This window comes from Streptomyces sp. NPDC030799, from assembly GCF_055572255.1.
Window position 1 is genome coordinate 571,492 of sequence record NZ_JBVIDS010000003.1, and the last position, 197,962, is coordinate 769,453.

At 72.6% G+C, this 197,962-nt stretch carries 165 protein-coding genes, 5 pseudogenes and 1 riboswitch; of the genes and pseudogenes, 99 read left to right on the forward strand and 71 right to left on the reverse strand.

The window, feature by feature from the left end:
* Positions 1-299 precede the first annotated feature (299 nt).
* From ACZ41I_RS10100 to ACZ41I_RS10110, 3 genes are read left to right on the forward strand one after another with little or no spacing between them, the layout of a single operon-like run.
* Positions 300-1,655: a uracil-xanthine permease family protein gene (locus ACZ41I_RS10100; protein WP_468513761.1), complete on the forward strand. Its 1,356-nt coding sequence runs from the start codon at positions 300-302 to the stop codon at positions 1,653-1,655.
* Positions 1,656-1,697: 42 nt separating this feature from the next.
* Positions 1,698-3,218, forward strand: coding sequence for an amidohydrolase family protein (locus tag ACZ41I_RS10105; RefSeq protein WP_468513762.1), 1,521 nt, complete (start codon positions 1,698-1,700; stop codon positions 3,216-3,218).
* Positions 3,215-3,925 carry a sulfite exporter TauE/SafE family protein gene (locus ACZ41I_RS10110; protein WP_468513763.1) on the forward strand — a complete coding sequence of 237 codons (711 nt, stop codon included), beginning with the start codon at positions 3,215-3,217 and terminating at the stop codon, positions 3,923-3,925. The genes ACZ41I_RS10105 and ACZ41I_RS10110 overlap by 4 nt, the downstream gene beginning before the upstream one ends.
* 106 nt (positions 3,926-4,031) lie before the next feature.
* Here the strand turns inward: ACZ41I_RS10110 and ACZ41I_RS10115 are convergent, their stop codons facing one another.
* On the reverse strand, positions 4,032-5,123 hold the full coding sequence (locus ACZ41I_RS10115; RefSeq protein WP_468513764.1) for a substrate-binding domain-containing protein: 1,092 nt from the start codon (positions 5,121-5,123) through the stop codon (positions 4,032-4,034).
* 115 nt (positions 5,124-5,238) lie between these two features.
* On the opposite strand from ACZ41I_RS10115, the gene ACZ41I_RS10120 reads away from it, so the two are divergent.
* The 4 genes and pseudogenes from ACZ41I_RS10120 to ACZ41I_RS10135 all read left to right on the forward strand — a co-directional run.
* Entirely contained in the window at positions 5,239-5,367 is a 129-nt protein-coding gene (locus tag ACZ41I_RS10120) for a hypothetical protein (RefSeq protein WP_468513765.1), read from the forward strand.
* 261 nt (positions 5,368-5,628) lie between these two features.
* Positions 5,629-5,865, forward strand: a complete 237-nt coding sequence (locus tag ACZ41I_RS10125; RefSeq protein WP_468513766.1) for a hypothetical protein — start codon at positions 5,629-5,631, stop codon at positions 5,863-5,865.
* A 303-nt stretch (positions 5,866-6,168) separates the two neighbouring features.
* Entirely contained in the window at positions 6,169-7,647 is a 1,479-nt protein-coding gene (locus ACZ41I_RS10130; RefSeq protein ID WP_468513767.1) for a glutamate-cysteine ligase family protein, read from the forward strand.
* Positions 7,648-7,812: 165 nt separating this feature from the next.
* Positions 7,813-8,553: pseudogene (locus ACZ41I_RS10135) on the forward strand (thioesterase family protein); the annotation flags it as partial.
* 12 nt (positions 8,554-8,565) lie between these two features.
* Here the strand turns inward: ACZ41I_RS10135 and ACZ41I_RS10140 are convergent.
* Positions 8,566-9,090 (reverse strand): hypothetical protein, encoded by a 525-nt coding sequence (locus tag ACZ41I_RS10140; protein ID WP_399769564.1) that lies wholly within the window; start codon positions 9,088-9,090, stop codon positions 8,566-8,568.
* Between the two features lie 66 nt (positions 9,091-9,156).
* Positions 9,157-9,969 carry an EamA family transporter gene (locus ACZ41I_RS10145; RefSeq protein ID WP_468513768.1) on the reverse strand — a complete coding sequence of 271 codons (813 nt, stop codon included), beginning with the start codon at positions 9,967-9,969 and terminating at the stop codon, positions 9,157-9,159.
* Positions 9,970-10,239: 270 nt separating this feature from the next.
* Here ACZ41I_RS10145 and ACZ41I_RS10150 point away from each other — a divergent pair, with 270 nt between their 5' ends.
* Positions 10,240-10,848 carry a flavin reductase family protein gene (locus ACZ41I_RS10150; RefSeq protein WP_468513769.1) on the forward strand — a complete coding sequence of 203 codons (609 nt, stop codon included), beginning with the start codon at positions 10,240-10,242 and terminating at the stop codon, positions 10,846-10,848.
* Positions 10,849-10,861: 13 nt separating this feature from the next.
* Here ACZ41I_RS10150 and ACZ41I_RS10155 read toward each other — a convergent pair whose 3' ends face one another.
* Both ACZ41I_RS10155 and ACZ41I_RS10160 read right to left on the reverse strand, forming a co-directional pair.
* Positions 10,862-11,623, reverse strand: coding sequence for a cache domain-containing protein (locus tag ACZ41I_RS10155; protein ID WP_399769570.1), 762 nt, complete (start codon positions 11,621-11,623; stop codon positions 10,862-10,864).
* A 37-nt stretch (positions 11,624-11,660) separates the two neighbouring features.
* On the reverse strand, positions 11,661-12,419 hold the full coding sequence (locus tag ACZ41I_RS10160; protein ID WP_468513770.1) for a FadR/GntR family transcriptional regulator: 759 nt from the start codon (positions 12,417-12,419) through the stop codon (positions 11,661-11,663).
* A gap of 101 nt (positions 12,420-12,520) precedes the next feature.
* Here ACZ41I_RS10160 and ACZ41I_RS10165 point away from each other — a divergent pair, with 101 nt between their 5' ends.
* From ACZ41I_RS10165 to ACZ41I_RS10200, 8 genes are all read left to right on the forward strand, one after another.
* Entirely contained in the window at positions 12,521-13,552 is a 1,032-nt protein-coding gene (locus tag ACZ41I_RS10165) for an ABC transporter ATP-binding protein (protein ID WP_399769573.1), read from the forward strand.
* Between the two features lie 37 nt (positions 13,553-13,589).
* Positions 13,590-14,786: an ABC transporter substrate-binding protein gene (locus ACZ41I_RS10170; RefSeq protein WP_468321930.1), complete on the forward strand. Its 1,197-nt coding sequence runs from the start codon at positions 13,590-13,592 to the stop codon at positions 14,784-14,786.
* Positions 14,787-14,789: 3 nt separating this feature from the next.
* Positions 14,790-15,653, forward strand: a complete 864-nt coding sequence (locus tag ACZ41I_RS10175) for an ABC transporter permease (RefSeq protein WP_399769577.1) — start codon at positions 14,790-14,792, stop codon at positions 15,651-15,653.
* Positions 15,654-15,674: 21 nt separating this feature from the next.
* Positions 15,675-16,490, forward strand: a complete 816-nt coding sequence (locus ACZ41I_RS10180; RefSeq protein WP_468513771.1) for an ABC transporter permease — start codon at positions 15,675-15,677, stop codon at positions 16,488-16,490.
* A gap of 31 nt (positions 16,491-16,521) precedes the next feature.
* A complete protein-coding gene (locus ACZ41I_RS10185; protein ID WP_468513772.1) occupies positions 16,522-17,202 on the forward strand; it encodes a maleylpyruvate isomerase N-terminal domain-containing protein in 681 nt (226 codons plus the stop codon).
* 89 nt (positions 17,203-17,291) lie between these two features.
* Complete coding sequence (locus tag ACZ41I_RS10190) at positions 17,292-17,573, forward strand: hypothetical protein (protein WP_399769583.1); 282 nt, start codon at positions 17,292-17,294, stop codon at positions 17,571-17,573.
* A gap of 161 nt (positions 17,574-17,734) precedes the next feature.
* The gene (locus ACZ41I_RS10195; RefSeq protein ID WP_468513773.1) at positions 17,735-19,483 is read left to right on the forward strand and encodes a carbohydrate binding domain-containing protein; all 1,749 of its coding nucleotides are present in this window, start codon (positions 17,735-17,737) and stop codon (positions 19,481-19,483) included.
* Positions 19,484-19,564: 81 nt separating this feature from the next.
* Positions 19,565-20,446 carry a DMT family transporter gene (locus tag ACZ41I_RS10200; protein WP_468513774.1) on the forward strand — a complete coding sequence of 294 codons (882 nt, stop codon included), beginning with the start codon at positions 19,565-19,567 and terminating at the stop codon, positions 20,444-20,446.
* Positions 20,447-20,531: 85 nt separating this feature from the next.
* Here the strand turns inward: ACZ41I_RS10200 and ACZ41I_RS10205 are convergent, their stop codons facing one another.
* Positions 20,532-21,146 (reverse strand): TetR/AcrR family transcriptional regulator, encoded by a 615-nt coding sequence (locus tag ACZ41I_RS10205; RefSeq protein WP_363219915.1) that lies wholly within the window; start codon positions 21,144-21,146, stop codon positions 20,532-20,534.
* 89 nt (positions 21,147-21,235) lie between these two features.
* On the opposite strand from ACZ41I_RS10205, the gene ACZ41I_RS10210 reads away from it, so the two are divergent.
* The 3 genes from ACZ41I_RS10210 to ACZ41I_RS10220 all read left to right on the forward strand — a co-directional run bounded on the left by ACZ41I_RS10210 (position 21,236) and on the right by ACZ41I_RS10220 (position 24,101).
* Entirely contained in the window at positions 21,236-22,057 is an 822-nt protein-coding gene (locus tag ACZ41I_RS10210; protein WP_468513775.1) for an SDR family oxidoreductase, read from the forward strand.
* Positions 22,058-22,263: 206 nt separating this feature from the next.
* Complete coding sequence (locus ACZ41I_RS10215; protein WP_468513776.1) at positions 22,264-23,475, forward strand: polysaccharide deacetylase family protein; 1,212 nt, start codon at positions 22,264-22,266, stop codon at positions 23,473-23,475.
* A 74-nt stretch (positions 23,476-23,549) separates the two neighbouring features.
* A complete protein-coding gene (locus tag ACZ41I_RS10220; RefSeq protein WP_399769593.1) occupies positions 23,550-24,101 on the forward strand; it encodes a universal stress protein in 552 nt (183 codons plus the stop codon).
* Between the two features lie 31 nt (positions 24,102-24,132).
* On the opposite strand, the gene ACZ41I_RS10225 is transcribed toward ACZ41I_RS10220, so the two are convergent.
* Positions 24,133-24,522, reverse strand: a complete 390-nt coding sequence (locus ACZ41I_RS10225) for a RidA family protein (RefSeq protein ID WP_468321943.1) — start codon at positions 24,520-24,522, stop codon at positions 24,133-24,135.
* A gap of 98 nt (positions 24,523-24,620) precedes the next feature.
* Here ACZ41I_RS10225 and ACZ41I_RS10230 point away from each other — a divergent pair, with 98 nt between their 5' ends.
* From ACZ41I_RS10230 to ACZ41I_RS10240, 3 genes are all read left to right on the forward strand, one after another.
* Positions 24,621-25,529 (forward strand): LysR family transcriptional regulator, encoded by a 909-nt coding sequence (locus tag ACZ41I_RS10230; protein WP_468513777.1) that lies wholly within the window; start codon positions 24,621-24,623, stop codon positions 25,527-25,529.
* Between the two features lie 43 nt (positions 25,530-25,572).
* Positions 25,573-27,579 (forward strand): glycoside hydrolase, encoded by a 2,007-nt coding sequence (locus ACZ41I_RS10235; protein ID WP_468513778.1) that lies wholly within the window; start codon positions 25,573-25,575, stop codon positions 27,577-27,579.
* A gap of 307 nt (positions 27,580-27,886) precedes the next feature.
* Positions 27,887-29,182, forward strand: a complete 1,296-nt coding sequence (locus ACZ41I_RS10240) for an alpha/beta hydrolase family protein (RefSeq protein ID WP_468513779.1) — start codon at positions 27,887-27,889, stop codon at positions 29,180-29,182.
* Positions 29,183-29,225: 43 nt separating this feature from the next.
* Here ACZ41I_RS10240 and ACZ41I_RS10245 read toward each other — a convergent pair whose 3' ends face one another.
* Positions 29,226-29,525 carry a hypothetical protein gene (locus tag ACZ41I_RS10245; protein WP_399769603.1) on the reverse strand — a complete coding sequence of 100 codons (300 nt, stop codon included), beginning with the start codon at positions 29,523-29,525 and terminating at the stop codon, positions 29,226-29,228.
* A gap of 497 nt (positions 29,526-30,022) precedes the next feature.
* Here ACZ41I_RS10245 and ACZ41I_RS10250 point away from each other — a divergent pair, with 497 nt between their 5' ends.
* Positions 30,023-31,015 carry a trypsin-like serine peptidase gene (locus tag ACZ41I_RS10250; protein WP_468513780.1) on the forward strand — a complete coding sequence of 331 codons (993 nt, stop codon included), beginning with the start codon at positions 30,023-30,025 and terminating at the stop codon, positions 31,013-31,015.
* A gap of 150 nt (positions 31,016-31,165) precedes the next feature.
* Positions 31,166-32,812, forward strand: a complete 1,647-nt coding sequence (locus ACZ41I_RS10255) for an APC family permease (RefSeq protein WP_399769607.1) — start codon at positions 31,166-31,168, stop codon at positions 32,810-32,812.
* 9 nt (positions 32,813-32,821) lie between these two features.
* Here ACZ41I_RS10255 and ACZ41I_RS10260 read toward each other — a convergent pair whose 3' ends face one another.
* Together ACZ41I_RS10260 and ACZ41I_RS10265 are read right to left on the reverse strand one after the other, a co-directional pair.
* Entirely contained in the window at positions 32,822-33,373 is a 552-nt protein-coding gene (locus ACZ41I_RS10260; RefSeq protein ID WP_468513781.1) for a DUF1707 SHOCT-like domain-containing protein, read from the reverse strand.
* 107 nt (positions 33,374-33,480) lie between these two features.
* On the reverse strand, positions 33,481-34,674 hold the full coding sequence (locus ACZ41I_RS10265) for a cytochrome P450 (protein ID WP_468513782.1): 1,194 nt from the start codon (positions 34,672-34,674) through the stop codon (positions 33,481-33,483).
* A 207-nt stretch (positions 34,675-34,881) separates the two neighbouring features.
* On the opposite strand from ACZ41I_RS10265, the gene ACZ41I_RS10270 reads away from it, so the two are divergent.
* The 4 genes from ACZ41I_RS10270 (at position 34,882) to ACZ41I_RS10285 (ending at position 41,354) form a co-directional block, all read left to right on the forward strand.
* Positions 34,882-35,601: a response regulator transcription factor gene (locus ACZ41I_RS10270; protein WP_468513783.1), complete on the forward strand. Its 720-nt coding sequence runs from the start codon at positions 34,882-34,884 to the stop codon at positions 35,599-35,601.
* A complete protein-coding gene (locus ACZ41I_RS10275; RefSeq protein WP_399769613.1) occupies positions 35,598-37,010 on the forward strand; it encodes a HAMP domain-containing sensor histidine kinase in 1,413 nt (470 codons plus the stop codon). Before ACZ41I_RS10270 ends, ACZ41I_RS10275 begins: the two co-directional genes overlap by 4 nt.
* Before the next feature lie 205 nt (positions 37,011-37,215).
* Positions 37,216-40,098, forward strand: a complete 2,883-nt coding sequence (locus ACZ41I_RS10280) for a lectin (protein ID WP_468513784.1) — start codon at positions 37,216-37,218, stop codon at positions 40,096-40,098.
* A gap of 125 nt (positions 40,099-40,223) precedes the next feature.
* Complete coding sequence (locus ACZ41I_RS10285; RefSeq protein ID WP_468513875.1) at positions 40,224-41,354, forward strand: PP2C family protein-serine/threonine phosphatase; 1,131 nt, start codon at positions 40,224-40,226, stop codon at positions 41,352-41,354.
* Positions 41,355-41,366: 12 nt separating this feature from the next.
* Here the strand turns inward: ACZ41I_RS10285 and ACZ41I_RS10290 are convergent, their stop codons facing one another.
* Both ACZ41I_RS10290 and ACZ41I_RS10295 read right to left on the reverse strand, forming a co-directional pair.
* Positions 41,367-42,182, reverse strand: a complete 816-nt coding sequence (locus ACZ41I_RS10290; protein ID WP_363218808.1) for a maleylpyruvate isomerase family mycothiol-dependent enzyme — start codon at positions 42,180-42,182, stop codon at positions 41,367-41,369.
* A gap of 87 nt (positions 42,183-42,269) precedes the next feature.
* A complete protein-coding gene (locus ACZ41I_RS10295) occupies positions 42,270-44,726 on the reverse strand; it encodes a SpoIIE family protein phosphatase (RefSeq protein ID WP_468513785.1) in 2,457 nt (818 codons plus the stop codon).
* A gap of 166 nt (positions 44,727-44,892) precedes the next feature.
* Between ACZ41I_RS10295 and ACZ41I_RS10300 the strand changes: the two genes are divergently transcribed.
* Positions 44,893-46,956 carry a SpoIIE family protein phosphatase gene (locus ACZ41I_RS10300; protein WP_399769620.1) on the forward strand — a complete coding sequence of 688 codons (2,064 nt, stop codon included), beginning with the start codon at positions 44,893-44,895 and terminating at the stop codon, positions 46,954-46,956.
* A 91-nt stretch (positions 46,957-47,047) separates the two neighbouring features.
* Here ACZ41I_RS10300 and ACZ41I_RS10305 read toward each other — a convergent pair whose 3' ends face one another.
* Positions 47,048-47,659: a TetR/AcrR family transcriptional regulator gene (locus ACZ41I_RS10305; protein ID WP_468513786.1), complete on the reverse strand. Its 612-nt coding sequence runs from the start codon at positions 47,657-47,659 to the stop codon at positions 47,048-47,050.
* Positions 47,660-47,755: 96 nt separating this feature from the next.
* Between ACZ41I_RS10305 and ACZ41I_RS10310 the strand changes: the two genes are divergently transcribed.
* Positions 47,756-48,547, forward strand: a complete 792-nt coding sequence (locus tag ACZ41I_RS10310; RefSeq protein ID WP_468513787.1) for an SDR family NAD(P)-dependent oxidoreductase — start codon at positions 47,756-47,758, stop codon at positions 48,545-48,547.
* 411 nt (positions 48,548-48,958) lie between these two features.
* Complete coding sequence (locus tag ACZ41I_RS10315; protein ID WP_468513788.1) at positions 48,959-49,726, forward strand: GNAT family N-acetyltransferase; 768 nt, start codon at positions 48,959-48,961, stop codon at positions 49,724-49,726.
* A gap of 45 nt (positions 49,727-49,771) precedes the next feature.
* Here ACZ41I_RS10315 and ACZ41I_RS10320 read toward each other — a convergent pair whose 3' ends face one another.
* Positions 49,772-50,620: an alpha/beta fold hydrolase gene (locus tag ACZ41I_RS10320; protein ID WP_468513789.1), complete on the reverse strand. Its 849-nt coding sequence runs from the start codon at positions 50,618-50,620 to the stop codon at positions 49,772-49,774.
* 124 nt (positions 50,621-50,744) lie between these two features.
* On the opposite strand from ACZ41I_RS10320, the gene ACZ41I_RS10325 reads away from it, so the two are divergent.
* Complete coding sequence (locus ACZ41I_RS10325; protein WP_468513790.1) at positions 50,745-51,344, forward strand: TetR/AcrR family transcriptional regulator; 600 nt, start codon at positions 50,745-50,747, stop codon at positions 51,342-51,344.
* A gap of 14 nt (positions 51,345-51,358) precedes the next feature.
* Here the strand turns inward: ACZ41I_RS10325 and ACZ41I_RS10330 are convergent, their stop codons facing one another.
* Complete coding sequence (locus tag ACZ41I_RS10330) at positions 51,359-51,985, reverse strand: DinB family protein (protein WP_468321981.1); 627 nt, start codon at positions 51,983-51,985, stop codon at positions 51,359-51,361.
* Between the two features lie 263 nt (positions 51,986-52,248).
* Positions 52,249-52,959: a GPR1/FUN34/YaaH family transporter gene (locus ACZ41I_RS10335; protein WP_468321985.1), complete on the reverse strand. Its 711-nt coding sequence runs from the start codon at positions 52,957-52,959 to the stop codon at positions 52,249-52,251.
* Positions 52,960-53,211: 252 nt separating this feature from the next.
* Here ACZ41I_RS10335 and ACZ41I_RS10340 point away from each other — a divergent pair, with 252 nt between their 5' ends.
* The 6 genes from ACZ41I_RS10340 (at position 53,212) to ACZ41I_RS10365 (ending at position 61,421) form a co-directional block, all read left to right on the forward strand.
* Complete coding sequence (locus ACZ41I_RS10340; protein WP_399769636.1) at positions 53,212-53,985, forward strand: polysaccharide deacetylase family protein; 774 nt, start codon at positions 53,212-53,214, stop codon at positions 53,983-53,985.
* Positions 53,986-54,132: 147 nt separating this feature from the next.
* Positions 54,133-55,341, forward strand: coding sequence for an EfeM/EfeO family lipoprotein (locus tag ACZ41I_RS10345; RefSeq protein WP_468513791.1), 1,209 nt, complete (start codon positions 54,133-54,135; stop codon positions 55,339-55,341).
* On the forward strand, positions 55,338-56,585 hold the full coding sequence (gene efeB / locus ACZ41I_RS10350) for an iron uptake transporter deferrochelatase/peroxidase subunit (protein ID WP_468513792.1): 1,248 nt from the start codon (positions 55,338-55,340) through the stop codon (positions 56,583-56,585). The genes ACZ41I_RS10345 and efeB (ACZ41I_RS10350) overlap by 4 nt, the downstream gene beginning before the upstream one ends.
* Positions 56,586-56,761: 176 nt before the next feature.
* On the forward strand, positions 56,762-58,585 hold the full coding sequence (locus ACZ41I_RS10355) for a phospholipase C (RefSeq protein WP_468513793.1): 1,824 nt from the start codon (positions 56,762-56,764) through the stop codon (positions 58,583-58,585).
* Positions 58,586-58,707: 122 nt separating this feature from the next.
* Positions 58,708-59,718, forward strand: a complete 1,011-nt coding sequence (locus ACZ41I_RS10360; protein ID WP_468513794.1) for a hypothetical protein — start codon at positions 58,708-58,710, stop codon at positions 59,716-59,718.
* Between the two features lie 143 nt (positions 59,719-59,861).
* Complete coding sequence (locus ACZ41I_RS10365; protein WP_468513795.1) at positions 59,862-61,421, forward strand: N,N-dimethylformamidase beta subunit family domain-containing protein; 1,560 nt, start codon at positions 59,862-59,864, stop codon at positions 61,419-61,421.
* 2 nt (positions 61,422-61,423) lie between these two features.
* Here ACZ41I_RS10365 and ACZ41I_RS10370 read toward each other — a convergent pair whose 3' ends face one another.
* The 3 genes from ACZ41I_RS10370 to bla all read right to left on the reverse strand — a co-directional run bounded on the left by ACZ41I_RS10370 (position 61,424) and on the right by bla (position 63,697).
* The gene (locus ACZ41I_RS10370) at positions 61,424-62,314 is read right to left on the reverse strand and encodes an SDR family oxidoreductase (RefSeq protein ID WP_363220706.1); all 891 of its coding nucleotides are present in this window, start codon (positions 62,312-62,314) and stop codon (positions 61,424-61,426) included.
* A gap of 95 nt (positions 62,315-62,409) precedes the next feature.
* Positions 62,410-62,592: a hypothetical protein gene (locus ACZ41I_RS10375; RefSeq protein WP_363220707.1), complete on the reverse strand. Its 183-nt coding sequence runs from the start codon at positions 62,590-62,592 to the stop codon at positions 62,410-62,412.
* 154 nt (positions 62,593-62,746) lie between these two features.
* On the reverse strand, positions 62,747-63,697 hold the full coding sequence (gene bla / locus ACZ41I_RS10380) for a class A beta-lactamase (RefSeq protein ID WP_468513796.1): 951 nt from the start codon (positions 63,695-63,697) through the stop codon (positions 62,747-62,749).
* A 130-nt stretch (positions 63,698-63,827) separates the two neighbouring features.
* Here bla and ACZ41I_RS10385 point away from each other — a divergent pair, with 130 nt between their 5' ends.
* Together ACZ41I_RS10385 and ACZ41I_RS10390 are read left to right on the forward strand one after the other, a co-directional pair.
* Positions 63,828-64,811 carry a LysR family transcriptional regulator gene (locus tag ACZ41I_RS10385; protein ID WP_468513797.1) on the forward strand — a complete coding sequence of 328 codons (984 nt, stop codon included), beginning with the start codon at positions 63,828-63,830 and terminating at the stop codon, positions 64,809-64,811.
* Positions 64,812-64,822: 11 nt separating this feature from the next.
* Complete coding sequence (locus ACZ41I_RS10390) at positions 64,823-65,743, forward strand: serine hydrolase (protein ID WP_468513798.1); 921 nt, start codon at positions 64,823-64,825, stop codon at positions 65,741-65,743.
* A 166-nt stretch (positions 65,744-65,909) separates the two neighbouring features.
* Here the strand turns inward: ACZ41I_RS10390 and ACZ41I_RS10395 are convergent, their stop codons facing one another.
* The gene (locus tag ACZ41I_RS10395; RefSeq protein ID WP_363220507.1) at positions 65,910-66,566 is read right to left on the reverse strand and encodes a response regulator transcription factor; all 657 of its coding nucleotides are present in this window, start codon (positions 66,564-66,566) and stop codon (positions 65,910-65,912) included.
* A complete protein-coding gene (locus tag ACZ41I_RS10400; RefSeq protein ID WP_468513799.1) occupies positions 66,563-67,843 on the reverse strand; it encodes a sensor histidine kinase in 1,281 nt (426 codons plus the stop codon). The genes ACZ41I_RS10395 and ACZ41I_RS10400 overlap by 4 nt, the downstream gene beginning before the upstream one ends.
* A gap of 132 nt (positions 67,844-67,975) precedes the next feature.
* On the opposite strand from ACZ41I_RS10400, the gene ACZ41I_RS10405 reads away from it, so the two are divergent.
* A complete protein-coding gene (locus ACZ41I_RS10405) occupies positions 67,976-68,905 on the forward strand; it encodes an ABC transporter ATP-binding protein (protein WP_468513800.1) in 930 nt (309 codons plus the stop codon).
* A gap of 5 nt (positions 68,906-68,910) precedes the next feature.
* Positions 68,911-69,768 carry an ABC transporter permease gene (locus ACZ41I_RS10410; RefSeq protein ID WP_363220510.1) on the forward strand — a complete coding sequence of 286 codons (858 nt, stop codon included), beginning with the start codon at positions 68,911-68,913 and terminating at the stop codon, positions 69,766-69,768.
* A 62-nt stretch (positions 69,769-69,830) separates the two neighbouring features.
* Here the strand turns inward: ACZ41I_RS10410 and ACZ41I_RS10415 are convergent, their stop codons facing one another.
* The 4 genes and pseudogenes from ACZ41I_RS10415 to ACZ41I_RS10430 all read right to left on the reverse strand — a co-directional run bounded on the left by ACZ41I_RS10415 (position 69,831) and on the right by ACZ41I_RS10430 (position 74,960).
* Positions 69,831-70,250, reverse strand: coding sequence for a DUF4232 domain-containing protein (locus ACZ41I_RS10415; protein WP_468513801.1), 420 nt, complete (start codon positions 70,248-70,250; stop codon positions 69,831-69,833).
* Positions 70,251-70,772: 522 nt separating this feature from the next.
* Complete coding sequence (gene katG / locus ACZ41I_RS10420) at positions 70,773-72,998, reverse strand: catalase/peroxidase HPI (RefSeq protein ID WP_468322010.1); 2,226 nt, start codon at positions 72,996-72,998, stop codon at positions 70,773-70,775.
* Positions 72,999-73,031: 33 nt separating this feature from the next.
* Positions 73,032-73,469 carry a Fur family transcriptional regulator gene (locus ACZ41I_RS10425; protein ID WP_363220427.1) on the reverse strand — a complete coding sequence of 146 codons (438 nt, stop codon included), beginning with the start codon at positions 73,467-73,469 and terminating at the stop codon, positions 73,032-73,034.
* Positions 73,470-73,798: 329 nt separating this feature from the next.
* A pseudogene (locus ACZ41I_RS10430) lies at positions 73,799-74,960 on the reverse strand (abortive phage infection protein).
* A 248-nt stretch (positions 74,961-75,208) separates the two neighbouring features.
* Here ACZ41I_RS10430 and ACZ41I_RS10435 point away from each other — a divergent pair.
* The 7 genes from ACZ41I_RS10435 (at position 75,209) to ACZ41I_RS10465 (ending at position 82,973) form a co-directional block, all read left to right on the forward strand.
* Complete coding sequence (locus ACZ41I_RS10435) at positions 75,209-76,189, forward strand: hypothetical protein (protein ID WP_468513802.1); 981 nt, start codon at positions 75,209-75,211, stop codon at positions 76,187-76,189.
* Between the two features lie 703 nt (positions 76,190-76,892).
* Complete coding sequence (locus ACZ41I_RS10440) at positions 76,893-78,071, forward strand: acyltransferase family protein (protein WP_399769670.1); 1,179 nt, start codon at positions 76,893-76,895, stop codon at positions 78,069-78,071.
* Positions 78,072-78,562: 491 nt separating this feature from the next.
* A complete protein-coding gene (locus tag ACZ41I_RS10445) occupies positions 78,563-79,435 on the forward strand; it encodes an STAS domain-containing protein (RefSeq protein WP_399769871.1) in 873 nt (290 codons plus the stop codon).
* Positions 79,432-79,812 carry an STAS domain-containing protein gene (locus tag ACZ41I_RS10450; protein WP_468513803.1) on the forward strand — a complete coding sequence of 127 codons (381 nt, stop codon included), beginning with the start codon at positions 79,432-79,434 and terminating at the stop codon, positions 79,810-79,812. Before ACZ41I_RS10445 ends, ACZ41I_RS10450 begins: the two co-directional genes overlap by 4 nt.
* A complete protein-coding gene (locus tag ACZ41I_RS10455; RefSeq protein WP_468513876.1) occupies positions 79,812-80,258 on the forward strand; it encodes an ATP-binding protein in 447 nt (148 codons plus the stop codon). The genes ACZ41I_RS10450 and ACZ41I_RS10455 overlap by 1 nt, the downstream gene beginning before the upstream one ends.
* 5 nt (positions 80,259-80,263) lie before the next feature.
* Positions 80,264-81,316: a SpoIIE family protein phosphatase gene (locus ACZ41I_RS10460; protein ID WP_399769874.1), complete on the forward strand. Its 1,053-nt coding sequence runs from the start codon at positions 80,264-80,266 to the stop codon at positions 81,314-81,316.
* A complete protein-coding gene (locus tag ACZ41I_RS10465) occupies positions 81,300-82,973 on the forward strand; it encodes a PP2C family protein-serine/threonine phosphatase (RefSeq protein ID WP_468513804.1) in 1,674 nt (557 codons plus the stop codon). Before ACZ41I_RS10460 ends, ACZ41I_RS10465 begins: the two co-directional genes overlap by 17 nt.
* A 68-nt stretch (positions 82,974-83,041) precedes the next feature.
* On the opposite strand, the gene ACZ41I_RS10470 is transcribed toward ACZ41I_RS10465, so the two are convergent.
* The 6 genes from ACZ41I_RS10470 to ACZ41I_RS10495 form a co-directional block, all read right to left on the reverse strand.
* Entirely contained in the window at positions 83,042-85,321 is a 2,280-nt protein-coding gene (locus tag ACZ41I_RS10470; protein ID WP_468513805.1) for a catalase, read from the reverse strand.
* A gap of 408 nt (positions 85,322-85,729) precedes the next feature.
* Positions 85,730-87,193 (reverse strand): aminotransferase class I/II-fold pyridoxal phosphate-dependent enzyme, encoded by a 1,464-nt coding sequence (locus ACZ41I_RS10475; protein WP_363219447.1) that lies wholly within the window; start codon positions 87,191-87,193, stop codon positions 85,730-85,732.
* Between the two features lie 108 nt (positions 87,194-87,301).
* Positions 87,302-88,657, reverse strand: coding sequence for an FAD-binding protein (locus tag ACZ41I_RS10480; RefSeq protein ID WP_468513806.1), 1,356 nt, complete (start codon positions 88,655-88,657; stop codon positions 87,302-87,304).
* A 43-nt stretch (positions 88,658-88,700) separates the two neighbouring features.
* Positions 88,701-89,516, reverse strand: a complete 816-nt coding sequence (locus ACZ41I_RS10485; RefSeq protein ID WP_468513807.1) for an inositol monophosphatase family protein — start codon at positions 89,514-89,516, stop codon at positions 88,701-88,703.
* A 30-nt stretch (positions 89,517-89,546) separates the two neighbouring features.
* Positions 89,547-91,340 carry an RICIN domain-containing protein gene (locus ACZ41I_RS10490; protein WP_468513808.1) on the reverse strand — a complete coding sequence of 598 codons (1,794 nt, stop codon included), beginning with the start codon at positions 91,338-91,340 and terminating at the stop codon, positions 89,547-89,549.
* 134 nt (positions 91,341-91,474) lie between these two features.
* The gene (locus ACZ41I_RS10495) at positions 91,475-92,656 is read right to left on the reverse strand and encodes an FAD-dependent oxidoreductase (RefSeq protein WP_468513809.1); all 1,182 of its coding nucleotides are present in this window, start codon (positions 92,654-92,656) and stop codon (positions 91,475-91,477) included.
* Positions 92,657-92,933: 277 nt separating this feature from the next.
* On the opposite strand from ACZ41I_RS10495, the gene ACZ41I_RS10500 reads away from it, so the two are divergent.
* The 6 genes from ACZ41I_RS10500 to ACZ41I_RS10525 all read left to right on the forward strand — a co-directional run bounded on the left by ACZ41I_RS10500 (position 92,934) and on the right by ACZ41I_RS10525 (position 98,940).
* A complete protein-coding gene (locus ACZ41I_RS10500; protein WP_468513810.1) occupies positions 92,934-93,941 on the forward strand; it encodes a Ppx/GppA family phosphatase in 1,008 nt (335 codons plus the stop codon).
* 79 nt (positions 93,942-94,020) lie between these two features.
* Positions 94,021-94,986 carry an ABC transporter substrate-binding protein gene (locus ACZ41I_RS10505; RefSeq protein ID WP_468513811.1) on the forward strand — a complete coding sequence of 322 codons (966 nt, stop codon included), beginning with the start codon at positions 94,021-94,023 and terminating at the stop codon, positions 94,984-94,986.
* Positions 94,983-95,786, forward strand: a complete 804-nt coding sequence (locus ACZ41I_RS10510) for an ABC transporter permease (RefSeq protein ID WP_468513812.1) — start codon at positions 94,983-94,985, stop codon at positions 95,784-95,786. Before ACZ41I_RS10505 ends, ACZ41I_RS10510 begins: the two co-directional genes overlap by 4 nt.
* The gene (locus ACZ41I_RS10515) at positions 95,783-96,580 is read left to right on the forward strand and encodes an ABC transporter permease (RefSeq protein WP_468513813.1); all 798 of its coding nucleotides are present in this window, start codon (positions 95,783-95,785) and stop codon (positions 96,578-96,580) included. Before ACZ41I_RS10510 ends, ACZ41I_RS10515 begins: the two co-directional genes overlap by 4 nt.
* Positions 96,577-98,184 (forward strand): benzoylformate decarboxylase, encoded by a 1,608-nt coding sequence (gene mdlC / locus ACZ41I_RS10520; protein WP_468513814.1) that lies wholly within the window; start codon positions 96,577-96,579, stop codon positions 98,182-98,184. Before ACZ41I_RS10515 ends, mdlC begins: the two co-directional genes overlap by 4 nt.
* 3 nt (positions 98,185-98,187) lie before the next feature.
* A complete protein-coding gene (locus ACZ41I_RS10525; protein ID WP_468513815.1) occupies positions 98,188-98,940 on the forward strand; it encodes an ABC transporter ATP-binding protein in 753 nt (250 codons plus the stop codon).
* 60 nt (positions 98,941-99,000) lie between these two features.
* Here ACZ41I_RS10525 and ACZ41I_RS10530 read toward each other — a convergent pair whose 3' ends face one another.
* The gene (locus tag ACZ41I_RS10530) at positions 99,001-101,637 is read right to left on the reverse strand and encodes a glycosyl hydrolase (protein WP_363219508.1); all 2,637 of its coding nucleotides are present in this window, start codon (positions 101,635-101,637) and stop codon (positions 99,001-99,003) included.
* Between the two features lie 104 nt (positions 101,638-101,741).
* Positions 101,742-102,866 carry a GNAT family N-acetyltransferase gene (locus ACZ41I_RS10535; protein WP_468513877.1) on the reverse strand — a complete coding sequence of 375 codons (1,125 nt, stop codon included), beginning with the start codon at positions 102,864-102,866 and terminating at the stop codon, positions 101,742-101,744.
* Positions 102,867-103,786: 920 nt separating this feature from the next.
* Here ACZ41I_RS10535 and ACZ41I_RS10540 point away from each other — a divergent pair.
* The 5 genes and pseudogenes from ACZ41I_RS10540 to ACZ41I_RS10560 form a co-directional block, all read left to right on the forward strand.
* Positions 103,787-105,943: pseudogene (locus tag ACZ41I_RS10540) on the forward strand (glycoside hydrolase family 31 protein); the annotation flags it as partial.
* A gap of 144 nt (positions 105,944-106,087) precedes the next feature.
* Entirely contained in the window at positions 106,088-107,296 is a 1,209-nt protein-coding gene (locus ACZ41I_RS10545) for a chitinase (protein ID WP_468513816.1), read from the forward strand.
* Between the two features lie 112 nt (positions 107,297-107,408).
* Entirely contained in the window at positions 107,409-108,185 is a 777-nt protein-coding gene (locus tag ACZ41I_RS10550) for a polysaccharide lyase family 7 protein (RefSeq protein ID WP_399769706.1), read from the forward strand.
* Between the two features lie 93 nt (positions 108,186-108,278).
* Positions 108,279-108,740, forward strand: a complete 462-nt coding sequence (locus ACZ41I_RS10555) for a hypothetical protein (protein WP_363219511.1) — start codon at positions 108,279-108,281, stop codon at positions 108,738-108,740.
* Between the two features lie 81 nt (positions 108,741-108,821).
* The gene (locus ACZ41I_RS10560; RefSeq protein ID WP_468513817.1) at positions 108,822-110,996 is read left to right on the forward strand and encodes a hypothetical protein; all 2,175 of its coding nucleotides are present in this window, start codon (positions 108,822-108,824) and stop codon (positions 110,994-110,996) included.
* A 159-nt stretch (positions 110,997-111,155) separates the two neighbouring features.
* Here ACZ41I_RS10560 and ACZ41I_RS10565 read toward each other — a convergent pair whose 3' ends face one another.
* Together ACZ41I_RS10565 and ACZ41I_RS10570 are read right to left on the reverse strand one after the other, a co-directional pair.
* Positions 111,156-114,530: a pyruvate carboxylase gene (locus ACZ41I_RS10565; protein WP_399769711.1), complete on the reverse strand. Its 3,375-nt coding sequence runs from the start codon at positions 114,528-114,530 to the stop codon at positions 111,156-111,158.
* A gap of 164 nt (positions 114,531-114,694) precedes the next feature.
* The gene (locus ACZ41I_RS10570; protein ID WP_468513818.1) at positions 114,695-115,636 is read right to left on the reverse strand and encodes a hypothetical protein; all 942 of its coding nucleotides are present in this window, start codon (positions 115,634-115,636) and stop codon (positions 114,695-114,697) included.
* Between the two features lie 494 nt (positions 115,637-116,130).
* Between ACZ41I_RS10570 and ACZ41I_RS10575 the strand changes: the two genes are divergently transcribed.
* Positions 116,131-117,120 carry an aldo/keto reductase gene (locus ACZ41I_RS10575; protein ID WP_363219609.1) on the forward strand — a complete coding sequence of 330 codons (990 nt, stop codon included), beginning with the start codon at positions 116,131-116,133 and terminating at the stop codon, positions 117,118-117,120.
* 93 nt (positions 117,121-117,213) lie between these two features.
* Here ACZ41I_RS10575 and ACZ41I_RS10580 read toward each other — a convergent pair whose 3' ends face one another.
* A complete protein-coding gene (locus ACZ41I_RS10580) occupies positions 117,214-117,444 on the reverse strand; it encodes a hypothetical protein (RefSeq protein ID WP_399769716.1) in 231 nt (76 codons plus the stop codon).
* Positions 117,445-117,960: 516 nt separating this feature from the next.
* Here ACZ41I_RS10580 and ACZ41I_RS10585 point away from each other — a divergent pair.
* Complete coding sequence (locus ACZ41I_RS10585) at positions 117,961-119,208, forward strand: MFS transporter (protein WP_468513819.1); 1,248 nt, start codon at positions 117,961-117,963, stop codon at positions 119,206-119,208.
* A 25-nt stretch (positions 119,209-119,233) separates the two neighbouring features.
* On the opposite strand, the gene ACZ41I_RS10590 is transcribed toward ACZ41I_RS10585, so the two are convergent.
* From ACZ41I_RS10590 to ACZ41I_RS10600, 3 genes are read right to left on the reverse strand one after another with little or no spacing between them, the layout of a single operon-like run.
* Entirely contained in the window at positions 119,234-119,974 is a 741-nt protein-coding gene (locus ACZ41I_RS10590) for a metallophosphoesterase family protein (RefSeq protein WP_468513820.1), read from the reverse strand.
* Entirely contained in the window at positions 119,971-120,249 is a 279-nt protein-coding gene (locus tag ACZ41I_RS10595; RefSeq protein ID WP_363219606.1) for a BON domain-containing protein, read from the reverse strand. The genes ACZ41I_RS10590 and ACZ41I_RS10595 overlap by 4 nt, the downstream gene beginning before the upstream one ends.
* Positions 120,246-120,932 (reverse strand): nucleotidyltransferase family protein, encoded by a 687-nt coding sequence (locus ACZ41I_RS10600; protein WP_468513821.1) that lies wholly within the window; start codon positions 120,930-120,932, stop codon positions 120,246-120,248. The genes ACZ41I_RS10595 and ACZ41I_RS10600 overlap by 4 nt, the downstream gene beginning before the upstream one ends.
* Before the next feature lie 276 nt (positions 120,933-121,208).
* On the opposite strand from ACZ41I_RS10600, the gene ACZ41I_RS10605 reads away from it, so the two are divergent.
* Positions 121,209-122,354: a PP2C family protein-serine/threonine phosphatase gene (locus ACZ41I_RS10605; protein WP_399769724.1), complete on the forward strand. Its 1,146-nt coding sequence runs from the start codon at positions 121,209-121,211 to the stop codon at positions 122,352-122,354.
* Between the two features lie 60 nt (positions 122,355-122,414).
* On the opposite strand, the gene ACZ41I_RS10610 is transcribed toward ACZ41I_RS10605, so the two are convergent.
* From ACZ41I_RS10610 to ACZ41I_RS10620, 3 genes are all read right to left on the reverse strand, one after another.
* Entirely contained in the window at positions 122,415-122,915 is a 501-nt protein-coding gene (locus tag ACZ41I_RS10610; protein WP_363219603.1) for a hypothetical protein, read from the reverse strand.
* A 334-nt stretch (positions 122,916-123,249) separates the two neighbouring features.
* Positions 123,250-124,065 carry an SAM-dependent methyltransferase gene (locus ACZ41I_RS10615; protein ID WP_363219602.1) on the reverse strand — a complete coding sequence of 272 codons (816 nt, stop codon included), beginning with the start codon at positions 124,063-124,065 and terminating at the stop codon, positions 123,250-123,252.
* A gap of 58 nt (positions 124,066-124,123) precedes the next feature.
* Positions 124,124-124,999 carry a helix-turn-helix domain-containing protein gene (locus tag ACZ41I_RS10620; protein WP_468326221.1) on the reverse strand — a complete coding sequence of 292 codons (876 nt, stop codon included), beginning with the start codon at positions 124,997-124,999 and terminating at the stop codon, positions 124,124-124,126.
* A 388-nt stretch (positions 125,000-125,387) separates the two neighbouring features.
* Here ACZ41I_RS10620 and ACZ41I_RS10625 point away from each other — a divergent pair, with 388 nt between their 5' ends.
* The 3 genes from ACZ41I_RS10625 to ACZ41I_RS10635 all read left to right on the forward strand — a co-directional run bounded on the left by ACZ41I_RS10625 (position 125,388) and on the right by ACZ41I_RS10635 (position 128,217).
* A complete protein-coding gene (locus ACZ41I_RS10625; protein WP_468513822.1) occupies positions 125,388-126,284 on the forward strand; it encodes an ATP-binding protein in 897 nt (298 codons plus the stop codon).
* A 418-nt stretch (positions 126,285-126,702) separates the two neighbouring features.
* The gene (locus ACZ41I_RS10630; RefSeq protein ID WP_363220543.1) at positions 126,703-127,353 is read left to right on the forward strand and encodes a GNAT family N-acetyltransferase; all 651 of its coding nucleotides are present in this window, start codon (positions 126,703-126,705) and stop codon (positions 127,351-127,353) included.
* 66 nt (positions 127,354-127,419) lie between these two features.
* On the forward strand, positions 127,420-128,217 hold the full coding sequence (locus ACZ41I_RS10635; RefSeq protein WP_363220542.1) for an SAM-dependent methyltransferase: 798 nt from the start codon (positions 127,420-127,422) through the stop codon (positions 128,215-128,217).
* A gap of 503 nt (positions 128,218-128,720) precedes the next feature.
* Here the strand turns inward: ACZ41I_RS10635 and ACZ41I_RS10640 are convergent.
* The gene (locus ACZ41I_RS10640) at positions 128,721-129,179 is read right to left on the reverse strand and encodes a flavodoxin family protein (RefSeq protein ID WP_363220541.1); all 459 of its coding nucleotides are present in this window, start codon (positions 129,177-129,179) and stop codon (positions 128,721-128,723) included.
* Positions 129,180-129,428: 249 nt separating this feature from the next.
* Here ACZ41I_RS10640 and ACZ41I_RS10645 point away from each other — a divergent pair, with 249 nt between their 5' ends.
* Complete coding sequence (locus tag ACZ41I_RS10645; protein WP_468513823.1) at positions 129,429-130,127, forward strand: lipoprotein; 699 nt, start codon at positions 129,429-129,431, stop codon at positions 130,125-130,127.
* A 97-nt stretch (positions 130,128-130,224) separates the two neighbouring features.
* Here the strand turns inward: ACZ41I_RS10645 and ACZ41I_RS10650 are convergent, their stop codons facing one another.
* A complete protein-coding gene (locus ACZ41I_RS10650; protein ID WP_468513878.1) occupies positions 130,225-132,285 on the reverse strand; it encodes a DUF1996 domain-containing protein in 2,061 nt (686 codons plus the stop codon).
* A gap of 360 nt (positions 132,286-132,645) precedes the next feature.
* Between ACZ41I_RS10650 and ACZ41I_RS10655 the strand changes: the two genes are divergently transcribed.
* On the forward strand, positions 132,646-134,406 hold the full coding sequence (locus tag ACZ41I_RS10655) for a C40 family peptidase (RefSeq protein ID WP_468513824.1): 1,761 nt from the start codon (positions 132,646-132,648) through the stop codon (positions 134,404-134,406).
* A 225-nt stretch (positions 134,407-134,631) separates the two neighbouring features.
* Positions 134,632-135,996 carry an FAD-dependent oxidoreductase gene (locus tag ACZ41I_RS10660; protein ID WP_468326320.1) on the forward strand — a complete coding sequence of 455 codons (1,365 nt, stop codon included), beginning with the start codon at positions 134,632-134,634 and terminating at the stop codon, positions 135,994-135,996.
* A gap of 123 nt (positions 135,997-136,119) precedes the next feature.
* Here the strand turns inward: ACZ41I_RS10660 and ACZ41I_RS10665 are convergent, their stop codons facing one another.
* Complete coding sequence (locus tag ACZ41I_RS10665; RefSeq protein WP_363219698.1) at positions 136,120-137,121, reverse strand: hypothetical protein; 1,002 nt, start codon at positions 137,119-137,121, stop codon at positions 136,120-136,122.
* Entirely contained in the window at positions 137,118-137,513 is a 396-nt protein-coding gene (locus ACZ41I_RS10670; protein ID WP_363219699.1) for a PadR family transcriptional regulator, read from the reverse strand. Before ACZ41I_RS10670 ends, ACZ41I_RS10665 begins: the two co-directional genes overlap by 4 nt.
* 329 nt (positions 137,514-137,842) lie before the next feature.
* Here ACZ41I_RS10670 and ACZ41I_RS10675 point away from each other — a divergent pair, with 329 nt between their 5' ends.
* From ACZ41I_RS10675 to ACZ41I_RS10685, 3 genes are all read left to right on the forward strand, one after another.
* Complete coding sequence (locus ACZ41I_RS10675; RefSeq protein WP_468513825.1) at positions 137,843-139,105, forward strand: hypothetical protein; 1,263 nt, start codon at positions 137,843-137,845, stop codon at positions 139,103-139,105.
* Between the two features lie 137 nt (positions 139,106-139,242).
* Positions 139,243-139,530, forward strand: coding sequence for a DUF1232 domain-containing protein (locus ACZ41I_RS10680; protein WP_468513826.1), 288 nt, complete (start codon positions 139,243-139,245; stop codon positions 139,528-139,530).
* Positions 139,531-139,601: 71 nt separating this feature from the next.
* The gene (locus ACZ41I_RS10685; RefSeq protein WP_468513827.1) at positions 139,602-139,808 is read left to right on the forward strand and encodes a hypothetical protein; all 207 of its coding nucleotides are present in this window, start codon (positions 139,602-139,604) and stop codon (positions 139,806-139,808) included.
* A 140-nt stretch (positions 139,809-139,948) separates the two neighbouring features.
* On the opposite strand, the gene ACZ41I_RS10690 is transcribed toward ACZ41I_RS10685, so the two are convergent.
* A complete protein-coding gene (locus ACZ41I_RS10690) occupies positions 139,949-141,349 on the reverse strand; it encodes a hypothetical protein (RefSeq protein ID WP_468513828.1) in 1,401 nt (466 codons plus the stop codon).
* Between the two features lie 239 nt (positions 141,350-141,588).
* Here ACZ41I_RS10690 and ACZ41I_RS10695 point away from each other — a divergent pair, with 239 nt between their 5' ends.
* Positions 141,589-144,099 (forward strand): SpoIIE family protein phosphatase, encoded by a 2,511-nt coding sequence (locus ACZ41I_RS10695; protein WP_468513829.1) that lies wholly within the window; start codon positions 141,589-141,591, stop codon positions 144,097-144,099.
* A gap of 59 nt (positions 144,100-144,158) precedes the next feature.
* Positions 144,159-146,909, forward strand: coding sequence for a SpoIIE family protein phosphatase (locus ACZ41I_RS10700; RefSeq protein WP_399769747.1), 2,751 nt, complete (start codon positions 144,159-144,161; stop codon positions 146,907-146,909).
* A gap of 172 nt (positions 146,910-147,081) precedes the next feature.
* On the opposite strand, the gene ACZ41I_RS10705 is transcribed toward ACZ41I_RS10700, so the two are convergent.
* On the reverse strand, positions 147,082-147,315 hold the full coding sequence (locus tag ACZ41I_RS10705) for a hypothetical protein (RefSeq protein ID WP_363219570.1): 234 nt from the start codon (positions 147,313-147,315) through the stop codon (positions 147,082-147,084).
* Between the two features lie 84 nt (positions 147,316-147,399).
* A complete protein-coding gene (locus ACZ41I_RS10710) occupies positions 147,400-149,247 on the reverse strand; it encodes a glycoside hydrolase family 15 protein (protein ID WP_399769750.1) in 1,848 nt (615 codons plus the stop codon).
* 197 nt (positions 149,248-149,444) lie between these two features.
* On the opposite strand from ACZ41I_RS10710, the gene ACZ41I_RS10715 reads away from it, so the two are divergent.
* Positions 149,445-149,651 (forward strand): hypothetical protein, encoded by a 207-nt coding sequence (locus ACZ41I_RS10715; protein WP_351246755.1) that lies wholly within the window; start codon positions 149,445-149,447, stop codon positions 149,649-149,651.
* Positions 149,652-149,807: 156 nt separating this feature from the next.
* Here ACZ41I_RS10715 and ACZ41I_RS10720 read toward each other — a convergent pair whose 3' ends face one another.
* The gene (locus tag ACZ41I_RS10720) at positions 149,808-150,938 is read right to left on the reverse strand and encodes a molybdopterin-dependent oxidoreductase (RefSeq protein ID WP_468513830.1); all 1,131 of its coding nucleotides are present in this window, start codon (positions 150,936-150,938) and stop codon (positions 149,808-149,810) included.
* A 133-nt stretch (positions 150,939-151,071) separates the two neighbouring features.
* On the opposite strand from ACZ41I_RS10720, the gene sthA reads away from it, so the two are divergent.
* Positions 151,072-152,472 (forward strand): Si-specific NAD(P)(+) transhydrogenase, encoded by a 1,401-nt coding sequence (sthA, locus tag ACZ41I_RS10725; protein WP_468513831.1) that lies wholly within the window; start codon positions 151,072-151,074, stop codon positions 152,470-152,472.
* A 66-nt stretch (positions 152,473-152,538) separates the two neighbouring features.
* On the opposite strand, the gene ACZ41I_RS10730 is transcribed toward sthA, so the two are convergent.
* From ACZ41I_RS10730 to efeU, 3 genes are all read right to left on the reverse strand, one after another.
* Positions 152,539-153,015, reverse strand: a complete 477-nt coding sequence (locus ACZ41I_RS10730) for a DUF5709 domain-containing protein (RefSeq protein ID WP_468513832.1) — start codon at positions 153,013-153,015, stop codon at positions 152,539-152,541.
* An 89-nt stretch (positions 153,016-153,104) separates the two neighbouring features.
* Entirely contained in the window at positions 153,105-154,376 is a 1,272-nt protein-coding gene (gene efeB, locus ACZ41I_RS10735) for an iron uptake transporter deferrochelatase/peroxidase subunit (protein ID WP_468513833.1), read from the reverse strand.
* A gap of 47 nt (positions 154,377-154,423) precedes the next feature.
* A complete protein-coding gene (efeU, locus tag ACZ41I_RS10740) occupies positions 154,424-156,454 on the reverse strand; it encodes an iron uptake transporter permease EfeU (RefSeq protein WP_468513834.1) in 2,031 nt (676 codons plus the stop codon).
* A gap of 209 nt (positions 156,455-156,663) precedes the next feature.
* On the opposite strand from efeU, the gene ACZ41I_RS10745 reads away from it, so the two are divergent.
* The 4 genes and pseudogenes from ACZ41I_RS10745 to ACZ41I_RS10760 all read left to right on the forward strand — a co-directional run.
* A complete protein-coding gene (locus tag ACZ41I_RS10745; protein ID WP_468513835.1) occupies positions 156,664-157,329 on the forward strand; it encodes a DedA family protein in 666 nt (221 codons plus the stop codon).
* Entirely contained in the window at positions 157,326-157,883 is a 558-nt protein-coding gene (locus ACZ41I_RS10750; protein ID WP_468513836.1) for a phosphatase PAP2 family protein, read from the forward strand. Before ACZ41I_RS10745 ends, ACZ41I_RS10750 begins: the two co-directional genes overlap by 4 nt.
* Positions 157,880-158,635, forward strand: a complete 756-nt coding sequence (locus tag ACZ41I_RS10755; protein ID WP_468513837.1) for a phosphatase PAP2 family protein — start codon at positions 157,880-157,882, stop codon at positions 158,633-158,635. The genes ACZ41I_RS10750 and ACZ41I_RS10755 overlap by 4 nt, the downstream gene beginning before the upstream one ends.
* A pseudogene (locus ACZ41I_RS10760) lies at positions 158,607-158,678 on the forward strand (DNA-binding response regulator); the annotation flags it as partial. The gene ACZ41I_RS10755 and the pseudogene ACZ41I_RS10760, both read left to right, overlap by 29 nt.
* Before the next feature lie 33 nt (positions 158,679-158,711).
* Here ACZ41I_RS10760 and ACZ41I_RS10765 read toward each other — a convergent pair.
* The 4 genes and pseudogenes from ACZ41I_RS10765 to ACZ41I_RS10780 all read right to left on the reverse strand — a co-directional run.
* Positions 158,712-158,898, reverse strand: a pseudogene (locus ACZ41I_RS10765) (hypothetical protein); the annotation flags it as partial.
* 138 nt (positions 158,899-159,036) lie between these two features.
* Positions 159,037-159,891, reverse strand: a complete 855-nt coding sequence (gene prcB, locus ACZ41I_RS10770) for a proteasome subunit beta (RefSeq protein WP_399769773.1) — start codon at positions 159,889-159,891, stop codon at positions 159,037-159,039.
* A 75-nt stretch (positions 159,892-159,966) separates the two neighbouring features.
* Positions 159,967-160,914 (reverse strand): lysylphosphatidylglycerol synthase transmembrane domain-containing protein, encoded by a 948-nt coding sequence (locus ACZ41I_RS10775; RefSeq protein WP_468513838.1) that lies wholly within the window; start codon positions 160,912-160,914, stop codon positions 159,967-159,969.
* A complete protein-coding gene (locus ACZ41I_RS10780) occupies positions 160,911-162,395 on the reverse strand; it encodes a hypothetical protein (RefSeq protein WP_468513879.1) in 1,485 nt (494 codons plus the stop codon). Before ACZ41I_RS10780 ends, ACZ41I_RS10775 begins: the two co-directional genes overlap by 4 nt.
* Before the next feature lie 137 nt (positions 162,396-162,532).
* On the opposite strand from ACZ41I_RS10780, the gene ACZ41I_RS10785 reads away from it, so the two are divergent.
* The gene (locus tag ACZ41I_RS10785; RefSeq protein ID WP_363219686.1) at positions 162,533-162,916 is read left to right on the forward strand and encodes a BlaI/MecI/CopY family transcriptional regulator; all 384 of its coding nucleotides are present in this window, start codon (positions 162,533-162,535) and stop codon (positions 162,914-162,916) included.
* Complete coding sequence (locus ACZ41I_RS10790; protein ID WP_468513839.1) at positions 162,913-163,092, forward strand: hypothetical protein; 180 nt, start codon at positions 162,913-162,915, stop codon at positions 163,090-163,092. The genes ACZ41I_RS10785 and ACZ41I_RS10790 overlap by 4 nt, the downstream gene beginning before the upstream one ends.
* Positions 163,093-163,206: 114 nt before the next feature.
* Here ACZ41I_RS10790 and ACZ41I_RS10795 read toward each other — a convergent pair whose 3' ends face one another.
* Together ACZ41I_RS10795 and ACZ41I_RS10800 are read right to left on the reverse strand one after the other, a co-directional pair.
* Complete coding sequence (locus ACZ41I_RS10795) at positions 163,207-165,579, reverse strand: glycoside hydrolase family 65 protein (protein WP_399769782.1); 2,373 nt, start codon at positions 165,577-165,579, stop codon at positions 163,207-163,209.
* A complete protein-coding gene (locus ACZ41I_RS10800; protein WP_468513840.1) occupies positions 165,576-166,316 on the reverse strand; it encodes an HAD family hydrolase in 741 nt (246 codons plus the stop codon). The genes ACZ41I_RS10795 and ACZ41I_RS10800 overlap by 4 nt, the downstream gene beginning before the upstream one ends.
* Before the next feature lie 85 nt (positions 166,317-166,401).
* Here ACZ41I_RS10800 and ACZ41I_RS10805 point away from each other — a divergent pair, with 85 nt between their 5' ends.
* From ACZ41I_RS10805 to ACZ41I_RS10830, 6 genes are all read left to right on the forward strand, one after another.
* Complete coding sequence (locus ACZ41I_RS10805) at positions 166,402-167,034, forward strand: nucleoside/nucleotide kinase family protein (protein WP_363219690.1); 633 nt, start codon at positions 166,402-166,404, stop codon at positions 167,032-167,034.
* Positions 167,035-167,237: 203 nt separating this feature from the next.
* A complete protein-coding gene (locus ACZ41I_RS10810) occupies positions 167,238-167,540 on the forward strand; it encodes a hypothetical protein (protein WP_468513841.1) in 303 nt (100 codons plus the stop codon).
* 92 nt (positions 167,541-167,632) lie between these two features.
* Positions 167,633-169,678 (forward strand): phospholipid carrier-dependent glycosyltransferase, encoded by a 2,046-nt coding sequence (locus ACZ41I_RS10815; RefSeq protein ID WP_468513842.1) that lies wholly within the window; start codon positions 167,633-167,635, stop codon positions 169,676-169,678.
* A gap of 78 nt (positions 169,679-169,756) precedes the next feature.
* On the forward strand, positions 169,757-170,674 hold the full coding sequence (locus ACZ41I_RS10820; RefSeq protein ID WP_363219692.1) for a MurR/RpiR family transcriptional regulator: 918 nt from the start codon (positions 169,757-169,759) through the stop codon (positions 170,672-170,674).
* Positions 170,675-171,078: 404 nt separating this feature from the next.
* Positions 171,079-171,459, forward strand: coding sequence for a hypothetical protein (locus ACZ41I_RS10825; protein WP_363220584.1), 381 nt, complete (start codon positions 171,079-171,081; stop codon positions 171,457-171,459).
* Positions 171,460-171,638: 179 nt separating this feature from the next.
* Complete coding sequence (locus tag ACZ41I_RS10830) at positions 171,639-174,065, forward strand: SpoIIE family protein phosphatase (RefSeq protein ID WP_468513843.1); 2,427 nt, start codon at positions 171,639-171,641, stop codon at positions 174,063-174,065.
* A gap of 405 nt (positions 174,066-174,470) precedes the next feature.
* On the opposite strand, the gene ACZ41I_RS10835 is transcribed toward ACZ41I_RS10830, so the two are convergent.
* A complete protein-coding gene (locus tag ACZ41I_RS10835) occupies positions 174,471-174,971 on the reverse strand; it encodes a flavin reductase family protein (RefSeq protein ID WP_468513844.1) in 501 nt (166 codons plus the stop codon).
* 554 nt (positions 174,972-175,525) lie between these two features.
* Entirely contained in the window at positions 175,526-176,194 is a 669-nt protein-coding gene (locus tag ACZ41I_RS10840; RefSeq protein WP_468513845.1) for a peptidoglycan-binding domain-containing protein, read from the reverse strand.
* Between the two features lie 194 nt (positions 176,195-176,388).
* Between ACZ41I_RS10840 and ACZ41I_RS10845 the strand changes: the two genes are divergently transcribed.
* On the forward strand, positions 176,389-178,806 hold the full coding sequence (locus tag ACZ41I_RS10845; RefSeq protein WP_468513846.1) for a polysaccharide lyase 8 family protein: 2,418 nt from the start codon (positions 176,389-176,391) through the stop codon (positions 178,804-178,806).
* Here the strand turns inward: ACZ41I_RS10845 and ACZ41I_RS10850 are convergent.
* Complete coding sequence (locus ACZ41I_RS10850) at positions 178,793-179,635, reverse strand: ATP-grasp domain-containing protein (RefSeq protein ID WP_468513847.1); 843 nt, start codon at positions 179,633-179,635, stop codon at positions 178,793-178,795. The genes ACZ41I_RS10845 and ACZ41I_RS10850 overlap by 14 nt on opposite strands.
* 266 nt (positions 179,636-179,901) lie before the next feature.
* Here ACZ41I_RS10850 and ACZ41I_RS10855 point away from each other — a divergent pair, with 266 nt between their 5' ends.
* The 3 genes from ACZ41I_RS10855 (at position 179,902) to ACZ41I_RS10865 (ending at position 184,218) form a co-directional block, all read left to right on the forward strand.
* Entirely contained in the window at positions 179,902-180,648 is a 747-nt protein-coding gene (locus ACZ41I_RS10855; RefSeq protein ID WP_468513848.1) for a TetR family transcriptional regulator, read from the forward strand.
* Positions 180,649-180,806: 158 nt separating this feature from the next.
* On the forward strand, positions 180,807-181,226 hold the full coding sequence (locus ACZ41I_RS10860; protein WP_468513849.1) for a Zn-ribbon domain-containing OB-fold protein: 420 nt from the start codon (positions 180,807-180,809) through the stop codon (positions 181,224-181,226).
* 205 nt (positions 181,227-181,431) lie between these two features.
* Complete coding sequence (locus tag ACZ41I_RS10865; protein ID WP_468513850.1) at positions 181,432-184,218, forward strand: alpha/beta hydrolase; 2,787 nt, start codon at positions 181,432-181,434, stop codon at positions 184,216-184,218.
* A gap of 21 nt (positions 184,219-184,239) precedes the next feature.
* On the opposite strand, the gene ACZ41I_RS10870 is transcribed toward ACZ41I_RS10865, so the two are convergent.
* Both ACZ41I_RS10870 and ACZ41I_RS10875 read right to left on the reverse strand, forming a co-directional pair.
* Entirely contained in the window at positions 184,240-184,626 is a 387-nt protein-coding gene (locus tag ACZ41I_RS10870) for a PPOX class F420-dependent oxidoreductase (protein WP_399769810.1), read from the reverse strand.
* 87 nt (positions 184,627-184,713) lie between these two features.
* Entirely contained in the window at positions 184,714-185,907 is a 1,194-nt protein-coding gene (locus ACZ41I_RS10875) for a MalY/PatB family protein (RefSeq protein WP_468513851.1), read from the reverse strand.
* A gap of 146 nt (positions 185,908-186,053) precedes the next feature.
* Here ACZ41I_RS10875 and ACZ41I_RS10880 point away from each other — a divergent pair, with 146 nt between their 5' ends.
* Complete coding sequence (locus ACZ41I_RS10880; protein ID WP_399769816.1) at positions 186,054-186,884, forward strand: SAM-dependent methyltransferase; 831 nt, start codon at positions 186,054-186,056, stop codon at positions 186,882-186,884.
* A gap of 140 nt (positions 186,885-187,024) precedes the next feature.
* Positions 187,025-188,407, forward strand: coding sequence for a S1 family peptidase (locus ACZ41I_RS10885; RefSeq protein WP_468513852.1), 1,383 nt, complete (start codon positions 187,025-187,027; stop codon positions 188,405-188,407).
* 86 nt (positions 188,408-188,493) lie between these two features.
* Here the strand turns inward: ACZ41I_RS10885 and ACZ41I_RS10890 are convergent, their stop codons facing one another.
* The 3 genes from ACZ41I_RS10890 to ACZ41I_RS10900 form a co-directional block, all read right to left on the reverse strand.
* A complete protein-coding gene (locus ACZ41I_RS10890) occupies positions 188,494-188,679 on the reverse strand; it encodes a hypothetical protein (protein ID WP_363219821.1) in 186 nt (61 codons plus the stop codon).
* A gap of 95 nt (positions 188,680-188,774) precedes the next feature.
* On the reverse strand, positions 188,775-189,470 hold the full coding sequence (locus ACZ41I_RS10895; protein WP_363219822.1) for a L,D-transpeptidase family protein: 696 nt from the start codon (positions 189,468-189,470) through the stop codon (positions 188,775-188,777).
* A 114-nt stretch (positions 189,471-189,584) separates the two neighbouring features.
* Positions 189,585-190,235: a maleylpyruvate isomerase family mycothiol-dependent enzyme gene (locus ACZ41I_RS10900; RefSeq protein WP_468513853.1), complete on the reverse strand. Its 651-nt coding sequence runs from the start codon at positions 190,233-190,235 to the stop codon at positions 189,585-189,587.
* Positions 190,236-190,319: 84 nt separating this feature from the next.
* Here ACZ41I_RS10900 and ACZ41I_RS10905 point away from each other — a divergent pair, with 84 nt between their 5' ends.
* Positions 190,320-191,222, forward strand: a complete 903-nt coding sequence (locus tag ACZ41I_RS10905; protein WP_363219824.1) for a LysR family transcriptional regulator — start codon at positions 190,320-190,322, stop codon at positions 191,220-191,222.
* A 244-nt stretch (positions 191,223-191,466) separates the two neighbouring features.
* On the opposite strand, the gene ACZ41I_RS10910 is transcribed toward ACZ41I_RS10905, so the two are convergent.
* Positions 191,467-192,096: an MBL fold metallo-hydrolase gene (locus tag ACZ41I_RS10910; RefSeq protein WP_363219825.1), complete on the reverse strand. Its 630-nt coding sequence runs from the start codon at positions 192,094-192,096 to the stop codon at positions 191,467-191,469.
* Complete coding sequence (locus ACZ41I_RS10915) at positions 192,096-193,184, reverse strand: S-(hydroxymethyl)mycothiol dehydrogenase (RefSeq protein WP_468513854.1); 1,089 nt, start codon at positions 193,182-193,184, stop codon at positions 192,096-192,098. Before ACZ41I_RS10915 ends, ACZ41I_RS10910 begins: the two co-directional genes overlap by 1 nt.
* A 263-nt stretch (positions 193,185-193,447) precedes the next feature.
* On the opposite strand from ACZ41I_RS10915, the gene ACZ41I_RS10920 reads away from it, so the two are divergent.
* From ACZ41I_RS10920 to ACZ41I_RS10930, 3 genes are all read left to right on the forward strand, one after another.
* A complete protein-coding gene (locus ACZ41I_RS10920; protein ID WP_468513855.1) occupies positions 193,448-194,233 on the forward strand; it encodes an acyltransferase domain-containing protein in 786 nt (261 codons plus the stop codon).
* A gap of 156 nt (positions 194,234-194,389) precedes the next feature.
* Positions 194,390-194,755: a nuclear transport factor 2 family protein gene (locus tag ACZ41I_RS10925; protein WP_399769833.1), complete on the forward strand. Its 366-nt coding sequence runs from the start codon at positions 194,390-194,392 to the stop codon at positions 194,753-194,755.
* 190 nt (positions 194,756-194,945) lie between these two features.
* Positions 194,946-195,026, forward strand: a riboswitch (ZMP/ZTP riboswitch).
* A 25-nt stretch (positions 195,027-195,051) separates the two neighbouring features.
* On the forward strand, positions 195,052-195,900 hold the full coding sequence (locus tag ACZ41I_RS10930; protein ID WP_468326313.1) for a bifunctional 5,10-methylenetetrahydrofolate dehydrogenase/5,10-methenyltetrahydrofolate cyclohydrolase: 849 nt from the start codon (positions 195,052-195,054) through the stop codon (positions 195,898-195,900).
* Between the two features lie 27 nt (positions 195,901-195,927).
* On the opposite strand, the gene ACZ41I_RS10935 is transcribed toward ACZ41I_RS10930, so the two are convergent.
* Together ACZ41I_RS10935 and ACZ41I_RS10940 are read right to left on the reverse strand one after the other, a co-directional pair.
* Entirely contained in the window at positions 195,928-196,950 is a 1,023-nt protein-coding gene (locus ACZ41I_RS10935; RefSeq protein ID WP_399769838.1) for a CU044_5270 family protein, read from the reverse strand.
* On the reverse strand, positions 196,943-197,626 hold the full coding sequence (locus ACZ41I_RS10940; RefSeq protein WP_363219831.1) for an RNA polymerase sigma factor: 684 nt from the start codon (positions 197,624-197,626) through the stop codon (positions 196,943-196,945). The genes ACZ41I_RS10935 and ACZ41I_RS10940 overlap by 8 nt, the downstream gene beginning before the upstream one ends.
* Here ACZ41I_RS10940 and ACZ41I_RS10945 point away from each other — a divergent pair.
* A partial coding sequence (locus tag ACZ41I_RS10945; protein ID WP_468513880.1) for a cbb3-type cytochrome c oxidase subunit I occupies positions 197,625-197,962 on the forward strand: 338 nt, incomplete at its 3' end. The two genes, ACZ41I_RS10940 and ACZ41I_RS10945, sit on opposite strands and share 2 nt — an antisense overlap.

Consider the following 197,962-nt stretch of genomic DNA (forward strand, 5'->3'; position numbering starts at 1 on the left):
CGGGAACCACCCGCGCGCACCCGGTAGTTGACAGGGAGAAGCGACGGTCGCCGAGAGGAGCGCCGCGCGACACGGGACGGCGTCCAGGCCGTGCCCCTCGAACCGGCAAGCCCCCTCCTGTGTGCGGGCGAACCGCGCGTCCCTGCACCGTGGGTCCTGAGGCCGACCGCGCGACCCCTTGACCGACCCCCCACCGACGACTCCATACTGGCGGCCAAATCGATTGGCCAAATCGATTTGGCCGCCGTCCCGGCCGGATCGTCGCGGCCTGAGCCGAGCGAGCCGAACGGAGCCCGCGCGTGTCCAGTCCCGTACATCCCGTCGACGAGTCCCGCCCCCTCGGACGGATCGTGCTCTTCGGTGTGCAGCACGTCCTCGTCATGGCGGCCACACCGATCTCCGCGATCTTCCTGATGAGTGCCACCCTCCGGCTCAGTCCGGGCATCACCGTCAACCTGCTCTCCGCGGCCCTGCTGCTGTCCGGGATCGGCTCGCTCGTGCAGTCCCTCGGACCCTGGAAGTTCGGGCCACGGCTGCCGTTCGTGATGCTGCCGGGCGGAGCGCCTCTGATCCTGTTCCTGTCGATCGCGCAGCAGCACGGGCTGCGCACGGCGACCGGCGCGGTGCTCCTCACCGCCGCCTTCACCTTCCTGGTGCTGCCGCTGTTCACGCGCCTGCTGAGATTCTTCCCGCCGCTGGTCATCGGCACGATGATCGTGATCGTCGGGGTCAACCTGGTGAAGGTCGGCGCGCTGCTGGTCACCGGGCAGCCCGGCACTCCGGGCTTCGCCGATCCGGCCCGCCTCGGGCCGGCCTTCGCCACCATCGCCCTGATCGTCGCCTTCACCCGGCTGCTGCGCGGGGTCCTGCGTCAACTCGCCGTACTGCTCGGCCTCGTGGCCGGCACGGCCCTCGCCTGCGCCCTCGGGCAGGTCCACCCGGGCGCCGCCCTGTCGGGCCAACTGGTGGGTGTGCCACGTCCGTTGCCGTTCGGTACACCAGTCTTCGACCTGCTCGCCGCGCTGCCGCTGCTGCTGTACAGCCTCGCGTCCATGGCGGAGGCGACCGGGCAGACCGTCATCAACGCGGAGGCGGTCGGCAAAGACATCGACGTAGGGACCGACGTGCCGCGCACCGTCCGCGGGGACGCCCTGACCTCACTGCTCGGCGCCTGTTTCGGGCTGCCGCTGATGGTGACCAGCGGGGAGAACATCGGCATCGTCCGGGTCACCGGCGTGCGCAGCCGGTATGTCACGGCCGCCGCGGGCGTCGTTCTCGTCGTCCTCGGCTTTGTGACGCCCGTCGCGCGGGCGATCAGCGTGATGCCGTCGGCCGTGGTCGGGGGCGCCGCGATGGTCGTCTTCGCGGTGATCACCGTACTGGGTGTGCAGATGCTCGGCCGCGCCCGGCTGGAGGACCACACGGCCACGATGACCTGCGCCGTCGCGCTCGCGCTGGGCCTGCTGCCGATCCTGGTGCCCGGTGTGTACACCGGGTTCCCGTCCGGCGTGCGGATCCTGCTGGAGAACGGGGTCGCGGTGGGCGCCCTCGTCGCCGCCGTCCTCAACGTCGTCTTCCACCATCTGGGGCGGCACCCCACGGACACCACCGCCGCCGTGCCGGCCGAGGCGCCGGGTCCGACCGCCCGTGTCTGACGTTCCGCGCAGCTCCCTCCCCCTCTCGAACAACGGAGAAGCATGACCGACCTGACCCCCGACCGGCTCCGCCAGGACGCGCTGCTGCTGGTCCCCGACATGACGCTCACCCCCGACGGCCCGCTGGAACTGCACGCCGTGGTCGTGCGGGACGGCGTGTTCCGCGATGTCGGCCCCGTCGAGCGGATCATCCGGGGGCACCCGTCGCTGACCCCCCTCCGGCTGCCCGGGCACGTGCTGATGCCGGGCTTCGTCGACGCCCACCACCATCTGACGCAGAGCTTCGGCGGTGCCCTCGCCTTCGGGGAGCCGTCGGAGATCTTCCGCCGGGTGTGGGTGCCGCTGGAGCGCGCCCTGGACGAGGAGTCGGCGTACGTGGCCGCGAAACTGGCGGCACTGGAGTCCCTGCGGGGCGGTTTCACGACGGTCGCCGAGTCGGGAACCCGGGCCACCGTGGACGTGGACGTCGTGGCCTCGGCCGCACGTGACGCGGGCATCCGCTGCGTGCTGGGGCTGATCTGCAACGACGCCTCGGACGGCACCGGTGACGACACGGATCCGCGGGCCGTGCTCGCCGCCGCCGAGCAGCACCTCGCGCGCTACGCCGCCGACGACCTGGTCCATCCCTCGCTGGCCGTCTCCGTGCCGGAGGCCGCGACCGCACCCACGCTCGCGGCGACGGCGCGGCTCGCCGCCGACGCGGGCACGGTCGTACAGATCCACGTGAACGAACACCTCGTCGCGGTCGAGCGCTCCCTGGTCCGGTACGGGCTGCGGCCCCTGGAGTATCTGCACCAGGTGGGCGCGCTGGGCCCGCAGTTGCTCGCCGCGCACGCCACGCTGCTCACCCCGGCCGAGGTCACACTGCTCGCGGACAGCGGCACGGCGGTGAGCTACAACCCGGTCGCCAGCGCGTGGAAGGGCAACGCCGTCGCCCCCGCCACCACCTTCGCCGAGCGCGGCATCCGGTTCGGTCTGGGCACCGACGGGACACGCGGGGACGGTTTCCGGCTGACGGACGCGGCGGAGTTCGCTCAGCGGCTCACCTACGGCCTGGCCAGCGGCGACTCCTCCTGCGGCGCCGGCTGGACGTGGTGGGAGCGGGCCACGGCGGGCGGCGCGGACGCGGTCGGACTGGGCCGGCACACGGGACGCATCGCGCCCGGTGCCGCGGCGGACTTCCTCCTGGTCGACGTCGGGGGGCCGGAGCTGCAGCCGTCCTGGGACCTGCCGTGGGAGCTGGTCCGGCACGGCAACCGGGACCAGCTCACCGCCGTGTTCGTCGCCGGCCGGCTGCGCCTGTGGCACGGCTGGCCGCCGGACTGGGACGGACCGGCACTGGTCCGACGGGCCGCCGAACTGGGCCCGCGCGTGGTACGGCGCGCCGGGGTGACACGGGCCCATCCGACATCGGTGACCGCGCGGCAGCGAGCGGCGGCACCGGACGCCGCCGCGTCGCCGCCCAGCCCGTTCACGGCCGGGGGCACGCCCACCGTCCCACCGCCCCCTGGGCATCCGCACGGCTCCGTCCTCCCGACGCCCCGCTCCGGCGCGCGGCGATGAACGCCGGCACTCTGGCGGTACTGGCGCTGACCGTCGCGGCGGCGGCGTTCGTGCAGGGCACGAGCGGCCTCGGGTTCGCGCTGATCGTCGCGCCGGTCGCGGGCCTCGTCGATCCGGCGCTGCTGCCGGTGTTCGTGCTGACCGCGATGATCCCGCTCAACCTGTACGTCGCCTGGCGCGAGCGGCACAGTCTCGATCTGCGCGGCGCCCGGTGGATCACGGCGGCCCGGCTGACGGCGACACCGGCGGGGCTGGCGCTGCTGTGGGCGATCCCGCAGGGCGCGCTCGGAGCCGTCGTCGGCGCGGCGACGGTGCTGGCGGCCGTGGTGAGCCTCGTCGTGCCGTCGTTCGTACCCGGGCGCGGAGCCTATGTGGGCGCCGGGGTCATCACCGGGCTGACCGAGACCGCCACCGGGGTGGGCGGCCCGCCCCTCGCCCTCGTCTACCAGCACCGGCCGCCGGGCGAGCTGCGGGCGACCGTCGCCGCCTGCTTCCTGGTGGGCGAAGTCGCCTCGCTGCTCCTGCTGTTCGTCACCGGGCGGGGACGTGCGGCGGACATGGGCTGGGCACTCCTGCTGCTGCCGGCGCTCGCCGCGGGGGCCTGGCTGAGCCGGCTCGTGCACCGGCGTGTCGACGCGCAGCGGATGCGTGCCTTCGTCCTTGTCTTCGCCCTGGTGTCGGGGGTGGTGCTGATGGCGAGGACGTGACACTCCGCTGCCGGACGCGCCCTGCCGTGCCCCGGTGCCGGACGCGCGCCGTCGTGCCCCGGTGCCGGACGGGCCCCGTTCGATCCTGCTGCCGGACGGCCCCTGTCTACGCCGTCCCCGGGGGCGTCCCGCCGGTCTCGGTCGGCGGGCGGCGCAACGACGAGGCGCGCAGCACGAGCCGGGGTGCGGCGGAGGGCGGCTCGCCCCCGGTCCCCGTCGGCCCGGCCATGCCGGTGGCCGGTCGCGCGCCCAGCCGGGCGAGCAGCAGTTCCACCGCGTCCGCGGCGGCCCGCTCCAGGCCCAAGTCGACGGCGGTGAGCGGCGGTTCGCAGGTGCGGGCGCGCAGACCGTCGTACCGGGTGACGACCATGACGTCATCGGGGATACGGCGTCCCGCCTCCCGCAGGGCCCGTACGGCGCCGACGGCGAAGGCGTCGACCAGCACGCACAGCGCATCGATGCCGGGGTGCTCGGCGATCAGCGCGGCGCACCGGTCGTATCCCGCCTGCTCGCCGCCGTCCTCCGGGGCGGTCGCGACGATCGGCGGCCGGCCGTGTGCGGCGGCGATCCGTTCGTAGGCCGCGCGGGCGTCGACCGAGGAGTGACGGGTGCCCGCGCCGACGATGAGCGCCGGGTTGCGGGCGCCCTGGTCACGCAGATGGTCGAGGAGCAGTTCGACCACCCTGCCGCCGTGCAGGTCCACGTAGGGGGCGTCGTCGTCGGGCGCGGTGGGCCGGCCCAGGGCGACGTACGGCAGTCCACGCTCGCGCAGTTGGGCCACGGCCGCGTCGTCCGCCTCGGGCTCGACCACGATCGCGCCGTCGATGTCCACGGAGTACAGCGCGGATCCGGACTGCACGGGCGGGATCAGCACGAGGGCGTAGTCGTGGACGAGGGCCCGCTCGGCCGCTGCGGCGGCCACCTCCATGTAGAAGCCGAGCCGTGAGGGGCCGCCGGCCACCGCGAACGGCATCGAGGACGCCAGCGCGATGGCCTTGGCCTGCCCCCGGCGCAGCCGCTGGGCGCGCAGGTTGGGCCGGTACCCCAGCTCGGCGGCGATCTTCTTGATGCGTTCGCGGGTCCGCGGGTCGACCTTGCCGATGCCGTTGAGGGCGTGGGACACGGTGGTCCGCGACACCGACGCGGCGGCGGCGACGTCGGCGATCGTGGGCCGGCGAGCGCCGTGGGACGTGGTCATGGCCCCATCTTCGCAATCTCCGCCGCCCGGAGCCACCACGATCCCGTCCCGGCAGCCGGTCGTCTCGGCAACCGGCTCCGCGGGTAGGGGCGTTCATGCACTCGGCGGCATCGGGATGGAGTCCACGTCGGACACCCGCGCTGTCGCCGAGGAAGCGGTCGAAGCCGGCGCCTGTGCGGGGGTGCAGGTGAAGGTGTTGCCGGCCGGCCGGACCGTCATGGACGTCGCGCTCGGTGAGGAGTAGCCGGGCGTTTCCCTGACGGCGGGCTCGGCGATGCCGTGGTTCGGCGTCCGAGCTGCCGGCCACGCTCGCCTTCGCCCGAGCCTGGGAGCCGGGTCTGCTGGGTCCGCTGGGTCGGCTGGGTCCGCTGGGCCCCGGACGGCCTGGTACGGAACCATCTGCCGGGGTTCTCCGGGACGGCCGGGCCTCGCTCACCGTGCGGCCGGCGGCGAGGGCGGGGCGGCGGCGGTTCCGGGGCAGCGGGCGGCCTGTCTCGGCCATGCCGTGTCTCTGCTGGTCGCGAAGATCGCCGTGCGCCCCGGCAGCACCACCGCCTTCGCCGTCTTCCCGCGCACGGAGGTGACCGCGCTGCTCGGACTGACCTCGGCCCTCGGTGGCCCGCCCGCGCCCCGGTGGTGCAGGCGCCCTGCGCGGGGACCGCCACGGCTGCTGCCCGCGTCGCCCGGTTCGCACGACCACCCGGAGCCGTCCGGGCACCTGCGTGGCCGGGCCCTTCGGTGAGGCGGCCGTCGGCGCCGCGATCACGCGGCGGACTCCCCGACGGCCGACGGCTGCTGCGCGAGAAGACGTGCGCCGCCCTCGTACGCGAACAGCGTCCGGCGGGTGCCGTCGGGGAGGCGACGGGCGTGCCCGTGCGGTGGGGGCTGGGGCACTTGTGCCCGTCGGGGCCACAACGCCGGCACTCCGGTCGGTCGGGGGCGCGGGAATCCGCGCCGGGCAGACGCGGGCCACGCTTGGTGAGGCTCGCGTGATGGTGCGACTCTGGGGGGAGAGGTCTGCGACGAGGGGAATCCTGGAGGGCCGATGGGACGTGACGTCCCGGCGCTCGTCTTCACCCGCGAGGACCGCCGCCGGTACCGGATCAAGATGCACGAGTGCCTCGACGCGCTGGCGCAGATGCTGCGCGAGTCACGGTTCGAGTCCGAGCGGCCGCAGGTCGGCCTGGAGATCGAGCTGAACCTGGTGGGCGAGGACGCCGAGCCGGCGATGCGCAACACCGATGCGCTGAAGGCGATCTCGGACCCCGCCTGGTCCACCGAGCTGGGCCGGTTCAACCTGGAGATCAACGTCCCGCCCCGGCGGCTGATCGCGGGTGGTCCCGACGCGTGGGAGTCGGAGATCCGCGCCGCGCTGAACCACGCCGACGAGCGGGCCCGATCGATCGGCACCCGGCTGATCATGATCGGTATCCTGCCCACCCTGCGCCAGGAGGACATCGGCGAGGAAACCCTGTCGGAGAACCCGCGTTACCAGCTGCTCAACGACCAGATCTTCGCGGCCAGGGGCGAGGACCTGCGCATCGAGGTGGACGGCGTGGACCGGCTGCGCACCTACGCGGACACCATCACCCCGGAGGCCGCGTGCACGAGCACGCAGTTCCATCTCCAGGTGTCTCCGGAGGAGTTCGCCGGTTACTGGAACGCGGCGCAGGCCATCTGCGGGGTCCAGGTCGCGCTGGCGGCGAACTCGCCGTTCCTGTTCGGCAAGGAGCTGTGGGACGAGACCCGCATCCCGCTGTTCGAGCAGGCCACGGACACCCGGCCGGAGGAGATCAAGGTGCAGGGCGTACGGCCCCGGGTGTGGTTCGGCGAGCGGTGGATCAACAGCGTCTTCGACCTCTTCGAGGAGAACCTGCGCTACTTCCCCGCGCTCCTCCCGCTGTGCGACGAGCAGGACCCGGTGGAGACGCTGGACCGCGGAGACACCCCCGAACTGGGCGAACTGACCCTGCACAACGGCACGATCTACCGCTGGAACCGCCCGGTGTACGCCGTCTCGCACGACGTACCGCACATCCGGGTGGAGAACCGGGTGCTGCCCGCCGGACCGACCGTCGCCGACACCCTCGCCAACGGTGCCTTCTACTACGGCCTCACCCGCGCCCTGGTGGAGGAGGACCGGCCGGTGTGGTCGCGGATGTCGTTCGCGGCCGCCGAGGACAATCTGCACACCGCCGCCCGGCACGGCATCGACGCCCTGCTGTACTGGCCCGGGATGGGCGAGGTGCCGGTGCCGGAACTGGTCCTGCGGCGGCTGCTGCCGCTGGCGCACCGGGGCCTGGAGCACTCCGGCATGGACGAGGCATGGCGGGAGCCGCTGCTCGGCATCATCGAGCAGCGCTGTGTCACGGCACGCAACGGCGCCGTGTGGCAGAAGGAGATGTTCCACCACCTCGACGCCACCGCGCACGCGGGCCGGCACGAGGCGCTGCGCCGGATGACCCAGCTGTACATCGACTACATGCACCTCAACGCGCCCGTCCACACCTGGCCGGTGGACTGAGCGGGCTCAGCGGGTGAGCACGGTGTTCAACGCCCGGGCCGGCTCGGCCCGTTCGGCGGTGTGATCCCGGGTGAACACCCGGTCCAGCCGGTCGAGTCGTCCGTCGTCGACGAGGTGCCCGCGCAGACATCAACCCGGTGACGGACCGCCGACGCGCACACCGCCACGCCGCACGCGAGCGGCGCGTGGGACCCCGCCGAACAGCACTTCAGCCCGCTGGCCGGACTCGTGGTCCACGCGATCGACCAGTACCGTGCCGAGCGCCCGCCGAGCGGACTGCTCCTGTCACGGATCAGCTTCGACATCCTGGGGCGGCTCGCCCTGGACGAGTGCGAGATACAGGTGGAGTCGATCCGGCCGGGCCGCACCATCGAACTGCTCGAAGCGGTCGTGCGCATCGCGGACCGGCCGGTCGTGCGGGCCCGCGCCTGGCTGCTCACCGAGGTGGACACCAGCACGGTGGCCGGCGGCGCCGACGCCCGCATGCCCCTGCCGTACGGCCTCGCCGGCCAGTCGCTGGCCTCCGTGTGGCCCGGGGGTCACTGCGCGTCCGTCGACATCCGTCCGGTCCATGCCCCGGAGCCGGGCCGCGCCACGGCCTGGATCACCACGGACCTCGACCTCGTCGCCGGCGAGCCGAGCAGCCCGGTCGCGTCCTACGTCGCGCTGGTCGACACGGCCAACGGCATCGCCGTACGCCGGCCGCCGACCGAGTGGATGTTCCCCAACGTCGACCTGACGATCCATCTGCACCGCCGGCCGGAGGACCGTTGGGCCGGTCTGGACACCACGGTCGTCTTCGGCCCCACCGGCCTGGGGCTCACCAGCAGCGTCCTGCACGACATCCACGGCCCGGTGGGACGGGCCGAGCAAACCCTCACGGTCCGACCGCTGCCCGGCCGGTGACCCCGGCAGGCCTCAGGGCTCGATGTTCCACCGCTCGGGGAGGTCGGCATCGCAGAAGACACAGACGAAGTGGCCGTCCCGCACGATGTTGTGCTGCCCGCAGACGCCGCAGCGGCGGAAGATCACCTCATGGGTGAAGGAACCGGGGTGGCCGAGCCCGGCCCGCTCCAGCGCCTGGGCCACGGCCGGCCACGAGTCGGTGTCCGGACAGTAGCCGGTCGACTGGTTGCTCACCTCGTGTGCCGTCCAGCGGCCGGCGTCCTCGCGAAAGCTGATCTCTCCCGCGCTCAGCACCGGCTCACCGCCCGCGCAGGCGACGTGCTCGGACCGGCGCGGGGCCAGTAGCAGGACGCCGTCCCCACTGATGACGAAGGTGAAGGGTTCGGCAAGTTCCGCACGGGTGCGGGTCGCGGCCCAGTCCACGAACTCACCCGCCGTGCGGATGCCGGTGCCGGTGTCCCCCGGCCGGGCCGCGGCCCTCAGGTCCTCGGGACCGACATACCGATAGCTCCGGCAGCTCTCTCCCGACAGGCTCATGCCGGTCACGGTAGGGCATGGACGGACCGAGGTGACCGGCGTCGCGGCGGAAGCCGTGGGCGAGCCTCACGGTGCCGTCGCGTCCTGACTCTCACGGGCGGCGGCCTCGGTCCGAGCGGCAGTCGCGGCCCCTTCGTGAGCGGCGCGCGCCCTTCCTGCCCGCCCCTCCGCACGCGTCGCCCCCACCGAAGCGAGCCCCACCGCCGCCACCCCCGCCCACTGGGCCACGGCCAGGTGCTGGCCGAGGAGGACCAGGCCGATCAGGGCTCCGACCGCCGGTTCCAGGCTGGTGAGGACGCCGAAGACGCGCGGTGTGAGGCGGCGCAGGGCTTCCAGCTGGAAGGTGTAGGGCACCACGCTGGACAGGACGGCGACCGCCGCGGCCACGGCGAGCGTGCCCGGGTCCAGCAGGCGGGTGCCCGCCTGCGTGATGCCGTAGGGAAGGCTGAGCAGCGCACCCCAGGTGACGGCGAGCGTCAGGCCGTTGCCGCCGGGGTCGTGTCCGGCCAGCCGTTTGCCGGCCAGGATGTACCCGCCCCAGCAGCAACCGGCCAGGGTGGCGCAGGCGATGCCGGTGGCGTCCAGGGCGCTACCGGAGTGGCTGAGCAGGAGGACGCCGGTGGCGGCGAGGCCTGCCCACAGCAGGTCGGGGGCGCGGCGGGAGCCGCACAGGGCGATGGTGAAGGGGCCGAGGAACTCCAGGGTGGTGGCGGCGCCCAGCGGCAGCCGGGCGACCGCCTCGTAGTACGCGAGATGGTGCACGGCGAGCAGCGTGCCCGCCACGGCCGCGATGCCGAGGCCGGTCCGGTCGCCGCGGATCCGGGGCCGCCCCAGGGCGGTGAGGACCAGCGCGGCGAGGACCAGCCGCAGGGTCACCACGCCGGCCGGTCCCACCGCGGGGTAGAGACGGGTCGTCAGCGCGGCTCCGCCCTGCAGGCCGAGGATTCCGCCGAGGACGAGCCCGGGGGCGGGTACGGCGCCGAGTCCCCGGCCGAGAGCGAGTGCGGCGCGTGGGCGAGGGGTGGGCTGGGGGCTGATGGGTATCGAGCTCCTTGTGCGGCTGCCCTCGCACCCTAGGGCGGTGCCCCGTTGCTGATCAACAGTGGGGGTGGTGGCACGGCTGTCGGCGGTACCGCTTAGCGTGCTGTCATGCGCGTCGACTACTCACCCGAGTCCATGGGCGCCGGAGCGTTCTACCGTCTGCTCACGGCCGTCGTCGTTCCGCGGCCGATCGCCTGGGTGTCGACCCTCGCTCCGGACGGCGAGACGGCGAACCTGGCCCCGCACTCCTTCTTCACCGTCGCCTGCACCGATCCGCCGGTCGTCCAGTTCACGTCGGTGGGCCGGAAGGACTCGCTGCGCAATGCGGAGGAGACCGGGGAGTTCGTCGTGAACTTCGCCCCGGAGCCGCTCTTCGCCGAGATCAACGCGACCGCGACCGACTTCCCCCGCGACCGGGGTGAGTTCGACGCCGTGGGCATCGAGCGGGAGCCGTCGCTGCGGGTGCGGCCGCCGCGGGTGGCCGCGTCTCCGGTCGCCCTCGAATGCACACTGCACTCGACCCTGCGCCTGGGCGATTCCACGGTGGTGTTCGGTCAGGTCGTGCACGCCGCCGTCCACGAGGACGTACTGGTGGAGGACCGGCCCGACATCGGCCGGCTCCGGCCGCTGTCCCGGCTGGGCGGCAACGAGTGGGGCACGGTCGGCGAGATCCACGAGCTGGCCCGCATACCGTACCGGGACCGGAAGCGCGACTGAGCCCACTGGCTCGTCAGACGAGCACCAGCACAAGGGGCACCCCCCGGCACGGCACCAGGCGTAGGTCCTCGTACGTGCCGGGGCGTGCCGTGCCGAGCAGTTCGGCGAAGTCGGGGCCCTTGGTGAGGGAGCCGGCCAGGTGGGCGGCGTCGGCGGAGGCGGCGACCCGGCCGCGGGCGTTGACCAGGTGGGCGGGGCGCGGAAGGCGCCGCAGGAGGGGGAGTACGGCCGCCTCGAAGTGGCGGAGGTAGACGTCTGCGGCGGCCACCCCGGCGAACCGGCCCTGCACCAGCACCGGTTCGGACAGGGTCAGGCTGTACTCGTCGGAGCAGAGATAGTCGACGTAGGGTCCGGCCACCGCCCGGCGCCCGGTGTCGCGGGGCAGCGCGAACCAGTCCCAGTGCGTGTAGTCGGAGTACGCCGACTGACCGGGATCGAGGTCGAGCAGGAGCGGTCGGACGTCACCGTCCGTGCCCGACTGCCACCACTCCAGCCAGGCGGGCACGTCGGCCAGCAGGCCGGGGGCCGCGACGAAACCGACGCCGGAGACCAGTTCCTCGCGGGTCAGGTGCAGATGCAGGCCGGGGCGCAGGGCGGCGAGGTCGGCGCTGGCGGGCCGCCGGCCCTGCGCGGCCACCCGGTGGAGCAGGGCCTCGGTGTCGGCGCGGGTGGCGGCGACGGTCTCGAAGACGGCTTCCAGCGCAGCGCCGACCTGCGCGGCCACCCAGGTCTCCGTCTCCGTGTCGAGGGTGGCGAGCCCGGGCCTGACGCCCATGGTGTCCTCCAGCGGACGGGAACCGGACGCGGCGCGGTCAGAGGGTGAGACGTACGGCGACGAGCCGCGCCGTCGACTCCCTGACGCACCGCTCGGCCAGCGTGCCGGCCGTTTCTTGGACCCCATCCTGCACGGCCGAGATGACGCAGCGGTGACGGTCCGCAACTTCTTCACGATATGCGTCGTCGGCGAGAACCAGGCAGAGCAGTGCGCCGATCTCGCTCTGCAGAGCGACCTGTTCGCGGGTGAGCCGCGCGGACTGGGCGGCTGCCGCGAGTTCGACGTGGAAGCGGCCGTACAGCCGGCTGCGTGCCGCCGCATCCTCGGCCCGTGTCAGCTCCTCCACGGTGCGGCGGAGTTGACGGAGGTCCTCGGGCTCGGTGCGCTGCGCGGCGAGGCGGGCGGCGGCACCGGACAGGGCGGCCCAGTGGTCGCCCAGGTCGCGCAGCTCCTCGGTGCTCCAGCCACGCAGCCGGGCCCTCAGCCGGTCGTCGGCGGGGACTTCGGGGAGGGAGACGAAGCTGCCGCCGCCGCGGCCCCGGCGGGTGGTGACCAGGCCCTGTTGCCGCAGGGCCATGAGCGCCTCGCGCAGCGTGACCGTGGAGACACCGAGCTGTCCGGCGAGCTCGCTCTCGCCGGGGAGTTGCTCGCCGTCGGCGAGGAGGCCCAGTTCGATGGCGTCGGCGAGGCGGCGTACGACCGCGTCCACGCGGGCCCGGTTGTCCACCGGGCTGAAGACGGCCCTGCGGGCGCGGCTGTCCGTCTCCTGCTGCTTCACGGTCACCACCTCGTGCATTGACTCAAGCTTTACCTTAAGGGGACCTTGAGCTTAGAACTATGACTTCATATGTTTGCGGTCAAGCGGTTCAACGTACAGCGCGCCAGAAAGGTTCCCCCATGGAGGGAATTGCGATCCGGCTGCAGGACCTGCGGAAGTCGTTCGGTGGGACGACCGCCGTGGCCGGGGTCGACCTGGAGATCCGGGACGGCGAGTTCTTCTCGATGCTGGGCCCCTCCGGCTCCGGGAAGACCACCGTCCTCCGGCTCGTCGCAGGGTTCGAGACACCGGACCGGGGCCGGATCGAACTCGCCGGCCAGGAGGTCACCGGCCTCGCCCCGTTCGAGCGGGACGTGCACACGGTCTTCCAGGACTACGCCCTCTTCCCGCACATGACGGTCGAGCAGAACGTCGCCTACGGCCTGAAGGTCCGCGGAGTACCCAAGGCCGAACGTCTCGTCCGCGCCCGCAAGGCCCTCGCCGAGGTCCGCCTGGAGGGCTACGGCCAGCGGCGCCCGGCCCAGCTCTCCGGCGGACAGCGCCAGCGCGTCGCCCTTGCCCGCGCGCTCGTCGGCCGGCCCCGGGTGCTGCTCCTGGACGAGCCTCTCGGCGCCCTGGACCTGAAGCTGCGCGAGCAGATGCAGGTCGAGCTGAAGGCGATCCAGCGGGAGGTCGGGATCACCTTCGTCTTCGTCACCCACGACCAGGAGGAGGCCCTGACGATGAGCGACCGCATCGCCGTCTTCGAACAGGGCCGTATCGCCCAGATCGGCACGCCCGCGGAGATATACGAGCGCCCGGCGACCCCTTTCGTCGCCTCCTTCGTCGGCACCTCGAACCTCCTCGACGGGGAGGCGGCCCACCGGATCGTCGGTACGCCGGGCACGTACAACATCCGGCCTGAGAAGATCCGGGTCCTGAAGGAGTCCGCAGAGGCGGACGAGCCGCAGCACGCAACCGCCACCGGAACCGTCGCCGAGGTCGTCTACCTCGGCGACGCCACGCGCTTCCTGGTCGACCTCGACGGCGGCGGCCGGCTCACCGCGCTCCAGCAGAACCTGGAGACCTCCTCCGAGGACGCCGCCGCCTACCGCGGCACCCGGGTCCGCCTGACCTGGCACCGCCGGCACGCCGTCCGGCTGCCCTCCTGACCTCTCCCCCGCCTTCAACGTCCCCCTGGAGAACACCGTGCGTCCCACCCGAACCCTGCGCGTCGCGGCCTGCGCCGCCGCGCTGCTGCTCGCCGCCGCCTGTGACTCCTCCGGCTCGGGCAGTTCGTCCGCGACCGGCCTCAACCCACCCGACCTCAAGGCCCCGACGAAGCTCGGCAAGACGGAGGGCCAGGTCAACCTGATCGCCTGGGCCGGCTATGTCGAGGACGGCTCCGACGACCCGAAGGCGAACTGGGTCGGCGGCTTCGAGAAACAGACGGGCTGTCAGGTCCACTCGAAGGTCGCCGCCAGCTCGGACGAGATGGTCAAGCTGATGAAGACCGGCGAGTACGACGCCGTCTCCGCCTCCGGTGACGCCTCTCTGCGCCTGATCGCCTCCGGCGACGCGGCACCGGTGAACACCGCCCTGGTCCCGAACTACAAGGACGTCTTCGCCGGGCTGAAGAACGGCGGCTGGAACTCGGTCAAGGGCCGGATGTACGGCATCCCGCACGGCCGGGGCGCCAACCTGCTGATGTACAACACCGAGAAGGTCAGGCCCGCGCCCACCTCCTGGGCCGCCGTCTTCGACGGCGCCTCGACCTACAAGGGTCATGTCACCGCCTACGACTCGCCGATCTACATCGCCGACGCGGCCCTCTACCTCAAGGCCACCAAGCCGGAGCTGAAGATCAAGGACCCGTACGCGCTCGACCAGAAGCAGTTCGACGCGGCCGTGGCCCTGCTCAAGCAGCAGAACAAGAACGTCGGGGAGTACTGGAGCGACTACCTCAAGGAGGTCTCCGCCTTCAAGAGCGGCGACTCGGTGGTCGGCACCACCTGGCAGGTCATCGCCAACCTCGCCGCCTCCGAGGGCGCGAAGGTCAAGGCGCTGGTGCCGAAGGAGGGTTCCACCGGCTGGTCCGACACCTGGATGGTGTACAGCAGGGCCAAGCACCCCAACTGCGCCTACAAGTGGCTGGACTGGATCGTGTCGCCCAAGGTCAACGCCCAGGTCGCCGAGTACTTCGGCGAGGCCCCGGCCAACTCCAGGGCGTGCGCAGAGACCAGCGACAAGGACTTCTGCACGGTCTACCACGCGGCCGACGAGAACTACTGGAAGAAGATCGCCTTCTGGAACACGCCCATCGAGCAGTGCCTCGACGGCCGCAAGGACGTGAAGTGCGTGCCGTACGCGAAGTGGGTGCAGGCCTGGACCGAGATCAAGGGCTGAGGCATGGCCCTGCTGACCCGGACCGCGGGGGCGCTGCACCGCAGACCCCGGCTGCGGCTGACCCTCCTGCTCACCGCCCCGCTGCTGTGGCTCGCCGTCCTCTATCTCGGCTCCCTCGCGGTCCTGTTCGTCTCCGCGTTCTGGACCACGAACTCCTTCACCTCGCAGGTGGTGAAGGTCTGGTCGACGGACAACTTCCACGAGCTGTTCACCACGCCCGTCTTCCGCCAGGTGATCCTGCGCAGTGCCGGAGTCGCACTCGCGGTGACCGTGCTGTGCGCGGTGATCGCCTTCCCGGTGGCCTTCTACACCGCGCGCGTGGCCGGGCCCAGGTGGCGCCCGCTCCTGGTGGTGGCCATCCTCACCCCGCTGTGGGCGAGTTACCTGGTCAAGGTGTACGCCTGGCGGCTCATCCTGTCCCGGGGCGGCCTCGCCGACTGGATGCTCGCGCCGTTCGGGCTGAGCGGCCCCGGCTTCGGCCTGCCGGCCACCGTCCTCACTCTGACCTACCTGTGGCTGCCCTACATGATCCTGCCGATCCACACGGCCCTCGAACAACTTCCGGCCGACCTGCTCGACGCCTCGGCCGACCTCGGGGCGCGGGCCGGGCGGACCTTCCGCTCGGTGGTGCTGCCGATGGTGCTGCCGTCGGTCGCGGCCGGCTCGGTGTTCACCTTCTCGCTCAGCCTCGGCGACTACATCACCGTGCAGATCGTCGGCGGCAAGACGCAGCTGATCGGCAACCTCGTGTACTCCAACATCGAGCTCAACCTGCCCATGGCCGCGGCGCTCGGCACCGTCCCCGTCGTCGTGATCGTCCTGTACCTGCTGGCGATCCGCCGTACGGGCGCCCTCGACAGCCTGTAGGACCTGGAGGAGAGAAGCGCCATGCATCTCAGCCGCCCCGCGCGCATCGCCCTGCGCACCGGCGCCGGGCTCGGTTTCGCGGTGGTCTACGTCCCGCTGCTGCTCGTCCTCGTCAACTCCCTCAATCCCGACCGCAGCGCGAGCTGGCCGCCGTCGGGGCTGACGTGGCGCTGGTGGTCGGCGGCCGGGCACAGCTCCGGTGCCCGGCAGGCGCTGTGGGTCTCGGTGAAGGCGGGTCTCGGGGCCACCGCGATCGCGGTGGTGCTCGGTACGCTCATCGCGTTCGCCGTGGCCCGGCACCGCTTCTTCGGCCGCGACACGGTGTCGTTCATCGTGGTCCTGCCGATCGCGCTGCCCGGCATCGTCACCGGCATCGCCCTCAACTCGGCCTTCAGTACGGTTCTGGCGCCGCTCGGCGTGGGTCTCGGGCTGTTCACGGTGATCGTCGGCCATGCCACGTTCTGCATCGTGGTGGTCTTCAACAACGTGGTCGCGCGGCTGCGCCGTACGGCCGCCTCGTACGAGGAGGCGGCCATGGACCTCGGCGCGACGACCTTCCGGGCCTTCGCCGACGTCACCTTCCCGCTCGTCCGCTCCGCACTGCTGGCGGGCGCTCTGCTCGCCTTCGCCCTCTCCTTCGACGAGATCGTGGTCACCACGTTCACCGCGGGACCCGGCATCGAGACCCTGCCGATCTGGATCTTCGACAACATGACGCGACCCCAGCAGGCGCCGGTGGTGAACGTCGTGGCCGCAGTGCTCGTGCTGCTGTCGGTGCTCCCGATCTACGTCGCCCAGCGGCTGTCCGCGGACACGGCGACGTCGAGCCGGGTGTGAGAGCCTGTACGGCGCACGGACAGGGGGGTGCATGAGTACGGAGAACGGCGTCGACCCGGCACGAGCGGTGCGCGCGGCGTACGAGGCGGCCTCGGCGGTCGTCGCGGACCTGGGTGACGAGGAGTCCTGGCTGCCGACCGGCTGTACCGGCTGGGCGGTCCGTGATCTCGTCTTCCACTGTCTGGCGGACGCCCAGCGCGCGCTCGTGGCCCTGCACACGCCGGCGCACGAGCCGGTGGACCGGGACGCCGTGTCCTACTGGCGGGACTGGCGGCCGGACACCGTCGGGGCCGCGAACGGCCGGCGGTGGGTACGGGTGAACGGCAGCATGTTCCTCGACTTCCGTCAGCTGCAGGGCCTGTATCTGGAGACGCTGGCGGCGGCCGTGCAGGCGGCGGAGGCGGCCGACCCCGCCCGGCACGTCGGCACGCAGGGGCACGTCCTGACCGCCGGGGACCTGCTGACCACCCTCGCGGTGGAGGCGACCGTCCACCACCTGGACCTGACGGTCCGTCTCCCGCACGCGCCCGGTCCGGCCCCGGAGGGTCTGGCGGCGGTACGCGTCACGCTGGACGGTCTGCTCGGGCGACCGGGCCTGCCGGAGTGGACCGACGAGCACTACGCGCGCGTGGGCACCGGACGGGCCGCGCTCACCGAGGCCGAACGGGACGCCCTGGGTGCGGCGGCGGACCGGTTCCCCCTGTTCGGCTGAGACCCGGCCGCACACCCGACACGGGGACGCGCACGGCGTCACCTGCGCGGCGCGGGGCCTGCCGGCCGGGTTGATGGAAACCTGCGCCCATGAACAACCCGCCCAGCATCGACACGTACGTCGACCGGGTCACCGCCGGACCCGGCGGAGCGATGACCGACGAGGTCGGCGTGATCACCGGCGATCTGACGGTCGCGACCATCCTGCTGTCCGACGGCCGCAGTGTGCGCGTCGCCATCCAGCACTCCGGCAGCGACACCTGGTACACGCTCGCCGGCAGCCCGGCCCCGGTGCCCGCCGGACAACTCGCGGCATACCACCGGGATCTCCTGGGCCGCATCCGCCGCGGAGGTGGCACGCGCGCCACCTGAGCGGGCCAACTCCCCCTGTGCACGGGCCGGTTGGCTTGGCCATGAACATGCAAAAGGCGGCTCCCACACCTTGACCGGCGTTTGGTCCAGACCAATCATGGCCTAGCTCCAATGGCCCATGGCCGGGCCGCACAGTGCCGTTCGCCAACCGGGAGTACCCGATGACACGTCCGAGACCCGTACGCGCCCTGCTCGCAGGCCTGGTCACCCTGGCCGCCTCGGCGGGGCTCACCCTGGCAGCGCAGGGCACCGCACATGCGGCGACCCCGCTGCCCCCCCATGTCTTCGCGCCCTACTTCGAGGCCTACAACGGCGACAGCCCCGCCGCGCTCGCCCAGGCCTCCGGCGCCAAGTACCTGACCATGGCCTTCCTCCAGACCGACAAGAAGGGCTCCTGCACCCCCTACTGGAACGGCGACACGTCCACGCCGGTCGACTCCTCCGTCTTCGGCGCCGACTTCGCCACCATCCGCTCGCGCGGCGGTGACGTGATCCCCTCCCTCGGCGGCTACGCGGCCGACAACGGCGGCACCGAGATCGCCGACAGCTGCACGAACACCGACTCCATCGCCGCCGCCTACGAGAAGATCATCACCACCTACGACGTCTCCCGGCTCGACATGGACGTCGAGGACAACTCCCTCACGAACACCGCCGGCATCGACCGCCGCAACCAGGCCGTCAAGAAGGTCCAGGACTGGGCCGCTGCGAACGGCCGCTCGGTGCAGTTCTCGTACACGCTGCCGACCACGACGACCGGACTCGCCGACAGCGGCCTCGCCGTACTGCGCAGCGCGAAGAAGGCGGGTGCCAGGATCGACGTGGTCAACATCATGACCTTCGACTACTACGACGGCGCCACGCACCACATGGCCACCGACACCGAGACGGCCGCGAGCGGACTGCACGACCAGCTGGCCGAGCTGTACCCGAACCTGTCGGACACCCAGCTGTGGAACATGGCCGGCGTCACCGAGATGCCCGGCGTGGACGACTACGGCCCGGCCGAGACCTTCACCACCGCCGACGCCCCCACGGTCTACGACTGGGCGGTCGCCAAGGGCATCAACACCCTCTCCTTCTGGGCCCTCCAGCGGGACAACGGCGGCTGCCCCGGATCCGGCGCCTCCGACACCTGCTCCGGTATCTCCCAGGACACCTGGTACTTCACCCACACCTTCGCGCCCTTCAGCAGCGGTACGACGACCCCGCCGGCGAACGACTTCTCCGTGGCCCTCTCCCCCGCCACCGCCTCGGTCGACCCCGGCGGAACCGCGACCGCGACGGTGCGGACCGCGGTGACCTCCGGCAGCGCGCAGACGGTCGGTCTGACGGTGAGCGGCGCGCCGAGCGGGGCGACCGCGTCCCTGAGCCCGTCCTCGGTCACCGCGGGCGGAGCCGCCACCCTCACCGTGAAGACCGGTGCCACCACGCCACCCGGCACCTACGCCCTGACCGTCACCGGCGCCGCGGGCCCGACCCGGCACAGCTCCACCCTGACCCTGACCGTCAGGGGGTCCGGCGGCACGGCCGTCCTCGCCAACGGTGACTTCGAGTCCGGCTCACTCACGCCGTGGACCTGCGACAGCGGGGCCACCGTGGTCTCCTCCCCCGCGCACGGCGGGGCGCACGCCCTGAGGACCGCGCCCTCCGCCTCGCAGACCGGCCGATGCGCGCAGACCCTGACCCTGAAGCCCGGCACCTCCTACACCCTGAGCGGCTGGGTGCAGGGTCCGTACGCCTACCTCGGCGTCAGCGGCGGGGCAACGGCCAGTACCTGGACCTCGTCCTCGTCGTGGTCGAAGCTGACGGTGCCGTTCACGACGGGCTCCTCGGGCACGGTCACGGTGTATGCGCACGGCTGGTACGGCCAGGGCGCGGTCTACGCCGACGACCTGACCCTGAGCTGACCCGGCGCCCGGCCGCCGCCTTCCGTAGGCTGAAAGGACCCGAAGCTCCTCCGGGAGGCCTCCCGCAGGCAGGAGACGGTCGTGATCGAACTGGCCGCGGCGTTCGCCGTCGCGGGAGCCGCGAGCAACGCCGTGGGCACCGCCTTCCAGCGCAAGGCCGCGTCCGCCAGCAGCCGTGGCGGGCTGCGGCTGCTCGCGGAGCTGGTGCGCCGGCCCTTCTGGGTGATCGGCATGTGCGGGGTGGTCTGCGCCGCCCTGTTCCAGAGCCTGGCCCTGGTCAACGGCCCCCTCGCGCTGGTCCAGCCGCTCTTCATCCTGGAGCTGCCCTTCGCGCTGCTCGTCGCCGCCCCGCTGATGCACAGGCGGCTGCCCCGATCCGGCTGGAGGGGGGTGGGCGGCTGCGTCGTGGGCCTCGCCGTCCTGCTCGTCGCCGCCGCCCCGCACGGCGCCACCGCTTACGCGCCGCTCACCCGCTGGATTCCCGCCCTGTGCCTGTGCCTGGGCGGGATGGCCGCGGCCGTTCTGCTCGCCGGCCGGGGTCACTCGCCGGCCCGCCGCGCCGCGCTCTTCGCGGCGGCCTCCGCCGCGGGCAACGCGCTGACCGCCGCCCTGCTGAAGTCGGCCGCCGGCACCTTCGCCGACCACGGCTTCGCGGCGTTCCTGCGGTCCTGGCAGACGTACGGCTTCGCACTCACCGGTGCCGCCGCCGTGATCCTGCTGGAGAACGCCCTCCAGGCCGGGCCGCTGGCCGCGGCGCAGCCCGCGCTGACCATCGGTGACGCGGTGATCAGCCTGACGCTCGGCATGACACTGTTCGGGGAGCGGATCCGCATGGGCTGGTGGCTCGTACCGGAGGCGTGCGGCGCCGTGCTCATCGTCGTGGGCGTGGTGGTGCTCAGCCGGGCCGTCCAGCACATCACCGTGGCGCCGGTCGCGGCCGGACAGCGGCGCACGGCTGCGTGAAAGGGGGAACGCCCGCACGGACCGCGCCCGTGCCGTCACGGGCGCCGGAAACCACCGCTCGCAGGCCCCGCGGCCTTCGCGCCTGCTACCGCCCCGCGATTCCGTCGATCCAGGCCTGGAGCCGTTCACCCTGCGCAGCCATCAGACCGGGGTCGCGCAACGTGTTGGTGAGGACGCACATGCCCTGGTAGGCGGCGACGAGTTCGACGGCGAGCGCGGCGGCGTCGGCGCGGCCGAGCTGGGCGAACTGGGACTCCGCCCAGGCGAGCAGGGCTCGCATGACCTTCGCGGCGGACTGGCCCAGGCCGTCGTCACGCTTGTCGAGCTCGGTGGCGAGGGTGCCGAAGGGACAGCCGAAGCGGGCCGCGGTCTCACGCTGGTCGACCCAGCCGGCGACGAGCGCCTTCAGCCGGGCGGCCGGATCCGGCAGGGTGTCCAAGCGGGTCGTGAGCGCGTCGAGTTGCTCGCAGTGGGCGTCCACGGCGGCTTCGACCAGCTGGTCCTTGGTCTTGAAGTAGTAGTAGACGTTGCCGAGCGGCACCTCGGCCGTGCGGGCGATGTCGCCGAGGGTCGTCTTCTCCACACCCTGCTCATGGAAGACCTGGACGGCCGCCTTCACCAGGCGCTCGCGCTTGTCGCCGCGGCCGGAACGGCTGGGTCGCGCCGCCCGGGCCGTGGCCGCGGATTCTGAGTCAGTCACCTGACTGAGGATAGACAACGGTGGCCGCTCCGGGCTAATGTCCCGTCTTAGTTAGTCAACTAACTCACTCGACCGAGGAGAGAAACGCCATGATCGTTGTCACGGGAGCCACGGGGAACGTGGGGCGGGCCCTGGTCGCCGCGTTGGTCGAGGCCGGGGAGACGGTGACGGCCGTCGCCCGGCGCATCGGGGCGGATGACGTACCGCCGGGTGTCCGGGCCATCGCCGCCGACCTCGGTGACCCGCAGAGCCTCGCGCCCGCACTGGAGGGCGCCAAGGCCCTGTTCCTGCTGGTGGCCGGCGAGGAACCGGCCGGCATCCTGCGCCGGGCCGCCGCCGCCGGCTTGGCGAAGGTGGTGCTGTTGTCCTCGCAGGGCGCGGGCACGCGGCCACAGGCGTACACGCACGCGGCGCGTTTCGAGGCGGCCGTGGCCCGATCGGGGCTGCCGTTCACCGTGCTGCGCTCCGGCGGGCTGGCCTCGAACGCACTGGCCTGGGCGGAGCCGGTGCGCCGGTACCGCACCGCGGCGGCACCCTTCGCCGATGTGGCGCTGCCGTTCGTCGACCCGGCCGACGTCGCCGCGGTGGCGGCGGCCGTACTGCGCGGGGACGGGCACGACGGCGCCACCTACACGCTGACCGGTCCCGAGCCGACCACCCCACGGCAGCGGGCCGCCGCCATCGCCACCGCACTCGAAGAACCGGTGACGTTCGTGGAGCAGAGCCGCGAGGAAGCCCGCACGGAGATGATCCGGTTCATTCCGCCCGCCGTCGTCGAGGGCACGCTCGCCGTCCTCGGCGCTCCGACCCCGGAGGAACAGGCGGTCGGCGGTGACGTGGAGCGCTTGCTCGGCCGGCCCGCGGCACCCTTCTCCGCGTGGGCGGCACGCAACGCGGCCGCGTTCCGCTGAGCCTCGCGGGTCCGCCGGCACGGACCGTCCGATGTCCGGCGCCGCAGGGCCGACCGGGTGACGGGAGCGGCACTTGGCCACCCCGTTGCACGCCACACCGCACCAATTAGCCGTTTTATAAACTTATCGGCTCTATGGTGCGAACTGTCGGGAGTCGGCCGAGGTGGCGCACAAGGCGTCGCGGCCGGGCGCGGGTTGGGATGGCGATGAGTGGAATCAGCCGCCGGAGTGCGGCTCGCCTCGGTCTCGGCGCCGGCATCGGTCTGGCTGCCGCCTCGCTGGCCAGATGCGCAGGCCGCTCGGACGAGGACGGTACGGCACCCCTGGAGGGGCCGCCCCGGCTGATCGGGGACGGCTCCACGGCGTACACCGGACGGCAGCCCCACCAGCCGGCGCCGCCCGAGCCCCTCGAACCCGGCCAGACCCCGCCGCAGTTCGTGGTGTTCTCCTGGGACGGCGCCGGCGAGCTGGGCACCGGACTGTTCCCGCGTTTCCTGGAGCTCGCCCGCGCCCACGGCGCACACATGACGTTCTTCCTGTCCGGCCTCTATCTCCTGCCGGAGGAGAAGAAGCATCTCTACGATCCGCCGAACAACCCGGTCGGCGCCTCCAACATCGGCTACCTCACCGGTGAACACCTCAAGGCGACGCTGAAGTACATCCGCCAGGCCTGGCTCGACGGACACGAGATCGGTACACACTTCAACGGGCACTTCTGCGCCGGTTCCGGGTCGGTGGCCAACTGGACGCCGGAGCAGTGGCGTTCGGAGGTGGAACAGGCACGGACCTTCGTCAAGTGCTGGCGGTCGCACACCGGTTGGCACGACGACCCGCCGCTCCCCTTCGACTACGACAAGGAACTCGTGGGCGGCCGCACCCCCTGTCTGCTCGGGCAGCGGAACCTGCTGCCGGTCGTGCGGGAACTGGGCTGGCGCTACGACGCCTCCTCACCCGGCGGGCTGCAGTGCTGGCCGAGGAAGCGGGGCGACGTGTGGGACCTGCCGCTGCAGAGCATCCCGTTTCCCGGGCACAGGTTCGAGGTGCTGTCCATGGACTACAACATGATGGCGAACCAGTCGAAGAACTCGACGCGCGCGCCCTCCTACAACTACCCCTACTGGCGCGCGCAGGCGGCACAGGCCTATATGGCCGGGTTCCAGCGGGCGTACGAGACGAACCGGGCGCCGCTGTTCATCGGCAACCACTTCGAGCAGTGGAACGGCGGCATCTACATGGACGCGGCCGAGGAGGCCCTGCGGCAGATCGCCGGCTGGGACGACGTGCGCCTGGTCTCCTTCCGGCAGTTCGTGGACTGGCTCGACGCGCAGGACCCCAGGATCCTCTCGAAACTGCGCACCCTGGAGGTGGGTCGGAAACCGGACGGCGGCTGGTCCGCCTTCCTGCGCCCCGGGAAATGACCGCACCCCGAAAGGAAGGCCGGTTTCCGTCAATGGGACTTTGCCGGGGGCAGCGGCCTTCCTAGCGTGGGGTCATGGCAGCACACGGAACGACAGGGAGCGGCCCGGCCGGGAATGTCGTCGTCGGAGTGAGCGACTCGCTCGCCGGCCTGGCCGCGTTGCGCCGCGGCATTCTGGAAGCCCGCAGAACCGGCCGCACGCTGGTGGCCGTCCATGCCTGGGAGCCGCCGGAGGGCGATGCGGTCTACCGGCGCTGGCCCGAGCCGACGTGGGGCCGGCTGTGGTCCGACAAGGCGCGGCAGCTGCTGGACCGGGCCTTCGAGCTGGCGAACGGCGGTCCTCCGGGCGACCTGCGGATCGTACGGCGGGTGGTCAGGGGCCGCGCAGGACCGGTGCTGTGCTCGATCGCGTCGTCCCCGGACGACCTGCTGGTCATAGGCAGGGCCAGGCCCCGGGGCCCACTGGCCCGGCTGCACCGCCGACCGGTGCACCGGCACGTCCCGGCCCGGGCCGCGTGCGAGGTCCTGGTCGTGGCCGGCCCGCGGCTGCTGCCCCGCGAGGCACGGATCCTGCGGCGCGGCGAACCGGCGGAGCGGCGGGGCCGGGCGGCGGGCCTGGCGCCGTGACCCCGGCCGCGCTGCGCCGGGGTCTCCGAGGTCAGCTCGCGCTGCGGCGGGCGTACACCTCGATCTCGATCTTCATACGTGGGTCGGCGAGGCCGCACACCAGCATGGTGGCGGCCGGCCGGACCTCGCCGAAGCAGCGGCGCAGCACCGGCCAGCAGGGCTCGAAGTCCGCGCGGTCGGGTAGCAGATAGCGCACCCGCACCACGTCGGCGAAGCCGCACTCGGCCTCCGCGAGCGCGGCCTCGATGTTGCGCAGGCACTGCTCCGCCTGTGCCACGACGTCGTCCGGGATCGTCATGGTGGTGTAGTCGAACCCCGTGGTCCCGGACACATGGACCCAGTCCCCGTCGACCACGGCACGGGCGTAGCCGATCTGCTCCTCGAAGGCCGAGCCGCTGAGGATCGCACGTCGCTCTGTCATGCGCGGAAAGCTAGGTGACCAGCGCCGATACGTCCAATACGGGCTTTGCCTCGGACTGATATCTCCAGGCATATGGACCGGACTGATATCCCTGGGACATGGACCGCCCCGAACTCCCGCTGCCGCAGCTGCACGCCTTCGTCGTACTCGCCGAGGAACTCCACTTCGGCCGCGCCGCCGCCCGCCTGGGCATCGCCCAGCCCCCGCTGAGCCAGCAGATCCGCCGACTGGAGCAGAAGGTCGGGTACGCGCTCTTCGAGCGGGAACCGGGACGGGTGACGCTCACCCCGGCCGGCCACGCGCTGCTGCCGGCCGCCCGGCAGGCCCTGGCCGGGCTCGCCGACGGGCTGACCGCGGCACGGGCCGCCGGCAGCGGCCGGTCCGGGCGGTTGCGGATCGGCTTCGCCGCCTCACTGGCCCTGACCGTCCTGCCGGGCCTGCTGCGCGACTTCCGGCAGCGGTTCCCCGACGCGGATCTGGACATCCACGAGATGACCACGGCGCCGCAGCTCGACGCACTGCGCGAGAGAACGATCGACATCGGCCTGCTGCGGGAGCCTCCGGCCGACGAGTCCGAACTGGGCTTCCGGACCGTGTTCAGTGAGCCGTTCGTGGCCGTGCTGCCGGCCGCACACCCACGGGCCGGCCAACGGGTGGTGCCCCTTGCGGAGTTGACCGGCGAGCCGTTCGTCCTGCTGCCGCGCGCTGTCGGCCCGCAGTTGTACGACCGGATCACCGGCCTGTGCGAGGAGGCGGGGTTCACACCCCGGATCTCCCAGCACGCGGTGGAGTGGCAGACCGTGTGCGCCCTGGTGGAGACCGGGCTCGGGGTGTCCCTGGCCCCGGCGAGCATCCGCCGCATCCGGCTCAAGGGGGTGGCCTTCCGCCGGATCGATCCCGGCACCGCGCGTACACGGGTCGCCGTCGCATGGCGCAGGAACGACCGCAATCCACTGGTGGCCCGCCTGCTGACGACGATCGGTCAGCAGGCGCGGCACCGCTCATGAGCTCTCACATCTCTCTTATGTTCGCTCGCCAGAGTCCACGGCTGTGAAGGCGAGGAAGCTCAAGAAGACGAAGACACAGACGAAGACACAGACGAAGATCATCGCGGTGAGCGGTGCGCTCCTGATGGTCGGTGCGATCGGTACGGCCGCCGCGTTCGGCACCGCCACGCAGGAGTCCCGGCGCATCGAAGCGCACGGCGACCAGCTCTCCGTACCGGTCGACGGTGGCCGCGCCACGGTGGACCTCAGGTCCCTGGCCGTGCGGGCCCGGGCGGACGACGGCCGCACCTGGCAGCTGTCGGCACCGGCGTCCGGTGATCTCGGCGCGCCCGGGAAGGTCACCGTCCGCGGCGGTCGGGCCAGTTGGCGCTACGGCGACAGGGGGCTGACCGTCACCGCCTCCGCGCGTGACGGACGCCTGGCCGTCACCGTGCACTCGGCACGGCGGGCCAGCCTGACCTGGCCGGTCTCCGGCACGGACCGAACCACGCAGGAGGTGCAGGTCCCGCGCGGTGAGGGTTTGTCCGTGCCGGTCGCCGACCGGTGGTGGAACTCTCCCTCGGCGGGCCTGGCGGGCACCGAGGCCGACATGGCCGGCGGCCTGACCATGCCGTTCTGGGGCACCAGCCAGTCCGGACGGCACGGCGCGAGCTACATCGTCGAGTCCGACATCGGCACGACCCTCAGGTTCGTGTCCGTCGGCGGCAGGCTCCGCACCGAGGCCGAGCACGCGTTCTCGGCGCAACAGGCCACGGGGACGTACACGGTGACGTTCGCACTCACCGACGGGTCACCGGTGGCGGCGGCGCGCGACTACCGCGCCTGGCTCCAGGGCCACGGTGGCATCACGACGCTCCGGCAGAAGATCGCGCGCAATCCCGAAGTCGCCAAGCTGGTGGGCGCCTTCCACGCCTACACGTGGGGCCAGGCACGTACCGCCGAGGGCGTCCGCCGGCTGCGGGAGCTGGGGATCGACCGGATGTGGCTGGGGTACGACGCCGACGGCGCCCCCATGGACCGGGAGGCCACGCGCCTTGCCCGGCAGGCCGGCTATCTCGTCGGGCCCTACGACTCCTGGGCCAATGCGCAGGACCCGGCGTCGGCCGACACCCCCGTGTCCGACTGGCCCGCCCCGGTGTGGCAGGCCGCCTGTGTGCGCCAGGCGGACGGCACCGTCGTCACCGGATTCGGCGGCCGCGGCTGCTATGTGAGCTCCGAAGCGCTCCGCCGCGCGGAGCCCGGCCGGCACTACCTGTCCGACCGCACCGGGAAGATGACCGCGGGTGGCGCCACCAGCTACTTCCTGGACGTCGACGCCGCAGGTGAACTGTTCGCCGATCACTCTCCGGCGCATCCGATGACCAAGGCCCAGGACCGCAGGAACCGGCTCGCGCGCATGGCATGGCTGTCCGGCGACCGCCGCCTGGTGCTCGGTTCGGAGAGCGCGGGTTCCTGGGCGAACGGAGTGCTGTCCTTCAGCCATGGCTCGGGCACACCGGTCGACGACCGGTTGTGGAAGCTGGAGAGGGACCGCCCGGCCTGGGGCGGTTACGCCCCGGCCGACGCACCGGGGGTCTTCTTCAAGCCCGTCCATCTGCCGGCCGACCTCGCGAAGGCGATGTACGACCCGAGGTACCGGGTGCCGCTCTACCAGACGGTCCTGCACGACTCGGTGATCAGTACCGAGCGCTGGGAGCTGTCGTGGTCGAAACTGCCGGACCAGAGCCGCACCCGTGCGCTTCTCGCGATGCTGTACAACGTGCCCCTCAACCTGGTCCTCGACCAGTCCGAACTGGACCGGCACGGCGAGCGGATCGCCCAGGTGCAACGGTACTTCGAGCCCCTGCACAAGGCGGCGGCCGCACAGCCGATGACCGGCTTCCGCCGGCTCACGGACGACGGTCTCGTACAGCGCACCACGTTCGGCAGCGGGGTGCTGACCGTGACGGCCAACTTCTCCACCACGCCCCATGACGGGCTGCCCGCCGGCTGCGTCGACGCGGTGCTCAAGGGAGGCGAGAAGAAGCGGTTGTGCCCCGAGGGCCTGTGACACACGGCCGGCGGCGCGACGGGGCCACCCACTTCGGCAGGGCCACCCATTTCGGCAGGGGCCACCAAGTCCCGGAGGGGCCGCGACTCCCGGCACGGGCAACCAAGTCCCAGCAGGAGCCGCCGACTCCCGGCAGGGGCAACCGAGCCCCAGAAGAAGCCGCCGGCTCCCGGCAGCAGCCACCGGCTCCGGGCACGGGCAACCGGCTCCTGGGACGGGCGATCGGATCCCCTACGGATACCCTGAGGGACAAGATCGGGGGCTTCCCCGGATGTGGGGAGAGCCGACGAGTCGTCAGGCTTGGTCCATGACGACTCCTCTTCCACGGCCGCCCGACCGCCGCGGCGGCACCCGGCGCCGAGCACGAGCGCTCGCCGCGTGCGCCGCCGCCGCGCTGTGCACGCTGACCGCCGCTCTCCCCGCCGCCGCGGCCACCCGCGCGGCCCCCACCGTCCCGACCACCTCGTCGTCCTCCCGTCCGCTCGCCCTTCCCGCCCCGACCGGTCCCTACCGGGTCGGGGAGGTGGACCTGCATGTGGTGGACCACTCCCGGGCGGACCCGTGGCGGTCCGGGAAGAGCCGGCGGGAGTTGATGGTCAGTGTGTACTACCCCGCGACCGACACGGCAGGCCGGCCGGCGGCCCCGTACATGCTGCCCGCGGCGGCCACCCACTTCGACGAGGTCACGGCGAACGGCTACCTCGGGTTGCACATCCCGGCCGGGCGGGCGGACTGGGCGCGCACCGTCACCCACGTGACCCGCAACGCTCCTGCGGCCGCCGGCCGCGCCGGACGGCTCCCGGTGGTGCTCTATTCCCCGGGACTGGGTGAACCGCGCACCTGGGGCACGACGTCGGCGGCCGATCTGGCCAGCCGCGGCTATGCGGTCGTCGCCATCGACAACACCTACGAGTCGCCCGAGGTCCAGTTCCCGGACGGCTCCCTGGCCACCCTGTCACCGCCCTCGGACGGTGTGGACACCTTTCTGCGCAAGGCGCTGGCCGTCCGGGTCGCCGACACCGGCTTCGTCCTGGACCAGCTCAACGAGCTCAACAGCGGCCGGAACCCCGACGCGGACGGACAGCCGCTGCCGGACGGCCTGGCAGGGGCGCTGGATCTGACCGAGGTCGGTATGTTCGGCCACTCGATGGGCGGTACGGCTGCCGCGCTGGCGATGGACGCGGACCACCGGATCACCGCGGGTATCGACATGGACGGCAATCTGACCAACTACGACGGCTCGCTGATGCCCGTCGCCCGGCACGGCCTCGACCGGCCCTTCCTGCTGATGGGCAAGGACGGCGACACCGACACCGGACCCGGCTGGCAGGCGTTCCGCGCCCACACCCCGGGGTGGAACCGTCAGCTGACCCTGCTCGGCTCGGAGCACGCCACGTTCACCGACGCGGAGGCGCTCGTGCCACAGCTGCATCTGTCGCCCTGCGAGCGGACCGACGACATCGGCACGATCGACCCGGCCACCGCGATACGGACCAACGAGGCCTATGTGTCCGCCTACTTCGACCACTGGCTGCGCGGCCGCAGCGGACGGCTGCTGGAGCGACCGTCACCGAAGTACCCGGACATGGTCTTCGTGAAGTGATCGCGGCGCCGTGCCATGGAGGCGGGAGAGAGCGGTACGGGAACTAACAGGAGGAGGACGCGAAGCGCGCCAGCTGGTCCTTGATCCACGGGTCGTACACTGCCAGACGATGCCGAGCGCCAGGGACGGACCACGCCACCTGGCCGGCGACCCAGGGATCGATCCGCTGCCCGGGCCCGCTTCGGCAGGGCGTGCGCCGGTCGGCGTGCACCGCCGCGGTGCCGGCGGCGTGTCCCGCCGGTCCCGGGGTGGCCGCCGCGGAGCCGCCGGTGGCGAGGAGAGCACCTGCGACCACCGTGGTGACGGCACCGGCCGCGCCTGCTTTCCGTATCAGCCTCTTCATTGGCCTTCTCCTTCCGGTAGGGCCCCTGACCGTGCGTGTGCGGTCCATGGCTGACGGTCCCGTCCCGCCCGTAGTGGGGGACCGGGGAACCGCGTCCCATGGCCGGTGGGGGCGTCTACCCAGAAGGACACGCCCCACTCGTGCACGGCCACGCGGTACACGGCCCGGAGGACGGCCGCGGTGCCCGCGGCGCAACCCCGCCGGAACGTGATCACCATTCCCCGTCTGCCGGTCGTCGAGCTCGCGCCGCGGACGATGATCCCGGGCATCGCCGACAAGCTCGCCCTCGACCCGGCGCGCCCGCATCGACCCGGCGCGCCCGCCACCCCCGACCGCCGCGGCACTTACGCCCACACGGTCCGCGACCTGCCCGGGACGGCCGTATGGCCCGCGGTGCCGGTATGCCGCCGTTCGCGAATGGCGGCAGCGAGCACTGTGCTGCCCGCTGCCGCGGGCTTATGGTGGGCCGTCAATTGCGTCCGCTCCGAGGGGAACTGATGAGACCCGGGACCAGGATCGTGCGATACGCCGCCGTCTGTGCGGCAGCCCTGCTGCTCTGTACCGGCCTCACCACCACGGCATCGGCCGACGGCGCCACCGCCGCCCGGAACCCGCTCGCCGACCGGCTCGACGCCTACTGGACCCGGGCGCGCATGGCGGCAGCGCTGCCGGCCGACACCGTCAAGGGGAGCAGGCCGGGTGCGCCGGCCGCCGGGGCGTCCCCCGCGGTGGACGGGCCCCGGCCGGGCGAGTACATCCCGCCGAGCCGGAGCTTCGACGGCATCCCCCAGGCCGGCACCTTCTTCTGGACGGACGCCGGCGGCACCGGGCGCACCTGCAGCGGATCCGTCGTCCACAGCCCCGGCCACGACCTGGTGCTGAGCGCCGGCCACTGTCTGAAGGGCTATGCCGGCACCTCGCCCGCGCGTCACCTGGCCTTCGTCCCGCAGTACCACGACGCCCGCAAACCCTTCGGGATCTTCCCGGTGCGCACCGACGGCGTCTACGTTCCCCAGCAGTACTACGACCTGGGCGAACACGCCGGAGCCGGGTACGACTTCGCCTTCGCTGCCACCGAGCCCAACCAGGACGGCACACGCCTCGAGGACGCGGTCGGCGCAGTGCGGCTGCTCACCGGGACGGGCTACTACCACGCCCCGGTCCGGATGATCGGCTACCCCGCGGGGGCGGAGCAGCCGCTGGAGTGCTGGAGCTGGACCACCAGGTGGGACAGCGACGACCCGGCCGACCCCGGCACGTTCCCGCGCATCGCCTGCGACGCCTTCGTGGGCGGCACCAGCGGCGGTCCGATGCTCGTACCGTGGCCCGGCGGTTGGGCGGTCATCGGTGTGATCGGCGGCTATCACACCGGCGGCAACACCCCGCAGATCTCCTACAGCGCCTACTTCGGCGCCGCCACGGCGGACCTGTACGCGGCAGCGGTCACCGGAGCGCCACCGGCGGGCCCCCGCCTCACCGCCGGCTCATAGGGCGATCCCACACGCCGGGCAGTCGTGTCTGCGCGTGCGGGGAAGTCGTCCCGCGCCTGTCCGGGAAGTCGTGCCTGCACGTCCACTGCCAAGGCAACGTCACCGTGGCACGATAGGGGTGAACATCACCCTATCGAGGGGGTGTGGACCATGGCCGTGTCAGAGGCCTCACCCGGTCCGAAAACCCACAAGCCCGGGCTCCGGCGTGAGATCGGCTTCGTCGGACTCATCTGGGCCTCGGAGGGTTCGATCATCGGGTCCGGGTGGCTCTTCGGCGCACAAGGCGCGCTGGCGGCCGCGGGTCCGGCGGCGATCATCTCCTGGGCCATCGGCGGCCTGGCGATCCTCATCCTGGCGCTGGTGCACGCGGAACTCGGCGGTATGTATCCCGTCTCGGGCGGCACCGCCCGCTTCCCGCACTACGCCTTCGGCGGCGCGGCCGGCGCGTCGTTCGGCTGGTTCTCCTGGCTGCAGGCGGCCACCGTGGCGCCCATCGAGGTGCTGGCGATGATCACGTACGGCCAGCACTACTCCTGGGCGAGCGGCTGGGAGAAGGTCCAGGGCGGCGAGCACGTCCTGACTCCGCCGGGCATCGCCGTCGCGGTCGGGCTGATGGCGGTCATCACTGCCATCAACTTCCTCAGCATCCGGCTGCTGGCCCGCACCAACAGCGCGGCGACCTGGTGGAAGGTCGGCGTTCCGCTGCTGACGATCTTCGTGTTCGCCATCGCCCAGTTCCGCACCGGCAACTTCACCGCCGCGAACGGATTCGACCCGTACGGCGCCAAGGGCATCCTGTCCGCCGTCTCCACCAGCGGCATCATCTTCGCTCTGCTGGGCTTCGAGCAGGCCGACCAGCTGGCCGGTGAGAGCGCCAACCCCAAGCGGGACATCCCGCGAGCGGTCATCGGCTCGATCATCCTGGGCATTCTGATCTACATCCTTCTGCAGGTGACCTTCCTCGCCGCACTGCCCGCCGCGCAGATCGGCAGCCACTGGGCCGACTCGGCCTTCACCGCGCTGAGCGGGCCCTTCGCCCAAGTGGCCACGCTGATCAGCCTGGGCTGGCTGGCCACGGTCCTCTATCTCGACGCCGTGGTCTCCCCCGCCGGCACCGGTCTGATCTACATCACCGGCTCCTCCCGGGTTTCCTACGGCCTCAGCCGCAACGGCTATGTGCCCTCCGTCTTCGAGACCACCAACCGGCGCGGTGTTCCCTGGGTCGGCCTCATCACCGCGTTCGTGATCGGCTGCATCTGCTTCCTGCCGTTCCCCAGCTGGCGTTCCCTGGTCGGCCTGATCACCAGCGCCAGCGTGCTGATGTACGCGGGCGCGCCGCTGTCCTTCGGGGTGTTCCGCAACCGGTTGCCCGAGGCACACCGTCCCTACCGGCTGCCCGGCGGCGCCTGGATGTCGCCGCTCGCGTTCATCGTCGCCAACCTGCTGATCCTGTGGTCGGGTTGGACCACCGACTGGAAGCTCGGCGTCGCCATCCTGCTCGGTTACGTCATCCTGGTCGCCAACCGGGTGTTCAAGATGAACCCCATCACTCCCCAGCTCGACCTGCGGGCCGCGCAATGGCTGCCGGTCTACCTCGTGGGCATGGGGCTCATCGTCTACCTCAGCGACTTCGGGCCGCTCAGGCACCCCTGGTTCCCGCTGTGGTGGGACATCGGGGTCGTGGCCGCGTTCAGCGTCGTCATCTACTACTGGGCCATGGCGGTCGCCCTGCCCACCGAACGCATCCAGCGACTGATCGACCAGGTCGTCGTCCCGGAGGAGGAGGACATCCTCTGAGCCGCGGCCTCAATGTCGCGCGTGGCGGATCTTCAACCGCCCGTACTCCATGGTTCCGTAGATCCGGATCCTCGTCCCGCCGGGGCGGGGATGCCGCCGGGCCCTGTAGCGAGGGACCTTCCACACGGTACGCAGCTCTTCCATCTCGACGATCGCGTCGCGCGGCACGATGATCTCGGCCCTGCCGGTGCCGAGGTGCAACTCGATGTCGACCACCGGATGCTCGATGACCGCGTGGGACAGGTCCAGGTGCACCCTGCCGAATGCGGACTCGACCTTGAGGACCCGAGGCACCCGCCATGCGCCGCGCCGCCGGATCCGTCCGCGTGCGGCGGCGATCGTGGACGTGGTGTCCGCGTGCTTTTCGGGGAGCGGGGCCAACACCGGCACGAGGTCATGGTGCGTCCTGGCGGTGAGGACCTGGTGAAGGCGTTCGTCCATCTCCTCGTACGAGATGCGCCCTTCGGCGTACGCCTCCTGCAGGCGCTGCACGGCCATGTCGCGGTCCTCGTCGCTGATCAACTGCGGCGGGCCTGCCGGCTCCCGGTCGGCGCTGCTCATGATCCTCGCCCCTCCCCCTTCTCGCCCATGGCCCTGACGTGCCGTCACAGCAACCTCACAAGGGTGACAGGCGGCCGTACGCGACGTCACCCGTCACCGTCCCGCGGTCAGACGTCCCAGGTGACCGGGAGGCTCTTCACCCCGTAGATGTCCGCGGTCTCCGGGCGCAGGCCGACCTCTTCGGCCGGTACGGCCAGGCGCAGCGTCGGGAAGCGGTTGAACAGCGCGGGGAACGCGACCCGCATCTCGACGCGGGCCAGCTGCTGGCCGAGGCACTGGTGGATGCCGTGACTGAAGGCCAGGTGCCCGCCCACGTCCTGCCTGCGGAGGTCGAGCACGTGCGGGTCGGCGAAGCGCTCGGGGTCGCGGTTGGCGGTGTTGTACGACAGGACGACCGTCGTCCCGGCCTTGATGGTCTGCCCGCCCAGCTCGACGTCCTCCAGCGCCGTCCTCATGAACGTCTTGGCCACGCTCAGATACCGCAGCAACTCCTCCACGGCCCCGTCGATGAGCGCGGGGTCGGCGCGCAGCGCGGCCAGTTGCTCCGGGTGCTGCAGCAGTGCGAACGTGCCGAGGGACAGCATGTTCGCGGTGGTGTCGAACCCGGCCGCCAGCAGAACGAGGCTGATCCCCTTCAGTTCCTCATCGGTCAGATCGCTGCCGGTGAGTTCGCTGAGCACGTCGTCGGTGGGATTCGCGCGCTTGGCGGCCACCAGCTCCGCGAGGTACTCCTGGGTGGCGGTGTAGGCCGCCATCAGCTCCTCATCGCTTGTCTCCCCGCCCATGAACGTGTCGATCTGCTCCTGGAAGGAGCCCCGGTCCTCATACGGCACCCCCAGCAGCTCGCAGATGATGACGGTGGGGATGGGCTTGGCGAACGCGGTCACCAGGTCCGCCGGCGGACCGGCCTTCTCCATGGCGTCCAGGCAGTCGGCGGTGATCTGCTCGACGCGCTCGGTGAGCAGTCGCATCCGTCGCACCGTGAACTTGCCCGCCAGCGGCCGGCGGTAGCGCCGGTGCTGCGGGTCGTCCATGAGGAGGAACTCGCCGGGCGGCACCGAGGGAACCTCGAAGTCGCCCACGTTCAGGAGTTCCTTGCGCGAGCTGAACCGCGAGTCGGCGAGGACCGACCTCACCAGGTCGTACCCGGTGATCAGCCAGCCGGGCCTTCCGCCGACGTGGGTGAAGCGGCTGATGGGGCCGTACCGACGGGCGTCGATCAGCTCGGCCGGCGGGTCGAAGGGGCAGCCCGGCCGACGCTCCGTGGGCAGCGCCGTGACGGTGTGGACGGATTCGCTCATGACCATTCCCCGTTTCACGATATTACGCGTTTGATGCAGCCCGAAAGCTACGTTGCATTCATAATCTCGTCAATCATGCTAGCGACGTAAGTGCAGGTGAACGGCGGGAAATTGGTGCAATGACGCTGAGCTCAAACGCAATGCCGCGTTGCAATGAAGGAACGGTCTAAGAGGCTGTTAAGAACGCCGTTTGGCAGGCTGGTCCCCATGAACGACGCAGCTCAGGACGTGTCCCCCGCCGGTGCCGCGCGCGTGCTGGTCGTGGATGACGATCCCGAGGTACGCGCCGCCCTGGAGGACGGGCTGGCCCTGGAGGGGTTCACCGTCCGTGGTGCGGCGGACGGACACGCGGGTCTGGCGGCGGTGGCGGACTGGGAACCGGACGCGCTGGTGCTCGACGTGATGATGCCGGTGGTGGACGGGCTCGCCGTGTGCCGGCAGTTGCGGGCGCTGGGCGACCGTACGCCGATCCTGGTGCTGACCGCACTGGACGCGGTCAGCGACCGGGTGGACGGCCTGGAGGCGGGAGCGGACGACTACCTGGTCAAGCCGTTCTCGCTGGACGAGCTGGCGGCCCGGCTGCGCGCCCTGCTGCGCCGCGCCGGCCCCGCCGAGCCGACCCCGTGCGCGCAGCTGCACTTCGCCGATCTGGTCGTGGACCCGCGGACCCGCACGGGGCAGCGGGGCGGGCGGCGGCTGGAGTTCACCCGCACCGAGTGGAGCCTGCTGGATCTGCTGCTGCGCCACCCCGGGCAGGTACTGGAGCGGGGCACGATCATGCGCTGGGTGTGGGGCCGGGACCTCGGGCCCGACTCCAATTCGCTGGCCGTCTACATCGGGTATCTGCGCCGGAAACTGGAGGCCGAGGGCGCCTCGCGGCTCGTGCACACCGTGCACGGCGTCGGCTACCGGCTGGACGAACGGTGACGCGGCCGCGCCGGCCCCGTCGGCACCGTCGCCCTCCGCTGCGCCGCCGGCTCGCCCTGACCGCGTCGGCCGCCGTGGCGGGTGTGGCGCTGGCGGTGTGCGCCGGCGCGTACGCCGTCACCGTCTACACCCTGCACCGGCAGTTCGACCTGCAACTGACGCAGGCGGCCACGCTGGCCGTCCAGCAGCACCGGCAGGAGGGCCCCGGGGTGCAGTCCGGCGAGTGCCGGTACCTGGCCGCCCCCGCCTGTGCCCAACTGGTGCCCGAGGCCTCCGCGCAGGACCCGCACCGGCCCTATCTGCTGCCGGTCACGGACGCGGTGCGCGAGGTCGCCGGCCGCCGTCGGGCGCCGTACTACAGCACGGCGTCGGTGGACGGCCGGCCGGTGCGGGTGCTGACCACGCCGGCCCGTCGAGGGCTGGCCATGCAGGTGGCGCTGCGCTCCGACGGGGTACGGCACGCCGAGCGGCAGGCCGCCGGACTGCTCGCCGTGATCGGCGGGGCGGGTGTGCCGGTCGCGGCCCTGCTGGGCTACTGGGTGTCCCGTTCGGGTCTGGCTCCGGTGACCCGGCTGACGTCGACCGCGGAGCGGATCACGGCCACGCGGGACGCGGGACTCCGTATCGAGCTGCCGCCCGGGCAACGAGACAGCGAGGACGAGATCACCCGGCTCGCCGTCACCTTCAACACCATGCTCGACGCCCTGGAGGAATCGCTCGCCGCGCAACGGCGTCTGGTCGCCGACGCCTCGCACGAACTGCGCACACCGCTGACGGCGTTGCGCGCCAACGCCGAGATCCTGCTGCGCGCCGAGCGGCTGACCCCGGACCGGCGGGAGCGTGCGACGAGCGCCCTCACCCGCCAGTTGCGGGAGGTGACCACGCTGGTCAACGACCTGATCGACCTTGCCCGCGACGAAGAGCCGCAGCAGGCCCTGGAGTTGGTGCACCCGACCGCCCTGCTGGAGCACGCGGTGGCGGCCGCCCGCGACCACTGGCCTCACGTTCCCTTCGTCCTCGACACCGGCACCGCGGCGGCGTCCGCCCTGACGGCCGCAGTGCCGAGCCGGCTGACCCGGCTGTTCTCCAACCTGCTGGACAACGCCGCGAAGTTCTCCCCGCCCGGCGGCCGGGTCGAGGTGGCGGCGCAGCGGTCGGCGGATCCCGACCGGCTGGAGATCGCCGTCCGTGACCACGGTCCCGGCATCGACTCGGCCGACCTCCCTCATGTGTTCGACCGCTTCTACCGGGCCCGCGCCGCTCGTGCCCTTCCCGGCTCGGGCCTCGGGCTGGCCATGGCCCGTCAGATCGCCCACACCCACCGCGCCGAACTCACCGCCCACCAGGCCCCGGGAGGCGGCGCCCTGTTCCGGCTGAGCCTGCCCGTGGACTCGCGCTCGCCCCACTGAACCGTCAGCCCGGCGGGACTTCCGGGCCGCCGGGCCAGCGCCGTCCCCGATCTGCAACCGGCCGGACACCCTTGGCCAGGACCAAGCCGTCCCCGTGATGTGACGTCACGTCAGACCAACGGCTGGTTCTGCACCGCATGGCCTTGACAGCAGGAGCCACAGGGACCACTTTGCGGGACAACGTTGTCGAAGGGACATGGTCACGATGGTGCCGTTCCGCCTCCTGCCCGTGCTCACCGCCGGCGCCTTGATCGCCGGTGCCGCCTACGCCCCCGCACAAGCCCACCCCTCCTCCCTCGCGCCGGTCTCCGACCCGGCCTCCCTCGTGAACCCCTTCATCGGGACCACACACGCCGCAGACGACTTCCCGGGGGCCGACACCCCGTTCGGGATGGTCCAGTGGAGCCCCGACACCAGCCCGCACCGCCCGGACGGCGGCGGCTACGAGTACGCCGACTCCGCCATCACCGGATTCGGCCTGACCCATATCGCGGGACCGGGCTGCCGGGCCGCCGGTGACATCCCGGTGCTGCCGACCGTCGGCACGGTGGACACGGGCGCCACGGTCGGCTTCTCGCACGCCGCCGAGTCCGCCACACCCGGTTCGTACACGGTCTCCCTGGACAACGGCGTCACGACGGAACTGACCGCCACCACCCGCAGCGGAATGGCCCGGTTCACCTTCCCGGCCACCACGCGGGCGAACCTCCTGTTCAAACTGACGGGCAGCGAGAACGGCGACACCGCCGCGCAGTTCGACGTGGTCAACGACAGAGAGGTGCGGGGGAAGGTCACCAGCGGCAACTTCTGCGGTGAGGGCAATTCCTACACCGTCTACTACGACATGGTCTTCGACCAGCCGTTCCGCCACAGCGGCACCACGCTGGCCGCCGCCACGCCCACCACCCCCACGACCATTGCCTCCCCCAGCGCACCCGAGGCGCCCAACAAGCCGGTGCTGCACGGCCCCGTGGGCCGTACGCCGCACACCTTCGCGCCCGGGGCGAGCGGCTCCGACGGCTATGTCACGTTCGACACCACCACCCACCGGGTGGTTCAGGCCAAGGTCGGCATCTCGTACGTGTCGGCCGCAGGCGCGGCGGGCAACCGCCGGGCGGAGAACCCGGGCTGGGACCTGGCCAAGGTCCGCGGCGCGGCGCACAGCGCCTGGAAGTCCCTCCTCGGCCGGGTGCGGATCGCCGGCGGGACACCCGCTCAGCAGACCGTCTTCTACACGGCGCTGTACCACGCGCTGCTGCATCCGAACGTGATCAGTGACACCAACCGCCGCTATCCCGGCTTCGACGGCAGGATCCACACCGTCGACCCGGGCCATGGCGCCGCCTACGCCAACTACTCGGGCTGGGACGTCTACCGCTCGCAGGCCCAGCTGGAGGCGCTCGTCGCGCCCCGGATCGCCTCCGACACCGCCCAGTCGATGGTCGATGACTACCGTCAGACCGGCCTGTTCCCCAAGTGGTCGGAGAACAACGGCGAGACCCACGTCATGGTGGGCGATCCGGCGGACGAGATCATCGCCGACTACTACGCCTTCGGGGCCCGCGGCTTCGACACGGCCACCGCCCTCAAGGGCATGATCGCGGAGGCAACCGTCCCCAACGACAACCGGCCCGGCCTCACCTATCTGGAGCAGTTGGGCTGGCTGCCCAGCAACGGCAAGTACGGCTGCTGCAACTTCTACGGCGCGGCCGCCACCACCCTCGAGTACAACTCTGCGGACTTCGCCGTCTCGGCCCTCGCCGGCGCCCTCGGCCACACCGCCGATCAGCAGCGGTTCGCGGACCGGGCGCAGGACTGGCAGAACCTGTTCCACCACGGCAGCGGTTTCATCCAGCCGCGCGACGCCTCGGGCACATGGACGGCGGGCTTCTCGCCGGCCTCGGGCCGGAACTTCGTCGAGGGCGACTCCTGGCAGTACACACCGATGGTGCCGTTCAACCTGCACGGACTGGCGACCGCCCTGGGCGGTGACGCGGCCATGGCCAGGTACCTGGACACGGACCTGTCCTCGCTGACCGGCGCCGGCGGATACACCGATCTGGGCAATGAGCCGAGCCTGAACATTCCCTGGGAGTACGACTACATCGGCCGCCCCTACCAGACGCAGAAGGTCGTCCGGCAGATCCAGGACCAGATCTGGACCGCCGGCCCGGCCGGACTCGCGGGCAACGACGACCTCGGCGAGATGAGCTCGTGGTACGTGTGGTCCGCCCTCGGCATGTATCCCGAGACCCCCGGCACCGCCGATCTGGCGCTGGGCAGCCCGCTCTTCCCCCAGGCGCTGATCACCCTCCCGTCCGGACACACCCTCACGATCAACGGCAACGGTGCGGCGGACGACGCCCCGTACGTCCAGTCGGCCACGTGGAACGGCACGCCCTGGAACGCGGCACACGCGCCCGACGGCGCCCTGACCGGCGGCGGCACCCTCACCTACGTACTCGGCACCTCGCCCAACACGTCCTGGGCGTCGGACGCCTCGGCCGCCCCGCGCTCCTACCCGGGCGCACCCGCCTACAGCGACGTCGGGACGTCCGGTGACACCGCCGCGGCCTCGGCGAACTTCGACGGCGCGGGCTACAGCTACTCCGCGCACGCTCTGGCCACCGCGGGAATCAGCCCCGGCTCGAAGGTCACGGTCGACGGGGTCGGCTTCACCTGGCCCGACGTGGCGCCCGGCGCAAGGGACAACTACGAGGCGAACGGTCAGACGGTACGGACGCCGGGCTCGGGCAGCATCTCCTTCCTGGGTGCCGCCAACAACGGTCCGGCCTCCGGCACGGCGACCGTCACCTACACGGACGGCACGACCCAGTCGGTCACCGTCGGTCTGTCCGACTGGACGCTGAACGGGGGCGCCGCCTCACCGCTCGCCGACAACACCGTCGCGGTGACCCTGCCGTACCGCAACCACGCGGGCACCGCCTCCGACAGCACACGGACATATGTGTTCGCCACGGCGCCCGTGGCGCTGAGTCCGGGCAAGACGGTCAGCAGTGTGCGCCTGCCGTCCGATGTCGCCGCCGGGGGTCTGCACATCTTTGCGATCGGCTTCGGCAGCGGCTGAGCCTGTGCGGGGGCCGGTGCCGGAACATGCCGTTGAGTGGAGCAATCCCGGGGTACGGGGGCACCGCGCACCAGGCTGGTCGGGTGACGCACCGACGGACCGGCCGGGAGCCGGAGGACGGCTCGATGCCCCGGCCCCGGCTGCCGGCGCCTCCGGCGTGGCTGCGCTGGCTTCCGCTCCTGTACGTCGCGGCCGTCCTGCTGCTGGAGCCCGCCACGCCCGTGGACTGGCCGGTGAGTTTCGTGCTGATCGCCGTGCCCCTGGTGACCGCGTTCGCGCACGGCCCCGTGCTCGTCGGCGCCGCCACGGTGTTCGCCGTGGGCCTCGAAGCGGTACTGGCCGGCACCCCGTGCTGTGCGGGCCGGTCCGTCGGCTATCTGTGGGACCGTCACTATGTCGCGTCCTACATCTGTACGACCCTGGTGGGCGGCCTCGGCGTGATCGTGGCCGCCCACCGGATCCGGCGCGAACGCACCCTGGCCGACGTGCGGTACGTGGCAGAGATCGCGCAGCGCGTCCTGCTGCGGCCCGTGCCGCACCGGATCGGCCACCTCCGGCTGGAGAGCCTCTACCTCTCCGCGGCCGCGGAGGCCCGCATCGGCGGCGACCTGTACGAGGCCGTCCCCACCCGGTTCGGGGTCCGCCTCGTCATCGGCGACGTCCGTGGCAAGGGACTGCTCGCGGTCGAGACCGCCGCCGCTCTGCTCGGGGCGTTCCGCGAGGCGGCGTACGACGAACCGGAGCTGCCCGCTCTGGCCGGCCGCGTGGACACGAGCATGAGCCGCCGGGCGACGCAGCTCGGCGGAACGGAGACGAGCGAACGGTTCGTCACCGCTGTCTTCGCCGAGATCCCCGCCGACGGCCGGCTCGTCCGCATCGTCAACTGCGGCCACCCACCGCCCGTCTCCCTCAGGGCCGGCGAGGTGTGCGAGCTGGAGAGCGGGCGCCCGGCGCCGCCCCTGAACCTCGGCATGCTGGTCGAGGACCCGTTCCGCCTGGAGGTGTATCCCTTCCGGCCCGGCGACCAGCTGCTGCTGTACACGGACGGCGTCACGGAGACACGGGACGCGGCCGGCACCTTCTATCCACTGCTGCAGCGCCTGCGTTCCTGGGGCCCCCTCCCGCCGAGGGAACTGCTCGCACGGCTCCACGACGACCTGCTGGACTACAGCCACAACGGCCTGCAGGACGACACCGCGGCTCTCGCGGTCTGCCTGCATCCCGAGGAGCCGCCGGCCGGGTCACCGGCCGGGTGAGCCCCGCCGGTGTCAGAAGGCCGTGTGGGCGAACCAGTTGTCCAGGACCGCGGTCCGTCCCGAGAGCTGGAAGGCGGCGTCCTGAAACGACCGCCGTCCGTAGAGCAGGAGCAGCAGATCCGCCGCCTGCCCGTGCACCGCCGCCGTGGCCGTCCCGGCCTGTCCCGCCGCGTGGTCTGCACGCGGCAGCAGGCGGAAGCCGTCCGGGTCCAGCCGCACCCGCCACTCCTCGCCCGCTGCCTCGCCGAGGTCCGTGCACCGGAACGCGAGGGTCTCGCCCTCGCCGCGCAGCTTCGTCACGCCGGGGGCGAAGAGACCCGCGTAGGGCAGGTTGACGAGGAACTCGTCCACGCCGTCCGCCGCGAGCACGGGGTCGAGGCCGGAGTCCAGGCCGACGGCACGCTCGGCGTCCACCCGGTGCACCAGGGTCTCGAAGAGCATCCGCCGGGCCCAGAACCGCGCGTGCCGGTCCTCGCCCCAGACCCACATCGGCGCCTCGGGATCGGTGTCCCGCAGGACGGCCGCCACCGCGGGCACCCCCGCGGCCACCCAGCCGGGATACTCCCGCGGGTTCTCCGGCAGCCCCAGCTCCACGTCGCGGCTGCGGGGAGGCTCCTGGACCAGCCGGGTCAGCAGGGTGCAGAACCAGCGCTGCAGCGCTCCGACGTGCTGGGTGAGGTCGGCCAGGGTCCAGTCGGGGCAGGAGGGCACGGCGGTTGCCGGGTCGGCGCCCCCGGCCACCTCGGCGAAGCGGAGGGTCTCGCGGGCGATGGCCTCACGGTAGGTGTCGTACGGCAGAGGATGCTCCGCCCGGCTGGTGGTTGTCATCGGCTGCCGCCGTCCTGTTCTGTCCTGAGCACGAAGTCGGTCAGCGACAGTCTGGATGCTGGAGTGCACTCCAAGGCAAATCCGGGGTCAGGGGATCTCCTGTTCGGCCCAGATGGCCTTTCCGTCGCCGGTGTACCGGGCGCCCCAGCGCTGGGTGAGCTGGGCCACCAGGAAGAGCCCGCGACCGCCTTCGTCCGTGATCCGGGCGTGCCTGAGACGGGGGGCCGTGCTGCTGGCGTCGGTGACCTCGCAGGTGAGGCGGGTGTCGCGGAGGAGCCGTAGCCGGATGGGCGGGGTGGCGTGGCGGATGGCGTTGGTGACGAGTTCGCTCACCACGAGTTCCGTCGTGATGGCCAGTTCCTCAAGGCCCCAGTCCGCGACCTGGCGGGTGGCCTGGGCGCGCAGGACGCCGACGGCGGCCGGGTCGGCGGGTACGTCCCAGGAGGCGACCCGGTCGGCGCCGAGGGCGTGGGTGCGGGTCAGGAGCAGGGCGATGTCGTCGGGCTGCGGCACCGGCACGAGCTGCCGCACGGCGGAGGTGCACAGCGCGTCGAGGTCCTCCCCGGTGTGCGCGAGCAGCGCCCCGAGCCGCGCCATGCCCCGCTCCACGTCTCGGTCGGGGCCCTCGATCAGACCGTTGGTGTACAGGCCGAAGAGGCTGTTCTCGGCCAGTTCGATCTCGGTGGCCTCGAAGGCCATGCCGCCCAGTCCGAGCGGGGGTCCGGCGGGGATCTCGGCGAAGCGGGCGGGTCCGCCCGGTGTCACGACGACGGGCGGCGGGTGTCCGGCCCGGGCCATCGCGCACCGCATGCTGACCGGGTCGTACACGGCGTAGACGCAGGTCGCGCCGATGAAGGTGCTGCGGGCGGCCGCACCGACGGCGGTCTCCTCGTCGCTGAGCCGCAGCACGAGGTCGTCGAGATGGGCGAGCAGTTCGTCAGGAGGCATCTCCATGGCGGCGAGGGTCTGCACCGCCGTGCGCAGCCGGCCCATGCTCGCCGCCGCGGTGATGCCGTGGCCCACCACGTCGCCGATGACGAGGCCCACCCGGGCGCCGGACAGCGGGATCACGTCGAACCAGTCGCCGCCGACACCGCCCGAGGGGTCGGCGGGCAGATAGGAGGAGGCCACCTCCAGGGCGGTGCCGCCCGTCACGGCGGGGGGCAGCAGGCTGCGCTGCAGGGTGAGCGCCGCCGCGTGCTCCCTGGTGTAGCGGCGGGCGTTGTCGACGCACACAGCCGCGCGGGCCACCAGCTCCCGGGCCAGCAGGACGTCGTCGGGCCCGAAGGAGACGGGGTTGAGCGACCGGGCGAACGTGGTGAGGCCGAGGGCGGTGTTCCGGGCCCGCATCGGCACGGCGATGAGCGAGTGCAGGCCCAACTCGCGTATGCGGTCCGCACGTTCGGGCTCCCGGGTGACCCACAGCTCGTCGGACGGTTCGAGGACGGGGATGAGCAGCGGCTCGCCCTCGGTGAGCAGGCTCCCGTCGTGGGGCGGCGGGAGGAAGTGGACCAGGTCGCCGACCCGTGCGACGGCCTCGGGGCAGCCCTCGCGCACCGACCGCAGTGCGGCGCGGCGCATCACCGGCCGGGCGGGCGCGGGTCCCGCGTCGGTCAGCCATGCTCCGTGGCCCTCGGTGCTGAGCACGGGTTCCAGCAGGTCGACGATGACGAAGTCCGCGAAGCGCGGGACGGCGAAGTCGGCGAGTTCCTGGGCGGTCCGCAGTACGTCGAGTGTCGTGCCGATGCTGGTGCCGGCTTCGTTGACCATGGTCAGCAGCTGGCGGGTGTTCCACCGCTCGGTGACGTCCTGGACCATGTAGCAGACTCCGGTGATGGTGTCGTCGGCGTCCACCAGGGGGAAGAACGAGGTCGAGTAGGCGTGCCGGCGGTGCGGGTCGGCCCAGCTCCAGCCCTGGTACTCGTAGTCGGTCACGGGCAGGCCCGTGGCGAGCACCTTGCGCATGAGGCTCTCCAGGGACTCCGCCTGGATCCCGGGCAGCAGCTCGCTCAGCCGCCGCCCGAGCCGCTCGTCCCGGGGGACGCCGCCGAACCGTTCCAGGGTGTCGTTGAGCCAGACGTACCGCAGCTCGGTGTCCATGACGGCCATGCCGATCGGTGCGCGGGTCAGGAACCCGTCCAGCACCGACTGGCCCATGGTCCACCGCTGCCGCTGTTCGCGGGCCGACACCAGGAAGCACTCGGTGTCGCCGAGGGGGAAGGACGCCGAGACCCGCAACTGAAGGTCGAGGAGGCGGCCGTCACGGTGCCGTACGGCGATCTGCCCGCTCCAGCCGTTTCCGGTGCTGCACCGTTCCACGATGCCGGCGAGCCGTGCGGGGTCCTCGGGCATGCCCAGCAGCCGCGCGGCGCTGACGCCCAGGACGTCCGGGGCCGCGTAGCCGAGGAGGGCTTCGGCGCTGCGGGTCCAGCCGAGCACCACGCCGTGTACGGAGATCACCGCGGCCGCGTCGGTCGACGCGTCGAAGAGATCACCCGGTTCCCCGGGTGAGGCCGCGGCGAAGTCCCCTCGCGGAGATTCCATCGATGACACCCATACACCACTATGAGCCAGTTCGGCCGGTGATGTGCAGGGGCCGGACGGTCCATGGCCCGCCGTCCGGTGGGGCCGGACCGGGGCGGTGGGACCATGGGAGTACCGGTCGTCAGCGCCTGCGCGCGCCCGCCCGGCCGGTGGAGGTGAAGCAGGCATGGCAGTGGACTCCTTCGAAACCGGCCATGACGAACAGCGCACCGGGCTGCCCCGGCCGACCGGGCTGCTGGACGTACTGAGCGTGGCGGCGGTGGCCCTGGACACCCGCGGCCGGATCGTCTTCTGGACCCCGCAGGCCGAGGACCTGTTCGGTTACTCCGCGGAGGAGGCCCTCGGCAAACACGCGGCGCGCCTGCTCATCCATCCGGAACATCTGCAGGCCGTGGTGAGTCTGTTCACCGAGGTGCTGGAGACCGGCCGGGGCTGGGCCGGCACCTTTCCCGTGCGGCACAAGGACGGCGGCAGCCGGCTGACGGAGTTCCGGACCATGCGGCTGCTGGACGACCTCGGGGACGTCTACGCGCTGGGCATCGCGGCCGACCACACCCTGCTCCAGCGCGTCGAGACGGATCTGGCGCTGTGCGAGCAGCTGATCAACCAGTCCCCGATCGGTCTGGCCCTCCTGGATCCCGAGCTGAAGTACCTCCTGGTCAATCCGGCGCTGGAGCGGATCGACGGCATTCCCGCCGAGGACCACATCGGCCGCCGTCTGCGCGAGACCCTGCCCTTCCCGGACGTCGACACTGTCGAGTCCGCGCTGCGCCAGGTCCTCACCACCGGTACGCCCTTGCTGGACCAGTACCACGTCGGCCGTCCGTCGGCCGATCCCGGCCACGAGCACGCCTGGTCGCTGTCCTTCTACCGGCTGGAGGATCCCGGCGGGCGGGTGCTGGGCGCGGCCGCCTCGGTCGTCGACGTCACCGAGCGGCACCGCGCGGCGGCCGAGGCCGACCGGGCGCGGCGGCGCCTGGCGCTCATCGCGGACGCCTCCGCGCGGGTCGGCACCGCGCTGGACGTCGAGCAGACGGCCCGTGAACTGGCCGAGATCGCCGCGCCCGCGCTGGCCGACGTGGTCGCCGTGGACGTCCTCGACTCCGCCCTGTCCTGCCGTATGCGCAGACGGGACAACGGCCCGGAGATCTTCCGGGCGCTGGCGCTGAAGGCGGCCCATCCCACGGTGGCGCTGCACGCCGCCGACTCTCCGGGCGACCTCGCCGCATACGAGGGCGACCGGCTGGTCACCCTGTGCGTCCACACCGGACGGCCGGTGCTGGTACGCCACGTCGGGCCGCAGGATCTGCCGCGCATCGCCCGGGATCCCGAGGCCGGCGCCCTGCTGGCGCGGGCCGGCGTCCACTCGTATCTCGCCGTGCCGCTGATCGCCCACGGCGAGGTGCTCGGAGCCCTCGATCTCAAGCGGACCCGCAATCCGGCGCCGTTCGACGAGGACGACGTCGTCCTGGCCGTCGAACTCGCCGGCCGGGCCGCCGTCGCGATCGACAACGCCCGCTGGTTCCAGAGCGTCCGCAACACCGCCCTCACCCTGCAGCGCAGTCTGCTGCCGGAGCACTCGGCGCACCACACGGGCCTGGAACTGGCCTCCCGCTACCAGCCCGCGCAGGCCACCAGCGAGGTCGGCGGCGACTGGTACGACGTCATCCCGCTGACCGGCGACAAGACCGCCCTGGTGGTGGGCGACGTCATGGGCAACGGGATCGACGCGGCGGCCACCATGGGCCGGCTGCGCACCGCGACCTGCGCCTATGCCGATCTCGACCTCGACCCGGGCGCCGTCCTCCAGCACCTGGACAAGATCACCTGCGATCTGGAGCACTACATCGTCACGTGCCTGTACGCGGCGTACGACCCCCGCACCGGGCGGTGCAGCGTCGCGAACGCCGGACACATGCCGCCCGCCCTCGCGCGTCCCGGCGCCGCGCCGAGACTCCTCGACCTGCCGGCCGCGGCGCCGCTCGGGGTCGGCGGCGTACGGTTCGAGACGACCACCGTCGCGCTGCGGCCCGGCGATGTGCTGGTGCTGTACACCGACGGCCTCGTGGAGACCCGTCAGCACCCCATCGACGACCGGCTGAACGCGCTGCTGGACCTCCTCGGCGAGCCCGACAGGCCGTTGGAGGAGACCTGCGACGTCCTGCTGCACGGCCTGCGCCACCCCGATGACCACGACGACGTGGCCCTGCTCATCGCCCGGGCCCTGTAGACCCGGGCGGCGACTGCGCCGGCCGGGACGGCGCGTGTGCCGCCCCAATCGCCTTCAGCACCGGGTGAACGGCCGCCCGGGGACCGGCGTCCTACTGTGCCGCCGGCTGTCCTGAACCGGCCCGGAGTGATCGGTCGGCGGTCCCGCGGACCAGCAGCAGGAGGGCGTCGACCAGGTCGTCGGCGGGGCTGCCCGTGGCCAGACGCCGCAGTTGCAGGCCCATCACGAGGGCGACCGTCGTGGCGGCGAGGCGTTCCGCGTCCGGGACGCCGAGCGCGGTGAGGATCCGTGCGGCGAGCAGGTCGTAGGCCCGGAACGCCTCGGCCGCCGCCTCCCTCAGGCGCTCGTCGCGTCCGGCGTGCAGATACAGCTCGAAGGGGGCGAGATGGGCGCTGTCCAGGGCCGAGCCGCAGGCCACCTGGCCGGCCAGGGACGCCGCGTCCTCGATGTCCAGGCCCTCCGTCTGGCACTGCTCGGCCAGCTCGGTGAAGTGCCGCGCCTCCTCGCGCACGAAGTGCAGCAGGCTCTCCCGCAGCAGCTCGTGCTGGGTCTCGAAGTGGTAGGTGACGGAACCGAGCGACACCCCGGCTTCCTTGGCGATCCGCCGGTTCGTGACCGCCGCGACTCCGTCCTCGCCGATGATCTGCAGGACGGCGGTGATGATGCGCTGGCGCGTCGGCGCGGTGGGGGCGGCATGCGGCATGCCGTGCATTCTTCCACCCCGTGTGACATGCCCCGGTGGACAGGGCCACCCGGGCTCCCTATTGTTCGTTCGAACGAACAGGACTGGAGGGTAGTCGTGGACATTGCCGGGTCAACCGTTCTGCTCACCGGCGTCACCGGCGGCATCGGGGGCGCGCTCGCCGCCGAGTTGTCCGCTCGGGGCGCCCGCCTCGTGCTCACCGGCCGGCGTCCCGAGGCGCTCGAACCCCTCGCCGAACGCTACGGCGCCCGGACCATTCCGGCCGATCTGGCCGACCCGGACGACGTGCGGCGGCTGGCGGAGGAGGCCGCCGGTACGGACATCCTGATCGCCAACGCGGCCCTGCCCTCCAGCGGCGACGTCCTCGACTACACCCCGGAGCAGATCGACCGGGCCCTCGCGGTGAACCTGCGCGCCCCCGCGGTGCTCGCCCGGCTGCTCGCGCCCGGCATGGTGGCCGCCGGACGCGGGCACATCTGCTTCGTCGGGTCGCTGTCCGGCATGGCGGCCACCAAGTACTCGTCCCTGTACAACGCGACGAAGTTCGGGCTGCGCGGCTTCTCACTGGCCTTCCGCCAGGATCTGCACGGCACGGGCGTCGGCGTCTCGATCGTCCAGCCGGGTTTCGTGCGCGAGCTGGGCATGTTCGCGAAGACCGGCTCGGCCACGCCCGGCGGCGTCCGCACCGTCTCCCCGGAGCGGGTCTGCAAAGGGGTGACGCGGGCGATCGAACGCGATGTCGCCGAGATCAACGTGGCGCCCGTCGAGCTGCGGTTCCTCACCAAGGTCGCGTCGCAGTTCCCGGGGTTCGCGGAGCGGGTGCAGCGGCTGGCGGGGGCGGAACCGACGCTGAACGCGATCGTGGCCGCGCAGCGATCGAGCCGCTGAGGATCAGCGCCGGCTCGCGGGGCGGCCGGGCAGCGGAGGCCGGCTGCCGTCGGCGCTCATGCTCATGCGGGCGCGGATCTTCATGTCGTCTCCGTACGTTGCCCGTTGGCCCGGGAGGCAGTTGTCATGTCCGCCCGTGCCGTGGCAAGATCCTTCCTGTTCGACAGCACATCCGACGACTTTTCACGAAGGACTGAAGTCCATGGTTCCGGCGTCCATCAGCGGCCGCCGCCGATACTGAGCCGTCTGCCCCGCGGCAGCGTTCTCCCGGTATCTCCCGCATTCCCTCACGGCGGTCCGACGACGCGGTGTCCAGCACACCGCCCGCCTCCTCGCAGAGGCCGTTCCCCCATGCCCGGCCGCGCCCGGCTCACAACAGCCCGTGGCCGCCTTCACCGTGAGGTCTTCACCATGCGCACCGATGTCCAGCGCTTTGCCGTCGCCCATCTCCTGCGCCGCCCGGCGGCGCGTGAAGTCGGCGGTTTCGTCGTGGGGTTCGATCCCTCGACGACCAGTCCGTACATCAACTACGCCACGCCCTGCCCCGGCGCCGAGCCCACCGACCGGGACGTCGCCGATCTGATCGCCGCGTTCCGCGAGCGCGGGCTGCGGCCCCGCCTGGAGTTCGCCCCGGACGCCGCACCCGCCGTCGAACCCGCGCTGCGCCGGGCCGGTTTCGGTACGGAGGCGGTGCACGAGTACCTGGTCTGCACTCCGGCCACGCTGGCCGTGCCCCGCTTCGGACACGGCCCGGCGGGCCCGGTCCATGTGGAGGCCCCGGCCACGGAGGCCGACTACACCGAGCTCGACATCGCGCTCGCCGAAGCCTTCGGCGGTGAGTGGGAGCCCTCCCCGGAAGGCGCGGCGCGGTTGCGGCGCACCGCGGAGGGCGGCGGAGCCGTCCGGTTCGTCCGTACGCCCGACGGCGGCTGCGCCGGCGGCGCCCTGTGCTCGGCGCCCGCAGAGGGCACCGCAGAACTGGCCGGCGTGGGCACCCTTCCCGCATACCGGGGCCGCGGCATCGCCGCCGCGGTCACCTCGGCCCTGGCCGAGACGATGTTCGGCCACGGAGCGCGGTCGGTGTGGCTGGAGTACTCCGGCGAGGGCTCCCGCCGCGTCTACGAGAGGGTCGGCTTCCGGCCCGGCGGCACCCGACTGTACGTCTCACTCGAAGGATGACGTCCTGGCCGGCGGGGACGGGGCCCGCCGCCGCCGGCGACCGTGTCACCCCTCCCCGGGCAGAGGGTGGTCCTTGACGAAACGGCGGATCTCCTCCGTGAGGACGGCCGGATTGTCCAACTGGACCAGGGTGCGGGCGTCGGGGATCTCCACATAGCGGGCGTTCGGCAGCAGCCCGGCCAGTCGGCGGCCCGTGGCGGGCGGCATCATGCGGTCCTCGGCGCCCCAGGCGACCAGCGCCGGGCGGGTGAACCCCGGGAGGTTCCGGGCCGCTTCCAGGTAGCAGTCCTTCCGCGTCGTACGGCAGAACTTGCCGAAGTCCCGGCGGATGTGACGGCTTTTCAGGAGCGGGCCGTACCAGCGGGCGATGAGGTCCTTCGGCAGCCGCCTCTTCGCCATGCCGCCCAGTGAGGTCTGCATGCGGGCCAGGGCGGGGAAACGGAAGGACTGCAGGAGGAGGAAGAGACCCCCGGGCACCTTGCCGGCCGCGTACAGGATCCGGCCCTGGATGCCGGGCGGGTAGTTGTCCAGGGCCTCGCAGGAGGTCAGTACGAGCCGGGCGATGCGCTCGTCGCGTACGCCGACGAGGAGTTGGGCCGTTCCGGTGTCGTTCTGGACGAGGGTGACGTCCCGCAGGTCCAGGCGGTCCATGAACTCGGCGAGCAGGCGGGCGATGCCGTGCGCGGACAGGTCCGCGTCCGGCCGCATCGGGCGCCGGTGGCTGCCGAGGGGCAGCACGGGGACCAGGACGCGGAAGTCGGGGCGCAGGGCGGGGACGACGTCGGCCCAGACCGAGTCGTCGAAGCCGAGGCCGTGGACGAGGAGCACGGCGGGGCCGTCGCCTCCGGTGTCCTGGTAGTCGATGGTGCCCGCGCTCAGCTCGATCTCCGGCATGCCCGTGCCTCCGCCCCGTCCGGCCGCTGCCACGACCGTCCCCGACTCTTGATAGATCGTTCTAGTGACAGAATAGACGCCGACCGTCCTTTGGCAACAGCGGCTGCCCCGGAGGTGCCACCCCATGAGCGACAGCAAGGCGATCAGCACCCACGAGACCCGGCAGCGGATCCTGAACGCCGGCACCGAGCTGTTCCGGCGCTCGGGCTACACCGGCACGGGGATGAAGCAGATCGCCGAGACCGCCGGTGCGCCCTTCGGCTCGATCTACCACTTCTTCCCCGGCGGCAAGGCCCAGCTGGGCGAGGAGGTGATCCGCACCTCGGGCGCCGTCTACCTGGGGCTCATCACCGCGCTGATGACGCCGTACGAGGACCGGGTCGCGGCCACCGCCGGCGCCTTCGCCGCCGCGGCCGGTACGCTCGCCGAGCTGGACTTCGCCGACCCGTGCCCCATCGCGACGGTCGCGATGGAGGTCGCGAGCACCAACGAGACGCTACGGCAGGCCACTTCGGAGGTGTTCGACAGCTGGATCGAGCACCTGGCCGCGTACTACGCCCAGGGCGGGATCCCCGGGCCCGCCGCCCGGGAGACGGCAAGCTCGGTCATCGCCCTGCTGGAGGGCGCCTTCATGCTGGGCCGGGCCGCGCGCAGCACCGAACCGGTACGGGCCGCGGGCACGGCGGCCGCGGCGATCGTACGGGCGGCACTGGGCGGGGAGTGAGCCGGCCGTGGCCGTCAGGACGGACGGCCCGCTCGGTACAGATCGCGGAGCAGGGCGATCTCGGCTCCGTGGTGCAGCACTTCCTGGTTGACCCACCAGACGATGTCGAGGAAGGGTTCCTCCGGGTCGCTGCCGTAGGGGTAGGCGCAGTACCCGACCGTGTCCAGCGCCGCGTCGTCGGCGCCCAGCAGTGCCCGCCGCCAGTCGGCGGCACCGGTCTCGAAGGCCGCGATCGCGTCGGCGGCGTCCCCGCTGACGGGATGGTTCTCCCGGGTCGCCGAGCGGCTGCCGGCGGTGTGGTCGGCGCGCAGGGACAGCATCTCGGAGAGGTGGCTCAGCCGCCATGCGAGGGTGGTGACGGGCGGTGGCCAGGGGTGCGGGTACGGCGCGGCATCGCGACCCCATGGGCCGGCGCCGGCCAGGAAGGCCGCCCGCGGTCCGGGCCCGTCCGTGCGTCGTCTGACCGTCCAGCAGCCCGGGACGGGTTGCCAGAAGTACTCGTCGTCGGTCAGCGGCTCGACCCTGGTCTCCGCGCCGTCGCCGCTGTCCATGACGGGCCCGGCCAGGCGGTGCAGCAGCCGCTCGCAGGCGAAGTCGAACTGGTCCAGCAGCGGAAGGAGCCGTGCCGGCGGTGTCGTCATCGAATGCTCCTGACAGAAGAGACCGCACCCCTGCCGAGCCGGCCGGCCCGCCGCGGTTCTCACAGCCCGCCACCCTGCCACAGCCACCCCGGCCCCGCGCCTCCTTTTTCCACCGCCCGCCGCCGGCCGCATCCCGTTCAACACCCGGCTGCCTGGAGCCGGTTGGGCCGATCACCACTTCGCCGTCGGACCAGGCCCGGTGGACGAACGCCCCCCACCAGCCAACCGTCAAGTCGGCCATGAGGTGGGCGCGGGACTCCCGCTCACAGCTGCCGCCGTACGCCGGCCTCCCGTTCCGCCTGGTCCAGCTGGTGGCCGAGGTCGCCCTGCAGGGACGTACGGGCGCGGCCCCGCCGGCCCAGCGGGAGGACGGTGCGCTGCGCCGTGTCCTCCAACAGGAGGGCGAAGCCGCCGTACAGGGCGAAGGCCGCGAGGGCCACGCCGGTCCAGCCGGCGGCGGTGCGCAGCACGGCCGCTCCGCCGGCCTGGTGGATGCCGGTCAGAACGAAACGGCAGGCTCCGATCAGCAGCAGCACGGAGAACAGCGGCTTGCCGGGGACCGCGGCGGCACTGAGCAGGAGCATGAGCGGGGCGATGCTCAGCAGGAACACGGCCAGCCCGGGGCTGAGCCGGCCCGGCGGCTCCGACAGGGTGACCAGCGCACTGCCCGCCCAGGCGCAGCCCAGCACGGACAGGCCACAGGCGGCGCCGCTGTCGCGGGCGAGGAACGCGAAGATCCCGGAGAGCATCTGCAGGGGCACCACGAACACCAGAATCAGCAGCATCAGCGGCCGGCTCTGGGCCAGCGGCACCCACGACAACTGCGCGGCGGTGAGCAGAATGCTTCCGGTGCCGAAGGCGAAGAAGCCGAGGGGGAGGCTGCTGGCCACCGGCCTGAGCATGATCCTCGTCAGTGCCTCGGGCCGTGGCGGCCCGCCGGCCGTGTCGTCCGACCGCGCTGCTGGTGACGGCATCCGGATCACCTCGTCCCTCGGACCTGGGCCGTAGTACTGCGGTGGTCGTAGACACGGGGTACCCCTTTGCGCCCGCAGTCCTCCCCTTGAGCCCGCTCGGGCCACGGAACGGAGTGTTCTGTTGCGGAAACGCCCCGGAATTGTCCGTGATCTGTAACAGCCGGATCCCGTGCTCAACCCCGGCCGTCCTGACAGGTGCACAGAGACCAGGTGCACAACCACACAGGGATTCGGGACGGAACGGGGCGGGGCATGGCGCGGCATGGCGGACGGGGATGGCACGGCCGGGTGATCGCGGCGGCGCTCGGGGTCACGGCGGTGGCGGCGGCCGCATCGGTGTGGACCGCGCAGGCCGGACAGCCGGGCGGCGGCGCGCCGCGGCCGGGTGTCTCGTCCGGGCACACCGCGCCCAAGGCGGCGGCCGTGTCCGCCGACATCGCCCATGCCTCGGACGGGGGCGCGCACGCGGTCAACATCACCATCGACGACGGTCCGGACCCGAGATGGACCCCGCAGGTGCTGCAACTGCTGCGCGCCAACGGTGTGAAGGCGACGTTCTGCATGGTCGGCCCGCAGGCCCAGGCGCATCCGGAGCTGGTCCGGCAGGTGGTGGCGGCGGGGCACCGGCTGTGCGACCACACGGTGTCCCACGACACGACGATGGACAAGAAGTCCGAGGCCTACCAGTCGCAGCAGGTCCTGGAGGCCGAGCGGCAGATCACCAAGGCGTCCGGCGGCGTCCGGCCGATGTACTACCGGGCTCCGGGGGGTGCCTTCACCCCGTACAGCCGGCAGCTGGCGGCCTCGCACGGCATGCGGCCGCTGGGGTGGAACGTGGACTCCAAGGACTTCGAGCGGCCGGGTGCCCAGGCCATCGTCGCCACCGTCCAGCGCGAGCTGTCCAACGGGCCGACGATCCTCTTCCACGACGCGGGCGGCGACCGCTCGCAGACCGTGGCCGCGCTGCGCACCCTGCTGCCGTGGCTGAAGCAGCAGGGCTACTCCTTCGGTTTCCCGGTCCGCTGAACGGGCCGCGGTGCATCGCTCCTGCAGGAGCCGTGCAGCGGTGAACCCCGGGGAAATTTTCGGCCATCGACGTCTGGGGACAGCTGTTCGGATCCGGACGGTGTCTACCATGAGGCCGCTGCGTACGTCGTCCCGGAAAGGCTCGCCATGCCGTTGCCTCGCCTCGGCACGCGGTCCGTCCGGCTCCGGACGGCCCCCGCCGTGTTCGTCGTCCTCGCCGTGGCCCTCGCGGGCGCGCTGTCGGCGGTCTCGCCAGGCGGGTCGCGGCACGGCCGGGCCGGCGGTGCCGCGTCGGGGCACATCGTCATCGACGTGTCGGAGAGCCGCTGCGGCCGGGGCTGGACCCGGCCCGAGCCCGGGGTGCGGACCTTCGACCTGCACAACTCCTCCGACGGCGCTGCCGAGGTGTACCTGGAGGACCCGGGCAGCCAGGTCGTGTACGGCGAGGTGGAGGGCATCGGCCCCGGTACCACACGGCAGTTGACCGTCCGGCTGGGCAAGGGGACGTACGCCTTCAAGTGCGTGCCCGACGACGCCGACGCCGTCACCGGGCCCAGCGTGCGCATCACCGCCGGGCAGCGCGGTCCGGGCGCCGCACCGGTCACGCAGCACGACCTGATCCCGCCCGCCCTCGCCTACCAGAAGTGGGTCGGCGGCGGCCTCGACGACACCGTACGGCTCACCACGAGGCTCAGGGACGCGATCGAGCGGGGCGATCTCGCCGCCGCCCGGTCGGCGTGGCTGCCTGCGCATCTGCAGTACGAGCGGCTGGGGGCGGCGTACGACGCCTTCGGGGACGCGGACACAGAGATCAACGGCACCGACGCGGGCCTGCCCGGCGGGGTGCACGACAAGGACTTCGCCGGGTTCCACCGCGTCGAGTACGGGCTGTGGCACGGTGAGTCGGCCGCCGGGCTGCGCGCCCCGGCGGCGGCGCTGGTGAAGGCGCTGACCGGGCTGCGGGACAGCTGGTCGCAGACCCGTATGGACCCCGCCCAGCTGGGTCTGCGCGCGCACGAGATCCTGGAGAACACCGTGCAGTTCGAGCTGACCGGCCGCACCGACTACGGCAGCGGCAGCAACCTCGCCACCGCCCGCGCCAACCTCGACGGCACACGCGAGGTGCTGTCCCGGCTGCGCCCGCTGCTCACCAGCCGGTACGCCGGTCTGCCGGGGCTCGACCAGGACCTGGAGCGAGCCCGGCACGCTCTGGACGGCTCCCGGCACGGCGACCGCTGGACCCCGCTCGGCGGTCTGAGCCGCGCCCGGCGGGAACAGATCGACGCGGTCCTCGGTGACCTGGTGGAGCGGCTGGCGTCGGTGGCCACCCTGTGCGACCCGCGGAGGACCGTATGAACGGCCGTCCGAGCGACCGGGTGAGGGATGCCGGACGATCCGACGGCCTCGGCCGGCGCCGCTTCCTGCGCGGCGCCGCCGTCGCCGGGGCCGGCCTCGCCACCAGCGCAGCCGCCCCGGTCAGCACGGCCGGCACCGGCCCCGCGACCGCTCCCTTCCACGGCGTCCACCAGGCGTCGATCCTCGCGGCCCCGCGCCGGACCTGCGTGTTCGCCTCCCTCGACGTGACCGCCGGGAGCCGGGCGGAACTCACCGACCTGCTGCGCACGCTCACCGACCGGGCCCGTTTCCTCACCTCGGGCGGGACGCCCTCCCCGGCTGGCATCACCGCTCCGCCCGCCGACTCGGGCGTCCTCAGCGACCCGCTGCCCTCCGGTCAACTGGCCGTCACTGTCGGCGTCGGCGCCTCGCTCTTCGACGACCGGTTCGGGCTGGCCGCTCGCAGGCCCCGGCGGCTGACCGCCATGCCCGCCTTCCCCGACGACGACCTGCAGACCGACTGGTGCCACGGCGACCTCAGCCTCCAACTGCACGCCGACGAGCCGGACATCACCCTGCACGCGCTGCGCGACATCGCCCGGCACACCCGGGGCGGGATGCAGGTCCGCTGGCGGCTGGACGGCTTCTCCAGCCCGCCCCGGCCGTCGGGCACCCCACGCAACCTGATGGGCTTCAAGGACGGCACCGCCAACCCGGATGCGTCGAGCGCCCGCGAGATGGACCAGCTGGTGTGGGTGGGCAAGGGCGTGGGCGAGCCGGACTGGGCGGTCGGCGGCAGCTACCAGGTCGTACGGCTGATCCGGATGCTGGTGGAGTTCTGGGACCGGGTCTCGCTCAGCGAGCAGGAGCGGATGTTCGGCCGCTCCCGCTCCTCCGGTGCGCCGCTGGACGGCGACCACGAGCACGACACGCCGAAGTACGCCGACGACCCCAAGGGTGACGTCATCCCGCTGGACGCGCACATACGCCTGGCCAATCCGCGCACGCCCGGCACCGCCGGCCAACGCCCGCTGCGCCGCGCCTACAACTACGACCGGGGCATGGACGCCAACGGCAACCTCGACATGGGCCTGCTCTTCTCCTGCTACCAGCAGGACCTGAAGCGGCAGTTCGAGACCGTGCAGCACCGGCTGGCGGGCGAGCCGCTGACGGACTACATCAGCCCCTTCGGCGGCGGCTACTTCTTCGCGCTGCCCGGGGTACGGGACGCCTCGGACTGGTACGGGCGTGCGCTGTTGGGCTGAACCTGTCCGGACAACTCGGCGGCCGACCGGGTCAACACACAGTCAAGTTTTGCCCCAACATCCCTGACTCGGTGTTCACCCACAGGTCATCATGGCTCAGCCGACGCGCCCCGCAACGGGCGCAGCATCCGTGCCCGTACGACGCAGAAACGTTAAGTCCGGAGGGGAAGTCCACCATGGCCAGCAGAGGAACACGAGCCGCGCTGCGCACTCTGGGCGCGCTCGCGGGAGCCGCCGCGCTCACCGCGCTCGGCAGCAATGCGCCCGGCTGGGCGGCCGTGTCCGCAAGCCAGGTCTCGACCGCAACACCGATCAAGCACGTCGTCGTGCTCTTCGACGAGAACATCTCCTTCGACCACTACTTCGCCACGTATCCGAAGGCCGCCAACACCGACGGCACGAAGTTCCACCCGGCGAAGAACACCCCGAAGAACATCGACACCCTCGCGCACGCCGGACTGCTCAAGCACAACCCGAACCAGTACGCGCCCAAGCGGCTGTCCCCGTCCCAGGCGATGACCTGCGACCAGAACCATTCCTACGGCCCCGAGCAGTACGCCTACAACGGCGGCAGGGCCGACCAGTTCGTGCAGAACACCGAGGTCGACAAGTGCAGCGGTGGCCTGTTCGGCGAACCCGGCCTGGCGATGGACTACTACGACGGCAACACCGTCACCGCACTGTGGAACTACGCCCAGCACTACTCCCTGAGCGACCGCTCCTACAGCTCGAACTACGGCCCGTCCACGCCCGGCGCCCTGAACCTCGTCTCCGGCAACACGCACGGTGTCATCTCCGTCGACCCGGTCACCGGCAAGCAGACGGCGAAGCCGGACCCGTACGCGGTCCAGTCGCCCGACGCCAAGGGGGTCGGCACGATGATCAACGACCCCGACCCGGCCTGGGACGACTGCTCCGGCAAGGACCACACCAGCAGCAACGCGCTGGCGTCGATGCAGGGCAAGAACATCGGTGACCTCCTCAACGCCAGGAAGGTGACCTGGGGCTGGTTCCAGGGCGGCTTCCGTCCCTCGACCGCGTGGAACGGCACATCCGGCTCGTACGCCAAGTGCGACACCACGCACACCAACCTGGGCGGCGCGTCCGTGGTCGACTACAGCCCGCACCACAACCCGTTCGCGTACTACAAGTCGACGGCGAACCCGCACCACCTGCCGCCGAAGAGCGTCTCGGAGATCGGCCACAACGGCCAGGCCAACCACAACTACGACCTGACCGACTTCTCCGCCGCGCTGAAGGCGGGCAAGCTGCCGGCCGTCAGCTTCGTCAAGGCCGGTGCGTACCAGGACGGCCACGCCGGCTACTCCGACCCGGTCGACGAACAGCACTTCCTGGTACAGCAGATCAACGCGATCCAGAGCTCGCCGCAGTGGAAGTCCACCGCGGTCGTGGTCGCCTACGACGACTCCGACGGCTGGTACGACCACGCCTACGTCGCTCCGAGGAACGGTTCGACGGACACCTCGCTCGGCTCCAACGGCAAGGCCACCGACAGCCCGGCCTGCCAGAAGGGCCCGAAGGCGGCCGGCGGTTACGCGGACCGCTGCGGCCCCGGCACCCGCCAGCCGCTGCTCGTCATCTCGCCGTACAGCAAGGTGAACAAGGTCGACCACGCCCTGACGAACCAGGCGTCCATCACCCGGTTCATCGAGGACAACTGGAGCACCGGCCGGATCGGGGACCACTCCTTCGACGCCACGGCCGGCTCGCTGGCGGGCATGTTCGACTTCCGGCACCCGAACAACAAGCAGGTGCTGCTGAACTCCGACGGCTCCGTGCGGCACGTCGGCCCGGTCCGGCACATCGCCCCGGTCCTCACCAGCATCACCCCGGGTCCGGCGATGCAGAACACGGCCGCATCGACCGACGCCTCCGGCTTCCCGGTCCTGCCGGTCGGCCTCGGCGTGGGCGCGCTGCTGGCCGCGGGTGCGACCGGCACGTACCTGACGCTGCGCCGCAGGCAGCACGGCACCGTCTGAGCCCGTACCACCACAGGTGACCGCGCCCCCGGACGGCCTCGGGGGCGCGGTCGCGCGCGGTCGGCGGTGCGTTCGGTGCTCGCGGTCGCCGAACGCGGATCGCGCGCCGGACACTGGGCCGTATGACCCATGCGTGTGCGCCCGGCGCTCCCCCGCCCGGCCGGCGTGCCGTGCTCGGTGCCCTGGCCGGTGTCGCGCTCGGCGTGGCGGGTTGCTCCAGCAGCAGCGCTCCGGCCGAGCGCCCGCCCCAGGGGTCCGCGTCCCCGACCAGGCCGCCGTCCTCCTCCCCGGCGTCGCCCTCTCCCGGTCTGCCCCGCACCACGCCCTGGCGGCCCGGGTCCGCCGAGGTCCAGCCTGCGGCGAAGCTGCGTGCCGTGCAGCTGGTGGAGGCGATCGGGGCGTGGGGCGACGGGCACGGCGGAGTCCCGGCGGCACGCGCGCGGGTCGCGGCGCTCGGGCTGCCGGGGGACCTCGTGGGGCAGGCCGGGCCGCTGCTGCCGACGGCCGACCAGGCGGCGCTGCAGGTCGTGGACGCGCAGTACGGCGGGATCCTGTCCCGGTCGGCCAGCGTGCTGGTGGTGTGCCGGCAGTGGACCCGGCGTGGTGGCACGGTGGGCGCCGGCGGGACGACCGTCGACGTACGCCTGTCCCGGTCGGGGCACGGCTGGACGGCCGACGCCCTGCATCCGGCGCACCCCGGACCGGCCGCACGGTCGCTCGCACCGGAGGTGAGGGGTGTGCTGTCCGACGACCGGATCGTGCTGCCGCCCGCGGCCGCGGCGGACCTGCGCAGCGGTCAGGTGCACACCAGTGTGGCCCGGGCGATGCGCGCGCTGGCGCGGGGGTACCGGCTGGAGGTGAGCGTCGTGCGCTCCGGGCATCCGCTGAACGTGTTCGGCACCGGCCGGCCCAGCGACCATCCGCGCGGCCGTGCCTTCGACGTATGGCGGATCGACGGTCACGCGGTCGTCGACCCGGCGACGCCTCGCGGTCTGATCGAGCGGTTCATGCGGGACGCGGCGGCCGCAGGGTCGTACAACGTGGGCGGTCCCCTGCTGCCGGGCGGCGCAGCCGGTCGGTTCTTCAGCGATCCGACGCACCACGACCACGTGCACATCGGGTTCCGTACCTGACCCCGTCACCCGGACGGCCGCGGCCGCGGTGCCTCGCCGCCCCGGAAGCGGCCCCGCCACCGCCGCCCTTCCGGCCCGTCGTGGGGTTGCGGGGCGCGGGCAGGCGCCGGAACGCTGGAACGGGCACGCCTTCGGGAGGTCATGTGGCTCCGGGACACGAAACGGCCCCGTCCGACGGCCTCGGCCGCCGGCGTTTTCTCGCCCTGGGCGCCGGTCTGGGCCTCGGCACGGCCGCCGCGTGCACGGCTGCGCCGCCGCGTCCGCACGACACGACCGGCCGGGGCGGGCGGCGGCTGCGGCCCGAGGCGGAGCAGGACGCGCCGGGCACCGCCGACTGGCGGCTGGGGCCGACCGGGCCGCCGGATGCCGTGGCCGGCTACACGGACCGGGTGAGCGTCGCACCGGGCGAGACGTGCGGGCTGCACGTGTCGACGACCGCCGCGTCCTTCCGTGTCTCCGCGTTCCGGGTCGGCTGGTACGGCGGCCGGCAGGCCCGCCGGGTCTGGGCGTCGGAGCGCATACCCGGCCGCGCCCGGCCGGCCCCGCGCGTGCTGCCCGCGACGCGTACCGTGCGCGCCGACTGGCCGAGGACGCTGCCCGTGCACACCTCCGGCTGGCCGGAGGGCGCCTACCTGCTGCGGCTGGAGGCGGACACCGGCCACCAGCGGTACGTGCCGCTGATCGTCCGCTCCGCCGAGGGCGCGGGCCGCACGGTCCTGGTGCACGCCCCGGCGACCTGGCAGGCGTACAACCGCTGGGGCGGCAGCAGCCTCTATGCCGGCACCTCCGGGGCGTACGCCACCCGCTCCCTCGCGGTGAGTTTCGACCGCCCCTACGACGGCGGCGGGGCCGAGAAGTTCCTGGTGTACGAGTGGGCGCTGGTGGTGCTGGCCGAACGCCTGGGCATCCCGCTCGCCTACAGCACGGGCGTCGACGTCCACCGGGACCCGGGGGTGCTGCAGGGTGCGCACGCCGTGGTCTGCCTGGGGCACGACGAGTACTGGACGCCACAGCAGCGGGCCCATGTGACCGCTGCCCGCGACGCCGGCACGAACATCGCCTTCCTCGGCGCGAACACCTGCTTCCGCCGGGTCCGGCTGGAGGCCGGACAGGCCGCGGACGACCGTACGGTGGTCTGCTACAAGACCGACTACCGCGCCGACCCCTGCTACGGCTCGCAGCCGGCCCTGGTGACGACCGACTACCGGCTCCCGCCCGCCGCGGATCCCGAGTCCTCGCTGACCGGCGTGCTCTACGAGGGGTATCCCGTCGACGCGCCCTATGTCGTCCAGGCCGCCGATCACTGGCTGTACGACGGCACCGGAGTACGCTCCGGCGACTCCTTCGCCCATCTCGTCGGCGTCGAGTACGACCGGGTCACCCCCGGCACCCCCACCCCGGGGCCCCTGGAGGTCACCGCGCACTCCCCGCTGGTCTGCGGCGGCCGGCCCAGCCACAGCGACTCGGCGTACTACACGGCGGCCGGCGGCGCGGGCGTGTTCGCGACCGGCACCATGCGCTGGGTGGAGGGCCTGGTGGCCGGGACGGGCGTGTTCGGGCGGGACCACGGCATGGACGCCCGTACCCGCGCCTTCGTCACCCGCACCACGGAGAACCTCCTGCGGACGTTCGCGAAAGGTCCCGCGGCACGGCACGCGCCTGCGCCCCGGCCCAACGCGGCGGCGCTGTACGGCGAGGCGTGAGCTCAGGGCAGCGGTGTACCGCCGGTCGCGTTGAGGATCTCGGCGGTGATGTAGCTCGCCTGGGGTGACGCCAAGTAGACGTAGGCGGGGGCCAGTTCGGCGGGCTGCGCCGGGCGGCCGAGCGGGGACTGCTTGCCGAACTCCTTGGTGTCCGGCATGGTCGACGGGATCAGCGGCGTCCACACCGGACCCGGTGCGACCGCGTTGACCCGGATGCCGCGCTCGGCGACCATCTGTGCGAGCCCCTGCGTGAAGGTGACGATCGCGCCCTTGGTCATCGCGTAGTCCAGCAGGTGCGGGCTGGGTTTGTACGCCTGGACGGACGTCGAGTTGATGACACAGCCGCCGGCCGGGATGTGCGGCAGTGCGAACTTCGTGAGCCAGAACATGCCGTACAGGTTGGTCCGCATGACCCGGTCGAACTGCTCGGTGCTGATCGCCTCGATGCCGTCCGGCTGGGACATCTGGTAGGCGGCGTTGTTCACGAGCACGTCGATGCGGCCGAACTCGTCGACCGCCCGCTCGATCAGCGCTCGGCAGTTGTCCTCCTCGCGGATGTCGCAGGAGACGGCGACCGCCTTGCGTCCGGCCTCCTCCACCAGCCGGGACGTCTCGCGGGCCTCGTCCTCCTCCTCGGCGAGATGGGTGAACAGCACGTCGGCGCCCTCACGGGCGAAGGCGAGGGCCACCGCCCGGCCGATGCCGGAATCCCCTCCCGTGATCACGGTCTTACGGCCGTCCAGCCGGCCCACGCCCCGGTAGGACTCCTCGCCGTGGTCGGGCGGCGGGTCCATCGGGCCGGTCCAGCCCGGATGGGGCTGGTCCTGTGAGGGGAAGTCCGGGCGGGCGTGCTGGGTGACCGGGTCCGGCCGGTCACCGTGCTGGTCCGTCACGGTGCCTCCTATGTCTCGGGCGGACAGGACAGCCGACCGGGTTCCCGGATCGCACCGGCCGAAAAGCCCGGTGAGCCGTTGGCGGCCCGCTGCCGTCAGCCGGACGCCGTGTGCTGCCCTCCCGCGCGCATGTGGTCCCTGCGGGCGAGGTTGTAGATCCGCAGGAGATGCTTGGCCACGGCGCAGGCCGCGCGGTCGGCATGGCACTGACGGCACGTGCGCATGTGCTGCTCGTAGGTGAAGCGCGCGTTCTCCAACGCGTCGTTGACAGAAGACATGGACTTCTCCGGGCCGGGCGCGTCCTGGGACAGCGCCAAAGTTGACTGACTGGTACACCCGGAATAAGGGGATCATATTACTGGCGGTACTGGGAAACCGTGCTGCCGGTCACCTCATATCCAGACAGTTGAACAGCGGAATGACGCGGGGCCGCTACTCGCCCGGTGCCAGGACGCCGGCCACGATCCGCGCCGCCTCCGCGACGAGCGTGTCGTCGGCCGGTGCGTCCCGGGTGTTCTTGGCCGACAGCACGGTCAGCAGGAGCGGCGTCCCCCGGGTCGTCCAGGCCACGCCGATGTCGTTGGCGGTCCCGTAGTCGCCGGTGCCGGTCTTGTCCGCCAGAACCCAGTCGCGCGGCAGTCCGGCGCGGAACCGCGCGGCGCTGGTCGTGTTGCCCTTCAGCCAGTCGACGAGCCGCTCCCGGTCGGTGCGGGCGAGTGCCCGGCCCAGGGTGAGCCTTGCGAAGCTGCGGCCGAGGGCCTGCGGGGTCGTGGTGTCGCGCGGGTCCCCGGGGATCGCACTGCCCAGGTCCGTCTCCCACCGGTCGAGCCGGCTCACCCCGTCGCCGAGCGAGCGGAAGAAGCGGGTGAGCCCGGCAGGTCCGCCGATCTCGCGCAGCAGCAGGTTGCCGGCCGCGTTGTCGCTGTACTGGATCGCCGCCGCGCACAGGTCCGCCACCGTCATTCCGGTGTCGACATGCTCCTGGGTGCGCGGCGAGTTGGGCAGGATGTCGTGCGGCGGATAGTGGATCACCTTCTCCAGTGGCGCGCAGCCGCCGTGGTCGCGCAGCACCGCCGCCGCGGCGAACGCCTTGAACGTCGAACACATCGCGAACCGCTCCCCCGCCCGGTGTGCCACGGTCCGGCCGGTGCGGATGTTGCGTGCGTACACGCCGAGCCGGGCACCGTGCCGCTGCTCCAGCTCGGTCAACTCGGCTTCCGTGCCGTGTCGTTCGCTGTCGGCGGTCGCCGAGGCGGCGGGCGCGGAGAACGCGCCGGCCGCGACGGCCACGGTGGTGAGCGCGAGGCCCGCCCGGAACAGACCGCGGCGGGCCATGGGGTGGGGGCCGGGGCCTTGGGAGCTGGGGCAGTGCGAGCCGGTCATGGGCACAGTCCTCCTGGGTCGTCCGTGATCGGAGTCGTGGATCTTCGACGGGACCAGCGAAACAGGCGGACTCCTCTCATGTCCAAGAGGGAACTTTGAACAGAACATGCCTTATTGATATGAGTGCAGGATGGATCTCCTTGCGCACCTGGAGGCGTACGTCGCGACGGCCGACGAGGCGGGCTTCTCCCGGGCGGCCGACCGGCTCGGTATCGCCCAGCCGCTGCTCAGTCGCCGTATCAAGACGCTGGAGGAGCACTTCGGCGGCCTGCTGTTCGACCGTTCGCGGCGGCAGATCACGACCACGGAACTGGGAGTGCTGCTGCTGCCGTACGCACGGGACGTGCTGGAGCGGGCCCAGCGGCTGCGGCAGGTCGCCGGTGCGGCCGCGCGGACGCGGATGCGCGCCGTCGGCGTGCCCGCGCACTGCGCACCGGCGGCGCTGGCACGCGCGATCCGCGCCGGGGCCGAGCGCGGAATCACCCTCGGCATGCGTGAACTGCCGCCGCGGGAAAGGGTTTCCGGGCTGGCCGACGGCTCCCTCGGCTACGCGCTCGTGCGGGTTCCTCCGGAGCGGGGCGTGTTCCGGGTGCCGCTGGGCCTTGCGTCGGCGCCCGAGGCAGCGGACAGCGAGCGGTTCCCGGCGTACGACAGTCCCCTGCGCTCGGTCCACCTGGAGGAGTTGCGGCCCCGCCGTCGCCGTACCGCCGAACCTCATGCGCCGCTTCCGGTGCTGACGCTGCCGGAGGATCATGTGCCCGCTTGCGAGGACCGTCTGGACCGTGCCGCCGCCCGGGCCGGGCTGCCCCCGGGCCGGTTCCGGCCGGCCGGGTCCGCGGCCACCGCGCTCGCCGAGACCCTGGCCGGGCGGGCGCTGCTGCTGTGCGCCGAACCGTTCGCCCGGCAGCACGGGGCACATTGGGCCCCGCTGGCCGACCGGTCACTGCACCGCGGGTACGACGTGAGCGCCGCCCCGGACCGGGCCGGCGCGGCAGGCGTGCCGGACTGGCTGACGCCGCTGCTGGCATCCGCCGTGGGAGCCGTCGCCTCCGGGCCCGGCGCCCCGGGCCCCGGTGCCGAGCACGCCCCCGCGCGGCTGGCGGCACGCGGATGAGCGCGGCACCGGTGCACCACCCTGTGTACGTCGGCGACCACGGCGTGCTCCTGGACGTCGCCGAGGCGATCGCCGCGGACTGGGCCGCCCTCGGTGTGCGCGGCTCGTTCCTCGCCCGGAACCTCGACACGGGCGAGCAACTCGGCTTCGACGTCGAGGAGATGGTGCCGCTCGCATCGGTGGTGAAGGTGCCGCTCGCCCTCGTCGTACTGGACCGGATCGCGGACGGGAACCTCGACCCGGCACACTCGGTGACGGTCGACCCGGCACACAGCAGCGTGGGTCCCACCGGGCTCGCGGCGTTCCGGTACCCGGCGACCGTGGCGGTCGGCGACCTGCTCCTGCAGATGCTGTCGGTGAGCGACAATGCGGCGGCGGACACCCTGCTCGATCTTGTGCCGGTCGCGGACGTGGACGCGCGGCTGCGTGACTGGGGGTGCGCGGACATCCGGATGCGGCACCGGATGAATCACATGTACGAGTGTGCCGCCGGCGCGGCGGGGAACGATTTCTCCCTCGCGCTGGAGCTGGCCGTGCGGGACGAGCGGGCCGATCGGCACACCATCCAGACCCTGGATCCTGCGTACGCGAACGCGGGATCGGCCGCAGCGTTGGTGGGGCTGTTGCAGCGGGTGTGGTGCGATGGGATATCCGTTCCCGGGGCGACGGCGGAGTTGCGGCGGCTGATGGGCCTGCAGGTCTTCACGCACCGGCTGGCGAGCGAGTTGCGGACGGACACGTTGCGGTGGAGCGGGAAGACGGGCACGTTTCTGCATCTGCGGCACGAGATCGGTGTGGTCGAGGCGGAGCCGGGAGACCGGGTGGCGGTGGCCGCGCTGACGCGCGCGGACCGCTGCGCGGGGCTTGCGGCGGATGTCGACCTTGCGATCGGGGGTGCGGGGCGGGAGGCGTTCGAGGTGCTGCGTCGGTGAAGGGCACGTGCGCGTCAGCGCCGTGCAGGTGTGAGTGGCCGGGCGGTTGCCGGTGCGATGTGGTGGCGCGCGCCCACGCGGCGGGCCGCACATCGGTCGTGGCCTCGCTGATGCGGAGGGCGCGGACCCGGCCGGCGGCGGTATGCCCGTCGGGGCCGTGGGCGGCTCATCGGGAGGGTGCCACCAGGCCCGTCTCGTAGGCGGTGATCACCAACTGGACGCGGTCGCGGGCGTCGAGTTTGCTGAGCAGCCGGGTCACATAGGTCTTGACGGTGGCGACGCTGATGAACAGGTCTGCGGCGATCTCGGTGTTGGACATGCCCTGCCCGATGCGAGTGAGGACTTCACGGTCGCGCGGGGTGATGCCGGCCAGGTCGCGGTGGGGCCGGGCGGGGCCGGGGCGCCGGGCGAACTCCTCGATGAGGCGGCGGGTGACGCTCGGGGCGATCAGGGCGTCGCCGGCGGCGACGACACGGACGGCGGCGAGTATGTCGGGCACGGCCATGTCCTTGACGAGGAAGCCGGAGGCGCCGGCGCGCAGGGCGCCGTAGACGTATTCGTCGTCGTCGAAGGTGGTCAGCACGACGACCCTCGCGGTTCCGGGGCCCGAGGTGATGATCCGGGTGGCCTCGATGCCGTCCATGCCGGGCATGCGGATGTCCATGACGACGACGTCGGGCCGCAGTTCCCCGGTCAGCCGGACCGCTTCGGCGCCGGTGCCCGCCTCCCCGACGACTTCGAGGTCGGCTGCGTTGGCCATGGACATCTCCAGGGCGGCGCGTACCAGCGGCTGGTCGTCGGCGAGGAGGACGCGGACGCTCATCGGGCCTCCTGGGGCAGGGGCAGCCGGGCCGTCACCCGGAATCCGCCTTCGGGGCGAGGGCCCGCGGACAGTTCGCCGTGCAGCAGACCGACCCGCTCGCGCATTCCCACCAGTCCGTACCCGGTGGCCCCGTCGGCGCCACGGCCGCGGCCGTCGTCGAGGACGTCGATGACCAACGCGTCGTCCCGGTGGTCGACGGTCACCTGGCAGGAGTCGGTGCGCGCGTGCCGTACCACGTTGGTGACCGCTTCCTGGACGATACGGAAGGCCGACAGGTCGATCTCCTGGGGGAGCGGCCGCGGCTGCCCGTGCCGCCGCACGGCGACGCGGACACCGGCGGCGGTCGTCACCTCGGCCAACCGGTCGAGGCCGGCCAGACCGGGCACGGGGTCAAGCGGCGCGGGTTCCGCGGACGCGGCGTCCACGCCCGGTCGCGGCTGGGCCTGGCGGAGCGCGCCGACCATCCGGCGCAGACCCGACAGGGTCTCCCGGCCGCTGGTCTCGATGACCTTCAGCGCTTCACGGGCACGGGCCGGCTGGGTGTCGAGGACCTCACCCGCGGCACCCGCCTGGAGGGCGATGATGCCGATGCTGTGCGCGACCACGTCGTGCAACTCCCTTGATATCCGCAGCCGTTCGGCCATGACCGCCGATGCCGTGGCCTGGGCGCTCAGCCGCTCCGCGTACTCGCGGCTGCGCCGCAGCGCATCGCCGGTCAGCCAGGCGATGACGGCCGTGAGCACCACGGCCGTCAGAGCGACAGCCGGCCCCGTCGAGTCGAGGGAGCCGGCGAGCAGCAGCTGCGCGACGGCGCAGCCGGCCATCACGCCCAGGGACACGGCGGTCGCCGTCACCGCGGTGCGGCGCGGCCGCGTCACGGCGACGAAGAACAAGGCGACGTCGGCCGACAGGAACTGAAGGAACGGCAGCCGGGCCACGTGAAGTCCCGCAGTCCCGGCCGCGGAACCCGCGAGCAGCAGGGCGACACCCGCCAGCGGACGGCGGTGCAGCAGAACACCACCGGTCAGCACCAGAACGAAGCCGGCGGCCAGGAACCACGTGCCCCCCGGCGTCCCGTCCGGGTCCGCGACCAGGAACAGCCGACACCTTGCCTGGCGGTCCATGCCCTCGGGCGGAAAGCACTGCATGACCGGACGCGGGTTTCCGTCGGACATGCGGGTCGTGTACGCCGTGGCCGCGCAGACACACCATGTCAGGGTCGCCCACACGCCCGGCGGCACACGCTTGAGCAGCAGTAAGGCGCGTGTGGTGGACATGCGCCGATCGTAACCGAGTGATCTTCACCGGGGATCGGGCCGCGGTTGTACAACCACGGGTGACACGCGTCCGCGCAGGTGTCACCGTCCGCGCGATTCCCGGCCGAGGCCGGACGCGGCAGCGTTGCCAGGGTGATCGACGTCCATGAACTCACCAAGCACTACGGCCGGACCGTGGCCGTGGACAATCTGACCTTCACCGTCCGTCCCGGTCGTGTCACCGGATTCCTGGGCCCCAACGGCTCGGGCAAGAGCACCACACTGCGGGTGATCACGGGGCTGAACGCTCCCACCAGCGGAACCGCCACGGTCGGCGGGCGGCCCTTCCGGGAACGGGCGCGCGGGCTGCGCCACGTCGGAGCGCTGCTCGACGCCGGCGACGTCAACGGCGGGCGCAGCGCACAGGCGCACCTGGCGATCCTCGCCCGCAGCAACGGCATACCGCGGCAGCGGGTGACGGAAGTCCTGGACGAGGTGGGCCTGGCCGGAGCGGCCCGGCGACGGATCGGCGGGTTCTCCCTCGGTATGAAGCAGCGGCTCGGCATCGCCGCGGCACTGCTGGGCGATCCGCCGGTGCTGCTGTTCGACGAACCGTTCAACGGCCTGGACCCGCAGGGCGTGCTGTGGGTGCGCGGGCTGTTCCGGCGGCTGGCCGCCGAGGGCCGTACCGTCTTCGTCTCCAGCCATCTGATGAGCGAGATAGAGAACACCGCCGACCATCTCGTCGTGATCGACCATGGTGAGCTGGTCGCCTCCGAGAGCCTTGTGGCGTTCGCCGCCCGCGGCACCCGCAGGTCGGTCGCCGTCCGCACCTCCGACTCCGCCGCCCTGACCGCCGTACTGACCGCGGAAGGCGCCTCGGTACGGCCGGAGGGCGGGCAGGCGCTCACGGTGACCGGCATGGACGCCGCCCGTATCGGCGAGCTCGCCTCCCACCACCGCATCACCCTCCACGAACTGGCCACCCGCGGGAGTTCCCTGGAGGAGGCCTTCATGGAACTCACCGTCGGCCGCGTCGCATACCTCGCAGCACAAGCAGGAGAACTCGGAGAAGTCCGATGAGCCGCATGTCCCCATCCGCAGCCGCACCGTCCGCACGGCCCGCCCCGCCGGGCGACGAGCCCCGTGCCCGCTTCCTCGACCTCCTCGTGGCCGAATGGCTCAAAATGTGGTCACTGCGCTCGATGCGCTGGGCCTTCGCGCTCTCCGCCCTCGCCGTCATCGGCAACAGCGCGAACGCCGCCGTCGCGGACTACCGCAACTGGCCCCTCTACGACGCCGGCATCCGGGCCCTGTTCGTACCGATCTGGGCCCTGCGCGACGCCATGAACCAGAACTGCGCCATGATCCTCATCCTCACCGCCGGCAGCATCGGCGCCATCAGCGTCGCCGGTGAATACGGCACGGGGCTGATCCGCACGACCTTCTCGGCCGTGCCCGCCCGCCGCCAGGTGATGGCCGCGAAGGTCACCGTGGTGACGGCGGTGTTGCTGGTGTTCGGCGCGCTGGTCTCGACGACCTCGTTCGCCGTCAGCCAAGGCATCCTGTCCGGCCGCCACATCGACGTGCCGATCGGCTGTCCGGGGGTGCTGCGGGCCGTCACCGCCTCCGCCCTGCTCGCGCCGGTGTCCGCGCTCATCGGCATGGGTTTCGGCGCGGTGATCCGGCACGGCGCGACCACCCTGGTGACCACCGCCGGGGTCCTGCTCCTGCTGCCCGACGTCTTCGGCGACAGCCGGCGCATCGGCGCCGACATCTCCCACGCGCTGCCCCGCACCGCCTGGGAGAACCTCGTCACCGTAAGCCATCCCTTCGGCCAGGGCCCTTACCCCCAGACGATCGCCGGTTCATGGATCACCTACGCCGTCTGGCCGCTCGTCGCGGTCTGTCTGACGCTGGTCCTCGCCCATCACCGCGACGTGTGACGACCGACAGGGCCTGCCCCGGCCGCCGTCCGCGCCGGGGCCGCCCGCTGACGGAGTGCCGGTCAGGCCGGCTTCGCCGCCGTGACCGCGGTCGCGAGGACGACATTGTCGCACTCGGCGAACTCACCGTCGGTGAGGGCGACTTGGTGTGCGCCGGAGCCGGGCAGGCCGACCACGAGCGTCGGGTAGACGACGGGCGTCGCGCCGGACTTGCAGTAGCCGTCGGCCTCGCCCTGGACCTGGTGGAAGGTCAGCTTCACCCATGCCTTCCCGCCCGGTGCCAGGCGTACGGCCGACGCGGTGCCCGTGGGGGTCACCTTCAGCGGGCTGTTGTGCTCGGGGGAACCGTTGCCCGCACCGGCCACCGTCGGGTGGCCCCGCAGGACGCACGCATGTCCGGAGACGTTGGTGAACTCGACTACGGCCGCGCCCGTACCGGTGCCGACCGGACGGTCGGCCGCCTGATAGGCCGTCGCATTCACGGCCGACACCGTGCACGGCGGCGCCGTGGCGGCCGTGGTGTGGGACACGGGAGAGACCGGGGCACCGGAAGGGGCCGACGTGCCGCCGCCGGAGGAGCCCGAGGCCGACGTGGCCGTGGTGCTGGGCTCGCGGCCGTCGGGGCGGAGTGGGAGGGGGTGGCGGAGGCCGGGGTCGGGGAGGACGTCCTGGCCGTTCCGTCGCCGCTTCCCGGCCCGCATGCCGTGAGCGACAGTGCGGCAGCGATCACGGCCGTCGCCGACGCGGCGAGGCGGATGGTGTTGCGGTGATGCATGAGGTCCCCCGATTCCGGTGCACGTGTCCGACCGGCTCACTGCCGGTACGCACCGGGGGAGACAGAGGCGCGGGACCCAGGGTTTCCGCTGTGGATCGGCTGTGACCGTTGTAGATCACCTGTGACGATTCCGTGAGGGTCGGGGGGCGGAAGGCCCTGCCGCCCGGCGAACGACAAGGGCGTCCGGCCCGACCTGTGCAGGTCGGGCCGGACGCCCTCGGAGCGATGCTCAGACCAGGTCGAACCGGTCCAGGTTCATGACCTTGTCCCACGCGGCGACGAAGTCCTTGACGAACTTCTCCTTCGCGTCGTCGCTCGCGTAGACCTCGGCGAGCGCGCGCAGCTCGGAGTTGGAGCCGAAGACCAGGTCGGCGCGGCTGCCGGCCCACTTCAGCTCGCCCGTGACGGCGTCGCGGCCCTCGAACGTGGTCTGGTCCTCGGAGGTGGACTTCCAGGTCGTGCCCATGTCGAGCAGGTTGACGAAGAAGTCGTTGGTGAGGACGCCGGGCGTCTTGGTGAGAACGCCGAGCTGGGACTGCTGGTGGTTGGCGCCCAGGACGCGCAGGCCGCCGACGAGCACCGTCAGCTCGGGAGCGCTCAGGGTCAGCAGGTTCGCCTTGTCGATCAGCAGGTACTCGGCCGGCAGGCGGTTGCCCTTGCCGAGGTAGTTGCGGAAGCCGTCCGCGGTCGGCTCCAGCGCCTCGAAGGACTCGGCGTCGGTGTGCTCCTCGCTCGCGTCCACCCGGCCCGGCGTGAAGGGCACCCGGACCTCGAAGCCGCCCTCCTTGGCGGCCTTCTCGACCGCGGCGACACCGCCGAGGACGATCAGGTCGGCCAGGGAGACCTTCTTGGCGCCGGAGGAGGCGTTGAAGTCCTGCTGGATGCCCTCGAGGGTGCGCAGCACCTGGGCCAGCTCGTCGGGCTCGTTGACCTCCCAGCCCCGCTGCGGGGCGAGGCGGATACGGGCGCCGTTGGCACCGCCGCGCTTGTCGCTGCCGCGGAAGGTGGAGGCGGACGCCCAGGCGGTGGTGACCAGCTGGGACACGGACAGGCCCGAGTCGAGCAGCTTGGTCTTCAGGGTCGCGACGTCGGCGTCGTCGATCAGCTCGCCCTCGCGGGCCGGCAGCGGGTCCTGCCAGATCAGCGTCTCCGCCGGGACCTCCGGGCCGAGGTACAGCGCCTTCGGACCCATGTCACGGTGCGTGAGCTTGTACCAGGCACGGGCGAAGGCGTCCGCGAACTCCTGCGGGTTCTCGTGGAACCGGCGCGAGATCGGCTCGTAGATCGGGTCGAAGCGCAGCGACAGGTCGGTGGTGAGCATCGTAGGGAGGCGCTTCTTCGACGGGTCCTGCGGGTCGGGGACGATCGCCTCGGCGTCCTTGGCCACCCACTGCTTGGCGCCGGCCGGGGACTCGGTCAGCTCCCACTCGTAGCCGAAGAGGATGTCGAAGAAGCCGTTGTCCCACTGGGTCGGCGTGGCGGTCCAGGTCACTTCCAGACCGGAGGTGATGGCGTCCGCGCCCTTGCCGGTGCCGTAGGTGCTCTTCCAGCCGAGGCCCTGCTCCTCGAAGCCGGCGGCCTCGGGGTCGGCGCCCACCGCGTCGGCGGGTCCGGCGCCGTGGGTCTTGCCGAAGGTGTGGCCGCCGGCGATCAGCGCGACGGTCTCCTCGTCGTTCATCGCCATGCGGCGGAAGGTCTCACGGATGTCGCGGGCCGCGGCCAGCGGGTCCGGGTTGCCGTTGGGGCCCTCGGGGTTGACGTAGATCAGACCCATCTGGACGGCGCCGAGCGGGTTCTCCAGCTCGCGGTCGCCGGTGTAACGCTTGTCGTCCAGCCAGGTGGTCTCGGGACCCCAGTAGACGTCCTCCTCCGCCTCCCAGACGTCCGCGCGGCCGCCGCCGAAGCCGAAGGTCTCGAAGCCCATGGACTCCAGGGCCACGTTGCCGGCGAGGATCATCAGGTCGGCCCAGGAGATCTTCTGGCCGTACTTCTTCTTCACCGGCCACAGCAGGCGGCGGGCCTTGTCCAGGTTGGCGTTGTCCGGCCAGCTGTTCAGCGGCGCGAAGCGCTGCTGGCCGGCGCCGGCGCCGCCGCGGCCGTCGCTGATGCGGTATGTGCCCGCGCTGTGCCAGGCCATGCGGATGATCAGCGGGCCGTAGTGGCCGAAGTCGGCCGGCCACCAGTCCTGCGAGGTGGTGAGCACCTCGGCGATGTCCCGCTTCACAGCCGGAAGGTCGAGGCTCTTGAACGCCTCGGCGTAGTCGAACTCCTCACCGAGCGGATTCGCCGCCGGCGGATTCTTGGCCAGGATCTTCAGGTTGAGCCGCTCCGGCCACCACTGGCGGTTGCCGCCGCCCTGGGTCGGATGCAGGGCCCGGTCATGGGCGACGGGGCAGCCGCCGCTCGCCCCCTCCGCCTTCGCGTCTGTGACGATCGCGTCGTGGTTCTCAGTCATGGCAATCCTTCCGAACTGTGCGGAACTCGGTGCTCAGGAACTGCGGCCGGTGGAACAGTCGGGGCAGGTGCCCCAGTAGACGACCTCGGCCTCGTCGATGGCGAAGCCGCGGGGGTCGGAGGCGGTCAGACAGGGCGCGTCGCCGACCGCGCAGTCGACGTCGGCGACGGCACCGCAGGACCGGCACACGATGTGGTGGTGGTTGTCCCCCACGCGTCCCTCGTACCGGGCGGGGTGACCGGCCGGCTCGATACGGCGGACCAGACCCGCCGCGGTGAGTGCGTGAAGGGCCTCGTAGACGGCTTGCAGGGAGATGTGGCCCACGCGGTCGCGTACCCCGGAGGCGATCGCCTCGACGCCGAGGTGGTCGCCCGCCCGGACGGTCTCCAGCAGCGCGACGCGGGCTGCCGTCACGCGCAGGCCGGCACCGCGGAGCTCCTCGGCGGTGGTCGGGGGCGGGGAGGCGGTCATGAGGGCGAACCTACCCTCATAAACACGAGGGGTTCAAGAAAACGAACGATGCAATTTTGGTCGTGTCACGACGCCTGCCGGCCATCTCCGCGTCCTCTCCCGCGCCCGCCCGGACGTTTGCCTTCGCGTTTGCCCTCGCAGTGAGGGAGCGGGCGGTACTGCGATCGGAGCGGGCGGTACGGCGATCGGCAGCGGAGCGGGCCGGCGGGTGCGTCCGGGACATGCCCGCATCATGTGGCCCCGTGTCGGCGACGACCGCGCGGCAAGCCGGTCGATCCTCCGAACGGGTGAGCCGCGGTGGTGGTCACCGACGGGCGGCCGGAGGCGGATCAGCGGACGTCCGCGTGTCCGGCTCGGGCGTACCGGTAGCGGCGGGCCAGGGCGTGGAAGGCCTCCTTCGGCTCCCAGTGCCAGCCCGAGGCGGGGTCGTCCGGGCGGTCCTTGAGGGTCTTGGTGATGGCGTAGCTCGCCAGGTCGAGATCGTGGCGAAGGTCGCCCGGGCGGTGCGGGGCGTCAGGAGTCACGAACTCGAAGGCCATCGCCGCGTACAGGTTCATCGAGGAGAAGGCGTCGAGCAGCTGCATCAGGTAGGCCGCCTGGGTGCGCTCGCTGCGGACCAGGTCGCCCTTGATCTCCGGGGGCTTCTTGGCGTTGTCGACGACGTCCCAGCCCATGCCGTCGGTCCGGGGCGCCCCGACGTAGGCGCAGGTGCCGAACTCGGTGATGGCCAGCGGTTTGCCCCAGCGCAGATAGCGGCTCAACTGCCTTGTGTAGTCGGCCCGGTGAGGAAAGTACGAGTAGTAGTCGATGCCCACGATGTCGAAGAGGCGCCAGTCGACCTTGTCCTCCTGCGCGGCGGCGTAGCTCAGCCGGCCGTGGAAGACGGAGCGCCCGACCGCGGCCGCCTTCGCCGTGAACCGGTCCAGGCGGCGCTGCATCGCGACCGGGTCCACCTTGCCGTCGAGCAGGTTCCGGATGCGTTCGAAGACGGTGTCGCCGGGCACGATCCCGGGCACGAACAGCCAGAACTCGCAGCCCACACTGAGGTCCACGGCCGCACCGTGCCGTCGCAGCCGCTCCGCGAACCGGCCGGTCTCGGCCAGGTGTTCCAGGATGTCCCGTTCCGGGGCGTCTGCGAGAGTCGGCTGGAGCCAGACACCCAGCCCCCGCTCGGCCGCCTCGGCGGCGGTGGCCGTGAGCCGTTCCACCCCGTCACCCGTCACCCGTCACATCGACGGTGTCGGCGTGCAACTCGTCGCGGATGACCCGGATGTCCTTGCGCATCCGGGCCGCGCTGAAGGCCGTACCCGGCGTCTCCCCCGCACCCACGGTGTACACGACCCCGTGGTGGCGCAGTCCCTGGCGCAGCCCCCGGCGCGGTCCGCCCTGCGCGGCGCGGGCCTCGCCCGACGGCAGCACGGTCGCGGCCAGGCCGGCGGACGCCATGCCGGCCAGGAACTGTGCACGCTTGATCCCCTCGCTCCTCTGCATACGGTCACCCTGCCGGGCCCGGCCGCCCCCGCACCGTCCGCCGACGGTCTACGGCGAGGGACCGAAGGGTGATCTTCCCGGCGCCGAAGGGGAGGGGGCCGGCATCAAAAGTCGCGCCGTTCCCCGCCCCCCGCCTCGCATTCCTCATCGCCCCGCCGCGCGCGGATGAAGCACCCTATTCATCACAAAACCCCCATGAGTGAGAAACTCGGACTCTCACCCCGAGGTGGCCGTCGAGAGGGACGCTGGTGGACCTGGACGCCGTCGCCGACGAGCTGTACGGGCTGCGGCCGGAGGACTTCGTCGCCGCCCGCGATCGCCGCGCCCTGGATGCCCGCAAGGCCGGTGACCCGGCCCTCGCCAAGCAGATCGGTGCGTTGCGGAGGCCGAGCCTGGGAGCCTGGGTCAGCAATCTGCTCGTACGTCGGCAGCGGGAGGAGGTCGAGTCCTTGCTGACCCTCGGCGAGGAACTCCGCCGGGCCCACCGTGAACTGGACGGTCCGCAGCTGCGCAAGCTCGCCCGTCGGCAGAGTGAGGTGATCGGCGCGCTCGGGCGGCAGGCCCGGCGGCTGGCGGCGCAGGCCGGACGTCCGGTGGGCGAGAGCGTCCAGCGCGAGGTCGAGGAGACCCTGCACGCCGTGCTCGCCGATCCGGAGGCCGCCGGGGAATGGGCCGCGGGACGGCTGGTGAAGCCTCTCAGCTCCGCGTTCGGGTTCCCGGAAACCGACGCGGGGGTCCTCGAACGCCGTCCCGCCGCCCCGCCGGCGACCGGAGCGAAGCGGCGCGCCGAGAAGGAAGTGGAGGGCGCTCGCGGGACGGCGGGGAGGAAGCGCGGCAAGGCGGAGGAGCGCGAGGACGAGCCGGCACACCGGCGCCGTCTCGACGAGGCCCGCAGAGCCGCCCGCGACGCCGAGCGGAGCCTGCGCGGCTGCGAGGCGGAGGCCCGGGCCGCCGAACGGGAGGCGGAGCAGGCCGGCGACCGGGTCGCCGTGGCGGAGCAGCGGGTGCGTGAGCTGCGCGCGGAGCTGCGCGACGCCGAGGAGGAGCAGCGGCAGGCGCGTACGGACGAGCAGGCGGCACGGGACCGGGCCCGGCAGACCGACCGCGCCGTACGGCAGGCCCGGCGGCACGCCGAGACCACCGCGGCCGAGGCGGAGCGACTGGCCGGCCCGGGGCGGACCACACGTCCCCTGGCCGGGCACACCGGCCGGCCACCAGGTGGCAGATGACGGACGGCCCCCTGGACAGGAGGCGAGGAGCGATGGCGAGACCGATCCGGACCGGTGTCCTGACCTTCGGGCCGGTCACCGCCCTTGTCGACGGTCAGCAGCCCGCCGACGAGGAAGGTGCCTCGCACCCCGGCGTGCGGCAGGACCAGTGCCCCGACAGCCGGAGCGTCGGGCAGAGCCGGTCCCGGGGCCGCAAGGGCGGCGGGAAACAGGCCTCCGGCAGGAAGAAGGCCGATGAGCCGGGCGTCTCTGTCGAAGGCCGAGCTGTACGAACGCGCGAGCGCCGCCGGCGTACCCGGCAGATCGAGGATGACTCGGGATCGGCTCGTCAACGCGCTTGCCGACGCAGCGGCTTGACTGACCATCACTCGGCTCAGCGGTAAATCATGACCCTGCCCCGGCCGCTGCTGCAAGTCGCCGCGGAGCGAGCTCAGTTGACGATCCGAGGTCACTGCCGGTGGGCCGCCGGTCCGGTGGCCTCTAGGGATGTGGTCACCCGGTTCGTCCAGTGGGCTGACGGCCGATCAAATCGGTGTGAAGTGCGCACTCGTACGGGTGCACCCGGCCCGACCGTCCGTGGCATCCGGGAGGGTCCGTCGTTCGGCAACGAGTGTGATGTTTGCCATGTGACGTGATGGACCAGAGGTGAACGGGCAAGATACCCCTTCATGCCCCACGCCAATCCTCTCCGGCAGGTGATTCGATGACCACGGCGACGACCCGGGCGTTCCGGACGACGCCGCCCGCCCGTACCGGCGAGACGACCGCCAGGGATTCCCCGGCCGCCGCCATGCCCTCACTGCCGTCCCTGACGGGGCTGCGGTGGATGGCGGCGCTCCTCGTGTTCGGACTGCACGTGAACAACTTCGGCTACTTCGGAGGCACCAGCGGCCGCCTCGTGACCTGGGGCTTCGGTGCCGGTGCCACCGGGGTGTCCTTCTTCTTCGTACTGTCCGGCTTCGTACTGACCTGGTCGGCGCGGCCCCGCGACCGCGCGCTCGCCTTCTGGCGGCGGCGTATCGCGCGCATCTACCCGGTGCACCTGGTCACCCTGGCGGTCGCCCTCGTCATGGCGTACTCGCTGGCACACGAGCCGAGGCCGCAGCCGAAACAGGCCGTGTCCAACCTCTTGCTGCTCCACTCCTGGTGGCGCCCCTGGTGGCAGACGCTGAACCCGGTCAGCTGGTCCCTTGCCTGCGAGGCGTTCTTCTACGCCTCCTTCCCCCTGCTCTTCCTGCTGCTCCGTCGGCTCGGCGCGCGCGGTTCGGCCGCGCTGGGCACCCTGTCGCTGGCGGCGATCATGGTGCTGGCCTGGGCGGACGCGCACCACTGGTGGACGTACGCGCTGTACTCCTTCCCGGCGGCCCGGCTGCCGGAGTTCGTCCTCGGCGCGGTCAGCGCGCGGCTGGTGCTGCTCGGCCGGTGGCGCGGGCCCGGTCTGGAGGCCTCGCTCGCCCTGGCGATCATCGGTTACTTCCTCGTCCCGCAGGTCACGCCCGGTTATTCCGCCACCGTGTGCACCATCGTCGGGTTCACGCTGCTCATTCCGGCCGCGGCGGTCGCGGACATCCAGGGGCTGCCCTCACTGTGGCGGCGCCGGCGGCTGGTACGGCTCGGTGAACTGTCGTTCGCCTTCTACATGGTCCATCTGCTCGTGCTGCGCGCCGGCACCCACCTGCTCGGGACGAAGCCGCACTTCGGGCTGCTCGCGGGACTGGCCGTCACCACGGTCGCGTTCGCCATTGCGCTCGGACTGTCCTGGGTCCTGTACGAGGCGGTGGAGTGCCCGGCGAGACGTCTGCTGCTGCGCCGACGCCGCCCCACGCCCCAGCCGGACCAGGTGGAGGCACGCGGCGAGGCACCGGCCGCGGCACGGGACTGAGCAGGTCCCCTGGGCTGTCGGAGACGCCTGGGAGGGCGGGTCCGCCCTCCGCACCCCTACGTCCGGCCGCTTCCCTCATCTGCCGCCGCACCGCCGCGTCAGCCGTCACGCACTGCCGGAGGGCGTGCCGGCCCCCGGCGGGCACCTCGCTCTCCTCTGCTTCCCCGCCGGCCGGACGGGATCCGGGCTTCCCCGACGCGGCCTTCCACCGCGCCCTGCGGCAGCGACCGGCGGGCTCCGCGCTGTTCCGCCGCCCCGGTCAGCCCGTCCCGGGTCCTTCCTGAGGTCCCGGCCGGGTCGCACGCACGGGTGACGTCGGCAACAGCCAGGAGAGTCCGGCGGGATTCGGGGTAGTCGGCCCATCGGCACCGGCCCGGTGGCATCCGCCGCCGGGCCGGCACCGCTTGACGCCCTTGACGGCAAGTGACCGTCAGGGCCAGGAGAGTTGCATCGGCGTGGAAAAGGAGACGAGGAGAGTGCCCGAGCAGGACATGGCCGAATCGGCGCCACAGGTGGTGAGTTCCTTCCTGGAGCGGCGCCGGGAGCAGATCGCCCAGCGCTGGGCCGACGCGCCCTTGTTCCGCTCGGTCTTCACCGTCTCCCGCGACGAGGCGGTGGAGGCGTGCAAGGCCGTCGTGGACTCCCTGTCCGAAGTGGCGGTGAGCGGACGACTGGAGGACATCACGGCACCGGGCTTCCATCCGGTGCGCGACCAGTTGGGACGCATGACCCAGACCAGGACCCTCAGCGGCTCGACCCCGTCCCAGATCGCCGACGAGGTGGCCGGACTGCGTGTGCCTGCCGTGGAGCTGCTGCGCGAGGAGTTCCCCGATGCCGCCGCCCCGCAGGCCCAGGAGAGCGTACTGGCGCTGACCCTGCTGCTGGGCACGCTGCGCCTGGTGGTGATGGAGACGGCGCTGGACGCGAACACGGAGCTGATCGAGCGGCAGCGGCAGCAGCTGCTCGAAGTCGCCACCCCGGTCATCAAACTGTGGGAGGGCACGGTGGCGGTCCCGCTGATCGGGACGCTGGACAGCGCCCGCAGCCAGGTCGTCATGGAGTCGCTGCTGGAGGCCATCGTCGAGCAGCGGGCCCGGTTCGCCATCCTGGACATCACCGGTGTGCCCACGGTCGACTCGCTCGTCGCCCAGCATCTGATGAAGACGGTGGCCGCCGCGCGGCTGATGGGCGCCGAGTGCATCGTCTCCGGCATCCGTCCGGCCATCGCGCAGACGATCGTGCAGCTGGGCATCGACCTCGGCTCGGTGCTCACCCGCGCCTCGCTGGCCGACGCCCTCGCCTACGCACTGGGTCGGCAGGGCATCGAGGTCTCCCGTGCGGACGCGGGTGCGAGCGCGCGGTGAACCAGCCCACTCCCGGTCAGCCGGCCCAGGTCCCGGTGCTGGCGCTGGGCGACGTCCTGCTCGTCTCGCTCCAGGGCGAGCTGCACGACGGTATGGCCGAACAGCTGCAGCAGGACATCACCAGCCGCATCGCCACCAGCCGGGTGACCGGTGTGGTGCTCGACATCTCCGGGGTGGACGTCGTCGACTCGTTCCTCGGCCGGGTGCTGGCCGAGATCGCCTCCACGGCCCGGCTGCTGGCGGCCCGTACGGTCCTGGCCGGCATGCGGCCCGCCGTGGCGATCACGCTCGTGGAGCTGGGGCTCGCCCTGCCCGGTCTGGTCACCGCGCTCGACGTCGACCGCGCCCTGGAACTGCTGGCCCGGAGGGGGACGTGATGAAGGCGCCCGGCCAGACGTCCGCGACCAGCCTGCCCATCGGCTCGGACGCGGATCTGGCCTGGGTGCGGCAGCAGGTGCGGCGGTGCGCGGCCCAGCTCGGCTTCGGGCTCGTCCAGCAGACCAAGCTGGTCACGGCGGCGAGCGAACTGGCCCGCAACACGCTGGTGCACGGCGGCGGCGGCCGGGCGGAGATCACTCCGCTGGACAACGGCCGCAGCCGGGGCCTGAGGATGTGCTTCACCGACAGCGGCCCGGGCATCCGCGACCTGGAGCTGGCCATGACCGACGGCTACACCACCGGAGGCGGTCTCGGCCTCGGCCTGAGCGGCGCCAAGCGGCTGGTGCACGAGTTCTCCGTGGACACCGAGCCGGGCCGGGGCACCACCGTCACGGCCGTCGCCTGGGTGACGCAGGTTCCCGCGTCGCGTCCGGGGGCGGGATGAGCCGGGTGTGGGAGGTACCGGTGGGCGACTCCACGCGGGTACGCGATGCCCGGACGGCCGCCCGGGAGGCGTGCGTGCAGGCGGGCCTCGGCCCGCGGCGGACCGCGGCCGCCGAACTCGTCAGCACCGAGCTGGCCACCAATCTGCTCAGGCACGCGGGCGGCGGCCGCATGGTGGTCAATCTCGTCGGGCCGCCGGCCGGCGGCCCGGGTGTGTCGGTGCAGCTCTTCTCGCTCGACCACGGGCCGGGTATCGCCGATGTCCCCGCGGCGCTGCGGGACGGCTACACCACCGCCGGGGTCTCCCTCGGCGCCGGTCTGGGCAGCTGTCTGCGCAGCGCCGACGCCTTCCATCTGTACAGCGCGCCGGGCCGCGGCACGGTGGCGACGGCCCGGTTCGACGCGGAGCCCCCCAGGCGCGGGACGCCCGCGGCGCAGGCACCGGCGGGTGGGATCTGCGTCTCGCTGGCCGAGGCCGGGCAGTGCGGTGACGCCTGGAGCTGGGTGCGTTCCGGCGCCCTGCTGACCCTGCTCCTCGCGGACGGTCTCGGGCACGGCCCCAAAGCCGCGCACGCGTCCACCACCGCGGTGGCGGAGCTGCACCGGGCCGCACACCTGCCGCCCGTCGAGATCCTGCGCCGGCTGCACATGGCGCTGCGGCCGACCCGCGGCGCGGCGGTCGCCGTGGCCCAGCTGGACACGGAACGCGCGGAACTCGGCTTCGCCGGCATCGGCAACGCCGGCGCCCGGCTGCGTACCGGGGAGGGCTGGGCGTCCCTCCTCTCCCGTCCGGGGATCGTCGGGGCGTACTTCCCGGCGCACATCCCCGTGCGCAGGATGCCGTGGCATCCGGACAGTGTGCTCGTGGTGCACAGTGACGGGCTGCCCAGCCGGTGGACGCCGCCGGACGATCCCCGGCTGCTCGGCCAGGATCCGGCGGTGCTGGCCGCGGCCGTCCTGCGCGACGCGAGCAGCCCCGCCCGCCCCGTACGCGACGACACCACCGTGGCCGTACTGGCCCCCGACCGCCGGACCAGCACCCATGACAGCCGTCTCTGACACCTGGACACTGGCCTCCGCCACCGACGCGGCCCGCGCCCGTGCCCTGCTGGCGCGGCTCACCGCGGACGCCGAGGTGCCCGCGCTGGACCGCACGCGTTTCCTGGCCGCGCTCGGCACCCGGCTGCGGCCCTGCCGGGACGGGGCCCGCGTGCAGCTGACCGTGACCGCCCACGCCGACGGCACCCTGCACGTGCTGCTGCGCGGGTCCGAGCCGTGGCAGGGCGCCCTCGTCTGCCCCGTCCCCGTCAGCGGACCGCTGCCCCGGCCGGCCGGCTTCGACGACGCGCGGCTCGCCGAGGCCCTCCTGGACGCCGACGAGGACGCGTCCGCCGTTCTCGCGCACCTGGCGGAGACGGAGCAGCTGATCCGCTTCCATCGGGAGGAGCTGCACCAGACCAACCAGGGTGTGCTCGCCCTGCACGCCGAGCTGGAGGCGGCGGCGCTGGCCCAGCGGGAGCTGCTCGACGCCGAGCGGGCCGCCCGCGCGGAGGCGGAGAACGCCCGGCGGCAGCTGACCTTCCTCGCCGATGCCAGCGCCGCTCTGAACGCCTCGCTGGACCACGAGGACATCCTGCGCCGGCTGCCGGAGCTGCTGGTCCCGGAGTACGCCCGGCATGTCGACGTCTGGCTCGTGGACGACGAGCGGACGCCCCCGGCCGAGCGGGCGGCGGCTTCGGTGACGGCGGCCCGCACCGGCCGGCCCCAGCACGCGGGCCCGCGGCCGGGCGGCCTGCCGGGCGTGGACGACCTGCCGGCCTCGGCGCTGTCCCCGGACCGTCCGCTGCTGTGTCTGCCGCTCGGCGTGCGCGCGGTTCAAGGTGTGCTGACCCTGGCCGCGCACGGTGACCGTTTCGACCCGGACACCACGGTGATGCTGGTCGAGCTGGCCCGGCGGGCGGGCATCGCGCTGGACAACGCCCGCCAGTACCAGCAGCACCGCAATGTCGCCGAGGAACTGCAGCGCGCCCAGCTCACCGACCTGCCGGCCACGCCGGGCCTCGCGCTGGCCGCGCGTTATCTGCCGGCCACGCACGGGATGAACATCGGCGGCGACTGGTACGACGCCTTCCCGCAGCCCGACGGAAGTGTGCTGGCGGTGATAGGGGATGTCACGGGGCACGGACTGCGGGCGGCGGTCATCATGGGCCAGTTGCGCACCGCCCTGCGCGCGTACGCCGTCGAGGGCAACGGGCCCGCGCGTATCCTCACGCTGCTGCACCGGATGCTCCGCCACCAGCAGCCGGAGCTGTACGCCACCTGTGCCATCGCCCGGTTCACGCCCGGGGATCCCCGGGTGGTGTGCGCGGCTGCCGGGCATCCGCCGGCCGTCGTGCGCGGCCCGGAGGGCGAGGTGCGGGTGCTGGAGGCCAGGCCGGGGATCATGCTGGGCGTCCCGGTGCCCTTCGAGTACGAGGAGCACACCGTGGAGCTGCCCGCGGGCTCGACGCTCGCGCTGTACACGGACGGGCTGGTCGAGCGGCGGTCCGCCGGGATCGACGCGGGCATAGAGCGGCTGGCGCGGGCCATGGGCGCGCTGGCCGCGGTGGAGCTGGAGGACCTGGAGACCGCGGCCGACACGCTGCTGAAGCCGATGCTGTACGACTCCGAACACGACGACGACATCTGTCTGCTGCTCTGTCGCACCCGGACCTGAACCGGCGGCGCCGGCGGCCGGGTCCCCGGCCCCGGAGGGCAAGGCCCCGACCGCTTGGCGGCGGCCGGTCAGGCGGAGGACGGGAAGCGGTCCCACACCCGGTGCGAGCCGAGCAGTCGGGTGAGCTGCTGCAGGACGGTCGTGGCGCCGTCGCCGGCGATCACACCGGGCGCGTCGACGGGGATGCCGGCCGCCTCCAGCACGCTCTGCGCGCCCTTGGTGGCGCCGATGGCCTTGCCGTGCCGGTACGCCTCCGCCAGCAGCAGCCCCACCCGCGGATCGGGGGTGCCGTCCTGGGCGGTCGGCAGGCCCGCCTTGGCGTCCCGGGCGCCGTAGGCGTCGGCGCCGACGCCGGGGGTGCCGGCCACCAGCAGCGCGTCGAACTCCACGGACCGTGCCGTGGCGTAGGTGCGCTGGACGCCCACCGCGTCCGTGCCGGAGCCGAGGGTGCCGCCGGTCGGTGCGACGACCAGCGGGACCATGCCGCCGTCCAGCACCTCCTGGCGTACGGCCCGTACGCCGTCCAGGTCGCCGTCGGGGCCGGTGACGATGCCGATGATCCGGCCGTCGGTGGGCCAGGTGTGTCCGACCTGGGACAGGGCGGGGCTGGGCGCGACGTCGGCCAGGGGCACGGTGGGCTGCGGGGCGGGCAGGCCGAGACCGCCGGCGACGCCCGCGCACAGCTCCGGGTCGATGTTCGCCAGTACCTGCAACGCCCGCTCCCGGATGGCCTGTTCGTAGCACTTGGCGAGTTCGAAGGTGTAGGCGCCGATGATGTGCTCGCGTTCCACCGGGCTCATGCTGAGCCAGAACCGGCGCGGCTGGCTGAAGTGGTCGTCGAACGACGCCGGCGCCTCGCGGACCTTCGTCGCCTCCGGGACCCGTACCGGAGCCTCGACGTACGCGCCCGCGTCCGCGCCGGCCGTGAAGGGGCAGCCGCCGTCGAGGGAGTTGGGCCGGTAGGGGGCCGCGCCCCGGTGCACGGCGGTCTGGTGCATGCCGTCGCGCAGCATGTCGTTGACGGGTGCGTGCGGCCGGTTGACCGGGATCTGCGCGAAGTTGGGGCCGCCGAGGCGGGTGATCTGGGTGTCGAGGTAGGAGAACAGGCGACCGGACAGCAGCGGGTCGTCGGTGATGTCGATGCCGGGCACGAGATGGCCGGGGTGGAAGGCGACCTGCTCGGTCTCGGCGAAGAAGTTGGAGGGGTTGCGGTCGAGGGTGAGCAGTCCGATGGGCTGCACGGGGGCGAGTTCCTCCGGGACGATGTTCGTCGGGTCCAGAAGGTCGATGCCCTCGAAGGTCTGGTCGGGGGTGTCGGGGAAGGTCTGGATGCCGAACTCCCACTGCGGGTGGGCGCCCGCCTCGATCGCGTCGGCGAGGTCCCGGCGGTGGAAGTCCGGGTCGACACCGTTGATGATCTGTGCCTCCTCCCACACCAGCGAGTGCACGCCCAGCTTCGGCTTCCAGTGGAACTTCACCAGCGTCGTCCCGCCGGCGGCGTCGACCAGGCGGAAGGTGTGGATCCCGAAGCCCTCCATCGTGCGGTACGAGCGCGGGATGCCCCGGTCGGACATGTTCCACAGGGTGTGGTGGGTGGCCTCGGTGTGCAGCGTGACGAAGTCCCAGAAGGTGTCGTGGGCGCTCTGTGCCTGCGGGATCTCCCGGTCGGGGTGGGGTTTGGCGGCGTGCACGACATCCGGGAACTTGATCGCGTCCTGGATGAAGAAGACGGGGATGTTGTTGCCGACCAGGTCGAAGACGCCCTCGCTGGTGTAGAACTTCGTCGCGAAACCGCGGGTGTCCCGGACGGTGTCGGCGGAGCCCCGGGAGCCGAGCACGGTGGAGAAGCGGACGAACACCGGGGTCTCGACGCCCTCGGCGAGAAAGGCCGCCTTCGTCACGTTCGCGGCCGTGCCATAGCTGCGGAAGACGCCGTGCGCTGCGGCGCCGCGGGCGTGGACCACGCGCTCGGGGATGCGTTCGTGGTCGAAGTGCATGATCTTTTCCCGCAGGTGGTGGTCCTGCAGGAGCACGGGGCCACGGGGTCCCGCCTTGAGCGAGTGGTCCGTGTCGTACAGCCGGGTGCCCTGGGCGGTGGTCAGATGGCTGCCGCTCTGCGCCATCCGGGCCTGGTCGGCGCCGGTGGGCAGGCCGGTGGGTGAGACGGTGGCGGGGCCGGTCTGGTCGGGCTTGGGCGGGAACGGCTCATGGGGTTCGGCCGGCTCGGCGACCGACGGCGTGCGGGGGCCGGGTTTGCCGGGTATGCCCTCCTCCGGGCCCGCACCGTCACCCTGCAGGGCGTCCGCCACCTTGTCCGCCGCTCGCTTCAGGGGGTTCGTCTCGCTCATCTCCACCATTCCTTCGCTGGTCACGGGGGCGGGCCCGGCACCGGCGAGGCGGGTGTCCGACACGCGCTGGCCACACCCGGGCATACGGCCGGCAACACCACAACATCAGGGGAAACGGGGTCGGCACGGCCTCGTACCGAGGTCCCCGGGCCGGTGCGCCCGAAACCGGCAATCACGGAGGATTTCCGGTCGGGGTGAAGTCGGGCCGTCTCCCATCGAGTAGCCGGGACGGCTGGCCCGCCGGACGCGTCCATCCGGACCCGGGGACTGTCGAGCAGGGCCAAGGGCCCCCTGCCGAGGGTGTCTTCGTCAGGAGGGCCGGTTTCTTGACCCGAGCAGGCAAGCACCCGGCCGCCCGCACCGCCACCTTAGGCGCTGCCCCCGGCCCCCGCAGTTCGGGAGGCCCGGTCACGGGTGGGCCGTGACCCGGATGGTCTTCAGTGACGGGTCCGCCGCGTCCGCGATGAGGAAGCCGTGCTCCACGCCGCTGCGCAGGTACTCCAGCACCTCCTGCGTGATCACCTCACCGGGCGCCACCACGGGCACGCCGGGCGGATAGGGGCTGATCATCTCGGCGGCGATCCGGCCCACGGCGCGTTCGGCGGGAACCTGTTCGGCGGGCCCGAAGAACGCCTCGCGCGGCAGGACGGCCTGTTCGAGTTCGAGTGCGCGCGGCTCGGGCAGGCGCACGGCGGGCCGCCGCTCCATCGCACCGGCGTTCTCCACCAGGGAGCGCATGGAGTCCAGCAGGATCTTCTCGGTCTCGTCGTCGTCGGCGTGGGTGATGGAGGCGCTGATCCGGCAGGTGTCCGAGCCGCCCACGTCGACATGCCGGTCGGCCCTCAGCCATTCGGCCGCCTGCATACCGCTGATGCCGAGGTCCCGGACATCGATGACGATCTTCATCGGGTCGAACTCGGCCGCGAGGCCCTCCTCGACGACCTCGCCGCCCATCACCCGCAGCCCCGGCAGTTCGCGCAGGGCCGCCCGGATCCGCTCGGCCCGGTGGACGGCCCGCTCCAGCAGCTCGTGGCCCTGCTCGGCCATCTGCCGCCGCCAGCCGTCCAGGGCGCCGTACACCAGACAGGAGGCGCTGGTGGTGCCGAGCAGGTCCTCGCGCTGCTTGAGCACCTCGGGTGCCACCCGGTCGTGCTGGAGGTGGAACACCGAGCTCTGCTCGATGGCGCCGCCCATCTTGTGGACGCTGGTGACGACCAGGTCGGCGTCGGCGTCCATGCCCCAGGACGGGAGGGCCGGGTGGAAGGGCAGATGGGCACCCCAGGCCTCGTCCACGATCAGCGGTACGTCGTAGGCGTGGCAGGCGTCGGCGACGCCGCGGATGTCGGCGCAGGTGCCCCAGTCGGTGGGTGTGATCAGCAGCATGCCCTTGGCGTCGGGGTGCTCGCGCAGCCGGTCGCGGACGTCGTCGGGCTCCGGAGGATGGGCCATGTGCCGCTCGGCGTCGAACTTCGGGTGGACCCAGATCGGCTCCACACCGTTGATGATCACCGCGGCGATGACCGACTTGTGCGCGTTGCGGGACAGCAGCAGCTTCTCCCCCGGGCCCGCGACCGAGCACATGGCGGTCTTCACGGACAGGGAGCTGCCGCAGGTGGAGAAGAAGGCGTGCTCGGCGCCGACCGCGTCGGCCATCAGCTCCTGCGCCTGTTCCAGCACGCCCTGGGACTGCCGGCGGTCGTCCAGGCCGTTGAGGGTCAGTACGTCCGAGCGGAAGACGTCGATGCCGAGGACGTCGGCGACCCGGGGGTCGGTGCCGCGGCCCTGTTTGTGTCCCGGCGGCCCGAACACCACGTCTCCTCGCCGCCGGAACTCCTGCAGAGCTTCCAGTACGGGCGCGCGCGAGTGGTCCATGGCGGTCCTCCTGAGCCGGTCGGTCGTACCGACCGTGTTGCACTGGTCGCCTGCTCGAAACCCCGGATCCCGCGCCACTTGGTTCACGCTTTGATTCAAGCCATGACGTCAGAACCGCATGCCGTGTCCGCGCGCCAGGACGAGATGAGGATCGTGGCGGTGCTTGGCCTCGGCGAAGACCGGCCAGCGGTCGCCGTAGTGGTCCCGCCAGTCGGAGTCCGCCAGGGGCAGGGCGTTGACGGGGTAGGCGAGGGCGCCCCGGGACCGGGCCCGTTCGTACGCGGTACGGTTGGCGGCCACCATCGCCGCGACCGTCTCCGGGCTGTCGGGCGGAGCCGTGCGCAACAGGGCGAAAACGTACAGGACTTCACCGGACGGGCGGCGGAAGGAGGGGGCGCGCAACCGGCTGGAGAGCACCGGGTACAGCAGGACGAGACCGGTGTCCCGCAGGTCACCGAAGGCGGGGTCGGCCAGTACGGCGCGGACGACGGCCTCGGCGCTGTCGTGCGGCAGCAGCAGATTGAGCCAGGGGTGCGGGTGCAGCCACTCCCCCGTCGCCCGCAGGACCTCCTCGTCCGTGTCCACGCGATGCGCGAACTCCCCGTATCCGAGATCCTCCGCCTCCAGGGCGCCGGGATCGTGCGAGAGCCCGGCGAGCAGGGTGCTGTCGTCGGGCGGGTACGGGCCGTCGTGCGGGGCCACGGCCTCGATCATGTACTGCCAGTGGCGCTCCCCGATCGGCCGTGCCTGGCCCTCCAGGTAGGTGAAACGCTGCTCCTCGGCGAGCCGGCGCTGGTCGGCGAGGCAGCGGGCGAGGTCGGCGTAGTACAGGCAGTAGCGGCGCACCCGGTCGGGCGCGGGGACCAGACGCAGGGTGGCGGCCACGATGACGGCGCACTGGCCGAGACCGGCGAGCACGGCGTGAAACAGGTCGGGGTCCCGGTCGGGTGAGCAGACCCGGTGCTCCCCCGCTCCGGTCACCACCTCCAGCTCCAGGACCTGGTCCGCGACCAGGCCGTGCCGGTGCGTCGCGCCGCCGAGTCCGCCCGCCGACAGGACACCGCCGACGCCCGCGCCGAGGTAGTCGGTGAGGACCGCCGGGGCACGGCCGTACGGCAGGGTGGCGGCCAGCACCTCCCGCCACAACGCGCCTGCCTGTACGGTCACTTGCCCGTCCGTCACGGGACCGACCCGGTTCATCGCCCGCAGGTCGAGCACGATCCCGCCGTCCGCCTGTCCCTGGCCGTACAGGGAGTGGCCACCGCCGCGCACACTCACCGGGATGCCCCGGGGTCCGGCGCACTCCAGCAGGTCCTGGATCTCGGCGGCGGACTGCGGGCGCAGGACACCGAGCGGCGTGGTCCGCACGATGTGCCCGAAGTCCTGCGCGCATGCGCGCAGCGTCTGCGGGCGGGTGTCCAGGGCCCGGCCGAGGCGGGTGCCGAGGTCGTGGGCCGACGTCATGCCGGCATCACATCAGACGGCGCGGCGTACGTCGAGACCACCGTCAACTCACGCCGGAGCCTTGTTTTTCGACGAGCTCCAGCAGTGCGGTGTGGGTCTCCGGGTCGGCCGCGGCGATCAGTCCTGACGCGCCGGTGAGCACGGGTTCGCCGTACAGTCCGGTCACGATGCAGCCGGCGGCCTGGCACAGGGCGATGCCCGCCGCGAAGTGCACGCTGTCGCGCAGGTCGCCGTCGGTGACGTAGGCGGCCCTGCGGCCCGCGGCGACCCAGGCCACGGCGAGGGTGCTGGAGATCACCCGAGGCCGGAAGCGTCCGGCGAAGCCCGGGTCGGCGAGGAGCCGGGCCGCCTGGAACCCGGGCGCGTTGGGGAACGGCGGGTCGAGGTTCATGTCCACCAGCGCGGACCCGGCCGACGGCGTCAGCCGCTCGTCCGCGCCGTCCCTGCGGAGGCGGGCGGCCTCGCCGTCGGTCCAGAACACCTCGCCGCTGAACGGGTCGGCGGTCGCGGCGGCCGTGACCCGGTTCCCCTCCCGCAGGGCGACGTTCACGCCGACGAGCATGTTTTGCACCGCGTAGTTCAGGGTGCCGCACAGCGGGTCGACGAGCCAGCGGCGGCGGGCGTCGGCGGCACCCGAACGGCCGCTCTCCTCGCCGGTCACGGCGTCGTCGGGCCGGGCGGCGCGCAGCACGTCCAGGATGGCCCGCTCGGCGGCGAGGTCCGCCTCGGTCGCGAAGTCGCCGGCGGACTTGTCGTGGCGTGCGAGCCGGCCGCCGTAGAGGTCACGGACCACGGCTGCGCCCGCCTGGGCCGCGGTGAGGGCCAGGCGGGCGTCGGATTCCCCGTTGGTGATCGACATGGGCGCAGAGTACTCGGAGCACCGGTGGCGTCAGTACGCCCGGGTCGGCGAGAAGGACAGCCTCTGTTCTGCTGCGGAGCGCCCCGCGCCGACGGAACTTCCGCTGCGGTCCGTCCAGTTGCGCACCGGTGTGGTCTCGGCGAGCCGCCCGGAACGGCCCGAGAGGCCGAGTACGAGTCCGCTGTAGCGGTTGACCAGGCGGCAGGTGCCGCCGGAGGCGCTCGGGATCACGAACCACTGCTGTCCGACGGAGGGGCCGCCGGCCGGTGCCGCGGTGACGGTGGGCCGGGCACCCCAGGCGCGGCCGGCGGAGGAGGAGGAGTCGACGCCGAGCAGCCGGCCGCTCGCGGCGTTGGTGAGGGTGAAGGCCCCGTCGCCGGTCGGGGTGAAGACCCAGGTGTCGCGGCCGGAGCCGGTGGGCCGGGCCAGTGAGATGGTGGCCGTGCCGTCGCCCTTCTGGGCCAGGAGGCGTCCCGTGCCGCTCGCGATGCGGTAGCCGCGGCCGGTGTCCAGGGGCGCGGCGGCGGGTTTGCCGGTGTCGACGGTGATGTCGACGTACTCCCCGGAGGCGTCGTGCGAGCAGCCGAAGGCGCAGTAGGAGCGGAAGGACCTGCCGACGACGGTGGAGCTGGTGCGGTTGGCGCTGTCGAGGAACCAGCGGTACCAGGAGGCGTTGGTGTAGCCGCCGGTGTCCCCGATGAGGTGCCACTTCTGGGTCGTCAGGTCGTCGGTGGCGTAGAGGTACTGCGGCGAGTGCCCGCTCTGGTCGACGGCCTGGGGTTCGCCGATGTACAGCCCGAGATAGGCGTCGTAGGCGATGTTCATGACGAACAGCGGCGAGGTCGGGGGCATCTTCCCGGCCCCGATCTGCTCGGCGGCGGTCCCGGTGTTGGCCGGGTCGTACTCGGCGGAGGCGGGCGTGTAGCCGGTGGGGTGGGCGGCGTCGACGGGGACGATGTTGCTCTCCTGGCCGCCGGTGCCGGGCTGGGACCAGGCGCCGGCGTACCACTTGCGCCAGGAGCCGGGGGCCATCTTGGCGGAGATCGGGGCGCGGGCCACGTGCTCGTAGAACGCCTTCCAGCCGCCGCTCTTGTCGATGATCCGGGAGCCGTAATGGACGTAGAAGTAGCCGGAGGCGGTGTCGACGAAGAGGCGCTGGTCGCCGTCGCCGTAGGAGTACGTCTGGTTCGGGAAGGCCGTGGTGTCTGCGCGCCTGGTGCTGTACGGGGACGTGAGCACGTGGTCCTTGACGCTCCAGGTGCGGCCCTTGTCGGTGGAGACGGCGTAGTCGATGGCGTCGTAGTGCAGCCCGTCGCCGAAGGGCTGCGGGGTGAACTCGTTGTGCACCAGGCCGTACCAGTCGCCGGTGTCGGGGTCGACCCACACCCCGGACAGGTCGCAGTAGTTCTTCTGGGCGTAGCCGGAGCCGCTCGGTGCGTACGTCGCCTCGCGGCCGGTGGGGCTGTTGTTGCAGCGCCAGGTGGTGTCGTCGTTGCGGTCGGCGGGGTTGGCGGGGTTCACCGCCTTGCTCAGCGTCTTGTCGAACCTGGCGGTGTCGAAGTCCTTGCCGGTGTAGAAGTCCCAGGTGCGCGGGTCCTTGGCGCCGTACAGCGCGGCGGACTGCTGGTAGTGGAAGGTGCCGTCCCGGTCGAGGTAGGGACCGGCGGGGGTGTCCGTGGGGTGGGCGAAGGGTACCGGGGTCCCCACGGTCACGGTGTAGGTGGCGTCGGCGGCGGCCTGGGCGGATGCCGGGGACGCGGTGCCGCCCATGACCAGGGCGGCAGTCGCCGACAACACCGCCAGGGCGCCGCCTGCTCTGCTCAAGAGTCGCAACTGTGCTCCTTGTTGCCGAAGGGCCGGTTGCACGGAACGATCCGGCCCGGCGGTTTCCCCCGGCAATGGACTCCAGTGCTCCGCCTCTTGCACTTTCGCGCGCGTACGTCCGCGGCAGGCGTGGGTCAGGGCTGCCCGGGCGGGGCGGCGGGCAGCAGGATGTCCCAGGCCAGCTGGTGGATCAGCGCCTCGTCCGGCTCCGCGGGACGGGCCACGACGGGAGACGGGCGGGAGGGGGCGTGGCTGCCGCGGGAGATGCCGCCGCTGACGGTGATGTTCTGCTCCACGCGCGGGCGGCGGTGCCGTTCGTAGGCGGCGAACGCGGCCTGCGGACCTGGCAGATCGCGCAGCGCCTTGGCGAGGACGACGGCGTCCTCCAGGGCCATCGAGGCGCCCTGGCCGGTGGCCGGGGAGGCCGCGTGGGCGGCGTCGCCGATGAGCAGGGTGCGTCCCTTCTGCCACACGGCACCGAGCGGCATCTCAGTGGCGTTGGTGACCATCACGGGGCCCTCGGAGGCGGCGACGATGTCCGCGGCGGGGGTGGCGTCCTTGCGCAGCAGCGGCAGCAGGTCCTCGCGCCACGGGGCGCGGTGCGCGGCTCCGCCGCCGGGCAGGGGTTCGGTGCTCACGCGGGCGAACCAGTACGTCCGCCCGGTCGGGGACACCGCGTGTCCGAAGGTGGTCTCGCTGCCCCGGACGAAGGTGATGACGCCGGTGCCGTCCGCGCCGGGTGCGGCGCCGCTGCAGCCGTAGAAGACCCGCTGGCCGGCGTACGTGGGTCGCACCTCGGGGGTGATGATCCGGCGCACGGTGGAGTTCAGCCCGTCGGCGCCGATGACCAGGTCCGCGTGGGCGGTGCTGCCGTCGGCGAACCGGGCGGTGACGCCGCACGGGCCGTCCGTGATGCCGACCAGACGGGCGCCGTGGCGCAGGCGGATGCCGCGCCGGGCCGCCGTTTCCTGCAGGGCGGCGTTCAGCTCGCCGCGGAGCAGGCAGCGGTACCGCAGGTCGGGATCGGTCATCTCGCCGAGCGGGGCGTGCGTCAGCTCGGTGCCCCGGCTGTCGAGCAGCCGCAGGGAAGTCAGCGGAAAACCGACGGCGGTGACGGCGTCCGTGGCGTCGAGCTGGGCCAGGGCGCGCATGCCGTTGCTCGCCAGGGTCAGAAACGCCCCGATGTCCTCGGCCGTGCCGGGGTGTGCCTCGTACACGGTGACGTCGTGTCCGGCCTTGTGCAGCCCGAGCGCGGCCGCGGTCCCCGCGATACCGCCGCCGATCACCAGTACCCTCGTCGCATCCGTCCCGCTCAAGTGCCGCTCCTCGGGCCGACAGTGGTGGGGACCATCTAAGGGCAGGGGCGGGTCGGCCGCGGGGCCGGGGGCCGGGATCCGGACAGTGGTCCGTACGGGCGAGGGGGTGTTGGACACGACGGTCGCGGGATGGACGCCGGTCCGTGCGCGGCCCGCTCCCGGTCCGCTTCGGGCTCTCCCGCGAGCCGTCCTGGAGAAGCACGTGAGCGTGCCGCTGTGCACGGGCGCGCCCCCCTGTGCGACGGGTTTTCGCCGGAGAATTGGGTACTCCCCGCCCATGCGGGTGAGCGTGGTGGATGCGGGGTCGAACACGGTCCGGTTGGTGATCGCGGATGTGGAAGGCGGTGTTCCGCTGCCGGTGCACACCGTCAAGTGGAAGCTGCGCCTGTCCGAACACGTCGCCCCTGACGGCAGCATCGCCGACGAGGCGGTGGAGCGGCTGGTGAAGGCGGTGGGTGCGGCGGGTGCCACGGCCCGCAGGTGGCATGCGGCGGGGCCGCTGGCCTTTGCGACCGCGGTGGTGCGCAGCGCCCCGAACCGGCAGGAGGTGCTGCGGCGGGTCGCGGCCGGCACCGGGATCCGCATGTGCACGCTGCCCGGTGAGACGGAGGCCGAGCTGACCTTCCTGGCGGCCCGGCGCTGGCTGGGCTGGCGCGCCGGTCCGCTGGCGGTGCTCGACGTCGGCGGCGGCTCTCTGGAGGTGGCGTTCGGCCGGGGCCGGTTGCCCGACTTCGCGGTCTCCCTCCCGCTCGGCGCGAACCGGCTGACCCAGGAGTACCTGGGTGACCAGGACCCGCCGGGGCAGGCCGAGCTGAAGGTGCTGCGCCGCCGGATCCGCCATGAGCTGCGGGACGTGGCCTCGCGGATCCGCTGGGAACGCCCGCGCACGGTCGCGGTCAGCTCGCGTACGTTCCAGCAGCTGGCGCGGCTGTGCGGGGCGGCGCCCGGGCGGTGCGGCCCGTTCGTGCAGCGGGAGATGCGCTGCCGGGATCTGCGCGAGGCGGTCCGCACCCTGGCCGCCCTGCCCGCCGCCGAGCGTGCCCAGCTGCCCGGGATCTCCGCGCCGCGTGCCGCGCAGAGCCTGGCCGGAGCGGTCGTCGGGCACACGGCGCTGAAGCTCATGGGACTGAGCGGGGCCGTCGTGTGCCCCTGGGCGATCCGCGAGGGCGTGCTGCTGCGCTACATCGAGGACGGCTCGGACTGGTGGACGGACGTCACCGGCACCACCGACACCGCAGCACCGCCCTCCGCGGCACCCCTGCGCATCGCGAGTCCACCGGCGTAGCGTTCGGGTTTCTCCAAAGACCCCCAAACCGACCCGCGTTCTGTAGCGATCATGACACATGCGGGGTAGTCATGCCCGTATGCCTTTACGTCGATCACGACCGGGAACGAAACGCCTCGCCGCGCTCCTCGCCGCCGCGCTGGTCCTCGTGGGCTGCGACAGCGGCGGCACGTCGCCCTCCGGCGACGGACGGCAGCAGCTGACCGTCGCGGCACTGCCGCTCACGGACTCGGCCGCCCTCTATCTCGCCCGGGACCGCGGGCTGTTCGCCAAGGAGGGCCTGGACGTGCGCATCCAGCCCGTCCAGCAGAGCATCCAGGCACTGCCCGCGCTGCTCAAGGGCCAGGTGGACGTGATCGCGAGCGCGAACTACGTCACCTATTTCCAGGCGTACGAGAAGGGCACCCTGGACCTGCGCATCCTCGCCGAAGGCGTCCGGATCGCCCCGCACATGATGGACGTCCTCGTGCCCAGGGACTCGGGGCTGAAGACACCCGAGGACCTCGCGGGCAGGAAGGTCGCCGTGGCCGTCCTCAACAACATCCAGTCCCTGACCCTGAACGCGATCCTCGACGCCCGGGGCGCCGGGCGGCCCGGCTACCGGCAGATCCTGTTCCCGCAGATGGGCCCCGCCCTGGAGAAGGGCCAGGTGGACGCCGCACACGCCGTGGAGCCCTTCGACACCGCCATTCAGGGCGAGTTGGGCGCGCGGGTGCTGCTGGACGCCGGGTCGGGCCCCGCGCGGGGACTGCCCGCCAGCGGGTACGTCACGACGGCCGACTTCGTGAAGAAGAACCCGAAGGCAGCGGCCGGCTTCCGGCATGCCGTCGAAGCGGCCTCCAGGCTCGCCGCCGAGGACCCGGAGGCGGTGCGCACGGAACTGCCGAAGTACACCAAGGTGAGCGCGGACCAGGCGAAGTCGATCCACCTGCCCTCCTATCCGCCGGCCGCCGACCCGGCCGCGCTGCGCCGGCTCATCCGGCTCATGCGCGTCCAGGGGCTGCTGAAGAAGGACGTCGATCCGGCACCTCTGCTGGCGAAATGACACGGCGTCAGGAACTCCTGCTGGGCGTGCTCGGCGCGGCGGCGGCCTTCGGGGTGTGCGAGGCGGTCGCCCGCGTGGGGATCGTACGGCGCAGCTATCTGCCGCCCGCCTCCGACGTCCTCGCCCGCGCCGCCCGGCTGGCGGGTGACCCTGCCTTTCTCGACGGGCTGGGGGTGACCCTGCGGGCGTGGGCGCTGGGGCTCGGGCTCGCCTGCGCGATCGCCGTACCGCTGGGGCTGCTGCTGGGCGCGGTGCCGGTCGTGGAGGCCGCCGCCCGCGCCGTGATCGAGTTCCTGCGGCCCCTGCCGTCCGTCGCGCTGATCCCGCTGGTGTCGCTGCTGCTCGGGTCGGGCACCGGGACGGAGGTGACGCTGATCGCCTACGCCTCGCTGTGGCCGGTGCTGTTCAACACCGTCTACGGCCTGGGCGAGACCGACCCGCTGGCGAAGGACACCCTGCGCGCCTTCGGGTTCGGGCGGCTCGCGGTGCTGCGGCGGGTGGAGTTGCCGGCCACTGCCCCCTTCATCGCCGCCGGGGTGCGGATCTCGGCCGCGGTGGCCCTGATCCTCGCCGTCGCGACGGAGATCCTCTCCGGTTTCGGTCAGGGTCTCGGCATCTTCATCGCCCAGGCGGAGACGGCGACGGACGGCACCCGGGACGTACTGGCGGGGGTGGTGTGGGCGGGCGGCCTGGGGCTGGTGATCAACGGCGTACTGGTCGGGGCGGAGCGGCGGTTGTTCGCGTGGGCGCAGGAACCCCCGGAGATGTCAGGGCGGTTGCGGCAGGGAGCGCGGCGATGAGCCGCATCGCGCTGCCCCTGGTGCTGCGCTGGGGCGTGCTGTTCCTCGCCGTCGCCTGCTGGGAGGCGGCCGCCCGTGCGCGGGCCAGCGTCTACTTCCCGCCCCCCATGCGCATCGCCCGGCACGCCCGCGACCTGTGGTTCTCCGGGCCCGCCGGCCATCTGTTCCTCACTCCGGCCGCCGTCGGCACCATCCTGCCGAGCCTCGGCCGGATGGCGGCCGGGTTCGCGCTCGCCGCCGTCGCCGGGATCGTGCTGGGGATCGCGGTGGGCCGCTCACGCCGGGCGTACGCCCTGTGCAACCCGGTGCTCCAGTTCGCCCGGGCCGTACCGCCGCCCGCGCTGGTGCCGTTGTTCGTCGTGGTCTTCGACTTCGGTACGCCCATGCAGGTGGCGTCGATCGTGTTCAGCGCCGTGTGGCCGGTGCTGGTCAACTCGGCCGAGGGCGCGCGGGCCACCGACCCGCTGCGGCTCCAGGTGGCGGCCGTGCTGCGGCTGACGGCACCCGAACGGCTGTGGTTCCTGGTGCTGCCCTCGGCGCTGCCCCGGATCTTCGCGGGGCTGCGGCTCAGCCTGTCGCTCAGCCTGATCCTGATGGTGTTCTCGGAGCTGCTGCCGGGCAGCGACAACGGGATCGGCTTCACCCTCACCGACGCCCAGACCCGCTCGGACCTGCTCACGGTGTGGGCCGCGCTGGTGCTGCTGGGGGCGCTCGGGTATCTGCTCAACACCGCACTGCTGGCGATCGAGAAGCGGCTCGTCGGCCCGAGGGCATCAGCGGGGAGGACGGCATGACGGCGGGCACGGTCCGCGAGGCGGTCGTGGGGTTTCTGCGCGACACCGGCATGACCACGGTCTTCGGCAATCCGGGCTCCACGGAACTGCGGATGTTCCGCGACTGGCCGGACGACTTCACCTATGTGCTGGGCCTGCAGGAGTCCGTCGCCGTCGGCATGGCGGCCGGATACGCGCTGGGCACCCGGCGCGCCGCGTTCGTCAGCCTGCACTCGGCCGGCGGGGTGGGACACGCGCTCGGGGCCGTCTTCAACGCCTTCCGCGACCGGGTGCCGCTGGTGATCGTGGCGGGTCAGCAGGCGCGCTCCCTCATCCAGCTGCGGCCGTTCCTCGGCGCGGAGGAACCGGCCCTGTTCCCGCGCCCGTACGTGAAGTCCGCCCGCCAGCCGGAACGGGCCGAGGACGTGCCGGCCGTGCTCGCCGAGGCGTACCGGACCGCGATGACACCGCCGCGCGGCCCGGTGTTCGTGTCCGTGCCCGAGGACGACTGGGACCGGGCCGCCGAGCCCGTGCCGCCCCGCACGCTGCACACGGCGTTCACCGCCGGCCCGGACGCCCTCGACGCGCTCGCCGCCCGGCTGGACGCCTGCGCCCGCCCGGCGCTGGTGGTGGGTCCGGGCGTGGACGACGAGGACGCTCTGGACCTGGTCCGGGCGCTGGCCGAGCGGATCCGGGCCGGGGTGTGGATCAGCCCGCTCTCCGGCCGCTCCGGCTTCCCCGAGTCGCACCCGCTGTTCCAGGGGTTCCTGCCGCCGACAGCCCGTCAACTGGCCGGACGTCTCGCGCCGTACGACGTGGTGGTCGCGCTCGGCGCACCGGTCTTCACCTATCACGTGGCGGACGACGGGCCCCCGCTCGCCCCCGGCACCGAGCTGTTCCACCTGGACTGCGACGCCGGCCAGGCCGCCTGGCTGCCCACCGGCACCAGCATCGTCACCACCCTGCGGCCCGCCCTGACCAGGCTCACCGAGCTGCTGAAGGAGCCCGACCGGGATCCGCCGCCGCTCCGGCCGGCCCCCGCACCGGCCCTCGCGCAGGAGCACATCACCCCGGAACTCCTCTTCGACCTGCTCCGCGCCCGGCTCCCGCGCGAGCGGGTCCTCGTCGAGGAGGCACCGAGCCACCGCGACGCTCTCCACGCGCGCGTGCCCGTCGAGACCGCCGGCGGCTTCCTCACCACGGGCAGCGGCGCGCTCGGCTGGGGCCTGCCCCTCGCGGTCGGCCGGGCGCTCGCCGACCGGCGCCGGGTGGTGTGCGTGGTCGGCGACGGCTCGGCGCTGTACTCGGTGCAGGCCCTGTGGACCGCGGCCCGGTACGCGGCACCGGTCACCTACGTCCTGCTGGACAACGGCGGTTACGCGGCCGTCCGGGCACTGGGCCGCCGGATCGGCGTCGCGCCCGTCCCCGGCACGGACATCACGGGCATCGACTACGTGGCCCTCGCGGAGTCCTTCGGCTGCCCGGCGGCCCGCGCCACACACCCCGAGGAGCTGCCGGCCGCCCTGGACCACGCCCTGGGCCGGGCCGACGGCACAGGCCCCTTCCTGCTGCACCTGCCGGTCACCGGCGAGGTGGGCACCCTCTACGAGCCCTGGGCCGGGTGAGAGATGCTGCGCCTCGACTCCGTCAGCCGGCACTTCGGCGACCAGCACGTCCTGGACGGCATCAGCCTCACCGTGCCCGACGGCCAGCTCCTCAGCGTGGTCGGGCCCTCCGGCTGCGGCAAGTCCACGCTGCTGCGCACCATCGCCGGGCTGCTGCCCGCGCAGCAGGGCACGATCACCATCGACGGGACACCGGTGACGGGCGTACCGGAGCGGCTCGCGGTCGTCTTCCAGGAGTACGGCCGCTCGCTGCTGCCCTGGCTCACCGTCCGCGACAACGTGGCCCTGCCGCTGCGCCGCCGGGGCCTGGGGCGGGCGGCCCGCCGGGCCGAGGCCGAGACGATCCTCGAACGCGTCGGTCTGCCCGGGGTCGCCCGGCGCCATCCCCGCGAGCTGTCCGGCGGCATGCAGCAACGCGTCGCCATCGCCCGTGCCCTGGTCTGCCGGCCCTCCCTGCTGCTGATGGACGAGCCGTTCGGTTCGCTGGACGCGGGCACCCGCGAGGACCTGGAGGACCTGCTGCTGGAACTCCATCGCACGAACGACACGACCATCGTGTTCGTCACCCACGACATCGACGAGAGCGTGTACGTCGGCGACCGCGTCGTCGTCCTCTCCCCCGGCCCCGGCTCCCACGTGATCCGCGACCTGCCGGTCGGCCTGCCCCGCGAACGGGACCAGCTCAGCACGCGCGGCCTGCCCGCGTTCGTGCAGCTGCGCACGGAAGTGGGGCGGGCGGTTCGTGCCGGCGGCTGAGCGTCCCGGCAGGTGGGAAGGGTGGCCCCGGAAAGCCCGGAGCCACCCGTCACTCGGCCGTCAGTGCAGGTCTCGCACCCGCACGGTGTAGATCCCCCGGCCGTGCGTGGCGGCGTACAGGGTGCGACCGTCCGGGCTGGTCCTGAGCTGGAGTACAGCGACGGCCGGCAGGCAGCCGATCCGCTCCCAGGCGGTGCGGCCCGGAGCACGGTGGACGACCCCGAGGTCGGTGGCGACGGCGAGGCCGCCGTCCGCCGTCACCAGCACCGAGTCGGTCGGCACGTCGGGCAGGTTGGCCGAGATGTCCTTCCAGGTGGTGCCGCCGTCGGTGGACTCGAAGACATGGCCGACGCCCGCGCCGGGACCCTCAGTCCAGTGCCGGGAGAAGCCGTTGACGGCGAGGAAGACGTGGTCGGCGTTGTTCGGGTCGACGGCGAAACCGCTGAGGTAGCGGTTGGGGACGGTGCCGTCCACCGGCAGGCTGACGTCGTGCCAGCCGGTGCCGTCCGCGTTGCCGACTGCGATGCCGCGGGCGAAGCCCTGGTTGTTGCAGGGCCCGCACCAGGCGGCGTAGATCTTGCCGCCGGACGCGGCGACGGCGGTCGCGGTGCGGCCCGCGCCGAGGTCGTGGACGCCGGTCCACTCCGTGCCGCTGCGGATGCCGTAGCCGTGGGTCTGGACCCAGATGTGCCGGCCGCCGGCCACCCAGGTGTTGCCGTCCTTCAGGTCCGCCGTGAGCGGGGCGATGAAGCGGGCCTCGCTGGTGGCGTTGTCGGGCGGAGCGACGGAGTACGAGGTCGCCTTGCTCGGGTCGGTGGTCCAACTGCCGTCGTTCACAGCGCAGTTCTGGGTGACCTGGACGGCGAGGTAGACGTACTCCTGGGCGATGTTGCAGCCGTTGGCGGGGTCGGTGAGGGTGTCCCCGCCGTCGCCGCCGAAGTCGGAGCCCATGACCCTGTCGTTGCTGCGCAGAATGGACTGACCGTTGTCCTGCAGGCCGCCGGTGACGGACAGACCGCCGTGGTCGAGGTCCCTGCCGATGCCGACGGAGTAGTACTGCAGGGTGTCGATGGTGCCGTCGTTGAGCGAGGTCCAGTCCGTGGCGTGACCGGAGGCGTCCTGGGCGCCGTTCACCGGGCGCTTGTAGATGCCGCCGTCGTTGCCGACGTACACGAAGCTCTTGCCGTGGGAGCTGCCGATCGCGACGCCGTGCTGGTCGGAGTGGGTGGTCTGGTGACAGTCGCCGGTCTGCTTGGCGGGGTCGATGCTCCAGCAGGGGAAGGTGAAGTTCCAGTACGGTCCGACCGTGGACCAGTTCGTGCCGCCGTCCTTGGTCTCGTAGACCTCCTCCAGGCCCGCGTACACGTGCTGCGGGTCGGCCGGGTCCACGGTGAGGAACTGGTTGTACCAGGCCTGGACGCCGGGCATGTAACCGGCCGAGGTCAGCGCCGAGTTGTCGGCGGCCAGGCCCTTGTAGTCGGCGATCCTCGTCCACGGGCCGGCCGGCGAACCGGACCGGGAGACGTAGATGCCTTCCAGGCCGCTGTCCGGGTTGGTACCGAGCTGCTCCGGGGACTGGTCGATGGCGTAGTAGCGGGAGCCGTCGGCGGAGCGGGCGAAGGTGACGTTGCCGATGTTGCCGGCGTCGGCGGGGAGGTCACCGAGGCCGCCGGTGATCCGGGTCCAGGTGCCGCCGGACTTGGTGTAGAAGCCGTTGTAGTCGTCGCCGCCGCGCCAGCCGACGGCCACGACCACCTTGGTGGGGTCCTTGGGGTCGATGGCGATGTCGTTGGCGATGTTCTTGTACGGCGCGTCCGGGTCGTCGGCCTTCGAACCGCCCGGCAGGAAGTCGGGGTTGGGCGCGAACTCCAGCTTCCAGGGGCCGCTCAGCTTCTTCGTGGAGTGGCTCCACACACCCTTGCCGGTGGCCGCCCACACCGTGCCGCCACCGAAGCGCAGCTCGTGGATGGTGGTGCTCTCCAGCTCGTCGCCGCCGACCCGGCTGCGCGCGGAGAAGGTGCCGTGGTGCGGGTGGGTGAGGACGTAGACGCCGCTGCCGAGGTAGGCGTCGGAGTTGGTGGTGGCCTCGCCGGTGCCGAGCCAGAGCCGGCCCGCGCCGTCGAGGGCGAGGGCGCCGGTGGACTGCGCGGGCAGCCGGTCGCTGACGGGCTGCCAGTGGCCGCCGCCGGTGCGCGAGCGCCACACACCGCCCCCGGCGCTGCCCGCGTAGACGTAACCGTCGTCGTCGGCGGCGATCGCCGCCATCCGGCCGGTGACGTTCCCGCTTCCGCCACTGGAGTTGGAGTCGATGTCGCGGTAGCGCGGGTCGTCGGAGTCGTACGGCAGGTCGGTGATGTTGCGCCAATGGCCGCCGGTGCTCCTGAGGCTGGTGAGGTCGTGCCAGGCGGCGCCGTACGCGCCCGGTGCGACGACACCCGGTGAGGTGCGTGCCTCGGCGTACTGGTCGGCGCCCTCGGCGATCTCGTCCGCCTCGTTGCCGTCGTCGTCCGCCGCCAAATGCGGCGACGCGGCGCCCACCGACTGCTCGCGCTCCTTGGCGAGTTGGCCGAGCGTGCGGACTCCGAAGGGGCTGATCCCCCGTCCGGAGGCGGCGGACGGGGGTATCGCGACGAGCGCGGCGGAAGCGGTGAGAGCACAGACGGTCAGCCACCGTCTTCTGTGGGTTGGCAGGGACACCAAGGACCTCCCGGTGCAGCGACACTGCTGACGCAGGAGACCCGACCACGCGGACACGACAACGTCCGGCGCTTGAGGAATTTTTGACGAGAACCTGCCAGTAGTTACCGCCCCGGAAGCCGGTCCTTCCCGTCGGCCGGGGAAGCCGCCGCGCTCTGGGTGCGCAGCCTGCCCGCCGTCTTCAGCAGCCGGTCGGCCGGATCACGCAGCCCGGGATGGGCCAGCACCGTGTTCCGCAGTCCGCGTACCGGCCTGCGCCACAGCCGCTGGGCCAGCGCCACCGGATGCGGGCGGGCCGCGAAGCCCTCGGCGACCCGCAGTTCACGGGTCTTCAGCCAGTCCTTGTACTCCTTGTCGCCGCGCCCGAGGTCCACGAGGGTGACGCCGTGCCGGGCGGCCGCCTCGGCGGTCCTCAGGTGCATCATCAACCCCGGTGAGTAGTAGTGCAGTTCGGGGTCGTAGGCGGTGAACCAGGCTGCCAGGACCGTGCTCGACCGGGGGCCGAAGTGGGCCGCGACCGGCCGCTCGCCCGCATACAGCACGGACAGCACCCCGGTGAAGTGCTCCTCGCGGACCCGGAAGAGGTGGTCGACCAGAGCGACGATCCACGGCCGGGAGAAGCGGTCCATGCGGCCGGTCCTGCGGTACTGCGCGGACTTCCAGCGCATGAGCGTGCGCAGCGCCTCGGGGTCGCGCTCGTCGAAGACGAACCGCACCTCGCCGATGTCCCGGCCGAGCCGCCGCTCCTTCTTCAGCGTCGTCTTGGCCAGGCCCGGATAGGTGCCGCGCAGCCACTCCGGATACTCGCCGTCGCCGGGCTTCACATCGATCACCGGTGAGGCGAACGTTCCGGTGACATGCGGCGCGAACGGCCGCTGCTCCTGGACCAGATGGTCGAACTCGAAGATGCTGAGCCGGCAGTCCCGCAGCAGTTCCTGCGCGTCCCAGGTGACCCCGGGCCGGTGCACGAGCGCCTGGCAGTCGGACAGTCCGAGTCCGATGGCCCGTCCGGTGCCGAGCGGCCCCCGCTCGTACGGGAAGAACCCGGCCGGTTCCCCGCCCTCGCGCAGGACCGCGACCCGCGCGCCGCTGCGGTACCGGCCGACGCCGATCGTGAACTCCGGTGCGAGGAAAGGGTTGGCGTACTCGGGTGACTCGTCCATGGCGCGGTGCCAGGCCCCGCGCAGCTCGGGCGTCAGCTCGCCGGGTCTGTGGATGGTGATGTCCACCTCAGTTCGACCGCCCTTCCGCAGGTCGCCCTTGCGCAGGATCGGCGAGCGGTGTGCCCGAGGCGGCACCGGTCGGTGAGGCGTGTGATGCATGGCTCATGGATCGCATGGGCGACCGCTCTCCCCCCATGACGCGCCGGGCGCGTCCTGCCTTTGGTACCGATGTGCGCCGAATCCCCTCCGTGCGCGACTGCTCAAACGTCGCGAAACAGTACGCACACTGTCAAGGGTGCCTCAGGCGACGGACGGTCCGCCACGGGTACGCGGACATCGTGAACAGCCCTTGGTAAAGGGCTTCGCGGTATTGACATGAACCTGCATCAGCCCCGAGGCTTCCTGCTTGAAGTTGCTCGATTCGCGCTCATTTCGAGCGTTTACGAGCATCAGCGCAAGAACAGCAAGACGTCAGTCCGCAGTGCTGCGAGGGGAGCTGTTCCGCCGTGCAAAGACCGCGAAGACTGCGCCACCGAGTGCCGTGGCCGGCCTGGGTACCGCTGGGGCTGGCGGCCGCCCTGGCGGGGACCGTACTCACCGCCCCGGCGCCCGCCCAGGCCGCCGCCACCGTGGCCGGGGCCGTGCTCGACCCCGGCCACGGCAGCGTCAGCTGGCAGAGCCCGGTGTACGCCAAGGGCACCGGCGGCGGCACCGAGAGCTGTCCGGATGCCGCGACCGACCCGGACAGCAAGATCTGCGACCGTTACGACCTGACGGTCTCGGTGCCGGACGGCTACTGGGACGACAACCCCGAGGGCGGCGTCCCGCTGTCGGTCAAGTGGGAGAAACCCTCGGACGACTTCGACCTGTACGTGTACGACGACCACGGCAAGCAGGTGGCGTCCAGCGCGGGCACCGCCGACCCGGAGGCCACGGTGATCCCGCGGGCGTCGGGGACTTACCACGTGGTGGTCGTGCCGTACGACGTGCACGACAACTCCTTCACGGGCTCCGCGTACCTGCCCGCCACCACCGACGCCGGTGACCTCACGTCCTTCTCGGGCGGTGACGGCAGCTACACCATCGGGGCGGGACGGCTGACGGCCCGCGCCGACTTCCTGACAGGAGGTCAACTGCGACTGCAGGCCGACCCGTCCGGCTCGCTGAGCGATCCCGCAGGCACCGCCATCGTGCGCCGGCAGCCCGCCCCGGAGCGCCGCACCTCGTCCTTCGACGCGGGCGACTACTACGGCATCCGCTCCCCGCGCGCCGTCCTGCGCGTGTACAAGAGCCCGCTGCGCTTCGGGCTGTACAAGCCCGACAACCGCACCCGCATCTGGCAGGAGGACAAACCGCTGCGCTGGTCCACCGGCGGCATGCGGCAGAGCCTCGTGCGCGGCGCGGACGAGCAGTTCTTCGGCGGCGGTGAGCAGAACGGCAGCTTCTCGCACCGCGGGCAGACCATGTACGTGTCCAACAGCTTCGACTGGAACGAGGGCGGCTACAACAACTCCCAGCCGTTCTACCTCTCCAGCGCGGGCTACGGCGCCTTCCGCAACACCTTCGCCCCGGGCGTGTACACCTTCGGGCAGCCCGTGACCACCGGCCAGCAGGAACGGCGCCTGGACGCCTACTACTTCCTCGGTGACGCGAAGCAGGTGATCGGCAAGTACACCGCGTTGACCGGCAAGCCGTTCATGCCTCCGGTGTACGGTCTCGAACCCGGCGACTCCGACTGCTACCTGCACAACGCCAACCGGGGCGAGCGGCACACCCTGGACGCGTTGAAGATCGCCGACGGGTACACGCAGAACCGGATGCCGCTCGGCTGGATGCTGGTCAACGACGGCTACGGCTGCGGATACGAGAACCTGCAGCAGACCGCCAAGGGCCTGCAGGACCACCACGCCCAGCTCGGCCTGTGGACCCAGGACGGCATCGACAAGCTCGCCGACCAGGTGAAGGCGGGTCAGCGGGTGGCCAAGCTGGACGTGGCCTGGGTCGGCAACGGCTACAAGTTCGCCCTGGACGCGTGCGACGCCGCCAAGAAGGGGATCGAGGACAACAGCGACGCGCGCGGTTTTGTGTGGCTGCCGGTCTCCTGGGCGGGCGCCCAGCGCTGCGGGGTGCTGTGGAGCGGCGACCAGAAGCTGTCCTGGGACTACATCCGCTGGCAGATCCCGACCTACGCCGGTGCGACCCTGTCCGGTATCTCCTACAACACCGGTGACGTGGGCAGCATCTACCGCCACGACGCCAAGATGTACGCCCGTGACCTGCAGTGGAAGGCGTTCCTGCCGGCCATCATGACCATGGACGGCTGGGCGAGCGACCTCACCACCGGCAAGCCCGCCGACCAGCAGCCGTGGCGGGACGGCGAGCCGTACACCTCCATCAACCGCACGTACCTGCAGCTCAAGGAGCGGCTGCTGCCGTACATGTACACGCTGTCCGCCGAGGCCGCGAAGACGGGTGTGGGCGCGGTGCGTCCACTGTGGCTGGAGTACCCGGACGACCCGAACACCCTCGGCGACCAGGCGAAGTACGAGTTCCTGTCCGGCCGCGACTTCCTGGTCGCCCCGGTCTACCAGGACTCCGACACCCGGGACGGCATCTACCTGCCGAAGGGCACCTGGACGGACTACTGGACCGGCCGCACCTACCAGGGCCCGACCACGGTCAACGGCTATCACGCCCCGCTCGACACGCTCCCGTTGTTCGTCCGCGAGGGCGCGATCGTACCCATGTGGCCGAAGGGGACGACGAGTTGGCAGACCCGGGACCGGCACGAGCTGGACTGGGACCTGTATCCGGCGGCCCGTGGCACGAGCCGCTACACCCTGTACGAGGACGACGGGGTGACCCGCGACTTCGCCAAGGGCGCGGCCGCCACCCAGCGGGTGTCCGTGCAGGCCGACGGCAAGGGGACGACCGTCACGGTGGGAGCGAGCCGGGGCGACTACGCCGGCAAGGTGGACGCCCGCGGCTACCGGTTCACCGTGCACGGCGGCTCGGCGCCCGCACGGGTGCTGCTCGACGGCCGCCAACTGCCTGCCACTGCCTGGTCGTTCGATCCCGCCACGCACGTCACGGCCATCACCACGCCGAGCCTGTCGCTGGACCGGGGCTTCACGGTGCGGCTGGTCGACGGGAGGTAAAGGAATCGTATGGTCTAGTCCAAAGTCCACGCTGGTCTAGTCCAACTTATTGACGTGACCGCAACAGCCAACGGAGGGTGGGGCTCCCCACTCCGGGGACTTCCCCACCCCACCCTCCGGAGGCACACAGTGAGACCTCTTCGGGCATGTCTGGGCGCGGCGGCGGCCGTCACGCTCGCCGCCGCGGGCACCACCGCACTCGTCACGGGCAACGCCTCGGGCGCGACCACCGCACTGAACAACCGCTGGTACGCCGCCGCCCCCTATCTGATGCCGCTGGACAACGACCCGCCGGACCCGGCCGCCATCATGGACGCGACCGGTCTGAAGGCCTTCCAGCTGGCCTTCGTCCTCGCCCCCAACGGCGGTGGCTGCACGCCGACCTGGGGCGGCACCGCACCCGTCTCCTCGGACACGGCCGTGCAGTCGGTGATCAGCACGATCCGCGCCAAGGGCGGTGACGTATCGGCCTCCATCGGCGGCTACGGCGGCACGAAGCTCGGCCAGGCCTGCTCCGACGCGGCATCCACCGCGGCGGCCTACCAGCAGGTCATCACCAAGTACGGACTGCACGCCATCGACTTCGACCTGGAGGAACCGGAGTACGAGAACAGCGCGGCCATCAAGAACGAGATCGGCGCGGCCAAGATCCTCCAGCAGAACAACCCGGGCCTGTACGTCTCGGTGACGACGGCCGGCACCGCGGACGGCACCGGCTGGTTCGGCAAGCAGATGCTGCTGGAGGCCAAGTCCCAGGGGTTCACCCCGAACAACTTCTCCATCATGCCGTTCGACGGCGGCTTCAACGGGGCGGCGAGCCAGACCAGCGCCCTGACCAACTTCAACTCGATCCTGCAGTCGACCTTCGGCTGGGACCAGGCGACCGCGTATGCCCACGAGGGCTTCTCGGGCATGAACGGCCGCAGCGACACGGGCGAATACTTCACCCAGGCGGACTTCCAGACGGTCCTGGACTACGCGACGAACCACAGCATGGACCGGTTCACGTTCTGGTCCCTGAACCGCGACCGGCAGTGCAGCCCGCCCGACAACGGCGGCCGTACGTCCGGAACATGCTCCAGCGTCGCACAGAACTCCTGGGACTTCGCCAAGTACTCGGTGAAGTTCGCCGGCGTCACCCCGCCCACCACCCCACCGACACCGACCCCCACGCCGACGCCGACCTCCTGCAAGCCCGCCTGGAGTTCGGCCGCGGTGTACACGCAGGGGAACGAGGTCTCCTACAACAAGCACAACTGGAAGGCCAAGTGGTGGACCCGGAACGAGGTGCCCGGCGCCGCGGAATGGGGACCGTGGCAGGACGAGGGTGCCTGCTGAATCTCTTGACGTGTTTGGTTCAGACCTCTAGCTTCTCGGGTCATCGATGACCAAGGATGCGTTCAGTGTTCATGTGACTGAACGCATCCGGGTCCGACGAAGGGACCCCCACATGACCCGATCCAGGCTCCTCGCGGTGCCGGCCTCCGCGGGCCTCGCCCTTGCCCTCGCCCTGGCCGGCAGCCCCGGCGCGATCGCCGCCGACCCGCATGCCGCCCCCGGCGGCAGCTTCGACCTGTCGGTCTGGGAGCTGCAGGAGCCCGTCGGCTCCCCCGGCCACCCGACCACCATCCCGTCCTCCCGCCTCCAAGGCGCGCACGGCTACCAGGACGCGTACTTCTACACCGACACCCGCGACGGGGCGATGACCTTCTGGGCGCCCGAGAAGGGGGTGACGACGCCGAACTCGAACTACGCCCGCTCCGAGCTGCGCGAGATGAACCGCGACGGCAGCGCCGCCGACTGGGCGCTGTCCGGCTCGCACCGGATGAGCGCGACCCTGCGGGTGGTGTCCGTGACGAAGAACGTGTGCGTCGGGCAGATCCACCTCGGCACCGGCGGCTCCTCCACCAAGCCGCTGCTGGAGCTGTACTACCACGCCAACGGCGACATCGTCCTCGGCACCGAGAACTCGCCGTCCGGCGGGCAGACCACGCACAGTGTCGGGCATGTGGCGGTCGGCAGGACCTGGAGCTACACCATCGCCGTCTCCGGCGGCGACACCATCGACCTGACGGTCAACGGCGCCACCACCCACTACGGCATCCCGTCGTCGTTCCAGCGGTACAAGCAGTACTTCAAGGCCGGCTCCTACAACCAGTCCTCATCCGACAGCACCACCGACGGCGCCCGCGTCGCGTTCTACGGCCTCACGCTCAAGCACGGGTGACACGCTGCGCGACCTGCGCGATTGGTGCAAATGGCCGCACGGTCGTAGCGTCGAGTGGACGCGGTCGGACACAGAACTGCAGTGGGAGCGGCCATGCGCGGATCACTGGTGGGAACGGCGGTCACCCTCGCGGCAGGAGCCCTGCTGACCGCGGCGATGACAACGGCCTCGGCCAGCCCGCCGGCTCAGGCCGCGACGAACTCGAAGTCCCAGACGGCACGGCCCGTGCTCGTCGACTGCTTCTTCCACCGGAATGTCCGCCCGGCGGAATTCATCCTCGCCTGCGGCGACGGCAACAGCCGGCTGTCCGGACTCCACTGGTCCGATTGGGGTCCGGACGGGGCGAAGGCCGTGGGCGTGAACTGGGTCAACGACTGCACGCCGTACTGCGCGGCCGGCACCTTCCACAGCTACCCGGTCGTCATCCGGCTCGCCGGCGAGAAGCAGTGGAAGAAGCACCCGTCCTTCGAGCGCTACACGCAGATCAGCCTCACCTACCCCGGCGCCCGGCCGGAGGGCTTCAAGCAGGTCATGACCTACCCGCTCTGGGACTGACCGCTCCGGGACGCACACGTCCCCTCAGGCCGGGGCCAAATTGCGGTGCGGCGGTTCGTGGGCCTCTGCGATCATGCCGCAATGCGCGACACCCTCGAACAGCTGGTCGTACGACACGCTCACCGCATCCCCGCCCCCGCCGGACCCGCCGGTCACGGCGAGGGGGCGGCGCGGCAGTTCGACGCTGCGCTGATGTCGGTGGGCTTCAAGCTCTCCGCGGCTGCCCTCGTGCACCTGTCGTCCCTGTCCGAGGACGTGGTCGTCGGCACCGCCGTCCGCACCCTGGCGACGGTCCGCGAGCTGGTCGGCGACCATGTCGAGCACAACGTCTACTTCGTGGACTTCCCCGCGAACGTCCCCGACACCGTCCAGTTCTGGAATCGCTGCGTCGAGGAGGCCCTCGCCGACGACTCCACCCGCACGGGCACGCTGAAACAGCTGTTCAGCGGGGTGGTCGACCTGCTGACCCTGCCGTCGTACGGCCGCTACCGGCACACCTACGCCGAGCTGCTCGCCCGGCACGACGAGCTGATCCCTGCGGCGGGCGACCGCCTGACCCTGCTGGACCTCGGCGCTCCGCTGGACGACGAGGTCACCGCGCTGTACCTGGCCCTGGCCGGAAGCAGCACCCCGCTGGGCGAGGACGGCCTGCGTGACCTGGAGGTGCTCGCCGGGGCGTGCGTGACCGGGCCGCAGCCGGAGGCGATCCCCGTGCGCGAGAACCGCGCCGTCGTCAACCGGGCCCGGCTGCGGGTGGGCGCGGACCTGCTGCTGGACACCGTCACCGACGTGCTCCGCCTGGCCTGCGCGCTGTCCGACGGTGACGTGACCCTCCAGGAGCCCACCCGGTTCCGGGGACTGTCACGGCCGGTGCGCCGGGCGCTGCTCGCGCAGCTGGACGCCGTCGTCGCCGCCTCCCCCGCCGGGCTGGCGGACGTCGTGGCCCACCGGGAGGCGTTCAAGCGCCTCGGGGAGCGGCTGCACCCCCACGAGTACCCGCAGTGGCCGCACGCCGCCGAGGTGTTCGCCGTCGCCCGCGGTGAGCAGCGTGCGCGCTCCTTCGAGGGCCGTGTCGAGGAGCTGCTCGGTGCCGGGGACGTCACCGGGGCGGTACGGCTGCTGCAGTCGGCTCCGGGCAGGCTGTTCCGTTCCCTGGACCGGCTGCTGCGCACGGCCCGCACCCAGGAGGAGCGCGACACGGTCGTCGCCGCGGCCGAGGAGGTCGCCGGTGAGGTGTCCGGCCGGGTGCTGCTGTCGGTGCGCGAGCATCTGCACAACCGTGCCGGGGCGGGCGAGGGCCGCCGGGTGTTCGTGGGCCGGCAGGGCCGCGCCTGGGTCACCGACGACACCCGCCCGCCCCTGCTGCCGCCGGAGCGCAAGCGGCTGACCACCGCGCTCGACGACGAGATCGGCCGCCGGCTCCCGGCCGTGGACCGGCTGCTGGTCGACCCGGACATGCTCGATGTGGCGCTCCCGCTCAGCGGCAGGGCGACCGCATCCGGCCTCGGCGTGCTGCCCCGCGGCTCCCTCTGCCCCGTCGACGGGGAGCTGCTGCGCTTCTTCGTGCACTGGAAGCAGACCAGCGCGCGCACCGACTACGACCTGTCGGCGCTGCTGCTGGACGCCGACCACGAGACGGTCACCTGGCTGTCCTGGACGGCCTTGTCCGACGTCGAGGGCGAGCACTCCGGCGACATCACCGAAGCACCCGACGGCGCCTCGGAGTTCATCAACCTGCGCCTGGGCGCCGTGCGCGGCACGTTCATCGTCCCGCAGGTCCACATCTTCTCCGGGGAGGGCTTCGAGGAGGTGGAGGAGTCCTTCTTCGGGTTCATGCTGCGTGAGACCGAGCAGGCCGGCCGTCCCTTCGAGCCGCGCACGGTGCGGATGAAGTCGGAGCTGCGCGGACCCGGCCGCATCGCGCTGCCACTGGTGTTCCTGCGCGGCGCCGACGGCCGGTGGCGCGCCAAGTGGCTGCACCTGTACCTCAAGGGCCGGCCGGCGGCCAACCGGGTCGAGGGCAACCAGGTGTCGGTGGCGACGCTGGTGCGCGGCATCGTCGAGCGCGAGTACCTCACGGTCGGCCACCTCGCCGACCTGCTGGCCGAGCGCGGCACGACCGTGACCGAGTGGGACGGTACGCAGGCGGCGCCGGACGGCCCGGTCACCTACTTCGGCCTGCAGCGGCCGGAGGGACTGCACCCGGACTCCCGGATCGTCACCCCGGAAAATCTGCGCGACCTGATCCCGGAGTGACTGCTAACGTTGGCGACGGCGAGGCCATGAAGGGGCTTCCTTCTACCTCTCTTGTGATGAGATTCGACGCAGTCCCTTCGCTCTCCTCGCCCTCGGCGTCGGCCCCGTGGCACCTTCCGGTGCCACGGGGCCGTTTCGCGTGTGCCGGGCGGTCGCGGGTCAGGCCAGCTCGACCAGCAGGTCGCCGCCTTCCACCTGCTGGATCCGGTTGATCGCCAGCCGGGACACCCGGCCCGCCTTCGGCGCGGTGATGGTGGCCTCCATCTTCATCGCCTCGATGGTGGCGACGGTGGCACCGGCCGCGACCTCGTCGCCCTCGGTCACCGCCAGCGTCACCACACCGGCGAACGGCGCCGCGACATGGCCGGGGTTGGCACGGTCGGCCTTCTCCGTCACCGGCACGTCCGAGGCGGCGGCGCGGTCGCGGACCTGGATCGGGCGCAGCTGGCCGTTGAGCGAGGACATGACGGTACGCATACCGCGCTCGTCGGCCTCGCCGACCGCCTGCAGCTCGATCAGCAGCCGGACACCGGGTTCCAGGTCGACGGCGTACTCCTTGGCGGGGCGCAGTCCGTAGAAGAACGCCTTGCTGTCCAGGACGCTGGTGTCGCCGAAGGCCTGCCGGTGCGTCTCGAACTCCCGCGTGGGGCCGGGGAACAGCAGCCGGTTGAGGGTGGCGCGGCGGTCCTTGGCCAGGCCCTCGCGGTCCTCGGCGGACAGCTCCGGGGCGGGCTTGGGCGCGGCCCGGCCCTTCAGGGCCTTGGTGCGGAACGGCTCGGGCCAGCCGGCGGGCGGGGTGCCCAGCTCACCGCGCAGGAACCCGATGACCGAGTCCGGGATGTCGAACCTGTCGGGCGTCTCCTCGAAGGCCTTCGGGGAGACCCCGGCGCCGACCAGGTGCAGGGCGAGGTCGCCGACGACCTTGGAGGAGGGGGTGACCTTGACCAGGCGGCCGAGGATGCGGTCGGCGGCGGCGTACATCGCCTCGATGTCCTCGAAGCGGTCGCCGAGGCCGAGGGCGACGGCCTGGGTGCGCAGGTTGGACAGCTGACCGCCGGGGATCTCGTGGTGGTAGACGCGGCCGGTCGGCGAGGCGAGGCCCGCCTCGAACGGGGCGTAGATCTTCCGGACGCTCTCCCAGTACGGCTCCAGGTCGCCGACGGCCCCCAGGTCGAGGCCGGTGGGCCGGTCGGAGTGGTCGGTGGCGGCGACGAGTGCCGACAGCGACGGCTGCGAGGTCGTACCGGCCATCGAGGCCACCGCGCCGTCCACGGCGTCGGCGCCCGCCTGGATCGCGGCCAGGTAGGTGGCCAGCTGGCCGCCCGCCGTGTCGTGCGTGTGCAGATGCACGGGCAGGTCGAACTCGCGGCGCAGGGCCGAGACGAGCTTGGCCGCGGCCGGGGCGCGCAGCAGGCCGGCCATGTCCTTGACCGCCAGGACATGGGCGCCGGCGTCGACGATCTGCTCGGCCAGGCGCAGGTAGTAGTCGAGGGTGTAGAGCCGCTCGGCGGGGTCGCCCAGATCGCCGGTGTAGCAGAGGGCGACCTCGGCGATCGCGCTCCCGGTCTCCCGTACGGCGTCGATGGCGGGGCGCATCTGGCCGACGTCGTTGAGGGCGTCGAAGATGCGGAAGATGTCGATGCCGGTGGCTGCGGCCTCCTGCACGAAGGCGTCGGTGACCTCGGTGGGGTACGGGGTGTAGCCGACGGTGTTGCGGCCGCGCAGCAGCATCTGCAGGCAGATGTTGGGCACGGCCTCGCGCAGGGCCGCCAGCCGCTCCCACGGGTCCTCGGCGAGGAAGCGCAGCGCCACGTCGTAGGTGGCGCCGCCCCAGCACTCCAGGGACAGCAGCTGCGGCAGGGTGCGGGCGACGACCGGGGCGACGGCGAGGAGGTCCTTGGTGCGCACGCGGGTGGCGAGCAGGGACTGGTGGGCGTCACGGAAGGTGGTGTCGGTGACGCCGATGGCCGGCGACTCGCGCAGGTGGCGGGCGAAGCCCTCGGGGCCGAGGTCGACCAGCAGCTGGCGGGAGCCGGCAGGAGGCTCGCCGGCCGGCAGCGGGGGCAGCTTGGTGACCGGGTCGAGCAGGTCGGGCCGCTCGCCGTGCGGCTTGTTGACGGTCACGTCGGCGAGGTAGGTGAGCAGCTTGGTGCCGCGGTCCGCGGAGGAACGGGCGGTGAGCAGGTGCGGGCGCTGCTCGATGAAGGAGGTGGTGACCCGCCCGGCCTGGAAGTCGGGGTCGTCCAGGACGGCCTGCAGGAACGGGATGTTGGTGGCCACGCCGCGGATGCGGAACTCGGCCACGGCACGCCGGGCGCGGCCCACGGCCGCCCTGAAGTCCCGGCCCCGGCAGGTGAGCTTGACCAGCATCGAGTCGAAGTGCGCGCTGATCTCCGTACCGGCGTGGGTGGTGCCGCCGTCCAGGCGGATGCCGGAGCCGCCCGGGGAGCGGTAGGCGCTGATCCGGCCGGTGTCCGGGCGGAAGCCGTTGGCGGGGTCCTCGGTGGTGATACGGCACTGGAGGGCGGCGCCGCGCAGGGTGATGGTGTCCTGGGCCAGGCCGAGGTCGGCGAGGGTCTCGCCGGAGGCGATCCGCATCTGGGCCTGGACCAGGTCCACGTCCGTGACCTCTTCGGTCACGGTGTGCTCGACCTGGATGCGCGGGTTCATCTCGATGAAGACGTGGTTGCCGTCGCGGTCGAGGAGGAACTCGACGGTGCCCGCATTGCGGTAGCCGATCTCGCGGGCGAAGCGGACGGCGTCGCCGCAGATACGGTCCCGCAGCTCGGGGTCGAGGTTGGGCGCGGGGGCCAGCTCGATGACCTTCTGGTGACGGCGCTGGAGCGAGCAGTCGCGTTCGTAGAGGTGGATGACGTTGCCCTCGCCGTCGGCGAGGATCTGCACCTCGATGTGGCGGGGGTCCACGACGGCCTTCTCCAGGAAGACGGTCGGGTCGCCGAAGGCGGAGGCGGCCTCGCGGGAAGCGGCCTCGATGGACTCGCGCAACTGGGCGGGGTCCTCCACACGGCGCATGCCGCGACCGCCGCCGCCCGCAACGGCCTTGACGAAGACCGGGAAGCCGATCTCCTCGGCGGCGCGCACCAGTTCGTCGACGTCGGTGGAGGGCTGGGACGAGCCCAGCACGGGCACTCCGGCCGCCCGGGCGGCGGCGACCGCGCGGGCCTTGTTGCCGGTCAGTTCCAGCGTCTGCGCACTCGGGCCGACGAAGGTGATGCCCGCCTCCTCGCAGGCGCGGGCCAGTTCGGGGTTCTCGGACAGGAAGCCGTAGCCCGGGTAGACGGCGTCGGCGCCGGCCCGGCGGGCGGCGGCCACGATCTCCTCGACGGAGAGATAGGCCCGCACCGGGTGCCCCGGCTCGCCGATCTCGTACGCCTCGTCGGCCTTCAGCCGGTGCAGCGAGTTGCGGTCCTCGTGCGGGAACACGGCGACGGTGCGCGCGCCGAGTTCGTAGCCCGCCCGGAACGCGCGGATCGCGATCTCTCCACGGTTGGCGACCAGCACCTTGCGGAACATCCTGGATTCCCTTCAGCTGCCTGCCGGCGACGAACACCATGGTGTCAGCCACGCCCTGCGTACCTCGCGGCACACCCTAGGGGGTGCCCGCGCGTGTCGACGTGCGAAAACCGTCACATCGACGGGGTGGGCGGCGCCACACTCGGTCGTTCTGGCATCGGCATTCAGCATTCCAGGGAGGTCATCACCGCGTCGTGCGCGCGGTCGGCGGACGCCGGAGCGGGTGCGGTGCGGGACAGGGCGGACACGGGGATCCCCGGAGGGCCGGCGTTCGCGGGGTGACCGTCTCGGGTCTCCGCGGGTACGGGGGTGCGGTGCGAGGTCTCCGCGGGCGCGGGAGCGCAGTGCCGGGTCTGCGCGGGCATGCGGTGGCGCGTGGGCAGCAGGGACCGTAGGTATGCACGCAGGCCTGCGCGGCGGCCGTGCAGCAGGCCGAGGACGATCGCCGAGCCCACAGCGATCAGATGCTCGCGCCCGGCCAGGTTGGGCACGGCGAGGGACTCCCACACCATCGAGCCGCCGGTCAGGGTGAACACCACGGGCGCGCGCCTGATCACCGAGAGATAGGTGAACAGACCGACGACAGCCGCGGAGGGCCCGGTGTCGAGCACCTGCCCGTACGCGTGCGGCAGGCCGAAACCCCACCAGCCGGGGCCCAGCGCGATCATCACGCGGGCGACGAGCGTGCCGGCCAGGGTGGTGACATAGGCGATCGCCAGGGTCCGGGCCCGGCCCACGACCAGTTCGGCGAGGGCGAAGGAGAGGAACAGCGAGGTGATGCCCGCCCACACGGGCAGGTCGAGCGCGGGGACGTACAGCGACACGGGCGTGCGCAGCAGCGCCAGCCACAGCGGGAGGTCACCGGTGACGCCCCCGAGCCGCTGGACCCACAGCCGGCCGAGCGGGTGCTGTGCGATGTCGTGGAAGAAAACGACGCCGGACGCGGCGACGAAACCCAGCAGGAGCGCGGAGAGTCCACGCCGCGTGAGGCGGTGCACCGGGTCGACGACGATGGCGCGCCACTCGGCCCGCAACGTCCGCCCGGTGAACCGGCCGAGCCGTGCGAGCAGTAAGCGGCACAGGTCGTTGCGCCCTTCAGTGGTCATGAGGCACGGCAGCCCATCGCCTTCGGCTCCCCCGTCATGTCCCTCGCCCCCTTCACCCCGCTTCCGGCGGTCGGACCGTGCGGGGCGTTTTACCGACGTTCGACCTGATCGGTGACAGTTCAGCGATCCGGCAGACGGGCGTCAAGATCCGTCAGGGGGACGCGCGGGTGTGGGAAGACCCACAGGTCCGCGCGGCCGTGAATCCGGCGCCGCGAGGCAACCTCCCTCCCCACGGACCCGTCCTCCGGAACAAGGCTTCTGCGACCTGTTCGAGCTGCCGGTACGGCTGGATGCGCAGCCCGGCGCCGGGTCCGCCTTGACTTCGAGAGCGCTCCAACTCGTAGCGTCGCCGGCGTCCGGCACGCGGGTGCCCGTACCCGGCCTCCCCCACGGGATGCCGGGTGCCGCGATCCGTCGCTAGATGGAAGCGGGACGAAGCAGGACCCCGTGCCGTACGGAACGACGATCGAGTGCAGGAAAGGCTGGGACATCGCATGCAGAAGCGCAGTCTGCGGGACCTCCAGGTATCGGCCATCGGCCTCGGATGCATGGGGATGTCCGCCTTCTACGGCTCCGCGGACCGGGAGGAGGGCATCGCCACCATCCGGCGGGCCCTGGAACTGGGCGTCACCTTCCTCGACACGGCCCAGGTGTACGGCCCGCTGACCAACGAGTCGCTGGTCGGCGAGGCGATACGGGGACATCGCGACGACTACGTGATCGCGACCAAGTTCAACTACCGCATGGACGACGCCGTACCCGGCGACATGAGCACGATCGGCCGGCAGGACGGCTCGGCCGAGCACGTGCGCAGCTCGGTCCATGGCTCGCTGGAGCGGCTGGGCACCGACCACATCGACCTGTACTACCAGCACCGGGTCGACCCGGACGTGCCCATCGAGGAGACGGTCGGCGCGCTGGGCGAGCTGGTCGCCGAGGGCAAGGTGCGCTGCATCGGGCTGAGCGAGGCGAGCGCGGAGACCATCCGGCGGGCGCACGCCGTGCACCCGATCACCGCGGTGCAGAGCGAGTACTCGCTGTGGACGCGGGACGTGGAGGCCGAGGTGCTGCCCGCGTGCCGGGAGCTGGGCATCGGCTTCGTGCCGTACTCCCCGCTCGGCCGCGGCTTCCTCGCGGGCCGCTTCACCTCGCCGGACGAGCTGGACGAGAACGACTTCCGCCGCGCCAACCCGCGCTTCACGGACGCCAACCTCAAGGCGAATCTGCGGCTCGCGGCGAAGGTGAAGGAGATCGCCGCCGAGAAGGACGTGACCCCGGCCCAGCTGGCCATCGCCTGGGTCCTGGCCCAGGGCGAGGACCTGGTCCCGATCCCGGGCACCAAGCGCCGCACCTACCTGGAGCAGAACGCCGCCGCGGTCGCCGTCGAGCTGACCGGGGAGGACCTGGCCCGTATCGACGCGGAGCTGCCTGCGGTGGCGGGCGAGCGGTACGACGAGGCGGGGATGCGCACTGTCAATCGCTAGGGGCGCCCGTCACGACGTGCCTCATCGCGGGGTGCCTCCGGCAGGGACGCGACGGTCCTGGGCCGGAGGCCGGTTCGCATCGTTCGGGAACCGCTAGAGCAGCTGTCCCATGACGCGGGGAAGAAGTCCTTGCGAGTAGTCGGCGTCCGAGTCCTCGTCGAGGTTGATCTTCGTGGGGCTGCTGTTCCGGGAGTTGGCCGCAGAGCCGGACGAGCCCTTCTGGCCGGTCTGGGTGGACCCGTGGTCCCCGTCTGCCAGGGCGGGGACGGCGGCGGTCAGGACGAGAGTCGCGGCGGCAAGCGCGGCGCGGGTGATGATCTTCATGCCCCGCCCAACGACGTGCCTGGCATCGGGGTGCGCCGAGCTGCGCCGATGGTGGAACGGGGCCCGCTTCCGCGCCGACCACTGATCGAACGCACCGGAGCGTGACCGGGGTTCGGGTGCCGCCGTGCGGCCGTGGTGCGCGTCACGTGTGCGGGTCCGCTTCGGCAGGACGCGGGGACTGTCTCCAGCCGGTGCGCAGTGCCGCACACGGGGGTCTGTGAGGAACCACACGCGAGGCCCAATGGGCCTAGGCATGCGGGACTTTGGGGCTCGCAGCGACGCTCCGGCGAGTGCCGTGGCGACCACTGTCCCCTCCCGTCTGCCACCATGGTCGGCGCCCTGACCGGGGATGGCCCGGCCGCGCAGTGCAGCCGGCCCGACGGGTTCCGCCGGTCCCTGTCTCCCTCCCTGGTTGTCGAGTACCCCGCCGTGCCCTCTGCTCCTGCCCTGTCCACGTCCGTGCCCGGTTCCGCTCCCGCCTCGCGTTCGCCGTGGCGTTCCTTGCGGCATCGGGGCATGCGCTGGTGGTCGGCCGCGAACTTCGTGTCCAACGCCGGCACCTGGATGCAGCTCACCGTGCAGAACCTGCTCGTGCTGCAGATCACCGGTTCCGCCGCGGCGACCGGCCTGTCGATCTCCGTGCAGGCGGCGCCTGCGCTGTTCGTGAGCCTGCTGGGCGGCGCGGCCGTGGACCGCTGGCCCCGGAAGCTGACCGTCGCCGTGAGCCAGGCGCTGCTCGGCGCGGTCGCCTTCACCACGGCGCTGCTGGTGGCGCTGGACCGGATCGACATGCCGGCGCTGCTCGCGCTCGCCGCCGTGACCGGCATCATCGCCACCGTCGACGGGCCGGCCTGTGCGCTGCTCGGCAACGATCTCGTGCCGCGGGAGGACGTGCCGTCGGCGATCGGAGTGGGCGCCCTCGTGCACAGCGCGGGCCGGCTGGCCGGCACCGCGCTCGCCGGTGTGACCGTCGGGTTCCTCGGCACGGCCTCCGCGTACGCCGCCAACGGACTGTCGTTCCTGTTCGTGGCGTCGGTCGTGCCCTTCCTGCGGCCGGTGCACGGGGCGGTGACCGAGCCGGCTGCACAGGCTCGGGCCGTTCCGGAGCGGGCGGAGATGAGCGTGCGGGAGGGGCTGATGTTCTTCGTGCGCCGGCCCCGGCTGATGGCTCTCGCCGGGATCACCGGGATCAGCTCGGTCTTCGGCCGCAACTACGGCCTCACGCTCGCCGTCCTCGTCACCGGACCGCTCGCGGGCGGCGCCGGGTCCTTCGGCACCGTCTCCACGGTGCTGGCGGTCGGCGGCATCATCGGTGCGGTCCTCGGCGCCCGGCTGCGCAAGCCCTCCGTGCGGACCGTGGGAGTGCTGGCGGCCGCCGGCGCCCTCCTCCAGGTCGTCGCCGGCCTGTCGCCGTCGCTGGCCGTGCTGATGGTGCTGGTGCTGCCCATGGCCGTGGTGGAGTCCGTCTCCGACACCGCCGGTACGGCGGTCCTGCAGACCGACCCTCCCGCCCATCTGCGCGGCCGGGTGCTCGGGGTGTGGAGCAGCATCGGCACGGTGTGGGGCCTCGGCGGGCCGCCCCTGCTGGGCCTGCTCATGGAGTGGGCCGGTGCGCGCGGCGCCCTGGTCGCCGGTGGTCTGCTGATCGCCGGGTCGATCGGCGCGGGCCTGCTGGTCCGGCGGCGCGGCGTCGTGGTGCCGGTGACCGTGACCGCGAAGGACGGCGACGTGACCGGCCGCGCGGCCCTGGGCACGGCCGCCTGACGCCCGCCCCCCGGGGCCGCGGGGCTCACTCCTGCGTGTGCTGCTCCCGGCCCGGCAGGTGGTACACGTGGAAGGCCTGTCCGATGACCGGCTGGGCCACGTTCCGCACGCGGACGCCGCCGCTGGTCATGCCGTGTTCGGTGCCGGCGTGCGCGTGGCCGTGCACCGCCAGGTCGGCGCCGCCGGTGTCGATCGCCTCCGCGAGCAGATAGCTGCCGAGGAACGGGTAGATCTCCGGCGGCTCGCCGGCCAGGGTGTCCGGCACGGGCGAGAAGTGGGTCAGGGCGATCCGCACGTCGCAGTCGGCCAGCTCCTTCAGGGCGTCGTGCAGACCGTCGGCGCACCGGCGGCTGTAGCGGACGAACTCCTTCATGAGCGGTTCGCCGAACTCCCCGGCACAGCGTCCGACGAAACCGCCGCCGAAGCCCTTCGTCCCGGCGACCCCGATCCGGGTCCCACCAGCGCCGCCGACCACGGTGGCCTGCCCCTCCAGCACATGGGCGCCGGCGTCCCGGAGGATGGTGGTGACCTCCTCGGGACGCTCGTCGTGGTGGTCGTGGTTGCCCAGGACGGCGACGACCGGCACCCCGAGGTCCTTGATCTCCCGTGCGACGACCGCGGCCTCCTCGGGGGTGCCGTGCCGGGTGAGGTCACCGGCGAGCAGCAGGACGTCGGCGCACCCGGGCAGGGTCTCGAAGGAGGGGCGCAGCGTGCCCTGGCTCTCGGGGCCCATGTGGATGTCCCCGACGGCCGCGACGCGGATCATGTCAGGTCCTCTCCATGGTCGGGCGAGGAGGTCCCTGCGACGAGGATGTCGCAGTGGACGGGGTGCCCCGCCAGTTCCTCGCGGGCCATGTGGCAGATCTCGTCCCGGCACTGGGCGGACGGCACGGTGCCGGTGAGCAGGACGGCGTCGCCGCGCATCTCCAGTCGTACGCCGAGTTCCCCGAGCGGTCCGGCGGCCAGGTGCTCGGCGAGGTGGGCGACGCGGTAGTCCAGGTTGCCGGCCGCCGGCGGGGGCGGCGGGCTCGTGTCGGTCATGGCTGCCCCTCCTGGGGGTCGATCACGTGCAGCCGTTCGAGGAGGAAGAGGAAGGCGGCCGGCATGGGCTCTTCGCCGCAGGTGTCCCGGACCTCCTGCCAGTCGACCTTCTCGCGCACGGCCCGGGCGACCGGCAGCACGGCCCCGAAGTCGCAGTAGTGCTCGGAGAAGGCGCTGAGCAGGCTGCGGATCAGGTCGGTCGGGGACAGGACGGGCATCAGCACCGAGTCGACCGGCAGGACATGGGCGCGCTCCAGCAGGTCCTTGGTGACGGGCTGGTGCGCGAGGGCGAAGATGATGTCGACGTTCTGTCCGCGGCAGGTGGTCTTCAGCAGCCAGTCCTCGGGCGGGGTGCGCACGTCGAGGCCCGCCTCGCGCAGGGTGGCGGCGACCGTCTCGGCGTCGTCGGGCAGGACGCAGAAGTCGGCGTCGTGCTGGAGGTAGCGGCTGCCGCCGTGGGCGTAGACGGCCACGCTCCCGGCGAGCGCGAAACGGTGGCCGGCGCGTTTGAAGAGGGCGCCGATCTCCTTGGCGGCTTCCAGGATCGCCTGGCTGCGGTCGTGCGGCAGGTCCGGCTGCCCCGGCGCGGAGGCGGTGGAGCGGTCCGTTCCGTCCTGGGCGAGTCGCAGTTCGGTGACCTCCGGTCGCCGGAGGGGCGCGGTGTCCTCCCCGTTGTGTGTCATGACCTCTCCTTCACGGCACCGGGCGCCCCCGGGGTGGCCGGTTCCGCCCCGGGGGCGTACGGGTACCCGGCGCGACCGCACCGACACGGCGCACCGCACGGCGGTTCGCGGCGGTTCGCTCCGCCAGGACGGCGGCAGGCAGCAGGTCGCCTGGAGTGGGAACAGACCTGTGACGGCGCGGTCTCGGCGTGCGCGGGCGAGGCCGGGCGGAAGCGCAGGGGGCGGATCCTTCCCGCGTGACGTGCGTGCCGTCCGGCCCGGGAGCACGCTGTAGGAATGAAACCCCGGCTCGGGGCGGCCTGGCGGCAGCCATGGCAGTCGGCACATCCGCTGCTGTTGCTCCCGGTCGCGCTCATCGTGGTGATCACGGTGGTGGACACACAGGCCCCCTACAGCGTCCACCTGGGCCCGGCCCTGGTGATCGCACCGGCACTGACGCCTTCCATCGCCGGTCCGCGCACCACCGCGGCGATCGGGGCGCTCGCACTGGCCGCCCAGATCCTCATCGGGGTCACCCATGGCGGCATCGGCACCACGAACCACGTCGTGCAGATCATCACCCTCGCCGTGCTCTCGGTGCTGCTGGTGCTGTACAGCGCGCTGCGCGAGCGTCGGCAGGCACAGCTGGCCCAGGTCCGCACGGTCGCCGAGGCGGCGCAGCATGTGCTGATGTGGCCGCTGCCGGAGCAGATCGGGCCGCTGCGGATCGCCTCGCTGTATCTGGCCGCCGAGGACGAGGCACAGATCGGCGGCGACCTGTACGCGGCAACCCGGTGCGACGGCGCGGTACGCGTCCTGATCGGCGACGTCCGCGGCAAGGGCCTGGCGGCCATCGGCGAGGCCGCGCTGCTGCTCGGGGCGTTCCGGGAGAGCGCGCACCGGCACATCCCGCTGGCGGAGCTGGCGGCCGTCCTGGAGCAGAGCATCACCCGGCACACCGCGGACCTGGAGCCGCCGGAGGAGGCGGGCGAGCGGTTCGCCACCGCGCTGCTGGTGGAGATCCCGGACCGGGATCCGGTCACCCGCATGACCAGCTGCGGCCATCCGCCACCGCTGCTGCTGAGCCCCGGCCACGCCGTCACCGTCCCGAGTCTGCACCCGTCACCGCCGCTCGGGGTGCAGAGCAGCACCGAGCACACGCTGGACGTGTTCTCGTTCGAGCCGGGTGACACCCTGCTCCTCTACACCGACGGCGTGGTGGAGGCCAGGGACGCGCACGGCCGGTTCTATCCCCTCACCGAGCGGGCTGGGCGCTGGACCGACGACAGCCCCGAGGCGCTGATGCACCATGTGCGGCGCGATCTGCTCACCCATGCCGGGGGCCGGCTGGACGACGACGCCGCGCTCATCGCGCTGCACCGCACGGCCGTGGACCGGCGCCGCCAGCACGGCCGGGTCAGTGGCTCCGCCGCGCACCGATGACTGTCACGGCAGGCGTGAGTCCCGCCCCGAGTGGGGCGGGGCGGGACCGCACGCCCCCGGTCAGCGGACCGACCTCAGGTCGGTGATCTTCAGGGTCTTCAGGTCGGACTGCACGTCGATGGCGCTGACTTCGGCGTGCGGCCCGTCGCTCCAGGTGAGCGTGACCCGGCTGGTGGCATGGCCGGCGCCGGAACCGGTGTAGGTCACCTTCCACTTCACCGGTACGTTCTGCGCGAAGAGGATGCCGTCGGCGTGCTCCTTCTTCTCGAAGGCCGCCACGTGCTTCTGCGCGGCGGCGGAGAGGTAGAAGGCCCGCAGCGCCTTGGCGGCGTCGCCCGCGGCCTTGTCGTCGGTGGACCAGACGGCGTCGATGTAGGCGCCGTAGAAGTCGGCCACGTGCTGGGTGACGTTGCGCGGGTCGCCCTGCGCGGAGGACACGGCGGCGGTGCGGGTGGTGTGGCTGGTGCCGGTGCCCGCGAGGGCGGGCGCCACGGCGGCCAGGGTGAGGCCGCCGGCGAGGGCCACCGCGGTGAGGAGGGTCTTACGACTCTGAACGGACATGTGTCTCATTCCCCCGGTTTCGTACGTCCGGGCTGATCCCGGCCGTCGACGGACCTTAAGACCGCATTTCCCTCGCGCCGGTTCCGCTTCTCCCGGCTTTTTTCCCACTCCTGTCACGGAACATGAGGCAACCGGAAGGTTGTGCCGAATTCCGGTCGGGTTTCCGCGCCCTTTCGGTCATTCCGCCTCAGTGGGCCGGGAGTTGGGTGCTCTCGCGACGAATCGGGGCCTGCCGGCCGGGGAGCCGCCCGTCCCGCCGTGCGCAAGGAGGCGGGGCCGGGGTCCGGGAGGTGGGTCGGACCCCGGCCCCTGGTCTGTCACGACGAGCGGCCGGTCACGGCTTGCGGGCGACCGCGCCGTACATGGCGATGTCCTCGTCGCGGATGTCCTTCTCGCCGGTGCCGTCGGGGTGCCACTTGTGCACCTGGACGATGCCCGGTTCGGCCAGTTCCAGCCCCTCGAAGAACTCGTGGGCCTCGTCGAGGGTGCGCAGCCGCATGGGCATGTTGCGGGCCGCGTACTCGCGGGCGACCCTGCCCACCTCCTCGGGGGCGAACTCGGCAGTGCCGATGGACATCGCCAGCCAGCTGCCGGACGGCAGCGGCTCCAGCAGCCGGCGTACGACACCGACCGCGTCGTCCTCGTCGAGCATGAAGTGGACGATGGCGATGACCGTGAGCGCGACCGGCTTGCCCAGGTCCAGCGTCTCGCGCAGCTCGGGGGCGTCCAGGATGGCCGCCGGGTCGCGGAAGTCGGCCTCGATGTACGAGGTACGGCCCTCGGGCGCGCTGGCCAGCAGGCCCTGGGAGAGGGTGAGGACGATCGGGTCGTTGTCGACGTAGACGACCCGGGACTCGGGAGCCACGGCCTGGGCGATCTCGTGCAGGTTGGGCGAGGTCGGGATCCCGGTGCCGATGTCCAGGAACTGGCGCATGCCCGCCTCCTCGGCCAGCCAGCGCACGGCACGGTTCATCCAGTCGCGGTTGGCCCGCATGTGGACCGGGAGCGCGGGCCACTCCCGGGCCATGGCGTCACCCGCCTCCTTGTCGGCGGGGTAGTAGTCCTTGCCGCCGAGGATGTAGTCGTAGATGCGGGCGGAGTGGGCGTTCTCGGTGTCGATCCGGTCGGCCGGCCATCCGTTGTCGGGCAACGCCGTGTCTCCCATTCGGGTCGGGGGGTGGGGGCTTGCGTACGCGCAGGTGGGTGTGTCACAGCTCCTTGCGGATCGCGCCGAGCAGGGCCTCCGTCTTCCTGGCGGGCGCGGCCTGGGCGCCGAGCCGGTCCAGCGACTCCCGGTACACCACCACGTCGTCGGCCTTGTCGAGGTAGACGGCCCCGACCAGGCCGTTGAGGTAGACGATGTCGGGCAGTTCGCGGGCCCGGAAGCGGAAGAGGTGGTAGGCGCCCGCCCGAAGCGCCGGATGCGGTCCGTTGGCGAACGGCATGAGCTGCAGGGTGACATGCGGCAGTCGGTTGACCTCGACGAGGTGGTCGATCTGCGCGCGCATCACCTGCGGTCCGCCGACGGGCCAGCGCAGCACGGTCTCGTCCATCAGCACCCACACCCGCGGCGGCGCCTGGCGGGCCAGCAGTTCCTGGCGGCGCATGCGCAGGGCGACCCGGCGTTCGGTGGCTTCCACGGAGGCGTGCGGATGGTCCGCGGCGAGCAGGGCGCGGGCGTAGTCCTCGGTCTGCAGCAGGCCGTGCACGAACTGGTTCTCGTAGGCGCGGATCTGCAACGCGGCCTGCTCCAGGCTGAGATAGGCGGCGAACCAGTCGGGCATCACATCGCGGTAGGTGTGCCACCAGCCGCGCTTGTTGGCCTCGCGCACGGACTGCAGGAAGGTGTCGATCTCGTCCTGGTCGGTGACGCCGTAGACCTGGAGCAGTTTCTCGACGTCCGCGAGCCGCAGCCGGGCCACCTTGGCGGCCTCCATGCGGCGGATCGTGGAGTGGCTGACCCCGATGGCGGTGCCCGCCGCCGCGTAGCCGAGGCCGGCCCGGGTGCGCAGCTCCTCCAGTTGCCGGCCCAGGATCATGCGCAGGACGGAGGGGGCGCCACCCCAGTCGGTCTCCTCGGTCACGCCTCACACCCCCTCACCAGGTCACGGGGACACCGTCGCACACGATCGCTTCCCCGACCCATTCGATCACGTTCTGGCCGAAGCAGCATGCACTTGGCTACTTGCAAATTTCAACTTGCCGGTTGCGGAGCGTTGTTGGCAGGTGCCACAGTGGACTCACTGCTCCGGCTGACCAAGGAGCGGGCGGCGCGGCCGGGTTGGGGGAGACCGGGCCGCACTACGGCCTCGTGGGAGGCGGTGTGTCGTCTGCTGCGCGAGCGGCCGGCCACAGATCCGACACCCCCACGCGAAGCCGGATGAAAGGCGCACGGCGATGGCTCCGCCCTCCCTCCCCCTACCGCTCCACCGACCACCCGGGGACCGGAGAACGCCCCTGGCGTCGAGCCCGTTGCGCCTGCCCGCGGTCCTCCCCCGGCGCCGGCCCACGGACGACCCGGCCCGGATCCCGCCCCCGGACTCCACGAGGTACGCGCGCCGGGATCTTGCCGACGCGGAGCAGACCCACCGGGCCCGGAGCATCACCGACCCGGCGCACCGGCTCCCGGACCCGCCCGACGGACCGCACCGCACTCCCGGCACCGCCGACCGGCCACAGCAGCCACGGGACGGCGCCGACGCGACGGACCGGGCGCCGGACACCGCCGACCGGCGGCCACGTCGCGGTCCGGACCGTACGGACGGGCCGGACCGGCGGGCGGACGCGGCCCTCGCCGCCCCGCGCGGGGCCCCGGACACCGGGAACCACCCGCTCCCCGCGGCGGACGCCGTGGAACCTCCGCATCGACCGCCGGTCCAGGCCGGTGTCCGCAGACCGCCCGGAGGCGAGCGCCTCGGTCGACTCCCTGGGCCCCTCGGCCCCGACCGGCTCGTCTCCAGGGCCCCGACCTCCCGCTGCGCCGCCGCCTTCGACCTCCCGGCCCGGCCGGCGGCCGTGGGCGCGGCCCGCCGTGTCGTGCAGGATCTGCTGACCGCCTGGGACGTACCGGAGGACCGCCGGGACGACGCGGTCCTGGTGATCTCGGAGCTGGTCACGAACGCCCTGATGCACACGGCCGGTCGGCGGATCGCCTGCCGGCTGCACGACACGGCGGACCGGATACGGATCGAGGTCGAGGACCAGGAAGGCGGCGCCGCGCCACCAGTGGCGCGCCGCCCCGGACCGGACGACCAGCACGGGCGCGGGCTGTTGCTCGTCGACGCGCTGAGCCTCGCCTGGGGCGTGACGCCGCTGTCCGGTCGGCCCGCCCGAGTCGTCTGGGCGGAGCTGCCGTCCGACCACGGCTGAAACCGCGCCCCCCGATCCGCCCCCCTGCCCGCCACGGACCGTCCCCCACTCGTCCGAAGGATTCCCATGCGCCACACCGCACCCGTCCCCACTCCGTCCGCCGACCCCTCCTGGACCCGCACCCGCCCCAAGCCCGGCTCCCAGGAACACGCCGGCTGAACCCGGGACCCGCTCACCGGAGCGCCGCAACACCCCGGCGGAGCGGGGCGGTGGCCACGGGGCGCCGCGCCCGCTCGCCCCACCGCCCCACACCGCCGCCCTTGGACCGAAACCACCCCCGCCCGCACCCCATCCGCCCGCGAAGCCCGGTAAATTCACCGCCGGTGCGGGGCGCCCGCATCCGTCGGGGCTCGGGGCTCGTGCGGGTTCCGGGTCCGTCACGCGGAGCGTTCCGCCGGGGGTGTGCATGGTCTGGTCGATGATCCGCCGGAGGCGGGCCTCATCCGGGCTGCCCGCGCCCGGGCGGTGCGAGCCCGGATGCGGCCGGCACGCCCTGGCCACCGAACGGCTGTTGCTGTTCACGCCCCGGACCCGGCTCGACGTGGCGGCGGCGCTCGCCGCCGGCGCCGATGCCGAGGCACAGCGCTGGCTCGGCACCCAGGCGGATCAGGTCCTCCCGGATCCCGGCACCCGCAGGGCCCTGCTCGCCTGGCGGCCGGCCGGTGACGACGGCCGCCGGGTGCCCGGGAAGCTGGCGCAGCCGTACGTACCCGGCCCGGACGATCCGCTGCTCCTGGTCTGTGTGCGCAGATCCGACCTCGCTTATGCCGGCGCCCTCGAACTGGAGCACCGTACGGGCGAGATGGGCGGCTGGCTGGCGCCGGCCTGCCGCGGCCAGGGCCTGGGCGCGGAGCTGTTCCGCGCCGGCGCGGCGCTCGCCCACACGCATGCCGGACTGACCACGGTCCGGGCGGGCGCGGAGCCCGGGAACACCGCGAGCCGACGGGCCCTGGCCCGCGCCGGCTTCGTGGCGGACGAGGGACCGCCCCGGCACACCCTTCCTGACGGCCGTGTGGTCGATGCCGTCTGGCACCGCCACGACAGTACGGCGGCCTCCCGCTGCCGCTGACCACCCGCTCGCCCGCCCGTCCGGCGTCGCGAGCCATCAACCCCCCACTTTTCCTGGAGAGCCGACGTGACAGACACCGGATTCAGCCCGGAGCGCATCGACACCGGCAAGCCGCACTCGGCGCGGATGTACGACTGGTACCTGGACGGCAAGGACCACTACCCCGTGGACGCCGAAGCCGCACAGCGGGTGCTGGAGCTGTTCCCGGGTGTCAAGGACACGGCCTGGGCCAACCGTGAGTTCATGCACCGGGCCGTCCGCTTCGTCGCCCGCCAGGGCGTCGACCAGTTCCTGGACGTGGGCACCGGGATCCCCACCGAGCCGAATCTGCACCAGATCGTCCAGGCCGTCACCCCGAGCGCCCGTGTCGTCTACGCGGACAACGACCCGATCGTGCTGCGGCACGCCGAAGCCCTGCTCCACGGCACAGCCGAGGGCCGTACCGCCTATGTGCACGCCGACGTCCGGGAACCGGAGCGGATCGTGGAGTACGCCCGCGAGCACCTGGACCTCACCCGGCCCGTCGCCCTGTCACTGATCGCGCTGCTGCCGTTCGTCACCGACGAGCAGGACCCGCACGGCGTCGTCCGTACGCTGCTGGACCCCCTGCCGTCCGGCAGCCACCTGCTGCTGTCCCACGGCAGCGGTGAGTTCGACCCGGAGGTCCGGGAGCGGGTCGTGGCGGTCTACCGCGCCGGCGGCACCCCGGTCCAGGCACGCTCGCTCACCGAGGTGACCCGCTTCTTCGACGGCCTGGAGCTGTACGAGCCGGGGGTCGTGTCGGCCCCGCACTGGCACCCGGAGCCGGGGATGCGGGTCCGCGAGGAGCAGCCGGTGTACGTCGGGGTGGCCCGCAAACCCTGATGCGGCGGGTCCCGGGGTACGGGTTCTCGACCTCGGTCACCGGGTGTACGGCACCGATGCCATGCCCTGCACCGGCCGGTCGCTGTCGGCCGGTGCAGGGCACCTGGACGCGCCGGACTCGGCCTGCCTGGTGATGCTGGACGGTGACGGCTCGCGGCGGCCGGGCCGGTGTGCGTGGTCACGGGCGTGGAGCGGCGCAACACCGCCTCCGCCGGGCTGATGCGCCGCAACGGTTTCACCGAGGAGGCCACCGTCGGCCTCTTCGTACGACCGCTCGCCGACAGCCCCGGCAGCGGTGCGGGCCGGTCCCGTGACACCGCGGCACCGCGCCGCCACCTCACCCGTGCGGCGGCCGAACGGGTCCACCGAGGGGAACGGGGCGGGCGGCACCGGAATCACCGCCAGGAGGTGGGGCCATCATCGGTCCGGGCAGCGGAGGCCCGGGCTCCCACCGGCGCGCTCGGTCGGCCCCCGGTGCCCGCGCCGACGGGCCCGCCCGGCCCTCACGCCTGCGGCATCAGCCCTGCCGCGACCGTCGCCCCCAGCTCCCAGCACGCCTCCGTGTCGGCCTTGCCGGGCTCGCCGGTGACGGTCACCGCGTCGGCCGCACGGCGCCAGCCGAGGCCGGTGGTGACGGCCTCGATGGCGCGGACGGCACCGGTGACGTCATTGCCGCCGTGGACGTAGTAGCCGAACGGCCGGCCCCGGGTCTCGTCCAGGCAGGGGTAGTAGATCTGGTCGAAGAAATGCTTCAGCGCGCCGGACATGTAGCCCAGGTTCGCCGGGGTGCCGAGCAGATAGCCGTCGGCTTCCAGGACGTCGGCGGCGGTCGCGGACAGGGCCGCCCGCCGGACGACCCGGACGCCCTCGATCTCCGGTGTGGTGGCGCCGGAGACGACGGCCTCGAAAAGCGCCTGGCAGTTGGGCGACGGGGTGTGATGGACGATCAGCAAGGTAGGCACACCCCGCACCCTGCCGTGCGCCCGTGTCCTCTCGCAAACGGCGGGCGCGGCGGGCGGCGCGGCGGGGTGGAGCCGGTGCACGGGAGGGACGGGAGGGGCTGCCGTGACCGGTACGGATGCACGCATGTCCGGTCCTCTCCCGAGCCGCTGCCTCACCGACCGACCGGCCCGGCCGGCCCGAAGAAGGGCGTTCGGCGTTGCCGGTGCCCTCGGTTACAGTGACGCCCCTGAACAGGAGGGGAGAAGGACGTGCAGGTCGGGGTGGGGTCCATGTGGGGCAGAGTGGTCATGGCGGTGGCGCTGGCGGCGGTGCTCGGCGGGTGCGCGGAGTCGGCGGACGGTCCCGGGAAGAGCGCTTCCGGCGCATCGCCGAGCGCCCGGAGCGAGGGGGCCAGGGGGACGGCGACGGCGAGCGGCGGTTCGATCGGTGCGGCCGGTTCGAGTTGCGAACTGCCCGTCCGTTTCGACATCGCCAAGGGCTGGAAGGCCAAGCCGGTCGACGCCGAGAAGGAGCTGTCGAAGACCTCGAAGGGCTCCGACGGCGACCTGAACGGGGCACTCGCCGACGCCTTGCTGCGCCAGGGCCCGGTCACCACGGCCTGCGAGATCGACGCCAAGCCGGCCGGCCACATCGGCTTCCTGCGCGTGTGGACCGGCAAGCCGGGGGATGCCGACGCGGGCGCAGTGCTGCGCCGGTTCGTCGCCGCGGAGGACAACGTCAGCAAGGAGAAGTACCACTCCGTCAAGACCGGCGGCGGGCTGAGCGGCGTGGAGGTGGAGTACCTCTACACCAGCAAGCTCCTGGAAGAGACGAAGAAGGAGACCGCCCTCGCGGTCAGCACGCCCGACGGCCCGGTCGTCCTGCACCTCGGCGGCATGGACAGCGAGGAGCACGACGCGATGCGGCCCGCGTACGAACTCGCCAAGCAGACACTCATGCTGAGCTGAGAACACCCGCCGGGCAGCACTCATCCCACGGTCGTCGACCGGCCCGTGGAGCCGGGCCGGTCGTGGACGTCGCGGGCAGCGGTGCTGACGGCGGCGGTCAGTAGCGCAGGCGCCTGGCCCGGAGCAGCATGATCAGGCCCGACAGGGCGAGCAAGCTGCCGAGGACCGCGGGCCACACATGCGCCCCGGTCTCCGCGAGTGCACCCTGCTTGCCCTGCGGTTGCGGCTGCGCGGAGGCGGGCGGGACGTGTCCGGCGGCGGTGGCCTGCGCGGGCGCGGACTGGGTGGGCGGGGACTGGACGGGCGTGGACGTCGGCGTGGGCGGTGCCGGCTCGGTGGAGCTGCCCTGCTTGGAGGGCGTGTGCTGTGTGGTGCCGCCGTTCTGCTGGGAGGGCCGGTCCTGGTGCGCGGGCTGGTCCCCCTTGGTGGGCTGAGCCGGCTTGGCGGACCGACCTTGCTCGGCGGGGTCTTCCTGCTTCGCGGGCTGTTCCTGCCGGGTGGGGCGGTGCGGAGTGGTCGTCGCGTCGGTCCTCGGCCTCTCGGTGGGCCGGGCCGCCGAGGATGCCGGCGCGGAGGTGGCGGTGCCACCGGGCTGCTCCGTCGCACCCTCGCCCGGGGCGACCGTCGCACCGCCGCCCGGGGCAGCCGTCACACCGCCGCCCGGGGCAGCCGTGGCACCGGAGCCGGAACTCGCCGTGGGCGCCGGCGTCGTACCGGAGCCGTCGCCGCCGCGGCCGCAGGTGCGGCCGGAGTTGATGCAGTCGACCATGTCGCGCATCAGGTCCTCGTCGAAGACGTTGATGAAGTCGCCGTGATCCGTGACGGGCTTGTGCAGTTGCTCGGGGAAGGAGTCGACCGCGAAGAGCGGCACCGTACGGCCGCCGTCCTGCAGGCTCGGCGCCTTGACGTCGTAGACGATGCGCTGCACCAGCTGCGGAATGGGGCGGAAACCGGCCGGACAGGAGCCGTCGGTGGCGGTGAAGGCCACATGGGTGCGGTGGTTGGCGCTGTCGATGTTGCGGCCGTCCCAGCAGCTCTGGAACCGGAAGGTGCGCACCACGTCGCTGCCCGGCGGGCACAGCGGGTACTTGTCCTTCAGCTGCCGGTCCTCGTAACCGGTGCAGCTCCAGGACGCGTTGGCGTTGCCGGGCCCGTTGACGAAGGCCTTGGCGTCGCCGGTGATGATGCGCAGGAACCGTGGCATGGCGGTGACCTTGGCGTGCGGGTTGCCCACGAACGTCAGCGTGACCTGCTTGGGCGTGACGATCCGGCCCGCGTTGCCCTCGGTGCCGCCGCCCGGGGATCCGGCGTCGCGTTCCTGCGTGCCGTTCTGCAGGCGCAGCACCGGCCAGTAGTACGTGGACCTGTCGCCCTGGTCGGCACAGCTCGTGTCGGCCTTCGCCAGGTCGTCGTCGCCGGCGAAGGCGTTGTTGCCCTGGTTGCCGACGTAGTCGTGGAAGTGGTGGGCACCGTTGGAGACGCCGGGGGCGACGATGACGTTGTCGGAGTTGAACAGGCCGTTCGCGTTGACCCCGCAGTCGGAGGAGAAGGTGCCGCGCGAGGCGTCGGCCTGCTGGGGCGGGGCCGGCAGGCCGGGCTGTACGGAGGTGATGTCCGCGTAGTCGGAGACGACCGGTCCGTTGCCGCCCTGGCCGGCGCCTGTCTGCTGGGTGCCCCCGGTCGGGGCGGCGGTGGTCTGAGCGCCGTCACCCGCACCGCCGCCGGCCGGCCGCAGAGTGCAGGCGGCCAGGGCGTCCAGGCCCTGCGGGCGCTCCCCCGCCCGGCCGAGGGCGTCGGCGATCCGACCGATCACCGCGGCCCGCTGCTCCTTCAGCGGGTTCATGATCGTGTCGTCGACGGAACCGGAGGCGTGCCCCGTGGCCTGTCCCGTGGCCTGCCCGGTGACCTGCCCCGACTGCTGCTGGAGCTGCCGGTACGCCGCCGCCGACTGCCGGTCCAGCAGGGCGAGTTCGCGGTCCACGTCGGAACGGGCCGCGTCCGGTACGGCGGTCAGCCGGCTGCCGACATCGGGGCAGTCGATCGTCGCCATGCCCGCGGACAGGACATGGCCGGTGCCGTTCGCACCGGACCCGCCACCCCAGCCCTCGGTCGCCGAGGCGTAGACGTTCGCCACGACGAGGCCACCTCCGCCCAGCATCAGGGCGACCGCTGCGAAGGTCGCGCGTCGTGCGCCCGTCGGGCGTCTGCGGTTGTTGCGTGCCAAGGTCGTCCCCTGTGTGGTGTGTGCGCCGGTCGGGCATGGAGCTCCCCGGCTTCATACGGAAGGCGGCGGCGATGTGTTCAACGGCTTCGAGAATTCATCGGTATCTCACAGGGAAACAGGGGTCTCTCCTCTTCCCCTTCGAACGTCACCACGAACATCACAAATACGTATCGGACATTCCACGCCTCAACCTTCACACGAGGTACACACGTTGGCTAGGTTGACGCGAGGCCGCCCGGCACTCGACGGAGCCGGACGAGACGGCCCAACTGCCCTGAGGGGCAAGGAAGGAGCATGTCTTCCATGGCGCCGGAGAGCCGCGACGAGGTTCCGCAGCGGGACGAGGTCCGGCAGCGGATCAACTCCCTCTACGATCAGGCCGAGAACGCGACCGGGAACTACAACGCGACCCGGGCCATGGCCTCGGTGACGCGCTCGCGGGGCGTTCCGCTGGCCAAGCGGTCGGGCCGGCGGCCGGATCCCGCTCTCGACGAGGTCGCCCGGCCGTGGTTCGACATGGCGCGCGCCAAGCTCGGGCCGACCGTCCCCGCCGTACTGCCCGCCGACCGGCTCCCCGCCCGTCCGGCCACGGGCCGTTCCCTTGGCCGGATGGGCGGTGGTGGTCCGGGCGGCACACCGGACGCGCTGGGTACGGGTCTGCCGGCTCGGCGGTCCGAAGCGTTGGAGCGGGCCGCCGACCGCGCGGTGGCCGAGCTGACGGCCGGCCCGGCGCCGGACCCCGAGCAGCTCGCCCGGGCTGCGCGAGAGGGCGGACGTGCCGCGCTGCCTGCTCCCCGGCGGCCTGAACTGCCCGGTGCAGCCCGCGAGTTGACCGGTCTTGCCGGAGCGGGAGCGCGCGGCGCGAGCACACCGGAACTGACGCTGCCCGGCCCCGCGGCCCTGGTGGGTACGCAAGCGCAGGCAGTACCGGCCGACCTCGATGCACCGCGGCCGGCGCCGGGGATTCCCGGGCCCGGTCTTCCGGTGGAGCCGGCCGGCCCGGGGCCCGTCGAGACGGCGGTCCTCCCGGTGACCGGGCCGCCGGCGCCCCAGGACAGTCCGGCGCAGGAACCCTGGGCGCTCCCCGGCCCCACCGCGCCGGGCCGCCCCTCCCCCGCCGCGTCCAAGGCCGCCAACCAGCGCAAGCTCGCCGCCGCCAGCGATGTGATCTCCCGGTACGCCGCCCAGCTCGTCGGCGCTCTGGCCGTACCCCCCGCGTCCGCCACGCCCATGCCGCCCGAGTCGGCCACGACGGCATCGCTCACTTCCGTTCCGGTCGCACCACCCACGCCGTTCACGGCCACACCGCCGACACACACACCGGCCATGCCGGTCGAGGCCACACCGCCGACACCCATGACCACCACGCCGGCCATGCCCGACCCGGCCACACCGCTCGCGCCCCTCGCGGCCGAGCCGCCCGCTTCCCTTTCGCCCACGCCGCCAACCCCCTTCGCAGCCGCGCCCGTTCCACCCGCACCGCCAACCGCGCTCACCGCCGTGCCCGTCCCGGCCGCACCGCCCACGCAGTCCCCCTCGGACCCCGCAACCGGTCAGTGGCAGCAGCCGCAGTGGGCGTCACCGGACGGAGCGGTGACCGCGACGCCGGCCGAGGACACCTGGTCCACCTGGTCGGCCGGCGGGGCCTCCGGGACCGGTACGGGTTCCTTCACGCCCCTCCCCGAGTCACCCGGGGCCGCGCGGGCCGCCAAGGCCATCGCGTTCGCTCGGGCGCAGATCGGGAAGCCGTGCGTATGGGGTGCGACGGGGCCGGACTCGTACGACTGCTCCAGCCTCACCCAGGCCGCCTGGAAGGCCGCCGGGGTCACGCTGCCGCGCGCCGCGCACCAGCAGGCGCTCGCCGGCACCCCGGTCACCCTCGCCGGAATGGAGCCCGGTGACCTGGTCCTCTTCTTCGACGACGACCGGCACGTGGGGCTCCATGTCGGCGGCGGCATGATGGTGCACGCGCCGGGCCCGGGATCGTCTATACGGGAGGAGTCGGTCTACGGCGCCGGAGAGTCGGCTATCCACCGGATCGTGCGACCCGCCTGACCGGCCAAGGGACCTTCCCCGGGGTGGCTGTCGACGCATCCGCCACCGCCCGTCACCGCCACGTCACCGCCACCGCCGTCCCCGCACCCCGGGCCATAAGGCATCGCTGGGCACCTCATAAGATCCACTTATGAGGTCATAGACCTGACCCCCGTACCAACTTAGGCGTGCCTTAGTTTAGGCTCCTTGATCGAGTCGCCATCCACGCTCGAAGGGAACCTGATCATGCCGCGCCCCCTGCGGGTAGCCATCGTCGGAGCCGGTCCCGCCGGGATCTACGCCGCCGACGCCCTGCTCAAGTCCGAGGTGGCCGCCGACCCCGGTGTGTCCATCGACCTCTTCGAGCGCATGCCCGCCCCGTTCGGCCTGATCCGGTACGGAGTCGCCCCCGACCACCCGCGCATCAAGGGCATCATCACCGCCCTGCACCAGGTGCTCGACAAGCCGCAGATCCGCCTGTTCGGCAACGTCGACTACCCGACCGACATCAGCCTGGACGACCTGCGCGCCTTCTACGACGCGGTGATCTTCTCCACCGGCGCGATGGCCGACCGTGAACTGTCCATACCCGGCATCGACCTGGACGGTTCCTACGGCGCAGCCGACTTCGTCTCCTGGTACGACGGCCACCCGGACGTGCCCCGTACCTGGCCGCTCCAGGCGGAGAAGGTCGCCGTGCTCGGCGTCGGCAACGTCGCGCTCGACGTGGCCCGCATCCTCGCCAAAACGGCGGACGAGCTGCTGCCGACCGAGATCCCGCCGAACGTCTACGACGGTCTGAAGGCCAACAAGGCCCTGGAGATCCACGTCTTCGGCCGCCGTGGCCCCGCCCAGGCGAAGTTCAGCCCGATGGAGCTGCGCGAGCTGGACCACTCGCCGAACATCGAGGTCATCGTCGACCCCGAGGACATCGACTACGACGAGGGCTCGATCGAGACCCGGCGCGGCAACAAGCAGGCGGACATGGTCGCCAAGACGCTGGAGAACTGGGCGATCCGTGACGCCGGCGACCGGCCGCACAAGCTGTTCCTGCACTTCTTCGAGTCCCCGGCGGAGATCCTCGGCGAGGACGGCAAGGTCGTCGGCCTGCGCACCGAGCGCACCGCCCTGGACGGCACCGGCAACGTCAAGGGCACCGGTGAGTTCAAGGACTGGGACGTCACGGCGGTGTACCGCGCGGTCGGCTACCTCTCCGAGAAGCTGCCCAAGCTGCCCTGGGACCTCGAAACGGGCACGGTCCCGGACGAGGGCGGCCGGGTGATCGAGGAGGGCGGTTCCCCTCTGCAGTCCACCTACGTCACCGGCTGGATCCGGCGCGGCCCCATCGGTCTGATCGGCCACACCAAGGGGGACGCCAACGAGACCGTCGCCAACCTGCTGGACGACTACGCGGGCGGCCGGCTGCACACGCCCGCCTCGCCCGACCCGCAGGCCGTGGACGCCTTCCTCGCCGAGCGCCAGGTCCGCTTCACCACCTGGGAGGGCTGGTACAAGCTGGACGCCGCCGAGCGGGCCCTGGGCGAGCCGCAGGGCCGCGAGCGCGTGAAGATCGTCGAGCGTGAGGACATGCTGCGGGAGAGCGGGGCGTAAGTCCGTACTCCGCAGGACTCAAGAGGGGGCGGGCGCCAGGCGCCGGCCCCCTCGCGAACGGCGGCGTTCCGCGGGCGGCAGGGCAGCAGGGCATGGTTGCGCATGCACCGGCGCCGAGGCAGCTCAGCGTGGAGCGAGCTCTCGGCGGCCGGCCACCGCCAGGACCACGGTCAGCAGGGCGAGCGCCACCGCCTGGGCGATGTCGCCGCGGAGATACCCGGCGGCCTCGGGCAGCCCGAGCCACGGGTACAGGGCGGCGATGCGCACGGCCAGGAGGAGCAGGCCGAGCACGGCGAGGGCGAGCGCACCGCCCGGCGCGACCCGCTCCGCACGGCGCACGCTCCACAGCAGCCAGCCGAGGGCGCCCGCGACGAAGCAGTTGCCGGGGCCCCACACCAGGTCGGCGGCGCTGGGCAGCAGCACCTGGGACGCGCCCGTCACCACGCACGCCGCCATGAAGACCAGACCGGGGGTGCCGGCCGGCAGCCGGGCCGGCGGCGCGTCGCGGTGGTGGGCGGCGCACAGCACGAGGGCCGGCAACCATGCGAGGAGCGCCAGCGTCACCACGAACGCGGGCTCCGTGATGACCGTCGCCCCGGTCAGCGAGGACACCAGCGGCCACAGGGTGGGCAGTGCGGCCACCAGGACACCGGTCCGGGCGAGACGGCGACGGCCGTACAGCAGACCGAAGTAGGCGGCCGTCCAGCCCAGCGGCAGGATCCACTGGGCGAGGGCGACCGTTCCGCCGAGGAGCCCGTGGTCGGTGAAGTCCGAGAGGAGCACCCGCCGTTCAGCGCCTCCGCGGGTGAACGACCAGGTCAGCTGCAGGATCGGCGCGACGACGGCGGAGGCCGCCAGGACCAGGACGGCGGCCAGCGCGAAGAGCCGGGCGCCCGAGCCGAGCAGGACGTAGGGACGGGGCGCCCCTGCGGCGCCGAGGCGGCTGCGCACCGCCAGGGCGGCGATGCTCGCCACCTCGCCGAGCGTGGGCCGGCTCTGGTCCTGTGTGTCGCGGTCGAGGTCGCCCAGGTACGTCTCGACCATCTCCTCCTCCCGCTCGCGCCGGTAGTAGGCGGGGAGCAGGCGCAGGACGGCGCGGTAGCGGGCCTCCAGCAGCGTGGTCATGCGTAACCTCCGGCGAGTCCGGGTGCGGTGGGGGGTTCGAGCCCGGACCGGCCTTCGGCCGCGGGGCGGACGGCGGTGCCGGCGCGGCGGCCCTCGGCGATGCGCCGCTTGGCCGCGCCGGCGCCGGCGGCCATCCGCTCGGCCTCCGCGTCCAGGGCCGCGACGCCGTCGTCGGTGAGCCGGTAGTAGCGCCGCAGCCGGCCCTGTTGGACCTCTTCCCGGTCCAGCACGATGAGGCCGTCGGCGGTGAGCCGGTCCAGCACTCCGTACAGCGTGCCGACCCGCAACTGCACCTCTCCCCCGGACAGTTCCTCCGTCTCGCGCAGGATGCCGTAGCCGTGCCGGGGCTGGTCGGCGAGCGCGGTGAGGACGAAGAACGCCGCCCGGGTCATGCTCTTCGCTGTCATGGAGCCAGAATATATCGACTGCCGATATATATCGACGGCACGGCACCGCATACCCCGTGAACGGGGCCCGCCCCTGAGCGGATGGGCGGGCGGACCCCGTTCGCCCGCCCATTCTGGGCGGCGTACGACGGCACGACCACGTGTGAACAACGGCCGGCCGACGCATGCCCCACGCGCCCCGGGTGAACGGCGCGCGTCCCGTGCGCGGGGGTGTGCAAAATCCGCCACGCGCCGCCTCCCGGCCCCGGACGACGTGACGCGCGGGCCGGCGGTGATACTGGGAGACGCACCCGCCCCCATCAGCAGATTGGCTCATGTCGAACTCCGCCACCGACCGCGCCACCATCCCGCAGACCCTCTGGGCGGCCCGGGGCCGCCACACCGGTCCCGCCCCCGAGGAGGTCGTCCGCCGCACCCTGCGCCGGCACAAGGAGAACGGGGACATCGACGACTTCACCGAACCCCCCGCAGGCGAAGCGCCCGAAGCCGCACCCCCCGGGGCCCCGGACGCGGGCTTGCGGGTCTTCGAGGCACGCTGGCGGGCCGGCGGCACGGTCACCGTGCGGGCCCGGCTCACCCTCGTGGCGCGCGAGAGCCGGCCCCAGGGGCACGAGTGGCGGCTCGTCGCGGAGGCCGAGCGCCCCTGGGACGAGGCGTGGCCCTCACCGGCGACGCTGTTCTGGCCCGCGGACGGTACCGGCGAGGACGGCTCCTGGGACCATCACGCCACGCTCGCCGGGGTGCGCTTCCGGCAGGTCAACCCGCTGCCCGCGGACGACAAGGAGATGCGGCGCAGGCTGCGCGAGGCGGCGCGCGAGGCGTGGTGCGTCAACGTCGTCGTGCACGAGGCGATGACCCCGGACGAGCAGGGCCGGCTGCCGCTGGCCCGGCTGCTGCCGCCGGGCCTCAGGCACCGGATCGTCGAGCACCGGGCCGCGCCGCACCAGTTCCGTGCCGTCAACTGGGCGCTGAAGGACCTCGGCGTCGAGGTGCCGCGCGGCGGCGCCGTACTGCTGCCTCCGGATCCGGCTCCGGATGGCTACGACGGCCACGAGCACCGCGTGCGCAGTGTCTTCCTGGACGGTTCCGAACCGGCCGAACTCGTCGCGGCCCTGCGGCACTTCGCCGCCCTGCCCCGGCCGCTGCCGCGCGAGGTGCAGGAGGCGCTGACCGACCTGCGGGAGAACTGGACCCTGATGACCCTTCAGGAGGAACTGGAGCGTGAACGGCGGCTGGTCGCCGTGTACGCCGAGGCGCTGGAGGCGATGACGAAGTCCCGGGACCTGTACAAGGAGGCTGCCGAGCAGGCCCTGGAGGCCCTCGCCGCCTACCGGGACGTCCCCGCCCCCGCCCTGCCGCAGCAGCGGCCCGAGCCGCGGACGCCGGGTGCGCTGCAGCCGCTGACGCGGACGTTCGAGAGGCTGAGGTCCGCGGCCAAGGCCCGCCGCCCTGCCCCGCCGGCCCCGCAGGGCCCCGCCGAGGACGTGGACGGAACGGAGCGGCAGTCGTCACCGCCGGTCCCGCCGACCGGCGGCCCGCGCGGGGACGGTCACGACGGCTCCCGGGCTCCACTGTGACCGCACGGTCGTGACTGCAACGGTTCTGAGACTGCACGGTGGTGACCCGGTTTGGGGTCGGAGTTGGCGCACACCCTGTCCGTAGGAGCCGGCAGTCGTCGTAGCCGTCTCTTCGGAGGCCGGAAGGAGGAGGCCGGATGGATTCCGCCACCACCCTGCTCGTGATCGGCGCCGTTGTCGCGGCCGTGCTGTTCGTCGTCGCCATCGGCCTGCTCGTGCGGCTGGTGCGCGCCCGTCGCATGCTGCAGCGGGCCGGGCTGCCGACGGGGCCGCGCTGGGTGTTCTGGGGCGCCGTCGCCTATCTGCTGCTCCCCACCGACCTGCTACCCGACCCCGTCTACCTGGACGACATCGCCGTCCTGCTGCTGGCGCTGCGCAGCCTGCGCGCCGCCCGACCGCTGCCACCCGGTCCGACCGAGCCCTGAACGGTGGGGCTTCGAACGGCCGGGGCGCCGGCCGCGGCGGAGGCGGACTGCTGCTGTGCGCGAGGTTCGTGGTGGCCGGCGCGACCGCGGAGGTGCTGCGGCGGGCCAGGCCGCAGACGGTGACCTTCGTCGTCACCGGGGACGGCGGCCGGGCGGAGCGTGTCCGCACGGCCGACACCGACCCGGCCCCCTGCCTGGAGCGGGCCCGGCCGGTCCGACGCCGCCGCACGGCTCGCCGACGGCGTGCGGCGGGGCTGGGCCGGTGTCCACGCCGATGATGTGGCGAGTGTGCCTGGAGGCGGACGCCTTCCCGTTCGCCCCGGCGGCCGCCCGGGTGGACGGTCGTCCGGTACTGCGCCCGGTGAACGCCGGGAACGTGGCGCCGGGCCGACGGACCGGCGCGCCCCGCGGTCCGAGGTCAGCCCGCGCCCGCACGGCGGGCGTCGCTCGCCACCAGGGTGCCCAGCAGCACCGCCAGGGCCGCGAGCGCGGCCACTGCTGCCGTGGTGTCGGCAAGCCACGGCGGGGCCAGGGTCGCATCCCAGGACCGGGACGGGTCGGGCACGCCGGACCACCTGCCGAGCAGCTGTCCGGCGGCGAGCGCGGCCGTGAGGCCGAGCGCGGCGGTCGCCGTGACGAGCCGGGCCTGCGGCGACCGGGCGGGCAGCGCGAGGGCCAGCAGGACGCACAGGACCGGGCCCAGGACGGTGGCCGGGAGGACACCGTGGGACGGTCCGGGCCAGGAGCGCGGGGCGTGGGCCACCCCGCACAGGAAGACCAGCACCGCGGCGCCACGCACGCCCCACGGGGGAGCCAGGGAGCTCCAGGCGTCCTGGCCCTGGCCCTTCGCCGGGCGAAGCTGCACCGGCCGGCCATTGGCGGGCCTGCCCTCCGCCGACCGGTCCGGCTCCGGCTCCGGCCCGCCCCTCCCGCCGGTGGCCGCGGGGGTGCCGTCGGGCGTGGCCGAGGGGGGTTCGGCCGGGGAGGGTTTGGCCAAGGAGGGGCCCGCCGAAGCCGGTTCAGCCGAGGCGGGGCGAGCCGACGCGAGGGCGGCGGATGCGAGGGCGGCGGGATCGGGGTACGACCGCTCGGGCAGCGGAGTCTCACTCGGCGAGGTGACGGGCGGCGGCGACGCAGGCAGCGGGGGCTCGAACAGGAGGGTCTCGTGGCCGGGACGGTCCGCGGCCAGCCGGGCGATCAGCTCGGCGAGTTCCTCGACGGGCCGGTTGGCGGCCGCGGCCTGCAGCGCGGCCTGACCGCAGTGGGGTTCGACGGACGCACGGTGCAACAGCTGCACGAGTCGGGCGACCTCGTCCAGCGGCCGGCGTTCGGCGGCGGCCCGGATCACCTCGTCGGCGCTGCCGGTGTCCCGCGGCGGCTCGGTCAGCAGGGCCACCAGGCGGGCGAGGTCCTCCACGGGCCGGTCGACCCCGATCGCGCGCAGCGCGTCGGCCGTGGCCCGGGGGTGCTCGGGCGAGTTCTCCAGCAGCGTGATGAGCCGGACGACCTCCTCGAGCGGGCGGTCGGCGACGGCCGCGCGGACCAGGCCCTGCAACGGATCGTCGTACGGAAGATCGCCCTGGCGCGGGGCACCGTCGTCCGGGATGTCTTCGCCCGGCCGGTCGGCATGCGCGGTGCCGGCGTGCGTGGTGCCGGCGGACAGCTCGCGGGGGCCGTCGGGAGGACTCTCGTCGGGCGATTGGGGAAGCGGCTCCGGCGGCGTGGCCGGCCACGTCAGGAGCTGGGGGGACGGGGTGAGGACCGGCACGGAGGGTATGAGGGCCTCGTGGGGACGGGGGGACGGAGAGGGGGTCGTCATCTCGGCTCCAGTCGCAGGGTGCGGCAGCGGCTGCGCCCCCGCACACGGCCGCGGCATTACGCAGTCCATTACTAGGAGCCGGTGGGTGGGCCCGCCACTCCGGTGCGGCACTGGTGTGAGACGGTCGGTCAGCGCGGACTCCGTCGGCTCACCACCCCCTCCCAGGTGCGTCGCATGGTCCTCGGGGCGCATTCTTGCTGTGTCATCCACCCGAAGGCGCACGGGACGAGGCAGGGGCGATGGCTGACAGCGGTGGCGAGCAGGTGGTCCGCACGCGGACCCGGCTGGCCACACTGCTGGCCGAGGCCTCGACCGGCGCGCTCGGCGCGGCCGGCGGCCGGGTGGCGGGTGTGTATCTACGGTCCGGTACCCCCGGCCTGCTGCGTCTCGCGGTGCTCGCGGGGCTGCCCGGTCCGCTGTTCCGGCCCTGGTGGCGGCTGCACGTCGGCCGTCCGTTCCCGGTCGCCGACGCCTATCGCCTCGGTGTGCAGGTGGTGCTGCCCAACGCCGCCGAGACGGTGCGCAGGTATCCGCAGTTCGCCGCGGGTCTGCCGTTCCCGTTCGGGTCGGTGCACGTCCCGGTGCCGGGCGGGAGCGAACCGCTCGGGGTGCTCACGGTGCTGCGTCCGGCGGTCGCGGACACGGCGGACGAGCTGCTGGACCCCGAGTTGCTCGCCCGGCTGGCCGAAGGACTGGGCGCCGAGCTGCTCGCACTCGCCGACGGGAACGCCGGCGCGGTCGTCTGGGACGGCGAACCGCTGTGCGTACGGCCGCCCGCGAGCCGGCCCGCGCAGACGGTCGTGGCGCGGTTCGACTGGGATCCCGAGAGCTGCGCGGTACGCGCGGACGAGCGGTTGCACGGCCTCCTCGGCATACGTCCCGGTGACGTCGTGGGGAGTGACGAGGCGCTCGCGGACGCCGTGGCCCCGCACGACGCGCACCGCATCCTGGCCGCGCTGCGCGACACCGCCGCCGGGAAGCCGCCCGCGGTGCCCCTGTGCCTGCGGGGGCGGGACGGCACACCGCGGCTGCTGCATCTGTGGCCTGCTGCCGGGGAAGGGCCGGTGGAGCGGGTCGGCGGGGTGGTGTTCGAGCCCGGTCCCGCCGCCTCCGCGGAGGGCGCGGCCGATCTGCTGCCGCAGGGCGTGTTCTGCATGGACCGGGTGGGTCTGATCGTGTACGCCAACCAGGCCGCGGCCCGGCTCGCCGGCCGGGAGCGCGAGTGGCTGCTCGGGCGGCCGCTGTGGGAGGCGATGCCGTGGCTGACCGGTCCGCCGTACGACGACCATCTGCGCGGCGCCCTGCTGGCCACGGAGCCCGTGCACTTCCATGTGCGCCGTCCGGCCGGCGACCGCGCCGAGCCGGGGGCGGGCGACTGGCTCGCCGTGTCGGTGCATCCCGGTGAGGACCTGCTGACCTGCACGCTCGTCCCGGCCAGCCGCATGGACACGTCGACCCAGCCGGTCGTCGAGGAGCATGTCCCGGAGGACACCGCGGCGGCCGACCACTCGATGGCCCCGCTGTACCGGCCGATCGCCCTGGCCATCGCGCTGACGGACGCGGTGACCGCCCGGCAGGTGTCGGCCGTGGTGATGCAGGAGCTGCTGCCCGCGTTCGGCGGCCGGCGCCTCGCCATCTACCTGCTGCAGGAGCGGCATCTCTACCTTGCCTGGGAGACCGGCTTCCCGCAGGGATTCCTGGCACCGTTCGAGGGCATCGGGCTCGACGCGCGTGTGCCCGGCGTGGAGACCCTCACCACGGGCCGGCCGCTCTTCTTCGAGTCGATGCAGCAGATCGCGTCCGCCTACCCGGGTATCCCGCTGGACGCCGACGAGGGCGCCCGTGCCTTCCTGCCGCTGATCGCGTCCGGCCGGCCGGTCGGCTCCTGCATCCTCGGTTTCGAAGGGCAGCGCAGCTTCAGCACCGAGGAGCGTACGGTCCTCACCGCGCTCGCCGGGCTGATCGCGCACGCCATGGAGCGGGCGCAGCGGTACGACAGCGAGGCGGCCCTCGCCCGCGGTCTGCAGCAGGCTCTGCTGCCCCGCCGGCTGTCGGCACACCCGCAGGTGGAGACCGCGGGCCGGTATCTGCCGGGGACACAGGGCATGGACGTGGGCGGCGACTGGTACGACGTGGTCGAGGCCGGTGACGGGCTGGCGCTGGTGATCGGTGATGTGCAGGGGCACGGGGTGCAGGCGGCGGCCACGATGGGGCAGCTGCGCAGCGCGGTACGCGCGTTCGCGCTGGGCGACCGGCCGCCCGACGAGGTGATGAGCGGCACCAACCACCTGCTGATCGACCTCGACCCCGGTCAGTTCGCCAGCTGCTGCTATCTGCGGCTGGACCCCGCCACCGGCCGGGCCCGGATCGCCCGGGCGGGGCATCCGCCGCCGCTGCTGCGCCCGCCCGGCGGACCGACCGGGGTGCTGGACGTCCCGGGCGGTGTGGTCCTCGGTGTGGACCCGCAAGCCCGTTACCCGGTGACCGAGCTGGTGCTGGAGCCGGACGCGATCCTCGCCCTGTACACGGACGGACTGGTGGAGCGGCCGGGCGCGGACATCGACGACGGCATCACGGCGCTGCGGCTGGCGCTGAACAGGGCAGGGGCAGCGGCCGGGCGGCGGGGCGGCCGGTCGCTGGCCGGGGTCGCCGACCGGCTCACGGCCACCGCCCGGCATGCCGCCGACCGCCCCGACGACGTGGCACTGCTGCTCGCCGCCCGCCGTTCGGCTCCCCCGAGTCACCGGTGACCGGATCGCCGCGGGCCGCAGTCTCGCCTGACGGGGCCGGGCAGTGTAGACATGGGCACATGGTGCGACTGCCCGGCAGGCCTGCGACTCGGCCGCCCCGTCCTTTCGGGCACGCGCGCGCACCGCAGGGCCCGGGGCCCGACGGCCCGGGCGGGAACGGCGCCCGGCCCGGGATGCTGCGGTCGGCGGTGACCGGGCGCAGCGTCGCCGGGCAGGTGTTCGTCCTCCAAGTGGTGATCGTGCTGCTGCTGGTCGTCTCGGCGGTGGTGGCGCAGGTGCTGCAGGTGCGGCACGACAGCGATCTGGAGGCGCAGAACCGGTCGCTCGCCGTCGCCCAGACGTTCGCGAACGCGCCCGGCACGGTCGCCGCGCTGCGCTCGCCCGATCCCACGGCCGTGCTGCAGCCGCGCGCGGAGGCGACCCGTAAGGCGACCGGCGTGGACTTCGTCGTCGTGATGAACACCGACGGCATCCGTTACACGCACCCCAAGCCCGACCGCATCGGCAAGAAGTTCGTCGGCACGATCGGCCCGGCGCTGGCCGGGGGCACGGTCACCGAGCACGTCACCGGCACGATAGGCCCGCTGGTGCAGGTCGTGGTGCCGGTGAAGGACGCGGGCGGCAAGGTGGTGGGCCTGGTGTCGGCCGGGATCACCACCGCGCATGTGGGCGGGGCCGCCGCCCAGCAGCTGCCCCTGCTGCTCGCGGCGGCAGCGGCGGCGCTCGCGCTGGCCACCGCGGGCACGGCCCTGGTCAGCAGACGGCTGCTCCGCCAGACGCACGGCCTCGGACCGTATGAGATGACGCGGATGTACGAGCACCATGACGCGGTGCTGCACGCGGTCCGGGAGGGTGTGCTGATCGTCGGCGGCGACGGCCGGCTGCTGCTTGCGAACGACGAGGCGCACCGGCTGCTGGACCTGCCCGAGGACGCCGAGCTGCGCAGCGTGCTGGAGCTGGGTCTGGACAGTGAGACGGCGGCGCTGCTGGCCTCGGGCCGGGTGGCCACGGACGAGGTGCACCTGGTCAAGGACCGGCTGCTGGCCATCAACCAGCGCCCCACCGACCTGCGCGGCGGCCCGGCCGGCAGCGTCACCACGCTGCGCGACTCCACCGAACTGCGCGCTCTGTCCGGCCGTGCGGAGGTGGCGCGGGAGCGGCTGAACATGCTGTACGACGCCGGGGTGGGCATCGGTACCAGCCTGGACGTGACCCGTACCGCCGAGGAACTGGCCCAGCTGGCGGTGCCCCGGTTCGCGGACTTCGCCACCGTCGATCTGTTCGACGCGGTGCTGCACGGCGAGGAGCCGAGGCCGGGCACGGCGCTGCGCCGCGCCGCCTGCGTCGGCATCCGCAAGGACGAACCCCTGTACCCGGTCGGCGAGCGGATCCGGTTCGTGGCCACCTCACCGCAGGCGCGCAGCCTGACCACCGGGCAGTCGGTGCTGGTGCCCCGGCTGGGCGATGCTCCGGGCTGGCGCGCACAGGACCTGGAGCGCACCGACCAGGTCCTGGCGTACGGCATCCACTCGCTGATCACGGTGCCGCTGCGGGCGGGCAGTCTGGTGCTGGGCGTGGCGAACTTCTGGCGCGCCGACAAGCCGCAGCCGTTCGACGCCGAGGAGCTGGCCCTCGCCGAGGAGCTGGTCGCGCGGGCGGCGGTGTCCATCGACAACGCCCGCCGGTACACCCGCGAGCACAGCATGGCGGTCACCCTGCAGCGCAGTCTGCTGCCGCGCAGCCTGCCCGAGCAGGGTGCGCTGGAGATCGCCTACCGCTATCTGCCGGCGCAGGCCGGGGTGGGCGGCGACTGGTTCGACGTGCTGCCGCTGTCCGGTGCGCGGGTGGCGCTGGTGGTGGGGGACGTGGTGGGGCACGGGCTGCACGCGGCGGCCACCATGGGCCGGCTGCGTACGGCGGTGCACAACTTCTCCGCGCTGGACCTGCCGCCCGATGAGCTCCTCGGGCTGCTGGACGAGTTGGTCGGCCGGATCGACCAGGACGAGACCGCGGCGGACGGCGCCGCGGCGATCACCGGCGCAACCTGTCTGTACGCGGTCTACGACCCGGTCGCGCGGGTCTGCACCCTGGCCCGGGCCGGGCATCCGCCGCCCGCGCTGGTGCACGCCGACGGCCGGGTGGAGTTCCCGGAGGTGCCCGCGGGGCCGCCACTGGGGCTGGGCGGGCTGCCGTTCGAGACGGCCGAGCTGGAGCTGACCGAGGGCAGCCGGCTGGTGCTGTACACCGACGGGCTGGTGGAGGACCGCGAGCGGGACATCGACGAGGGGCTCGATCTGCTGAGCGAGGCTCTGCGCGGCACGCCGGGCGCCTCGTCGGAGGAGACCTGCCGTGCCGTGCTGGGCCGGCTGCCGGCCCGGCCGAGCGACGACGTCGCGCTGATCGTCGCCCGCACACGGGTGCTGGGCCCCGACCGGGTCGCCGAGTGGCAGGTGCCGTCCGATCCGGCGGCGGTGTCGGAGATCCGGTCGTCGGTGACCCGGCGGCTCGCCGACTGGGGCCTGACGGAGCTGGACTTCACGACGGAGCTGATCCTGAGCGAGCTGGTCACCAACGCCATCCGCTACGGGCGCGGCCCGATCGGCGTACGGCTGCTCCGCGACCGCACGCTGATCTGCGAGGTCTCCGACCGCAGCACGACCTCGCCGCACCTGCGGTACGCGGCGACCACCGACGAGGGCGGCCGGGGTCTGTTCCTGGTCGCCCAGCTCGCCGACCGCTGGGGCACCCGGTACACCCGACAGGGCAAGATCATCTGGGCGGAACAGCCCCTGCCCCGACCCCAGCCCTGACACCCTGTCCAGCCCCGGACGCCGGGCCAGGAGACGGAACGGGTCCGGTGGGCGACAGCGCGCGGTGCGCGTGCCACACCACCGGACCCGTCGCTTCACCGGACCCGTTCGGACCCGTCCCGAGTTCCCGAACCCGTTCCGGGTTCCCGGTTCGCCTGAGTGGAGGAGGCGGTCAGGCGCTCAACCGCGAGCGCAGCAGCTGCTTCCCCATCTCGGCGCCCTTGCGGCTGTCGGCCTGTGCCTTGTGGAACAGGTCCACGAGCTCGGTGTCATGCTCGCGTTCGGCGTCCTGGATGTACGTCTCCAGACGCAGGGCGTTGTCCAGGCACGCCTCGACGTACCAGATCAGGTCGTAGTTCTTGTCACGCGTGCCGGTGACGCCACCGGTCTCGCTGGTGCTGGTCATCGGGCCTCCTCCTTCTGCGGACCCTGTGTATGTCGTCCTTGGCAGGCACCGGGTACCCGGGCGACCTGGCGGTACACAGCCGAGTCAGCCGAGCGCGCGGTCGAGGTTGAACGCGGCACTGATCAGGGACAGATGGGTGAAGGCCTGCGGGAAGTTGCCCTGTTGCTCGCCGGTGCGGCCGATCTCCTCCGCGTACAGGCCTAGGTGGTTGGCGTAGGTGAGCATCTTCTCGAAGGCGAGCCGGGCCTCGTCGAGCCGGCCGGCCCGCACCAGGGCCTCGACGTACCAGAACGAGCAGATGGAGAAGGTGCCCTCGTCGCCGCGCAGCCCGTCGGGGCTGGCCTGCGGGTCGTAGCGGTAGACGAGGGAGTCGGAGACGAGGTCCTCGGTGAGGGCGTCCAGGGTGGACAGCCACTTGGGGTCGGTGGGGGCGATGAACTTGGCGAGCGGCATCATCAGCAGGGAGGCGTCCAGGACGTCCCCGCCCTCGTACTGCACGAAGGCGCGCCTGCGCTCCGACCAGCCGCGGTCCATGATCCGCCGGTAGATGGCGTCCCGGGCCTGGCGCCAGCGCCGGTGGTCGGCGGGCAGCCCGCGGTGGGTGGCGAGGCGGATGGCCCGCTCGATGGCGACCCAGCACATCAGCCGTGAGTACAGGAAGTTCTTGCGGCCCCCGCGGGTCTCCCACACGCCCTCGTCGGGCTGGTCCCAGTGGTCGCACACCCAGTCGACCAGGTGGCACACGTCGTCCCACTGGCCGCTGGAGATCGGCTGGGCCCACTTGTCGTAGAGGTAGACCGAGTCGATGAGCGCGCCGTAGATGTCCAGCTGGAGCTGGCCCGCCGCGGCGTTGCCGACCCGGACCGGGGCGGAGCCCAGATGGCCCTCCAGGTGCGGCAGTACACGCTCGGGCAGATCGGCGCGGCCGTCGATGCCGTACATGATCTGCAGCGGGGCGGAGGCGGAGCCGTCGCAGGGCGTGATGTGCGTGGTCAGGAACCGCATGAACGCCTCCGCCTCGCCGGCGAAGCCGAGCCGCAGCAGCGCGTAGACGGCGAAGGCGGCGTCGCGCACCCACACATACCGGTAGTCCCAGTTGCGCTCGCCGCCCAGTTGCTCGGGCAGGCTGGTGGTGGGGGCGGCGACGATGGCGCCGGTGGGGGCGTAGGTGAGCAGCTTCAGGGTGAGCGCGGAGCGGTGCACCATTTCGCGCCAGCGGCCCCGGTACCGGGACTGGTGCAGCCAGCGGCGCCAGTAGGCGACCGTGGCGTTGAACTCGTGCTCGGCCTCGGCGTGGGCGCAGCCGCGGGGGACCACCGCCGCGCCGAGCTGGTCCAGCGCGAACACCGCGGTCTCGCCCTCGGCGAGCTTGAAGTCGGCGCGCGCGTCCCGGGCGTCGCACTCCAGGACGACCGTGGAGGTGAGCGCCAGGGACCGCTCGGCGGACTCGAAGACGACGGTGCCGGCGACGGTTTTCAGGGTGTGCGGGACGGCGCCATAGCCGAAACGGGGGGCGACCAGCACCCGGAAGGGCACGGTGCCGCGGACGCACACCACGCGCCGGATCAGCCGGTGCCGCCCCGCCTCGCCCGTGCCGGCCGGGCCGTCGGAGGTCACCGGCATGAAGTCCTGCACCTCGCCCACGCCGTCCTCGGTGAAGAACCGGGTGATCAGTACGTTGGTGTCGGGGAAGTAGAACTGCTTGGTACGCGCGGGTACGGCGGCGGCCAGTTCGAAGCAGCCGCCGCGCTCGGCGTCGAGGATCGCCGCGAAGACGCTGGCGGCGTCGAAGGACGGACAGCAGTACCAGTCGATCGTGCCGTTCGTCCCGACCAGGGCCACACTGCGCAGGTCGCCGATGAGCCCGTGCTCGGCGATCGGCAGATAGCGGGGACTGGGGCGGACGTCCTCGGGAAACGGGGTCTCGGCCATCTGCGGCCTCCCGGTGAGCGGTGCGAGATGTTTTCCAGCTTAGGAGCGAGTGCTTTGCCGCGGGCTGGGAAGGCGCTCGTCACCCGCTTCCCGGGCGCCTGGAGATGCAGGGTGCGCGGATGCGGGCAATGGTGAGAGTGTGCCCCGTTCGGCGGCACCGGCACGGATGCGGTCATCCGGACCGAGGAGGAGGCATCATGTCGACATCCACACCTGACGAGTCCCGGTCGTCCGACGACCACTGCACCCCGGACGCCCTGCTCCACTCCGCTCCCTCCCGGGACATCACCCCGGAGGACCTGGTGATGGCGGCGGGCAGGGACGTCAACCCGAAGAACCTCGCCTGGGCACGACGCAAGATGGAGAAGGAGGGCCCGACAGCCATCGAGAGGCTGCTGCCGTAGGGCGGTCCGGGGAATCAAGGGCTCATGTCAAACGGGGGCATCGAACGGGGGCACAACAGCCGATCTGAAGGGGCGCGGGGCCGTGTGCGAACATGCGGCTCTGCCGCCGGGCGCGAGTACCACACACCACCCGCACCCGCCATCGGGCACGAGCCCCTACGGCGAAGAGGCGTCGACACAGACGACCCGCAGCCAGCTCACCGCGTTGTTGGCAAAGCCACCGCGGTTCCAGCGCTGAGCAACAGGCTGGGTATGACCACCCGGGTCGGTCGCACGCGCGCCGACGAGATACTCGCCGGGTGACGCGTCCCAGTCGCAGTGCCAGGCGCGCCAAGCCCATCGTCGCCCCTGCCGGACCGGGTCGAGGACGGCCGGCTGCCAGGTCCCACCACCGTCCGTACTGACCTCCACCGACGAAACAGGCACGTGACCGGACCAGGCACGGCCCCACAGCGGCACCGGCCCCGGCCGCACCACCCGCGTGCGCGACATGAAGTCGGGAAACCCCGGAGGGACGAGCAGCGCACGCGGCGCGATCCGCGTGACCGGCTCGCCCTCCTCGTCGGCGGTGCGCCGGATCCGGTAGGCGACCGACTGCTGGAAGCCGGTGAACGGTACGCCGCTGACGGTGACCGAGCGCAGCCACTTCACCTGGGCCATGCCGTACCAGCCGGGCACGATCAACCGCAGCGGCCGGCCGTGCTGCGGCGGCAGCGGCGCGTCGTTCATGGCGGTGGCGACCAGCACCTCGGGGTCGTCGCCGACGGCCACGGCGAGGGGCAGAGCGCGCTGGTAGTCCTGTTCGACACCGCGCTCGATCCCGTGGTCGGCGCCGGTGAAGACGACGTCCACGGCCGCCGGGTCCACACCCGCCTCCCGGAGCAGCAGCCTGAGCGGTACGCCGGTCCAGTCCGCGGTGCCGACCGCCTCCACCAGCCAGGGCTGGCTGACCGGCCGGGGAGTCAGCAGCGCCCGTCCGTTGCCCGCGCACTCCAGGGTCACCCGGGTGGTGACCTGGGGGAACGACAGCAGATCGGCGAGGGACAGATCGAGTGGCGTACGCACTCGTCCGTCGACGGCCAGCCGCCAGGCATCGGCGTGCGGCACGTACGGGATGTCGTAGTGCGTGAGGACGTAGTGCAGTCCGGGCGGGGTGATGTCGTAGCGGAGGGCTTCCAGGGGCAGACCGTGGTTGCGGGTGGCGAGCGCGAGTTCGTCGGCGCCGATCCCCTCGTCGGGGCCGGCCAGCCGGGCGGGAGCGCTCAGGTCACGGGGTCGCTGGCCCATGGCGTCATTGTCCTCCCGGGGCGCAGGAGGGGCGAGGAGAGCGGACGCAGGTGCCAACTCCCTCAGGTTCCGGGGGATTTCGACGGCGGCGACGCCTTCCGTCGCGGGCCGGAGGGCTGTCAGACTCCCGAGGGTGCCCGACTTCGACATGCTTGTCATCGGATCCGGACCCGGCGGTCAGAAGGCCGCCATCGCCGCGGCCAAGCTCGGCCGCCGGGTCGCCGTCGTCGACCGCCCCGACATGCTCGGCGGAGTGTCCCTGCACACCGGAACCATCCCGTCCAAGACCCTGCGCGAGGCGGTGCTCTACCTGACCGGACTCACCCAGCGTGATCTGTACGGGCAGAGCTACCGGCTGAAGGACGACATCACCGTCGCCGATCTGACCGCGCGCACCCGGCACGTCGTCGCCCGGGAGGTGGACGTCGTCCGCAGCCAGCTCGCCCGCAACCACGTCACCGTCCACTCGGGCACGGCCCGCTTCGCCGATCCGCACACCATCGCCCTGTCCGAGCTGTCCGGCCGGGAACGGCGCCTGAGCGCCGGGCACATCGTCATCGCCACCGGCACCAGGCCGGCCCGTCCGGACAGCGTCGAGTTCGACGGTCGGACGATCATGGACTCCGACAACGTGCTCTCGCTGGAGCGCGTGCCGCGGTCCATGGTGATCGTCGGCGCGGGGGTCATCGGCATGGAGTACGCCTCGATGTTCGCGGCGCTGGGCAGCAGGGTGACCGTGGTGGAGAAGCGGCCCGGGATGCTGGACCTGTGCGACGTCGAGATCGTGGAGTCGCTCAAGTACCACCTGCGGGACCTGTCCGTCACGTTCCGGTTCGGCGAGACCGTCGCCGGGGTCGAACGCCGTCCGCGGGGCACGCTCACCGTGCTGGAGAGCGGCAAGAAGATCCCGGCGGACACGGTGATGTACTCGGCGGGCCGGCAGGGCCTGACCGAGGAACTCGACCTGGCCAGGGCGGGGCTGGCGGCGGACGCCCGCGGCCGGATCCCGGTGGACGAGCACTACCGCACCGAGGTGCCGCACATCTACGCCGTCGGTGACGTCATCGGCTTCCCGGCGCTCGCCGCGACCTCGATGGAGCAGGGCCGCGCGGCGGCGTACCACGCGTGCGGGGAGCCGGCCGGGCGGATGCACCGGCTGCAGCCGATCGGGATCTACACCATCCCGGAGATCAGCTTCGTCGGGCGGACCGAGGACCAGCTGACCGAGGGCCGGGTGCCGTTCGAGGTGGGCGTGGCCCGGTACCGGGAGCTGGCCCGGGGGCAGATCATCGGTGATGCGCACGGCATGCTGAAGCTGCTGGTGTCCCCGGTGGACCGGACGCTGCTCGGGGTGCACTGTTTCGGTTCCGGTGCGACGGAGTTGATTCACATCGGGCAGTCCGTGATGGGGTGCGGCGGGACCGTGGACTACCTGGTCAACGCGGTGTTCAACTATCCGACGCTGGCGGAGTCGTACAAGGTGGCCGCGCTGGACGCGACGAATCGGCTCCGCCAGGTCGACCGGCTGGGGTAGTGCCGCCCCGGTTGCTGTTTCGCAGCCCGGCGCGCCTTCATGCGGGACCACCGGGCCCGGCCGGGCTCAGGTTTCTTCGTCCACCACGTGTACGGCTGCCTCTTCGGCGCCTGCCGCTCCGCCGTCGATGCCCACGTCACGCGCGACCTCCTCCTTGACCGTGTCGGGGTGGGCGCCCTCGTCGGGCGCGACCAGCCGGCCCGCCCGGAACTCGCCGGCCTCGGGGTCGAGGGGTTCGCCCTCGCCGCCGGGCAGGTCGCCGATGTCGTCGCCGGCTGCCGGCTGGGCGTCCGGTACCTCCTGGGCGAGCCGTTCGTCCAGGGTCTCCCCCTCGTGCTGCTCGGCGGCGGTGGTGCCCTGCCTGGTGACGCCGAGGGGGCGTTCCGGCGGGGAGTAGCCCTCGTCCAGGATGTCGTCGTAGGTGCGCTCGTCGACCGCGTCCTGGAGGTCCAGGGGACCGGCGTCCTCCTGTTCCTCGTTGGTACCGGTGGGCTGGTAGGCGTCGTCCGCCATCGGGGTCTGTCCGGACTGCTGGTCGCTCATGGTCGCCTCCTTCGCGGCTCGCGGGCGGTCCTCGTCCGCGTTTCCCGCAGCCGGGTGGTTAACCCCGCCGGTGCCCGGGCAGGCCGGCGTCAGGCGGAGAGCATGCCCCGGCCCAGCCAGTCCGTGGTGTCCCGGACGCCGGGGAGGGCGAAGAAGTAGCCGCCGCCGGTCGGGGAGATGTAGTCGACCAGGGGCTCGTCGATCAGCCGGGTCTGCACGGCCTCGAACTGGCGCTTGACGTCCTGCTGGTAGCAGCAGAACACCAGGCCCATGTCGAGGTTGCCGACGTTGTCCACGCCCCGGTCGTAGTTGTAGCCGCGGCGCAGGATGCGGGAGCCGTCGGTCTCCGCCTTGCGGGGGTTGGCGAGGCGGATGTGGGAGTCGAGCGGGATCGCGGTGCCGTGCGGATCCTTGGCGTAGTTGGGGATGTCGGTCTCCTGGGCGCCGTCGAGCGGGGCTCCGGTGTCCTTGCGGCGGCCGAACATCTTCTCCTGCTCGCTCAGCGAGACCCGGTCCCAGAACTCGACCAGCATCCGGATGATCCGGATGACCTGGTAGCTGCCGCCCCGGGTCCAGGCCGGCTCGCCCTGGCCGTCGCCGACCCAGATCAGCTTGTCCGTCTCACGGGTGGAGGTGACGTCCGGGTTGGCGATGCCGTCCTTGAAGCCGAGCAGGTTGCGCTGGGCGCCGGTGGGGCGCGGGGCGTTCTGGAAGCCGTCGATGCGCCACTTGATCTGCATGCCGCCGCGGGTGTGCCGGGCCATGTCGCGCAGGGCGTGCAGCACGGTGTCCTGGCTCTGGGCGCAGATCTGCAGGGAGAGGTCGCCGTGGCACTCGGCGGGGTCGAGGTTGTCGTTGGGGAAGGTCCGCATCGGGGTGAGCCGGGCGGGCCTGGCCTTGGCGAGGCCGTAGCGGTCGTCGAAGAGGGAGGCGCCGACGCCGACGGTGACGGTGAGGCCGTCGGAGGGGATCTCGGGGCCGAGGATGCCGTTGTCGGAGGGCGGCGCGCCGACGCCCAGGTCGGTGGGTGCGCCGCCGGAGGTGAGGAAGCGGGCCCGCTCGGTGATGGTCCTCAGCAGGTCGGTGAGGCCCTTGCGGTCGTCGGCGATGACGTCGAGGGAGACGAAGGTGGCGGCGGCCGGTGCCGGGGTGATGATCCCGGCCTGGTGCGCGCCGTGGAAGGGGACCTTGGCGCTGCCGTCCGCATGGGTGGTGCCGGCCTGGGCCGTGCCGCCGCTCTCGCCCAGGGCGTAGCCGCCGCCGGCCAGGACCGCTCCGGCTGCACCGGCGCCCAGGGCGGTCCGCACGAAGGAGCGGCGGGCGGGGCCGGCGGGGCAGGTCGGCGTGTCGGCGGTCGGCATCGGCGGGTTCCCTTCGGGGTGCTGAGGGTGCGGGGGCGCGGTGGTCATCAGGCGGACTTCCGGATCTCGAGGAGGTCCGGGACCGGGGCGAGGTCTTCCAGCAGCTGCCCGGTGGCGCCGTCGAGGCGCTGCTTGTCGGCGGCGGCGAGCCTGTCGACGGGGGTCCAGTCGCTGCCGTGGTGGGCGGCGTCCAGGAGCTTCTGCAGGCGGGCGATGTCCGTGTCGACCGTCGGCAGCAGCCCGGGGGCGCGGGTGGTGAGCAGCGGCTTGAGGACGGCGAGCAGTTCACGGGTGCCGGCGAGGTTGGCGTCGGCGGTGGCAAGACCCGTGCCGCTGCCCTCGTCGGTGTCGCCCGTCAGCTCGAACTGGAGGGTGTTCTCAAGAATCTCGTGCGCGCGCAGCGGCAGGTCGCCGGGGTCGAAGTCCTGGCTCGGGAAGGCTTTCTGCAGTCCTGCGGCGTCGGCGGCGAGCTGCCGGGCGGGGGCGGTGAGGTCCTTGGCGGACTGACCGTGCCACAGGCCGTACTCGATCCGCAGGAATCCGGTGAAGTCCTTGTCCCGCTCGCCGTCCGGCAGTCCGTCGGCGCGGCCGTCGATCTTCTGGTCGTAGTCCTCGAAGGTGCCGTAGGCGGCGCCGAGGGAGGCGTAGGTGCGGTGGGCGGTGAGCCAGTCGGTGCGGGCCTTGTCCAGGTGGCCGTGCTCGATGTCGTCGTCGAGGGTGTGCGTCTGGCTGACGAGGGTGGCGAGGCCCTGCTCGACGTACGCCTTGTACGCCTTCAGCGGTGCGGCGAGGTCCTGCTCGGAGACGGGGACGACCGGCTTGGCCGCGCCGCCGCCGCTGACGGTGACCGGCTTGGAGGTGACGGCCTTGCCGCCGGTCGGGACGCAGCGCCAGGCGTAGGTGCCGCCGGCGACGGTGGCGACGAGGTCACGGGTGGTGCCCGGGGCCAGGCCCTCGATCTCGCCGTAGACGGCGCCGGTGGACGGGTCGACCAGGTACACCTCGGAGGTCTTGCCGCCGGTGTTGTGCATCTGGAAGGTCTGCCGGCCCGGCTCGGGCGCGGTGAAGCCCTTGCCGCACTCGGTCTCGGAGACGGCGACCGTCTGGTCGCCGGCGGGCTTGGGGCGGGCGAGGGCGACGACGAGTCCGGCGATCACGACGGGTACGGCGACCACGGCGGCCGGCAGCACCCAGACCGGCCGGCGCCGTTCGGGCCGGGCGGCCTTCGGCCCGGCCACGGGGCTTTCCTTCGCGGGCCCGGGGGCCGTGGCCCGCACGCCGCGCACGAACAGGGTCATCACGACGGCCAGGTAGCCGACGTAGGCGACCACCTGGAGCCAGGTCATGGTCGGGGTGAGGTTGAAGACGCCCTGGACCAGGGTGCTGTACCAGGAGCCGGCGTCGACGCTGCCGGCGAGGTCGACCGCGAAGGCGGCCTTGCCGGGCAGGACGCCGCCCTCCTGGAGGTCGCGCAGGCCGTAGCCGAGGACGCCCGCGGCGATGACGATCAGTACGGCGCCGGTGGCGGTGAAGAACTTCGTCAGGTTGATCTTCAGGACGCGCCGGTACAGGCCCCAGCACAGGCCCGCCGCGAGGACGAGGCCGATGCCGGCGCCGGTCAGCGGTCCGGCCGACTCGCCGGCGGCCCGCGCGGTGGTCCACAGGAACAGGGCCGTCTCCAGGCCCTCACGGCCGACCGCGAGGAAGGAGGTGAGGATCAGCACGCCGGAGCCCATGGCGAGGGCGCCGGTCACCTTCTCCTTCAGCTCGCCGGACAGGTTGCGGGCCGAGCGGCGCATCCAGAACACCATGGCGGTGACGAACGCGACGGCGATCACGCTGAGGGTGCCGCCGAACGCCTCCTGGGCGGTCTGCGGCATGGACGCGGCGGTGAAGGTGAGCACCGCACCGAAGCTCATCGCCACGGCGACGGCGGCGAGCACACCGGTCCACACCTGGGGCAGACGGGAGCGAGCCTCGGCTCTCACCAGGGTGGCGACGAGGATGGAGACGATCAGTCCGGCTTCGAGTCCCTCCCTGAGTCCGATCAGGAAACTCGGAAACGCGTCGTCCCACATGCCCTGCTGCCCTCCCCGGCACTTAGTGAAGGCAAGCCTTACCTTCGCGGACCATCATGACGACGGCCGTGTAGTCAGCCGGTCATGAAGCGGCAATGGACGGGCAAAGGCCGGGAACTGTCGTCACTCCCGGTTCGTCAGTGGCCCGATAGAACGTCTACAAATGTGTAGTCGAATCTTGTCGCAGTCGAAGGAAAGGGCGTACGGCGATGACCGCTTCCCCCCACCTGGCGTCACAGCTCGCGGTCAATGTGCTCGACGCCCACTCGCTGCTCGCCGCCTTCGGCGTGCTCGGCGTCGGCGTGGTGCTCTTCGCGGAGACGGGCCTGCTGATCGGGTTCTTCCTGCCCGGGGACTCCCTGCTGTTCACGGCGGGACTGCTGTGCACCGGAACGTCCGACCAGGGGGTGCACCTGTCGCTCGGGCCGCTGCTCGTCGCGGCGGCCGTCGGCGCCCTGGCCGGCTCTCAGTGCGGGTTCCTGCTCGGCCGCAAGGCGGGCGGGACACTGCTGGCCCGCAGCCGGTCGGCGAAGCTGCGCGAGGGCGCGCGGCGGGCCGAGGAACTGCTGGGGCGGTACGGCCACGCGAAGGCGATCGTGCTGGCCCGGTTCGTCCCGGTGGTGCGCACGGTGCTGAACCCGATGGCGGGCGCGCTCGGCGTCCCGGCGCGGACCTTCACCCTCTGGCAGGTGGCGGGCGGACTCCTCTGGAGCCTCGGCCTGACGCTCGCCGGATACGCGCTCGGCTCCTCCATCCCGAACATCGACAAGTACCTGCTGCCGGTGATCGCGCTGATCGTCCTCGTGTCCCTGCTCCCGGTCGCCGCCGAGGTGCTGCGCTCCCGCAGGGCGGCCAAGGAAGAGGCCCGCGGATGACGTACACCCTGTCGGGCTCGTCCGTCGACGGGCCGCCCGTGGTGTGGTCGGCGTACTGGGCGGCGGTGTTCGCGGTGCTGATGGCCGCGGGCCGGTGGCGGGCCCGCCGGGAGGGGGCGGCCGCGGCGATGACGGCGTTGCTGGTGCCGGTGGCGGTGGGGGCGGCGTTCGGGGTGACCGGGGCCGTGAAGCCGCCGGTGGCCGAGGACCGGCCGTGCCGCCGGCCGGCCTTGCGCACGCCGGAGGCGTGTCCCGCGCGGGGCGACTGGTCGTTCCCCGGCAATCACACCGCGATCGCGTTCGCCGCCGCGGTCGCCCTGTTCTTCGTCTCCCGGCGCCCGGGCACGGCGGCATCGGTGTGCGCGCTCGCCATGGCGGCCTCCCGGGTGTGGGTCGGGGTGCACCATCCGCGCGACGTCGTCGCGGGGGCGGCGCTCGGCGGGCTCGTGGGTCACCTCGCGACGACCGCCGTCCTGCGGCGGTGGCCGACGGGTCTCGCGGACCGGCTCTCGGGCACCTGGCTACGTCCGCTGCTGGTGCCGAGGGCGGCATGAAGCCCGGGAGGCTCGCGGACGCGGCAGGCACGGCGGCCCTGGTCGCCTGGATGGCGTTCGCGGCGTTGACCGCGCTGGTGGTGAGCCATCAGGGTGGCCCGCTGTATCCGGACCAGGGCCTGCTGTCCTGGTCCGTCGGGCACCGTCCGCCGGTGGCGGTGGCGGTGGCCCGCGCCCTGACCGCCACGGGCACCGGTGTCGTGCCGTACGTCCTGGTGGTCCTGGCGGGACTGATCGCGGGGCGCTCCGCGGGGCAGCGGCTGACGGCCGTGCCGCTCTGCGCGCTCTGCCTCGGCGCGGGCCAGGCGGTCCGGTACGGCGTGCTGGACCTGGTCGCACGGGCCCGGCCGGCGAGCCGGGACTGGCAGACCCACGCGTCCGGGTGGTCGTTCCCCTCCGGGCACACCACCACGGCCGCCCTGACGGCCGGGCTGCTGATCCTCGCCCTGTGCCTGCGCGCCCCGCGCGGCCGGACCCTGCTGTGTCTGCTGGTCGCCTGCTGGGGAGCGGGCGTCGGGCTGACCCGGGCCTACCTCGGCGTGCACTGGTTCACCGACGTGGCCGGCGGCTGGCTGTTCGCCGTCGGCTGGCTCGGCGTTCTCGGCTGCGCGGCGGCCCGGTGGCAGGCCGGGCGATACGTCCCCCGTCCCCCTGACCACGGCACGTCCCACCCGAGCGATACGGCCGACGGGCCGGTGGAGAGACATGCGCCCCAGGATCCTCATCGTCGAGGACGATCACGCCCTGCGTGACGTGCCGCGTCGTGCACTGCACGACGAGGACTTCGACACGGTCTCTCCGGCCGCTCCTCGGTGACGTCCTTGCGGGTCGCTCGGCCCGGTACCAGGTGGCGAAGACGATCACCAGGACGATCGTGAAGACGGTCGTGGTGGTCTGCAGCGCCACGCCCATGTTGTCGGTGAGGTTGTCGCTGACCAGGGTGCCGACGACGCTGATCAGCGCGACGGTGGGACCTGGTGCGGAACTGCACCACGAGCACGACCGCGAGCCGGGCAACTTGTGCCCGTGCGTGCGACGGCCCGGCGTGCCGGCGCCGGTGGCGGCGACCGTGGTCGCAGAGGTCTGTGAGGTCATGGCGCCGACGCTGCCGGGGGAGATCTGAACGCATCCTGAGCGCGGGCGCGGCTCGGGGTCAGGCCAGGGCGTGCGGTCCGTCCGGGCGGGTGGTGCGCTGTTCGACCATGTCCCGGCTGAGTTGCTCGGTCTCCGGTTCCGGGAGCCGCTCGAAGCCGTCCGCGGTGATGACGCAGACCACGGGGAAGATACGGCGGTTCAGATCGGGGCCGCCGGTGGCCGAGTCGTCGTCCGCCGCGTCGTACAGCGCCTGGAGCGCGGCGAGGGCGGCCTCGCGGCGGGTGAGGCCGGGCCGGTACAGCTTCTTCAGGGCGCCCCGGGCGTACGGGGAGCCGGAGCCCTCGGCGTAGAAGTCCTGTTTCTCGTAGAGACCGCCGGCGGCGTCGAAGCCGAAGATGCGGCCGCGTCCGCCCTCGGGCGCCGTGAGGTCGTATCCGGCGAGCAGCGGGACGACGGCGAGGCCCTGCATGGCCTGGGCGAGGTTCTGCCGGATCATGGCCGCGAGGCGGGTCGCCTTGCCGGCCAGGGTCATCGGGGTACCCTCGATCTTCTCGAAGTGCGTGAGCTCGACCTGGTAGAGCCGCACCATGTCGACGGCGAGGCCGACGGTGCCGGCGAAGGCGACGGCCGTGAAGTCGTCGGCGGGGTGCACCTTCTCCAGGTCTCGCTGGGCGATGAGGTTGCCCATGGTGGCCCGCCGGTCGCCGGCTATGAGCACGCCGTCGCGGTAGGTGAGGGCGAGCACGGTCGTGCCGTGCGGGAATCGGTCGGGGGCTGTGCGTATCCCGTCGGGCAGCGTGCGCGCGGTGGGCAGCAGCCCGGGCCGGTGGGCGGCCAGGAACGCGGTGAAGGACGACGTCCCCGGTGTGAAGAACGCCTCGCTCGGCAGCCCCGCAGTGTCGTTCCCCGACATGTTGCTCCCCCTCGTGTGGCGGCACGTGACATCCGACTCCTACCTGTGGCGGGCGCGCGGGAAACTCCCCGCCTCTCACAGGGCCTTGCGCCGCACCAGCACCCCGAGCACGAACAGCCCCGGCAGCAGCGGCACCCACACGGTCAGCAGCCGGTAGCCGAGCACGGCGGAGGCGGCGGCCACCGTGGGGGCGCCGGAGACGGTGAGGGCGAGGGCGAGCGCCGCGTCGAGGGAGCCGAGGCCGCCCGGGGTGGGCAGCAGTGCGGCGGCGCTGCTCGCGGCGAGGTACAGCAGGGCCACCTGGAGCGGGGGCAGCGGCAGTGCGACCGCCCGGGTGACGGCGATGAGGACCAGACAGTGCAGTGCGGCGAAGGCCGCGGAGCCGCCCCACAGGGCCGCGGCGCGCAGGGGGTTGGCGTGCAGGGTGCGGATGTCGGTCAGGACGGCCGACAGAGCCCGTCGGCAGCGTCCCCACCAGGGGCTCGCCGGCAGGGCCGCGAGCAGGGCGAGACCGCCGACGGTGACGGCGAGGGCCGTGGGAGTGAGGCGCGGCAGGCGCAGCAGCCCCGGGCAGGCGGGACCGAGCACGGCGATCAGCACCAGGCGGACGGTGGCGCCGGCGGTGGCCTTGACGGCGAGGGCGCTGGCCGAACGGCCCGCGGGCAGTCCGCAGCGCATCAGGAACCGCAGGTTGACCGCCGCCGCGCCGAGCCCGGCGGGCAGCAGGTGGTTCGCCGCGGAGGCGGCGAACTGGGCGGCGACCAGCCGGCGTCCGGGCAGCCGCCGTACGACCGCGCCCTGCTGGGCGAGCGCCGAGGCCGCCCAGGTGCCGGTGGCCGCCGCCGCGCCGGCCAGCAGCCAGCCCTGGTCGGCCTCGGCCAGCCGCCAGGCACCGTTCTCCAGTGCGGGCCAGTGCCGGCGGACCAGGTACAGCCCGCCGAGCAGGACGGCGAGCAGGACGCCCGCGTGCCAGCAGGCGCGGCGCCGGCCGAGACAGACGGCGAGGTGCGCCGGTGAGGTCATCGGCCGCTCTCCGGCACGGTGAAGTACAGCCGCCCGCCGTCGAAGGGCTCGGCCGCCCAGTCGCGGGCGTATCCGGGCGGTCCGGAACCGGCGGGCACCAGTACGGCGGCCGGGATCCGCCGGGCGGTACCGGCGATGCCGTTCTCGGTGCTGTTGGCGTTGTGCCCGCTCGTCGCGGCCGAGGCGCAGCCGGCGTAGAACGCGATCGGGATGGCCTCGCTGCCGGTGAGCAGACAGGGCGGGCGGACACCGAGCCGGTGCAGGGCGGCGGCCGTGCGGGACCAGCCGCGGTGCTGCGCGGTGGTGGAGGCCACCGTGTGCGTCAGCACGGCCAGTTGCACCGCGAGATGGACGGCGAGTCCCAGGGCGACGAGCGTGGCGGGGACCGGGCGCCAGGGCCGGCGCGGTGCGCCGGCCAGGTGGGCCAGGGCGTCGGCGGCCGGGAGGGCGAGCAGGGCGTAGGCGGGCAGCAGGAAGCGCGGGGCCGCGTAGTCGATGAGGAACAGATAGGGAAAGGCGGCGGCCGCCGCACAGGCGAACGGCAGCAGCGTGGCCGCCGTACGCCGGGCGCGGACGGCGACGGTCAGGCCGAGCACGGCGAGCACGGGCAGGACGAACCACCAGACGGTGACCAGCGGGTGGGGCAGGTCGCCGGTGCAGGGCCGGCACAGGGTCCGGCCGCCGAGGCTGCGCAGTTGGTCGACGACGGCGAAGTGCGCCCCCAGGCCGCCCTGGATCGCGGAGGCGTCGGCCAGTCGGCGCACCGGGCCGCCGTAGCTGACGCAGGCCTCGATCACCCACTCGGCGGCACCGGCCGTGAGCCCGGCGAGCAGCACCGCGAGGGGCCGCCAGTGGCGGCGGGCGAGGCCGAGGGCGAGCAGCGGCAGCACCGCCCAGACGGCGTCCATGGGCCGCATCCAGGCCATGAGCGCGGCACTCGCCGCCAGGCCCCAGTACGGGAAGCGCCCCCGGCCGGCGCGGGCGTGCAGGAAACAGGCGACGGCGGCCAGGGCACCCACGGCTACCCAGTAGTTGGGCATGGCCTGCGGGCCGTAGAAGAGGGTCACCCACAGGGAGGCGAACAGGGCGCCGGCGAGGGCGAGGACGCGGACCGGGAACAGGCCGCGCCAGGCGCGCAGGGCCAGGAACAGGGCGAGCCCGGACAGGACCGCGAGGTAGATCCGGAGCAGTGGCGTGGAGGACGACCAGGAGGCGACGGGCGCGACGAGCAGGGAGACGCCCCGGGCGCGGGGCGCGCTGAAGAAGGCGGCGGGGGCGTGTGCGCTGACCTGGCTGACGTAGACCGTCTCGTCCCAGCCGAGGCCCATGCCGGGCGGGACGAGGAGCAGTTGGGCCAGGGTGAAGGCCGCCGCCACGGCCGCGAGCGCGACCGTGCACCGTGTGCGCCGGGCGCCGCCGGACGTGCGGTGTGACCGCTCGCGCCGCAGCCCGGCGAGTGTGGCGTGCGCGCTGCCGGCCATCGTCACCTTCTGTCCCTCGGTGTGCGGACCCCTGTCACCCCGCAGGGAAAACATCGACAAACTATCCCAAATCCCCGAGCTCAACCGGGCGGACGACGCCATCCGGTCGACGGCACTACGCGCTGTAAGGTTGGGGCATGGCTGGCACAGGGTCCCGCGGCAGGGCGGAGCGGCGCAGCGCCGGCGCGCTGGAGAGCGAGGTCCTGGCCGCTCTCTGGGCGACCGAGCGGCCGTTGACCCCGGCGGAGATCCAGGCCGAGATCGACGGCGCACTCGCCTACAACACCGTGCACACGATCCTCAAACGGCTCTACGACAAGGGGCTGGTGCTGCGGGACGCCGACGGGCGGCGCGGCGCGTACCGCCCGGCGAAGAACGCGGCCGAGCTGACCGCCGAGGCGATGCACGAGGCCCTGGACCGGGGCCCGGACCCGATCGCCGCGCTCCAGCAGTTCGTGACCGGCCTGAGCCCCGAGGAGGAGCGGGCGCTGCGCGAGCTGCTCGCCGGAGACGGCGCATGACGTCCGACGTGTACGGCCCGCCGGCGCCGGCGCCGGCGCTGCTGCTGCTGCTGTCGACGGTCGCGCCGCCGATCGCCCGGCGGGTCGCTCCCGCACTGAGCTTCACCGACCGGGCGGGCACCCGAGGCGGCGCGACGGGCGACCTGCTGCGGCAGCTGTCCGGCGCGCCGGACTGAAAGCGCGCTGCAGGGGCGCGAGGAACTGCGCGACCGGGCCCGATGGCGCGGCAGACGGCCGACGGCGTGTTCGGGCACTTCGTGTTTCTCGGCACTCCGCGCGCAGCGCCGCGCTCAACCCCCGTTCGGCGCCCGATGCAGCGGCTGCTCCGGCGTGGGGCGGCGGACGACCGGTGGCACGGCCCGCACGGCCGGTTCCTCGGTGTCCACCGTGAGCGGCTCGCCATGGTGGCGCAGGCTCAGCGGCGGCCCGTCCAGCAGCGCGTACGTCACCTTGTCCGCGCCGATCTCCACGCGCAGCCGTCGGCCACGGAACTCGACGTTGAAGGCGAGCCGGCTCAGCCGCTCGGGCAGGCGCGGCGCGAACCGCAGGCTCTCGCCGTCGCGGCGCATCCCGCCGAAGCCCGCCACCAGTGCCATCCAGGTACCGGCGAGCGAGGCGATGTGCAGCCCGTCGCGGGTGTTGTGCTCCAGGTCCTGCAAGTCCATCAGCGCCGCCTCGGTGGTGTAGGCCCAGGCGAGGTCGAGATGGCCCACCTGGGCGGCGATGACGGCCTGGCAGCAGGCCGACAGGGAGGAGTCCCGGACGGTCAGCGGCTCGTAGTAGGCGAAGTTCCGGGCGATCTGCTCCGCACCCTCCGCGCCCTCCTTGCCGTACCCCTTCTCGAAGAAGTCGCCGCAGGTGTACATGGCCAGCACCAGGTCGGCCTGCTTGACGACCTGCTTGCGGTAGAGGTCGAAGTAGGGGAAGTGCAGCAGCAGCGGGTACTGGTCGGCGCGGGTGCCGGCGAAGTCCCAGCGCTGGTAGCGGGTGAACCCGGCGTGCTGTTCGTGGACGCGCAGTTCGTCGTTGTACGGGATGTGCATCGCCTCGGCGGCGTCCCGCCAGGACGCGGTCTCCTCCTCGTCCACGCCGAGCCGGTCCGCCTCACGCGGGTGGCGTTCGGCGGCGTCGGCCGCGGCGAGCAGGTTCTGCCGGGCCATGAGGTTGGTATAGGTGTTGTCGTCGGCGACCGCGCTGTACTCGTCGGGGCCGGTGACGCCGTCGATGTGGAAGACGCCGCGGGTGTCGTGGTGGCCCAGCGAGCGCCACAGCCGGGCCGTCTCCACCAGCAGTTCCACACCGGCCTCACGCTCGAAGGCGGTGTCGCCGGTGGCCTCGACGTACCGGATCACGGCGTCGGCTATGCCGGCGTTCACATGGAAGGCGGCGGTGCCGGCCGGCCAGTACGCCGAGCCCTCCGGCCCGGCGATGGTCCGCCAGGGGAACGCGGCGCCGCCGAGCCCCAGTTGGGCCGCGCGTTCGCGGGCCTCGTCGAGGGTGTTGTACCGCCAGCGCAGCGCCTCGGCGACGGCCGCGGGCGCGGTGTGGGTGAGGACGGGCAGCACGAACATCTCGGTGTCCCAGAAGGCGTGCCCGTCGTAGCCGGAGCCGGTCAGGCCCTTGGCGGGTATGGCGCGCTGCTCGGCGCGCGCCCCCGCCTGCAGCACATGGAACAGCGCGAAGCGGACGGCCTGCTGCACCTCCTCGTCGCCCTCCACCTCGACGTCGGCGCGGGCCCAGAAGTCGTCCAGGCAGGCCCGCTGGTCCGCCAGCAGGCCCTGCCAGCCGTCGTGCGCGGCGGCGGCGAGCGCGGCGTCGACCTGGTCGGCCATCGCGGGCAGCGAACGGGTGCCGGACCAACCGTGGGCGACCAGCTTCTCGACCCGCAGTGTCTGCCCGGGTTCCAGCACCGAGGTGACGGTCAGCCGGGCCACGTCGCTGCCGCTCTCGCTGCGGGTGGTGGTGCGCTCCGGGCCGCTGACGACGTGGTCCGCGGCCACGGCCACCCTCAGGCCGCTGCGCCGGGTGCGGTGCACCAGCCGCAGCCGGCTGCCGGAGGCGAAGTGGTCCTCCTGCTCCAGCGGCGACTGCAGCGCCACGGCCGCGCGCGGGTCGCCGTCGGACTCGGGCAGGGACTCGTTGGCGACGAGCTCGGACTGGATCACCACCCGGCTGCGGCCGCCGACGGCCTCCACTTCGTAGGCGATCGCGGCCACCGCGCGCTGGGTCAGCGACACCAGCCGGGTCGAGCGCACCCGGACCGTGGAGCCCGCCGGGGAGGTCCACTCGCAGGTCCGCTCCAGGACCCCGCGGCGCAGGTCCAGGACCCGCTCGTGCGAGACGAGCCGGCCGTAGCGCAGGTCGAACGGCTCGTCGTCCACGAGCAGTCGGACGATCTTGCCGTTGGTGACGTCGATGACGGTCTGGCCCGACTCCGGGTAGCCGTAGCCGGCCTCCGCGTACGGCAGCGGATGCACCTCGTGGACGCCGTTGAGGTAGCTGCCGGGAAGGCCGTGCGGTTCGCCCTCGTCGAGGTTTCCGCGCCAGCCGACATGGCCGTTGGACAGCGCGAACACCGACTCGCTCTGGGCGAGGACGTCGAGGTCGAGGGCGGTCTCCCGGACGGCCCACGGTTCGACGGCGTACGACCGGTCGGTGATCACTGCTTGCCTCCCAGCTCGGCGAGATCCTCGACGACGACGCTCGCGCCGTGGGCGTACAGCGCGTCGGTCTGCCCGACCCGGTCCACGCCGACGACGTATCCGAAGCCGCCCGCGCGGCCCGCGTCCATGCCGGCCAGCGCGTCCTCGAAGACGGCGGCCCGCTGCGGCTCGACGCCCAGGTCACGGGCGGCGGCGAGGAACGTGTCGGGGTGCGGCTTGCCCGGCAGGTGCCGTCCGGCGGCGACCACGCCGTCGATCCGTACGTCGAAGAAGTGCTCGGCGCCGACCGAGCGGAGCACGTCCTGGCAGTTGGCGCTGGAGGAGACGATCGCCGTGCGCAGCCCCTCGGCGCGGACCGCCGCCAGATAGCGCAGGGTGCCCTCGTAGGCCTCGACCCCGCCGGTGCGGATCTTCTCCAGCAGCAGGACGTTCTTGCGGTTGCCGAGGCCGTGCACGGTCCGCGTGTCCGGTGGGTCACCGGGGGTGCCCTCGGGCAGGTGGATGCCGCGCGAGTCGAGGAAGGCGCGGACGCCGTCGGCGCGGGGACGGCCGTCGACGTACTCGTCGTAGTCGGCGACCGGGTCGAACGGCCGTCCGCGCTCCCCCTCGTAGTCCCGCAGGAACGCGTCGAACGTCTCCTTCCAGGCGGCCGCGTGCACGACGGCCGTCCGGGTGACGACCCCGTCGAGGTCGAAGAGACAGGCCTGGATTCCGTCGGGGAGACCGAGCTGAGTCATACCCAGCACTGTTCCCCGTGCGGCACCGTCCAGTGAGTGGCGCACGCCACACAGCGCGCGCGTTCCTGGTGACACACTCTGCTGTGTGCCGCTGACCTTCGACGATCTCCTCGCCCGTGCCCGCGCACTCCCCCGGGACGGCCGGCGCGCCCTGCTCGGCATCACGGGCAGCCCCGGTGCGGGCAAGAGCACCCTCGCCGAGCATCTGGTGCGCGCCCTGAACGCCGACGGGCCGCCTTGGGCGGCGCATGTCCCCATGGACGGCTTCCACCTCGCCGACGCCGAACTCGACCGGCTCGGCCGCCGGGCCCGCAAGGGGGCGCCGGACACCTTCGACGCGGCCGGGTACGCGGCACTGTTGCGGCGGTTGCGCGAGGACACCGACGAGGTGGTGTACGCGCCCGGGTTCGAGCGGGTGCTGGAGCAGCCGATCGCGGGCGCGATCCCGGTGCCGCCGACGGCCCGGCTGGTGGTGACCGAGGGCAACTACCTTCTGCTGACGGACGGTTCGTGGGCGCGGGTGCGGCCGTGCCTGGACGAGGTGTGGTTCTGCGAGGCGGACGAGGACGAGCGGATCCGCCGACTGGTCGCCCGGCACGAGGAGTTCGGCAAGGATCACGAGCGGGCCGTGGCCTGGGTCCAGGGCACGGACCAGCGCAACGCCGAACTGGTGGCGATGACGCGGGGGCGGGCGGACCTGGTGGTACCGGTCGCCTGAACGCCCCGAAGGGCGCGTTCGCGTGCTTTGGTCGCCCCGCGTCCACCCCCGGCCACGTGCAGATCACCGGGGGCTGCGCGACACGGCACCGGTCCCCTGACGCTGACCGGCCGCAACCGGTACACCGGCGGAACGGTGCCGGTCGCGGGCTCCGCGGACGCCCTGGCGCACGGGGACACGCGGGTCACGGGCGGCACGCGGCGGTGGCCGAGCGGCTGCGGGTGCGCGGCTCGTACGCGCAGGACGCGGACACGCTGGAGGTCACCCTGCGCGTCGGCCGCACGGCACCGCTGACGGTCCGGCACCTCGCCGTGCCGGGCGAATCGGCGGTGCCGTCCCTGCGGCTCGACGCCGAGGGGCCGCGGACGGGGGGGAGCACCCTGCCGGTGCCGGACGCGTCCCGGCTGCGCGGCCGGTTCACCCGGATCGAGGTGAACTCCGACCGGTTGCGGGCCGTACCCGTGTACACGGCGGAAGGTCTGCCGGTACGACTCGTGGAGCGGTGACGCCTCCGGCGGCGGGAGCGGTGCGACAGTAGGGCCATGATCCGGCCCGCTGCCGTTCCCGCCGGCCCTCGGCCGGTGCCACCGCGGGGCGGATGATGACGCGCGCACAGCATCTGGTTCTCACCCGGGAGGCCCCGGCCGAGGAGCCGTCACGGCCGGCCCCCGTCCGCCCCTACGCCCGGCTGCGCCGCCACCGGCGGTGGCTGGTGCCGCTGCTGGCCGCGCTGCTGCTCGCGCAGATGGCCGCGGCGATGGTCACCACGGCCGTCCAGCAGACCCCGACGATCGACGAGCCGGTGTACGTCGCTACGGCCACCGACTATCTGCGTGAGCACCGGATCCGCTACAACCCCGAGCACCCGCCGCTCGGCAAGCTGCTCATCGCGGCCGGCGTGGCGGTGGCGGACCCGCACTACGACCCGTCGTACACCGGCACTCAAGGGGACGTGGGCCGGCATCTGCTGTACGAGTCCGGCAACGACCCCTGGCGGGTGATGTTCTGGTCCCGGCTGCCGGTGATCGTGCTGACGCTGCTGTTCGGGCTGGTCGCGTTCGCGTTCGCCCGTGAGCTGACGGGCACGGCGGGCGGTCTGCTGACACTCGCGCTGTACGCCTTCTCGCCCGACCTGATCGCGCATGGCTCGCTGGCCACGCTGGACGTGCCGATGGCCGGGTTCGTCCTGACGTCGGCCTGGCTGGTGTGGCGGGCCCGGCGGCGGCCCCTGCCGTACCTGCCGCTCGCCGGCGCGGCCCTCGGCGCAGCCGTCGCCACCAAGATGAGCGCACTGCCGGCGGTACCGGTACTGATGGGCCTGGCCGCGCTGTCCGTCCTCACCGCGAGCCGGGGACCGCAGGCGTCACCGGGCAGACCGGACACGGACACCGACCTGGGACCACAGGTTCCGCCGACGGATGCGCCGGGCACCGGCACCGTTCAGGAGCGGCAGTACCCGCCAGGCGGTCCGCACACGAGCGCCGACCGGGGACCACAGGCCCCGCCGGGCGACGTGCACACGGGCACCGACCGAAGACCGCTGGTTCCGCCGGGCAGGCCGGACGTCGGCACGGGGCGGGGACGGCAGCTGCTCTCCGCACTCGCGGGCGCGCTCGTCGAGCACCGACGCAAGGCCCTGCCCACCCTCCCGACCACGGCCGACACTCACCACCACACACCCCTGCCCACCCTCCCGAGACCGGCCGGCGGGCGGGGCCGGAAAGCGCTGTCGGCGCTCGCAGGGGCGGGCATCGTGCTGGTGGTGGCGGTCGGTGTCGTCTGGGCCGCGTATCTGGCCGTCGATCCGCGGCTGCGGTTCACGCCCGCCGAGCCCGTGCCGGTCCTGCACGGCCTGCGTGGGCGCCTGGTGGACCTGCTGCCGGTGCCGGGCGCGTACCGGGCCGGGATGCGGGTGCAGTTCGGGCTGGAGTACCAGCCGTGGCAGGGCTATCTGTTCGGGCACCTGTACACCGGCGCGCTCTGGTACTACCTGCCGGCCGCCCTGCTGGTGAAGACGCCGCTCGGGCTGCTGGCGCTGGGCGCGGCCGGTGCCGTGACGGTCGTGGCACTGCGGCGGCTGCGGCCCGCCGCGCCGTATCTGCTGCTGCCGCCCGGGGTGCTGCTCGCGGCGGCCATGACGGGGTCGCGGGACTTCGGGACGAGGTACGCGCTGTTCGTGCCGGTGTTCCTCGCGGTGGCGGGGGCCTGTGTGCCGCGGACCGGACGGCGGTGGACGGCAGCCGCGACGGCCGTGCTGGTGCTGTGCACGGCCGCGAGTTCGGCGCGGACGTTCCCGTACTACCTGCCGTACTCCAACGAGGCGTTCGGCGGCCCGGCGAACACCCATCGGCTGCTGCACGACTCCAACGTCGACTGGGGACAGGACCTGGGCCGGCTCGCCGACCGGCTCCGGCAGCGGTATCCGGGCGAGCGGGTGTGGCTGGTGTACAAGGGCAGTGGCGTGCCGTCGTACTACGGCATCCACGCCGCCGATCCGCGCACCGTACCGCCGGATCGGGTGCACGGGCTGCTGGTGGTGTCGGACTCCGCGCTCGCCAAGGCGCGCGGACGGCTCGCCGAGCTGGTCGAAAGCAGCAGGCCGGCCGGTGCGGTGGGGCATTCGATCAGCCTCTTCCGGCGCTGAAACCTCCTGCTCAAGCCCCTGTTCACCACGGTCGGTGAGCTATGTTGAGTGCTTGTGGCAGACAAAGGAGGCGGACCGGTGCCCTCGCCGCAGCAGGCCCGCGCGCAGGCGTCAGCGATCACCTCGGGCAAGGCCGTGCCCGAGGCCGAGGCCGCACCGACCTCCCGGCTCAGGGAACTCTTCGACGGCCCGCGTCTGTCGCCGGGCCAGCGGCGCATCGCCCAGTACCTGATCGAGCACATCACCGAGGCCGCGTTCCTGTCCATCACCGAGCTGGCCGACCGGGTCGGGGTCAGCCAGCCCTCCGTCACCCGCTTCGCCGCCGCCGTCGGCTTCAGCGGTTACCCCGCGCTGCGCGAGAAGCTCCAGGCGATCGCGCTGAGCACCCTGGCCGGCGGTCCGGGCGAGGAGGACCGGGCCAACGAACTGCAGGCGGCCGTCGACGCCGAGATCGAGAACCTGGAGAATCTGCGGCGCGACTTCGCCGACCCCAACCGGGTCATCCAGGTCGGCCGCGAACTGTCCCGCTCCACCCCGCTGACGGTGCTGGGTCTGCGCATCTCCGAGTCGCTGGCCGAGTACTTCGGTTACGCCGCCCGCCGGATCCACCCCGATGTGCGGCTGGTCACCCGGGGCGGCAGCGTGGCCTACGACGCGCTGCTCCAGTGCCGCGAGGCCGGCGGCACGTGGGTGCTGGCCTTCGCCATGCCCCGGCACTCCCAGGAGACGCTCCAGGCGGTCCGCGTGGCGCGCGGCGCCGGTCTGAAGGTCGCTCTGGTGACCGACCTGGCGCTCGGGCCGCTGGCCGACGAGGCCGATGTCACCTTCGCCACCGGCACCGGCTCACGGCTGGTGTTCGACTCCTACGCCGCGCCCGGCTTGATGGCGGCCGCGCTGCTGCAGGCCATGACCGACGCCGACCCGGAACGCACCCAGGCCCGTCTGGAGAAGTACGAGCAGCTCTCCGACCAGCACCAGTTCTTCATGAAGGACTGAACCCAGCAGTTCGTGCGCCTGTGCGCCGGGTGTCGTGAAGATCTTGCGGTCCACCTGCCCTGGACGGGGATCTTCCACGACAAATCACGCATGAATGTTTTCATACGTCTTGCAAAGCGAACGGTATATATAAATACTTCACCCGCGGACTCACCGCTTGCACACCGCCCCGAGAAAGCCGACGGACCGCCCATGCGTACGCACGTCCCCACGCAGCGCAGGTTCCCGACACCCGGGGTCCCCGCACGGACACCCCCAGCCGCCGTCCCCTACCCACGTCGGCGCGGGGGGTGTACCGGGGCGTGTCGTCTGCGCGACGCGCCCGTGGCGGCCCCGGCCATCCCCTAGGCCGGGGCCGCCCCGCACCCGTCGGACCACCCTCACGACGCCGCCCACCGGAAGCGATGATCATGCCTCTGACCAGCACCCGTATCAGCCACGACTGGCCCTGTCAGGTCAAGACGCCGGGCTCGTACGACTGGGAGCGCTCGGCGGCCAAGTGGCTGCGCGAGCTGATCCCCGCGCGCTACGCCAGCTATCCGGCCCTCATCCGCCACCCCGTCCTGCTCGCCCGGCACGCCCAGCTGCAGGTCCAGCAGGAGATCCGGGTGGCCAGGACCGCGCTGCAGACCGCACGGGCCGAGCTGCCCATGCTCGGACTGCCCGAGTCGGTCATCGAGCACACGATCAAGCTGTACGCCGCAGAAGTCCTGCAGCTGCAGCACATCGCCCGCAGCGTCCGCGCGGTCAGCGAGGCCCTGGCCGCCAGGGGCACGGGCCGCTGATCCGCGGCCCGTCCCGCCCCCGCCGGACAACGGCGTCCCACGGTTCGCATCCTTTCGTGCGAGCGGCCTCCGGGTGCCGCCCGGCGTCCGCGGCAGCCCCCGTACGACCCGATGCTGCGCAGCCCGTGTCAAGCCCATCGGAATCCCGACCCGGCAGACGAGTGATCGAAGGCGCCCGAATGTGCCATGCTCGTCGCGTGACGAGCGAGCCCGTGCACCCCACCGGCGCCGATCCGGCAGCGCTGGCCAAGATCGTGGCGCGGCAGCGCGCGGAGCTGGAACGGCTTCGGGACCTGGCCGCCACCTCGGCGGTCCTGGAGCGGGCCAAGGGCGTGCTGATGGCCGTCACCGGGTGTACTGCGCAAGCCGCGCACGAGGACCTGCTGCAGCGGGCCGCGGACGGCAACCGCACGCTCCTCGAACAGTGCTGGCTCACCCTGGGCGCACTGCCGCCTCCGAAGGAGCAGCCGCTCGCCCCACCGCCCGGCCCGCGGCCGGCCGTCGGCACCTGGCAGGTCGCGCCCACCGGCACGGTGGAGCTGGCGAAGATACTCGGACACATCGGCCGGGACCTGGTCCGCGTCGGCACACCGCACGAGCTGGCCCAGTGCCTGCTGGACCACGTCGCGCCCGAGACGGACGCCGACGCCGTGATGCTGTACGAGCGGCTTCCCGAGGGCGGCCTCGAACTGATCGGCCATGCGGGCATCGACGCGACCCTCGCCACGCAGTGGCGATACGTGCCCCCGGTGACCGGTGTGGTCCCGCTCGACGCCCTGCGGTCCGGCGAGCCGCAGTGGCTGGAGGACCTCGTCGCGGCGGGCGACCGGCTCCTGCTGCTCGGGGAGTCACCGGAGCGCTGGCCCAGCCGGGCCTGGCTGCCCGTGCCGGTCGGGGACAGCGCAGGTGTCGCCCTCGGTGTGCTGCGCCGGCGAGGCGGGCCGTTCGTGCCGCGGGAACGCGAGCTGCTGCGGGCCGTGGCCCGGCTGTGCGCGGGCCGGCTGCGCGCCTTCGACTCCTCCCAGGAGCGCGTGGGTGACGGTGTCACCCAGACCGTACAGGCGGTGTTCGACGCGCTGCCGGGCGCGGCGATCCTGCTGACGCCGCTGCGCGCCGCAACCGGAGAGGTGGAGGACTACCGGATCGAGGCCGCCACCCCGGAGGCGGTCGACGTGTTCGGCCGGACCGGCCGGCAGATGCTCGGCAGACACGTCCTGGAGAGCTACCCGTCCGTCGCGGGAGAGCCGCTGTGGCACGGCTATCTGGAGGCCCTGCAGACGGGAGTGCCGTTCGAGAGCGAGCCGTTCGTGTACCAGGACGTGGTCGGCGAGGTGCCCGTGACCGCCACCTACTCGGTGCGGGCCGCGCCGCTGGGTGAGGGCCTGCTGGTCACCTGGCTGCGGCACGACCCCCCGGAGCGGCAGGAGCAGCGCCTGTTCGACGTGCAGCGGCTCGGCAACCTCGGCTGGGCCAACTGGAACCTGATCACCGAGGAGATCTCCTGGTCCGACCAGACGTACGCCGTCCTCGGCCGGGACCCCGAGCAGCCGCCGCTCGGTCTCGAACAATTGCCGGACCTGGCCCTGCCGGAGGACACGGGCCCGCTCACCCACGCGATCGCCGAACTGGTCCGCCACGCCCGGCCGTTCGATGTGCCGTTCCGCATCGACACACCCGGGGGTGTCCGGCACCTGCGGCTGGTCACGGAGGCCGTCACTGCGCCGGACGGCACCACGGTCGAGGTGCACGGCTTCGTCCAGGACCTCACCCCGCAGCGCAGCGCGGAACTGGCGCTGGTGGAGAGCGAGCGGGCGATGCTGCTGCAGCGCGGGATTCTGCAGGCCGAACGGGCCCTGGCCGCCCGGCTGCAGCACGCCCTGCTGCCCCTGCCGAGCAAGCCGGTGCGGCTGGCGGGGCTGCGCGTCGAGGTGGCGTACCTGCCCGCGCAGTCCGGTATCCACGTCGGCGGCGACTGGTTCAGCGCCATCGAACTGCCCGATGACGACGCGTTGTTCGTGATCGGTGACGTAGCAGGTCACGGCATCGGCGCCGTGGCCACGATGGCCCAGCTCAGATTCACCGCGAAGGGCATGGTCACCACCGGCTCCTCGCTGACGGGCGCGCTGACACGGCTCAACTACCTGCTGCTGCACTCCCGCGACACCCAGACCACCGCCACCCTGGTGCTCGCTCGGTACAACCCCCGCCGGCACGTCCTCGCCTGGGCGCAGGCCGGTCATCTGCCGCCGCTGCTCGTGCGCCACGGCGAGGTGCACTACCTCGACCGGCCCGGCGGCATGCTGCTCGGCGCGACCGCGGCCCCCGCGTACGAGTCGGCGGAACTCCACCTGGAGCCCGGGGACCGGCTGCTGCTGTACACCGACGGCCTGGTCGAACGCCCCGGCGAGGGCCTCGACAACGGCCTGGAACGGCTGGCCGAGGCGGTGCGCGCCCAAGGCTGTGGCGAGTCGGGCTCCCTGGAGACCCTGCTCGCCACCATGCTCGCGGACGAGCGGCGGGACGACGTGTGCGTGCTGGACATCAGAATGCCGTTGGAGGGCGTGACGGACGGCGCGGAGGCGGCGGACACGGAGACGGACGCGTAGGACGCGGTGGCGGTCCGGGGTGCCGGGGCCGTGTGAGTGTTTCCGGGTGGGCGGAGCCCTTGTGAGGGTTTCCGGGTGGGCGGAGCCGGTGTCAGGGCTCTGGGGTGCGGGGCGGCGTCGGCGCGCGGGGCGGCGGAACAGTGTCGGGTCCGGGTGGCGAGCCGGTGCCCGTCGTCCGTCAGTCGTCGTCACGGTGGCGCCAGTACCAGCACAGGCCGACGACCAGCGCCAGCAGAAAGACGGCGGGCACGAGCAGGCCCGGGATGCGGGAGCCGGTCATCGGGCTGGCCTTCGGTCGTGGTACGGCGGAGCGCGCGACCGTCGGCCGCGGGCTGACCAGGATGAGGCCGGGCCGCCGCTCCCGCCGGCATCTTTCCCGAAGCGTTGCACGACGTTCGAATCCGGTCAGTCCACGGGGTGACCGGCGTCGATGCCGGCCGCGTCGGACAGCCGCAGCAGCGGGCCGTCCCTCCCCTCGCCCCACTCCACCGGGTCCAGGACGAAGCCGACGTGGTCGCCGCCGTCGGTGCGGTGCAGGATGGTGCCCGTGAACCAGGCCGCCGCCTGGCGCAGGACCACCGCGCCGCCGTACCCCTCGGCCCAGTCCACGCGCGCGAACTTGTCGATCTCGTCGCCGGTCTCGCCGCCGAAGAGTTCCGCCAGGTCCCGCTGGTCGCGGGTGATCAGGTGGACGGCGAGGTGCTGCGCGGCCCGGGCGACCCGGTAGGTGTGGTTGGCCTTGGACAGCCAGACGGCGAACCGGGGCGGCCGGATGGAGCACTGCGAGGCGAAGCCGACCAGACACCCGGCCCGCTCACCGTCGGCCACGGCCGTGACCACGCACATGTCGGGGTTCAGCCTGCCGAAGAATCCGTCCATGCCGGCCGTGTCGACCCGTCCGGCCATGCGCGCCCGGCTGCCCCCCGACCCGCCGCTCGCCCCTCCATCCGGATCCGTTCCGCCACCCGCCTCGGTCCGGCCGCCCGGGTCCGCACCGCCACCCGCATCCGTCCGGCCACCCGCATCCGTTCCGCCGCCCGAGTCCGCCCCTCCACCCGGGTCCGCCGGGCCACCCGCATCCACGCCGCCACCCAGGTTCGCCACGCCACCCGCATCCGCCCGGCCACCCGCATCCGTTCCGCCGCCCGAGTCCGCCCCTCCACCCGGGTCCGCCGGGCCACCCGCATCCACGCCGCCGCCCGGGTCCGCCCCACCACCCGCATCCGTTCCACCGCCCGCGTCGGTCCAGCCGCCCAGGTCCGCCCCTCCACCCGGGTCCGCCACGCCACCCGCATCCGTTCGGCCGCCCGGGTTTGCCCCGCCGCCCAGGTCCGCCCCCTCGCCTCTCGTGCCGTCCACGTCCGCCATGGCCTGCGCTCCCGTCCGCCGCTCCGGTCCGGCCTCGGCTCACGTGGCGAGGGCCGGGTGCGGCCCGCGCTGCCCGGTGTTCCGCGTGCCGCTCACGCATCGTCGCCGGGGCCGGTCCGCGACTCAAGCGCGCGGCGCGTGTCGTCGCCGTAGACGGCGGTCTCGTCGCCGCTGATGCCGTACCAGAGCTGGAACCGGGCCACGGCTGCGGTGAGGGTCGCGTCGTAGGTGCCGCCGACCGAGCCGTCGCGATAGACGTCCGGGACGCGCAGCAGGCGTCGCTGCAGGTCGGTGACCTCGGGGCCGGTGTCGCCCTGGCGGAGGGTGCCGGGGCCGTCGGGATCGGTGGTGGCGGTGGCTGCGGGGGGCGGGGTGGGGGTGGGTGTCGGTGCGGGCGTGGTGGCGGGCGGTGATGCCGTGGCCGCCGGCTGGGGCGGATGCGCGCTCGCGGCGGCCTCGTGCCGCACGGGGAGCAGCAGGGCACAGCCGAAGCCGAGGAGTGCGGCGGCTGCCAGGGCCCCGGCGACGACCGGCAGACGCAGACCGCGGCTCGGGCCTGCGGCACCGGGAGGGACGGGCGCCGGCACCACGGGCGGCAGCTCCTGTGTCTTGGCCTCGTCGGTGGGCGCCGCTCGCGCCGGGCCGGTCTCCATCTCGCGCATGAGCTCCGCGAGGGCGTCGAAACTGCGGAGCCGCACCACCCGGACGGGTTCCAGGATGCGTCCGGGATGCGGCCGTTCAGGTTCGAGCGGTGTCGGCACCTGGCTCTCCTTCCGTCCCGTACGGACGGGACTCACGAGCTCCCCGTGCTCAGATACGGTCCGGACGACACCCCCGTTCAAGCGCGCGGCCCACTCCGCCGAACGGCCTCGGGTCACCCCATCGAGCGATCGGAACACTCAACTCCGCACGAACGGTCGAGCCCTTGAGAAAGCGCATGCTAGAAAGCGCCGACATGACGATTCCTTGGTCACGCCGCGGCTTTCTGACCGTCTGTTCGGGAACCACGCTCGCCCTGGGCCTCGGCACCCGCGCGCCTGCGGCGTCGGACGAGTTCGCGACACTCCGCGCGAGGTGGCGCGCCCTGATCCTCGGCGAGGGGTTCAGCGCCACGGCCGAACCATTCAAGAGCAGGCTCGCCGGCCTGGGGAGGACGGCGAGCCGGCACCGGGCCACGATGGTTCCCACCGCCGGCTCCCTGTGGCCCGACCTGGTCTATGCCGACCCGGGTCCGGACACCGACCAGGAGTCGGTCGGCCGCTCGGGCAACATGCACACCAGTTACGCCCGGCTGAGCACGCTCGCCCAGGCCTACGGCCAGCCCGGGACCGGGCTGACCGGCGACACGGACCTGCGGGACGCGATCCTCACGGGCCTGGACCATCTGCACGACGACGTCTACAACGCGAACCGGACATGGTACGGCAACTGGTACAGCTGGCAGATCGGCGCCCCGCAGGCGCTGCTGGACGTGTGCGTGCTGATGTACAACGCCCTGTCGGCCGCGCAGCTCGCCGGCTGTCTCGCCGCGGTGGACCACTTCGTGCCCGACTCGGCGGTTGGCAGCTACAGCGGCACCAGCACGGGCGCGAACCGGGTCGATCTGTGCCGGGTGCTGGCCCTGCGCGGGATCGTGGGGGCGAGCGCGGCGAAGGTGGCGCTGGCCCGCGATGCCCTCTCCCCCGTCTTCCCGTACGTCACCTCCGGCGACGGGCTGTACGCCGACGGCTCGTTCATCCAGCACACGACGGTGCCGTACACCGGCTCGTACGGCTCGGTCATGCTCGGCGGGCTCGGGCTGCTGTTCGCGCTGCTGGCGGGCTCCAGCTGGGCGGTGACGGACCCGAACCGGCAGATCGTGTTCGACGCGGTGGAGCACGCCTGGGCGCCGTTCCTCTACAACGGCCTGGTCATGGACGCTGTCGCGGGCCGGGCGATCAGCCGTGGGCTCGCGGCGGCGGACCCGCAGCGGATCCAGCAGGACGATCACGTGCGCGGCCACCCTGTCCTCGGGGCGATCGTGCTGCTCGGGCAGGGCGCGAGCGCGGCCGAGAACGCCCGCTGGCGGGCTCTGGTGAAGGGCTGGATGCAGCGCGACCACTACAGCCCGCCGCTCGCCGACCCGGTGCTGAGCCTGCCGCATCTGGCACGGCTCAAGGGAGTGCAGGACGACGGGACGGTGACGGCGGTGGCCGAGCCGACCGGGCACCGGCTGTTTCCGTCCATGGCGCGGGCGACACACCGCAGGCCCGGCTGGGCGGCCGCGCTGAGCATGGCCGACAGGCGGATCACCTACTACGAGACCGGCAACGGCGAGAACCTGCGCGGCTGGCACACCGGTGCCGGGATGCTCTACTGGTGGGGCGGCACCTTCGGCAACGGCCAGTACAGCGACGCCTTCTGGCCCACGGTCGACCCGTACCGGCTGCCCGGGACGACCGTCTCGCGCAAGGTGCTGGCCGACGCGGCGGGCGGTGACTGGGGTGCCGCGAAGCCGGACGTGAACTGGGTGGGAGGGGCCACGGACGGGCAGTGGGCCGCCGTCGGGCAGCACCTCAAGGGCCTGCAGTCGACGCTCGTGGCGAAGAAGTCGTGGTTCTTCCTGGACGACGCGGTCGTGTGTCTGGGCGCGGGCATCACATGCGCGGACGGCACGGCCGTGGAGACGACGGTCGAGAACCGCAACCTCGGCCCGGCCGGCGGCGCGCCGTTCACGGTGGACGGCACGGTCCAGCCCGCCTCCTCCCCCTGGTCGGCCACACTGACCGGGGCGAAGTGGGCGCACATCGGAGGGCACGGCGGCTATGTCTTCCCGGGCGGGGCGACGGTGCGCGCGCTGCGCGACGCCCGCGACGGCAGCTGGGCCGCGCTCAACAAGGGCGGCTCCAGCACTGTCCTGAACCGCACGTACCTGACGATGTACGTCGATCACGGCACCGACCCGGCGAACGCGTCGTACGCCTACCTCCTGCTGCCGGGTGCCACTGCGGCCCGTACCCGGGCCCGCGCCGCGGACGCGAACTGGCTGAGCGTGCCGGCCAACACGAACAGCCGGCAAGGGGTGACCGTCCCCTCGCTCGGCTTCACCGGGGTGAACTTCTGGGCCGGCGGATCGGTCGGAACGCTCACCGCGAGCGATCCGTGCTGTGTGATGATCAGCGAGAGGCAGGACGGCACCGCCGTGATCGCCGTGAGCGATCCGATGCGCATGCGCACGAGCCTCACTCTGACCTGGCGGCGGGCGGTCGCCGCGGTGACGTCCGCGCCGGCCACGCTCGCCTCGGCGGCCACCGGCGCCACGCTGACACTGGCCTTCGGGGACCTGTCGGGCACGGCCGGGGCCACCCAGCGGGTCGCGGTCAGGCTGGGCTGAGCGCTCCCTGTACGAACCGGTCCAGGGACGCGGTGAACACGGTGACGAAGGCGTCCCTGGCTTCCTCCGGCAGGGCGTCGAGGGACAAGTAGGGGTTCAGGTCCTCCAGTTCGACCAGCAGGAGGCCGCCGTCGCGGGTGCGGCAGGCGTCGACGCGCTGGATGCCCGTGCCGAGGTCGTTCCAGTCGATGAAACGACGGGCGAACTCCAGGTCGGCGGCGGTGGCCGCATACGGTTCGAGCTCCCAGCGGCGCTCCGGGTCCGGGGCGTACAGGGCGTACCAGAAGTCGTCGTCGACGAAGTAGAAGGACACTTCGTGGACGAAGTCGACGCAGGGCTGGATCAGTATCTGGCCGGTGGCGAGCGCGGCGACCTGATCGGCGGGGACGGTCCGCAGGCCGAGGGAGTCCGCGCCGAGCATCGGCTTGACCACGTACCGCTCGGCGGCCGGCAGCAGATGCAGGTGCTCGGCGCGGCCGACCGTCGGGATGACGGGGAAACCGGCGGCGCTCAGGTCGAGCAGGTACTGCTTGCCGGCCATGTCGGCCTTGCCGGTGAGCGGGTTGTACACGCGCGTGCCGGTGCTGAGTGCTCGGGCGCGGAAGGCGTCGTACGCGCTCCGGTGGGCGAGGACGGGCCCGCTGTTGCGGACGATCACGGCGTCGAAGCCGTCCATCAGCGCCGCGGCGTCCTGCGGATGGCACAGGGCGAGGTCGAACCGGGCGCGGAGCCGTGAGGTGAGGAAGATGTCCTCGTCGCAGTAGCGGCGCCCGCGGGCCTCGTACGCCAGGTCGGTGACGTAGAGCAGGCGGGGGCGGGCGGCGGGCATGGGGCATCTCCTCGGGCGGTGCGCCGGTGTCGGGCCGGCCGGTCGCCCGGCGCCCGGAGGCGGATGCCTGCCGGCACGGGCCGGTCGCGGCACGGTGGAGAAAGGTTACGTCGCGGTGCGGTCCGCGGTGCCGCGCGGGGTCCGCTGCGCTGTCACCCGGCCCGTCACCCACCCGATGGGCGCTCTCATAGCACTCAGTTCCCCCGCAAGGCCACTCGACCTGCACTGAGTGTCATGATGCCCTTCCGGGTGCTACGTTCCCCTTCATGAGCTCCAGCAGCGCGGCGCCGGCCGCGAAGCCGCCGATGCGGGAGGCCCTCGTCGCGGCGGCCTTCCAGCTCTTCCTGGAACGCGGGTACGAGCAGACCACCGTGGACGACATCGTGGCTCTCGCCGGGGTCGGCCGACGCTCGTTCTTCCGCTACTTCCCCTCCAAGGAGGACGTGGTCTTCCCCGACCACGAGCGCTGCCTGGCCGACATGACCGCCTTCCTCGCCGCGGGCGGCGAGGAGCACGAACCGGTGCGGCGGGTGTGCGACGCGGCCCGCCTGGTACTGGGGATGTACGCGGAGAACCCCACGTTCTCCGTGCAGCGCTACCGCCTCACCAAGCAGGTGCCGGGCCTGCGCGCCTACGAGCTGTCGGTCGTGTGGCGCTACGAGCGCGCACTCGCCGAGTACCTGCGCGGGCGGTTCGCCGGACGGCCCGACGGGATGCTGCGGGCCGACGTGGTCGCGGCTGCGGTCGTCGCCGCGCACAACAACGCCCTGCGCTCCTGGCTGCGTGCGGACGGCCTCGGCGACCCGGGCGCGGCGGTGGACCATGCGCTGGGACATGTGCAGAAGGTCTTCGGGCACGCCCCCGAGCCCGCCGCACGGCCCGCCCCGACCGGCCCGGTGCCGGGCGGCGAGCCGGAGGGCCGTCCCGACGACGTGGTGGTGCTGGTCTCCCGCCGCGACGCCCCGCTGTGGCGGGTGGTGCAGGAGCTGGAGGCGGCTCTGGGCCGCGGCTGAGGGCACACGTCCATGAAATAGGGGTACGGAGTGCCTTTACGAGTGACACTGAGTGCCATACTCTGTCGGCGTGCACGGTGGCACGGCTGCCGCGCACGCGTGTGCCCGGTGCGCGCCGGACACGCGGGATTCCGGCCGAGCGCAGGGAGTTGACCAGCGTGTACCACCACTCAGCAAACGCCTCGCATCCGGCATCCGGCTCCGCGGCGGGAGTTCTCGATCCCGTCTCCGCGGACTCCAAGGAGGCCATCGTCTTCCAGCGGTGCACGTGGTGCGGCACCGCGATGTACCACCGGCTGCTGTGTCCGGTGTGCCAGGGCAGCGAGCTGCGCACGGAGCGCAGCGAGGGCGTCGGCACGGTCCGGCACTCCACCGTGGTGCACCGCAACACGCCCGCGGCACGCAATGTCTCGCTGATCGAGATGGCCGAGGGGTTCGTCGTACGGGGCCGGGTCATGGGTCCGCCGGTCGGCATCCACAGCGGAGACCGGGTCCGGCTGTCCACCGCCCAGGATCCGGTGCGCGGCGAGCCGGTCTTCCAGCTGCTGGACGAGGCCTACCGGAGCGCCTGGACCTGACGGCGCGGGGAGCGCCCCGGCGCGTCCGGTGGCCGAGGCGCGGATCCCGGCCGACTCGCCGGATCCACCCCCATTGCCGTAGTGGCCCGATCCGATCGACCACGTCTCCTTCACAGGCAACCCGCAAACTCCCCCTTCCGTCCTCCGGAAGCGAGGGGCTCCCGGGACGGATGGGAGCCCGAATTCGGGGGCTGAAGGAGGAACAGTGGTCCGTGCCCGGCGCATATGGGTGACCGCTGCCGCGTTGCTCGCGGTGGCGGGGGCATCCCCAGGGGCGGCAGTGGCCCAGGCTCAACCACCGTCACAGACAAGCGGGTCGACCTCCTCGGGGGACGGGACGCTGCCACCGGGGTGGCGGGTCGACGGCGGCCGGTCGGCGCCCCAGCTGGTGTGGCGGTCGGACCGGCCGGTGCCGATGGGTGACGCCAGGGTCGAATTCCGGTCGGACGGCCGGCTGTTGGGAGTGCCCCGGCCCGGTGCGGACGGGCGCACCTTCCGGCTGCCGCTGGACGGACACCGGGCCACGGCGCGGCGGGAGCTGGCGGGACTGCAGGTGTGGTCCGGTGGGCGCCGGCTGGACGCGCGGACCACCACCGGCGCGCCGGACAGACCCGGGGCCTCGTCCACGCCCCGGCCACCGGCCCCGCTGCCCGCGAACGAGGTCGATCCCGGCAAGCCCGGTCCGTACCGGACCCGGACCGGCGAGTACAGCCTGAACTCGGTGAAACTGCCGGGCCTTTCGGCGCCGGTGGAGATGCGGGGGGTGGTCGTCGCCCCGGTCGGCGCGTCCGGCAGACGTCCGCTCGCGCTGTTCCTGCACGGCCGCCACTTCACCTGCTACAAGGGCCAGGACATCACCGGCGACTGGCCGTGCAGGGCCGGCATGAAGCCCGTGCCGAGTCACCGCGGCTATCTGCGCGACCAGAAACTCCTCGCCTCCCAGGGCTATGTGACCGTCTCGGTCTCCGCCAACGGGATCAACGGCCAGGACTCCGCGGCCGAGGACGGCGGCGCGCAGGCCCGCTCCTCGCTGGTGCGGCTGCACCTGGCCCGGTGGGCGGACTGGGCCGCACACCCCGAGACCGCGCCGTCCGTCGTACGCCGGTCGCCCCGCGCCGATCTGTCGCGCGTGCTGCTCGTCGGGCATTCCCGGGGCGGCGAGGGTGTCGACCGGGCAGCCCTGGACAGCCTCTATCCGCCGCCCGCCGACCAGGACGGCGCTCCCGGCCCGGTCCGCTGGACCATCCGTGGCACCGTCCTCGTCGGCCCCACCGTCTTCGGCCAGAACCCGGTGCCCGACGTGCCGTCCGTGACGATCCTGCCCGGCTGCGACGGTGACGTCTCCGACCTGCAGGGCGAGATCTACGTCGACGGCACCCGCGCGGTCGGCAACGGCAGGGCGCTGCACAGTGCCGTGTACGTCATCGGCGCCGACCACAACTTCTTCAACTCCGAGTGGACGCCGGGCCAGGCCGCGGCCCCCGCCGAGGACGACTTCTCCGACGACCCGGACCACCCGGACCGGGTCTGCGGCAAGCACGCGGCGACCCGGCTCACCGCCGACCAGCAGCACCGGGCCGGTTCGACGTACATCGCGGCCGCCGCACGGCTGTTCCTCGCCGGCGACGACCGGGTGCGGCCGCTGCTGGACGGCTCCGGGAAGCGCGCCCCGTCGGCGGATCCGGCGCGGGTGCTCAGCCACGCGGTGGGCGCGCGCCGGGGTGCCGGGTTCCTTCCCGACGGCGGGGTGGCGGTGACCGGCGCCCGGCTGTGCGACGCGGTGGATCCCAGCCCGGCCAAGGCCTGTCTGGAGCAGGGCGCGAAGGGCGCGTCGCCGCACTTCGCGCGGTGGGAGACCGGCCGGGAGACCGGCCGGCACGCGATCGCGCTGCGCTGGACACGCGCCGGTGCCCCGGCCCGCATCAGCCTGCAGCAGCCCGTGTCACTGTCCGGCGCCAAGGCGCTGGCGCTGCGGCTGTTCGTGCCGCCGAACTCCCGGGGCACCCGGATGGACGTGTCCCTCACCGACACCTCCGGCCGTACGGCCGGGCTGGGCCGCATCAGTGCCGACGGGCTGCCCGGCAGCGAGCGGACCACGTCCTACTGGGCGCGCGAGTTCCGGGTGCCGCTGACGGCGGCCACCCGCGCCGGGCTGTCGCTCGGTTCGGTCAAGTCCCTGGAGCTGACGGCGCGTTCGGCGTCCGGGCAGGCCTGGCTGATGGACGCATGGGGCTGGCGGCCGGGAACGCCCGCGGCACAGGCGGCCCGGCTGCCCCGCGTGGACATCGGCCGCCGCACGGTGGACGAGGGTGACTCGGGCGTGCGCACCTACCGCGTTCCGGTGCGTGTGTCGGGCCACGGCAGCGGGCAGGTCCGGGTGTACGTCGTCGACCCGGCCACCGGGAAGGCCAAGGACCGGCTGGTGACGGTGCACCCCGGCGGCCATGACATCGACGTACCGGTCCAGGTGAAGGGCAACACCCGGTATGGCACGGACGTGACGTACGACGTCCTGGTCAAGGCGGTCCGCGGGGCGGTCGTCGGCTCCTACCGGGGCGGGATCACCGTCCACGACGACGATCCGGCTCCGGCGATGACCGTCACGCCGGTCGACGGCCGGGTCACGGAGGGGCACTCCCTGAAGTGGCGGCTGTCCCTGTCGAAGGCGGTCGACGTGGACATGAGCGCGATGTTCGCGGTGGTGCCGGCCACCGCGCCGGAGCTGTCCACGAAGGACGTCCCGGCGCGCTGGCTGCGGGACACCGCCGGGGCGAAGCCCGACCCGGAGCGGCCTCTTTCGAAGGTCGCCGGTCTCACCCTGTGGGTCGACATCCCGGCGGGGCGGACGAGCGCGGACATCACCGTGCCGACGGTGAAGGACCGGGTGAGGGAGCAGACGGAATCGGTGCGGTTCCAGCAGATCGACATGCAGACCGGTGAGCCGCGCCCCGATGGGCTGGTGCTGTCCGGATCGGTGCTGGACGCGTCGTAGCGGGCCGGTTCCGGGTGGCCCTCACTCGGCGAGGGTCACCCGGATGCCGACCGTGCCGTCCGTGCCGCGCCGCAGCCTGCTGCCGAGCAGGGTGAGGCGGCCGACGATGCCGTACTTGCGGGCGACGAGGTCCCGGTAGCGGGCGGTGGTGGCGGCGTCCGTGATCTCCGCGGTGGCCGGCAGCTGCTCGCCGGTGGGGTTGCCGCGCAGGTCACAGGGGCCGACGAGGACGTCGGGGCGGCGCCGTATCCGCTTGACCTTGAAGCTGTCGGCGGCGGTCCAGACCCCGAGGGTGTCACCGTCGCGGACCACCCAGACCGGAGTGGCGACCGGAGTGCCGTTCTTGCGGTAGCTGGTCACCAGCAGGTACTTGCCGGAGCCGAGCCGGTCCAGCCGCGTGTCGTCCATGCCGGGCAGTCTAGGAGGCCAGGCCGCTTCCGTGACCGCCCGGTCAGGCCGCCATGACTGCACCGTCAGGCTTCCATGACCGCACGTTCACGTGAGGGCCGCCGCCATGCGCCGTACGCCCTCGGTGAGGATCTCGGGAGAGGTCGCCAGGTTCAGCCGTACGTGCCCCGCGCCGCCGGTGCCGAAGGGCAGGCCCGAGCTGAGGGCGACCCTGCCGCGGTCGAGGAAGACCTGTGCGGGGTCGTCACCGAGGCCGAGGGCGCGGCAGTCGAGCCATGCCAGACAGGTGGCCTCGGCGGGCTGCGGGCGGATTGCGGGCAGGTGCTCGGTGAGCAGGGCCGCGAGCAGGGTCCGGTTGGCCTGCAGCCCGGCCAGCAGGGCGTCCAGCCAGCCGGTGCCCTCGCGCAGGGCGGCGGTGTGGGCGATGACGCCGATGTGGCTGGGACCGTGGCCGACCTCCTCGGGGAGCCGGTCGAGGTCGGCGGCGGCCTTCGGTCCGGCGAGGGCGACGGCGGCCTTGAGACCGGCCAGGTTCCAGCCCTTGGAGGCCGACATCAGGGACAGTCCGCTCTCGGCTCCGGGGACGCTCAGGTACGGCACGAAGGGGACGCCGGGGGTGACGAGCGGGGCGTGGATCTCGTCCGCGACGACCCGGACGCCGTACCGCTCGGCCAGGGCCGCGACGGCCGTCAGTTCGGCGGCGGTGTGGACGGTGCCGGTGGGGTTGTGCGGGCTGCACAGCAGGTAGGCGGCGCGCCGGGAAGCGGCGGGGCCGGCACCGGCGGTCGCCTGCCGGAACGCCTCCTCCAGCGCGGCCGGGTCGAGGCGCCGATCCGCGCCGAGCGGGGCTTCGACCACCCGGCGGTCCATGTGGGTGACGAACTGGAAGAACGGCGGATACACCGGCGGGTTGACGATCACGGGATCGCCGGGCCCGGTGACCAGTTTGATCATCTCGACCACGCCGAGCATCACGTCCGGCACGATCGCGGTGCGCTCGACGGCGATCCCGTCCCAGTTCCAGCGTGCGGCGGCGAACGCGGCCAGCGCCTCGGCGTAGGCGGTGCCCGCCGGGTACCCGGTGTCGCCGAGTGCGAGCGCGTCGGTCACGGCGCGGACCACGGGCCCGGCGAGCGGTACGTCCATCTCGGCCACCCACAGCGGCAGCACGTCCTCGGGGTAGGTGCGCCATTTCATGCTCGTACGACGGCGCAGCTGCTCCAGGCCGAGGGCGCGCAGCGGGTCGCCTTCGCCGGGAGTGCCGTGCGGGATGCTCGTCATGAGGCTCACGATAGGGGCTGCGGGGGCAGCGGGCACGGGCGGAAATCGGGGACGCGCGGGGCGGAGATCAACTCGGGCGTCTAGATTGCGTCTTGCACGGTGCAACCCTCGTCAGGCATCTCATCCGTATCCAGGAGCTGACCCACGTGACCGACAACCCGGCAGCCACCGACGACGTGGCCGTGTCGCTGCGCGCCCGTATCAACACCGGCCAGCCGCACACCGCCCGGATCTGGAACTACTGGCTCGGCGGCAAGGACAACTACGAGGTCGACCGCGCGGCCGGCGACCAGATCCGCCAACTGCACCCGGGCATCGGCGAGTACGCGCGCGCCGACCGGCTGTTCCTCGGCCGGGCCGTACGCCACCTGGTCGGTGAGGCCGGCATCCGGCAGTTCCTGGACATCGGCACCGGGCTGCCCACCGCCGACAACACGCACGAGGTCGCCCAGCGCATCGCGCCCGAGTCGCGGATCGTGTACGTCGACAACGACCCGCTGGTCCTCGCGCATGCGCGTGCCCTGCTGACGAGCACGCAGGAGGGCCGTACGGACTATCTGGACGAGGATCTGCGCAACGTCGACGCGATCCTCGAACACGCGGCGAAGACACTGGACTTCAGTGAGCCGGTGGCGCTGATGCTGCTCGGCGTGGTCATCTTCATCGGCGACGAAGAGGATCCGTACGGTCTGGTACGGCAGTTGACGGACCGGCTGCCGGCGGGCAGTCACCTGGTGCTGTCGCACACCGTCACCCACCCGTCGATGCCGGACGTGGACGAGGCGGTGAGGTTCTGGAACGAGCACGGCACACCGAAGCTGACCCAGCGCACGCCCGAGGACGTGGCCCGGTTCTTCGACGGTCTCGAACTGCTGGAGCCGGGTGTCGTGTCCTGCTCGCGCTGGCGCCCCGAGCACGACCACGGGGCCGAGCCGGAGGAGGTCGCGATGTTCGGCGGGGTGGCCCGCAAGAACTGAACCCGGGCAGCACAGATCCCGGCCGGCGGTGAACGCGGCGGCTGCGGGCCGCGTATGGAGGTGCGGGCCCTCGACGACCCGAGGGCCTCGCGCCGCCGGCCCTCGGCAGCGCGCGTACGGTTCGGCTTCGGGAGCCCTGCATGCGGCACGCACGACGACGGATCGTCAGGCGGGTGACACGCCTGGCGGCGGTCGGCGGACTCCTCCTGGGGGGCGCGATGGTCGCCCAGGCGGCCATGGCGAGCGAGACGCCTCCGGCCGCCGCCAGACCGCTCGCCTCGGCCGCCGGCCGCGCGGACCCCGGCGCCACGCTGGTGGCGCGGCTGGGCACGGCACGGACGGCGGGCAACTGGATCGGCGCCGACGGGCGGCCGGTCGTGGCGGTGACCGACGAGGCGGCGGCGCGGGAGGTACGGCGCGCGGGAGCAGCGGCGAAGGTCGTGTCGCACAGCATGGACGAACTCAGGTCGGCCACGGCCGCGTTGCGTGCGGCGCCGCGCGTGGCGGGCACCGCGTGGGCGGTGGACTACCGCACCAACCGGGTCGTGGTGCGCGCGGACAGCACGGTGTCCGCCGGGGACTGGTCCCGGATGAGCCACGTCGCCGCGGGGATCGGCGGCTTTGTGCGGATGGAGCGCATGAAGGGCACGTTCACCACGCGGCTGAACGGTGCCCAGCCGATCCTGTCGACCGGTGGCCGCTGCTCGGCGGGGTTCAACGTGACCAACGGGCAGAGCGACTTCATTCTCACCGCCGGTCACTGCGGTCCCGCGGGATCGACGTGGTTCGCCGACAACCAGGGCAACCAGCAGCTGGGCCGTACGGTGAACAGCGCCTTTCCCGGTACTGACTTCTCGCTGGTGCAGTACGCCTCCGGGAAGGCCGGTGACGGCGCCGATGTCGTCGCGATCGGCGGCGGCAACGGGGTGCGGATCACGGGTGTCGCCGATGCGGCGGTAGGGCAGCGGGTCTTCCGCAGCGGCAGCACCAGCGGTCTGCACGACGGGACGGTCACCGCGTTGAACGCGACCGTCAACTATCCCGAGGGGACGGTCACCGGACTCATCGAGACCAATGTGTGCGCCGAACCCGGCGACAGCGGCGGTCCGCTGTTCTCCGACGGGATCGCGCTCGGTGTCACCTCGGGCGGCAGCGGTGACTGCACGACGGGCGGGACGACGTTCTTCCAGCCGGTGACCAAGGCGATGACGGCGCTGAACGTCAAGCTGATCGTGTCCGCGCAGAACGCCGGTGCCGCGGGGCAGGGCTCCGCCTCCCCCGCGCCGTCCGCCTCGGCCGCGCAGGGTGCGGTCGCACCGAGCGCGGCCTCGCCCGGCTCCTCGGCACCGGTGACGGGCACAGCGGGGCAGACCCTCCTGGCGCGGCTGACGGACACCCGGAACGTCGGCCCCGGGCTGCTGGTGATCGCGGGCAGCCTGATCGCGCTGGTGGCGACCCGCTACATCCGGGCGGAGCAGGACCGCAAGGCGTATCAGCGGTACTACTCGGCGACCTGGGGCTGAGGAAGCCCTGGAGGTGGTGTGCGAAGGGCACCCGTGCGCTCACGGGTGCCCTGGTACGGATTTCGGTGCGGTCCGCGCGAGGTCGGTCAGGCCGCCCGCTGCGACCGCGGGGTCGCGGCGGCCCACTCCATCACGAGGCGCTGGTACTGCGCGCGCTGCTCGGTGGTCAGTGTCCCGCCCGACCGGCGCCACAGGGCCCTGATCTCCTCGTTGACCTCCGCGGCCGATCGCTCGGGGGCGGCTTCAACAGTGGTGGACATGCTGTGAAGCATATGCCGACCGGCGTGAAGACGCTGTGAGCAAGCGCACCCGATACGGACATTCCGGACCGTGTTGCTCATCACGTCAATGTGCCGGCCCCGACTGCTCAGGTGCCCGGCTTGCGGCCGTAGACGAAGACGTCGTCGCCCGTCCTCAGCAGCGACCAGTACGCCTTCGCGTTCTTGGTGGTCATGTTGACGCAGCCGTGCGAGCCCGGCGGGTTCCACATGCTCAGGTTGACGGAGTGGAAGGCCTGGCCGCCGTCGAAGAACTGGCTGTAGGGCATCGGCACGTTGTAGAGGTTCGAGACGTGATCGATGTCCCGCCAGTAGATCTTCTTCAGGCCGGTGCGGGTGGTGTAGCCCTTGCGGCCGGTGCGCACGGGGACGGGGCCGTAGACGAGCTTCTTGCCGTCCTGGATCCAGCTGAGCTGGAGCGTGAGGTTCACGCAGGCGATCCGGCCCTTGTTCACCGGGCACGCGCCGTCCTTGTTTGGGTTGTTCCCGACGGCCTTCTGCTTGTTCATGAGGTCCATCACGCCCCAGGTGACCGGTCCGGCGTAGCCGACGGCGGGTGTGATGCCGTGCTTGTTCTGGAAGGCCTGGATGGCCGTGCAGTCGGCGGCGGACTGCTTGCCGTCGACCGGCCGGCCGAGGAACTTCTCCACCTGCCTTTGGTACGGCCCCGTCTGCGAGGTGCAGCTCGCGGCCTGGGCCGGTGCCGCGGTGAGCGCCAGTGTGAGCGGTGCCACCAGTGCCGTGACGCCGAGCGCGACGACACCTCGTCTGCGTACGTCCCCCATGTGCATTCTTCTTCTCCCCTTGTCGCCCAGGGCCTGCCCCGGGTGCCTCCCTGCGCGATTCCCGCAATGTCGGACTACTAGACCTGCGAGGGGGCGTGGGGGTTGCGTTTCCGGTCAGGCTGTGACGAATCGGTGAACTTCGTCACCGTGCAGCCGCCCGGCGGGGAGCCTGCGGCCGTAGGCGACCAGCAGTAGGTCCTGGCCGCGGCCGTACAGGGGCGCGCCCGAGCCGAAGGACCAGTCGAGGTCGTCCGCGCACAGCCGTACGCCGGTGAGGTCGGTGCCGAAGACACGGAAGGCGCGCGGGTCGATCGCGTCGAGGAGGATCCGCAGCCGGTCCGCGGGGATGTCGCGCTCCAGCCCGAGGGCGACGGTGACGTCCAGGCCGTGGACGACGTCATGGCCGAGGGCCGCGGTGAGGCCGCCGATGGGGGGCGTCCAGGGGTGGTGGGCGTGGGTACGCAGGAAGGCGGCGAGTTCCGCGTCGGAGTGGGCGGTCGCGTCGCGGCGGGCGAGCCGGTCGGTCGTACGGTGCAGGCTGCCGCGCGCCTGCACCAGTTCCCACAGCACCCGCGCGGTCGGGTGGCGGAACCCCATCGACATGTGTGCGACGACCTCGCGTACCCGCCAGCCCGCGCACAGGCTGGGTGCGTCCCACTGGCCGGGCGTCAACGTCTCGAAGAGATCGGCCAGTTCTCGTCGTTCGGCGGCGATGGCGGCGGCCGTGGTGGCGGCGTCCGCCGCGGTGCGTGCTGCTTTCCCCATGACTCCAGGGTGTTGGCGGAGGAGCCGGAAGTCCAAGACATGCTGTGTCTCGCATCTAGCATGATCGGTTATGGAGTTGCGGGTATGGAGTTGAGGCAGCTGCGGTACTTCGTGACCGTGGTGGAGGAGGCCGGGTTCACGCGGGCCGCCGAGCGGTTGCATCTGGCCCAGCCGGGGTTGAGCGCGCAAATACGGCAGTTGGAGCGGGAGTTGGGGCAGCCGTTGCTGGACCGCTCGGGCCGCTCGGTCCGGCCGACGGAGGTGGGTGAGGCGGTCCTGCCGTACGCGCGGGCCGCACTCGCGGCCGTCGAGGGGGTACGGCAGACGGTGCAGGAGTACACGGGACTGCTGCGCGGCCGGGTCGCCGTCGGTCTCGTCCCCGGCACCCTCGCGCACGCCTTCGACGTGGCCGGGCAGCTGGCGGGCTTCCATGAAGCACACCCTCGGGTGGAGGTCACCCTCACCGAGGACACCTCGGAGCGGATGCTGGCCGCGCTGCGCCGGGGCGAGCTGGACCTGGCCGTGATCGGTGTGGCCGGTACGGCGCCGCCGGCGGGCATCGGGCTGCACGTGGTGATCGACGAACCGCTGGTCGCGGCGGCCGTGCCCGGACACCCCCTGTTCGTCGAGTACGACGGCGCCGATGCCGTTCCGCCGGCGGCTCTGCGCGGGCACCGGCTGATCAGTCTGCCGCGCGGAACGGGGATGCGCGGGGTACTGGAGCGGCTGTGCGCCGAGGCGGGCTTCCAGCCGCAGATCGCGGTGGAGGCGGCGACCCCGGACGCGCTGCGCCGGCTGGCGGCTCGCGGCCTCGGGGTCGCCGTCCTGCCGGGTCTCGACCCCCGGCCGGGCCTCATCACCCTGCCCTTGGCCGACCCCCGCGCCCGCGGTCGGGTGGCCCTGGCGTGGCGCTCGGAGGGCCCCATGCTGCCGGCGGCGCGAGAGCTGCTGGGGCGGCTGCGGAAGGGAATGGGTGGGGGTGGATGAGCGCCGTGTCCCTGACCGTTGCGGGGTGCGGGTGCGTCGTGCTTGCGCGCGCAGTTTCCTGACGAAGACGTCCAGGCGGCCCCTTGTTCGCGGTCGGTGCGGTCCACCGGGGCGCTCCCGAGCCCGGCGCCACCTTGGTCTTGAGCGGTCCTGGCGTGTCCGGCCTCCCGTGTGCTTCGGCTGCTGTCGCCGTTCGCCGGCGCGGGAGAGCCGGACATCCTCTGTCGGGGTTGCCGGCGGGTTCTCAGTGTCCGCGCCGGATCCATTCCTCCAGGTGGGGTGCCTCGGCGCCGATGGTGGTGGCGTCGCCGTGGCCGGTCAGGACCTTGGTCTCCGGGGGGAGGGTGAGGAGCCGGTCGCGGATCGAGTCGATGATCGTCGGGAAGTGGGAGTAGGAGCGTCCGGTGGCGCCCGGGCCGCCCTGGAAGAGGGTGTCACCGGTGAAGACGGTGCCGAGCCCGGGGTCGTACAGGCAGACCGCGCCGGGGGCGTGGCCGGGGGTGTGCAGCACGGTCAGGTCGGCGCCGGCCGCCTCGATGACCTGGCCGTCCAGGAGATGCCGGTCGGGGTCGCGGTCGGGGTGGGTCTGCTTCCACAGCGGCAGGTCGTCGGGGTGCAGCCAGATGGTGGCGCCGGTGAGGTCGGCGAGTGCCGGTGCGGCGTTGACGTGGTCGTTGTGGGCGTGCGTGCACACGATGGCGATCAGGCGCCGGTCGTCGACGGCGCGGGCGATGGCCTCGGCGTCATGGGCGGCGTCGATGACGATCACCTCCCGTTCGTCGCCGACGATCCACACGTTGTTCTCGACGTCCCAGGTGCCGCCGTCGAGGGTGAACTGCCCGGAGGTGACGAGGCGTTCGATGCGCACGGTCATCAGAGCACCACCACCGAACGCAGCACATCACCGTGGTGCATCCGCTCGAACGCCTTCTCCACCTCGTCCAGTTCGATGGTCTCGGTGACGAACGCGTCGAGCGGCAGCCGGCCCTGCAGGTGCAGGTCGATCAGCATGGGGAAGTCCCGGGAGGGCAGGCAGTCGCCGTACCAGCTGGACTTCAGGGCGCCGCCGCGTCCGAACACGTCCAGCAGGGGAAGTTCGAGCTTCATCTCGGGCGTGGGGACGCCGACGAGGACGACCGTGCCGGCGAGGTCGCGGGCGTAGAAGGCCTGCTGGTATGTCTCCGGGCGGCCGACGGCCTCGATGACGACGTCGGCGCCGAAGCCGCCGGTCAGCTCGCGGATCGCCGCGACCGGGTCGGTCTCCTTGGAGTTGACGGTGTGCGTGGCGCCCAGGGTGCGGGCCTTTTCCAGCTTGCGGTCGTCGATGTCGACGGCGATGATCTTCGCCGCGCCGGCGAGGTTCGACCCGGCGATGGCCGCGTCGCCGACCCCGCCGCACCCGATGACCGCGACACTGTCGCCGCGGCCGACGCCGCCGGTGTTGATCGCGGCACCGATCCCGGCCATGACGCCGCAGCCCAGCAGGCCGGCGACCGCCGGGGAGACGGCCGGGTCGACCTTGGTGCACTGGCCGGCGGCGACGAGGGTCTTCTCGGCGAACGCGCCGATACCGAGGGCCGGGGAGAGCTCCTGCCCGGTGGCCGCGAGGGTCATCCTCTGCCGGGCGTTGTGGGTGTTGAAGCAGTACCAGGGCCGGCCGCGCAGACACGCCCGGCAATTCCCGCACACGGCACGCCAGTTGAGGATGACGAAGTCACCGGGTGCCACATCGGCCACGCCGTCGCCGACCGCCTCCACGACACCGGCGGCCTCGTGGCCGAGCAGGAAGGGGAAGTCGTCCGAGATGCCGCCCTGCTTGTAGTGCAGGTCGGTATGACAGACTCCGCAGGCCTGCACGCGCACCACGGCCTCGCCGGGTCCCGGATCCGGCACCACGATCGTCTCGACCCGTACGGGCTCGTCCTTGCCCGGTGCGATCACGCCGCGTACTTCCTGCGCCATTCTCTGGCCCTTTCCTCGGTTGCCTTCCCTGCCGACCCTACGCGCGAGGGATCGACGGCGGGACGTTCCACGGCGATGACCGTGGATCTTTCCGGCCGCCGGGCGAAGCGGCCGGGCGAAGCGGCGGGCCCTCACCCTGCGGGAAGGGTTCAAATTCAGTAAGAATTTGACCGAATAACGTCATTCTATGATGGCAATCTTTTTGCAGGCTGCGGGAGTTTGCCTGGTGTGTGCACCCGACCCGGCCGTGCCTCAATGGGGGCATGCCTGTCGACGGCCGCACCGGACGTACCGCATTCCTGTTCTCGGCCGGCGCCGCACCGCGGCCCGGTACGGCGTGTGAACTCCGGGACGCCTTCCCGGTGTTCGCCGACGCGCTCGACGAGATCTGCGCCCGCCTCGATCCGTATCTCGAACTCCCGCTGCACTGCGTGATGTGCGCGGCCGACGGTACGCGCACGGCCGCACTGCTGGACCGGGAGTCGTTCGCCGGGCCGGCCCTCTTCGCACTCCAGGCGGCGCAGTACCGGCTGCTGCGCAGTTGGGGCGTCCGTCCTGACGTGGTGTTCGGGCACGCGTCCGGGCGGATGGCCGCCGCGTACGCCGCGGGTGTGTTCTCCCTGGCGGAGGCCTGTCACGCGGTCGGTACCCTGGCCCGCCTGCTGGGCGGCCCGCCGGCGCGGGGGCCGCGCTCCGCCGGGCCGGACGGCATCCTCGCCGCGTACGGCCGTACCCTCGCCACGCTCCACCCGCGGGCGCCGCGTCTCCCCCTGGTCTGCGACGTCACGGCCCGGCCGGTGGGTGTCGAGACCGCCGATCCGGAGTTCTGGGTGCGGCGCGCTCCGCTGCGTTTCGCGGAGGCCGTCGGCCTGCTGCACCGCGGCGGGGTCCGCACCTGGTGGGAACTGGGCCCCGCGGACCAGCTCACCCGCCTGCTCCCGGACTGCCTCACGGGCTGTCTCCCGGGCGGCACGACCGCGGCCTTCGCGCTGTCCCGGGACTGGGCACTGCTGCGGTCGGGGCCGAGCACCGGCCCGCAAGAGCCGTGACGGGGGCGGGGCCGAGCGTACGGGCCCGCAAGGGCCGTTGCCAGGCGAAGGCGTACGGCTGCGCTTGCCGTGGCCGCCGGGCCGGAGGAACCTCGAAGGGTGGGGGTCCGCGTGGTCCGCGCCCCGCCGGGCCGCGGGCGCCCGAAGGAGGTCACCATGGGCACCGCGACAGGTTCCGCCTTCGACACCGAGGCACTGCGCCGGGGCATAGAAGGGAACACCGGGAACACCCTTCTGTCGCTCTACGCCGACGACGCGGAGATCCGCATCGTCGACCACAACCACCAGCCCAGCCACCCCACCGTGCTGCGCGGCCGGGGTCAGATCGCCGAGTTGCTGGACGACATCTACAGCCGCGACATGACACACAAGCTGGACCAGTGCGTGGTGCAGGGCGACCACGCCGCCTTCACCGAGTCCTGCCAGTACGGGGACGGCACCCGGGTCCTCGCCGAGTCGATGGTCACCTTGCGTGACGGCAAGATAGCCAGTCAGTTGCTCATCCAGGCCTGGGACGAGTAGGCCTGGGACGAGTAGCCGCGCACACCGGCATGACAGACGCCGGAAGGAGATTCTCCACGGTCCAGGTCACCTCCGGGCTGACCTGGACCTTCTCTGCCCGCACGGCCCTCGGGCGGATGCCCGGGGCGCATCCGCGAAAGCTGCCGGCTTCCGGGCGGGCCGAAGGGCATGCGGGTGCTCGGTTACGCTGTACCCGGGCCGTGACTGGCGCTGAGGTGGAGTACCACCGGGGAGCGGTCCGTGGTGGATGCCGCGCGCCTGGGCGAGAGAGTCGATCCAGCTCAGGAGTGTGCAGCATGACCCAGGCCCGTCTCATGGACGGCACCGCCCTCGCCCGCCGTATCGTCGAGGACACCGCGAAGAAGGCCGCCGGCCTCACCGCCCGGACCGGCACCGCGCCCTGTCTCGCGACCGTGCTCGTCGGCGAGGACCCGGCGTCCGTGACCTACGTCCGCATGAAGCAGAACCGCTGCCGCAAGGCCGGTATCGAGTCCCGGCACGTGGCCCTGCCCGCCACCACGACCACCGGCGAACTCGTCGGCGCGCTGCGGGAGTTGTCGGCCGACCCGACCGTGCACGGCATCCTGCTCCAGCACCCGGCCGGCAAGCACATCGACGAGCGGGCCGCGTTCGAGGCGATCGCTCCGGAGAAGGACGTCGACGGCGTCACCTTCGCCTCGTTCGCCACGATGAGCTTCGGCCTGCCGGGCTTCGTCTCCTGCACGCCCGGCGGCATCCTGCGGCTGCTGGACGAGTACGGCGTCGATCCCGCCGGGAAGCGGGCCGTGGTCGTGGGCCGCAGCGCGATCCTCGGCAAGCCGGTGGGCATGCTGCTCCTGGCCCGGGACGCGACCGTGACGTACTGCCACTCGCGGACGGCGGACCTGTCGGCGGCGGTCCGGGAGGCGGACATCGTGGTCGCCGCGGTGGGCCGGCCGCGGCTGATCCGCGGTCAGGACATCAAGCCGGGCGCGGTGGTGATCGACGCCGGTTACAACCCGGGGAACGTCGGCGACGTCGACTTCGACTCCGCGGTGGAGCGGGCCTCGCTGATCACGCCGGTGCCGGGCGGTGTCGGCCCCATGACGATCGCCACCCTGCTGGAGCAGACCGTCGAGGCCGCCGCCCGGCAGCTCGGTGCATGAGGTCGGCGCAGAAGGTGAGCGCTGAGGTCAGCGCATCCAGGCGCTGTATCCCATGACATCTCCGGCCTTCACGCCGTACTCGGGGTCGTCCTTGACGAAGGTGGCCTCCATGCCGAGGACAGCGCCGGTGCGCGGTTCCAGGATCAGCATGCGCCGGACGGTGCCGGCGTCGTACACATAGGCCTGGCCGGGGCGGCCGAGCCGGTCGGTCACCTGCCCGGCCGGCCGCAGCCCGTGGGCCTGCGCGAACACCCGGACGAGAGCCGCCGACTCGCGGGCACCGAGGGTCCAGTTGTCGAGCAGTTCCCCGACGGCGTCGAAGAGTTCGCCGGTGCTCAGCGGGGCCGTGCCGCGGTTGATCCCGGGGCGGGCGATCTCGGTGAGATAGGCGCGCAGGGCCGCCGCGGTGTGCGGCGGGGGCGCCTCGGGCGGGGCGTCGCTCCAGCTCGGCGGGTAGGTGGTCCGGCTCAGCACATGACCGTCCGTCACGAGGCGTGGCTCGTCGCCCTCGTCGGTGAGGACGGGGCGGCCGGGTGTGCGCGGGTCGGTCGCCACGACGAGTTCGGTGTGACTGGCGTCCGCCCGCCAGCGCACCACACGTTCCTCGGGGAGGGTGACGGGCGGCTCGTCGTCGCTCATGCCGAGGGCCCACACCTGCACATGCGTCCCCTTGCGCAGGCTCGGCGAGCCGTCCGCCGCGGCCGCGTCGGCCAGCGCCGTCATGTCCTTCAGGGGTACGGGCGTGGAGTGGACCTGGACGGCCAGCGGGCGCGGCGCGGCGACGGCCGCGGGAGTGCTCGCCCCACCGAGCAGAGCGGTGAGGGCGGTCACGAGGACGACGGCGGTGGCGGCGAGGCCCCAGGCCAGCCGGGCGCGTGGGGTACGACCGGGCAGCGGCGCAAGCAGCCTTGCGCGGCGCGATGGGCGTTCCTCGCCCAGCAGCCGGTCGAGATGCCGCTGGGCGCGGTGGTCGAGCGGTCCGTCGCCGAAGTGGGGGCCGTCGGCCCGTACCGGGTTGGCGCGACGCAGGAGTTCGAGGTCGTCAGGCATGTCGGTGGTCCTTGCTGAGGTTCGCGCCGTGGACGCTCGCAGCGCGTGGCGGGCGCGGGCCGTGACCGTGCTCCTGCGCGGGCGTCGCGCGGGCGGTGGTCACAGCATGCACGGTGTCGGGTCGTCCGTCGGCCGGCAGCGGCGTCGCGGCCGGTGGCGGGTCGGCCGCCGATGCGGGGCGTATCCGATCGATCTGGACACGGAGGCGGTTCCGGGCCCGGTGCAGACGCATGGCTGCCGCCCGTGTGCCGCAGCCCAGGACGACCGCGATCTCGTCGGTGCCGAGTTCCTCCCAGGCCGTGAGGCGCAGCACCTCCTGGTCCGCCGGGGACAGCCGGGCCAGCGCCTCGTGCACCCAGGCGCCGGGGCCCTCCGCATCGGGGCTGTCCACGACGTGCCGGCCGTGCGCGGCCTCGTCGTTGCCCAGTCGGTGCAGCAGCCGTCGCCTGCGGCCGTAGCCGCGTATCGCGTTCGCCAGGCAGTTGCGGGCCACCCCGTACAACCAGGGCAGCGGCGCGTCCGGGAGGTCGCGCCGCCGTCGCCAGGCGACCGTGAACACCTCCGCCACCACTTCCTCCACCTCGTCGGCCCGCCCGGGCAGTCGCCGCGCGACATAGCGGCTGACCGCCCAGTAGTGCTCGCGATAGGCAGCGGCGAAGATCTCGTCGTTGCTCATGTTCGGTTCGTGTCCGGCACCGCCCGGATCGTCACACCCTTCTTCCGTGATGCTCATCGCGTCGTCCGAGTGTGACCGGTGGGCGGGGCGTGGACACAGGCGGGGCGTGAACAGGATCAGAGACATCAGGGGCATCAGGGCGGTGCGGTGGCTCACCACCACCGATCACAAGACGATCGGCACGCTCTATCTGGCGACGTCGTTCGCGTTCTTCCTGATCGGCGGCGTGATGGCGCTGATCATGCGCGCCGAGCTGGCCCGTCCGGGCCTGCAGATCATGTCGAACGAGCAGTTCAACCAGGCGTTCACGATGCACGGCACGATCATGCTGCTGAT

Excerpts from the sequence above, each read along its gene's own strand:
- ACZ41I_RS10905 (WP_363219824.1), top strand. The coding sequence starts at position 190,320 with ATGGAGTTGAGGCAGCTGCGGTACTTCGTGACCGTGGTGGAGGAGGCC.
- ACZ41I_RS10115 (WP_468513764.1), bottom strand. The coding sequence starts at position 5,123 with ATGACCACGTCCCACGGCGCTCGCCGGCCCACGATCGCCGACGTCGCC.
- ACZ41I_RS10920 (WP_468513855.1), top strand. The coding sequence starts at position 193,448 with ATGCCTGTCGACGGCCGCACCGGACGTACCGCATTCCTGTTCTCGGCC.
- ACZ41I_RS10890 (WP_363219821.1), bottom strand. The coding sequence starts at position 188,679 with ATGCTTCACAGCATGTCCACCACTGTTGAAGCCGCCCCCGAGCGATCG.
- katG (WP_468322010.1), bottom strand. The coding sequence starts at position 72,998 with ATGACTGAGAACCACGACGCGATCGTCACAGACGCGAAGGCGGAGGGG.
- ACZ41I_RS10195 (WP_468513773.1), top strand. The coding sequence starts at position 17,735 with ATGACACGTCCGAGACCCGTACGCGCCCTGCTCGCAGGCCTGGTCACC.
- ACZ41I_RS10440 (WP_399769670.1), top strand. The coding sequence starts at position 76,893 with ATGACCACGGCGACGACCCGGGCGTTCCGGACGACGCCGCCCGCCCGT.
- ACZ41I_RS10245 (WP_399769603.1), bottom strand. The coding sequence starts at position 29,525 with ATGAAGAGGCTGATACGGAAAGCAGGCGCGGCCGGTGCCGTCACCACG.
- ACZ41I_RS10185 (WP_468513772.1), top strand. The coding sequence starts at position 16,522 with ATGAGTACGGAGAACGGCGTCGACCCGGCACGAGCGGTGCGCGCGGCG.
- ACZ41I_RS10255 (WP_399769607.1), top strand. The coding sequence starts at position 31,166 with ATGGCCGTGTCAGAGGCCTCACCCGGTCCGAAAACCCACAAGCCCGGG.
- ACZ41I_RS10885 (WP_468513852.1), top strand. The coding sequence starts at position 187,025 with ATGCGGCACGCACGACGACGGATCGTCAGGCGGGTGACACGCCTGGCG.
- ACZ41I_RS10265 (WP_468513782.1), bottom strand. The coding sequence starts at position 34,674 with ATGAGCGAATCCGTCCACACCGTCACGGCGCTGCCCACGGAGCGTCGG.
- ACZ41I_RS10585 (WP_468513819.1), top strand. The coding sequence starts at position 117,961 with ATGCGCTGGTGGTCGGCCGCGAACTTCGTGTCCAACGCCGGCACCTGG.
- ACZ41I_RS10375 (WP_363220707.1), bottom strand. The coding sequence starts at position 62,592 with ATGTCTTCTGTCAACGACGCGTTGGAGAACGCGCGCTTCACCTACGAG.
- efeB (WP_468513792.1), top strand. The coding sequence starts at position 55,338 with ATGAACGGCCGTCCGAGCGACCGGGTGAGGGATGCCGGACGATCCGAC.
- ACZ41I_RS10815 (WP_468513842.1), top strand. The coding sequence starts at position 167,633 with ATGATGACGCGCGCACAGCATCTGGTTCTCACCCGGGAGGCCCCGGCC.
- ACZ41I_RS10845 (WP_468513846.1), top strand. The coding sequence starts at position 176,389 with ATGACGATTCCTTGGTCACGCCGCGGCTTTCTGACCGTCTGTTCGGGA.
- ACZ41I_RS10695 (WP_468513829.1), top strand. The coding sequence starts at position 141,589 with ATGGCTGACAGCGGTGGCGAGCAGGTGGTCCGCACGCGGACCCGGCTG.
- ACZ41I_RS10650 (WP_468513878.1), bottom strand. The coding sequence starts at position 132,285 with ATGCTGGGCGGAGGTGGCCTCGTCGTGGCGAACGTCTACGCCTCGGCG.
- ACZ41I_RS10515 (WP_468513813.1), top strand. The coding sequence starts at position 95,783 with ATGAGCCGCATCGCGCTGCCCCTGGTGCTGCGCTGGGGCGTGCTGTTC.
- ACZ41I_RS10705 (WP_363219570.1), bottom strand. The coding sequence starts at position 147,315 with ATGACCAGCACCAGCGAGACCGGTGGCGTCACCGGCACGCGTGACAAG.
- ACZ41I_RS10250 (WP_468513780.1), top strand. The coding sequence starts at position 30,023 with ATGAGACCCGGGACCAGGATCGTGCGATACGCCGCCGTCTGTGCGGCA.
- ACZ41I_RS10475 (WP_363219447.1), bottom strand. The coding sequence starts at position 87,193 with ATGGACCACTCGCGCGCGCCCGTACTGGAAGCTCTGCAGGAGTTCCGG.
- ACZ41I_RS10560 (WP_468513817.1), top strand. The coding sequence starts at position 108,822 with ATGCGCGACACCCTCGAACAGCTGGTCGTACGACACGCTCACCGCATC.
- ACZ41I_RS10410 (WP_363220510.1), top strand. The coding sequence starts at position 68,911 with ATGTCCCCATCCGCAGCCGCACCGTCCGCACGGCCCGCCCCGCCGGGC.
- ACZ41I_RS10550 (WP_399769706.1), top strand. The coding sequence starts at position 107,409 with ATGACCCGATCCAGGCTCCTCGCGGTGCCGGCCTCCGCGGGCCTCGCC.
- ACZ41I_RS10655 (WP_468513824.1), top strand. The coding sequence starts at position 132,646 with ATGTCTTCCATGGCGCCGGAGAGCCGCGACGAGGTTCCGCAGCGGGAC.
- ACZ41I_RS10835 (WP_468513844.1), bottom strand. The coding sequence starts at position 174,971 with ATGGCCGGACGGGTCGACACGGCCGGCATGGACGGATTCTTCGGCAGG.
- ACZ41I_RS10690 (WP_468513828.1), bottom strand. The coding sequence starts at position 141,349 with ATGACGACCCCCTCTCCGTCCCCCCGTCCCCACGAGGCCCTCATACCC.
- ACZ41I_RS10665 (WP_363219698.1), bottom strand. The coding sequence starts at position 137,121 with ATGACCACGCTGCTGGAGGCCCGCTACCGCGCCGTCCTGCGCCTGCTC.
- ACZ41I_RS10270 (WP_468513783.1), top strand. The coding sequence starts at position 34,882 with ATGAACGACGCAGCTCAGGACGTGTCCCCCGCCGGTGCCGCGCGCGTG.
- ACZ41I_RS10455 (WP_468513876.1), top strand. The coding sequence starts at position 79,812 with ATGAAGGCGCCCGGCCAGACGTCCGCGACCAGCCTGCCCATCGGCTCG.
- ACZ41I_RS10305 (WP_468513786.1), bottom strand. The coding sequence starts at position 47,659 with ATGCCGCATGCCGCCCCCACCGCGCCGACGCGCCAGCGCATCATCACC.
- prcB (WP_399769773.1), bottom strand. The coding sequence starts at position 159,891 with ATGTCGGGGAACGACACTGCGGGGCTGCCGAGCGAGGCGTTCTTCACA.
- ACZ41I_RS10385 (WP_468513797.1), top strand. The coding sequence starts at position 63,828 with ATGGATCTCCTTGCGCACCTGGAGGCGTACGTCGCGACGGCCGACGAG.
- ACZ41I_RS10395 (WP_363220507.1), bottom strand. The coding sequence starts at position 66,566 with ATGAGCGTCCGCGTCCTCCTCGCCGACGACCAGCCGCTGGTACGCGCC.
- ACZ41I_RS10930 (WP_468326313.1), top strand. The coding sequence starts at position 195,052 with ATGACCCAGGCCCGTCTCATGGACGGCACCGCCCTCGCCCGCCGTATC.
- ACZ41I_RS10355 (WP_468513793.1), top strand. The coding sequence starts at position 56,762 with ATGGCCAGCAGAGGAACACGAGCCGCGCTGCGCACTCTGGGCGCGCTC.
- ACZ41I_RS10505 (WP_468513811.1), top strand. The coding sequence starts at position 94,021 with ATGCCTTTACGTCGATCACGACCGGGAACGAAACGCCTCGCCGCGCTC.
- ACZ41I_RS10360 (WP_468513794.1), top strand. The coding sequence starts at position 58,708 with ATGACCCATGCGTGTGCGCCCGGCGCTCCCCCGCCCGGCCGGCGTGCC.
- ACZ41I_RS10800 (WP_468513840.1), bottom strand. The coding sequence starts at position 166,316 with ATGACTCAGCTCGGTCTCCCCGACGGAATCCAGGCCTGTCTCTTCGAC.
- ACZ41I_RS10295 (WP_468513785.1), bottom strand. The coding sequence starts at position 44,726 with ATGGAATCTCCGCGAGGGGACTTCGCCGCGGCCTCACCCGGGGAACCG.
- ACZ41I_RS10600 (WP_468513821.1), bottom strand. The coding sequence starts at position 120,932 with ATGACACACAACGGGGAGGACACCGCGCCCCTCCGGCGACCGGAGGTC.
- ACZ41I_RS10290 (WP_363218808.1), bottom strand. The coding sequence starts at position 42,182 with ATGACAACCACCAGCCGGGCGGAGCATCCTCTGCCGTACGACACCTAC.
- ACZ41I_RS10570 (WP_468513818.1), bottom strand. The coding sequence starts at position 115,636 with ATGACCACTGAAGGGCGCAACGACCTGTGCCGCTTACTGCTCGCACGG.
- ACZ41I_RS10155 (WP_399769570.1), bottom strand. The coding sequence starts at position 11,623 with ATGGGCGTCAGGCCCGGGCTCGCCACCCTCGACACGGAGACGGAGACC.
- ACZ41I_RS10910 (WP_363219825.1), bottom strand. The coding sequence starts at position 192,096 with ATGACCGTGCGCATCGAACGCCTCGTCACCTCCGGGCAGTTCACCCTC.
- ACZ41I_RS10280 (WP_468513784.1), top strand. The coding sequence starts at position 37,216 with ATGGTGCCGTTCCGCCTCCTGCCCGTGCTCACCGCCGGCGCCTTGATC.
- ACZ41I_RS10870 (WP_399769810.1), bottom strand. The coding sequence starts at position 184,626 with ATGGACGACACGCGGCTGGACCGGCTCGGCTCCGGCAAGTACCTGCTG.
- ACZ41I_RS10630 (WP_363220543.1), top strand. The coding sequence starts at position 126,703 with ATGATCCGCCGGAGGCGGGCCTCATCCGGGCTGCCCGCGCCCGGGCGG.
- ACZ41I_RS10670 (WP_363219699.1), bottom strand. The coding sequence starts at position 137,513 with ATGACCCGGGCGGCGTTCTTCGTCCTCACCGCGCTCGCCGACCAGCCC.
- mdlC (WP_468513814.1), top strand. The coding sequence starts at position 96,577 with ATGACGGCGGGCACGGTCCGCGAGGCGGTCGTGGGGTTTCTGCGCGAC.
- ACZ41I_RS10330 (WP_468321981.1), bottom strand. The coding sequence starts at position 51,985 with ATGACGACACCGCCGGCACGGCTCCTTCCGCTGCTGGACCAGTTCGAC.
- ACZ41I_RS10105 (WP_468513762.1), top strand. The coding sequence starts at position 1,698 with ATGACCGACCTGACCCCCGACCGGCTCCGCCAGGACGCGCTGCTGCTG.
- ACZ41I_RS10230 (WP_468513777.1), top strand. The coding sequence starts at position 24,621 with ATGGACCGCCCCGAACTCCCGCTGCCGCAGCTGCACGCCTTCGTCGTA.
- ACZ41I_RS10345 (WP_468513791.1), top strand. The coding sequence starts at position 54,133 with ATGCCGTTGCCTCGCCTCGGCACGCGGTCCGTCCGGCTCCGGACGGCC.
- ACZ41I_RS10575 (WP_363219609.1), top strand. The coding sequence starts at position 116,131 with ATGCAGAAGCGCAGTCTGCGGGACCTCCAGGTATCGGCCATCGGCCTC.
- bla (WP_468513796.1), bottom strand. The coding sequence starts at position 63,697 with ATGACCGGCTCGCACTGCCCCAGCTCCCAAGGCCCCGGCCCCCACCCC.
- efeB (WP_468513833.1), bottom strand. The coding sequence starts at position 154,376 with ATGCCGACCGCCGACACGCCGACCTGCCCCGCCGGCCCCGCCCGCCGC.
- ACZ41I_RS10755 (WP_468513837.1), top strand. The coding sequence starts at position 157,880 with ATGAAGCCCGGGAGGCTCGCGGACGCGGCAGGCACGGCGGCCCTGGTC.
- ACZ41I_RS10675 (WP_468513825.1), top strand. The coding sequence starts at position 137,843 with ATGTCGAACTCCGCCACCGACCGCGCCACCATCCCGCAGACCCTCTGG.
- ACZ41I_RS10775 (WP_468513838.1), bottom strand. The coding sequence starts at position 160,914 with ATGACCTCACCGGCGCACCTCGCCGTCTGTCTCGGCCGGCGCCGCGCC.
- ACZ41I_RS10855 (WP_468513848.1), top strand. The coding sequence starts at position 179,902 with ATGAGCTCCAGCAGCGCGGCGCCGGCCGCGAAGCCGCCGATGCGGGAG.
- ACZ41I_RS10900 (WP_468513853.1), bottom strand. The coding sequence starts at position 190,235 with ATGGGGAAAGCAGCACGCACCGCGGCGGACGCCGCCACCACGGCCGCC.
- ACZ41I_RS10720 (WP_468513830.1), bottom strand. The coding sequence starts at position 150,938 with ATGGGCCAGCGACCCCGTGACCTGAGCGCTCCCGCCCGGCTGGCCGGC.
- ACZ41I_RS10470 (WP_468513805.1), bottom strand. The coding sequence starts at position 85,321 with ATGAGCGAGACGAACCCCCTGAAGCGAGCGGCGGACAAGGTGGCGGAC.
- ACZ41I_RS10500 (WP_468513810.1), top strand. The coding sequence starts at position 92,934 with ATGCGGGTGAGCGTGGTGGATGCGGGGTCGAACACGGTCCGGTTGGTG.
- ACZ41I_RS10850 (WP_468513847.1), bottom strand. The coding sequence starts at position 179,635 with ATGCCCGCCGCCCGCCCCCGCCTGCTCTACGTCACCGACCTGGCGTAC.
- ACZ41I_RS10120 (WP_468513765.1), top strand. The coding sequence starts at position 5,239 with ATGGAGTCCACGTCGGACACCCGCGCTGTCGCCGAGGAAGCGGTCGAA.
- ACZ41I_RS10485 (WP_468513807.1), bottom strand. The coding sequence starts at position 89,516 with ATGTCGATCACCAACGGGGAATCCGACGCCCGCCTGGCCCTCACCGCG.
- ACZ41I_RS10130 (WP_468513767.1), top strand. The coding sequence starts at position 6,169 with ATGGGACGTGACGTCCCGGCGCTCGTCTTCACCCGCGAGGACCGCCGC.
- ACZ41I_RS10565 (WP_399769711.1), bottom strand. The coding sequence starts at position 114,530 with ATGTTCCGCAAGGTGCTGGTCGCCAACCGTGGAGAGATCGCGATCCGC.
- ACZ41I_RS10610 (WP_363219603.1), bottom strand. The coding sequence starts at position 122,915 with ATGTCCGTTCAGAGTCGTAAGACCCTCCTCACCGCGGTGGCCCTCGCC.
- ACZ41I_RS10285 (WP_468513875.1), top strand. The coding sequence starts at position 40,224 with ATGCCCCGGCCCCGGCTGCCGGCGCCTCCGGCGTGGCTGCGCTGGCTT.
- ACZ41I_RS10555 (WP_363219511.1), top strand. The coding sequence starts at position 108,279 with ATGCGCGGATCACTGGTGGGAACGGCGGTCACCCTCGCGGCAGGAGCC.
- ACZ41I_RS10150 (WP_468513769.1), top strand. The coding sequence starts at position 10,240 with ATGCGCGTCGACTACTCACCCGAGTCCATGGGCGCCGGAGCGTTCTAC.
- ACZ41I_RS10940 (WP_363219831.1), bottom strand. The coding sequence starts at position 197,626 with ATGAGCAACGACGAGATCTTCGCCGCTGCCTATCGCGAGCACTACTGG.
- ACZ41I_RS10830 (WP_468513843.1), top strand. The coding sequence starts at position 171,639 with ATGTGCCATGCTCGTCGCGTGACGAGCGAGCCCGTGCACCCCACCGGC.
- ACZ41I_RS10580 (WP_399769716.1), bottom strand. The coding sequence starts at position 117,444 with ATGAAGATCATCACCCGCGCCGCGCTTGCCGCCGCGACTCTCGTCCTG.
- ACZ41I_RS10210 (WP_468513775.1), top strand. The coding sequence starts at position 21,236 with ATGATCGTTGTCACGGGAGCCACGGGGAACGTGGGGCGGGCCCTGGTC.
- ACZ41I_RS10175 (WP_399769577.1), top strand. The coding sequence starts at position 14,790 with ATGGCCCTGCTGACCCGGACCGCGGGGGCGCTGCACCGCAGACCCCGG.
- ACZ41I_RS10240 (WP_468513779.1), top strand. The coding sequence starts at position 27,887 with ATGACGACTCCTCTTCCACGGCCGCCCGACCGCCGCGGCGGCACCCGG.
- ACZ41I_RS10700 (WP_399769747.1), top strand. The coding sequence starts at position 144,159 with ATGGTGCGACTGCCCGGCAGGCCTGCGACTCGGCCGCCCCGTCCTTTC.
- ACZ41I_RS10140 (WP_399769564.1), bottom strand. The coding sequence starts at position 9,090 with ATGAGCCTGTCGGGAGAGAGCTGCCGGAGCTATCGGTATGTCGGTCCC.
- ACZ41I_RS10780 (WP_468513879.1), bottom strand. The coding sequence starts at position 162,395 with ATGGCCGGCAGCGCGCACGCCACACTCGCCGGGCTGCGGCGCGAGCGG.
- ACZ41I_RS10110 (WP_468513763.1), top strand. The coding sequence starts at position 3,215 with ATGAACGCCGGCACTCTGGCGGTACTGGCGCTGACCGTCGCGGCGGCG.
- ACZ41I_RS10425 (WP_363220427.1), bottom strand. The coding sequence starts at position 73,469 with ATGACCGCCTCCCCGCCCCCGACCACCGCCGAGGAGCTCCGCGGTGCC.
- ACZ41I_RS10595 (WP_363219606.1), bottom strand. The coding sequence starts at position 120,249 with ATGACCGACACGAGCCCGCCGCCCCCGCCGGCGGCCGGCAACCTGGAC.
- ACZ41I_RS10915 (WP_468513854.1), bottom strand. The coding sequence starts at position 193,184 with ATGGCGCAGGAAGTACGCGGCGTGATCGCACCGGGCAAGGACGAGCCC.
- ACZ41I_RS10220 (WP_399769593.1), top strand. The coding sequence starts at position 23,550 with ATGGCAGCACACGGAACGACAGGGAGCGGCCCGGCCGGGAATGTCGTC.
- ACZ41I_RS10715 (WP_351246755.1), top strand. The coding sequence starts at position 149,445 with ATGTCGACATCCACACCTGACGAGTCCCGGTCGTCCGACGACCACTGC.
- ACZ41I_RS10340 (WP_399769636.1), top strand. The coding sequence starts at position 53,212 with ATGGCGCGGCATGGCGGACGGGGATGGCACGGCCGGGTGATCGCGGCG.
- ACZ41I_RS10325 (WP_468513790.1), top strand. The coding sequence starts at position 50,745 with ATGAGCGACAGCAAGGCGATCAGCACCCACGAGACCCGGCAGCGGATC.
- ACZ41I_RS10895 (WP_363219822.1), bottom strand. The coding sequence starts at position 189,470 with ATGGGGGACGTACGCAGACGAGGTGTCGTCGCGCTCGGCGTCACGGCA.
- ACZ41I_RS10710 (WP_399769750.1), bottom strand. The coding sequence starts at position 149,247 with ATGGCCGAGACCCCGTTTCCCGAGGACGTCCGCCCCAGTCCCCGCTAT.
- ACZ41I_RS10165 (WP_399769573.1), top strand. The coding sequence starts at position 12,521 with ATGGAGGGAATTGCGATCCGGCTGCAGGACCTGCGGAAGTCGTTCGGT.
- ACZ41I_RS10510 (WP_468513812.1), top strand. The coding sequence starts at position 94,983 with ATGACACGGCGTCAGGAACTCCTGCTGGGCGTGCTCGGCGCGGCGGCG.
- ACZ41I_RS10445 (WP_399769871.1), top strand. The coding sequence starts at position 78,563 with ATGGCCGAATCGGCGCCACAGGTGGTGAGTTCCTTCCTGGAGCGGCGC.
- ACZ41I_RS10605 (WP_399769724.1), top strand. The coding sequence starts at position 121,209 with ATGAAACCCCGGCTCGGGGCGGCCTGGCGGCAGCCATGGCAGTCGGCA.
- ACZ41I_RS10160 (WP_468513770.1), bottom strand. The coding sequence starts at position 12,419 with ATGCACGAGGTGGTGACCGTGAAGCAGCAGGAGACGGACAGCCGCGCC.
- ACZ41I_RS10315 (WP_468513788.1), top strand. The coding sequence starts at position 48,959 with ATGCGCACCGATGTCCAGCGCTTTGCCGTCGCCCATCTCCTGCGCCGC.
- ACZ41I_RS10190 (WP_399769583.1), top strand. The coding sequence starts at position 17,292 with ATGAACAACCCGCCCAGCATCGACACGTACGTCGACCGGGTCACCGCC.
- ACZ41I_RS10300 (WP_399769620.1), top strand. The coding sequence starts at position 44,893 with ATGGCAGTGGACTCCTTCGAAACCGGCCATGACGAACAGCGCACCGGG.
- ACZ41I_RS10925 (WP_399769833.1), top strand. The coding sequence starts at position 194,390 with ATGGGCACCGCGACAGGTTCCGCCTTCGACACCGAGGCACTGCGCCGG.
- efeU (WP_468513834.1), bottom strand. The coding sequence starts at position 156,454 with ATGTGGGACGACGCGTTTCCGAGTTTCCTGATCGGACTCAGGGAGGGA.
- ACZ41I_RS10825 (WP_363220584.1), top strand. The coding sequence starts at position 171,079 with ATGATCATGCCTCTGACCAGCACCCGTATCAGCCACGACTGGCCCTGT.
- ACZ41I_RS10465 (WP_468513804.1), top strand. The coding sequence starts at position 81,300 with ATGACAGCCGTCTCTGACACCTGGACACTGGCCTCCGCCACCGACGCG.
- ACZ41I_RS10680 (WP_468513826.1), top strand. The coding sequence starts at position 139,243 with ATGGATTCCGCCACCACCCTGCTCGTGATCGGCGCCGTTGTCGCGGCC.
- ACZ41I_RS10225 (WP_468321943.1), bottom strand. The coding sequence starts at position 24,522 with ATGACAGAGCGACGTGCGATCCTCAGCGGCTCGGCCTTCGAGGAGCAG.
- ACZ41I_RS10935 (WP_399769838.1), bottom strand. The coding sequence starts at position 196,950 with ATGCCTGACGACCTCGAACTCCTGCGTCGCGCCAACCCGGTACGGGCC.
- ACZ41I_RS10790 (WP_468513839.1), top strand. The coding sequence starts at position 162,913 with ATGACGTCCGACGTGTACGGCCCGCCGGCGCCGGCGCCGGCGCTGCTG.
- ACZ41I_RS10660 (WP_468326320.1), top strand. The coding sequence starts at position 134,632 with ATGCCGCGCCCCCTGCGGGTAGCCATCGTCGGAGCCGGTCCCGCCGGG.
- ACZ41I_RS10875 (WP_468513851.1), bottom strand. The coding sequence starts at position 185,907 with ATGACGAGCATCCCGCACGGCACTCCCGGCGAAGGCGACCCGCTGCGC.
- ACZ41I_RS10525 (WP_468513815.1), top strand. The coding sequence starts at position 98,188 with ATGCTGCGCCTCGACTCCGTCAGCCGGCACTTCGGCGACCAGCACGTC.
- ACZ41I_RS10215 (WP_468513776.1), top strand. The coding sequence starts at position 22,264 with ATGAGTGGAATCAGCCGCCGGAGTGCGGCTCGCCTCGGTCTCGGCGCC.
- ACZ41I_RS10745 (WP_468513835.1), top strand. The coding sequence starts at position 156,664 with ATGACCGCTTCCCCCCACCTGGCGTCACAGCTCGCGGTCAATGTGCTC.
- ACZ41I_RS10730 (WP_468513832.1), bottom strand. The coding sequence starts at position 153,015 with ATGAGCGACCAGCAGTCCGGACAGACCCCGATGGCGGACGACGCCTAC.
- ACZ41I_RS10400 (WP_468513799.1), bottom strand. The coding sequence starts at position 67,843 with ATGTCCACCACACGCGCCTTACTGCTGCTCAAGCGTGTGCCGCCGGGC.
- ACZ41I_RS10785 (WP_363219686.1), top strand. The coding sequence starts at position 162,533 with ATGGCTGGCACAGGGTCCCGCGGCAGGGCGGAGCGGCGCAGCGCCGGC.
- ACZ41I_RS10180 (WP_468513771.1), top strand. The coding sequence starts at position 15,675 with ATGCATCTCAGCCGCCCCGCGCGCATCGCCCTGCGCACCGGCGCCGGG.
- ACZ41I_RS10480 (WP_468513806.1), bottom strand. The coding sequence starts at position 88,657 with ATGACGTCGGCCCACGACCTCGGCACCCGCCTCGGCCGGGCCCTGGAC.
- ACZ41I_RS10750 (WP_468513836.1), top strand. The coding sequence starts at position 157,326 with ATGACGTACACCCTGTCGGGCTCGTCCGTCGACGGGCCGCCCGTGGTG.
- ACZ41I_RS10335 (WP_468321985.1), bottom strand. The coding sequence starts at position 52,959 with ATGCCGTCACCAGCAGCGCGGTCGGACGACACGGCCGGCGGGCCGCCA.
- ACZ41I_RS10260 (WP_468513781.1), bottom strand. The coding sequence starts at position 33,373 with ATGAGCAGCGCCGACCGGGAGCCGGCAGGCCCGCCGCAGTTGATCAGC.
- ACZ41I_RS10320 (WP_468513789.1), bottom strand. The coding sequence starts at position 50,620 with ATGCCGGAGATCGAGCTGAGCGCGGGCACCATCGACTACCAGGACACC.
- ACZ41I_RS10590 (WP_468513820.1), bottom strand. The coding sequence starts at position 119,974 with ATGATCCGCGTCGCGGCCGTCGGGGACATCCACATGGGCCCCGAGAGC.